General features: G+C 66.5%; 219 protein-coding genes, 2 tRNA genes, 2 other RNA genes and 1 pseudogene (2 of these 224 cut by a window edge). 87 read left to right on the forward strand and 137 right to left on the reverse strand.

What is annotated here, in order from left to right:
• From ACSQ3M_RS12245 to ACSQ3M_RS12265, 5 genes are all read right to left on the reverse strand, one after another.
• A protein-coding gene (locus tag ACSQ3M_RS12245) for an FAD-binding and (Fe-S)-binding domain-containing protein (protein WP_436150364.1) crosses the window boundary here: on the reverse strand, positions 1–1,160 show its start. Its footprint begins 1,774 nt before the window's first position; the window shows 1,160 of its 2,934 coding nt (coding positions 1–1,160); its start codon is at positions 1,158–1,160; its stop codon lies beyond the left edge, outside the window.
• Entirely contained in the window at positions 1,157–2,686 is a 1,530-nt protein-coding gene (locus ACSQ3M_RS12250; protein WP_436150365.1) for a tripartite tricarboxylate transporter permease, read from the reverse strand. The genes ACSQ3M_RS12245 and ACSQ3M_RS12250 overlap by 4 nt, the downstream gene beginning before the upstream one ends.
• 10 nt (positions 2,687–2,696) lie before the next feature.
• Complete coding sequence (locus ACSQ3M_RS12255) at positions 2,697–3,197, reverse strand: tripartite tricarboxylate transporter TctB family protein (protein WP_436150366.1); 501 nt, start codon at positions 3,195–3,197, stop codon at positions 2,697–2,699.
• Between the two features lie 235 nt (positions 3,198–3,432).
• Complete coding sequence (locus ACSQ3M_RS12260; RefSeq protein WP_436150367.1) at positions 3,433–4,416, reverse strand: Bug family tripartite tricarboxylate transporter substrate binding protein; 984 nt, start codon at positions 4,414–4,416, stop codon at positions 3,433–3,435.
• A 224-nt stretch (positions 4,417–4,640) separates the two neighbouring features.
• Positions 4,641–5,345 carry a GntR family transcriptional regulator gene (locus ACSQ3M_RS12265; protein WP_436150368.1) on the reverse strand — a complete coding sequence of 235 codons (705 nt, stop codon included), beginning with the start codon at positions 5,343–5,345 and terminating at the stop codon, positions 4,641–4,643.
• Positions 5,346–5,493: 148 nt separating this feature from the next.
• Between ACSQ3M_RS12265 and ACSQ3M_RS12270 the strand changes: the two genes are divergently transcribed.
• Complete coding sequence (locus tag ACSQ3M_RS12270; RefSeq protein WP_436150369.1) at positions 5,494–6,687, forward strand: pyridoxal-phosphate-dependent aminotransferase family protein; 1,194 nt, start codon at positions 5,494–5,496, stop codon at positions 6,685–6,687.
• 153 nt (positions 6,688–6,840) lie between these two features.
• On the opposite strand, the gene ACSQ3M_RS12275 is transcribed toward ACSQ3M_RS12270, so the two are convergent.
• Positions 6,841–7,329, reverse strand: a complete 489-nt coding sequence (locus ACSQ3M_RS12275) for a MarR family winged helix-turn-helix transcriptional regulator (protein ID WP_436150370.1) — start codon at positions 7,327–7,329, stop codon at positions 6,841–6,843.
• Positions 7,330–7,476: 147 nt separating this feature from the next.
• Here ACSQ3M_RS12275 and ACSQ3M_RS12280 point away from each other — a divergent pair, with 147 nt between their 5' ends.
• The 7 genes from ACSQ3M_RS12280 (at position 7,477) to ACSQ3M_RS12310 (ending at position 14,664) form a co-directional block, all read left to right on the forward strand.
• Positions 7,477–7,893, forward strand: a complete 417-nt coding sequence (locus tag ACSQ3M_RS12280) for an organic hydroperoxide resistance protein (protein ID WP_436150371.1) — start codon at positions 7,477–7,479, stop codon at positions 7,891–7,893.
• Positions 7,894–7,975: 82 nt separating this feature from the next.
• Positions 7,976–9,004, forward strand: coding sequence for an alpha/beta fold hydrolase (locus ACSQ3M_RS12285; protein ID WP_436150372.1), 1,029 nt, complete (start codon positions 7,976–7,978; stop codon positions 9,002–9,004).
• A 132-nt stretch (positions 9,005–9,136) separates the two neighbouring features.
• Positions 9,137–9,643, forward strand: coding sequence for a cupin domain-containing protein (locus ACSQ3M_RS12290; protein ID WP_436150373.1), 507 nt, complete (start codon positions 9,137–9,139; stop codon positions 9,641–9,643).
• Between the two features lie 319 nt (positions 9,644–9,962).
• Positions 9,963–10,439 (forward strand): Csu type fimbrial protein, encoded by a 477-nt coding sequence (locus tag ACSQ3M_RS12295; RefSeq protein ID WP_436150374.1) that lies wholly within the window; start codon positions 9,963–9,965, stop codon positions 10,437–10,439.
• 64 nt (positions 10,440–10,503) lie between these two features.
• The gene (locus ACSQ3M_RS12300; RefSeq protein ID WP_436150375.1) at positions 10,504–11,268 is read left to right on the forward strand and encodes a fimbrial biogenesis chaperone; all 765 of its coding nucleotides are present in this window, start codon (positions 10,504–10,506) and stop codon (positions 11,266–11,268) included.
• Positions 11,269–11,284: 16 nt separating this feature from the next.
• On the forward strand, positions 11,285–13,702 hold the full coding sequence (locus tag ACSQ3M_RS12305) for a fimbria/pilus outer membrane usher protein (protein ID WP_436150376.1): 2,418 nt from the start codon (positions 11,285–11,287) through the stop codon (positions 13,700–13,702).
• Positions 13,693–14,664: a Csu type fimbrial protein gene (locus ACSQ3M_RS12310; protein ID WP_436150377.1), complete on the forward strand. Its 972-nt coding sequence runs from the start codon at positions 13,693–13,695 to the stop codon at positions 14,662–14,664. Before ACSQ3M_RS12305 ends, ACSQ3M_RS12310 begins: the two co-directional genes overlap by 10 nt.
• Positions 14,665–14,805: 141 nt before the next feature.
• Here ACSQ3M_RS12310 and ACSQ3M_RS12315 read toward each other — a convergent pair.
• The 5 genes from ACSQ3M_RS12315 to ACSQ3M_RS12335 form a co-directional block, all read right to left on the reverse strand.
• Positions 14,806–14,881: transfer RNA gene (locus ACSQ3M_RS12315), tRNA-Lys, on the reverse strand.
• Between the two features lie 188 nt (positions 14,882–15,069).
• Entirely contained in the window at positions 15,070–16,347 is a 1,278-nt protein-coding gene (locus tag ACSQ3M_RS12320) for a solute carrier family 23 protein (protein ID WP_436150378.1), read from the reverse strand.
• Between the two features lie 155 nt (positions 16,348–16,502).
• Positions 16,503–18,713: a tetratricopeptide repeat protein gene (locus tag ACSQ3M_RS12325; RefSeq protein WP_436150379.1), complete on the reverse strand. Its 2,211-nt coding sequence runs from the start codon at positions 18,711–18,713 to the stop codon at positions 16,503–16,505.
• Positions 18,714–18,866: 153 nt separating this feature from the next.
• Positions 18,867–20,429 carry a 2-isopropylmalate synthase gene (locus tag ACSQ3M_RS12330; RefSeq protein ID WP_436150380.1) on the reverse strand — a complete coding sequence of 521 codons (1,563 nt, stop codon included), beginning with the start codon at positions 20,427–20,429 and terminating at the stop codon, positions 18,867–18,869.
• 330 nt (positions 20,430–20,759) lie between these two features.
• The gene (locus ACSQ3M_RS12335) at positions 20,760–21,245 is read right to left on the reverse strand and encodes a hypothetical protein (RefSeq protein WP_436150381.1); all 486 of its coding nucleotides are present in this window, start codon (positions 21,243–21,245) and stop codon (positions 20,760–20,762) included.
• A gap of 154 nt (positions 21,246–21,399) precedes the next feature.
• On the opposite strand from ACSQ3M_RS12335, the gene ACSQ3M_RS12340 reads away from it, so the two are divergent.
• The 3 genes from ACSQ3M_RS12340 to ACSQ3M_RS12350 all read left to right on the forward strand — a co-directional run bounded on the left by ACSQ3M_RS12340 (position 21,400) and on the right by ACSQ3M_RS12350 (position 23,299).
• Positions 21,400–22,041, forward strand: coding sequence for a YoaK family protein (locus ACSQ3M_RS12340; protein WP_436150382.1), 642 nt, complete (start codon positions 21,400–21,402; stop codon positions 22,039–22,041).
• An 82-nt stretch (positions 22,042–22,123) separates the two neighbouring features.
• Positions 22,124–22,465: a hypothetical protein gene (locus ACSQ3M_RS12345; RefSeq protein WP_436150383.1), complete on the forward strand. Its 342-nt coding sequence runs from the start codon at positions 22,124–22,126 to the stop codon at positions 22,463–22,465.
• A 105-nt stretch (positions 22,466–22,570) separates the two neighbouring features.
• Complete coding sequence (locus tag ACSQ3M_RS12350; protein ID WP_436150384.1) at positions 22,571–23,299, forward strand: YbaY family lipoprotein; 729 nt, start codon at positions 22,571–22,573, stop codon at positions 23,297–23,299.
• A gap of 6 nt (positions 23,300–23,305) precedes the next feature.
• On the opposite strand, the gene ACSQ3M_RS12355 is transcribed toward ACSQ3M_RS12350, so the two are convergent.
• The 6 genes from ACSQ3M_RS12355 to ACSQ3M_RS12380 all read right to left on the reverse strand — a co-directional run bounded on the left by ACSQ3M_RS12355 (position 23,306) and on the right by ACSQ3M_RS12380 (position 29,546).
• Positions 23,306–25,381: a M3 family metallopeptidase gene (locus ACSQ3M_RS12355; RefSeq protein WP_436150385.1), complete on the reverse strand. Its 2,076-nt coding sequence runs from the start codon at positions 25,379–25,381 to the stop codon at positions 23,306–23,308.
• A 22-nt stretch (positions 25,382–25,403) separates the two neighbouring features.
• Entirely contained in the window at positions 25,404–26,129 is a 726-nt protein-coding gene (locus ACSQ3M_RS12360) for an NUDIX hydrolase (protein ID WP_436150386.1), read from the reverse strand.
• Positions 26,126–27,025 carry a PhzF family phenazine biosynthesis protein gene (locus ACSQ3M_RS12365; protein WP_436150387.1) on the reverse strand — a complete coding sequence of 300 codons (900 nt, stop codon included), beginning with the start codon at positions 27,023–27,025 and terminating at the stop codon, positions 26,126–26,128. The genes ACSQ3M_RS12360 and ACSQ3M_RS12365 overlap by 4 nt, the downstream gene beginning before the upstream one ends.
• Positions 27,022–28,143 carry an endonuclease/exonuclease/phosphatase family protein gene (locus tag ACSQ3M_RS12370; RefSeq protein WP_436150388.1) on the reverse strand — a complete coding sequence of 374 codons (1,122 nt, stop codon included), beginning with the start codon at positions 28,141–28,143 and terminating at the stop codon, positions 27,022–27,024. Before ACSQ3M_RS12370 ends, ACSQ3M_RS12365 begins: the two co-directional genes overlap by 4 nt.
• A gap of 5 nt (positions 28,144–28,148) precedes the next feature.
• Entirely contained in the window at positions 28,149–28,997 is an 849-nt protein-coding gene (gene pdxY / locus ACSQ3M_RS12375) for a pyridoxal kinase PdxY (RefSeq protein ID WP_436150389.1), read from the reverse strand.
• A gap of 135 nt (positions 28,998–29,132) precedes the next feature.
• Positions 29,133–29,546 carry a hypothetical protein gene (locus tag ACSQ3M_RS12380; protein WP_436150390.1) on the reverse strand — a complete coding sequence of 138 codons (414 nt, stop codon included), beginning with the start codon at positions 29,544–29,546 and terminating at the stop codon, positions 29,133–29,135.
• 469 nt (positions 29,547–30,015) lie between these two features.
• Between ACSQ3M_RS12380 and ACSQ3M_RS12385 the strand changes: the two genes are divergently transcribed.
• Positions 30,016–30,630, forward strand: a complete 615-nt coding sequence (locus ACSQ3M_RS12385; RefSeq protein WP_436150391.1) for a cupin domain-containing protein — start codon at positions 30,016–30,018, stop codon at positions 30,628–30,630.
• 98 nt (positions 30,631–30,728) lie between these two features.
• Here the strand turns inward: ACSQ3M_RS12385 and ACSQ3M_RS12390 are convergent, their stop codons facing one another.
• A complete protein-coding gene (locus tag ACSQ3M_RS12390) occupies positions 30,729–31,136 on the reverse strand; it encodes a nuclear transport factor 2 family protein (protein WP_436150392.1) in 408 nt (135 codons plus the stop codon).
• Positions 31,137–31,274: 138 nt separating this feature from the next.
• Positions 31,275–32,300, reverse strand: coding sequence for an ABC transporter substrate-binding protein (locus ACSQ3M_RS12395; protein ID WP_436150393.1), 1,026 nt, complete (start codon positions 32,298–32,300; stop codon positions 31,275–31,277).
• Between the two features lie 256 nt (positions 32,301–32,556).
• On the opposite strand from ACSQ3M_RS12395, the gene ACSQ3M_RS12400 reads away from it, so the two are divergent.
• On the forward strand, positions 32,557–33,057 hold the full coding sequence (locus ACSQ3M_RS12400; RefSeq protein WP_436150394.1) for a hypothetical protein: 501 nt from the start codon (positions 32,557–32,559) through the stop codon (positions 33,055–33,057).
• Here the strand turns inward: ACSQ3M_RS12400 and ACSQ3M_RS12405 are convergent.
• Together ACSQ3M_RS12405 and ACSQ3M_RS12410 are read right to left on the reverse strand one after the other, a co-directional pair.
• Positions 33,054–34,421: a DUF3592 domain-containing protein gene (locus tag ACSQ3M_RS12405; RefSeq protein ID WP_436150395.1), complete on the reverse strand. Its 1,368-nt coding sequence runs from the start codon at positions 34,419–34,421 to the stop codon at positions 33,054–33,056. The genes ACSQ3M_RS12400 and ACSQ3M_RS12405 overlap by 4 nt on opposite strands.
• A 100-nt stretch (positions 34,422–34,521) precedes the next feature.
• The gene (locus tag ACSQ3M_RS12410) at positions 34,522–35,493 is read right to left on the reverse strand and encodes a carbon-nitrogen hydrolase family protein (RefSeq protein ID WP_436150396.1); all 972 of its coding nucleotides are present in this window, start codon (positions 35,491–35,493) and stop codon (positions 34,522–34,524) included.
• 92 nt (positions 35,494–35,585) lie between these two features.
• On the opposite strand from ACSQ3M_RS12410, the gene ACSQ3M_RS12415 reads away from it, so the two are divergent.
• Positions 35,586–36,512, forward strand: a complete 927-nt coding sequence (locus ACSQ3M_RS12415) for a LysR family transcriptional regulator (RefSeq protein WP_436150397.1) — start codon at positions 35,586–35,588, stop codon at positions 36,510–36,512.
• On the opposite strand, the gene ACSQ3M_RS12420 is transcribed toward ACSQ3M_RS12415, so the two are convergent.
• Together ACSQ3M_RS12420 and ACSQ3M_RS12425 are read right to left on the reverse strand one after the other, a co-directional pair.
• Positions 36,509–37,300 (reverse strand): ABC transporter permease, encoded by a 792-nt coding sequence (locus ACSQ3M_RS12420; protein WP_436150398.1) that lies wholly within the window; start codon positions 37,298–37,300, stop codon positions 36,509–36,511. The two genes, ACSQ3M_RS12415 and ACSQ3M_RS12420, sit on opposite strands and share 4 nt — an antisense overlap.
• Positions 37,297–38,166 carry an ABC transporter ATP-binding protein gene (locus tag ACSQ3M_RS12425; RefSeq protein ID WP_436150399.1) on the reverse strand — a complete coding sequence of 290 codons (870 nt, stop codon included), beginning with the start codon at positions 38,164–38,166 and terminating at the stop codon, positions 37,297–37,299. The genes ACSQ3M_RS12420 and ACSQ3M_RS12425 overlap by 4 nt, the downstream gene beginning before the upstream one ends.
• A gap of 205 nt (positions 38,167–38,371) precedes the next feature.
• Between ACSQ3M_RS12425 and ACSQ3M_RS12430 the strand changes: the two genes are divergently transcribed.
• Both ACSQ3M_RS12430 and ACSQ3M_RS12435 read left to right on the forward strand, forming a co-directional pair.
• The gene (locus ACSQ3M_RS12430; RefSeq protein ID WP_436150400.1) at positions 38,372–38,908 is read left to right on the forward strand and encodes a DedA family protein; all 537 of its coding nucleotides are present in this window, start codon (positions 38,372–38,374) and stop codon (positions 38,906–38,908) included.
• A 301-nt stretch (positions 38,909–39,209) separates the two neighbouring features.
• Entirely contained in the window at positions 39,210–39,581 is a 372-nt protein-coding gene (locus ACSQ3M_RS12435) for a ComEA family DNA-binding protein (RefSeq protein WP_436150401.1), read from the forward strand.
• Between the two features lie 63 nt (positions 39,582–39,644).
• On the opposite strand, the gene ACSQ3M_RS12440 is transcribed toward ACSQ3M_RS12435, so the two are convergent.
• From ACSQ3M_RS12440 to ACSQ3M_RS12470, 7 genes are all read right to left on the reverse strand, one after another.
• Positions 39,645–39,797, reverse strand: a complete 153-nt coding sequence (locus tag ACSQ3M_RS12440; protein WP_436150402.1) for a hypothetical protein — start codon at positions 39,795–39,797, stop codon at positions 39,645–39,647.
• Positions 39,798–39,821: 24 nt separating this feature from the next.
• A complete protein-coding gene (locus ACSQ3M_RS12445) occupies positions 39,822–40,202 on the reverse strand; it encodes a DUF1127 domain-containing protein (RefSeq protein WP_436150403.1) in 381 nt (126 codons plus the stop codon).
• Positions 40,203–40,291: 89 nt separating this feature from the next.
• A complete protein-coding gene (locus tag ACSQ3M_RS12450) occupies positions 40,292–41,119 on the reverse strand; it encodes a helix-turn-helix domain-containing protein (RefSeq protein WP_436150404.1) in 828 nt (275 codons plus the stop codon).
• Between the two features lie 223 nt (positions 41,120–41,342).
• Complete coding sequence (locus tag ACSQ3M_RS12455; RefSeq protein WP_436150405.1) at positions 41,343–41,564, reverse strand: hypothetical protein; 222 nt, start codon at positions 41,562–41,564, stop codon at positions 41,343–41,345.
• Between the two features lie 27 nt (positions 41,565–41,591).
• Positions 41,592–41,777, reverse strand: a complete 186-nt coding sequence (locus tag ACSQ3M_RS12460; protein WP_436150406.1) for a hypothetical protein — start codon at positions 41,775–41,777, stop codon at positions 41,592–41,594.
• A gap of 189 nt (positions 41,778–41,966) precedes the next feature.
• Positions 41,967–42,986: a ketol-acid reductoisomerase gene (ilvC, locus tag ACSQ3M_RS12465; RefSeq protein ID WP_057190987.1), complete on the reverse strand. Its 1,020-nt coding sequence runs from the start codon at positions 42,984–42,986 to the stop codon at positions 41,967–41,969.
• A 34-nt stretch (positions 42,987–43,020) separates the two neighbouring features.
• Positions 43,021–43,671: a TetR/AcrR family transcriptional regulator C-terminal domain-containing protein gene (locus ACSQ3M_RS12470; RefSeq protein ID WP_436150407.1), complete on the reverse strand. Its 651-nt coding sequence runs from the start codon at positions 43,669–43,671 to the stop codon at positions 43,021–43,023.
• 145 nt (positions 43,672–43,816) lie between these two features.
• Between ACSQ3M_RS12470 and ACSQ3M_RS12475 the strand changes: the two genes are divergently transcribed.
• Positions 43,817–44,371, forward strand: a complete 555-nt coding sequence (locus ACSQ3M_RS12475) for a DUF924 family protein (protein ID WP_436150408.1) — start codon at positions 43,817–43,819, stop codon at positions 44,369–44,371.
• Between the two features lie 15 nt (positions 44,372–44,386).
• Here ACSQ3M_RS12475 and ACSQ3M_RS12480 read toward each other — a convergent pair whose 3' ends face one another.
• The 8 genes from ACSQ3M_RS12480 to ACSQ3M_RS12515 form a co-directional block, all read right to left on the reverse strand.
• Positions 44,387–45,112: a haloacid dehalogenase type II gene (locus ACSQ3M_RS12480; protein WP_436150409.1), complete on the reverse strand. Its 726-nt coding sequence runs from the start codon at positions 45,110–45,112 to the stop codon at positions 44,387–44,389.
• Positions 45,113–45,223: 111 nt separating this feature from the next.
• Positions 45,224–45,970 carry a helix-turn-helix domain-containing protein gene (locus tag ACSQ3M_RS12485; protein ID WP_436150410.1) on the reverse strand — a complete coding sequence of 249 codons (747 nt, stop codon included), beginning with the start codon at positions 45,968–45,970 and terminating at the stop codon, positions 45,224–45,226.
• Positions 45,971–46,041: 71 nt separating this feature from the next.
• Complete coding sequence (locus tag ACSQ3M_RS12490) at positions 46,042–46,257, reverse strand: hypothetical protein (RefSeq protein ID WP_436150411.1); 216 nt, start codon at positions 46,255–46,257, stop codon at positions 46,042–46,044.
• Positions 46,254–47,528, reverse strand: a complete 1,275-nt coding sequence (locus ACSQ3M_RS12495; RefSeq protein WP_436150412.1) for an FAD-dependent oxidoreductase — start codon at positions 47,526–47,528, stop codon at positions 46,254–46,256. Before ACSQ3M_RS12495 ends, ACSQ3M_RS12490 begins: the two co-directional genes overlap by 4 nt.
• A gap of 75 nt (positions 47,529–47,603) precedes the next feature.
• On the reverse strand, positions 47,604–48,140 hold the full coding sequence (gene ilvN / locus ACSQ3M_RS12500; RefSeq protein WP_436150413.1) for an acetolactate synthase small subunit: 537 nt from the start codon (positions 48,138–48,140) through the stop codon (positions 47,604–47,606).
• Positions 48,137–48,850: a glutathione S-transferase family protein gene (locus ACSQ3M_RS12505; protein ID WP_436150414.1), complete on the reverse strand. Its 714-nt coding sequence runs from the start codon at positions 48,848–48,850 to the stop codon at positions 48,137–48,139. The genes ilvN and ACSQ3M_RS12505 overlap by 4 nt, the downstream gene beginning before the upstream one ends.
• Complete coding sequence (locus ACSQ3M_RS12510; RefSeq protein ID WP_436150415.1) at positions 48,847–49,554, reverse strand: aspartate/glutamate racemase family protein; 708 nt, start codon at positions 49,552–49,554, stop codon at positions 48,847–48,849. The genes ACSQ3M_RS12505 and ACSQ3M_RS12510 overlap by 4 nt, the downstream gene beginning before the upstream one ends.
• 131 nt (positions 49,555–49,685) lie before the next feature.
• Complete coding sequence (locus tag ACSQ3M_RS12515) at positions 49,686–51,449, reverse strand: acetolactate synthase 3 large subunit (protein ID WP_436150416.1); 1,764 nt, start codon at positions 51,447–51,449, stop codon at positions 49,686–49,688.
• Between the two features lie 324 nt (positions 51,450–51,773).
• On the opposite strand from ACSQ3M_RS12515, the gene ACSQ3M_RS12520 reads away from it, so the two are divergent.
• Positions 51,774–53,231 (forward strand): diguanylate cyclase, encoded by a 1,458-nt coding sequence (locus ACSQ3M_RS12520; RefSeq protein WP_436150417.1) that lies wholly within the window; start codon positions 51,774–51,776, stop codon positions 53,229–53,231.
• A 34-nt stretch (positions 53,232–53,265) separates the two neighbouring features.
• On the opposite strand, the gene miaA is transcribed toward ACSQ3M_RS12520, so the two are convergent.
• On the reverse strand, positions 53,266–54,237 hold the full coding sequence (miaA, locus tag ACSQ3M_RS12525; protein WP_436150418.1) for a tRNA (adenosine(37)-N6)-dimethylallyltransferase MiaA: 972 nt from the start codon (positions 54,235–54,237) through the stop codon (positions 53,266–53,268).
• Between miaA and serB the strand changes: the two genes are divergently transcribed.
• Positions 54,205–55,095 carry a phosphoserine phosphatase SerB gene (gene serB / locus ACSQ3M_RS12530; RefSeq protein WP_436150419.1) on the forward strand — a complete coding sequence of 297 codons (891 nt, stop codon included), beginning with the start codon at positions 54,205–54,207 and terminating at the stop codon, positions 55,093–55,095. The two genes, miaA and serB, sit on opposite strands and share 33 nt — an antisense overlap.
• A 3-nt stretch (positions 55,096–55,098) precedes the next feature.
• Here serB and ACSQ3M_RS12535 read toward each other — a convergent pair whose 3' ends face one another.
• The 14 genes from ACSQ3M_RS12535 to cyoA all read right to left on the reverse strand — a co-directional run bounded on the left by ACSQ3M_RS12535 (position 55,099) and on the right by cyoA (position 67,645).
• The gene (locus ACSQ3M_RS12535) at positions 55,099–55,440 is read right to left on the reverse strand and encodes a DHCW motif cupin fold protein (RefSeq protein WP_436150420.1); all 342 of its coding nucleotides are present in this window, start codon (positions 55,438–55,440) and stop codon (positions 55,099–55,101) included.
• Positions 55,441–55,569: 129 nt separating this feature from the next.
• Positions 55,570–55,881, reverse strand: coding sequence for a hypothetical protein (locus ACSQ3M_RS12540; protein ID WP_436150421.1), 312 nt, complete (start codon positions 55,879–55,881; stop codon positions 55,570–55,572).
• Positions 55,878–56,921, reverse strand: coding sequence for a hypothetical protein (locus ACSQ3M_RS12545; protein ID WP_436150422.1), 1,044 nt, complete (start codon positions 56,919–56,921; stop codon positions 55,878–55,880). The genes ACSQ3M_RS12540 and ACSQ3M_RS12545 overlap by 4 nt, the downstream gene beginning before the upstream one ends.
• A 184-nt stretch (positions 56,922–57,105) precedes the next feature.
• On the reverse strand, positions 57,106–58,665 hold the full coding sequence (locus tag ACSQ3M_RS12550) for a DegQ family serine endoprotease (RefSeq protein WP_436150423.1): 1,560 nt from the start codon (positions 58,663–58,665) through the stop codon (positions 57,106–57,108).
• 139 nt (positions 58,666–58,804) lie between these two features.
• Positions 58,805–58,990 (reverse strand): DUF2065 domain-containing protein, encoded by a 186-nt coding sequence (locus ACSQ3M_RS12555; protein ID WP_129157134.1) that lies wholly within the window; start codon positions 58,988–58,990, stop codon positions 58,805–58,807.
• 20 nt (positions 58,991–59,010) lie between these two features.
• A complete protein-coding gene (gene hflC / locus ACSQ3M_RS12560; RefSeq protein ID WP_436150424.1) occupies positions 59,011–59,937 on the reverse strand; it encodes a protease modulator HflC in 927 nt (308 codons plus the stop codon).
• On the reverse strand, positions 59,934–61,106 hold the full coding sequence (gene hflK / locus ACSQ3M_RS12565; RefSeq protein WP_436150425.1) for an FtsH protease activity modulator HflK: 1,173 nt from the start codon (positions 61,104–61,106) through the stop codon (positions 59,934–59,936). Before hflK ends, hflC begins: the two co-directional genes overlap by 4 nt.
• Before the next feature lie 247 nt (positions 61,107–61,353).
• On the reverse strand, positions 61,354–62,070 hold the full coding sequence (locus tag ACSQ3M_RS12570; protein WP_436150426.1) for a dihydrofolate reductase: 717 nt from the start codon (positions 62,068–62,070) through the stop codon (positions 61,354–61,356).
• Between the two features lie 108 nt (positions 62,071–62,178).
• Entirely contained in the window at positions 62,179–62,661 is a 483-nt protein-coding gene (locus ACSQ3M_RS12575) for an N-acetyltransferase family protein (RefSeq protein WP_436150427.1), read from the reverse strand.
• Positions 62,662–62,765: 104 nt separating this feature from the next.
• On the reverse strand, positions 62,766–63,512 hold the full coding sequence (locus tag ACSQ3M_RS12580) for an SURF1 family protein (protein ID WP_436150428.1): 747 nt from the start codon (positions 63,510–63,512) through the stop codon (positions 62,766–62,768).
• A gap of 11 nt (positions 63,513–63,523) precedes the next feature.
• Positions 63,524–63,901: a cytochrome o ubiquinol oxidase subunit IV gene (gene cyoD, locus ACSQ3M_RS12585; RefSeq protein ID WP_436150429.1), complete on the reverse strand. Its 378-nt coding sequence runs from the start codon at positions 63,899–63,901 to the stop codon at positions 63,524–63,526.
• Positions 63,898–64,527, reverse strand: a complete 630-nt coding sequence (cyoC, locus tag ACSQ3M_RS12590) for a cytochrome o ubiquinol oxidase subunit III (RefSeq protein WP_436150430.1) — start codon at positions 64,525–64,527, stop codon at positions 63,898–63,900. The genes cyoD and cyoC overlap by 4 nt, the downstream gene beginning before the upstream one ends.
• A 9-nt stretch (positions 64,528–64,536) precedes the next feature.
• Positions 64,537–66,537: a cytochrome o ubiquinol oxidase subunit I gene (gene cyoB, locus ACSQ3M_RS12595; protein ID WP_436150431.1), complete on the reverse strand. Its 2,001-nt coding sequence runs from the start codon at positions 66,535–66,537 to the stop codon at positions 64,537–64,539.
• 25 nt (positions 66,538–66,562) lie between these two features.
• The gene (gene cyoA / locus ACSQ3M_RS12600) at positions 66,563–67,645 is read right to left on the reverse strand and encodes a ubiquinol oxidase subunit II (protein ID WP_436150432.1); all 1,083 of its coding nucleotides are present in this window, start codon (positions 67,643–67,645) and stop codon (positions 66,563–66,565) included.
• Between the two features lie 184 nt (positions 67,646–67,829).
• Here cyoA and ACSQ3M_RS12605 point away from each other — a divergent pair, with 184 nt between their 5' ends.
• Positions 67,830–69,155 (forward strand): MFS transporter, encoded by a 1,326-nt coding sequence (locus ACSQ3M_RS12605; protein WP_436150433.1) that lies wholly within the window; start codon positions 67,830–67,832, stop codon positions 69,153–69,155.
• A 50-nt stretch (positions 69,156–69,205) separates the two neighbouring features.
• Here ACSQ3M_RS12605 and ACSQ3M_RS12610 read toward each other — a convergent pair.
• Positions 69,206–69,384, reverse strand: a pseudogene (locus ACSQ3M_RS12610) (IS3 family transposase); the annotation flags it as partial.
• Between the two features lie 404 nt (positions 69,385–69,788).
• Between ACSQ3M_RS12610 and ACSQ3M_RS12615 the strand changes: the two are divergent.
• Positions 69,789–71,408 carry a B12-binding domain-containing radical SAM protein gene (locus ACSQ3M_RS12615; protein ID WP_436150434.1) on the forward strand — a complete coding sequence of 540 codons (1,620 nt, stop codon included), beginning with the start codon at positions 69,789–69,791 and terminating at the stop codon, positions 71,406–71,408.
• A gap of 7 nt (positions 71,409–71,415) precedes the next feature.
• Here ACSQ3M_RS12615 and thyA read toward each other — a convergent pair whose 3' ends face one another.
• The gene (gene thyA, locus ACSQ3M_RS12620; RefSeq protein ID WP_436150435.1) at positions 71,416–72,318 is read right to left on the reverse strand and encodes a thymidylate synthase; all 903 of its coding nucleotides are present in this window, start codon (positions 72,316–72,318) and stop codon (positions 71,416–71,418) included.
• Positions 72,319–72,552: 234 nt separating this feature from the next.
• On the opposite strand from thyA, the gene ACSQ3M_RS12625 reads away from it, so the two are divergent.
• The 6 genes from ACSQ3M_RS12625 to ACSQ3M_RS12650 all read left to right on the forward strand — a co-directional run bounded on the left by ACSQ3M_RS12625 (position 72,553) and on the right by ACSQ3M_RS12650 (position 76,010).
• A complete protein-coding gene (locus tag ACSQ3M_RS12625) occupies positions 72,553–72,849 on the forward strand; it encodes a PepSY domain-containing protein (protein ID WP_436150436.1) in 297 nt (98 codons plus the stop codon).
• A gap of 92 nt (positions 72,850–72,941) precedes the next feature.
• Positions 72,942–73,327: a transfer-messenger RNA gene (gene ssrA / locus ACSQ3M_RS12630) on the forward strand.
• Positions 73,328–73,490: 163 nt separating this feature from the next.
• Entirely contained in the window at positions 73,491–74,114 is a 624-nt protein-coding gene (locus tag ACSQ3M_RS12635; protein ID WP_436150437.1) for an SspB family protein, read from the forward strand.
• 23 nt (positions 74,115–74,137) lie between these two features.
• Positions 74,138–75,532: a class II fumarate hydratase gene (fumC, locus tag ACSQ3M_RS12640; protein WP_436150438.1), complete on the forward strand. Its 1,395-nt coding sequence runs from the start codon at positions 74,138–74,140 to the stop codon at positions 75,530–75,532.
• 7 nt (positions 75,533–75,539) lie between these two features.
• On the forward strand, positions 75,540–75,743 hold the full coding sequence (locus ACSQ3M_RS12645; protein WP_436150439.1) for a DUF4169 family protein: 204 nt from the start codon (positions 75,540–75,542) through the stop codon (positions 75,741–75,743).
• A 24-nt stretch (positions 75,744–75,767) separates the two neighbouring features.
• Positions 75,768–76,010: a ribbon-helix-helix domain-containing protein gene (locus ACSQ3M_RS12650; protein ID WP_436150440.1), complete on the forward strand. Its 243-nt coding sequence runs from the start codon at positions 75,768–75,770 to the stop codon at positions 76,008–76,010.
• Here ACSQ3M_RS12650 and ACSQ3M_RS12655 read toward each other — a convergent pair.
• Positions 75,994–76,902, reverse strand: coding sequence for a LysR family transcriptional regulator ArgP (locus ACSQ3M_RS12655; protein WP_436150441.1), 909 nt, complete (start codon positions 76,900–76,902; stop codon positions 75,994–75,996). The two genes, ACSQ3M_RS12650 and ACSQ3M_RS12655, sit on opposite strands and share 17 nt — an antisense overlap.
• A gap of 93 nt (positions 76,903–76,995) precedes the next feature.
• Between ACSQ3M_RS12655 and ACSQ3M_RS12660 the strand changes: the two genes are divergently transcribed.
• Positions 76,996–77,604, forward strand: coding sequence for a LysE/ArgO family amino acid transporter (locus ACSQ3M_RS12660; protein WP_436150442.1), 609 nt, complete (start codon positions 76,996–76,998; stop codon positions 77,602–77,604).
• Between the two features lie 99 nt (positions 77,605–77,703).
• On the opposite strand, the gene ACSQ3M_RS12665 is transcribed toward ACSQ3M_RS12660, so the two are convergent.
• Positions 77,704–81,471: an AsmA family protein gene (locus tag ACSQ3M_RS12665; RefSeq protein ID WP_436150443.1), complete on the reverse strand. Its 3,768-nt coding sequence runs from the start codon at positions 81,469–81,471 to the stop codon at positions 77,704–77,706.
• Positions 81,472–81,577: 106 nt separating this feature from the next.
• A complete protein-coding gene (locus ACSQ3M_RS12670; RefSeq protein WP_436150957.1) occupies positions 81,578–83,017 on the reverse strand; it encodes an FAD-binding oxidoreductase in 1,440 nt (479 codons plus the stop codon).
• Between the two features lie 153 nt (positions 83,018–83,170).
• On the opposite strand from ACSQ3M_RS12670, the gene ACSQ3M_RS12675 reads away from it, so the two are divergent.
• A complete protein-coding gene (locus ACSQ3M_RS12675) occupies positions 83,171–83,731 on the forward strand; it encodes a thioesterase family protein (protein ID WP_436150444.1) in 561 nt (186 codons plus the stop codon).
• A gap of 36 nt (positions 83,732–83,767) precedes the next feature.
• Here the strand turns inward: ACSQ3M_RS12675 and ACSQ3M_RS12680 are convergent, their stop codons facing one another.
• The 4 genes from ACSQ3M_RS12680 to ACSQ3M_RS12695 form a co-directional block, all read right to left on the reverse strand.
• Positions 83,768–84,361, reverse strand: coding sequence for a YdeI/OmpD-associated family protein (locus ACSQ3M_RS12680; RefSeq protein WP_436150445.1), 594 nt, complete (start codon positions 84,359–84,361; stop codon positions 83,768–83,770).
• Between the two features lie 151 nt (positions 84,362–84,512).
• Positions 84,513–85,313: a potassium channel family protein gene (locus ACSQ3M_RS12685; protein WP_436150446.1), complete on the reverse strand. Its 801-nt coding sequence runs from the start codon at positions 85,311–85,313 to the stop codon at positions 84,513–84,515.
• A 45-nt stretch (positions 85,314–85,358) separates the two neighbouring features.
• A complete protein-coding gene (locus ACSQ3M_RS12690; RefSeq protein WP_436150447.1) occupies positions 85,359–86,024 on the reverse strand; it encodes a class I SAM-dependent methyltransferase in 666 nt (221 codons plus the stop codon).
• Positions 86,021–87,271: a DUF3419 family protein gene (locus ACSQ3M_RS12695; protein WP_436150448.1), complete on the reverse strand. Its 1,251-nt coding sequence runs from the start codon at positions 87,269–87,271 to the stop codon at positions 86,021–86,023. Before ACSQ3M_RS12695 ends, ACSQ3M_RS12690 begins: the two co-directional genes overlap by 4 nt.
• A 218-nt stretch (positions 87,272–87,489) precedes the next feature.
• Here ACSQ3M_RS12695 and msrB point away from each other — a divergent pair, with 218 nt between their 5' ends.
• Complete coding sequence (gene msrB / locus ACSQ3M_RS12700; RefSeq protein WP_436150958.1) at positions 87,490–87,921, forward strand: peptide-methionine (R)-S-oxide reductase MsrB; 432 nt, start codon at positions 87,490–87,492, stop codon at positions 87,919–87,921.
• A gap of 164 nt (positions 87,922–88,085) precedes the next feature.
• Here the strand turns inward: msrB and ACSQ3M_RS12705 are convergent, their stop codons facing one another.
• A complete protein-coding gene (locus ACSQ3M_RS12705) occupies positions 88,086–89,726 on the reverse strand; it encodes an acyl-CoA dehydrogenase family protein (protein WP_436150449.1) in 1,641 nt (546 codons plus the stop codon).
• 152 nt (positions 89,727–89,878) lie between these two features.
• On the opposite strand from ACSQ3M_RS12705, the gene ACSQ3M_RS12710 reads away from it, so the two are divergent.
• Both ACSQ3M_RS12710 and ACSQ3M_RS12715 read left to right on the forward strand, forming a co-directional pair.
• On the forward strand, positions 89,879–90,793 hold the full coding sequence (locus tag ACSQ3M_RS12710; RefSeq protein ID WP_436150450.1) for an alpha/beta hydrolase: 915 nt from the start codon (positions 89,879–89,881) through the stop codon (positions 90,791–90,793).
• A 120-nt stretch (positions 90,794–90,913) separates the two neighbouring features.
• On the forward strand, positions 90,914–93,295 hold the full coding sequence (locus ACSQ3M_RS12715; RefSeq protein WP_436150451.1) for a UvrD-helicase domain-containing protein: 2,382 nt from the start codon (positions 90,914–90,916) through the stop codon (positions 93,293–93,295).
• Positions 93,296–93,801: 506 nt separating this feature from the next.
• Here ACSQ3M_RS12715 and ACSQ3M_RS12720 read toward each other — a convergent pair.
• On the reverse strand, positions 93,802–94,218 hold the full coding sequence (locus tag ACSQ3M_RS12720) for a winged helix-turn-helix transcriptional regulator (RefSeq protein WP_436150452.1): 417 nt from the start codon (positions 94,216–94,218) through the stop codon (positions 93,802–93,804).
• A gap of 103 nt (positions 94,219–94,321) precedes the next feature.
• On the opposite strand from ACSQ3M_RS12720, the gene ACSQ3M_RS12725 reads away from it, so the two are divergent.
• Both ACSQ3M_RS12725 and ACSQ3M_RS12730 read left to right on the forward strand, forming a co-directional pair.
• Complete coding sequence (locus ACSQ3M_RS12725; protein ID WP_436150453.1) at positions 94,322–95,077, forward strand: SDR family oxidoreductase; 756 nt, start codon at positions 94,322–94,324, stop codon at positions 95,075–95,077.
• A 142-nt stretch (positions 95,078–95,219) separates the two neighbouring features.
• On the forward strand, positions 95,220–96,167 hold the full coding sequence (locus ACSQ3M_RS12730; protein WP_436150454.1) for a 50S ribosomal protein L11 methyltransferase: 948 nt from the start codon (positions 95,220–95,222) through the stop codon (positions 96,165–96,167).
• Between the two features lie 161 nt (positions 96,168–96,328).
• Here ACSQ3M_RS12730 and ACSQ3M_RS12735 read toward each other — a convergent pair whose 3' ends face one another.
• Both ACSQ3M_RS12735 and ACSQ3M_RS12740 read right to left on the reverse strand, forming a co-directional pair.
• Positions 96,329–96,457, reverse strand: coding sequence for a hypothetical protein (locus ACSQ3M_RS12735; protein ID WP_257791805.1), 129 nt, complete (start codon positions 96,455–96,457; stop codon positions 96,329–96,331).
• A 58-nt stretch (positions 96,458–96,515) separates the two neighbouring features.
• Positions 96,516–96,761 (reverse strand): hypothetical protein, encoded by a 246-nt coding sequence (locus ACSQ3M_RS12740; protein ID WP_129157094.1) that lies wholly within the window; start codon positions 96,759–96,761, stop codon positions 96,516–96,518.
• Positions 96,762–97,061: 300 nt separating this feature from the next.
• Here ACSQ3M_RS12740 and ACSQ3M_RS12745 point away from each other — a divergent pair, with 300 nt between their 5' ends.
• The gene (locus ACSQ3M_RS12745) at positions 97,062–98,900 is read left to right on the forward strand and encodes an aminopeptidase P family protein (protein WP_436150455.1); all 1,839 of its coding nucleotides are present in this window, start codon (positions 97,062–97,064) and stop codon (positions 98,898–98,900) included.
• 102 nt (positions 98,901–99,002) lie between these two features.
• Here the strand turns inward: ACSQ3M_RS12745 and ACSQ3M_RS12750 are convergent, their stop codons facing one another.
• The 6 genes from ACSQ3M_RS12750 to ACSQ3M_RS12775 form a co-directional block, all read right to left on the reverse strand.
• Positions 99,003–99,374 (reverse strand): hypothetical protein, encoded by a 372-nt coding sequence (locus tag ACSQ3M_RS12750; RefSeq protein ID WP_436150456.1) that lies wholly within the window; start codon positions 99,372–99,374, stop codon positions 99,003–99,005.
• A 69-nt stretch (positions 99,375–99,443) separates the two neighbouring features.
• Positions 99,444–100,406, reverse strand: a complete 963-nt coding sequence (locus tag ACSQ3M_RS12755) for a PLP-dependent cysteine synthase family protein (protein ID WP_436150457.1) — start codon at positions 100,404–100,406, stop codon at positions 99,444–99,446.
• A 20-nt stretch (positions 100,407–100,426) separates the two neighbouring features.
• Positions 100,427–100,726, reverse strand: coding sequence for an AzlD family protein (locus ACSQ3M_RS12760; RefSeq protein ID WP_152012987.1), 300 nt, complete (start codon positions 100,724–100,726; stop codon positions 100,427–100,429).
• Positions 100,723–101,433 carry an AzlC family ABC transporter permease gene (locus tag ACSQ3M_RS12765; protein ID WP_057190944.1) on the reverse strand — a complete coding sequence of 237 codons (711 nt, stop codon included), beginning with the start codon at positions 101,431–101,433 and terminating at the stop codon, positions 100,723–100,725. The genes ACSQ3M_RS12760 and ACSQ3M_RS12765 overlap by 4 nt, the downstream gene beginning before the upstream one ends.
• Positions 101,434–101,443: 10 nt before the next feature.
• A complete protein-coding gene (locus tag ACSQ3M_RS12770) occupies positions 101,444–102,307 on the reverse strand; it encodes an AraC family ligand binding domain-containing protein (protein WP_436150458.1) in 864 nt (287 codons plus the stop codon).
• A gap of 144 nt (positions 102,308–102,451) precedes the next feature.
• Positions 102,452–103,666 carry an MFS transporter gene (locus ACSQ3M_RS12775; RefSeq protein WP_436150459.1) on the reverse strand — a complete coding sequence of 405 codons (1,215 nt, stop codon included), beginning with the start codon at positions 103,664–103,666 and terminating at the stop codon, positions 102,452–102,454.
• 72 nt (positions 103,667–103,738) lie between these two features.
• On the opposite strand from ACSQ3M_RS12775, the gene ACSQ3M_RS12780 reads away from it, so the two are divergent.
• Together ACSQ3M_RS12780 and pepT are read left to right on the forward strand one after the other, a co-directional pair.
• On the forward strand, positions 103,739–104,767 hold the full coding sequence (locus ACSQ3M_RS12780; RefSeq protein ID WP_436150460.1) for an AraC family transcriptional regulator: 1,029 nt from the start codon (positions 103,739–103,741) through the stop codon (positions 104,765–104,767).
• A gap of 25 nt (positions 104,768–104,792) precedes the next feature.
• Positions 104,793–106,022, forward strand: a complete 1,230-nt coding sequence (pepT, locus tag ACSQ3M_RS12785; RefSeq protein ID WP_436150461.1) for a peptidase T — start codon at positions 104,793–104,795, stop codon at positions 106,020–106,022.
• 237 nt (positions 106,023–106,259) lie between these two features.
• On the opposite strand, the gene ligA is transcribed toward pepT, so the two are convergent.
• On the reverse strand, positions 106,260–108,410 hold the full coding sequence (ligA, locus tag ACSQ3M_RS12790; protein WP_436150462.1) for an NAD-dependent DNA ligase LigA: 2,151 nt from the start codon (positions 108,408–108,410) through the stop codon (positions 106,260–106,262).
• Between the two features lie 222 nt (positions 108,411–108,632).
• On the opposite strand from ligA, the gene ACSQ3M_RS12795 reads away from it, so the two are divergent.
• Positions 108,633–109,412, forward strand: coding sequence for a DUF2189 domain-containing protein (locus ACSQ3M_RS12795; RefSeq protein WP_436150959.1), 780 nt, complete (start codon positions 108,633–108,635; stop codon positions 109,410–109,412).
• A 202-nt stretch (positions 109,413–109,614) separates the two neighbouring features.
• Here ACSQ3M_RS12795 and ACSQ3M_RS12800 read toward each other — a convergent pair whose 3' ends face one another.
• The 4 genes from ACSQ3M_RS12800 to ACSQ3M_RS12815 all read right to left on the reverse strand — a co-directional run bounded on the left by ACSQ3M_RS12800 (position 109,615) and on the right by ACSQ3M_RS12815 (position 115,040).
• Positions 109,615–110,418 (reverse strand): carbohydrate ABC transporter permease, encoded by an 804-nt coding sequence (locus ACSQ3M_RS12800; RefSeq protein ID WP_436150463.1) that lies wholly within the window; start codon positions 110,416–110,418, stop codon positions 109,615–109,617.
• Complete coding sequence (locus ACSQ3M_RS12805; protein WP_436150464.1) at positions 110,415–111,284, reverse strand: carbohydrate ABC transporter permease; 870 nt, start codon at positions 111,282–111,284, stop codon at positions 110,415–110,417. Before ACSQ3M_RS12805 ends, ACSQ3M_RS12800 begins: the two co-directional genes overlap by 4 nt.
• 52 nt (positions 111,285–111,336) lie before the next feature.
• Positions 111,337–112,563, reverse strand: coding sequence for an ABC transporter substrate-binding protein (locus ACSQ3M_RS12810; RefSeq protein ID WP_436150465.1), 1,227 nt, complete (start codon positions 112,561–112,563; stop codon positions 111,337–111,339).
• A 371-nt stretch (positions 112,564–112,934) separates the two neighbouring features.
• Positions 112,935–115,040, reverse strand: coding sequence for a DEAD/DEAH box helicase (locus tag ACSQ3M_RS12815; protein ID WP_436150466.1), 2,106 nt, complete (start codon positions 115,038–115,040; stop codon positions 112,935–112,937).
• 232 nt (positions 115,041–115,272) lie between these two features.
• On the opposite strand from ACSQ3M_RS12815, the gene aidB reads away from it, so the two are divergent.
• Positions 115,273–116,091, forward strand: coding sequence for an AidB family quorum-quenching N-acyl homoserine lactonase (gene aidB, locus ACSQ3M_RS12820; RefSeq protein WP_436150467.1), 819 nt, complete (start codon positions 115,273–115,275; stop codon positions 116,089–116,091).
• Positions 116,092–116,096: 5 nt separating this feature from the next.
• Here the strand turns inward: aidB and recN are convergent, their stop codons facing one another.
• The 8 genes from recN to ACSQ3M_RS12860 form a co-directional block, all read right to left on the reverse strand.
• The gene (gene recN, locus ACSQ3M_RS12825; protein WP_436150468.1) at positions 116,097–117,785 is read right to left on the reverse strand and encodes a DNA repair protein RecN; all 1,689 of its coding nucleotides are present in this window, start codon (positions 117,783–117,785) and stop codon (positions 116,097–116,099) included.
• A gap of 178 nt (positions 117,786–117,963) precedes the next feature.
• Positions 117,964–118,878, reverse strand: coding sequence for an outer membrane protein assembly factor BamD (locus ACSQ3M_RS12830; protein WP_436150469.1), 915 nt, complete (start codon positions 118,876–118,878; stop codon positions 117,964–117,966).
• A gap of 166 nt (positions 118,879–119,044) precedes the next feature.
• A complete protein-coding gene (lpxC, locus tag ACSQ3M_RS12835) occupies positions 119,045–119,992 on the reverse strand; it encodes a UDP-3-O-acyl-N-acetylglucosamine deacetylase (protein ID WP_436150470.1) in 948 nt (315 codons plus the stop codon).
• 318 nt (positions 119,993–120,310) lie between these two features.
• Positions 120,311–122,017 carry a cell division protein FtsZ gene (gene ftsZ / locus ACSQ3M_RS12840; protein WP_436150471.1) on the reverse strand — a complete coding sequence of 569 codons (1,707 nt, stop codon included), beginning with the start codon at positions 122,015–122,017 and terminating at the stop codon, positions 120,311–120,313.
• Between the two features lie 128 nt (positions 122,018–122,145).
• Positions 122,146–123,471, reverse strand: coding sequence for a cell division protein FtsA (gene ftsA / locus ACSQ3M_RS12845; protein ID WP_284170983.1), 1,326 nt, complete (start codon positions 123,469–123,471; stop codon positions 122,146–122,148).
• Positions 123,468–124,403: a cell division protein FtsQ/DivIB gene (locus ACSQ3M_RS12850; protein WP_436150472.1), complete on the reverse strand. Its 936-nt coding sequence runs from the start codon at positions 124,401–124,403 to the stop codon at positions 123,468–123,470. Before ACSQ3M_RS12850 ends, ftsA begins: the two co-directional genes overlap by 4 nt.
• On the reverse strand, positions 124,400–125,314 hold the full coding sequence (locus tag ACSQ3M_RS12855; protein WP_436150473.1) for a D-alanine--D-alanine ligase: 915 nt from the start codon (positions 125,312–125,314) through the stop codon (positions 124,400–124,402). The genes ACSQ3M_RS12850 and ACSQ3M_RS12855 overlap by 4 nt, the downstream gene beginning before the upstream one ends.
• Positions 125,315–125,424: 110 nt before the next feature.
• Positions 125,425–125,943, reverse strand: coding sequence for a MarR family winged helix-turn-helix transcriptional regulator (locus tag ACSQ3M_RS12860; RefSeq protein WP_436150474.1), 519 nt, complete (start codon positions 125,941–125,943; stop codon positions 125,425–125,427).
• Between the two features lie 110 nt (positions 125,944–126,053).
• Between ACSQ3M_RS12860 and ACSQ3M_RS12865 the strand changes: the two genes are divergently transcribed.
• The gene (locus tag ACSQ3M_RS12865; RefSeq protein ID WP_436150475.1) at positions 126,054–126,638 is read left to right on the forward strand and encodes a nitroreductase family protein; all 585 of its coding nucleotides are present in this window, start codon (positions 126,054–126,056) and stop codon (positions 126,636–126,638) included.
• Positions 126,639–126,672: 34 nt separating this feature from the next.
• Positions 126,673–127,593 (forward strand): DMT family transporter, encoded by a 921-nt coding sequence (locus ACSQ3M_RS12870; RefSeq protein WP_436150476.1) that lies wholly within the window; start codon positions 126,673–126,675, stop codon positions 127,591–127,593.
• On the opposite strand, the gene murB is transcribed toward ACSQ3M_RS12870, so the two are convergent.
• From murB to ACSQ3M_RS12900, 6 genes are all read right to left on the reverse strand, one after another.
• A complete protein-coding gene (murB, locus tag ACSQ3M_RS12875; protein WP_436150477.1) occupies positions 127,548–128,471 on the reverse strand; it encodes a UDP-N-acetylmuramate dehydrogenase in 924 nt (307 codons plus the stop codon). The two genes, ACSQ3M_RS12870 and murB, sit on opposite strands and share 46 nt — an antisense overlap.
• The gene (murC, locus tag ACSQ3M_RS12880; RefSeq protein ID WP_436150478.1) at positions 128,468–129,880 is read right to left on the reverse strand and encodes a UDP-N-acetylmuramate--L-alanine ligase; all 1,413 of its coding nucleotides are present in this window, start codon (positions 129,878–129,880) and stop codon (positions 128,468–128,470) included. Before murC ends, murB begins: the two co-directional genes overlap by 4 nt.
• Positions 129,881–129,899: 19 nt before the next feature.
• Entirely contained in the window at positions 129,900–131,000 is a 1,101-nt protein-coding gene (gene murG, locus ACSQ3M_RS12885) for an undecaprenyldiphospho-muramoylpentapeptide beta-N-acetylglucosaminyltransferase (RefSeq protein WP_436150479.1), read from the reverse strand.
• Positions 130,997–132,136: an FtsW/RodA/SpoVE family cell cycle protein gene (locus ACSQ3M_RS12890; RefSeq protein ID WP_436150480.1), complete on the reverse strand. Its 1,140-nt coding sequence runs from the start codon at positions 132,134–132,136 to the stop codon at positions 130,997–130,999. Before ACSQ3M_RS12890 ends, murG begins: the two co-directional genes overlap by 4 nt.
• Positions 132,137–132,303: 167 nt before the next feature.
• Positions 132,304–132,597 carry a hypothetical protein gene (locus tag ACSQ3M_RS12895; RefSeq protein WP_436150481.1) on the reverse strand — a complete coding sequence of 98 codons (294 nt, stop codon included), beginning with the start codon at positions 132,595–132,597 and terminating at the stop codon, positions 132,304–132,306.
• 20 nt (positions 132,598–132,617) lie between these two features.
• Positions 132,618–133,214: a TetR/AcrR family transcriptional regulator gene (locus ACSQ3M_RS12900; protein ID WP_436150482.1), complete on the reverse strand. Its 597-nt coding sequence runs from the start codon at positions 133,212–133,214 to the stop codon at positions 132,618–132,620.
• Positions 133,215–133,310: 96 nt separating this feature from the next.
• Here ACSQ3M_RS12900 and ACSQ3M_RS12905 point away from each other — a divergent pair, with 96 nt between their 5' ends.
• A complete protein-coding gene (locus tag ACSQ3M_RS12905; RefSeq protein ID WP_436150483.1) occupies positions 133,311–133,835 on the forward strand; it encodes a DinB family protein in 525 nt (174 codons plus the stop codon).
• Here the strand turns inward: ACSQ3M_RS12905 and ACSQ3M_RS12910 are convergent.
• The 11 genes from ACSQ3M_RS12910 to ACSQ3M_RS12960 form a co-directional block, all read right to left on the reverse strand.
• Positions 133,820–134,281 (reverse strand): cupin domain-containing protein, encoded by a 462-nt coding sequence (locus tag ACSQ3M_RS12910; protein WP_436150484.1) that lies wholly within the window; start codon positions 134,279–134,281, stop codon positions 133,820–133,822. The two genes, ACSQ3M_RS12905 and ACSQ3M_RS12910, sit on opposite strands and share 16 nt — an antisense overlap.
• Before the next feature lie 43 nt (positions 134,282–134,324).
• Positions 134,325–134,627, reverse strand: coding sequence for a HigA family addiction module antitoxin (locus ACSQ3M_RS12915; protein WP_436150485.1), 303 nt, complete (start codon positions 134,625–134,627; stop codon positions 134,325–134,327).
• A 308-nt stretch (positions 134,628–134,935) separates the two neighbouring features.
• Complete coding sequence (gene murD / locus ACSQ3M_RS12920; protein ID WP_436150486.1) at positions 134,936–136,357, reverse strand: UDP-N-acetylmuramoyl-L-alanine--D-glutamate ligase; 1,422 nt, start codon at positions 136,355–136,357, stop codon at positions 134,936–134,938.
• A 221-nt stretch (positions 136,358–136,578) separates the two neighbouring features.
• Positions 136,579–137,661, reverse strand: coding sequence for a phospho-N-acetylmuramoyl-pentapeptide-transferase (gene mraY / locus ACSQ3M_RS12925; RefSeq protein ID WP_436150487.1), 1,083 nt, complete (start codon positions 137,659–137,661; stop codon positions 136,579–136,581).
• Between the two features lie 17 nt (positions 137,662–137,678).
• Positions 137,679–139,103, reverse strand: a complete 1,425-nt coding sequence (locus ACSQ3M_RS12930; RefSeq protein ID WP_436150488.1) for a UDP-N-acetylmuramoylalanyl-D-glutamyl-2,6-diaminopimelate--D-alanyl-D-alanine ligase — start codon at positions 139,101–139,103, stop codon at positions 137,679–137,681.
• Positions 139,100–140,572, reverse strand: a complete 1,473-nt coding sequence (locus ACSQ3M_RS12935; protein WP_436150489.1) for a UDP-N-acetylmuramoyl-L-alanyl-D-glutamate--2,6-diaminopimelate ligase — start codon at positions 140,570–140,572, stop codon at positions 139,100–139,102. Before ACSQ3M_RS12935 ends, ACSQ3M_RS12930 begins: the two co-directional genes overlap by 4 nt.
• 165 nt (positions 140,573–140,737) lie before the next feature.
• Entirely contained in the window at positions 140,738–142,534 is a 1,797-nt protein-coding gene (locus tag ACSQ3M_RS12940) for a peptidoglycan D,D-transpeptidase FtsI family protein (RefSeq protein ID WP_436150490.1), read from the reverse strand.
• Positions 142,531–142,920 (reverse strand): cell division protein FtsL, encoded by a 390-nt coding sequence (ftsL, locus tag ACSQ3M_RS12945; protein ID WP_436150491.1) that lies wholly within the window; start codon positions 142,918–142,920, stop codon positions 142,531–142,533. Before ftsL ends, ACSQ3M_RS12940 begins: the two co-directional genes overlap by 4 nt.
• A gap of 2 nt (positions 142,921–142,922) precedes the next feature.
• On the reverse strand, positions 142,923–143,927 hold the full coding sequence (rsmH, locus tag ACSQ3M_RS12950; RefSeq protein WP_436150492.1) for a 16S rRNA (cytosine(1402)-N(4))-methyltransferase RsmH: 1,005 nt from the start codon (positions 143,925–143,927) through the stop codon (positions 142,923–142,925).
• The gene (locus ACSQ3M_RS12955; RefSeq protein ID WP_436150493.1) at positions 143,924–144,382 is read right to left on the reverse strand and encodes a division/cell wall cluster transcriptional repressor MraZ; all 459 of its coding nucleotides are present in this window, start codon (positions 144,380–144,382) and stop codon (positions 143,924–143,926) included. Before ACSQ3M_RS12955 ends, rsmH begins: the two co-directional genes overlap by 4 nt.
• 386 nt (positions 144,383–144,768) lie before the next feature.
• Positions 144,769–145,233 (reverse strand): MarR family winged helix-turn-helix transcriptional regulator, encoded by a 465-nt coding sequence (locus tag ACSQ3M_RS12960; protein ID WP_436150494.1) that lies wholly within the window; start codon positions 145,231–145,233, stop codon positions 144,769–144,771.
• Positions 145,234–145,461: 228 nt separating this feature from the next.
• On the opposite strand from ACSQ3M_RS12960, the gene ACSQ3M_RS12965 reads away from it, so the two are divergent.
• Both ACSQ3M_RS12965 and ACSQ3M_RS12970 read left to right on the forward strand, forming a co-directional pair.
• A complete protein-coding gene (locus tag ACSQ3M_RS12965; RefSeq protein WP_436150495.1) occupies positions 145,462–145,887 on the forward strand; it encodes an organic hydroperoxide resistance protein in 426 nt (141 codons plus the stop codon).
• Between the two features lie 119 nt (positions 145,888–146,006).
• Positions 146,007–146,960, forward strand: coding sequence for an MBL fold metallo-hydrolase (locus ACSQ3M_RS12970; protein ID WP_436150496.1), 954 nt, complete (start codon positions 146,007–146,009; stop codon positions 146,958–146,960).
• Positions 146,961–147,021: 61 nt separating this feature from the next.
• Here the strand turns inward: ACSQ3M_RS12970 and rnpB are convergent.
• Together rnpB and ACSQ3M_RS12980 are read right to left on the reverse strand one after the other, a co-directional pair.
• Positions 147,022–147,411: RNase P RNA component class A (rnpB, locus tag ACSQ3M_RS12975), an RNA gene on the reverse strand.
• Positions 147,412–147,564: 153 nt separating this feature from the next.
• Positions 147,565–148,221 (reverse strand): lytic transglycosylase domain-containing protein, encoded by a 657-nt coding sequence (locus ACSQ3M_RS12980; RefSeq protein ID WP_436150497.1) that lies wholly within the window; start codon positions 148,219–148,221, stop codon positions 147,565–147,567.
• A 313-nt stretch (positions 148,222–148,534) separates the two neighbouring features.
• Between ACSQ3M_RS12980 and ACSQ3M_RS12985 the strand changes: the two genes are divergently transcribed.
• The 7 genes from ACSQ3M_RS12985 to ACSQ3M_RS13015 all read left to right on the forward strand — a co-directional run bounded on the left by ACSQ3M_RS12985 (position 148,535) and on the right by ACSQ3M_RS13015 (position 155,258).
• Positions 148,535–148,837 carry a glycine zipper domain-containing protein gene (locus ACSQ3M_RS12985; RefSeq protein WP_436150498.1) on the forward strand — a complete coding sequence of 101 codons (303 nt, stop codon included), beginning with the start codon at positions 148,535–148,537 and terminating at the stop codon, positions 148,835–148,837.
• 56 nt (positions 148,838–148,893) lie between these two features.
• Positions 148,894–149,640 (forward strand): TerB family tellurite resistance protein, encoded by a 747-nt coding sequence (locus tag ACSQ3M_RS12990; protein WP_436150499.1) that lies wholly within the window; start codon positions 148,894–148,896, stop codon positions 149,638–149,640.
• Complete coding sequence (locus ACSQ3M_RS12995; RefSeq protein ID WP_436150500.1) at positions 149,637–150,440, forward strand: N-acetylmuramoyl-L-alanine amidase; 804 nt, start codon at positions 149,637–149,639, stop codon at positions 150,438–150,440. The genes ACSQ3M_RS12990 and ACSQ3M_RS12995 overlap by 4 nt, the downstream gene beginning before the upstream one ends.
• A gap of 124 nt (positions 150,441–150,564) precedes the next feature.
• The gene (locus ACSQ3M_RS13000) at positions 150,565–152,232 is read left to right on the forward strand and encodes an efflux RND transporter periplasmic adaptor subunit (protein WP_436150501.1); all 1,668 of its coding nucleotides are present in this window, start codon (positions 150,565–150,567) and stop codon (positions 152,230–152,232) included.
• 11 nt (positions 152,233–152,243) lie between these two features.
• Complete coding sequence (locus tag ACSQ3M_RS13005) at positions 152,244–152,993, forward strand: ABC transporter ATP-binding protein (protein ID WP_436150502.1); 750 nt, start codon at positions 152,244–152,246, stop codon at positions 152,991–152,993.
• Positions 152,990–154,222, forward strand: a complete 1,233-nt coding sequence (locus ACSQ3M_RS13010) for an ABC transporter permease (protein ID WP_436150503.1) — start codon at positions 152,990–152,992, stop codon at positions 154,220–154,222. The genes ACSQ3M_RS13005 and ACSQ3M_RS13010 overlap by 4 nt, the downstream gene beginning before the upstream one ends.
• Before the next feature lie 79 nt (positions 154,223–154,301).
• Entirely contained in the window at positions 154,302–155,258 is a 957-nt protein-coding gene (locus ACSQ3M_RS13015; protein WP_436150504.1) for a diguanylate cyclase domain-containing protein, read from the forward strand.
• 138 nt (positions 155,259–155,396) lie between these two features.
• On the opposite strand, the gene ACSQ3M_RS13020 is transcribed toward ACSQ3M_RS13015, so the two are convergent.
• Together ACSQ3M_RS13020 and ACSQ3M_RS13025 are read right to left on the reverse strand one after the other, a co-directional pair.
• Entirely contained in the window at positions 155,397–155,780 is a 384-nt protein-coding gene (locus ACSQ3M_RS13020; RefSeq protein ID WP_436150505.1) for an Imm8 family immunity protein, read from the reverse strand.
• Positions 155,781–156,017: 237 nt separating this feature from the next.
• On the reverse strand, positions 156,018–157,163 hold the full coding sequence (locus ACSQ3M_RS13025) for a calcium-binding protein (RefSeq protein WP_436150506.1): 1,146 nt from the start codon (positions 157,161–157,163) through the stop codon (positions 156,018–156,020).
• A gap of 459 nt (positions 157,164–157,622) precedes the next feature.
• On the opposite strand from ACSQ3M_RS13025, the gene grrA reads away from it, so the two are divergent.
• Together grrA and ACSQ3M_RS13035 are read left to right on the forward strand one after the other, a co-directional pair.
• Positions 157,623–157,970 carry a GrrA/OscA1 family cyclophane-containing rSAM-modified RiPP gene (grrA, locus tag ACSQ3M_RS13030; RefSeq protein ID WP_436150507.1) on the forward strand — a complete coding sequence of 116 codons (348 nt, stop codon included), beginning with the start codon at positions 157,623–157,625 and terminating at the stop codon, positions 157,968–157,970.
• A gap of 204 nt (positions 157,971–158,174) precedes the next feature.
• Entirely contained in the window at positions 158,175–158,645 is a 471-nt protein-coding gene (locus ACSQ3M_RS13035) for a VOC family protein (RefSeq protein ID WP_436150508.1), read from the forward strand.
• Positions 158,646–158,655: 10 nt separating this feature from the next.
• Here ACSQ3M_RS13035 and ACSQ3M_RS13040 read toward each other — a convergent pair whose 3' ends face one another.
• Positions 158,656–159,021, reverse strand: a complete 366-nt coding sequence (locus ACSQ3M_RS13040; protein WP_436150509.1) for a winged helix-turn-helix transcriptional regulator — start codon at positions 159,019–159,021, stop codon at positions 158,656–158,658.
• A gap of 122 nt (positions 159,022–159,143) precedes the next feature.
• Here ACSQ3M_RS13040 and gstA point away from each other — a divergent pair, with 122 nt between their 5' ends.
• The 4 genes from gstA to ACSQ3M_RS13060 all read left to right on the forward strand — a co-directional run bounded on the left by gstA (position 159,144) and on the right by ACSQ3M_RS13060 (position 162,791).
• Positions 159,144–159,755 carry a glutathione transferase GstA gene (gene gstA, locus ACSQ3M_RS13045; protein WP_436150510.1) on the forward strand — a complete coding sequence of 204 codons (612 nt, stop codon included), beginning with the start codon at positions 159,144–159,146 and terminating at the stop codon, positions 159,753–159,755.
• Complete coding sequence (locus tag ACSQ3M_RS13050; RefSeq protein WP_436150511.1) at positions 159,752–160,138, forward strand: nuclear transport factor 2 family protein; 387 nt, start codon at positions 159,752–159,754, stop codon at positions 160,136–160,138. Before gstA ends, ACSQ3M_RS13050 begins: the two co-directional genes overlap by 4 nt.
• Positions 160,139–160,369: 231 nt before the next feature.
• Positions 160,370–162,079: a Na/Pi cotransporter family protein gene (locus ACSQ3M_RS13055; protein WP_436150512.1), complete on the forward strand. Its 1,710-nt coding sequence runs from the start codon at positions 160,370–160,372 to the stop codon at positions 162,077–162,079.
• 247 nt (positions 162,080–162,326) lie between these two features.
• Complete coding sequence (locus ACSQ3M_RS13060) at positions 162,327–162,791, forward strand: hypothetical protein (RefSeq protein WP_436150513.1); 465 nt, start codon at positions 162,327–162,329, stop codon at positions 162,789–162,791.
• A gap of 87 nt (positions 162,792–162,878) precedes the next feature.
• Here the strand turns inward: ACSQ3M_RS13060 and ACSQ3M_RS13065 are convergent, their stop codons facing one another.
• On the reverse strand, positions 162,879–164,078 hold the full coding sequence (locus ACSQ3M_RS13065) for an MFS transporter (protein ID WP_436150514.1): 1,200 nt from the start codon (positions 164,076–164,078) through the stop codon (positions 162,879–162,881).
• A gap of 117 nt (positions 164,079–164,195) precedes the next feature.
• On the opposite strand from ACSQ3M_RS13065, the gene ACSQ3M_RS13070 reads away from it, so the two are divergent.
• Positions 164,196–165,083 carry a LysR family transcriptional regulator gene (locus ACSQ3M_RS13070; protein ID WP_436150515.1) on the forward strand — a complete coding sequence of 296 codons (888 nt, stop codon included), beginning with the start codon at positions 164,196–164,198 and terminating at the stop codon, positions 165,081–165,083.
• 31 nt (positions 165,084–165,114) lie between these two features.
• On the opposite strand, the gene metH is transcribed toward ACSQ3M_RS13070, so the two are convergent.
• From metH to ACSQ3M_RS13090, 4 genes are all read right to left on the reverse strand, one after another.
• On the reverse strand, positions 165,115–168,867 hold the full coding sequence (gene metH / locus ACSQ3M_RS13075) for a methionine synthase (protein WP_436150516.1): 3,753 nt from the start codon (positions 168,865–168,867) through the stop codon (positions 165,115–165,117).
• 4 nt (positions 168,868–168,871) lie between these two features.
• Positions 168,872–169,783, reverse strand: a complete 912-nt coding sequence (gene metF, locus ACSQ3M_RS13080; RefSeq protein ID WP_126109588.1) for a methylenetetrahydrofolate reductase [NAD(P)H] — start codon at positions 169,781–169,783, stop codon at positions 168,872–168,874.
• A complete protein-coding gene (locus ACSQ3M_RS13085) occupies positions 169,783–170,796 on the reverse strand; it encodes an ArsR/SmtB family transcription factor (protein WP_436150517.1) in 1,014 nt (337 codons plus the stop codon). The genes metF and ACSQ3M_RS13085 overlap by 1 nt, the downstream gene beginning before the upstream one ends.
• 63 nt (positions 170,797–170,859) lie before the next feature.
• Positions 170,860–172,314 (reverse strand): PLP-dependent aminotransferase family protein, encoded by a 1,455-nt coding sequence (locus tag ACSQ3M_RS13090; RefSeq protein ID WP_436150518.1) that lies wholly within the window; start codon positions 172,312–172,314, stop codon positions 170,860–170,862.
• An 84-nt stretch (positions 172,315–172,398) separates the two neighbouring features.
• Between ACSQ3M_RS13090 and ACSQ3M_RS13095 the strand changes: the two genes are divergently transcribed.
• Positions 172,399–173,262, forward strand: a complete 864-nt coding sequence (locus ACSQ3M_RS13095) for a DMT family transporter (RefSeq protein ID WP_436150519.1) — start codon at positions 172,399–172,401, stop codon at positions 173,260–173,262.
• A gap of 56 nt (positions 173,263–173,318) precedes the next feature.
• On the opposite strand, the gene ACSQ3M_RS13100 is transcribed toward ACSQ3M_RS13095, so the two are convergent.
• From ACSQ3M_RS13100 to ACSQ3M_RS13110, 3 genes are all read right to left on the reverse strand, one after another.
• On the reverse strand, positions 173,319–173,951 hold the full coding sequence (locus tag ACSQ3M_RS13100) for an MOSC domain-containing protein (RefSeq protein ID WP_436150520.1): 633 nt from the start codon (positions 173,949–173,951) through the stop codon (positions 173,319–173,321).
• 13 nt (positions 173,952–173,964) lie between these two features.
• A complete protein-coding gene (locus ACSQ3M_RS13105) occupies positions 173,965–174,168 on the reverse strand; it encodes a cold-shock protein (RefSeq protein WP_436150960.1) in 204 nt (67 codons plus the stop codon).
• Positions 174,169–174,302: 134 nt separating this feature from the next.
• A complete protein-coding gene (locus tag ACSQ3M_RS13110) occupies positions 174,303–176,504 on the reverse strand; it encodes a glycoside hydrolase family 3 N-terminal domain-containing protein (protein ID WP_436150521.1) in 2,202 nt (733 codons plus the stop codon).
• A 201-nt stretch (positions 176,505–176,705) separates the two neighbouring features.
• On the opposite strand from ACSQ3M_RS13110, the gene ACSQ3M_RS13115 reads away from it, so the two are divergent.
• The gene (locus tag ACSQ3M_RS13115; RefSeq protein WP_436150522.1) at positions 176,706–177,851 is read left to right on the forward strand and encodes an alpha-hydroxy acid oxidase; all 1,146 of its coding nucleotides are present in this window, start codon (positions 176,706–176,708) and stop codon (positions 177,849–177,851) included.
• Between the two features lie 12 nt (positions 177,852–177,863).
• On the opposite strand, the gene ACSQ3M_RS13120 is transcribed toward ACSQ3M_RS13115, so the two are convergent.
• Both ACSQ3M_RS13120 and ACSQ3M_RS13125 read right to left on the reverse strand, forming a co-directional pair.
• Entirely contained in the window at positions 177,864–178,877 is a 1,014-nt protein-coding gene (locus ACSQ3M_RS13120) for a DUF2891 domain-containing protein (RefSeq protein ID WP_436150523.1), read from the reverse strand.
• Positions 178,874–179,797 (reverse strand): hypothetical protein, encoded by a 924-nt coding sequence (locus ACSQ3M_RS13125; RefSeq protein WP_436150524.1) that lies wholly within the window; start codon positions 179,795–179,797, stop codon positions 178,874–178,876. The genes ACSQ3M_RS13120 and ACSQ3M_RS13125 overlap by 4 nt, the downstream gene beginning before the upstream one ends.
• A gap of 90 nt (positions 179,798–179,887) precedes the next feature.
• Between ACSQ3M_RS13125 and ACSQ3M_RS13130 the strand changes: the two genes are divergently transcribed.
• From ACSQ3M_RS13130 to ACSQ3M_RS13145, 4 genes are all read left to right on the forward strand, one after another.
• Positions 179,888–180,826 (forward strand): LysR family transcriptional regulator, encoded by a 939-nt coding sequence (locus ACSQ3M_RS13130; protein WP_436150525.1) that lies wholly within the window; start codon positions 179,888–179,890, stop codon positions 180,824–180,826.
• Positions 180,827–180,889: 63 nt separating this feature from the next.
• On the forward strand, positions 180,890–181,459 hold the full coding sequence (locus tag ACSQ3M_RS13135) for a TetR/AcrR family transcriptional regulator (protein WP_436150526.1): 570 nt from the start codon (positions 180,890–180,892) through the stop codon (positions 181,457–181,459).
• A gap of 87 nt (positions 181,460–181,546) precedes the next feature.
• On the forward strand, positions 181,547–182,428 hold the full coding sequence (locus tag ACSQ3M_RS13140; protein ID WP_436150527.1) for an SDR family NAD(P)-dependent oxidoreductase: 882 nt from the start codon (positions 181,547–181,549) through the stop codon (positions 182,426–182,428).
• Between the two features lie 161 nt (positions 182,429–182,589).
• A complete protein-coding gene (locus ACSQ3M_RS13145) occupies positions 182,590–183,387 on the forward strand; it encodes a hypothetical protein (protein ID WP_436150528.1) in 798 nt (265 codons plus the stop codon).
• A 167-nt stretch (positions 183,388–183,554) separates the two neighbouring features.
• On the opposite strand, the gene ettA is transcribed toward ACSQ3M_RS13145, so the two are convergent.
• Positions 183,555–185,207 carry an energy-dependent translational throttle protein EttA gene (gene ettA, locus ACSQ3M_RS13150; RefSeq protein WP_436150529.1) on the reverse strand — a complete coding sequence of 551 codons (1,653 nt, stop codon included), beginning with the start codon at positions 185,205–185,207 and terminating at the stop codon, positions 183,555–183,557.
• A gap of 209 nt (positions 185,208–185,416) precedes the next feature.
• On the opposite strand from ettA, the gene ACSQ3M_RS13155 reads away from it, so the two are divergent.
• On the forward strand, positions 185,417–186,241 hold the full coding sequence (locus ACSQ3M_RS13155) for an MBL fold metallo-hydrolase (protein ID WP_436150530.1): 825 nt from the start codon (positions 185,417–185,419) through the stop codon (positions 186,239–186,241).
• A gap of 12 nt (positions 186,242–186,253) precedes the next feature.
• On the opposite strand, the gene ACSQ3M_RS13160 is transcribed toward ACSQ3M_RS13155, so the two are convergent.
• Positions 186,254–186,994, reverse strand: a complete 741-nt coding sequence (locus ACSQ3M_RS13160) for an SDR family NAD(P)-dependent oxidoreductase (RefSeq protein ID WP_436150531.1) — start codon at positions 186,992–186,994, stop codon at positions 186,254–186,256.
• Positions 186,995–187,094: 100 nt separating this feature from the next.
• Here ACSQ3M_RS13160 and ACSQ3M_RS13165 point away from each other — a divergent pair, with 100 nt between their 5' ends.
• Both ACSQ3M_RS13165 and ACSQ3M_RS13170 read left to right on the forward strand, forming a co-directional pair.
• Complete coding sequence (locus ACSQ3M_RS13165) at positions 187,095–187,760, forward strand: TetR/AcrR family transcriptional regulator (protein WP_436150532.1); 666 nt, start codon at positions 187,095–187,097, stop codon at positions 187,758–187,760.
• Positions 187,761–187,986: 226 nt separating this feature from the next.
• Positions 187,987–188,310 carry a hypothetical protein gene (locus ACSQ3M_RS13170; protein WP_436150533.1) on the forward strand — a complete coding sequence of 108 codons (324 nt, stop codon included), beginning with the start codon at positions 187,987–187,989 and terminating at the stop codon, positions 188,308–188,310.
• Between the two features lie 7 nt (positions 188,311–188,317).
• Here the strand turns inward: ACSQ3M_RS13170 and ACSQ3M_RS13175 are convergent, their stop codons facing one another.
• Complete coding sequence (locus ACSQ3M_RS13175) at positions 188,318–189,157, reverse strand: AraC family transcriptional regulator (protein WP_436150534.1); 840 nt, start codon at positions 189,155–189,157, stop codon at positions 188,318–188,320.
• 43 nt (positions 189,158–189,200) lie between these two features.
• On the opposite strand from ACSQ3M_RS13175, the gene ACSQ3M_RS13180 reads away from it, so the two are divergent.
• A complete protein-coding gene (locus ACSQ3M_RS13180; RefSeq protein ID WP_436150535.1) occupies positions 189,201–189,611 on the forward strand; it encodes a DUF2000 family protein in 411 nt (136 codons plus the stop codon).
• 171 nt (positions 189,612–189,782) lie between these two features.
• Here the strand turns inward: ACSQ3M_RS13180 and ACSQ3M_RS13185 are convergent, their stop codons facing one another.
• Positions 189,783–190,793 carry an aldo/keto reductase gene (locus ACSQ3M_RS13185; RefSeq protein ID WP_436150536.1) on the reverse strand — a complete coding sequence of 337 codons (1,011 nt, stop codon included), beginning with the start codon at positions 190,791–190,793 and terminating at the stop codon, positions 189,783–189,785.
• Between the two features lie 119 nt (positions 190,794–190,912).
• Between ACSQ3M_RS13185 and ACSQ3M_RS13190 the strand changes: the two genes are divergently transcribed.
• From ACSQ3M_RS13190 to ACSQ3M_RS13200, 3 genes are read left to right on the forward strand one after another with little or no spacing between them, the layout of a single operon-like run.
• Positions 190,913–192,445 carry a flagellar hook-length control protein FliK gene (locus ACSQ3M_RS13190; protein ID WP_436150537.1) on the forward strand — a complete coding sequence of 511 codons (1,533 nt, stop codon included), beginning with the start codon at positions 190,913–190,915 and terminating at the stop codon, positions 192,443–192,445.
• Complete coding sequence (locus tag ACSQ3M_RS13195; protein ID WP_436150538.1) at positions 192,442–192,720, forward strand: EscU/YscU/HrcU family type III secretion system export apparatus switch protein; 279 nt, start codon at positions 192,442–192,444, stop codon at positions 192,718–192,720. The genes ACSQ3M_RS13190 and ACSQ3M_RS13195 overlap by 4 nt, the downstream gene beginning before the upstream one ends.
• On the forward strand, positions 192,717–193,838 hold the full coding sequence (locus ACSQ3M_RS13200; protein ID WP_436150539.1) for a GNAT family N-acetyltransferase: 1,122 nt from the start codon (positions 192,717–192,719) through the stop codon (positions 193,836–193,838). The genes ACSQ3M_RS13195 and ACSQ3M_RS13200 overlap by 4 nt, the downstream gene beginning before the upstream one ends.
• Here ACSQ3M_RS13200 and ACSQ3M_RS13205 read toward each other — a convergent pair.
• Complete coding sequence (locus tag ACSQ3M_RS13205; protein WP_436150540.1) at positions 193,812–194,828, reverse strand: hypothetical protein; 1,017 nt, start codon at positions 194,826–194,828, stop codon at positions 193,812–193,814. The two genes, ACSQ3M_RS13200 and ACSQ3M_RS13205, sit on opposite strands and share 27 nt — an antisense overlap.
• A gap of 111 nt (positions 194,829–194,939) precedes the next feature.
• Between ACSQ3M_RS13205 and ACSQ3M_RS13210 the strand changes: the two genes are divergently transcribed.
• From ACSQ3M_RS13210 to ACSQ3M_RS13220, 3 genes are all read left to right on the forward strand, one after another.
• Positions 194,940–195,947: an NAD-dependent epimerase gene (locus ACSQ3M_RS13210; RefSeq protein ID WP_436150541.1), complete on the forward strand. Its 1,008-nt coding sequence runs from the start codon at positions 194,940–194,942 to the stop codon at positions 195,945–195,947.
• A gap of 8 nt (positions 195,948–195,955) precedes the next feature.
• Positions 195,956–196,501, forward strand: coding sequence for a molybdopterin adenylyltransferase (gene mog / locus ACSQ3M_RS13215; protein ID WP_436150542.1), 546 nt, complete (start codon positions 195,956–195,958; stop codon positions 196,499–196,501).
• Between the two features lie 103 nt (positions 196,502–196,604).
• Positions 196,605–198,020, forward strand: coding sequence for a mannose-1-phosphate guanylyltransferase/mannose-6-phosphate isomerase (locus ACSQ3M_RS13220; RefSeq protein WP_436150543.1), 1,416 nt, complete (start codon positions 196,605–196,607; stop codon positions 198,018–198,020).
• A 175-nt stretch (positions 198,021–198,195) separates the two neighbouring features.
• On the opposite strand, the gene ACSQ3M_RS13225 is transcribed toward ACSQ3M_RS13220, so the two are convergent.
• From ACSQ3M_RS13225 to ACSQ3M_RS13280, 12 genes are all read right to left on the reverse strand, one after another.
• Complete coding sequence (locus ACSQ3M_RS13225) at positions 198,196–198,753, reverse strand: glutathione peroxidase (RefSeq protein ID WP_436150544.1); 558 nt, start codon at positions 198,751–198,753, stop codon at positions 198,196–198,198.
• Positions 198,754–198,882: 129 nt separating this feature from the next.
• On the reverse strand, positions 198,883–199,269 hold the full coding sequence (locus tag ACSQ3M_RS13230; protein ID WP_110488895.1) for a response regulator: 387 nt from the start codon (positions 199,267–199,269) through the stop codon (positions 198,883–198,885).
• A 10-nt stretch (positions 199,270–199,279) separates the two neighbouring features.
• Positions 199,280–200,389: a chemotaxis-specific protein-glutamate methyltransferase CheB gene (gene cheB / locus ACSQ3M_RS13235; protein ID WP_436150545.1), complete on the reverse strand. Its 1,110-nt coding sequence runs from the start codon at positions 200,387–200,389 to the stop codon at positions 199,280–199,282.
• Positions 200,389–200,982: a chemoreceptor glutamine deamidase CheD gene (locus tag ACSQ3M_RS13240; protein ID WP_436150546.1), complete on the reverse strand. Its 594-nt coding sequence runs from the start codon at positions 200,980–200,982 to the stop codon at positions 200,389–200,391. Before ACSQ3M_RS13240 ends, cheB begins: the two co-directional genes overlap by 1 nt.
• Complete coding sequence (locus tag ACSQ3M_RS13245) at positions 200,979–201,830, reverse strand: CheR family methyltransferase (protein ID WP_436150547.1); 852 nt, start codon at positions 201,828–201,830, stop codon at positions 200,979–200,981. Before ACSQ3M_RS13245 ends, ACSQ3M_RS13240 begins: the two co-directional genes overlap by 4 nt.
• Before the next feature lie 22 nt (positions 201,831–201,852).
• A complete protein-coding gene (locus tag ACSQ3M_RS13250; RefSeq protein WP_436150548.1) occupies positions 201,853–203,802 on the reverse strand; it encodes a methyl-accepting chemotaxis protein in 1,950 nt (649 codons plus the stop codon).
• A gap of 83 nt (positions 203,803–203,885) precedes the next feature.
• Positions 203,886–204,389: a chemotaxis protein CheW gene (locus ACSQ3M_RS13255; protein ID WP_436150549.1), complete on the reverse strand. Its 504-nt coding sequence runs from the start codon at positions 204,387–204,389 to the stop codon at positions 203,886–203,888.
• A gap of 3 nt (positions 204,390–204,392) precedes the next feature.
• Positions 204,393–206,663, reverse strand: a complete 2,271-nt coding sequence (locus ACSQ3M_RS13260) for a chemotaxis protein CheA (RefSeq protein ID WP_436150550.1) — start codon at positions 206,661–206,663, stop codon at positions 204,393–204,395.
• Positions 206,664–206,671: 8 nt separating this feature from the next.
• On the reverse strand, positions 206,672–207,031 hold the full coding sequence (locus tag ACSQ3M_RS13265) for a response regulator (protein WP_057190850.1): 360 nt from the start codon (positions 207,029–207,031) through the stop codon (positions 206,672–206,674).
• Positions 207,032–207,038: 7 nt separating this feature from the next.
• Positions 207,039–207,422 carry an STAS domain-containing protein gene (locus ACSQ3M_RS13270; RefSeq protein WP_436150551.1) on the reverse strand — a complete coding sequence of 128 codons (384 nt, stop codon included), beginning with the start codon at positions 207,420–207,422 and terminating at the stop codon, positions 207,039–207,041.
• Between the two features lie 11 nt (positions 207,423–207,433).
• Entirely contained in the window at positions 207,434–207,901 is a 468-nt protein-coding gene (locus ACSQ3M_RS13275) for a response regulator (protein WP_436150552.1), read from the reverse strand.
• A 67-nt stretch (positions 207,902–207,968) separates the two neighbouring features.
• Complete coding sequence (locus ACSQ3M_RS13280) at positions 207,969–209,423, reverse strand: methyl-accepting chemotaxis protein (protein WP_436150553.1); 1,455 nt, start codon at positions 209,421–209,423, stop codon at positions 207,969–207,971.
• 164 nt (positions 209,424–209,587) lie between these two features.
• Between ACSQ3M_RS13280 and ACSQ3M_RS13285 the strand changes: the two genes are divergently transcribed.
• The 8 genes from ACSQ3M_RS13285 to ACSQ3M_RS13320 all read left to right on the forward strand — a co-directional run bounded on the left by ACSQ3M_RS13285 (position 209,588) and on the right by ACSQ3M_RS13320 (position 216,908).
• The gene (locus ACSQ3M_RS13285) at positions 209,588–210,463 is read left to right on the forward strand and encodes a LysR substrate-binding domain-containing protein (protein WP_436150554.1); all 876 of its coding nucleotides are present in this window, start codon (positions 209,588–209,590) and stop codon (positions 210,461–210,463) included.
• Positions 210,464–210,583: 120 nt separating this feature from the next.
• Positions 210,584–211,474 carry an ectoine/hydroxyectoine ABC transporter substrate-binding protein EhuB gene (gene ehuB / locus ACSQ3M_RS13290; protein WP_436150555.1) on the forward strand — a complete coding sequence of 297 codons (891 nt, stop codon included), beginning with the start codon at positions 210,584–210,586 and terminating at the stop codon, positions 211,472–211,474.
• Positions 211,475–211,495: 21 nt separating this feature from the next.
• A complete protein-coding gene (locus tag ACSQ3M_RS13295) occupies positions 211,496–212,155 on the forward strand; it encodes an amino acid ABC transporter permease (RefSeq protein ID WP_436150556.1) in 660 nt (219 codons plus the stop codon).
• Positions 212,145–212,804: an ectoine/hydroxyectoine ABC transporter permease subunit EhuD gene (ehuD, locus tag ACSQ3M_RS13300; protein WP_436150557.1), complete on the forward strand. Its 660-nt coding sequence runs from the start codon at positions 212,145–212,147 to the stop codon at positions 212,802–212,804. The genes ACSQ3M_RS13295 and ehuD overlap by 11 nt, the downstream gene beginning before the upstream one ends.
• 27 nt (positions 212,805–212,831) lie before the next feature.
• On the forward strand, positions 212,832–213,989 hold the full coding sequence (locus ACSQ3M_RS13305; RefSeq protein WP_436150558.1) for an amidohydrolase: 1,158 nt from the start codon (positions 212,832–212,834) through the stop codon (positions 213,987–213,989).
• A gap of 98 nt (positions 213,990–214,087) precedes the next feature.
• On the forward strand, positions 214,088–215,272 hold the full coding sequence (metC, locus tag ACSQ3M_RS13310) for a cystathionine beta-lyase (protein WP_436150559.1): 1,185 nt from the start codon (positions 214,088–214,090) through the stop codon (positions 215,270–215,272).
• A 92-nt stretch (positions 215,273–215,364) separates the two neighbouring features.
• Entirely contained in the window at positions 215,365–216,384 is a 1,020-nt protein-coding gene (locus tag ACSQ3M_RS13315) for an amino acid ABC transporter substrate-binding protein (RefSeq protein ID WP_436150560.1), read from the forward strand.
• 77 nt (positions 216,385–216,461) lie between these two features.
• A complete protein-coding gene (locus ACSQ3M_RS13320; RefSeq protein ID WP_284171113.1) occupies positions 216,462–216,908 on the forward strand; it encodes a hypothetical protein in 447 nt (148 codons plus the stop codon).
• Between the two features lie 121 nt (positions 216,909–217,029).
• On the opposite strand, the gene ACSQ3M_RS13325 is transcribed toward ACSQ3M_RS13320, so the two are convergent.
• Positions 217,030–217,941, reverse strand: coding sequence for a LysR family transcriptional regulator (locus tag ACSQ3M_RS13325; RefSeq protein WP_436150561.1), 912 nt, complete (start codon positions 217,939–217,941; stop codon positions 217,030–217,032).
• A gap of 125 nt (positions 217,942–218,066) precedes the next feature.
• On the opposite strand from ACSQ3M_RS13325, the gene ACSQ3M_RS13330 reads away from it, so the two are divergent.
• From ACSQ3M_RS13330 to ACSQ3M_RS13350, 5 genes are all read left to right on the forward strand, one after another.
• Positions 218,067–218,948, forward strand: coding sequence for a pirin family protein (locus tag ACSQ3M_RS13330; RefSeq protein WP_436150562.1), 882 nt, complete (start codon positions 218,067–218,069; stop codon positions 218,946–218,948).
• A 66-nt stretch (positions 218,949–219,014) separates the two neighbouring features.
• The gene (gene ycaC / locus ACSQ3M_RS13335) at positions 219,015–219,644 is read left to right on the forward strand and encodes an isochorismate family cysteine hydrolase YcaC (RefSeq protein ID WP_436150563.1); all 630 of its coding nucleotides are present in this window, start codon (positions 219,015–219,017) and stop codon (positions 219,642–219,644) included.
• Between the two features lie 73 nt (positions 219,645–219,717).
• Positions 219,718–220,398, forward strand: a complete 681-nt coding sequence (locus ACSQ3M_RS13340) for an isochorismatase family protein (RefSeq protein WP_436150564.1) — start codon at positions 219,718–219,720, stop codon at positions 220,396–220,398.
• A 98-nt stretch (positions 220,399–220,496) separates the two neighbouring features.
• Entirely contained in the window at positions 220,497–221,096 is a 600-nt protein-coding gene (wrbA, locus tag ACSQ3M_RS13345; RefSeq protein ID WP_436150565.1) for an NAD(P)H:quinone oxidoreductase, read from the forward strand.
• Positions 221,097–221,232: 136 nt separating this feature from the next.
• Positions 221,233–221,511, forward strand: a complete 279-nt coding sequence (locus ACSQ3M_RS13350; protein WP_436150566.1) for a GNAT family N-acetyltransferase — start codon at positions 221,233–221,235, stop codon at positions 221,509–221,511.
• Positions 221,512–221,550: 39 nt separating this feature from the next.
• On the opposite strand, the gene ACSQ3M_RS13355 is transcribed toward ACSQ3M_RS13350, so the two are convergent.
• Together ACSQ3M_RS13355 and ACSQ3M_RS13360 are read right to left on the reverse strand one after the other, a co-directional pair.
• A tRNA-Ile gene (locus ACSQ3M_RS13355) sits at positions 221,551–221,626 on the reverse strand.
• A 102-nt stretch (positions 221,627–221,728) separates the two neighbouring features.
• Positions 221,729–222,216, reverse strand: partial view of a ferric reductase-like transmembrane domain-containing protein gene (locus tag ACSQ3M_RS13360; protein WP_436150567.1) — the 3' portion only. It continues 151 nt past the right edge of the window; the window shows 488 of its 639 coding nt (coding positions 152–639); its start codon lies off the right edge, out of view — the gene reads right to left on this strand; it ends in the stop codon at positions 221,729–221,731.

The following is a 222,216-nucleotide window of genomic DNA, read 5'->3' on the forward strand; positions in this document are numbered from 1 at the left end:
ATGATGTTGAGGCAGGCCTCGCGGACGTCCCAGACCGGCTTCTGCCGGGCAGGCTCGATCACCTCGACCACAGCATCGGGAAAGCCGTAATCGGCCATGCACTGGTCGAGCCGCCTGAGGTCGGCCTTCAGCGCGGCAAGATCGTCGCCGGCGAACTCGACCAGCAGCAGGCAATTTGGCTTGCCTTTGGTGATGTCGGCGAGCGTGCGCACGAAGAGCGGGATGTCGGCGCCCAGCACCAGCACATTGTTGTCGACGAGCTCGACAGCGGCCGGCCCGAGCGCGACGAGGTGCTGCGTCGTCTCCATCGCCGCGCGAAAGTTCGGGAAATGGCAGACGCCCATGGCGCGGTGCTGCGGCAGGGCCGAGAGCTTCAGCGTCGCCTGCGTGGTCAGCGCCAGCGTGCCCTCCGAGCCGACCAGCAGATGCGACAGGTTCGGCCGCGGCACGATCAGTTCGTCGAGATTATAGCCGCCGACGCGCCGCTGCACCTTGGGGAAAATCGCCTCGATCTCGTCGCGATGCCGGTCGGCCAGCGCCAGCATCGTCTCCATCAGCGCGCGCGCCCGCGGCGAGGCATTGTCGCCGACCGGTCCCTCGCCGAGCGCGAACGACTCGCCGTCATGGAACATCGCCTTCAGCGCGACGACATTGTCGACCGTCTTGCCATAGCGCAGCGAGCGCGCACCTGATGAGTTGTTGCCGACCATGCCGCCAATGGTGCAGCGGCTCGCCGTCGAGGGCTCGACCGGGAAGAACAACCCGTCCTTCTTCACATGCGTGTTGAGCGCTTCCAGCACGATGCCGGGCGCGACCGAGACCGTGCGCGAGGCCGGGTCGTAGTCGCGGATCGCGTTGAAGTGCCGGCTCATGTCGAGGATCAGCGCATCGCCGATCGGCTGGCCGTTCTGCGAGGTGCCGCCGCCGCGCGCGATCACCGGCACACCGTGCTCGGCGGCGATCGTCAGCGCCGCGGCGAGGTCGGCCTCGCTCTTCGGGAAGGCGACGCCTTCAGGCACGATCTGGTAGATCGAGGCGTCGGTGGCGTAGCGCCCGCGGGTGAAGGCGTCGAAGCGCACCTCCCCTTCCAGCGCCTGCGACAGCTTGCGTTCGAAGCCGAGATTGCGGCTGTGCGGGCGCGGCAGCGCGGCCTGCGTCATCGAGTGGCCTCTGCGGTCTCAGGATCTGTTCGGCCGCGCCCGCGCAGGGCGGCAATCGCATCGCTGGCCGGCCCCCAGCAGAGCAGCAGCAAGGCAAGCACAACGAGCGTCGTAACCAGCCCGTTCGCCCAGAAGACGCCGAGCGAGCCGCCCGAGCCGAGCAGTGCCTGACGGAAGGCGTCCTCGGCCCGATCGCCCAGCACCAGCGCCAGGATCATCGGGGCGAGCGGGTAGTCGAGTTTCTTGAAGACATAGCCGACGATGCCGAAGATCAGCATCAGCCAGATGTCGAAGATCGAGTTCGAGATCGTGTAGGCGCCGATCGCGCAGACGATCAGGATCACCGGCGCGACGAAGGAGAACGGGATTCGCATAATCGCGGCAAAGAGTGGCACCGTCGCCAGCACGATGATCAGGCCGGCGAGATTGCCGAGATACATCGAGGCGATCAGCCCCCAGACGAAATCCTTCTGCTCGACGAAGAGCATCGGCCCGGGCTGCAAGCCCCAGACCAGCAGGCCGCCGAGCAGGACGGCCGCCGTCGCCGAACCGGGAATGCCGAGCGCCAGCATCGGCAGCAGTGCGCTGGTGCCGGCGGCGTGTGCGGCGGTCTCCGGCGCCAGAACGCCCTCGATCTCGCCCTTGCCGAAGTTCTTGCCCCGCTTCGAGAAGCGCTTGGCGAGGCCATAGCCCATGAAGGATGCGGCGATGGCGCCGCCCGGCGTCACGCCCATCCACATGCCGACGACAGCGGAACGCAGCAACGTCGCCCAGTAGCGTGGCAGGCCGGCCCAGGTCCGCAGCACGACCTTCAGATCGATCTTGGCCTGCTTGCCCTTGAACACCAGCCCTTCCTCGACCGTCAGCAGGATCTCGCTGACACCGAACAGGCCGATGACCACGATCAGGAAGTCGAAACCGCGCATCAGCTCGGTCGAGCCGAAGGTCATACGCAGGTCACCGGAGATCGAATCGAGGCCAACCGCCGCCAGCAGGAAGCCGATGCAGAGCGAGGCGATGATCTTGGCGCGGTTCTCCCGGCCCATGCCGATGAAGGAGCAGAAGGTCAAAAGGAAGACCGCGAAGAACTCGGCCGGGCCGAATTTCAGCGCGAACTGGGCAACCAGGGGCGCAACGAAGGTGATCAGCACGACACCGGAGAGCGCACCGATGAAGGAGGCGGTGAAGGCCGCCGTCAGCGCTTCCGCCGCCTTGCCCTGCACCGCCATCGGATAGCCGTCGAAGGTAGTTGCGACCGACCAGGCCTCGCCTGGGATGTTGAACAGGATCGAGGTGATCGCGCCGCCGAACAGCGCGCCCCAGTAGATCGACGAGAGCAGGATGATCGCCGAGGTTGGGTCCATGCCGAAAGTCAGCGGCAGCAGGATCGCGACGCCGTTCGGCCCGCCGAGACCGGGCAGCACCCCGACGATGATGCCGAGGATGACGCCGACCGCCATGAAGCCGATATTGTGCCAGGAAAGCGCGACCTGAAAGCCGGCGATGAGCGAGGCAAGATCGTCCATCGGTTACCCTTCAGTAGCCGAGCGCGGCTTCGAGCGGGCCCTTTGGCAGGGGCACGCGGAACTGCAGTTCGAAGACCCAGAAGCAGACGACCGGCACGAGCAGTGCCGTCAGCCCGATCGACCACCAGCGCGAGGTACCGACTACCGCCATGAAAGCGATGATGAAGACGGCCGAAGCGACATAGATCCCGAGCGGCTGGATCAGCGCCACGAACAGGACGAGCGGCCCCAGGACCCTGACGACCTGGCGCAACTGCTCATAGGTGACGAAGACCCCGTCCGGCCGGCGGAAGGACTGCCAGAGGATGAAGAGCGAGGCGGCAAGGAAGATCCAGCCGACGCGGGCGGGAAAGAAGCCGTTCTGCGGGCCGCCATCCCAGCCGGCGCCACGCCCATGCGAGTCGTAGAGCACGATGCCGGCGAGGCCGATCAGCAGCAGCGCCGTGGCGATTTCGACAGGCCGGCGCGAGACGCCGCGTTCGGGTGTTTCGGTTTCGCTAGGGCTCGACACTGCGTCTCCTCCGTCTGTCATCCCGGACAAGCCGCGTCAGCGACTCTGCCGCCGTCACTTCAGGACGAGCCCAAGGATTGTGCCCCGCCCCCATGAACACCCGGCCGTTCCCAGTTCGTCATGCTCGCCCTTGCGGCGAGCATCCACGTCTTGAACACCGCACGCGACCAGCGAAGACGGGGATGGTCGGGACAAGCCCGACCATGACGTGACGAGCGCGGTTACGGCCCCGGCCTCACTTCGCCATAAAACCAGCCTCGGTCATCAGCTTCTCGTGCTTCGCCTCGTCCGCTTTCAGGAAGGAAACGAAGGCCTCGCCGTCACGATAATCCGCCGCCAGCGCGTTGCGGGCGAGATAGTCCTTCCATTCCGGCGTCTCGGAGACCTTCTTGAACATGTCGACATAGAAGGCCTGCTGGTCCTTGCCGACCTTGCCGGGCATGAACATGCCGCGCAGCATCTGGTAGCTGACATTCAGCCCCTGCGAGGCGCAGGTCGGGATGTCGGCCCAGGACTGCCCGTCCGCGACCTTCTCGCTATAGACCATCTTCTGCTCGGCGAAGACGCAGAGCGGGCGCGTGGCGCCGCCGCGCCAGTTGGCGAGGTCCTCGGCCGGATTATTGGTGGTGGCCTCGACATGCCCGCCTGACAACTGCGTCGAGGCCTGGCCGCCGGAGGTGTAGGGGATATAGGCGAACTTGGTGCCGCCCTGCTTCTCCATGGCGAAAACGAGAAGATTGTCCTCGCGCTTGGACGAGGTGCCGCCGATCTTCATCGGCGGGCTCGCAGCTTTCGCCGCCGTCATCAGGTCTCCCGCGCTCTTGTAAGGCGCCTTGGCGTTGACCCAAAGCAGGAAGGAATCCTGCGCCAGCATCGCGACCGGGGTGTAGTCGGTCCAGTTCAGCGCCAGCTTAGTCGCCATCGGCGTCATGAAGATGCCGCTCGAGGTGGTGATCAGCTTGTGCGGGTCGCCAGCCGATTTCTGGATGTCGAGCATGCCCTCGGCGCCGCCGGCGGCAGGCTTGTTGACGACGATGATCGGCTGCTTGGTGAACTGGTGCTTCTGGATGATGCCCTGGATCGTCCGCGCCATCTGGTCGGACGCTCCGCCCGCCGAGAACGGCACCACGATCTCGACCGGCTTGGTCGGTTCCCAGGCGGCCGCTTGCCCGATGCCGGCGGCCAGAATTGCGGTCGCGGCCAGCCATTGCTGCTTCATGATCGCTCCTCCCGATGATTGCGCTCTGACGGCGCTGATGAGGGACCTTAGACCAAAAAGTTTTGCATTCAATCTGAAAATGAAAATGCAAAGATTGACGACGATACCCACCATCATCTCGGGCAAAGCGAAACGCAGATCCGAGGATCTCAGGACCAGAAGCCACTGGTTTCCGAGATGCTCGGGTCAAGCCCGAGCATGACCCCGTCAGATAGCGGCCACCCTCACCCGGTCGTCGCCTGTGCCGCCTTCCGCTTGTTGCGCAGGTGAAGGAACAGGATGTCGGACAATTCCGAGCCCGCACGCCGACGCAGCGCATCGAGGATCGCCTCGTGCTCGCGCATCGCCTCGCCCCAGCGGTCGCGGTCCTTGGCGAGATTGGCCGAATAGCGCACCCGCCGGATCCGCCCGGCCAGGCTGGCATAGGTCGCCGCCAGCGTGGCGTTACCGGCGGCCTCGACGATCAACTGATGGATCGCCTGGTTGCAATGGAAATAGCCATGCATGTCGCGGCGCAGGTAAAACCTGTACATATCGTGGTGCATTCGCTCGATTTCGGCGAATTCAGCCTCCGAAATCCGCTCGCAGGCCAGGCGCCCCGCCAACGCCTCGAGCCCGCCCATCACGTCGAAGAGTTCGCGGACATCCTCGGGGCTGAGCTCGCGCACCCGCGCGCCGCGATTGGGCAGGAGCTCGATCAGCCCCTCCGCCGCCAGCACCTTGAGCGCCTCGCGAAGAGGCGTCCGCGAGATGTTGAAGCGCTCGCACAAAGCCCGCTCCGGGACGCGCACGCCATCGGCAAGATTGCCCTCGACGATGAAGTCGCGCAGCGCGACCAGCAGCCCCTCATGCAGCGAGACGGCCGGCTTCGCAGCCTCGGCCGGCGCCGGACCTTGCTCATCGAGAGTATCGAGAAATGGCTCGCTCATGCATCATCGCTAAGTCGGCTCGCGCCCGCTGTCGAGCCCGATTGTATATCAACATGACACCAGAACGCGATTGATCTTCCAAAAAATGAATGCAAAATAGACGGCAAAGGCGCTCATGTGCCCAGACCTCAGGGAGGATAAGAACATCATGCAAGGGCGTCACTTCCTGCACATTCCCGGCCCGAGCCCGATTCCGGACCGGATTCTGCGCGCCATCGCCATGCCGATCATCGACCATCGCAGCGCCGAGTTCGCTGCACTCGGCAAGACAGTGCTGGAGGGCAGCAAGGCCATCTTCAAGACGACGCAGCCGGTGGTGATCTATCCCTCCTCGGGCACCGGCGCCTGGGAGGCGGCGATCGTCAACACGCTCTCGCCCGGTGACACCGTGCTGATGGCCGAGACCGGCCATTTCGCGACATTGTGGAAGAACATCGCAACGCGCTTCGGCGTCGAGGTCGAGTTCATCCCGGGCGACTGGCGCCGCGGCGCTGATCCCGCCGCGATCGAGGCAAGGCTCGCCGAGGACAAGGCCCGCACGATCAAGGCAGTCATGGTCGTCCACAACGAGACCTCTACCGGTTCGACCAGTCGCATCGCCGAGATTCGCAAGGCGATCGACGCCGCCGGCCACCCTGCTTTGTTCATGGTCGACACGATCTCGTCGCTCGCCTCGGTCGACTATCGCCATGACGAATGGCAGGTCGACGTCACCGTCTCGGGCTCGCAGAAGGGACTGATGCTGCCGCCCGGCCTGAGCTTCAACGCCGTCTCGGAAAAGGCGCTCGCGGCCTCCAGGACCAACAGGCTGCCGCGCTCCTATTGGGACTGGCAGGAGATGATCAAGCTCAACGCCGGCGGCTTCTTCCCGTACACGCCCGCGACCAACCTCCTCTACGGGCTGAAGGAAGCCCTCGCCATGCTGCAAGAGGAAGGGCTGGACCAGGTCTTCGCCCGCCACCAGCGCCTCGCGAGCGCCTGCCGCGCCGCGGTCAAGGCCTGGGGACTGGAGGTGCTCTGCGAGAACCCGGCCGAGCACTCGCCGGTGCTCACCGCCGTGCTGATGCCGCCGAGCCATGACGCCGACCGCTTCCGCAAGATCGCGCTGGAGAAATACAACATCTCGCTCGGCTCCGGCCTGGGCAAGGTCGCCGGCAAGGTCTTCCGCATCGGCCATCTCGGCGAATGCAACGAACTCAGCCTGCTCGGCGCCCTCTCCGGCGTTGAGATGGGGCTAGCCGCAGCGGGCGTGCCGCATCGCAGCGGCGGCGTCGCGGCGGCGATGGCGGATTTCGAAGGGCGCGAGCCCGGCAATGAAGCGAAGGTTGCGGCCGTGGCCTGATCAGGATTGCTCTGGCGAGAACAGCCGCGCCACTACCCCGTCATGCTCGCCCTTGTGGCGAGCATCCACGTCTTGAACACCACACTCGGCGAAGGAAGGCGTGGATGGTCGGGACAAGCCCGACCATGACGGGAAGGCGGCCGGCGTTGAGACCTAGTCGGCCCCGGCCCCATCTGTCGCCTTTGCCGGCTGGCCGCGCGCCGCGCGCAGCAGGTTGCTGCGCAGCCTGACCACTGCCTTTTGCACCACGGGAAAGTCCTCGCCGAGCCCGGCAGCCGCCACCAGGTTCATCGGCAACGCCTTCTCCCGTAGCTGCCGGCCCGCTGGGGTCAGGCTGACCCGCACCTGGCGCTCGTCGGCCGGGTCGCGCTGGCGGCGGATATAGCCGAGCGATTCGAGCTTCTTCAGGATCGGCGTCAGCGTGTTCGATTCCAGGAACAGCTTCTCGCCGAGGCCGCCGACGCTCTGATTGTCCTCCTCCGACAGCGCGATGATCGCGATGAACTGGGTGTAGGTCAGCCCGAGCTCCTCAAGGATCGCCCTGTAGGCGCGGCCATAGGCCAGGTTGGTCGAATAGATCGCAAAGCAGAGGAAATCCGCCAGCCGGGGGGCATCGGGACGTTTCGGGATCGGAGCGGGCATGGCCGGGCCTCGTCGTGAGTGCGTCATCGTTCCCTCAATATATATCGCATCCGATTAAATCGGAAGAGTTGACATCGCTTCCGAGCTTCACATATAAGACCGCATCCGATTAGATCGGACACGATCTAAAATAGAAGGAAACCCGACATGTCCCAGACCGACAAGGTTCTCTACACCGGCCGCACCCACACCACCGGCGGCCGCGACGGCGCCGCCCGCAGCTCGGATGGTCGTCTCGAGGTCAACCTGACCTCTCCCGGCGCGCCCGGCGCCGGCACCAATCCCGAGCAGCTCTTCGCGGCCGGCTGGTCGGCCTGCTTCATTGGCGCGATCGGGCTGGCGGCGCGCGAGCGCAAGGTCGCCGTCCCCGCCGAGACCGCGGTCGACGCCGAGGTTGATCTACGCCATGGCGAGCGCGGCTACTTCCTGCAGGCACGCCTGAACGTCGCCCTGCCGGGTCTGGATCGCGACATCGCCCGGGCCCTGGTCGATGCGGCGCACCAGACCTGCCCCTACTCCAAGGCGACCCGCGGCAACATCGAGGTCGAGATCAACCTCGTCTGAACCGCATCGGACGGTGCCGAGCGGACATCTCCACCGGCACCGCCCCTCCCATCATCGCCGCTCGGGCAGAAGGCACTGCAGCATGGACAAGACCAAGGTCATCGAAACCATCGATCACAGCCGCCGCCTCTTCGTCGGCACCATGGCAACAGCGATCGCCGCAGCCGGGCTCGGCCTGACCCGACCAGCTTTCGCGGCGCCCGCGGCGCTGTCATCCTTCGGTGGGCTCAAGCAGGTCGAAGCCGGCGTGCTCAGCATTGCCTATGCCGAGCAAGGTCCAGCGGACGGCCCGGTCGTCATCCTGCTGCATGGCTGGCCCTATGACATCCACACCTATGTCGACGTGGCCCCACTGCTGGTGGCCAAGGGCTATCGGGTGATCGTGCCCTCGCTGCGCGGCTATGGCGCGACGCGCTTCCTCTCCGCCGCCACGCCACGGAACGGCCAGCAGGCGGCGCTCGCCGTCGACGTCATCGCGCTGATCGACGCGCTGAAGATCGAGAAGGCTCTGCTCGGCGGCTGCGACTGGGGCGCCCGCACGGCCTGCATCGTCGCAGCGCTCTGGCCCGAGCGCGTCAAGGGCCTGGTCTCGGTCAGCGGCTACCTGATCGGCAGCCAGAAGCTGAACGAGGCCCCGCTGCCGCCAAAGGCCGAACAGCAATGGTGGTATCAGTACTATTTCGCCACCGAGCGCGGCGCAGCCGGCTATGCCAAGAACACTCGGGATTTCGCCCGTCTGATCTGGGAGACCGCCTCCCCGAAGTGGAAATTCGACGACGCCATCTTCGCGCGCTCGGCGGCGGCCTTCGACAATCCCGACCATGTCGCGATCTCGATCCACAACTACCGCTGGCGCCTCGGTCTTGCGCAGGGCGAGCCGCAGTTCGATGCGCTGGAGAGCAAGCTCGCGGCCTTCCCGGTCATCAGCGTGCCGACGATCACCCTCGAAGGTGATGCCAATGGCGCGCCGCATCCTGATCCTGCGGCCTATGCCAAAAAATTCTCAGGCTGGTACCGACACAGGACGATTGATGGCGGCATCGGCCACAACCTGCCGCAGGAGGCCCCGGCCGCCTTTGCCGACGCGATCATCGCAGTCGATCGCGCCTGAACGCGGCTTTGTAGATAGCGGCTCAGGATGGTTACCCGAGCCGTTTCCAGATGCCGACAAATGCAAGCGATTCCCGAAGGGCCGGCTTTACCCCTCCTCCCATATGATCTGCGCGATTTTAGGGAGGGATTGATGGCCTTGAAGATGATGCTCGCTGGCGCTGCCGCAATGATGCTGCGACAGATTCCGATGGTCGCCCCCGTCGAGCAGGCACCACTCGTGTCCCGCGGCATGGACGACCTGCCGATGGAGCCCGCCCCGATCGAGCCGTCCTGGATCATCGCTGGAGAGCCCGTGGCGCGCGTCGGCCTGCATTCGCGCAGCGGTGACGACGCCGCCTCCACCGCCATGTGGGACTGCACCGCCGGCGAGTTCCGCTGGTTCTTCGATTGGGACGAGACCGTCATCATTCTCGAAGGCGAAGTCCACGTCACCGCGCAGGACGGCTCGCAGCGGACCTTGCGCAAGGGCGACATCGCCTACTTCGCTGGAAAGACCTGGGCAACCTGGCGCATCGACTCTTACGTCCGCAAGATCGCCTTCTGCCGCAAGCGCTTCCCGGCGCCGGTGGCGCTGGCCTACCAGCTGCGCAACCTGCTACGCGGCGACAAGGCATCGCAGGGCGGCCTCGCCGCCTGAGGCGATCAGGGCGCGACACGTCCTCCAAATCGATACCTGTATCCGAGCCGGCGCACACACCGCCGGCTCGGATGCGCGCGTTCACGCCGCGCCCATATCTTACCTAACGTCGGCAAGGAAAATTCAGCTGTGAAATAAGCAGTATAAAAAACGAAAACAGAACCAAAACAAAAGCATGGACTGTATGCGTAGGTGGTCAAGAAACGAATTGCCTCCCGATAACCTTTCGTTAACTACATTTGCCCATTCTCTGACCACAGGCACGCACAATGAGAGAGACGGCCACGACTGACCGCCGCTGACGAAAATGGAGGGAAGCATGCGCTCAACGTGGATCTTGCTGTTCATCGGCATGCTGGCGGGCGACGCGAACGCCGCGACCGCGACGGGCACCTTCCAGGTTCAGATCAACATCCAGGCAGCCTGCACGATCGCCAGCGCCACCGACATGAATTTCGGAAATGTCGGCGTCCTCGCCACAAACGTCGACACCACCAGCACGATAACCGTGCAGTGCACGGCGACGACGCCCTATAATATCGGCCTCAATGCCGGCCTCACTGGCGGAGCCGTGACGACACGGCAGATGAGCGGTGCCGGTGGCACGGTCAACTATTCACTGTCGCGCGATCCCGCCCGGACGCTGAACTGGGGCGAAACGATCGGCACCGATACCTCGGTCGGAACCGGATCCGGGTCGACGCAAGCCTATACGGTCTATGGCAGGGTGCCGGCGCAAGCGACCCCGAGCCCGGCTCTCTATACCGATACGATCACCGTAACCGTCACCTACTGACCCCTGCCGGCATCGCCGGCGACAGGAACTCTTCAAGCACTCAACCCGGGCAGGCCACGACCCCGTGGCCGATGGCGAACTGCGCCCATCGCCAACAAAGGAGGATGCGATGAGATATGGCTTTGCCTTGGCCATCGCCTGCTGCCTGCCAGCATCGATGGCTTCTGCCGCCTCCCTGCAGGTTGCCCCCGTCCTGCTGACCGTGCCCGCCCCGGGCGCCGCCACGACGATCACGCTGCGCAACACGGACACCCAACCCATCACGGCGCAGATCCGGGTGTATCGCTGGGTTCAGGCCGGCGGCGAGGAGCGGCTCGAACCGACCAATGACATCGTCGCCAGCCCACCGCTCGTCGACCTGCGCGCGCGCCAGGACTACACGGTGCGCGTCGTCCGGACCGCAAAGCAGGCCGTGACCGGCGAGGAGGCCTATCGCCTCGTCATCGACGAGTTGCCGAAACCGCAGCAACGCACCGGCACGGTCTCGCTCGTGTTGCGCCATGTCGTCCCGGTCTTCTTCGCAAGCCGTGGCACCTCGCCGCCGGACGTAAGTTGGGGCATCAGCAAGCAAGGCCAGCGCCTCGTGCTCAGCGCCAGGAATCGCGGCGATATCCATCTGCGGCTGTCTGCCGTCAGCGTTCGCGATACGTCAGGCAACCTCGTCGGTGCCAACAAGGGGCTGGTCGGCTACTCGCTCGGACAGGGCATGATGAGCTGGCCACTGCCAGCCACGGGGGCGTTGCCACGCCCAGGCAGCAAGGTCTCGATCAGCGGCTCCAGCGAAATCGGTCCGTTCAATGCGACCGCGCTCGTTCAAACGGCGCCTTAGCTGCTGGCTGGTTGTCGTGCTTATCAATGCCGGCTTGCTCCTGGCGTTTCGCGGCGATGCGGCGGCTGAAGGCCGGGCACGGGAGCTTCAGCTCGACGTCTCTCTTGGCGGCTATTCGGTCGGCCTCATCGGCGCGTTCCATCAGAGCGAGACGGGCACCCTTTCGGCTCGCCGCAAGGAACTTGAGGAGCTCGGAATCAAGGTCCCGCAGCATTTCCGGCCCGATGATGACGTGCCGCTCTCGGCCATCCCCGGTCTGAGCCATCGCTACGACGAAGCCGCACAGCGGATCGATTTGAAGGCGCCCGAGGGCCTCCGGATGGCGAAGATCTACGATGCCACGCCGCAACCGGACGCCGCGCCCGGAGCGGGCCGGGCGGCAACCGGCGCGGTGCTCAACTATACCCTCTTCGGCAATTCGAGCGGGGCGCGGTTCTACGATTTCTGGCGCTATCCCAGCCTCTCGGCCAATCTGGACGGGCGCGTCTTCAGCGATCTCGGCGTGCTGTCGCAGACCGGGATCGTCGCGAACCGCTCGCTCGCCACGGACAAGGCCGACATCCTGCGGCTCGACACCAGCTGGAGCTATTCCGATCCGGCGACGCTGCTGAGTTATCGGGCCGGCGACACCATCTCCGGCGGCCTGCCCTGGACACGCCCGATCCGCCTCGGAGGCCTGCAGATCCAGCGCAATTTCGGGCTGCGGCCCGATCTCGTCACCCTGCCCCTGCCGAGCATCGACGGCAGCGCTGCCGTGCCCTCTACGGTCGATGTCTTCGTCAACGGCATCCGCACCGTTTCACAGGATGTCGGCTCGGGGCCGTTCCGGATCAACAACGTCCCCATCCTCTCAGGCAACGGCAACGCCAGCGTCATCGTGCGCGATGCCGCCGGCCAGCAGACCGAAACGACCCTGCCGTTCGCGGTCTCGAGCAAGCTGCTGCGGCCAGGCCTGACCGATTTTTCCGCCGAGATCGGCATGCCGCGCCTGCAATACGGTTTGCGTTCGAGCCTCTATGCCGAGCAGCCCGCAGGCTCGGGCAGCGTGCGCTACGGGCTGAGCGATCGCGTCACGCTGATGGCCCATGGCGAAGGCGCGCGCAGCTTCGGCAATGCCGGGGCCGGCGCCGTGGTCGGGCTCGGATCCCTCGGAACCGTCAGCGCCGCAGGTGCTGGCAGTTGGCGGAGCGGCGCGACTGGCGGCCTGGCCTACCTCGCCTTTGAGACCCGCCTCGGCGGCATCTCCTTCTTCGCTTCGAGCCAGCGCAGTTTCGGCAACTATCACGACCTCGCCTCGGCCACCGCTTCGCCGACTGCGCTCGGCACGCTCGCCTTCGACCTGCCGGGCCGCATTGTCGCCTCCGCCACCGATCCGCACGCCTGGTCCTGGCTGCAGCTGCCGCCGCGTGCGGTCGAGCGCATCTCCATCGGCCTGCCAGCGCCGTGGCTCGGCGGCGGGCTCAATCTCGGCTTCGCCCACCTCAAGGAGGCCGGCGGCCGCTCGAGCCGGATCGTCAATGCGAGCTACTCGCGCCCCCTGCCGCTGGGCGGCTCGTTCTACGCCACCGTCTTCGCCGACCTGGCGACGCGCGGATCCGCCGGCATCTTCGCCGGCCTGTCCTTCCCGTTCGGCGGCAACATCACCGCTTCATCCGGCTTCACCCGGTCCGGCGGCGCCTGGGCGCTCGCCGCCGACGTCGCCAAGCCGATCGGGCAGGAGCCGGGCAGTGTCGGCTGGCGCCTGCGCGACGTCGAAGGCGCCAGCTACCAGCGCCGCCGTTCAGCATCCGTCGCCTATCGTGGCAATTACGGCCAGGTCGAAGGCGGCGTCGAGCAGGGCGCGGGGCGCGTCTCCGGGGCGGCACAGCTCGACGGTGCGCTGGTCGCGGCTGGCGGCGGCCTCTTCCTCGCCAACCGCATCGACGATGCCTTCGCTATCGCCAAAGTCGGCGCCCCCGATGTTGATGTTCTCCATGAGAACCGTGTCGTGGCGCGCACGGGCGCCAACGGAACGGCGCTGATTCCCAATCTGCGCTCCTACCAGTCCAATCGCATCTCGATCGATCCGCGCGGACTCCCTGTCACCGCTCTGGCGGAGACGACCCAGGAGGTCGCGGCACCGCCGGACCGCGCCGGCATCGTCGTCGATTTCGCGGTCCGTTCGGCGATCAACGCCGCGATCGTCATTCTCCACGGGCGCGACGGCAAGCCTTTGCCGGCGGGCGTGCCCGGCGCGCTCCAGCCGGGCCTGCGCGGCGTCACCAGCCCGGCGCCGGATTTCACCGTGGGCTATGACGGTCGCGCCTTCGTCGAGCACCTTGGGACCGACAACGAGATCCGCATCCGCCTCGCCGATGGCGAATGCAGCGCGCGCTTCCCCTTCGCGCCCCAGGAGGGAACTCAGATCACGATCGGGCCGATCCCATGTCGGTAAGCTCCCTGCTCTGTCGCATGATGGCCTGCGCCATGCTCATGCTGGCCGGCCTGCTCGCCGCAACCGGACATGTCGCGGCGCAGTCCTGCACGCTCAGCGTCACGCCGATGATCTTCAATCCGATCGACGTCACCGCCAATGCCCAGGTCGATGCCACGGCAACCGCGACCGTCAACTGCTCCGGCCTGCCGCTGCAGCTCGTCGGGGTCTGCATCGACCTCGGCCCCGGTTCCGGCGGCGCGACCGATGCGACGAGCCGCTTCATGGTCAATGGCGCCCAGCAGCTGCGCTATGGCCTTTACTCTACTGGTATGACGCCCTGGGGCTCGAGCACCTGGGCCGGCGGCGCTGCCAATCCGGTGGGCTTCAACATCACGCTCACGCTCGGAGGAACCGGCAGCCGCTCGGAAATCATCACCGGGCGCGTCTATGGCGGTCAGCCGACCGCGGCTCCGCTGGCCTATGCGAGCACCTTCACCGGCCTCGAAGCCCGCATCCGTTACGGGCTTTTGTCTTTCCTGCTCGGCTGCAATCTCCTGACCAACTCGCAGACCACGACATTCACCGTGACCGCCAATGTCCCGCCGACCTGCCGGGTGACGACGAACCTGCTCGACTTCGGCTCGGCCGGCATTCTCGGCAGCGCTCGCGATGTCGCGAGCAACCTGACGCCGACCTGCACCAACGGAACGGCCTACCAGGTCGGATTGGACGGTGGCCTCGCCGGCGCAACGAACCCGGCGCAGAGGCGGATGGCGAAGGGAGCGGAATTCGTCACCTACGGGCTCTACCGCGATGGCGGCCGAACGCTGCCTTTCGGCAGCACACCGGGGGTCGACACGCTGGTCGGGACGGGCACGGGCCTGGCTCAGGCCGTCGCCATACACGGCCGCGTGCCGTCGCAGACGACGCCGTCTCCCGGCCTGTACACCGACACGATCGTCGCCACGGTTGTGTACTAGGTGTAGCGGCTGTGTGAGCCGAACAGAGGTCCAGCCACCGGGCTCGGCAGATCGCAGCCGTGCCAAGGCGGAAAAGCGGAATCCATCCCGAGCGCAATCAAGCACTCAGGTCTAGGCATCCAACGATTTCAAGTAGTTCCGTGGTGGGTGATGTAGGGCTCGAACCTACGACCCGCTGATTAAGAGTCAGCTGCTCTACCAACTGAGCTAATCACCCATACGCCACGAAGACGTTGCCGAAGCGACGGAGCGCGTCGGCAGGCGGGCGTATAGCAACCACCCCTGCCCCTGTCCACCTGTTTGCGACAGAAATATGCAAACTGGTCTCGCGGTCATCGGGCGGCCTATGTGCAAGACCCGGGAAAGACCTGCCGCAAGGCGTGCGGCAGGCCCTTTTTGTTGCCCTCAGGCGGCAGCGCGGCGGTTGAGCAAATGATAGAGCGCGATCGCCGCGAAGGTCGCCGTGCCGATGCCGCCGAGCTCATAGCCGAAGATCGGCAGCTTGAGATCGCCGGCGCCGAGAATCAACGCGGTCGCCACCGTCAGCAGATTCTTCGGCTGGGCGAAGTCGACCTTGTTCTCGACCCAGATCCGGCCGGCGGTCGCGGCGATCAGGCCGAACACGACGACGGCAAGGCCGCCCAGCACCGCGACAGGGATCGTGCCGATCACCGCGCCGAACTTCGGCGAGAAGCCGAGCAGGATCGCGATCACGCCGGCGGCGACGAAGACCAGTGTCGAATAGACCCGCGTCACCGCCATCACGCCCATGTTCTCGGCATAGGTGGTGACGCCGGTGCCGCCGCCGGAGCCGGCGATCATCGTGCCGATGCCGTCGGCAAAGAAGCCGCGCCCGATCAGCCCGTCGAGATTGCGCCCGGTCATCACCGAGATGCCCTTGATGTGCCCGAGATTCTCCGCGACCAGGATGATCGCGACCGGCACGATCAGCGCCATCGCCTTGAGGTCGAACACCGGCGCGACGAAGTTCGGCAGGCCGAACCAGGCAGCCGCCGCGACCTTGCCGAAATCGACCGGCGGCGCGCCGAAGCTCGTCGCCGTCGCGGCGTAGAGGATATAGGCCGCAAGCCCGCCGATCAGCACTGGCAGGCGCTGCACCAGGCCGCGGCCATAAACCGCGATCAGTGCCACCGCGATGACCGTGAACAGCGCGATCCATTTGGTGTAGGGGCTGGCCGAGATCATGTTCATCGCGACCGAGGTCAGGTTGAGACCGATCGCTGCGACGACGGCGCCGGTCACCACCGGCGGCAGCAGCGTCTCGATCCAGCGCGTACCGATGCCCTGCACCAGGAGGCCGATCGCGGCGTAGACCGCGCCGCAGGCGATGATGCCCCCGAGCGCGACCGGCAGATTGGCATTCGGGCCGGTGCCGGCATAGCCGGTCGCGGCGATGACGACGCCGATGAAGGCGAAGGAGGAGCCGAGATAGCTCGGCAGCCGGCCGCCGGTGATGACGAAGAACAGCAGCGTCGCGATACCGGAGAAGAGGATCGCGACGTTCGGGTCGAAGCCCATCAGGATCGGCGCCAGCACCGTCGCGCCGAACATGGCGACGACATGCTGCAGGCCGGCGATGATCGTCTGCCCGGTCGGCAGTCGCTCGTCCGGCATGACGTCGCCGGAGGTCTTCAGCGTCCAGTTCGGAAAATAGCCAGCCATCGTCCCGCTCCCAGCCATCGCGCGCACGCGCACCGGGTCGGAATAGTGGCAAGAATCGAGCCTGCGCCAAGCAAGTAGCGCGCGCCGTCCACCGCAAACAGCGCGCAACCGCGCAGATCGGCGACCGATAAGCTACCCGCGGAGAAACCCGCCCGTCAGGGCGCCACGTCGAAGGCGCGATAGCGCTCCTCGACCCGGGCATCGAGCGCTCGCGCCCGGGCGAAATCGGCAGCAGCCTCGCCGCTGTCGCCGCGGCGCTGATGCGCGATGGCGCGGCCATACCAGGCCTGGCCGAGGCGGGCGTCGAGCGAGAGCGCTCGGTCGAAATCAGCGATCGCCGCTTCGGTCTGCCCGAGTGCCGTCCGCAATGCGGCACGCGCCACCCAGCCATCGGGATCAGCCCGGTTGGCCGCGACAGCCGCGTCGAGATCGGCCAGTGCCCGTTCGTATTCGCGCGCGTGCTGCAACAGCAGCGCCCGATTGAGCAGGGCCGCGGCATTGGCCGGCGCGACCGCGACGACCTCGTCATAGGCCTTCAGCGCGGCGCCGTACTGCCCGCGCGCCGTCAGCGCCCTCGCCCGCTGGAACAGCGCCTCGACCGAGCGTGGCTCGCTGCGCAGCGCCGCTTCCGCATCGACCTGGGCCGCGGCGTAGGCGCCATCGCGATAATTGAGCCGGGCGCGCTGCACCAGCGCCGCCGGATTTTCGGGCTCCAACATCAGCGCGGTCGCGAGATCGGCCCGCGCCTGCGCCTCCCGCTGCGGCTGGCCGATACCGAACTGGGCCCGGCGTACCAGACGCGGCACATCGAAGGCATCGAGGGCAAGGGTGGCATCGAGCAGCGCGGCCGGATTGGACCGAGCGAGCGCGACCACAGTCGGTTGCGGCCGGAGCGCGCGATAGGTGTCGCGCAGCCCATCGCGCTGCTGCGCATAGATATCCCGTGCGGCCCGCAGCAGGCTGGCCAGCCGCGACGGCCAGATTTCGATCGAGCGGCCGAGCGCCGGCAGCAGTTCTTCGCGGCGTTCAAGCGCCCCTTCATGCTCCGGGTCGACGGCAAGCAGCGCGCCATAGGCGGCAGCCGCCGCGCTCCGGTCGCCGCGAACTTCCTGCGCCAGCCCGAAGCCGAACAGCGTGGCGCGATCCTGCGGCTTCAGCGCGAGCGCGGCACGATAAGCGTCGAGCGCCGGTAGCGGCCGGCCGAGCGCGAGCAGCGCGTCGCCGCGCATGCCATGCCAGGCCCCGGCGTCATGGCCGGGCCCGGCCCGGTCGAGATCGCGCAGCGCACGATCGTTGCGGCCGAACGCCAGCAGCAGCTGCGCGCGGTTGCGGAGCGCATTGCCGTCACCGGGGACGAGCACGACGGCGCGGTCGAGATCGCGCAACGCCTCCTCGCGCCGGCCGAGCCCGGCGAGCAGGCCGGCCCGGTTGTTCAGACCGAAGGCGGCGCGTGGCTGGACAGCGAGCAGCCGGTCATAGGCGGCGATCGCCTCCTCGGCCCGGCCTGTGCGCTGCAGGAGAAAGGCGCGCCGCGACAGCGACGCCTCGTGGCGTGCGTCGAGGCGCAGCGCCCGCTCATAGCTGGCGAGCGCGGGACCTTCATGGCCGAGCGCCTCGAAGGCCCGCGCGCGCTCCAGCCAGACCTGGACGACCGCCGGCTCCAGCCGCAAGGCACCGTCGAAGGCAGCGATCGCCTCGCGCGGCCGCCCCAGCGCAGCGAGCGAGAGACCGCGGCGATAATGATAGGAGGTGACCTCCGGTTCGATGGCGAGCGCAGCGTCGAAATCGGCCAAGGCCGCTTCGTGCTCGCCCTCAACCTGAAGGAACCGCCCCCGCGTGCCGCGCGCCCAGCTATTGGACGGATCGAGCGCGATGGCGCCGTCGAGATCGGCACGGGCTCCGGCGACATTGCCGGCGCGCTCGCGCAGCAGGGCACGGTCGGCCAGCAGCGTCGCGCGCCCGCCGAGGACCATCGCCCGCTCGATCAGCGTCGCGGCCTCGGCATGCCGGCCGAGTTCGGACAGGGTGTGTGCCCGGCCGCGCAAGGCAGCCAGGTGATTCGGCACCGCCTTGAGCGCCGCATCGAAATCGCGCAGGGCCTCGTTGAGGGCGTTCTCGGCTTCGGACAGCCAGCCGCGGCTGGCGAGGAGATCGGCGCGGACGGCGCGGTTGAACTCGCTGCTCAGGGCCTCGTCGCAGGCTGCCCGCCGCTCCCTGCCGCCGGCCTCGGTCGCGCCCATGCAGAGACGGACGCGCTCCTGCGCGCGCTCTGCCTGCTCCGGCACGGAGGCAGGCGCATAGGCCGCGACGGGCTGCGCGCTCAGCACGGCCAGGACGCCCATCGGCAATAGGCGCAGCAACTTCATCGAGAATGTCTCGCGGTGATCCCCCACGCACATGAGAGCGACACCTGTTTTACGAATCCAGACTTTGTTCCGTGCTGGAAGCAAAATTTGAGCCGGTGTGCCGCGCTGGTCACAGCGTGGCACACCGGCTCATCGAGAAGCGACGTCTGAAAGCTACTCGGCCGCCTGCGCGTGCACGCGGCTACCGCGGGCGACCAGCTTGTTGAGCGCCGCCAGATAGGCCTTGCACGAGGAGACCAGCGTGTCCGGATCGGCGCCGCGACCGGTCACAGCTGCGCCGTCATGGGAGAGACGCACGGTGACTTCGGCCTGGGCGTCGGTGCCCTCGGTGACGGCGTGGACATCGTAGAGCTCGAGCACCGCTTCATGCGGCACGATCGCCTTGACCGCGTTGAACACCGCGTCGATCGGCCCATTGCCCTCGGCCTCCTCGGCCGTCACCCGGCCGTCGACATCGAGCTTCAGCATGGCGCGCTGCGGGCCGCGCGTGCCGGCGATCACCGTCAGCGAGACCAGCTTCACGCGGTCGCGGGCGGTGGCGAGATTCTCGTCGACCAGCGCCTCGATATCCTCGTCGTAGACATGCTTCTTGCGGTCGGCGAGCGCCTTGAAGCGGGTGAAGGCGTCCTCCAGCTGGTTGTCGCCGAGCTCGTAGCCCATCTCCTTCAGCTTCGAGCGGAAGGCGGCGCGACCGGAATGCTTGCCCATCACCAGCGAGGTCTTGGTCACGCCGACCGAGGCCGGGGTCATGATCTCGTAGGTCTGCTGATGCTTCAGCATGCCGTCCTGGTGGATGCCGCTCTCATGGGCGAAGGCGTTCCGGCCGACGATCGCCTTGTTGTACTGCACCGGGAAGGAACAGGCGGAGGAGACCGCCTTCGAGGCCCGCATCAGATAGGTCGCGTCGATGCCGGTGTCATAGGGCATGACGTCGCCGCGCACCCGCAGCGCCATCACGATCTCCTCCAGCGCCGCATTGCCGGCGCGCTCGCCGATGCCGTTGATCGTGCACTCGACCTGGCGCGCGCCGCCCTCGACCGCCGCCAGCGAATTGGCGACGGCGAGCCCCAGATCATTGTGGCAATGCGCCGAGAAGATCGCCTTGTCGGCGTTCGGCACGCGCTCGCGCACCGCCCTGAACATGGCGCGGTACTCGTCAGGCGTGGCGTAACCGACCGTGTCGGGCAGGTTGATCGTCGTCGCGCCGGCCTTGATCGCGGTCTCGACCGCCCGGCAGAGATAGTCGATCGGCGTGCGGGTCGCATCCATGCCCGACCATTCGACATCGTCGACCAGGTTGCGCGCCTGCGTCACCGTCCTGGCGATGATCTCCAGCACCTCCTCCTCGCTCTTGCGCATCTGGTACTGCAGATGGATCGGCGAGGTCGAAACGAAGGTGTGGATGCGCGGCTTCGCCGCGTGACGCACCGCCTCGCCGGCACGGGCGATGTCGGCGGGAATCGCCCTCGCCAAGCCCGCGACGCTGGCGCGCCTGATCCGGCCGGCGATGGCGGAGACCGCCTCGAAATCACCGTCGGAGGCGATCGGGAAGCCGGCCTCGATGATGTCGACGCCCATCGCGTCCAGCATGTCGGCAACCTCGAGCTTCTCCTCGAAGGTCATGGTCGCGCCGGGGCATTGCTCGCCGTCACGCAGCGTGGTGTCGAAGATCAGGACCCGGTCCTTGGCGGACACGGTGTTGCTGGCATCGGTCATGGTCTTGGTCCTTGGGTCAGGACGCGCCGCACATCGATTCAGGCAGGCGCGAAAGGTCTAAGGCTTGGTTCCCGTCATCCCCTGAGCGCCCAGGCACACGTGCCCGGCCGGCCCTCAGGGGCTGGTAAGAAGAAGCAGCTGACCAAGGAGCGAGGGAGCGCGCATGCCGGCCGTCCGCGCAATGGCGCGGTTCTGGCTCTCGGCATGGGTGGCGAATGCGGCCACGAACGATCCTCTCGTCGACGGAAGCTGTCTACCGGATCGCAGCCTAGGAAGGCAAGCCTTGGAGGTCTTGAACGTTCGTGCAGGGCGATGCCGGAAGAAGGCACCTCAGCCGGCAGCGCTTGCCCGCTCCTTCAATGTCCTGGTCTCGGCGAGCGGCGCCGGCCAGACCTGCAACCGGTAGAAGTCGTCGCCCTCCAGCCCGTCCTCGCTGAGCGTATCGAGCCCGACATAGGAGACCCGCACCCGGTAGGGTCCGGGCTCGAGCGAAAACCGCGCTCGCTCCTGCGGCGAGCCTTCGGTGCAGCCGATCACCATCACCTGGCCCGAGCGCACGCTGAAGGAGCACTCGTTGACCAGCTCCCACTCGCCGAAATCGGCCTCCGGCGCCGCGTCATGGACTGACACGACCACCGGGACGTTCATGTTCCGCGCCGTGGCGATACCGACGGAGCATTCGCCGACAGCAAGCATCCGCTCCACCGTCTCGTCGGTCCAGAACGTCCCCCAATCCTCGTTGACCGCCTCGTCCTGCAAATAGAACTGGAAGTAGTCGGCGAAGATTTCGAGCTCGATGGTGTGCAGCACGGTCATGACGGCCAGCGTTCCGTCGAAATGTGACGGGAGTAAGTGCGCAAAGCTCCGGCGCACGGGAATGACGGGTGAGATGTGTGGATTAATCTGATGACGCGATTCGGCTGACTATGGTGCATTTGGAGCCGGTCCGCACAACCGGAGTGCCGTGTCGATGCTGCGCTATGATCGCCCCGCCATCGGGCTTGCCATCGGCCTTTCGGGGCTGGCCGGCTTCGTCGATGCGCTCGGCTTCCTGAACATCGGCGGCTTCTTCGTCTCGTTCATGACCGGCAACACCACCCGCCTCGGCATCGAACTGGTGGAAGGCCGCATCGGCGGCATCATGCTCGCGGGCATGATCATCCTCCTCTTCGTATTCGGAGTGGTCTGCGGCTCGCTCGCCGGCCATGTCGGCGGGCATCGGCGCCAGGCCGCGGTGCTGGCCTTCGTCACGCTGGCGCTCGCCCTCTCGGCCGGGCTCTACAGCATCGGGCTGGGCATCGCCGCCGCGGGTATCCTCGCGCTGGCGATGGGCGCCGAGAATGCCGTCTTCCAGCGCGATGGCGAAGTCACGATCGGCCTGACCTACATGACCGGCACGCTGGTCAAGATGGGGCAGCGCCTCGCCGGCGCTCTGCTCGGCCGGCCGAAACTCGCCTTCCTGCGCCATTTCGTGCTGTGGCTCAGCCTCCTCTGCGGCGCGCTGCTGGGCGCCTACGCGCACAGGCTCGTCGGGCTGGGGGCGATCTGGCTGGCGGCCACGGCGGCGGGCGTCTTCGCCATCCTCGCTCTCGTCATGCCCGATCAGGACTGAACGCCCATTCCTCCCCGGGAGACCCTTTGCCTCGCAGACGGAATCGACCATGGTTCCGCTTCGTCCAGCCGGAGCCCTGCCCATGCGCGCCACACCGATCCTCGTCACGGCTTTCGCAGCGCTCCTGCTCACAGCCTGTCAGACGCCGTCAGGCGGTCCACCGCCGGCGCCCTCGCCCGAGCAGGCGCCGACCGGGGTCACACCGAACACCTTCCGCATGCCGACCGGCTCGGGCTGCGCCGGCGAGGTCGACCGCTTCCAGGCGGTGATGGACAACGACCTGCAGACCGGCCACACCACCAAGGGCGTCCACACCCGCGTCAGCGCCGAGATCGACACCGCCCGCAAGAGCTGCGCCGCCGGCAATGACGGCGGAGCGACCTCCCAGATCCGCGCGACGCGGACGAAGTTCGGTTACCCGTGAGCCCCGTCCTCTCCGCCCCCCGGAGAGAAGGCGTCCTTGGTCGCTTCGGCGGTTAAAGGCTTCGCAGGGCAAAATGCCGGCGAAGCCAAACGAGAGGCGTAGATCATGATCACCCGTCGCATCTTCGCCGCCGCCCCTCTCGCTCTGGCTGCACTGCCCGCCCACGCCGCCCCGCGCACGCTCTCGGGCACGGTCGTCTATCGCGAGCGGATCGCACTGCCGCCGGGCGCCACGGTCGAGGTGAGCCTGCTCGACGTCTCGCTTGCCGACGCTCCGTCCCGCACCATTGCCCGCACGCGGATCGCCCCGCGCGGGCAGGTGCCGATCCCCTATCGGCTGCGCTTCAACGACGCGGTGGTCCGGCCCGGCCATCGCTATGCGCTTCGCGCCGAGATCAGGGTCCGTGGCCAGCTCTGGTTCACGACGACGGAGCACCACGCCGCCCTCGTCCCGGAGGCGAGCGGCGAGATCGTCGTCCAGCGCGTCGCGCCGCCGGCAGAGGTCGGCGGTCCCACCGGCTCCTGGCGTGTCGAGAGCCTGCGTGGCAAGCAGCTGCCGGCCGACGTCCGCGCCACGCTGAAGATCGAGTCGGACGGGCGCGTCTCCGCCCATAGCGGCTGCAACGGCATGGGCGGACAGGCCACCATAAGCGACAGGCAGATCCGCTTCGGTCCGCTGGTCGGCACGATGATGGCCTGCCCCGAGCCGCGCATGCAGATCGAGCGACACTTCCGCGAGGCGCTGGAAGCGACACGGAGCTGGCGCATCGAGCGCGGCGCGCTCACTTTGCTGAGCGGGCGAGGCGCGCGGCTGGTCGTGCTGGCGCGGGAGTAGAGGCGGCTAGGCCGCCAACCCCCGCTTCTCCAGCAGCGCATCCGGCGTCGGCAGACGGCCACGGAACAGCGTATAGGCCTCGGCCGGATCGCGCGTGTCGCCGGCCGAATAGATGTAGCGCTTGAGCTTGCCGGCGACCTCGGCCGCGAAGACGTCGCCCACCTCGATGAAGGCGTTGAAGGCGTCGGCGTCCATCACCTCCGACCAGAGATAGCTGTAATAGCCGGCCGAATAGCCGTCGCCCGAGAACACATGCGAGAAATGCGGCGTGCGATGGCGCATGGTGATCTCGGCGGGCATGCCGATCCGGGCGAGCTCCTTCGCCTCGAAGGCGAGCGGATCGACCTGCGCCGGCTCTTCCAACGAATGGAAGGCGAGATCGACCAGCGCCGAGGAGGTGTATTCCACCGTGGCGAAGCCCTGGTTGAAGGTCTGCGCCCGCTTGATCTTCTCGATCAGCGCGTCGGGGATCGGTTCCCCGGTCTCGGCATGCAGGCAGAAGCGCTGCATCACCTCTTTGGTCAGGAACCAGTGCTCGTAGAGCTGCGACGGCAGTTCGACGAAATCGCGCGAGACCGAGGTGCCGGCGAGCGAGCCATAATGCACATCCGAGAGCAGGCCGTGCAGCGCATGGCCGAACTCGTGGAAGAGCGTGCGGGCATCGTCGATCGAGAGCAGCGCCGGCTTGCCCTCCGCCGGCTTGGCGAAATTGCAGACGTTGACGATGATTGGCCTGACCTCGCCGTCGAAATTGCGCTGGCCGCGATAGGCGCTCATCCAGGCACCGGACCGCTTCGAGGCGCGGGCGAAATAGTCGCCGAGGAAGAGGCCGATATGCCGGCCGCTCGCAGTCTCGGTGACCTCGAAGACGCGCACATCCGGGTGGTAGCCCTTGAGCTCCGGCCGCTCGGCGAAGGACAGGCCGAACAGCTTGCCGGCGGTGTCGAAAGCGGCGGCGATGATCTTGTCAAGCTGGAGATAGGGCTTCAGCACGGCCTCATCGAGCGCATAGGTCTTCTGCCGGACCTTCTCGGCATAGAAGCGCCAGTCCGACGGACGGATCGGGCTGTTCTCGCCCTCGCTCTGGGCGAGCGCCGCGAGATCGGCCACCTCCTGTCCGGCGCGGGCCCGTGCTGGCTTCCAGACCAGTTCGAGCAGGTTGCGGACATTCTCCGGCGTCTTCGCCATCGAATCGTCGAGCTTGAAATGGGCGAAGGTCGCAAAGCCGAGGAGCTTCGCCTTCTCGGCCCGCAAGCTCACCATCTCGGCGACGATGGCGCGGTTGTCGGTCTCCCCGCCATTCTCGCCGCGCTTGCTCCAGGCGGTGAAGGCTTCCTCGCGGAGGTCACGCCGTGTCGAGAAGGTCAGGAAAGGCTCGATGATCGAGCGCGCCAGCGTCACCGCATGCTTGCCGTCCTGCCCGCGATCGGCGGCAGCGCGCGCCATCGCCGCGACGACGAAGGACGGCAGGCCGTCAAGATCGGCCTCGTCCTCGATGATCAGCGCATAGCTCGCCTCGTCCTTGAGCAGGTTCTGGCCGAAGCTGGTGCCGAGTCCCGCCAGCCGCTCGTTGATCGCGGCGAGTCTGGCCTTGGCCTCGCCTTCGAGCTTCGCGCCCGAGCGGATGAAGCCGCGATGCGTCCGCTCCAGCAGGCGCAATTGCTCTTCGTTCAGCCCCAGGCCCTCGCGCTGCGCGAAGACGGCATCGACGCGGGCGAAGAGCTCGTGATCCATCATGATCGCCGACCAGTGCCGCGACATCACCGGCGACATCTCGCGCTCGATCGCCTGCAGCGCCTCGTTGGTGTCGGCCCCGGTGAGGTTGTAGAACACGCCGCCGAGCCGACTCATGCCGCGCGCCGAACGCTCCAGCACCTCGATCGTATTGGCGAAGCTTGGGGCCACTTTCTCGGCCTTGATCGCCTCGATCTCGGCCCGGTGCTTCTCCAGCGCCGCCGGATAGGCCTGCTTGATGTGCTCGGGCGTGATCTGCGCGAAGGGCGGGAGGCCGAAAGGCGTCTCCCAGGCGCGCCCGAAAGGATTGCCGGCAGGCAGGTTCAGGACTTCGGACGCATCAGCCATCAGCAACCTCGATCGGTAAGGGTCATTCCCGCCCGAAGATATGGACGAGATAGGACGTCATGAAGGGCGGCATGTCGTAAGCTGCACAATCGGCGAGATTGCGGACGATCACGATGTCGGAAAGCTCGGGCTCCGCCTGCGCTTCGATCCGCTCCAGCATGAGCGCGCGGGCCTCCTCGGCGCTCCAGGAAACCGCGACCGGCCGCATGAAGGCGACGCGGCCCGGCACGATCACCGCCGTCCAGCGCTCTTCGACCGAGATCTCGTCGAGCGTGAGTCCGGTCTCCTCGCAGAGCTCGCGGGTGACGCTGCCAGCGAGATCAAGCGTACCGTCGGGGCGCGCGTCTTCTTTGTCCGGGGTGCCGGCAGCGAAATAGACCTTGCCGGGATTTGCGGTGTGGTCGCCCATCCGGCCGAGCAGGAAGGCGCCATCGGCAGCCTGCAGCGTCGCCATGGCGAAGCCGTTGCGGATCGCCGGCGGCGGCAGGCCGAAATCGCGCCAGCTCATGAAGGCGGCATAATCGGCCTCGAAGTAGCCGGCTCGGAACACCCCGCCCTCGATCGCGGCGCGATGCTGCAACATGACGCGGCCGTTGAACATCGCAGGCTTGCCGTCGCTGATCTGGGCCCAATGCGCAGCGATATCGCCGGCGCGCTCGCGAGCGAAAGCCCAGTCGAACGCTTCGATCCTGGCCTCAACGCGATCGAGCGCGACAATCTCGCCATCGACGACACCGTTGCCGCTCACAGCAGCACGCCTTCGCTCATCAGCACGGCTCCGCCGCCGATCGTCGCCGAGGCGAGTGCACCGCCTGCGACCGTCAGCGTGAGCTCGATCTGCGACGGCCGCCCCATCTCGTAGCCCTGCTCGATGACGAAGCGGTGCACGCCGTCGCCGGGGCGGTCGAACGCCATGATCGCGCCGGCGAAGGCGGCGACGGCCGAGCCGGTCGCCGGATCCTCGCTAATCCCGCTCTCCGGCCAGAACATCCGGGCATGGTAGCGATGCCCAGCTTCTTCCGTCTGTCGGCAATAGACGAAGGCGTTGCCGTTCTGGGCCACTGCCATCGCGCGCTCGAAGCTTCCGGCGACACGCGCCTTTGCGACTGCCTCGCGGCTGACAACCGGCACTGTGGTGTAGGCGACGCCCGCCGAGAAGGCGCTCGGCCGATGTCCCTCGAAGCCGAGATCGGCGAGGTCGAGCCCAAGCGCCTCCGCCAGCGCCGCGTCGGTGATCGGCTGCGCGATCGTCTCCGGCAGCTTCGGCAGGGTGAAAGTGGCGCGGGCGCTGCGCGCATTGCCGAGCGCGACGACGCAAGGCACCAGGCCGACCTTCTCTTCCAGGATGAACCTGTCCGCTACACGTCCCTCGGCCGCATCGCGCAGCGCCAGCAGCACGGCGGTACCGACGGTCGGGTGCCCGGCGAAGGGCAGCTCCTGTCCCGGTGTGAAGATGCGGATCGCGGCGCGATGAGTAGGGTTGGCCGGCGCTGCGACGAAAACCGTCTCCGACAGGTTGAACTCGCGGGCGATCGTCTGCATCGCCGCGGTATCCAGCCCCCCGCTGTCGAGCACGACGGCGAGGGGATTGCCGGCATGCGGCCTGGTTGTGAAGACGTCGAGCGTGACGAAGCGGCGGCTCATGCGGTCTCCTTCGGGATCGAAAGCTCGATCGTCAGCGGGCAATGGTCGGAGGCCTTGGGCCGATCCCAGCCAACGCGCGGATAGCGGTCATGGGTCAGAGCGAGCTTGGCCATCGAGCGGTCGGCCTCGCGTGGATCGAGCGGCACGCGATAGGGCAGACCGCGCCGGATCGTCTGCATCACCGGGTTCAGATTGGCCGCGGCGAGCGCCGGCGAGAGCAGAATATGGTCGAGCGGCATGTGGCTGTCGACCAGCGCTTGCCGCTCCTCCGACCAGTAGCGCCGGAAATGCGTCCAGCGCTCATACGGCGGCAGCGCCTCCATCGGGTCGACGGCGAAGTCCTCCAGCAGCGGCTCGATGCCGCTATCGCCCTCGTCGACCGGCGCCGCCAGCGGGCCGAGCCCGATGCGATAGCCGTTGAGATCGCCGAGGATCGCCCAGTTCGCCTCGCGCCAGCCCGGCCCGAACCGGTCCTTGATGATCTTCCTCACCGCCAGCGCCTCGGCCCGCCGGATCGGCAAGGTTGCCTGCCTGCCGTCGTCGCGGCCATTGTTCATCGACTTGAGATGGCAGCCGAACAGGGTCAGCCGCCGGTCGCCAAAGTCGAGCTCGACCGCGAGACAGTCACGGGCGAAGACCTTGTCGCGCGGGCCGATGCCGAAGGCGGCGACCTCGGGCGAGAACGCCTCGGCGTCGGCGAAGCTCATGCCCTTGTAGGAGCGCACCGTGACCTGCTGCGGCTGCACCAGGTCGCGCCGCGCCGCGAAGCCGATGTCGATATTGCGCCGGTCATTGCCGTCGAGCAGCGTGAAATGGCCGTAGCGATGGTCGGCGATACGGTGGACGTAATTGGCGAAGAAGGCCTGCAGGCTGGCGAGCGAGTCGACCTCCTGCAGCATCCAGAGATCGGCATTGGCCTCGGCGATGGCGAGCGCCGTCATCTGGCGCTTGTCGTCCTCGAGCGCGACCGCAAGCGAACGCTCGACCGCGTCGCGCTCATCGGCGCGCGGGAAATGGAACAGCGACATCGCCGCCGCCGTCTCGGTCCGCCCGCCCGGCTCGAAGCGGTGGCGCGTCAGCAGGTTCTCGACGTTGAAAGTGCCGAGGCGCAGCTTCATGCGCCTCAGACCGCCTCGGGAGCGAAGAGCTGCGAGGGCGTGACGAACTCGCCCTGTGCCGCCACCGTCAGGATCTCGCGCGAGCCGGCCTCCTTGGTCCGCTTCAGCAGGCCGTAGATCGAGGACGCCGCCTTGCCGAGCGCGCTCGCAGCCGAGCCGTCACGCAGATAATGGACGAAGAACAGGGCCGCGATCGCGTCACCCGCACCGTTGATGTTGATGTCGATCTTCGGCGTGCGCACCCGGAACGTGCCCTGCCCGTCCGCCGCCATCAGGTCGATCGCATCACCCGGCGTCTCGTTGGTGATCAGCGAGGTGACGAGCACGACCTTGGGACCGGCATCGCGCAGCGCCTCGACGGCGCGGTGCGCGTCGGCCAGCGTCTTCACCTCAATATCGGTGAGCAGCTCGAGCTCGAACTGGTTTGGCGTGACGATGTCCGCCGCCGGTACCGCCTGCTCGCGCATGAATTCGGGGATGCCCGGCCGCACGAAGACGCCGCGGCCGACATCGCCGATCACCGGATCGCAGCAATACATCGTCTTCGGGTTAGCCTCGCGCACCTTGGCCACGGCCGAGAGGATGGCGTGGCCGATATCGGCCGAGCCCATATAGCCGGAGAGCACGCCGTCGCATTTTCCGAGCACACCGCGCTCGCCGATGCCTTCCATCAACTCATCGATCGTGGCGCCATCGAAGACCTGCCCCTTCCAGGCGCCGTAGCCGGTGTGGTTCGAGAACTGCACGGTGTGGATCGGCCAGACCTCGACGCCGAGGCGCTGCATCGGGAATACGGCCGAGGCATTGCCGACATGGCCATAGGCGACATGGGACTGGATCGAGAGGATGTTCATGGGGGATAGGCCAGCCTTCGACGAAACGACGCGGCGAACCTAGCGGCTGGTGCAGCCTGCGCCAATCGAAAGCCGTGATGGAAGCGATCAGCGCGGCGCGCGGGGCCTGGCGCAACCGCCCTTTCGTAGGCCTGCTCAGGCCGGCGTGCCGATAACGTAGGGAACACTGACGATGACGACGGCAAGCTGGATCGCATTGCAGGCCATGCCGCCGTAATGCAGCCGACGCAGTCGCCGGCCGACATCGGCGGGCCAGGCATCGATCTGGGCGTCCATCCGTTGCAGGAACCAGCGGCGTGCCATGAGCGTGGACGCCAGCACGGCAATGCCGATGACGAAGGCCCATCGGCCCGTCAGGGCAAAGACCACCGTCCCGACGACGGCGGCAATGGTCAGCACCTGGAAATAGGCGCCGAACATCATGCGCAAAAGCCGGGCAACAGGCAGAATGTCGAGCTTCACGAATAGGAAGCCGGGCGCCGCCAGCAGCAAATAGCCCATCGGCAGGATCAGGATGACGACGGCGAACAAGGCGGCTGGATTCGGCATCGTGCGGGCGCTCTTGTTATTGGTCGCTGGGACATGCCGCCAGCAGAAGCCGCTACAATATCCGTCCGGATTCAAATACAAAACAATTGAACTTTAGTCGGGCACAATTGAGCCGACTACCAGGCGAATACCTTACCAGGCGACTTAAATACGGCTCACCTTTTCTTTCCGCGCGCTCTAGCCAGAATCCGTCCTCGCACCGGATATCCTGCTGCGTCTAAGGTCTACTTGCGCCGACCTGAATTCTTCAACACAACAAGCATCATAGAACATTCTATCAATTGAATTAATCAGGAAACTGATCGCAGCGAAACAAGAAAATAAATAGAAACAGTGGAGGAGACAGATGAGCAGGCTCTCTTGGTTCTGGCGCCCCCGAAACAAGAACAAATCCTCAGACGACGCGAAGCTCTCTTCTGAACGAACCGAAGGCGGCGATCGGCGTCGGCTCCTTCAGGCACTTTCCGCCATGGCCGGTGGCAGCGTTTTGGCGGCGATGTCGCCACCAGCCGAAGCCAAGGATTCCAGCGAGCTGCCGCCCCCGAAACGGGCGCTGACCGGCCGCGACGCAGCCGGCAAGTCGGTGTTCAAGTCCTTCGACGTCACGTCCAAGGTGGTGGAGATCGACTCCAATCCGGGGCTGACCTTCTACGAACTCTACATGACCGAGGGCGTGCCGCAGCTCACCGGCCTGGAACCCGACCCGATGCTGAAAGGCACGGTCGCCTTTCCCGGCCCCGGCGGCACGATGTTCCGCCTCATCTCCTATCCGCCGAAGCGGCCTGAGGGCTGGAAATCGCCAGCCGGCGTGACCTTCAAGAGCGCGCTGGAGGAAATGTCGGAGAAGGTCCCGCGTATGGGCGACCATTTCGATCTCAGCGCCCCGGGCATGCACACCTCGGACACCATCGATTACGGGGTCGTGGTTCGTGGCGAGATGACGCTGGAGCTGGACGACGGACAAAGCGTCCATCTGCGCCAGGGCGACTGCATCGTGCAGAACGGCACCCGTCATCGCTGGCGCAACCCGCTGCCGGAGCCCTGCCTGATGGCCTTCATCTCGGTCGGCGGCAAGCGCGGCTGAAAGGCGGACCCGTTCAGGGGGAAGCCTGCAGCCCGGTGGCTGGCGCGCGCCGCCATCGGCCGCAACACGAGCGATGGCGGGACTTGATCAGCCTCGCCTCAGATGCTGCTCAGCCGCGCCACGCCGGCGGTGTCGGTGAATTGCGTGACACTCTTCAGCTTGCCGTCGGAGACGGTGAAGACGTCCATGATCTCGAAAGAACCACTGCGGCCCGTCGGCTTGCATGCGACGTCGGCCCGCCAGTGCAGGGTGGCCGTCTCGCCATCGACCGTCATCGCCAGTTCCTCGATATTGCTGAAGACATAAGTCGCGATCAGCCCCGCCATTTGCTCGCGGACAGCTTCGATACCGTCTGGCTGCACGAAGACTTCGGCGGCCTGCGGCCCTCCGGCGAGACGATAGCTGCACTGGGGGTGGAAATGATCCATCAGCGCGTCGAGATCGCCGCGATGACGGGCGGCATAGGCATCCCGAATGAGGGTTTCGATCGCAGCACGCTCGATCATGTTGCCTCTCCTTGCGTCAGGGGCACAATCTCGCGCCGCGACAACCGCAAGTCCAGCGAGCGTTTATTGGGCTACCAAAGAAAATGGCGCCGCTGTGAAGCGACGCCATCATCAGCGTGACGAGCGGGCCGAACCGGATCAGGACCCGGCAGCCGCCTTCTTGGCAAACGAGTCGGTGAAGGTCTTGGTCAGGTCGACATTGGAGTTCGTCAGCTCCGGGTCGAGCAGCTTGAGTGAATCATACATGCTCTTCATCGCGTCGGCGGTCGGGATGCCGGTGCGCGAATAGCTTTCCTGCGAGTTCTTCACAGCCGTGAGGTAGAGCGGCTTGTCACCGAGGTGATATTCAGCCGGGACGAGATCGGCGACATCCTCGGGCTTGGCCGTCTCCAGCCATTTCAACGACTTCATCAGCGCGTTGACGAGCTTCTGCGTCGTGACCGGGTTCTTCTCGGCGAAGTCATTCTTGAGATAGAGCACCGCCGCCGGGTTCGAGCCGCCGAACAGCGCCTTGGTGCCGGCCTCGGTGCGGGTGTCGATCAGCGAGACGACATCGCCGTCGGCTTCGAGCTTCGAGGTGACCGGGTCGAGATGCGAGATCAGGTCGACCTGCTTCTGCTTGATCGCCGCGACCGCGCTCGCGCCGGCGCCGACGCCAATGATCGCCGCGTCCGTCGCCTTCAGCCCGGCCTTGACCATGGCGTATTGCGCGGTCAGCGCCGTCGAGGAGCCCGGCGCGGTCACGCCGATCTTGAGGCCCTTGAAGTCGGCGGCGGACTTGACCTTGTCGGCGAGGTCCTTGCGCACCGCAATCGTGATCGCCGGGAAACGCCCGAGCTCGATCACGGCGCGGATGTCCTGGCCCTTGGCCTGCATGCGGATGGTGTGCTCATAGGCGCCGGTGACGACGTCGACCGAACCGCCGACCAGCGCCTGCAGCGACTTGGCGCCGCCGCCGAAATCGTTGATTTCGACGTCGAGGCCCTGCTCCTTGAAGAAGCCCTTCTTCTCCGCGACGGTGAGCGGGAGGTAATAGAGCAGCTGCTTGCCGCCGACGCCGAGGGTCAGCTTGGGCTTCTCGGCATTCTGCGCGAAGGCCGGCGCGAGGCCGAGCGCAGTGCTGAAGGCGAGCGCAGCGAGCGCCGCGCGGCGAGTGAAAAACATGGATATTCCTCCGGTTGATCGACGACGCGCTTCGTAAAAGGCGCGATTTCGCGACGAAGATAGGCGCATTGCCGCGGGCTGGGCAAGCGCAGGGACATGCTGCGTGAAGCACGAATGCGAGGGCTGATCGGCGCGGAAGCGACGCGAAAGATTCAACGCTCGTTAAAGGCCGCGTTTCATACTGGCTGGATGCGATGACTCCCGCCTGTGCCTCGACAAGGACTTTCGACCAGAACGAACCGGACAGGAGACGGTCATGGTGGATGCAGTTGCGGCCCGGATCGCGCCTTCCGCTCTCGAGCTTCGGCAACCCGCTTCACCATCGGGCGCTGCGGCTGAAGTCGGTGGAAGCACCTTGCCCGCCGCAATGGTGCCGGCAGCGCCTGATCAGAATGACGCCGTCATCCTCGACCTGTCGGAACAGGCTCAGGCCGTCCTGGTAGAGGCGAACGCTCGCGACCGAACCGCCCCATCGGCCAAGACCGACGACCCGCCTGGGCTGACCCGGGTCGAAAAGCGCTTCAGGCTCATGACGGAATACACGGCGCTTCAGCAGGAACTCGCCTGGCTCGGCGACCGGGCCGCAGCCTATGCGCTCGACAAGATGTTTCAGGGCGCAGCCGCACAGCAAGACGAGAGCGGCGCCGCAGATGAACGGGCGGAGTTCGATCGCGATATGCAACGACGCGAGGAGCTGATGCCGCGTTTCGCCGAACTGACGCGAAAGCTCGGAGCCCTGCCAGGCCAGGAGAGTTAGCGGAAGATGCGGCTCGCATAGAGCGCGATGGCAAAACAGGCGAGCGCGACGCCGAGCAGGATCCAGCTCGTTTCCGTCGGGTTTTCGAGAGCCGCGTTCGACGGGTCCTGCGGATCATAGTGCACGTCGACCGGCGCTCCTGCCGGATAGCGCGCGGCGATCTTCTGCGCGAAACTCTCCGACCCGGACACCTCTAGGCCGAGCTTGACCTGCCGGCTATGCAGGCGATTGCCGCCGACCGTGTAGGCGAACTCGACGACGGGGAGATAGATCGTGCGCGTCCTGCCATCGTCGGTCGTTCGGCGCTGCTCGACGACGCTGGAGACGATCTCACCTTGCGTGACCGGCCAGGCATTGGCGCGGGAGAGATAACGCCGGTACGCGGCGAAGAACAGGAGCGCCGCCAGGCCGAAGAGCGCGGCGAACAGCATTACCGGAACATCCGCGTCCGGCATCCCTGCCTTGAGAACCTCGGCTCCTTGCGTGATCGCCCAGTAGAATCCGCCACCGACGAGAGCCAGGACGAGCAGCAGGAGCCCGCAGCCCTTGACCGCGCCCTTGGGTGCATCGCGCTCCAGCACGCAATCGTCGGGATCAGCCGGGTCGTAGAAGACCATGACCGCCTTGCCGACAGGGTAGCGCGTCAGCGCCTCCTCGGCATATTTGCCGCTGATGTCGCCGAGGCTGACCCGCGTGCCGCGATAATCCTGCCCGCCGACCGAGAACGAATAGGCCACGGCCGGGACGTTCACCACAGTGCCGATCTCATTGCCGGCCGGAGGGCGTCGCACCGTCATCTTCGATTGAGTGATGCGCCCCTGCGCCTGCACCCAGCCTTTGGCGCGGCGCACCTTGAGCATCGCGTTGATGACCAGCGCCGCGACCATCACCACGATCGGCAGTGCGATCAGCGCGATGTTGCCGAAGGTCGTCCCGGCGAGGGGCAACTTTTCCAGCCAGCTCTCCGGCAGCACTTCCACAATGACGAAGATCAACGCGAGCGAGGCGACCACCGCCGCAATCGCCCAGACCGGCGGCTCACCCGCAGCTTCGGCCGCCTTGGCCGGCGACGCCTTGCGCAGCCAGTTCCGGTTGGCGCGCCAGCTGTCATTGCCGCTGAGATAGGCGAGGAAGATCGTCTTCAGCGTCGCGGCGTCGACTGTCTCGGCGGCATCGAACCGGGCCTTGCCCGAATGATAGGCCAGCCGGAACCGGCCAGCTCTTTCGAGCTCCGCTTCGACATAGCCGTCGCCATCGGAGAGGTTGATGAACCAATCGGGATCGTCACCGCGCTGGTCGATGGCGCGAGCGATGTCCTCGGGCGTCGGATCGGCCGTGATGCGATCGTGAACGTCGAGTTCCATGACCGCCCCCCAACATGGAAGGCAAGGATGACGCTCGTTCGCGCCGGGAATCAAGCAAAGCTTACGTTAGGTCGTCGTGGTCGAGCGATCCCGCACGGGCTTAGGACATGGCCCCGTCGAGAAACGAAGCGATTCCCTGACGCCGCCTGTCGATGATCAGCCTGGTCACGTCGGGGCGGGCATAGTGGCCAGCCTGGTCGAAATTCTGCCGCTCACGCCAGACTTCGCGCTGGTCCAGCTGCGCGACCAGGAGATCCTCGCGCCCCGTGACCGGCTCCACCAGCCACTCGCCGTCCGGGCCGGCGATGCACGAACCGCCATTGGCCAGCACGTCGGGGCAAGTGGCGAGCATCGCCGCCGCCGGGTGACCAGCCGGAACATCCGATCGGCGCAGCAGCCCGGAGACGGCGAGTACATAGCTGCGCCCCTCCCGCGCCAGGAAGCGGGTGGTGCCTTCGGTGTTGCGCAGGTTTCCCGGCCAGAGCGCGACATGCAGGTTCTCACCCTGTGCATAAAGCGCCGCCCGCGACAGCGGCATCCAGTTCTCGAAGCAGTTCAGCCCGCCGACCGTGAAGGGCCCAACAGGGTGGACCTGCAGACCATGCCCGTCTCCCGGCGCCCAGCTCAGCCGTTCCTCATAGGTTGGCATCAGCTTCCGGTGGACCGAGGCGATCGTCCCGTCGGCCGCGATATGAACCCGCGAGCAGTAGATGCTGTGCCCGCCGCGATCGACCGGCCGCTCGATGATGCCGAGCATGACGGCGATGCCGGCCTTCATCGCGGTGGCGCAGACGGCGTTGAGATGGCCGGCTTCGATCTGCACTGCCTGTTCGAGATAGAGCGCGTGAAGCTCCTTCTGCAGCGGCGATTCGAACCGCGCGCCGTCAGTATGCTCGATCCAGAAGGGATAGCCCGGCACGAGCGCTTCACCGAAGACGACGAAGCCACAACCGGCCTGTGCGGCGCGCTCGATCCAGGCAACGACCTTATCCAGCGTCCGAGCCCGGTCGAGCCAGACGGGTGCAATCTGGGCAAGGCCCACGGTCAGCAGACCGGCTTCGATATCGATCATATTCGGGACAATCCTGACTTGAGCAGCACGTGTCCCCGGGTTAGGCATGCGCCTGCGATCAGTCCAATTAATCAGCCGAATAGAGTCCGATCATGTTTCCTAATGTCAGCCTGGTTCAATTGCGCTGCTTCGCCGGCGTCGTGGAGCATGGTGGCTTTACGGCGGCAGCGGATCGGCTCTGCCTCTCGCAATCGGCCGTCAGCCAGGCGGTTGCCGGGCTGGAGCGGGCGCTCGAAGCGAAGCTGCTGCTGCGCGGCCGCGACACCCTGGTGCTGACGGTCGCCGGCGAAAAGGCTCTCGCCGAGGCGCGTGCGACTCTCGCTGCTGTGTCGCGGCTGGCGAGTTGTGCCGGTCAGGCCGAGGAATTGAATGGTGTCGTGCGGATCGGTGTCGTCCAGAGCGCGGCAATCAGACTGCTTCCCGCCTGGCTGCGGCGCCTGCGCGCCGAGTACCCGCGCGTCACCGTGACGCTTTACGAGGGAACAGACCCCGAGGTGACCGGCTGGGTCCAGGCCGGAATCGTGGAGATCGGCATTACCAGCCGAACGCACCCTGATCTCGCCGCTCGGCCGGTCTATTCAGACGACTATCTCGCGGTCCTGCCGGCGAGCCACCCGCTGACGTCGCGTAGCACCGTATCGCTGAAGGCGCTCGACGGGCAACGCATGCTGCTCTCAGGCGGCGGTTGCGAGACGCTGATTCAGGAATTGCTGGCGGCGGCGGCGAGCCATCCGGAAATCGTCTGCCTGGTCCGCGACAACGCCACCTTGCTCGGCATGGTGCGCGAGGGGCTCGGACTGACCATCATGCCTGAGCTTGCCGTCGACGATGCGGACGGGATCGCGACCCTGTGCCTCGAACCCGCGCTGCGCCGCACGCTGCATGCCGTGACGCTGCCGACCGAAGCACTCGCCCCGGCTGCACTTGCCTTGCTGCGATTGATCGAGACCAGCCCACCCTGCCCCAGCCCGGCGCCCGCCCGCGGCGCCCGGCGCAGCAGGCGCGCCGCTCGCGATTAGGTCGTCGTGGTCGAACTCTGCCCCGGTCGCCAGACCAGGAGTCGGTTCTCGACCAGCGTCACGATCGAATCGATCAGGATCACGAAGATCGCCAGGATCAGCATGCCGGAGAACACGCCGGTGACGTCGAAGACGCTCTCGGCCTCGTGGATCTTGTAGCCGAGCCCGGCCGACGAGCCGAGATATTCGCCGACCACCGCCCCGACCAGCGCGAAGCCGACCGAGGTGTGCAAGGAAGAGAACATCCAGGTCAGCGCCGAGGGCCAATAGACATGGCGGAAGAGCTGGCGCTCGTTCATGCCGAGCATGCGGGCATTGGCCAGCACCGTCGGCGAGACCTCCTTCACGCCCTGATAGACGTTGAAGAAGACGATGAAGAACACCAGCGTGAAGCCAAGCGCCACCTTCGACCAGATGCCGAGCCCGAACCAGAGCGCGAAGATCGGCGCCAGCACGACGCGCGGCAGGGCGTTCGCCGCCTTGATATAGGGGTCGAACACCGCCGCCAGCAGCGCATTCCGGGCGAAGGCGAAGCCGAAGAAGACGCCGGCGGCCGAGCCGATCACGAAGGCGAGCACCGTCTCGGTCAGGGTGATGCCGAGATGGTAGTAGATGTCGGCGCCGGTGAGCTGCTTGAACGTTCGCGCCAGCACCTCGCCCGGCGTCGAGAAGAAGAACTGCGTGGTCTTGATGTCGCCGAACAGGCTGGTGGTTGTGACGACGTGCCAGATCGCCAGAAACACGACCATGACCAGGATCTGCAGGGCGATGAGCTTGACGCGGTTCATGACGCAGCTCCCTCGACCAGTTCCTTGCCCTCGCCCATGGCATAGGCCTTCTGCACCTCGACCCGGAGCGAGGTCCAGATGTCGCGATGGATCTCGTGGAAGGCCTTCTCCAGCCTGATCTCGGCGATGTCGCGCGGGCGCGGCAGCGGCACCTTGTAATCGGCGACGATGCCGGCGGCCGGGCCGGCCGACATCACCACGACCCGGTCGGAGAGCGCGATCGCCTCTTCGAGATCGTGCGTGACGAAGATCAGCGCCTTGCGGTCCTTCGACCAGAGATCGAGCAGGAGGTTGCCCATGATCTGGCGGGTCTGCGCATCGAGCGGCCCGAACGGCTCGTCCATCAGCAGGATCTCGGGATCGCGGATCAGCATCTGCGCCAGCGCCACGCGCTTGCGCTGGCCGCCCGACAGCATGTGCGGATAGCGCTCGACAAAGGCACGCAGGCCGACCCGAGCGAGCCAGTCGCGGGCGTGCCTGTCGGCCTGCGCATCCGAGACGCCCATCGGTTCGAGCGCGACCTTGACGTTGTCGAGCGCCGTCTTCCACGGCATCAGCGCATCCTGCTGGAAGAGATAGCCGGCGCGGCGGTTGAGGCCCGAAAGCGGCTGGCCGAAGATCGTGACCTTGCCGGCGGACGGCGTCAGCAAACCGGCCGCAGCGTTGAGCAGGGTCGACTTGCCGCAGCCGGTCGGCCCGACCACCGAGACGAACTCACCGGGCGCGACGGCAAGGTCGATCTTCTTCACCGCCTGGTAGCGCTGGCCGCCCTGGAGATGGAAAGTGATGTCGATGCCGGCGAGGCTGACCGCCGGCTGTTCTGCTGCCGCGCCCGCATCGCCGGGCGGGCTGACCTTGGACTCCATGGATATCCCGTCCCCTGCCGTCAGCGCCGTCCCGGCGCGCGCGGCTTATTTCCGTTCGTCGCGAACACTAGGCAATCGGATCGCGAAGGCAACCCGCTCTGCGACACCGGGACCTGCCAACCAACGGGTTGTAGTAGCGAAAAGTCGACGCTTCTGCTCTATCGCTCGCGATATCGTTCGCCGCTCTCAGGAGAATTCCCGGCCCATGCCCCCGCTTGAGCAATGGATGCACGAGCTCGTCGCGTTCATGCGTGCCAACCAGTACTGGGCGGCCCCGATCGTCTTCCTGATCGGCTTTGCCGAATGCGTCGCGATCCTGTCCTGGCTCGTGCCGGCGACGGTGTTCTTCACCGCATTTGGCGCGGTTGCCGGCGCTTCGGGCCTCAATCTCATGCCGCTCTCGCTCGCAGCCGCGCTCGGCGCGGCCTCCGGCTTCTGGCTCTCCTACTGGATCGGCCTCGTCCTCGGCCCTCGCGTCGGCGATCACTGGCCGTTGCGCAACAATCCGGCCCTGCTCCAGCGCGGACATGATTTCTTCGAGAAATGGGGCGTGCTCGGCGTCGCCATAGGCCATTTCTTCGGGCCGATCCGGGCTGTGATCGCGCTCGTCGCCGGCATCGTGAAGATGCCGTTCTGGCCCTTCCAGCTGGCGAACTTCGCCGCCTCCTTCGCCTGGGGCTTCGGCCTGATCTACGGCGCCGGGCGTTTCTCCGAATACATGATGCAGTTCACCGGCAAATAGCCATAGCATCGGACCGAAAAGTGGTTCCCACTTTTCGGAAAAATCCGATGCGACAACAAATAGATAGATCGCTTTTTTGAGTGTGTTCGGACGCACGGCGATCGAGCCAATCGCGGCGAAAACCCGGCGGAAAGCACAACGCCAGCTGAACGAGCGTCTCAGATCGCGTTCAGGCTCGCGGGCCGAAAGTCCGGCCATCGCGTCGAGACCGGATCCTCCGGTTCACCACCGGCGCGGCGGCGCGGACGGCCCGGCATCCGCGCTCCAGCTCCACCGGGCACGACTTACAGGAGTCGAGATCATGACCATGTCTCGTTTCGCCATCGGCCTTGCTGCGCTTGCTCTCGCCGCCGGCCCGGCCTTCGCGCAGACCGCAACCCAGCCAACGACTCCGGCCAAGCCGGCCGCCCCCGTGACGACGCCGGCTGCGCCGGCTGCGCCGGCCGCGAAGCCAGCTGCGCCTGCCGCCACCCAGGCCCAGGCCAAGAAGGTCAACATCAACACCGCCAGCGCCAGCGAGCTCGAGCAGCTCAAGGGCATCGGCGAGGCTCGCTCCAAGAAGATCGTCGAGGAGCGCGCCAAGGCGAAGTTCAAGAACTTCGACGATCTGGTGAAGCGCAGCGTGCTGCCCTCGAATGTCGAGGCCGACATCAAGGACCACGTCACCTTCTGATCCCGATCAAATTAGACGAGCCGGCCGCTTCCCGCGGCCGGCTCTTTCGCTTTTTTGGGCAGGCTAGCTGCCGCTACCCTGGGCCTGCGAGGCGTCCGCCTCGCGCAGCGCCTGGGCGCAGTCATCGCAGCAGACCTCGACCGCGTTGCCACCGACCGTCACCTTGATTGGGTTCTCGTCGAGCTCGCAATCGCAGGCGGCGCAAGTTCCACTCATGGCATGTCTCCGTCTCAGAGCCGCTCATTCGGCCGCCCTGAGAAAGACCATCCGGCTGCTTACGGCGCTGTCGGATTCTTTAGCGATCCGCTCCGGCCGGGCCGGTGCTCCCGCGCTCAGGCCGCGCAGGACCTCGTCGACGCTTTCCCCACCCGCAAGGCCACGCCGCTCTTCGACGCGCAGCGAGATGATCCCGGTCGGGTCCCCGAAAAAGGGAGCGGCCGTCGCGTCGCGCAGATCGCTGTCGCGCAAACCGAGATCGCGCAGGTCGCGCTCGGTCATATCGCAGAGGGTGCGATAATCGCGGCGCGACTGCAGCCAGCGATCGATTGCGCCGAGACTCCGGCCGAGCCCGTCAACCATTGCGAGCACGGGCTTGGCCGATCCGATGATGAAGCTGATCATGACCTGTCTCCGTCGTTGTGATGACGACAGAGAACGCCTTCGGGCTGACAGCTGCTGTCAGAATCTTTCGCGATCAGTGACAGCTTCTGTCAGGGGAGATTGAGCGAGCGCTGGAACTCCGCCGGCGTGCGGCCATAGGCCTGCCGGAAGGCCGCGCTGAAATGGCTGTGGCTGGAGAAACCGAGCTCGAGTCCGAGCTGGGTCAGGTCGTCATACTCGCCGAGAAGATCGAGCGCCCGCGCCAGCCGCAGCCGCAATTGATAGCGGTAGAGCGGCACGGCCTCGACCTGGGCGAAGACCTGCGTGAGGTAGACCGGCGAGACCCCGACCTCGCGCGCGATTTCTGCGAGCGTCCAGCGCCTGGCGAGATCGGAGGCCATCACCAGCTTCGCCCGGTCGACCAGCTTACGCCGGCCAGATGTCGCGCCGGCCGCATGCGAGGTCCGCTCGCCCAGCGCCCGCCGTATCAGGGTCAGCGCCAGCGTCTCCGCTTCGAGCGGCTCGGCGACGCCGCGCTGCAGGCTGTGCCGCAGCAGGGCGACGAGCACTTGCGCGCGCGGATCGATTCGACGGTGCTGCGTCAGGAAAGCGGCCGAGCCCTCCCGCAACAGCTCGGCTGGTACAAGCTCATGGAGAGCGTCCTCGCCAAAACGCAGATCGAGGCAAGCGTCGCCCCCAGGAATGGGATGGCTGACCTGGTAGCCCTCATGCGGATTGAAAAAAAGGACCTGGTTGCTCTCCGCGACCGCATCATCACGCCCGACATGGCGGACGAAAACGCCGCGATACGGGAAGACGAGGTGGGTGGCGTGAGCGCATTCCTCGCCGCTGCGATGCCGGCACTCGCCGGAACAGACAACATCGCGCACCAGCACGATCTCACTGTCGAGCAGCTTGCTCACCGAGAATTGCGACATGCCTGCCTTCCACGGCGCCGGTTGACGCCGTGGAGGATTACAGCAGGCCGAAGATAACCATTGTCAGCAGGCCGAAAGAGGCGCCCAGCGCCAGATGCGCAATCTTGAACTGAAAACCCTGGGACGCAGGCATCGATCGGATCGGTGTCATCATCGCCTCCATCTGTTCAGCTTGGTCTGTTTCGTCGTTGAAGCCCGTCGTCGTGGTCAGGTCGCGGCAGGCTCAGTAGGCCAACATTCCGGCGACGCCCCAACCGACGATCGCGAGGGCAAGCCCAGCCACGAGGACGACCAGCACGGGCCGGTCGAGGAAGCCTTGTCTCGCCTCCACCGGGCTCTCGACCGCCGGGTCGGCATCGGAATGGACATCCGCCCGCATCGGCGGAATCGGCTGGCCACCCTTCTCCGGAATGCGCGCTTCGCGCTCTTTGACGTCGTCTTGCATCGTCGCCTCCCGCTCGTTTGAGCCGTGTCAGCCGCCGACGGCGCGCATCAGCACATTCGCCAGCAGCGTGACCGCGAGAAAACCGGCCAGAAGCAGGACGGGGAGCTGATCGCCCCATGACACCGGCTTTGCGACATCGGCGAGCCCGTGGCGGGCATGGCGCTGATGCAGCCGTTCGATCGCCCTCTGCCTCAGTTCGTCTTCGCGGGTCATCACACGCTCCTGCAGATATCGACTAGAGCATAAACGCCCGCCATGGGGCGCGGTTCCCATGGCGGGCGCTGACAACGCGAAACGGGCGCCCTTGCGAGCGCCCGTTCCATTTATTTTCAAGCAGTTGGAAGCGTTTCTCGAATCAGCATCACACAACGTTGAATCCGCGTGCGAAGTCCGGAACGCTCCTCAGTTCTTGGTCTTGTCGACCAGCGCCTTGGCCTTGATCCAGGGCATCATGTCGCGCAGCTTGGCGCCGACTTCCTCGATCGGGTGAGCGGCCATGCGGGCGCGGGTCGCCTTGAACGAGGTCTGGTTGACCTTGTTCTCCAGCATCCAGTCGCGGGTGAACTTGCCCGACTGGATGTCGGTGAGCACGCGCTTCATCTCGGCCTTGGTCTCGGCCGTGATGATGCGGGGACCCGTCACATACTCGCCGAACTCGGCGGTGTTCGAGATCGAGTAGTTCATGTTGGCGATGCCGCCTTCGTAGATCAGGTCGACGATCAGCTTCACTTCGTGCAGGCACTCGAAATAGGCCATTTCGGGCGCGTAGCCGGCCTCGGTCAGTGTCTCGTAGCCAGCCTTGATCAGCTCGACCAGGCCGCCGCAGAGCACGACCTGCTCGCCGAACAGATCGGTCTCGCACTCTTCCTTGAAGGTGGTCTCGATGATGCCGGCGCGGCCGCCGCCATTGGCCGAGGCGTAGGAGAGGCCGAGGTCATGGGCGTTGCCGGTGGCATCCTGGTGGATCGCGATCAGGGTCGGCACGCCGCCGCCACGCTGGTACTCGGAACGGACGGTGTGGCCCGGGCCCTTCGGCGCGACCATCAGCACGTCGAGGTCCTTGCGCGGCTCGATCAGGTTGAAATGGACGTTGAGGCCGTGCGCGAACAGAAGCGCGGCGCCCTCCTTCATGTTGCCGTGCAGCTCGTCGCGATAGATGTCGCCCTGCAGTTCGTCCGGGGTCAGCATCATCATGATGTCGGAGACCTTGGCGGCCTCGGACGGGGTCATGACCTTGAAGCCGGCCTCTTCGGCCTTCTTGCGGGTGGCCGAGCCGGCCTTCAAGGCGATGATGACGTCCTTGACGCCGGAATCGCGCAGGTTGAGCGCGTGGGCATGGCCCTGCGAGCCGTAGCCGACGATGCAGACCTTCTTGCCCTTGATCAGATTGATGTCGGCGTCGCGATCGTAATAAACGCGCATTGGATGCGTCCTTCCTTGGGTTGGATTCTTGGCTTCAGGCTTTCGGTACGGCGCCCTGCCGTCCGTGAAGTGCGAGGAACTGGTCGGTGGCGCGCGCCGCATCGCGCTGGATCTCGGCCTTTCCCGAGACGAGCGCATCGCCCAGCAGCAGCCTGATCTGGACGTCGCGGCCGACCAGGCCGAAGAAGGTGCGGAACGCCGTCTCGGCATCGTCGAAGCTGAGCAGTCCCGCGGCGCGACCAGCCTCCAGAACCGGCTTCAGCCGCTCGCCGATGGCGAACCGCCCGTTCGCCAGAACGATGCCGCCGAGATTGCTCTTGCCCGAGGCGGCATGGCCGATGGCAGCGCGGTTGAGCGCGATCGAGGTCTGGCTGGTGATCACGGTCAGCCAGTTCTCGGCAAAATCCCGCAGGCTCTTGCGCAGTGTTGCTGCGTCGAGCGCCTGGCGATCGTAATTATCGGCCCGGACCTTCGACGCCTGCCATTGCACGGTCGCAGTCAGCAGACCGTCGCGATCGCCAAACCATTTGTACAGCGTCTCCTTCGAGCAGCTCGCACGCCGGGCGACAGCCGTCATGGTGAGCTGGTCGCCCTGCTCCACCATCAACGCCAGCACGGCATCGAGCACGGCCTGCTGCCGCTCGCTCAGCGCCTCACCTTGGCTATGGGTTGCGGGTTCGCTCATCGATCCGAGAGTACCGTACGTTACGGTTCCGGCATCTACCGCACGGCTTGCCGGGGCGCAAGGGTACTCGGGAGAAAATTCATCGCCCGCGCGCCATCACGGCACCTATATCTTCCCCCGAGAGAGTGCCGACCCGGAGCCTACGATGAGACAGCCTACCTCGCCTGCAGCCGCCGAGGTCCTCGTCTTCTGGCGCGACGCCGGCCCCGACAAATGGTTCGCCAAGGACGATGCCTTCGACGCCGAGATCGCGAGGCGTTTCCGGCCGCTGGTGGACGCGGCCGCGCGCGGCGAGCTCTCGGAGTGGGAGGAGACCCCGGAGGGCGTCTACGCGCTGCTGATCCTGCTCGACCAGTTCCCGCGCAATCTCCATCGCGGCTCTGCCCACGCTTTCGCAGCCGACGGGCTCGCCCGCGAGGTCGCCGGCCGCGCGATCGCGCGCGGCTTCGATGAGGCCTTCGATAATCCGGAACGGCGCTTCCTCTACATGCCTTTCATGCACTCCGAGGATCTCGCCGACCAGGAGCGCTGCGTCGCCCTGAGCGAGGCCTCGGGCGATGACGACTCGGTCAAATACGCCGTCATCCACCGCGACATCATCCGCGATTTCGGCCGCTTCCCCCACCGCAACACGGTGTTGGGCCGCGAGACGACGGACGAAGAGCGCCGCTTCCTCGACGATGGCGGCTTCACCGGCTGAAGGCCGCCACACCAATCAGCCGCCGATCGCCGTTCGATGAGCCTCGGCCAATTCGGCCATGCTCTTGAAGTGGAAGTCGACCTTCGGCTGGTTGGCGGGGATCTTCGTCGCGCCGCTACCCGCCATGCCGAAGCGCCGGTCGATCCAGGCGCGCGCCAGCCCGGCCCGTTCCGCCGGGACATGGTCATGGAAGAGGCTCTGCGCTGTGTGCAGAACGTCACCTGCGCTGAGGCCAAGATCGGCCTCCAGATGCGCGAGCAGATGGGCGAAGTTGCGCGAGTCGGGCTTGTAGGACCCGATATCCTCGGCTGTGTAGATCGCGTCGAAGGTGACGCCGAGCTTGCGGTTGCTGGCCGCGAAGCTCGTGCGATCGACATTGGAGAGGATCACCAGCTTGTAGTGCCGCTTGAGATGGGCGAGCGCCTCGGCGGAATCCGGGAAAGCCGGCCAGTCCGGCACTGAGCCGCCGAAGCGCTCGTTCAGGTCGGCATGGATGGAGACGCCGAGGTCCTTGGCCAGGCGCGCATGCACGGCGGCGAGGAGCGTCGAATAGCGCAGCGACGGTCCCGCCTCTTCCAGCTCGGTCTCGATCCGGGCGAATTGCGCCAGCGCGTCCTCACGGCCCAAATTGAGCCTACCGGCGCTCAGCAGCGGCTGCAGCGCGTTCCAGATCCCGGTCTCCCAGTCGATCAGCGTGCCGTAGCAGTCGAAGGTCAGAACCTTGAAATCGGTGAGTTTCATCGGGGAGAGCCTCATGGATGGCGGGATCGCATACCGAAACCATAGCGAACGCCCGCAAAGCCGTGATGAGGCGAAACTCCGAAGGATTTGACCGAAGCTGCGCTTCCGGGTTCAGCCCGGGCCACCGCTCCGGCTCGCGGCGCGGAATTCAGATGGCGTCAGGCCAAAGCGCCGCTTGAACTGGCGGTTGAAGGACGAGGCGTTCTGATAGCCAAGTTCATAGGCGATCTCGGAGACGGGTAGCGCCGTCGTGGCCAGCTTGTCGGCGGCCTCATCGAACAAGCGGCCGAGTTGCATTTGCTTGGGCGACTGCCCGGTTGTCACCCGGAACAGCGCATGGAACCGGCTCTGGCCAAGGCCTGCCGTCCTCGCCATCTCGGCAACGCTTCCCGCTGACGCATCACGGGTGAGACCGAGGACGCGGCTTTCCGCGCGCGACAAGGGCCGGGGCAGCGCACTCGGCTCAACCAGCTGCAGCCCTGCCAGCGCCAGGCGCGCGGCATCGCTCGCTTGGCAGGCGCCGGCCTCGACCTCGGCGCCGAGCTGGCGGAACATCCGCCATAGCCAGGGCTCGACCCGCGTCAGTGACGGCAGGGCATCACGCAGCAGGGCCGGCGCCGCCTCGCCGGCAAAGGCCGACGCCTCGACGTCGAGGATGAGCATGCTGCAATCGCGGCTCGGCTCGAAATCATGCTCGTGATCGCGCGGGATGATGGCGACGCAATTGCTGGAGACGACGCTGTGATGTCCCTCGACATCGAGCCGCATGGCGCCGCGCATGGGCAGCAGGATCTGGCTGTAGTCGTGGCGGTGGCGGTCGCCGCCGCGATAGCTGCGGAGTTCGAGATGGATCGACATCGCCTGCTCATGCGCAAGGGGTCATGCAGCGCATTTGCCGCCGATTACCGCAGGCGATCAAGAGCCGCGGCTCAGCCCGCCATCTGCTGCGCCGCGATCCGCTGCAGGAAGATCGCCGCCACCGTCAGCACGAAACCCGCCCACCAGAGTGGCGAGCGCAGGCTCTTGCCCGAGCCCAGCGGCTCGGCCGCGGACTTGCCCGACAGGCGCTGATAGATCGGCCAGGCGAAGCAGGCAAAGCCGATGGCGCCGAGGCCAAGCGAGATTTCATTCAGTCCGATCGTCACCGCTCTGCCCCCTCGCCGGCGAGCGCCGGACGATCGCTTTCACCAGCAATCGCCGGTTCCTTCAACCCCAGCCTTCGCAGCGGATTGCCGACCAGCCCCGCCACCAGCAACGCCAGCATCCGATCCGCGCCGGGAAGTCGCGCCAAAGGCGGCACCACCTTGTCGCGGATCAGCGGCAGTACGGCGCTATCGGACTGGTAGAACGGCGTGAACATCCGGCTCGCCGCCTGATAGAGCCGGACATGCCAGCTGCGCAGCTGCGCATAGTTGCGGAGCGCCACATCGAGATCGGCAGCATCGTCGAGCGCCACAGCCAACGCACAGGCGTCGAGCAGCGCCATGTTCGCCCCCTGCCCCAATTGCGGGCTGGTCGAATGGGCGGCGTCGCCGATGAAGGCGAGCCGCTGGCCGAAAGGCTGCGGCAGCGTCTGGTGGCGATAGCTGGCGAAGGTCAGTTGTTCGGGATCGGCGATCTGGGCGAGCAGCGGCGCGGTCGCCGGCCAGGTCCGCTCGACCTCGCTCTTCCACGCTGCCAGCCCGGCACTGCGCCAAGCTTCGAGCGCGTCAGCCTTCAGGCTCCAGAACAGCGCCGCCTGCGGCTCCGGCTCCTCGCCATGACGTCCGATCGGCAAAACCCCAACCATGACGCTGGCGCGGTGATAGCGCTGTTCGAGCGCGTGCTGGTCGAAGCCGGTTTCGCCAAGCGCGACATTGGCCCAGAGCGCGCCATAGCTCAGCGGCGTACGTGCCACCGGGCGAACGGCATGGCCGAGCAGGGGCGAGCGCGTGCCCGACGCGTCGACGACGAGATCGAATGGGCCGATCCGATGGCCGCTTGCCGTGACAAGCGAGACCGTGCCGTCTCTGCCCGTCTCGACATCGCCGACCTCGACCCCGGTTTCGATCGCGATGGATTGCCGCTGCACACCTGTAAACAGCGTCTCGAACAGGGCTGCGCGGTGGATGCCGACGCCGAAGCGTTCGCGCTTCAGCGCGGCATAGCGCACATCAAGCACGACGGAGCCCGTGGTCGCATTCAGGCCGAACAGCCGGTCGATCCGGCTGCCCGTGGCGATCAGCGGCGCGGCGAGCCCAAGCGCATCCAGCACAGCGAGCCCGCTCGGTTGCAGGATCAGGCCGGAGCCGAGCGGCTGCGGCTCACTGAAACGCTCGACCAGCGTGACCTTGTGGCCAGCGCGTTCGAGCAGCAGCGCCGCCGCAAGACCGGCGGTTCCACACCCGACGATCGCGATCGCGCGGCTGCGACTCATGCAGCTAGCAAGCTAGCGCGCTTTCCGTTCGGCCGGGATCGGCCGAACGAAGAGAATTCGCGCCAAATCAAAAGCCTACATCGCCTCCGGGCCGCGGCTCATCGCCGCGATGCCGGTGCGCGAGACTTCCGTCAGCCCAACCACCGTCATCAGCTTGATGAAGCGCTCGACCTCCTCGGTCGCCCCGGTGAGCTCGAAGACGAAGGAGGTCAGCGTCGCATCGAGCGTGCGCGCACCGAAGGCAGCGGCAAGCCGCATCGCCTCGAGACGATAGTCGCCCTTGCCGACGACCTTGAGCAGGCAGAGCTCGCGCTCGATCGCCTCGCCCTGCAGGGTCAGGTCGACGACGCGATGCACCGGCACTAGCCGATCGAGATGCGCCTTGATCTGGTCGATGACGTTTGCCGTACCGGAGGTGACGACGGTGATGCGCGAGAGGTGCTTCTCGTGCTCGGTCTCCGAAACGGTGAGGCTCTCGATGTTGTAGCCGCGGCCGGAGAACAGGCCGGCGATGCGGGCGAGAACGCCGGGCTCGTTGTCGACGATCACCGCCAGGGTGTGGCGGGCGATCGGCTGGGCGGTCGGGGCGCTGGGATAATGCGTCGTGTTCATCGCTGGGCCTTGCTGCGGCTGATATGCGGGCGGAAATCGGTCAGGACCGGTTCGTCGACTTCGTCCTCGGATACGATCCAGGGTTCGGCCAGCGCGGCCTCGCGCCAGGCCTGGAAGCCGGGAGTGCCCTGTACGGTCTCGACATAGGCGGCGCTGACAGGATCGAGCGCAACCGAATAGGTGGTGAAGCGGCTGGCCACCGGCGCGAACATCGCGTCGGCCGCGCTGAACTCCCCGAACAGGAACGGGCCGCCAGCCCCGAAGCGCTGCCTCGCATCACGCCAGATCTCGGTGACGCGGGCGATATCGGCCGCGACCGCCTCGCCGCGATCGCGCGCCGGATGCACCCAGGCGAGGTTCATTGGGCAGTTGCTGCGCAAAGCTGCGAAGCTGGAGTGCATTTCCGCCGAGATCGAACGCGCCAGGGCCCGCGCCGCCTTGTCGCGCGGCCAGATCGGCAGCTCCGGATGCGTCTCGGCAAGATATTCGATGATGGCGATCGAATCCCAGACCGCGATCGTCCCATCGACCAGCGACGGAACCTTGCGGGCGGGCGTGTACTCGGCAACGGTGCGCTTCCACTCCGGATCGTCGAAGGTCGGCCCGAACGGCACCAGGACCTCCTCGAACGGAATGCCGAACTCAGCCAGAACCAGCCACGGCCGCAGCGACCAGGAGGAATGGGTCTTATTGGCGATGATCAGCTTCACGCCGCCTGCTCCATCGCCAGCGTGAAATCGAGCGCCGCCTCGACATGCAGCGCCGTGGTGTCGAAGACCGGCAATTCGAAATCGGCCTGCGAGACCAGCAGCCCGATCTCGGTGCAGCCGAGGATGACGCCGTCAGCGCCTTCCTCACGCGCCGCCCGCGCGACGATCTCGCGATAGCGCGCCTTGGAGGCCGGCAGAACCTGCCCGCGGCAGAGTTCCTCGTAGATGATGCGGTGGACATCGGCCCGCTCCGCCTCGTCCGGCACCAGCGCCTCGACGCCGAAGGCGGCGAGCCGGTCGCGATAGAAGCGCTGCTCCATGGTGAAGCGCGTCGCCAGCAGCAGCGGGCGACGCGAGGCGCTCTTGCGGATCGCCTTGGCGGTAACGTCGGCGAGATGCAGGAAGGGCAGGTTCGTCGCCTGGGTGATGTGGTCAGCGAGCTTGTGCATGGTGTTGGTGGCCAGCACGATGCAGACCGCCCCGCCCTGCTCGAGCCGGCGTGCACTCGCCGCCATCGCCGCTCCGGCGCGATCCCAGTCGCCCTTTGCCTGCATCTCGGCGATTGACGAGAAGTCGACCGAGTGCAGCAGGACATCGGCCGAATGCAGCCCGCCCTGGCGCGCCCGCACGCCTTCGTTCAGCAGCCGGTAATAGACTGCCGTCGATTCCCAGCTCATTCCGCCGATCAGGCCGATGGTCGCCATGTGGTCCCCCATACTGTGCCGATGCCGTCATTCTCGGGCAGCGCGAAGCGCAGACCCGAGAATCTGGTGCAGGATGAAATGCCCATCCGGCTGGAGATGCTCGGGTCAGGCCCGAGCATGACGATGCCCAATCAAACGAGCTGCTTGCCCTTGGCGTCGATGATCTCGCCGGTATCGCCTTCGAAATCGGGCAGGATCATCTCGTTATGCGCCTTGCCCGATGGGATCATCGGGAAGCAGTTCTCTTCCTTGGCCACCAGGCAGTCGAAGATCACCGGACCGGGCGTCTCGATCATCTCCATGATGGCGCGATCGAGATCGGCCGGGTCGGAGCAGCGGATGCCGTGGCCGCCATAGGCCTCCGCCAATTTGACGAAGTCCGGCAGCGAGGCCGAGTAGCTCTCCGAATAGCGCCCGCCATGCAGCAGTTCCTGCCACTGGCGCACCATGCCCATGTACTCGTTGTTGAGGATGAAGACCTTGACAGGCAGCCGGTACTGCACCGCCGTCGACATCTCCTGCATGTTCATCAGGATCGAGGCTTCGCCGGCGACATCGATGACGAGCGCGTCGCGGTGCTTCATCTGCACCCCGATCGCCGCCGGCAGGCCGTAGCCCATGGTGCCGAGCCCGCCCGAGGTCATCCAGCGGTTCGGCTCCTGGAAGCGCAGATACTGCGCCGCCCACATCTGGTGCTGGCCGACTTCGGTGGTGAAGTAGGTGTTGCGGTCCTTGGTCAGCTCGTAGAGCCGCTCGATCGCGTATTGCGGCTTGATCACCGAGCCGGACTGCTTGTAGCCGAGGCTGTTCCGCGCCCGCCAGCCCTCGATCTGCGTCCACCAGGCGGTGAGCGCGGTCTTGTCGATCTGCGGTGAGGTCTCGCGCCAGATCCGGACCATGTCCTCGAGCACATGGGCGGCGTCGCCGATGATGCCGATGTCGACCTTGACGTTCTTGTTGATCGAGGACGGGTCGATGTCGATGTGGATCTTCTTCGAGCGCGGCGAGAAGGCGTCGAGCCGGCCGGTGATGCGGTCGTCGAAGCGCGCGCCGATATTGATCATGACGTCGCAGTCATGCATGGCGAGGTTGGCCTCGTAGGTGCCGTGCATGCCGAGCATGCCGAGCCACTGCCTGTCGGCCGCGGGGAAGGCGCCGAGCCCCATCAGGGTCGAGGTGACGGGATAGCCGGTCAGCCGCGCGAGTTCGCGCAGCAGCGCCGAAGCGTGCGGGCCGGCATTGATGACGCCGCCGCCAGTGTAGAACACCGGCTTCTTCGCCTTGGCGATCAGCTCGACCGCGGCCTTGATCTTGTTGAGATCACCTTTGACCACCGGCCGATAAGTCTTGTGCTGGTTGTCGCGCGGGCGGCTATAGGCGCCGGTCGCGAACTGGATGTCCTTGGGAACGTCGATCACGACTGGTCCGGGCCGGCCATTCGCCGCGACGTAAAAGGCCTCATGCAGCACGCGCGGCAGATCGGCGATGCTCTTCACCAGGTAGTTGTGCTTGGTGCAGGAACGGGTGATGCCGACCGTGTCGCATTCCTGGAAGGCGTCCGAGCCGATCAGATGCGTCGGGACCTGGCCGGTGATGACGACGAGCGGGATTGAATCCAGCAGCGCGTCGGTCAGGCCGGTGACGGCGTTGGTCGCGCCAGGGCCGGAGGTGACGAGCACGCAGCCGACCTTGCCCGGCGCCGAACGGGCATAGCCCTCGGCGGCATGGACTGCGCCCTGCTCGTGGCGGACGAGCACGTGCTTGACCTTGTCCTGCTGGAAGATCGCATCGTAGATCGGCAGTACGGCGCCGCCGGGATAGCCGAAGAGATGCTCCACACCCTGATCCTGGAGGGCGCGAACGACCATTTCGGCGCCGGTCATCATCTCGCTCATAACGGTCTCCTGCGGAGGTCTAGGTCTGTTTCGGTCGGAAAAAGGCAATAAAAAAGGCCCTCAAGGGGCCTGGGCGTGCGCTGGCGTCGGGGACGCCCGGTTGTTAAACCGGCCCCTACCAGCGCACCTGTACGATAATAAGCTTGCGCATGTCGCAGCCCCGTCGTGACGAAAGTTGCCGGACGCTAGACGAGCAGCGCCGCATGGTCAAGCGCCGATTCTTTGCTGGCTGCGCCGACAACTGCCGATTATCGCCGTTTCGATGCCGCTGCGGAACACTTTCTCAAGACCGGCTTGCTACTGCGCCCCATGGGATCGAGCCGGATGTATCAGGAAGTCCATTTCGACAATATCGCCGAGCGTGCCCACGCGCCCGAGATCGCCGACCTGCTGCAACGCTTCGAGCGCTATGCCGCCGGCTCCGACGGCGCTTCCTTCGACGGCCTCGATGCGGAGCTCACTCCGCTCTACGGCGACGATCTGATGATCATCCAGCCAACCGGCGATGGCGACTATCTCTATCGTTCCTGCGGAGTCGGCATCGCTCGCGATGTCGGCCGCAATCTCGCCGGCGGGCGCGTCTCGTCAATGACACCGCAGGTCGCCCGGTTCACCACTGAATGTTACGACCGCGCGCTCGCCACGAGCCAGCCGGTCCACACCGTCCATCGTTCCGTCAAGACCACCCGCGTCATGCTCTGGGAACGGTTGATCATGCCGACGGCCGCAGCGAACGGCGAGCGCGTCCTGATCGTCTTCAGCAAGCCGCTGCACTTCAGCGAGGAATTGCTGATGACCGTGCTGGATACCTCGCCCACCGGCATCGTCGCGCTGCGCGCGATCCGCGACGAGGAGGGGAATATCGCCCGTACCGTCGTGATCACCGCCAATCGCCGTGCCGCAGAGATCGCGGGCGATCCGGAACGCCTGCTCCTCGATGGCGAAGCGCGCGATGTCTTGCCCTTCCTGGCCGACGACATGGTCTGGCGCCGCTGCCTGTACGCGATCGAGCTGCGGCGCAGCGACGTCTTCGAGACCTGCTTTACCGCGACCGGTCGTGAAGTATGGCTCCAGGTCTCGCTCGCTCCTTTGCGCGACGGGTTGGTGATGACGCTGAACGACATCTCCGAGCTGATGATCGCCAATCTGACGCTGCAAAGTCGGGCGGCGACGCTCGCTTTTGAGATCCGCCGCGAACGGGCGACGAGCCGAGCGCTCTCCCAGGAACTCGGCCGGCGCGAGGAGCGCGAACAGGAGCTGCGCCGCCTGGCCGAGACGGACCCGTTGACCACCCTGCTCAACCGGCGCTCCTTGATCGACAAGGCCCAGGCGGCGATCGAGGCGAGCGCTGCCATAGGCGAAGCGACCTCTCTCTTCGTCATCGATCTCGACCATTTCAAGCAGATCAACGACGGCCACGGCCATGCCGCCGGCGACGCCGTGATCCGCGCCTTCGCCGATCTCCTGCTCGGGCATATGCGGCCAAGCCATCTGGTCGGCCGTCTCGGCGGCGAGGAGTTCGCTGTCGTCCTGCCCGGCACCGGCGCGGCTGAGGCCCGTCGGCTTGCCGAGCGCTTTCAGGCTCTGCTGCGGGCGACGCATCTGCCTGTCACCGAGGAGCTCGACCTGCAGGTCAGCGCCAGCATCGGCATTGCCACGCACCTGCCGGGCGAGAGCTTCGGCGCCTTCGTCGCCCGCGCGGACAAGCAGCTCTACCGCGCCAAGAACGAAGGCCGCGATTGCGTCCGCTGCGCTGACGATCGGATCTCGGCCGCAGCCTGATCTTCGTACCGGGCTAGCCGGATTCGGTGACAGATCAGGCCGGCTCGCCGAAAGCCGCGAGGGCGACGCTCAGCCCTTCTTCCGGCGCAGCCGCCGTCCAGCCTTCCATCTGATGGCGGAACCAGGTCATCTGCCGCTTGGCGTAGGCGCGGGTGTCGGCCTTGCCGCGCGTCACGGCCTCGTCGAGCGAAAGCTCGCCGTCGAGATGGGCGATCAGCCCCGGCACGCCATGGGCGCGCATCACCGGTAGCAGCGGATCGAGCCGGCGCTCGCGCAAGGCTGCGACCTCGTCCAGCGCACCCTGCGCCATCATCGCATCGAAGCGCTGGTCGATCCGGGCGCGGACCAGCTCCCGCTCCGGCGCGAGGAAGAGCTTAAGCAGGCTCTGTCCCGCCAGTGGCCCTGGCCGCCTCGAACCCTGGAAACTCGCGAGCGAGCGGCCGGTCGCCTTGAACACCTCTAGCGCCCGCATCACCCGCAGGCGATCGCTCGGCCTCAAGCGTGCCGCCATCTCCGGATCCTTGCCGGCAAGCTCGGCATGCAATTCGCCGGTCTCGCGCTGCTCTGCCCAGGTCCGGAACTCGGTGCGGACTTCGTCCGGCACCGGCGGGATCTCCGAGAGCCCCTCGGTCAGCGCCTTGAAGTAGAGTCCGGTGCCACCAACCAGCACCGGCAATGCGCCCTGCCCCGCCAACTCCTGCAGCAGTGCCGTGACCTCGGCCGCGTAAGCGGCCGCCGAATGGTTCACCGCGCCGTCGATATGCCCGTAGAGCCGATGCGGTACCTCGCCCATCTCCTCCGGCGTCGGCCGCGCCGTGATGACCTGAAGGTCGCGATAGACCTGCATCGAGTCGGTATTGACCACGACGCCGCCGAAACGGCGCGCCAATGCGACCGCCAGCGCCGACTTGCCGCTCGCGGTCGGACCTGCGATGAGCACCGCGCTGTATTTCACCTGTTGCCCGGCTCCCTCATGACCCTCGTCGCCACCTTCGTCTCCGCTCATGGTCAGGCCTTGCTCGACGATGGCCTGCTCGCCCGCCTGCGCGCCGCCTCGCCCGCCCCGGCCCGGATCGAACGGCTGGATGGTGAGGTGGCCGCCGACCTCTTCGCGGAAGCGGACGATGCGCGCAAGCTCGAAGCCGCGCTGCGCCTGGCTCTCGATGGCGCACCGATCGACATCATCGTCCAGCCTGCCGAAACGCGCCGCAAGCGCCTGTTCCTCGCCGATATGGATTCCACCATGATCGGCCAGGAATGCATCGACGAGCTCGCCGCCTATGTCGGCCTGAAGGAGAAGGTCTCTGATATCACCGAGCGCGCCATGCGCGGCGAGCTCGAATTCGAGCCGGCGCTGCGCGAGCGCGTCGCCCTGCTGAAGGGGATCGCGCTCGACGTGGTCGACGAGATCATCGCCAAGAGCATCACGCTGACGCCGGGCGGCAGTGCTTTGGTTCGTACCATGCGCGCTAATGGCGGCTACACGGCCCTGGTCTCGGGCGGCTTCACCGTCTTCACTGGCCCGATCAGCCGGACGATTGGTTTCGACGAGCACCGCTCCAATATCCTGCTCAGCGAAGGCGCCCTGCTCTCGGGGTCCGTCGCCGAGCCGATCCTCGGCAAGCAGGCCAAGCTCGATGCCCTGATCGAATTGCGCGCCCGCTTCTCCCTGCCGCACGAGGCGACGCTCGCTGTCGGTGACGGCGCCAACGATCTCGCCATGCTGGGCGAGGCCGGGCTCGGCGTCGCCTATCGCGCCAAGCCGGCGGTCGCGGCTGCAGCCGATGCCCGCCTCGACCATGCCGACCTGACCGCCCTGCTCTACGCCCAGGGCTATCGCGGCGACGAGATCGTCAGGGACTGACGATCAGTCGACGATGAACAGCCGCGCTCCTTTCGGTGCGCGCGAGCGGTGCGGCTCCGCATTGTCGGCGACCTGATAGCTCATCCCGGCCCGCAGCAGCATGACGCGCCCGTCAGCCAGCGTCGTCTCGAGTTCGCCGTCGAGGCAGAGCAGGATGTGCCCCTTCTCACACCAGTGGTCCGAGACATAGCCCGCCGAGTATTCGACCATCCTGACGCGGATCGGGTTATCCGCCGGCCCGAAGCGCCTTGTGCGCCAGGTCGCCTGGCCCTCTTCGCCGGGGAAATGCTCCGGCTCGACGGAAGACCAGTCCGTTGTCCCGAAGGGAATCTCGCTCATCCGCATCGAGGTATGGCTCCGTCAGCTTGCCAGCATCAGCTAACGCTGCCATGTGCGCTACCAGGCGACCAGCGCGGAACTCTGATTGCATCGATGCGCCGCCGTGATGAAACAGTCCACCTGCGCCTGATCGGGTCAGGTATGGATTTCCGCCGGCAGCCTGAATGAGCGTGGATCCAGCGGGCCGCGATCGGCCCAGTTCCTGTACTTCTCATCATCGATGCCACGTCCTTGCGCTTTGAGCCCTCCACCCGGCGCGCTCGGGACCAGCGGCGAGATTAACAGCCGGCAGGTCGGCTGCGGCTTGCAGCGATCCGCCTCATTCTGCTCGGGGCCAACCGGAACGGCCCGGGCGGCGGGCTGCTGCACCTTCTGGTCGCTGTCCTGGGCGAGCCCGGCCATGGCCGGCGCCAAAGTCAGCATGATCGTGAGGGCGATAGTTCTCATGGCGCAGCTCCCGCTCTCGGCTGTGATGGCGGGATCGCAATCGAAATCGCACGGAAACCGAACACCACTGGCCGGCTGAAGACCTGGTCGAGCTGGGCCAAGTCGCCGCTGCTGCGGCCATATCCCACAGAGGGCGCAGTCGCATCTCCCGCCGGCCTATCGGCCGCTTGTCCGAGCGCGATGACCTGGTTCACGTCGCGCCCACGTCTCTGCTTGATTTCGCGTGTCATGAACACGTGGCTGATCAAGCGCAGCTGCAATTTCACCTGGTAGGCGCCCTCGCGAGTGGCGAGCACGACATCGCCGACGGAGTACGCCATCACCCGGCGAATGAATTCGTCGCGGCAATAGAGGCGCGTGGCTTCGGCTCCGCACCATTCGTCGAGCCTGCCGGCGGCGACCGGTGCGGAAAGCCCATAGGTTTCGGCCACCGGAATGCTCAGCTCTTCAACATCCGACTGGCTCTCACCGAAGCCAAGCGCCGTCCAGAAGGCGGAGGCTTGACCGCCTCCCCGCAGGTTACGCGTGATGGTGACGCCGGGAAAACCCGCCAGCGAAAGCCGGAGCCGGCTATCACCATTCTCCGCGTCCTCGAGCTCCGACTGCCCCCTTGCCGGCTGCCCGGGCTTCCCCTCGGCCGTGGCGGCAAACACTGGCCTCCCCTTGGCTTCCGCGGCGATGTCCGGACGCAGATTGATATGGCCTATCCGGACACCGCGCCCGAGCAATGGCCGGTCCTCCGCCCCCGCCACGACGGCCCAGACATCGCCTACCCTGATGTCTTCCGCCGGCGGGAACACCGGCGAGATGCCAAGCCTGGCGATACTTGTGTTCCAGACTTCGGCCAGCTCGGTTTCACCGAGGTCGAGGCTGCGATGGCTTAGGACCCGGAAGCCAACGACCAGCAGCAGGGCCAAAGCCAGAAAGAATAGGGCGGGGCGATAGTAGCTGACGGCCCCGCCTCCCAGTCGGGCGAACAGGCCCGCCACCGCCGCCTTCAGCCGGTCGAGCCATCCCCGCCAATCGATCCCGAGCGGCATTGAGTGCGATCCGGTGCGGTGGGATGGGATGGGGCGCAATCGAGACGCCGGCAGGGTCCACCTGACCTACCGTCAGCCACCGCAGAATGAAGCATCCTCTGCCAGCGATTGCAACGCTTAGCGCAAAGAGAAAGGCGCCCCTTGCGGAGCGCCTTTCGAAACGCGGCAGCAAATATGCGACGCCTCAGCTCATCGTGACCGCAACGAAGCGGACCTCGCCCTGGCCGTTCGAGACGAGCAGCAGGGCCGACTTCTTGCCCTCCTTCTTCAGGGCATCGAGCCGCTTGGTAACGTCCTCGGGCGAATTCACCGCCTCCTGGCCGACCTCGACCACGAGCTCGCCGACGAGGATGCGCTTGTCGGCAGCGTTGGAGTTGCTGTCGACCTTGGTGATGACGACGCCCTTCAGCCCGTCCTTGATCGAGTAGCGCTTGCGCAGCTCCTCGGTCTGGCCCGAGAATTCGAGACCGAGCGCCGCAGCGGTCGCCGGCTTGGCGGCCTCGGCCGACGGCTTGTTGGCCGAAGCCTGCTGGACCTTCTCGCCATCCTCGAGCCGGGCGAGCTTCACCGTCTTGGCGAGCTCCTTGCCCTTGCGCATGACCTGGATCGGCACGTCCTTGCCGACCGGGGTGGCGGCAACGATGCGCGGCAGCTCGCGCGAATCCTTCACGTCCTTGCCGTCGAACTTGACGATGACGTCGCCGATCTCGAGGCCGGCCGGCTTGGCCGGGCCCTTCTCGTCGATGCCGGCGATGAGCGCGCCGCGCGCCGTGCCGAGCCCGAGCGCTTCGGCAGTGGCGTCATCGACATTCTGGATGCGCACGCCGAGCCAGCCGCGGCGGGTCTCGCCGAATTCACGCAGCTGGTCGACGATGTTGGTCGCCAGCGACGACGGCACGGCAAAACCGATGCCGACCGAGCCGCCGGTCGGCGACAGGATCGCGGTGTTGATGCCGATCACCTCGCCGGCCATGTTGAACAGCGGACCGCCCGAATTGCCCTTGTTGATGGCCGCATCGGTCTGGATGTAGGTGTCGTAGGGGCCCTGGTTGATATCGCGGTTGCGGGCCGAGACGATGCCCGATGAGACCGAGCCGCCGAGGCCGAACGGGTTGCCGATCGCCATGACGGGATCGCCGATGCGCGCCTTGTCGGAATCGCCGAACTTGACGAAGGGGAGCGGCTTGTCGTGCTTCACCCGCAGCACGGCAAGGTCGACCTTGGTGTCCTTGCCGACGACCTCGGCCTTGAGGCGCAGGCCATCGCTGAACACCACCGTGATCTCGTTGGCGTCGCCGATGACGTGGTTATTGGTCACCACGAGGCCCGACGCATCGATCACGAAGCCCGAGCCAGCCGATTGCGACCGGCGCTGCTGGGGCGGCTGTTGCGGCTGGTTCTGTCCCTGTTCGCCGCCACGGCCGCGGCGGTTGAAGAATTCCTCGAACAGATCACCGAACGGGGTGTCGGGGCCGAGCTGCGGCAGTTGCGGCAGGGTGCGGCCGCGGTTCTCGCTGGTCGTCACCGCTGCGATGTTGACCACCGCCGGCATCACCCGCTCGGCGAGATCGGCCAGCGAGATGGTGGTGCCATGAGCCTGCGGCACGGCCTGGACAGGCCCGGGCGCCGGCGTCGCCTGAGCGAACGCAGGCACCGTTGCGAAGGCCATGCCGGCGACAGTCGCGACCCGCGCCAGACGGTAGGCATGGGAATGTGTGAGTGCCATCGATGTCCTCATGATCATGAGCTGCCGCGCCAAGTGATCGGCCTTGACGGCATTGCAGCGCAGCCGGAATCCGAACGCAACTTAAGAACGCCAAAATGCGGCGGAAGGGCGACGCAAGATTGCGTCATAACGCCGTGATCGCCCGAAAACCGTCCGGTCAGCCTCTGGCCAGCCAGACCAGGCCGACACCGACGACCGCGGAGACGATGCCGATCAGCCGCATCCGCTCGGCGGGCGTCTCGGAGGCGCTGCGCAGCGCCTCCTTGGCGATCTCCGGAATCGACGCGAAAAGCAGTCCCTCGATGGCGAAGACCAGGCCGAGCGCCGCGAGGAAATCTGTCATGCGCAGCGCTCGGTCATAGGTCAGGGCTTGGGAGCGGCCGGCGTCGCCGGGGCCGCATCGCTTCCCGCTCCGGCCCGTCGGCCGGACGGATCGTTGAAGAAGCGGAAGAACGGCGAGTCCGGCGTCAGCAGCATGCGCGTATCGCCGGACTTCAGGCTGACTTCATAGGCCTGCATCGAGCGGTAGAAGGCGAAGAACTCCGTATCCTTGCCGAAGCCCTCGGCGAAGATTCGATTGCGCTCGCCCTCGCCCTGGCCGCGGATTTCGTCGGATTTCCGCTGCGCCTCGGCGACGATGATGATCGCGTCACGCTCGGCCTTGGCCCGGATCTCCTGCGACTGCTGGCCACCGAGCGCGCGCGCTTCCGCCGCCTCGCGCTGGCGTTCGGTCTGCATGCGCTGGAACACCGCCTGTGAGTTGGCCGCCGGCAGGTCGACACGGCGCAGCCGGACGTCGACCACAGTCATGCCGAAGCGAGCGGCCTCGCGGTTCACGTCGTCGCGGATGCGGTTCATCAGCCGCGACCGGTCGTTGCGGACCATCGACGTGAACGTCGCATCGGCGAGAACCGAGCGGACATTACCGTTGACGACCGAGGCGAGCTGCGAGTTCGCCCGCGGGATGTTGTTGACCGCCTGGTAGAAGCGCAGCGGATCGGAGATGCGGTAGCGCGTGAAAGCGTCGATCACGAGCCGCTTCTGGTCCGAGGCGATGATCTCCTGCGCCGGCAGGTCGAGGTCGAGGATGCGGTTGTCGAGGAAGACGACCTGCTCGAACGGCGCCGGCAGCTTGAGGTAGAGGCCCGGCGTCGTGGTGACGGTGCGCACCGCGCCGAAACGCAGCACGATGGCGGAGTCGGTCTGCCTGACAACAAAGGTGCAGGCGTAGAAGACGACCGCGGCGATGGCGATGATCGCCAGCAGGCCAACGCGAAGGATGCCGCTCATCGCACCGCTCCCTGCTGAGCCTGGCCAGCCGGCCGGCGCTGCTGCCCGAGTTCGCCGAGCGGCAGATAGGGCACGACGCCGCTGCCGGAGCCGTTCTGGTCGAGGATCACCTTGTCCATGCCACCGAAGACGCGTTCCATGGTTTCGAGGAAGAGCCGCTCGCGCGTGACGGCGGGCGCGAGCTTGTACTGCTCATAGACCGAGTTGAAGCGGCTGATCTGGCCGAGCGCCTCGTTGACAGTCTGGTCCTTGAAGGCTTCGGCAGACTGGATGAGTTGCGCCGACCGGCCGCGCGATTCCGGCACAACGCGGTTGGCATAGGTCTCCGCCTCGTTGCGCAGGCGTTCCTGGTCGGCGCGCGCCGCCTGGACGTCGCGGAAGGCGTCGATGACCTGCTGCGGCGGATCGACCTTCTGCAGCTGTACCAGCCGGATCTGCACGCCGGCGCGGTAGGTATTGAGCGTGTCCTGCATCAGCTGGCGCACTTCGGTCTCGATCGCAGCACGATCGGTCGTCAGCACCGGCTGGATGTTGCGCCGGCCGATGACCTCGCGCATCGCGCTCTCGGCGACGGCCTTCACCGTGCCCGGCGGGTCCTGGATGTTGAAGACGTAGTTCTCCGGCGCTGCCGGATCGATCTGCCACTGCACGATCACGTCGATGTCGACGATGTTCTCGTCGCCGGTCAGCATCAGGCTTTCCTCGGCGACATCGGTCTGGCGCGAGGCCCGCACGGATTCGACCGTCCGGAAGCCGACCTCGGTGGTGATGACGTTCGTCACCTGCGGCTTGACCACGCTGCCGATCGGATAGGGCCAGTTGTAGTTGAGGCCTTCGCCGGTCTTGCCGATAAATTTCCCGAAGCGGAGATTGAGGCCGACCTCGTTCGGACGGACGATGTACCAGCCCGTCATGAACCAGACGAAGATCAGCAGCAGGACGCCGATGACCAGGCCCCGCCCGCCGAGATTGCCGCCCGGCAGGAAATTCTTGAGCCGGTCCTGACCGCGCCGGATGATTTCCTCGAGATCCGGTGGTGTGTTGCCGCCGGACGGACCGCCGCCGCCCCAGGGACCGCCGCCATTGCCGCCGCCACCGCGCTGGCCCCAAGGGCCACCACCGCCGCCGCCGCTGCCGCCGCTCCCACCGCTCTGGTTACTCCAAGGCATGCCTCAGCCGTTCCTCACTCTTCGCTTTCAACCGTGCATAGCTGAACGGCAGAACGCTGTCAGCGCCAAGCGGCGCAATGCGCGTTGAATTGGGCATCGGCCACGGATTCGTCAACGACGCAAGCCCCTTTGGTCGTAGACTGTTCGTCGCAGCTTCTGACCTAAACAACTCGGAAGCCCAATCCAGGACCCTGCGGATCGCCCCCTGCGGATCGACCCGTGGATGGCAACTCCTAGCCATCCCGCCTTATCGATCCTTCGCGCGATAGCGCTCAAGAGTTTCCGTAAGCTTATTAATTGAACTGATACGGCGCTTCAAACGAAACTCCATACCGGACACCTTAGGTTTCACTTCATTCAGGTAATTATCAATAAAATCTACAGTTCTGTCGTCTTCTTGAAGAAATTCAGAAATATCTCTCTGCCGAGTTACTTTGATCTTTCTTTCCAGGATAGAAAAATTGTACCTGTGTTCGTCATTTTCTTCTTGAAAAGAACTTTCTTCAACGGATCTCCATTTATTTGGAGGGAATTTCATATCAAATCTTGCATCGCCATCAATATTAGCCAACACCTCAGTTAAATATACTTTATTGACAAAATCACCAAACAGCTCGTACATTTTAGAACCGCCGATAATAAAGAACTCATTCTTTTCATTAAGAATTGAAAATATATCAGCGATATACATCGCGTTTTCGATCCGATCAGTCCAAGCCAAATTAGGCCCGTCATTTCCTGGCTGGCTGGAGAGAACGATATTCATTCGATTAGGCAAAGGCCGCCCAATGGAATCGAATGTCTTACGCCCCATCAAAATGGCATGACCACTAGTTATCTCTTTGAAACGGCGAAGATCAGATGGAATACGCCACGGTAGATCGTTGTTCCGCCCAATAACTCCATCTGGCCAGGATCGCGCCACTATATAAGCGATCGAAGGCATTCGCATTTCGCGGCTCATAAACTTCTCATTCACCTTACAAGGTGCAGGCGCCTTGAGCGGCACTCGCGCTTGCCAATTTGCGACGGCACCTGATGCAACCGGCCGACCTATGTCAACCTAACCGATTCAGCTCCCGGCAGCGAGCTTGCGCAGCGCCTCGCCATCAAGTCGCTTCACGGTCCACTCGTCCTGCGCCACCGCGCCGATCGAGCGATAGAACACCCGCGAGGGCTCGTTCCAGTTCAGCACCCACCAGGCGAAGCGCGACAGACCTTCATCGACGCAGCGCTTGGCGAGGCGCACCATCAGCCCCTTGCCGATGCCGCGGCCGCGATGCTCCGGCCGGACATAGAGGTCCTCGAGCCAGATGCCGTGGCGGCCGGTGAAGGTCGAATAGGTGTAGAACCAGATCGCGACACCGGCCGGGGCGCCGTCCCATTCGGCAATGTCGCAGAACACCTTCGGCTCCGGCCCGAACAGGGCGTCAGCCATGTGGGCTTCGGTCGCCTCGACCTCATGCAGCAGCTTCTCGTACTCGGCGAGCTCGCGCACAAAGCTGAGCACGAGCCCGGCCTCATCGGGGCGCACGGGGCGGATCGTCAGCGTCATACGGCATCTCCGAATATAGCGGCGTGGTCGATGGAATCGGCGCGAACAACGCAGCACGCATACATCATGACCGGAGCTCGCACATATGGGCTCGCGCATCCTCATCAGCTCTCAAGCGGCTCCTCCGGTGTGCCCCTGATCAGATAGCCCGCCGCCCCGGCGCTCATCAGCGCGAGGCAGAGCCAGGTCAGCGCGTAGACCAGATGCGTGTTGCGGAAGCTGACCTGGGTCATGCCGCCCTGCGGCAGCGGTCCGGGCTCCGTGGCCGCATCGGCATCGACGAAATAGGGTGCGACCTGGCCGAGCCCCCGCGCCTGCGCGATCGCTGCCACATCACGCGAATACCAGCGGCCCGCGGCGGGATCGTTGGCACGCAGGAAGCCACCGTCGGGCTCGCTCAGCCTGAGCAGCCCGACCACCCTCGCCTCTCCGCCAGCGACCTTGCGTCGTTCGTCAGGCGCGCGCCTGCCTTCTGGCACGAAGCCGCGATTGACGATGACGGTGAAGCCGGCATCCGCCTGGAACGGCGCCAGCACCCAGAAACCGGGGCCACGCTCCGTCACCGCCATCGTCAGCGTCTCCGGCACCTCCAGATAGCGCCCTTGCAGGGCGACGCGGCGATATTCGTCCGCTGCGACGGTGATCCCGGCCCATTGCGCCGGCCCTGGTGCAGCGACCGGCGGGGCTGTGAGGCGTTGCTCGACGCGGGCGATCAGGTCGAGCTTCCAGCTCCGCCTCTGGACCTGCCAGATGCCGAGGCCGGCGAAGACCAGGGTGACCAGGCAGAGCCCGGCGATGAAGATGACCCGTGCGCCAGCCCCGTGTCGCCGCTTCTCCGCGCCAGGCGACATAGCGCCTTGCCTCACATCTTGTGCAGGTCGGGCATCATGTTGGCGTTGAGGTGGAACATCACCCACAGCGAGCCCGTGAGCGCGATCGCCACGATGATGATCGTGAAGATCAGCGCCATCATCGTCCAGCCGCCTTCAGAACGGCCGTTCATGTGCAGGAAATAGACCATGTGGACGACGATCTGCGCGGCGGCGAAGAGCATGATTACGATCGCCGTCAGCGTCGAATTCGCCAGCACGCCGTTCATGACGAGCCAGAACGGGATCGCGGTCAGGACGACGGAGAGCAGGAAGCCGGTGACGTAGCCGCGCAGGCTGCCATGCGCCGCGCCATGGGAGTCGTGCCCGTCATGATGGCCATCTTGGGCCTCGGCGTGGTTCTGGCTCATTTCAGCACGCCCATCAGGTAGACGAAGGTGAAGACGCCGATCCAGACGACGTCGAGGAAGTGCCAGAACATGGAGAGGCACATGAGCCGGCGCCGGTTGGCCTCGATCAGCCCGTGCTTGGCGACCTGCGTCATCAGGATCGCGAGCCAGATCAGGCCGAAGGTGACGTGCAGCCCGTGCGTGCCGACCAGGGTGAAGAAGGACGACAGGAAGGCGCTACGCATCGGCGTCGCGCCTTCATGGATCAGATGCGCGAACTCGTAGAGCTCGATCCCAAGGAAGGCGAGGCCGAAGAGCGCGGTGACCACGAGCCAGCCCTGCACCGCCGCCTGGCGGCCCTTGTCCATCGCCAGCATGGCAAAGCCATAGGTGATCGAGGAGAAGAGCAGCATCGCGGTGTTGACCGCCACGAGCTTCAGGTCGAACAGATCGGCGCCGGACGGCCCCGCCGCATAGTTGCGCCCGAGCACGCCATAGGTCGCAAAGAGGACTGCGAAGACCAGGCAGTCGCTCATCAGGTAGAGCCAGAAGCCGAGCATCGTCGAGCCGCCGGGGTGCGCGTGCTCCTCTTCCGTGACGTAGAACGCCGGAACGCCGTTCGCTGTCTGCGCTGTCGCCTTAGCCATCATCGCCCCTCAGGCCCGACCGAGCAGTTGCGTGCGCGCTTCTTCCGCCTGCACGACCTCGTCGGTCGGGATATGGAAGTCACGGTCGTAGTTGAAGGTGTGGATGATCACAGCTGCGAGCACGCTGACGAAGGAGAGCGCCGCCAGCCACCAGATGTACCAGATCAACGCGAAGCCGCAGATCGTCGCGAGCCCTGCGATGATCAGACCGGCTCCGGTGTTCCTGGGCATATGGATCGGCCGGTAGCCCGTGAGCGGGCGCTGGTAACCGCGCCTCTTCATGTCGGCCCACGCATCGAGGTCGTGTGCGATAGGCGTGAAGGCGAAGTTGTAGGCCGGCGGCGGCGAGGAGGTTGACCATTCCAGCGTGCGCCCATCCCAGGGATCGCCGGTCGTGTCGCGCAATTGCTCGCGGCGCAGGATGCTGACGCCGATCTGAATCAGGAAGCACAGGATGCCGAGCGCGATCAGCACCGCGCCGACCGCCGCGACCACGAACCAGATCTGCAGCGACGGATCCTCGAAGCGGCTGAGGCGCCGCGTCACGCCCATCAGCCCGAGGATGTAGAGCGGCATGAAGGCGACGTAGAAGCCGACAACCCAGAACCAGAAGGAGAGATGGCCCCAGAACGGATCGAGCTTGAAGCCGAAGGCCTTGGGGAACCAGTAGGCGATGCCGGCGAAGACGCCGAAGACCACGCCGCCGATGATGACGTTGTGGAAATGGGCGATCAGGAACAGGCTGTTGTGCAGCACGAAATCGGCCGGCGGCACCGCGAGCATGACGCCGGTCATGCCGCCAATGACGAAGGTGATCATGAAGGCGAGGAGCCACATCATCGGCAGTTCGAAGCGGATGCGGCCGCGATACATCGTGAACAGCCAGTTGAATATCTTCGCGCCAGTCGGGATCGAGATGATCATCGTCGTGATGCCGAAGAAGGAGTTCACGCTGGCACCCGAGCCCATCGTGAAGAAGTGGTGCAGCCAGACCAGGTAGGACAGGATGGTGATGACCACCGTCGCATAGACCATCGAGGCGTAGCCGAAGAGGCGCTTGCCGCAGAAGGTCGAGGCAACTTCAGAATAGACGCCGAAGATCGGCAGGATCAGGATGTAGACCTCCGGGTGGCCCCAGATCCAGATCAGGTTCACGTACATCATCGGGTTGCCGCCGAGATCGTTCGTGAAGAAGTTGGTGCCGACATAGCGGTCGAGTGTCAAAAGCGCGAGCGTCGCCGCCAGGATCGGGAAGGTCGCGACGATCAGCACGTTGGTGCACAGCGCCGTCCAGGTGAAGACCGGCATCTTCATCAGGTCCATGCCGGGCGCGCGCATCTTGACGATGGTCGCGATCAGGTTGACGCCGGATAGCGTCGTGCCGATGCCTGCGATCTGCAGCGCCCAGAGGTAGTAATCCATGCCCACCCCGGGCGAGTAGGCGGCTCCCGACAGCGGTGGATAGGCGAGCCAACCGACCTTGGCGAACTCGCCGATGAAGAGCGAGGCCATCACCAGCACGGCGCCGCCGACCGTCATCCAGAAGCTGAAATTGTTGAGGAAGGGGAAGGCAACGTCGCGCGCGCCGATCTGCAGCGGCACGACATAGTTCATCAGTCCCGTGACGAACGGCATCGCCACGAAGAAGATCATGATCACGCCATGGGCGGTGAAGATCTGGTCATAATGGTGCGGCGGCAGATAGCCCTCATTGCCGGCGAAGGCGATCGCCTGCTGGCCGCGCATCATCAGCGCATCGGCAAAGCCGCGCAGCAGCATGATGACGCCGAGGATCATGTACATGATCCCGATCTTCTTGTGGTCCACGCTGGTGAACCACTCGTGCCAGAGATAGCCCCAGAGCTTGAACCGGGTGATCAGCGCGACGAGCGCGAGCCCGCCGAGCACGACGGCCGCGAAGGTCGCGATCAGAATCGGCTCGTGATAGGGGATCGCCTCTAAGGTGAAGCGTCCGAAGATGAGCTTCCACCAGTCGGGATAGGAGGTCATGCTTCCCTCGGCTCGCGGATGCGGCTCAATTGACGGCGCGGGCGGACATGCCCGCAGCGCCATAGACATCGGTCGGCGTGCAGATCGCCGTCACGAACGGACGCGGTGGCAGCGGCTGGCCACCCCGGCGCACGCTCTTGTCGTATTCGAGCGCGACCACCGTATGAATGCCCTCCTTGCCGCCGCCGCCCTTGGCGTCCATCGCCATCATGTCGCGCATGCACATCTTGGTGCGGTCGACGCACATGTTGAGGATGGCGGTGAAGAGATCTGACGGAATGTCGCGGAAATAGCGGACCGGCTCGCGCTCGCTCGGCCGCTCCAGCACGAGATATTCGTCGCGCCCGAGCGTGTTGCCACCGCGGATCGCGCCCTGAACCCACTCGCCGAAGGCCTTGTCGTCGACCCCGCGGAAGCGGAAGCGCATGTCGGAGAAGCCGGCGCCGCTGTAATTGGCGGAGAAGCCCTCGAAGTCGCCGGGGTGGTTGATCACCGCGTTGAGCTTCGTCTGCATGCCGGGCATGGCGTAGATCTGGCCGGCGAGCGCCGGGATGAAGAGCGAGTTCATCACCGAGGAGGCGGTGATGCGGAACTCGATCGGCTGGTCGACCGGCGCCACCACCTCGTTGAGCGAGGCAATGCCCTGCGCCGGGTAGAGGAAGAGCCACTTCCAGTCGAGCGCCACCACCTGGATCACCATCGGCTGCTTCAGCGGATTGGGCTCGCCCGCCTTGGCCGTGACGGCCGGCTTGGCTGCGCTGATCCGTCCGAGCTTCCGGTACGGATCGAGCAGATGCGTGCCCATCCAGGTCATGGCGCCCAGGACGACGATGATCAGCAGCGGCACCGACCAGATCACCACCTCGAGCGGCAGCGAATGGTTCCACTCCGGATGATAGGTCGCCTTGGCCGAGGCGCGGAAGCGCCAGGCGAAGAAGATCGTCAGCGCCATCACCGGGATGATGACGAGCAGCATCAGCGCGACGGAGGCGAGCATCAGGTTGCGTTGCTGCAGCGCAACATCGCCCGATGGCGAGAGCAGCACCATCTGGCACCCGCCGAGCAGGGCGAGGATCGGCAGAGCCGTTAAAAGTCGAAAGATCCGCAAGAGACTTAAGACCTCCCTATCGGGGGAACAGCCGTTGTCTATGTCCATTCTTTCGCACCGCACATAAGACAATCTGTCTCATTGCGGCAGTTTGACGGGTCGCTTCTATCCACCGTATCCATTTGCACGAGGTGCGGGCAAGCCCGGTTCTCCGGCGCGCCCGCCAGCTTAGGAATTCGCGGTCATGAGCGCTGACGCGGCGAGCCATTCATCGGGGCATCTGACGGACGAGCACGGGCGCGACCATGTCAGCCCCGCCGACATCGCGCTCGGCGTCATCATCGGGCGGACGTCGGAATATTTCGACTTCTTCGTCTTCGGCCTCGGCTGCGTGCTGGTCTTCCCCGAGCTGGTCTTCCCGTTCGTCGACCGACTCACCGGTACGCTCTACAGCTTCGGCATCTTCGCGCTGGCCTTCGTGACGCGCCCAATCGGCTCGGTCCTGTTCTTCTCAATCGACCGCCACTATGGCCGGGCGACCAAGCTCACCATCGCGCTCTTCCTGCTTGGCGGCTCGACCGCGGCCATCGCCTTCCTGCCGGGCTACCAGACGATCGGCATCTGGTCCTGCGTCATCCTCGCCGCTTTCCGCCTGCTGCAGGGCATCGCGCTCGGCGGCGCCTGGGACGGCCTGTCCTCGCTGCTGGCGCTGAACGCCCCCGCCAACCGGCGCGGCTGGTACACCATGCTGCCGCAGCTCGGCGCCCCCTTCGGCTTCATCCTCGCCGCCGGACTCTTCGCCTATTTCGAGGGCGCGCTCTCGAAAGAGGATTTCCTCGGCTGGGGCTGGCGCTATCCCTTCTTCGTCGCGCTGACGATCAACGTCGTCGCCCTGTTCGCCCGTCTGCGCATGGTCGCGACCCACGAATTCGCAGAGCTGATGGAAACGCGCGAGCTGGTGCCGATGCCGGTATCGGAGCTGATCCGCGCCCATGGCCGCACGATCGTGCTCGGCGCCTTCGTGCCGCTGGCGAGCTTCGCGCTCTTCCACCTCGTCACAATCTTCCCGGTCAGCTGGATCAATCTCTTCACCGATCGCTCGGTCGCGGAGTTCCTGCTGGTGCAGGCCGCCGGCGGCGTGGTCGGCGCCGGTGCGATCGTCACCTCCGGCCTGGTCGCCGACCAGATCGGGCGCCGCAACACGCTGCTGCTCTCCGGCGGAATGATCGCGCTCTTCAGCCTGTCGAGCGTCGTCGCCCCGCTGCTTTTCGGCGACAGCCTGGCCGGGCAGACGATCTACGTGATCATCGGCTTCGGGCTGCTCGGCCTGTCCTACGGCCAAACAGCCGGCGCGGTCGCGAGCAGCTTTGGCACGCAATACCGCTATACCGGCGCGGCGCTGACCTCCGACCTTGCCTGGCTGCTCGGCGCGGGCTTCGCCCCGCTGGTGGCGCTGACGGTGTCGAGCACGTTCGGCCTCGCCTGGGTCGGCATCTACCTGCTCTCCGGCGCACTCTGCACGCTCGCGGCACTGGCGATCGATCGGCGGTCGGAAGCCCGCTACGAGTGAGCCATAGCGATACCGACCGCCAACTCGGTGACATCATTCCGGGCGGCGGCTGCCGTCCTGGCTCCGACCGCAATGATCCAGTCCCGCACGGCCTTGGCGACGAATTTGCGACAGTTGTCTGAACGAACCTGTTGGGCACGCCGCGCAGAATGACCACGTCCGACAGGAGGTCGACGACGACGGTCGACCAGGGCCTCCTATCGATGCGGATCGCCGGGTACTCAAGTGAGCTCGCTCCTCGACCAACCCCAGGATCCGACAGCCTCCAGGGCGCCAAAGTCCACTTCAGGAAGAACCACTTTTCAGGACGAAAACCACCTCGGCGGACGGCCCGTCCCTGCTCCATGATTTGGAGCTATGTCGGGTTTTTGGAGGCTCGCCAGGCGCATCCGTTCTGCGAAACCGACGCGCTGCACGCGGTCGGCAGCAATCGCACCCCTGAACTTGCACCGGCATGGTCCTTGCGGTCCGCCCGGCGCGAACTGGCCTCACGCTTGCCGGAGACCCCTCAGCACGGCGACGGCCGAGGGGGCTATGTCAAAGCTTGGCTGGATCGGCGTCCCGGCGGGTCGAAGAGCCCGTCCTGAAGTCCCGCCGGCCGCACACACGGCCGCGGGCGCGAAAGGAAACGACATGTCTGCCGATGGCTGCCGGGTGCTGATGATCTATCCGCGCTTCAATCCGTTGTCTTTCTGGAACTACAAGGCGACCTGCGAACTGGCCGGCGCACGGCATCCGGCCGCGCCGCTCGGCTTGATCACCGTTGCAGCGCTGCTTCCCGCTACCTGGGAGATCCGCCTCGTCGATCTGAACGCAGAAGAGCTCGACGAGCGGGATTTCGCATGGGCCGATCTTGTCATGACGGGAGGCATGCTGCCGCAGCAGGACGGAACGCTTGCGGTCATCGCGCAATGCCGCTCTCGGGGCAAACCTGTGGTGGTCGGTGGTCCTGACGCCACCTCCACACCCGATATCTACAAGGCTGCGGACTTCCTGGTACTGGGCGAAGCCGAGGAGATTCTGGGCGCTTTCGTCGAAGCCTGGGCGGCCGGCACCAGAAGTGGCTCCTTCCGCTCCGAGATGGGCAAGACCGACGTCACCAGGAGCCCGACACCCCGTTTTGACCTCCTGAAATTCGACCATTACCTGCATATCGGCGTGCAGTTTTCTCGCGGCTGCCCATTCAACTGCGAGTTCTGCGACATCATCGAACTGTATGGCCGTGTGCCGCGCACCAAGACCAACGCGCAGATCCTGACGGAACTGGATACGCTGTACGCGCTCGGATATCGCGGCCATGTCGATTTCGTCGACGACAACCTCATCGGCAACAAAAAGGCGCTCAAGCAGTTTTTGCCCGCGCTCACGGGCTGGATCAACGAAAAGAACTTTCCGTTCGAATTCTCCACCGAGGCGTCGATCAATCTCGCCGATGATACCGCCCTGATGCAGGCCATGAGCGAGGCCAATTTCTTTACGATCTTCGTCGGCATCGAGAGTCCGGATACCGACACGCTCGTATCGATGCAGAAGAAGCAGAACACCCGGCGCAGCCTGCAGGAGAGCGTTCACAAGATCTATCGCGCCGGGCTGTTCGTGAATGCCGGTTTCATTCTCGGCTTCGACAGCGAGAAGGGCAGCGTCGCAGATGGCATGATCGATTGCATCGAGGCTACGGCGATCCCCGTCTGCATGGTCGGCCTGCTCTATGCCCTGCCCAATACCCAGTTGACCCGGCGCCTCGACCGCGAAGGCCGCCTCGGCTTGCCCGATGATGCCCACCAAGCGCAAGGGCTGGGCGACCAATGTACCGCCGGGCTCAACTTCGCGACCAACCGCCCGCGCCGCGATATCCTTTCAGATTACAAAGCCGTTCTGGAAGCGGTCTACGCGCCGGCCGCATTCTTCGGTCGCGTTCGGCGGGTCGGCCGGATGCTCGATTGCAGCAACCGTCGCCTCGAATTGCCGAAGTCGATGGAGTGGCAGGAGCTGAAATCGTCCTGGCGCCTGCTCTGGCGGATGACGATGGCGGAGGGAGAGGTGCGGCGCGAATTCTGGCGGACCGTGATCGACTGCCTCACGAATAATCGTCGAGCGCTGCCTTATGTGATGATGATGGTCGCGCTCTACCTCCATCTGGGCCCGTTCTCCCGGCATGTCGTCGCTCAGGTGCAGGGGCAGATCGACAGCTTGGCCGATGCTCAGCCCGCAGCGCATTCGGCGGCGAGGTCGATACAGAGCGCCGTAGCGTAGGTTGAACTCAGACCGCGACGTCGGCCTTGATCGCGGCGTGGGGCGAATAGCCTTCCACCTCGAAGTCCTCGATCCGGTAGTCGTCGATGCTGGCAGCCTGGCGGATCAAGCGCATCGTCGGGAACGGGCGCGGCTCCCGTTCGAGCTGCCCCTGCGCCTGTTCGAGATGGTTGAGGTAGAGGTGAACGTCGCCGCCGAACCAGACGAGGTCGCCAGGCTGCAAGCCGGCCTGCTGCGCGATCATCAGTTGCAGCGCGGTCGCCCCGACCCAGTTGAAGGGGACGCCGAGCAGCAGGTCGGCCGAACGCTGGTAGCACAGCGAGTTGAGGCGCCCGTCGCTCGTCACGTGATACTGGTAGACCATATGGCACGGCGGCAGCGCCATGGCGCTCAGCTCCGGCACGTTCCAGGCGTGGAAGAGCATACGCCGGCTGGTCGGGTTGTTGCGCAGCGTCCTGATCAGATCGGTGATCTGATCGTGCTCGCGCCCGTCGGCGCCGAGCCAGCGCCGCCATTGCTTGCCATAGACCGGACCGAGATCGCCCCAGCGCGCCGCGAAACCGTCATCCTCGGCGATGCGCCGCTCGAACTCCGTCTGCGAGATGTCCTCGCCGGTCTCGCGGCGATAGGTCGCAAGCGGCCAATCAGTCCAGATCCGCACGTTCTCGCGGACCAGCGGCTGGATGTTGGTCTGACCGGTCAGGAACCACAGCATCTCCTTCACCGCGATCTTCCAGAAGACGCGCTTGGTGGTGAGGATCGGCGCCGTGCCGTCCGAAAGATCGAAGCGAGCCATGGCGCCGAAGATCGAGCGCGTGCCGACGCCGGTCCGGTCGATTCTCTCGTCACCGCGGCTCAGAACCTCGTCGACGAGGTCGAGATATTGCTGCTCTGGATGCCTGCGGACCACTTCCGCCTCCACGATTCCGGCTCTGTCGGCGCAGCTTCTCCCACAGCTCTCACGATAATGACAGGGATCGTGAACGACCGGGATATTGCAATGCCGCAGGGCCGCCCCAATCTGAATGCCTGATGAACAGAAGGGGCGCTTCGGGCTTGCGCTTGGAGCATCGGACGAAGGCGGCTTCCGGTTTCCGGAACGATCCGATGCTCCATCAAAAGCCCGGCTGATGAGGACCGTATCATGACCAGACTATCCATGCTGGCCGCACTGCTCCTGGCAGTGGGCCTGGCAGGGCAGGCTTCGGCTTCGGCCTGGGCCGAGAGCAAACCCCATAGCCCGGCGGCCGCCACCGCGCCGAGGATCAGCGAGGCGCAAGCTCGCTCCATCGCCTTCAGGCACGGGCTCGTCCATATCGAGGAGATCGCCCTCGCCGACTGGCGCTGGGAGATCGCCGGGCGCGCCCAGGGCGGCATCGAGGTGACCCTCGACCTCAACGCCTATGACGGCTCGGTGATCGGCAGCGCGGCAGCGCCCTGATCGCATCTTTGTTCGGAAACGGCGCAGGCTGCGGGGCTCTCCCTGTGGTTTCTGCGCCGCCTCCGCAGAAATTAGCCGGGACGGCGTTCTGCTCTCTTTCCCCGCGCGCACTCAGTCCCTATATTCCGCTTGCCGTCCGCAAGGTCGGCTATGGCGATAAACGGACGTCGGAATAAGCCTTTCGGACCCGGGGGCGGTACCCGGCGCCTCCACCACAGCCCTGCGGCGCGAGCGGCAGGGACTTGCAGCCGTCAGGCTGCAGGGCTGCGGCGGGGGCGAAATAGGATCGACGAGGGTGTAAAGGTCGTTCTTTTGCTCGGCATGGTTCCGCCGTTATCGGGCCAAAAGCATAGTTGCCAACGACAACAATGCTCGGGTTGCTGTCGCCGCGTAAGCGGTGCTGGTTCCCAAACCAAAGCCCTTGCGTTTAGCCGCGTAAGGCGGGGCTCGGAGGCGCCTGGCAACAGAAGCCTCCACTTTTCTGCCTGGACCTGCGAAGCAGTATCGGGCAGCGGAAGCAGCTGGCCTCTTTTGCATGAGAGGCGCTCTAAACTAATGGAATTGGTCACGTTTTTTCGTTTCGGGGCGCTTCCCTCCGGTCGCGGCGTGATCTAGAGGAGCGGAAACGGAATCCGGACGCGATGACCAAGGATATTCTCCGCTACGACCTGATGGTGCAGGACGCGCTCAAGGGCGTCGTCCGCAAGATCCTGTCCGAGGCGGGCCGCGACGGGCTCCCGGGCGAGCATCATTTCTACATCACCTTCCGGACGACCGCGCCCGGCGTGCGGCTCTCGCAGCGCCTGCGCGAGAAGCACCCGGACGAGATGACGATCGTGCTCCAGCACCAGTTCTGGGACCTGAACGTCAGCGATCACGCCTTCGAGGTCGGCCTCTCCTTCTCCGGCGTGCCGGAGCGGCTGCTGATCCCCTATGACGCGATCACCACCTTCTTCGATCCGTCGGTCCAGTTCGGCCTGAAGTTCGAGACGCAGGACGCCGCCGGCGAAGCCCCGGCGAGCGAGGCGCCTGTACCGGCGAAGGCGCCGCGCGGCGCCGGCTCCGAGCCCACCGTCGCGCTGGCCACGCCACTCGCTCTGCCCGCCAAGGCGCCGGTGAAGTCGTTGCCCGCCGCCAGGTCGAAAGCGGCCGAAACGGATGAGGCCGGCAAGCCCGACGCAGCCGTCGACCAGAAAGCGGCCGAGGCCGAGGAAGAAGGCGGCGCCCAGGTCGTCAGCCTCGACGCCTTCCGCAAGAAGACCTGAGACCAGCCTAGAGGCCCCCTGCCATGACCGGATTCCGCAGCGAGACCGATTCCTTCGGTCCGATCGATGTCGCCGCCGATCGCTATTGGGCAGCGCAGACGCAGCGTTCGCTGCAGAACTTCAAGATCGGCGGGCCGGCCGAGCGCATGCCGCTGCCGCTGGTTCATGCGCTGGTCATGGTCAAGAAGGCCGCCGCGACCGTCAACGCCAGGCTCGGCCTGCTCGATGCAAAGGTCGAGAAGGCGATCGTCCAGGCTGCCGACGAGGCCCTGTCGGGCAAGTTCGACGAGCATTTCCCGCTCGTCGTTTGGCAGACCGGCTCCGGCACCCAGTCGAACATGAACGTCAACGAGGTGCTGGCCAACCGCGCCAACGAGATTTTGGGCGCCGGCCTCGGCAAGAAGAGCCCGGTCCACGCCAACGATCACGTCAACAAGGGCCAGTCCTCGAACGACAGCTTCCCGACCGCGATCCACATCGCCGCCGCCCTCGCCGTCTCGACGGAGCTTCTGCCCGCTCTCGGCCGGCTGAAGGATGCCTTCGCCGCCAAGGCCGAGGCCTATGCCGACCTCGTCAAGATCGGCCGCACCCATCTCCAGGACGCGACCCCGGTCACGCTCGGCCAGGAATTCTCCGGCTATGTCGCGCAGATCGAGCTCGGCATCGCCCGGATCGAGCAGACCTTGCCCGGCCTGCTGGCGCTTGCCCAGGGCGGCACCGCGGTCGGCACCGGCCTCAACGCCCATCCTGATTTCGCCAAGGCCTTCTCGGCCGAGGTCGCAAAACTGACCGGCCTGCCCTTCCGCACCGCCGACAACCTGTTCGAGGCGCTCGCCAGCCACGGCGCCATCTCCTACAGCCATGGCGCGCTGACCGCGCTCGCCATGGACCTGTTCAAGATCGCCAACGACATCCGCCTGATGGGCTCAGGCCCCCGCTCGGGCCTCGGCGAGATCAGCCTGCCCGAGAACGAGCCCGGTTCCTCGATCATGCCGGGCAAGGTCAACCCGACCCAGGCCGAAGCGCTGACCATGGTCGCGACCCGCGTGCACGGCAACCAGGCGACCGTCACCTTCGCCGCCAGCCAGGGCCATTTCGAGCTCAACGTCTTCAAGCCGGTGATCGCGCAAGCCTTCCTGCAATCGACCCGGCTGCTGGCGGATGCGGCCGAGAGTTTCCGCACCAACTGCGTCGAGGGCATCGAGCCCAATCGCGAGCGCCTCACTGAGCTGCTCTCGCGCTCGCTGATGCTGGTCACCGCGCTGGCCCCCGCGATCGGCTACGACAAGGCGGCTGGCATCGCCAAGGCGGCCCATCACAACGGTACGACGCTGCGCGAGGAAGCGCTCAAGGCGGGCGTCGACGCGGCGCTGTTCGACAAGACCGTCGTCGCCGAAGACATGCTCAGCCCCGGTTGAAGTGGCCATGGCCGAGATCGTCAATCTCCGCCGTGCCCGCAAGGCTCGCGACCGGGCAACGGCCGAAGCGCAGGCTGCGCAGAACCGGATCGAGTTCGGCCGCACCAAGACCGAGCGCACATTGACCGAAGCGGAGAAGACGCTGGCGAAGCGCCGCCTCGAAGGCCATCGCTTGACTGACGATCCCGACGGCAAGGACGACAAGGCGTGAGCGGCAGGACATGAGTGGCAAGACATGAGCGGCCTTCGCAAGCGCTCCCTCGCCATCGCCGGCCACCGCACCAGCGTCTCGCTCGAGGAGCCGTTCTGGGAGGCGCTGAAGGAGATCGCCGCTGCCGAGAAGCGCCCCGTCGCCAGCCTAGTGATGGAGGTCGATTCCGGCCGGGGCGAGCTCAACCTCTCCTCGGCGCTACGTCTGCGCGTATTGGCGCATTATCGCGGACGGTCAGAAGCCGCGCGGATCATCCCCGCGGATTGACGAGCAGGCGCCGCGCCGTCTCGACCACGGCGCGCGTCAGATCCGCCAGGCGATCAGCCGCGATCCGGTTGACCTGCCAGAACAGCGGTATGTCCAGCGGCGTGCCGGGCATGAGCTCGCGCAGCCGCCTGGCGGCGAGATGCTCCCTCACCAGCAGTTCGGGGTTGGCGCACCAGCCGATGCCGAGCAGGCTCGCTTCGACGAAGCCTTGGGTCGAAGGCACCCAATGCACCGGGTGGCCGGGGCTTTCGCCGAGAGCGATCTCCATCCACTGGCTCTGCAATCGATCCTTCTGGTTGAAGACCAGCGAGGGCGCCTGCGCCAGCGCCGGGAGCGTCACCCCCTCGGCGAAATAGCATGTCATGAACTCAGGGCTGGCTGTCGCGAGATAACGAAGCGAGCCGAGCGGGACGACGCGGCAGCCCTGGATCGGCTTCTCCAGTGCCGTGACGGCAGCGAGCACCCGCCCTCGCCTCAGCCACTCGGCCGTATGCTCCTGGTCGTCGACGGCGATGTCGAGGAGATGCGGACTGCGGTTCGTGAACGCCGCGACGGCGCCGAGGAACCAGGTTCCGAGACTGTCGGCATTGGTGGCGATCCGCAGCGTGACGCGCTGCTGCGGCAGGCCCGGCTCGGCCAGCGCCGGCAGCCGCGTCATCAGCTCGCCCTCGAGCATGCCGACCTGCTCCATATGGCGGCAGAGCCATTCGCCCCGCTCCGTCGCTGTGCAGGGTTGCCCCCTGACGATCAGCACCGTCCCCAGCCGCTCCTCGAGCTGCTTGACGCGCTGCGAGACCGCCGACGGCGTGACGTTCAGCGCCTGCGCAGCTTTTTCGAAGCTACCGGTCCTGACGACGAGAGACACGGCCTGCAGGGCGGGATAGTCGAGCATCGCATTAGCTTAGCTTAATCGAGGCAATGATATTTAACTACACTAACGGGCGCATCACGCCTAGGCGGGACGACGGAAACGGAACCGCCAATCATGCCTCTCTCCGTCTATGTCACCGGCCTGACCATGGGCCTCAGCCTGATCGTCGCCATCGGCGCCCAGAACAGCTTCGTGCTGCGGCAGGGCCTGCGGAATGAGCACGTCTTCGCGGTCTGCCTCACCTGCGCGCTCTCGGACGCGGTCCTGATCCTGGCCGGCGTCGTCGGCTTGCGGCAGGCGACGGCGATGCTGCCGATGCTCGAACCGGCGCTGCGCTACGGCGGCGCTGCCTTCCTTTTCTGGTACGGCGCGCGCAGCATGCTCTCGGCCCTGCGCTCGTCGGAGGCCCTCGCGGTCGGCGCCGCCGGCGGCGCGAGCCTCTCGGCCAGCCTCGTCACCTGCGCCGCGCTGACCTGGCTCAACCCGCATGTCTATCTCGACACGGTGCTGCTGATCGGCAGCATCGCGAGCCAGTTTCCCGGGCAGGAACTGGTCTTCGCCGCCGGCGCGATGACCGCCTCGTTCCTGTTCTTCTTCGGGCTCGGCTACGGCGCCCGCTGGCTGCGCCCACTCTTCGCCAATCCGAGATCCTGGCGGATCCTCGATGGCATCGTCGCCGCCACCATGTGGGCGATTGCCTTCAAGCTGCTCCGGGGTAGATGACCGACTTACTGCGGGAGAAAATCTCGCTATTACAACGCTTTATGAAAGAAAATTGAATCGGCGCCGCATGCGCTTGAATCAGTATGCCAGCCGCTTGAATCAGTTTTGCAGGGGCGAGCGCGACAGCGGCCGCGGCACCGACTGGATGTCGAGCGGCGGCGGCAGCGGCGGAGCCTCCCCGCGCGGTCTGACATACGGATCGCCCGGAATATAGGAGGGCGGCGCTCCCTGCAGGATCATCGGCCCGGGCCGTCCTTCGATCGCGGCCCGGATCGCAGCCTGCCTCGCCCGCTCGTCGGCTTCGGCCCTGCGCCTGTCTTCATCCGCCCGGCGTCGTTCCTCTTCGACCCGGCGCGCGTCCTCCAGCCGTTTTGCAGCCTCGAGCTTGCGAGCCTCCTCGGCAACACGCGCCTCTTCCAGCCTGCGGGCGATCTCCGCCCTGCGGGCTTCCTCGACTTGCCTCGCCTCTTCTGCACGCCGTGCGATCTCGGCCTTGCGGACTTCCTCGGCGATCCTGGCTTCCTCAGCCTTGCGCGCTACTTCCGCCCTGCGTGCCTCTTCGGCGAGCCTAGCTTCCTCAGCCTTGCGCACTTCCTCGGTCCGCTTCTCCTCGGCGATGCGGCGCTCCTCCTCGGCCTTCAGGAACTCAGCCAATTTGCGCTCGTTCTCGCGCAGCTCGCGCTCGGCCCGCAGGCGTCGGACGTTCATCGCCCGCTCGCGCTGGTCCGCCTCGAAGGCCTCGACCCGTTCGATCTCGCGCGCCAGCGCCCGCGCCGCCACCACATTGGAAAGCGCCCCGACATCGGTCTCGCGCTTGGGCGCCTCGAGCGGCCCGCGCCAGGCGACGCCGACCTGCGGCAACTGCTCCGGCCAGCCCTTCGGCGCCACGCCGAGCGGGCGGAGATTCAGGCGTAGATCGGTCGTCATCGCCCGCCAGTCGACCAGTCCCGTGGCCTCGGCCCGGAGGCCGGCACGCTCGACAGAGACGGGCGAGACACGCAGCACGCCGGCGGCCTGGGTGAAGGGAATGGTGACGTCGCCAAGCGGCCAGTTCGCCTTCTCCAGAGCCGCGCCGATCCGGTCCTGCAGACGGTCCGTCTCGCTCTCGGACGCATCCTCGCCCGTCGCGGCGATCACCTTGGAGATCGCTGAGGGATCGAAGCGCGCCATGCCGGCGCCAGAGACGCTGATCGAGCCGGCGCCGCCGAGCGCCGCGATCAGGCGCGCCGGGCTCTCGCCGGAGCCGCCGGCCTCGAAGCTGCCCGAGAGCTTGCCGGTGAGCGCGCCTTTGGTCAGCGCAGAAAGGTCGAGCCCGGCTAGGCCGAGTTTGCCGGCGACCTGCGCCAATCCACCTTCCCGGCGCAGCGTGAGCCGCCCGCTGACCTCGCCACCGGCATGGCTGCCGCGGAGATTGTCGAGCGTGAGCCCATCGAGCCCTGCGGAGAAGTCGAGGCGAGCCTTGGATAGCGCAATTTTGTCGGTCAGCTCGAGCCGATCGGCGCCGACGGCAAGCCTGATCTCACCCAAGGTTGTCCCACCCTGGAAGCGGCTCGGCGACCACTGACTGCCGCTAACCGGCTGGGCCTGGCCGAGCACAACCGCAAGCACCGGCTGCAAGGCGAGCGACGGCAGATCGAGCCTCCCGCCGATGCCACGCTCGGCCGAGAAGCTCAGCGCGCCGCGCGCCGCCTTGCCGCCGGCATTGACGACGAGATCATCAAGCCTCGCGTCCTCGCCGAAAGAGACGCGCCCATGCGCGTCGAGCACCCCGTCCGGAACGAGCCGCGCCAGCCCCTCCGGCAACACCTGCCCTGGCCCGTCGGCCTGGAGGCTCAGCCGCGCAGCATCGCCTGCGCCTTCGAGCACGAGCATCAGCCCCGGCCCGGAGAGCGAGCCGACCGGCCCGGCGGCACCGAAGCCGAGCGTAAGCTCGCCCGGTCCGCCCCGCGCCGGGCGCGGCAGCCCGAGGGCGGCGAAGGCGCGGCGACGGTCGTCGAGCGAAAGTTTTACATCGCCGCCGCTCCACTGGCCGGCTGCGTCGAGCTTACCGTTGAGTGAGAGCCGGCCGGCCTGGGCCGAGCCCTCGGCGATGACGCTGGTTTCTCCGTTCGAGGCGCGTGCCAGCTTGAAGCCGGTATCGATGCCGGCAAGCCCATCCTCGATCCGCGGCAGCACGCGCCGCAGCCCTTCCGGCAGCAAGGGGCCGGCCAGCGCCGTCAGCGCCGCAAAACGCGGCGCGCGCACCCGCCCGGCGATCTCGCCGCCGCCCGGCAGCAACGCGCCTTCGCCTTCGACCTTGACGCCGCCGAAGCCGTCGACAGCCAGGCGGCTGAGGCGCCAGTCGGCACCTTGCCGGGTCAGCGCGAGCCGGGCCGAACCCGGTGGGGCCGACAGGTAGCGCAGGCCATTCAGAGTGAGATCAAGCGAAAGGTCGCGCCGGCCGGTGAGCGCATTCAGGCTGTCGCCTGGCGGCAAGGTCGACAGGTCGAGCCCGTTCAGGGTCAACTTGGCGTCAAGTCGGCTTGGCGTGATCGCGCCGGAGCCTTCGAGGCGCGGGCCCGAGCCCGCCCGCGCAGTCAGCCGCGTAACCGCGAGTTGCTCATTGCTCCAGTCCAGCACGGCCGTGCCGTCGAAGCTGCGCAGGGCTGCGAAGCTGTCGGCCAGCCCGGCCTCGACACCCAGCCGCGCCAGGGCAAGAGCGGCCCGGCGCGCATCCGGCGCCTTCGCCTCGACCGTGCCGTGAAAACCCTGGCCGTCGAGCGCGCCACGCGCATCGAGGACGGCATTGGCGATCCTGACCGTGGCGCTCCCCGCATCGAGCCCGTCGCGATCGAGCTTGCCGCGCAGGGCAAAGCCGCTGAAATCCTCGCCGCGCCAGGCGATCTGATCGAGCTCGAGCGAAAAATCGACCTGTCCCGGCAGCGCCTGCAGAGCGCGCTGATAGCCCGGCCGCTGGGCAAGCGCCTCGATCAGCGCATCCGCATCGAGCCGGCGCGCCTTGAGCTGGACGCTGCCGGTGCTGTCAACCGGATTGAACGAGCCTTCGCCTTCCAGGCGCGCGGCACCGCCAGCGATGTCGACGGCAAGGCCGGCGAAGTCGAGACGCCGGCTGTCGCCGCTCACCCGTCCCGCCAGGCTAACGGCTCCGCCGGGCGCCATCGTAAAACCGCCTTCGAGCCCGGGCCGGACACGCCCCTCGGTCGCCCCGAGGATCAGCGAACCGTCGAAGCCGAACTGCGCCTGCTCGCCGGTGACCGACACCTTGGTACGCAACCGCCCATCGGCCTCGACCGCGCCGGTGACGAAGCGCACGGACGAGCCGGCAATCTCGCCTTCGACCCGCCAGGGTCCATGCAGGCTGACGGCAGAGACATCGACCGAGATCGGCGCCAGCGTCTGTGCAGCCTTGCCGGGTTCGCGCCAAATCACGGCCGCCCGCCGGATCGCGAGGCGGTCGATCGCCGTTTCGCTCGGCAGGCCTGTCCCCTGTCGCACCGGCAGGGCAATCGCGCCGGTCTCGTCGGCGATGAGGCTGAGCGTCAGCCCGTCGGCCTCGGCCTCGACCAGCCTGAATTCGCCGCGTGCCAATGGCGCCAGAGCGAGCTCGGCCGTCAGTGTCTCGATGGTTGCCCCGCTCGCCCCGGCTTCGCCGGAGCCGAGGCGCACCTGGCCCAGCACCAGTCGCGGCGACGGCAACAGCCGCAGCCCGATCTCACCGGCGACGCGCGTCTCCACGCCGAGCGCGGCGCCGATGCGCTGCTCGAAATGGGGCCTGTACTCGCGCCAGTCGACGAAGCCCGGCCCCACCAGCGCAGCCAGCAACGCCGCGACGAGCAGCCCGGCCATGAAGGTCAGGGCCTCACGCACGCTCTTGCATCAATCCTCGAAATGTCGACGGCGCGATCATGCACGCAAGTCGCGGCAGGATCACGACATTCTTGTGGGTAATACCGCTCGACAACGCGGTTGGATGTCACAAGGCGATGATCTTGCCCGGATTGAGGATGTTCTGCGGGTCGAGCGAGCGTTTGATCAGCCGCATCACCGCGAGCGCGGCGGGACTGTGCTCGATCTCGAGGTACTTCATCTTCTTCTGGCCGACGCCGTGCTCGCCGGTGCAGGTCCCGCCCATGGCGAGCGCCCGCTTGACCAGCCTGTCGATGAAGGCCTCGCAGCGCGCGATCTCGTCGGGATCGGCGAGATCGACCAGCGGCTGGGTATGGAAATTGCCGTCGCCGACATGGCCGACGATCGGCGCGATCAGCCCGGAAGCCTCGATGTCGCGCTTGGTCTCGTCGACGCACTCCGCCAGCCGCGAGATCGGCACGCAGACATCGGTCGCGACCGATTCCGCACCGGGGCGCAGCGCCCGCGCCGCCCAATAAGCGTCGTGCCGGGCCTGCCACAGCTTGGAACGGTCCTCCGGCCTGGTCGCCCAGTCGAACGCGCCGCCGCCGAACTCGGCCGCGATCTCGCCGAAGCGCTCGGCCTGTTCCTTCACGCCCTCTTCCGAGCCGTGGAACTCGACGAACAGCATCGTCGTCTCGGGGAGCCCGAGCTTGGAGTGCAGGTTGACGCCGCGCATCATCACATCGTCGACCAGCTCGATCCGCGCGACCGGCAGGCCGGACTGGATCGTCATGATCGTCGCATCGCAGGCCGCCTTCACCGAAGGGAACGCGCAGACGCCGGCCGAGACCGCCTCGGGGATGCCGTGCAGCTTCAGCGTCACCTCGGTGATGATGCCGAGCGTGCCTTCCGAGCCGACGAGAAGGCGCGTGAGATCATAGCCGGCCGAGGATTTGCGCGCCCGGCTCGCCGTCTTGACGATGGCGCCATCGGCCATCACCGCAGTCAACGCGATGACATTGTCCTTCATCGTGCCATAGCGCACGGCATTGGTGCCAGAAGCGCGCGTCGCCGCCATGCCGCCGATCGAGGCATCGGCGCCGGGATCGATCGGAAAGAACAGGCCCTGGTCGCGCAGATGCTCGTTCAGCTCCTTGCGGGTCACGCCGGCCTCGACCGTGCAGTCGAGGTCTTCCGCATGCACCGCGACAACCCGCTTCATCTGGCTCATGTCGATGCAGACGCCGCCGAAAGGCGCATTCACATGCCCCTCCAGCGACGTCCCCGTGCCGAAAGCGATGACGGGAACCCCATATCCGGCGCAGAGTTTCACGATCGAGGCCACCTCTTCGGTACTCTCGGGATAAACCACCGCATCCGGCGGCTGGTTCGGGATCCAGGTCAGCGTGTGGCCATGCTGCTGCCGAACCGCGAGGCTGGTGACCAGCCGGTTGCCTAACAGCGCCGCCAGCTCCCGCGTCACCGCGGCAACCGCCTGCGGCGAAGGCGGCAGCTCTGCAGCACGAGCAGGGGTGGGCTGAGGCACGGAAGCGGTAGAAGGCATTGTCATGGCTGGAGAACTTCGCCTAGTCTGGAATGGTTCGGCCTATGAAGCGGCGGCTCGTGTTGTTTTCACGCGCCGCGCCCGCGCCGGCAAGAGGCGGCGGCGCAGAGCTGCCCACGCATTGACGAGACAAAAGGACGAAAGGAGGCGCCGATGCCGGACAAAATTCGCACGACCGCCCTGTTCTTCGCTCCCTTCGTTTCGTCTCCGATGCGGGTCGAACCGCAATGGATCGACTATAACGGCCACCTCAACATGGCCTATTACCATGTCCTGTTCGATCGCGCCGTCGACGAGGTCTTCTCACTGGTTGGCCTCAACCAGGACTATGTCGAGACCCGCAAGGCCTCATTCTTCTCGGCCGAATGCCATGTGCTCTACAAACGCGAGCTGACAGCCAGCGACCTCGTACGCGTCACCGCGCAACTCATCGCCTTCGACGACAAGCGGCTGCACTACTATCTCGAAATGCGCCATGCCAGCGAAGGCTGGCTCGCCGCGACCTCCGAGAACCTGTCCCTGCATGTCGACATGACCGATCGCAAGGTCACGCCCTTCCCGGCCGACATCCTCGCCAATCTCGCGATCATGAAGGCGGCGCATGCGCAGATGCCTCGCCCGGCAACGGTAGGCCGGATGATCGGCATGCCGGAGAAGAGCGCGATCACGCTCGGCTCACCGGAGGCCGAGCACGAGACCGAGACGCGGCACTAGGCCGGATCTGCAATCCCGCCCTGTCCGCCAGTGAACCTAGCGCTGCGGATAGATCGTCTCGCCGCGCTTGAGCATCTCGACGAAGGCCACGATCTTCTTCCTTCTCCCGGCTTCCGTCTTGAGATTGTGGACACGAAACGCCAGGGCAAAGCGGTTCTGTCCGCTCAGCTTCGACAGCATCTCCCGGGCCAGGGGCTCTGCGTCGATCGCAGCCTGGAGATCGTCAGGGATCTTCATGTTCCGGCCAGCGCCATAAGCGCGCGCCCATCGGCCATCGGCCTTGGCTGCATCGACCTGCACCAGGCCGTGGCTGGTCATCCGCTTCTCAGTAATCAGGCGCGCGACATTGTCGACATTGATCTGGCTCCAGATGCTTCTGGCGCCCCTCGGGCTGTAGCGCTGCAGAAAGCTGCGCTCGTCGAGGCCCTTTCTGACGCCGTCGATCCAGCCCCAGCACAGCACGACGTCGATCGCCTCCTTGGGCGTGATCGAGCGCAGGCCGGACGAGAGTTTGTGGATCTTGATCCAGATTTCGTCCGCCTGGTCGTGGTTGCTGCCAAGCCAGTCGTAAAAGCTTGAGGCATCCTCGAATTCCCGGACCTTTTCAGGATCGATCTTCACCGGCGCCATCATCGCTCCAAAATTCACGGTCTGACCGGAAGGCCGAATGACCCTCTAGGCGTCAAACTGGTTGGCTCATGTCAGCACTCAGCTTCCGGCGGGATCAGGGGTCGGATCGCTTTCTGAAAAGCGTCGAGACCGCTGGACCGAGACTAACCAATCACTCGTCGTCGTCCGGTATCTTCAGCAGGTGGCCGCAGGCCTTGCAGTGCACGGCATCGGGTTCGTGGCGCTGCAGCGCGCATTGCGGACAGGGAAAGGTCACCTTGTGCGGCCGGAACACCGCCTGCGCCAGCCGCACGAACAGCGAGATGCCGATGATCATCACCACGATCGAGGTCAGCTTGCCGGCGATGCCCGGCAAAGTGATGTCGCCGAAGCCGGTGGTCGTCACCGTCGCGACGGTGAAGTAGAGCGCCTCGACATAGCCTTCCAGCCCGGGCCGGCTCATGAAGAAGAAGGTGTAGACGAAACCGCTGACGACGAAGAGGAAGGTCGCGAGGTTGACCAGAGCCTTGGCGACGTCTTCCCAGTCGCGGAAACGCGTTTGCCGCAGCTGCGCCCAGATCAATCCGCGCCGCGACAACGACCAGAGCCGAAGGATGCGCAGGAAGCCGAAATTTTCCAGCCATTGCGGCGCCAGCAGAGTCGCCAGGATGAAGAGGTCGAGCAGCATGGTGGGCTGGCGCAGCAGCCGCAGCATGTTCGAGGAGGCGAGGAAGCGCGCCGCGATCTCGGCTGTGACGATCGCCGCCACCGTGTAGTCGAGCCAGAGGAAAGCCGATTGGTCGCGAAGCAGCGGCGTGGCGATGAAGAAGCCGATGATCAGCAGGTCGACGATCAGCGTCGCGACCTGGAAGCGCAGCGCCGCCGGAGTTCGTCCGTGATAAAGCTGCCGCAGCCGGTCGCGTAGGCTCGGCAGTTCGTCCTCGGCCTTATCGCCGGCAGCGCGCTCGCTCATGCTTTCGCGTAGCAGCGCGGCGACGCCGACGTCCAGCCCCTGCCCCTAAGCCGGCCTGGTCGCCACGGCCTGCACGCTATAGCCGCCGAACAGCCGCGTTGTGCCGCCGATGACGCCGGTCTCGGCGCAGAGATCGGTCACGACCGCCTCGAGATCCTTGCGCGGCGTGACGTGGAACAGCGCCAGCCAGCGGTTCAGCACCGCCCTGAATGGCGCGGGCAGATGCGCCTGATCGCCGAAATCGACGATGTGCAGCGAGCCCCCCGGCGCGACGACACGCATCGCCTGCGCGAGCGCCTCGCGCCAGGGCGGGATCATCGAGAGCGCATAGGAGACCACCACCCGCTCGAAGCCGGTGCGGCCGAACAATGCCTGCGGGTCGAAACTGGTCGCGTCGGCCTGCGCCAGCGTGATCCGGTCGGCGAGCCCGGCCTTGGCGACTTGCTCGCGCGCCGTCCGCAGCATCTCCTCGGAGACATCGAGCCCGTAGCAGAGCGTATGGGGGTAGCGCTGGGCGATCTTGATCAGGTTGCGCCCGGTGCCACAGCCGATCTCCAGTACGGTCCCGCCCGGCGGCGGCTTAAGCTCCGCGATCAATCCATCGCGCCCGAGCAGGTAGAACTTCCGGGTCGCGTCGTAGATGTGCCGCTGGAAGCGGTACATCCGGTCCATCAGACCGGCAGCCTCCGACCCGCTATCGACGGCACTCACGCGGTCGCCCTGCGCACATAAAGATGGAAGCCGCCGTAGATCGAGGAGCGGTCGCGCGTGCCGAGTTCGCGGCTGCGCGCCTCGTCGTAATGCCATTGCGACAGGATCGCCTCCGGCACCCGGCCGGGCAGCAGCCGCTCATCGGCGGCAGTGCGGAAAATGACGCGCGCACCGGGCGCGGCGCTGCGCGTGATCTGCGTCCACAAAGCCGTCAGCTCGGCGTCGTTCATCCAGTCCTGCGCATCGAGCAGCACGAAGCCGTTGCAGCTCTCGGCCGGCTGCTTTTCGAGGAAGGCGGTGATCGCGCTCTGATGATAGGCCACGCGGCCGGCGCGGGCCCGCACCGTCTCAAAATTCCCTTGCTCCAGATAGGGCGGCACCGCCGCATCCGGCTCCGGCCCGTAGCCGCGGCCGAAGGCCTGCCAAGCGAAGTAGTTGCTTTTCAGGTCGAAGCCGCAAGCCAGCCGCTCCAGCCGGTGGCGCAACACGGCTCTGATGCCGGCATCGTCATCGGCGGCCAGCGCCTTGTACTGCGCCGGCGGGATGCCGAGTCCGTAGAGCGAGGCCGGCTGGCGCACCAGCCAGCGCACCAGCTTCTTGTCGAAGACCGGCGCCAGATGCTGCTCGAACAGAGCCCGCTGCTCGTCCATCGTCTTCGCCTGCAGCATGACCCGCGGGTCGCAGCCGAGCTGGCGCCCAAGGAAATGCCCCGTCCCGATGAAGCGGCCGAGCAGGCCGTAGCGGTAGAAATTGCGGGCGAACAGCTCGATCCGGCGCCGGCCGACGAGATTGCGCCCGTTCCAATAGGCCCGGCTGACGGCATCGAGGCGCGGCGCGATCAATTGGTCATAGGTCTCGACATTGGCCTTCGACTGCGCCTGCCCGAAGAAGCGGCGGAAAATCGCGTGATCGTCGATCTCGCGCAGCGCCGCGAGCTTGAGATGGCCAAGGGCGATATGGGCGCCGTTGAGGTCGATCGCGCTGATCTTGGCGGGATCGGCGGTGAGGTAGGAGAGGATGTTGCAGGAGCCGGACGCGATGGCGACGAGATGGTCGTCCGGCTGCAGCGCCAGTGCCTCCATGTCGACGACCGGGTCTTCCCAGATCTGCGGATAGACCAGGCCGGAGAAGGCGAGCGTGAACATCCGTTCGAGCAGGCCGGCACGCGAGAGAGGCTTGCTACGGTGGACGGCAGTGGTCAGGCCGAGATTGGTCGTGCGCTTCACCGCGCGGATGGTCTGCGTCACGAGGCCCTCGTCTGCGCCCGTTGCGATGGCGAGCCGACTAGAGGAGTCGCGTGACGGTTGGGTGACGCGGGAACCGGCTCGGAGAAGAGGCTGGTCGCGGCAGAACGCAAACGTGAAACAGACCGCGTTGCATGAGGCTGAAATCAGGAAGACAAATCCCCATATCTCGCGCGACAATCCCGACAAGACAGCACGGAAAGGAACCTCGCATGGGCCTGATGGACCTGTTTGCAAAAACCGGAAAGCCGGAGCGCGACTTCCCCTTCCAGCTCAGCGATGCTGAATGGCGCGCGAAGCTGACCCCGGAGCAGTACCAAGTGCTGCGCGGCCATGGCACCGAGCGGGCCGGCTCCTGTGCGCTGAACTTCGAGAAGCGCGCCGGCACCTTCTCCTGCGCCGGTTGCGGCCAGAAGCTGTTCCGGTCGCACAAGAAGTTCGAGAGCGGCACCGGCTGGCCGAGCTTCGACCAACCATTGGAAGGCGCGGTCGAGGAGAGCGAGGACGGCAGCTTCGGCATGCGGCGGGTCGAGGTCCACTGCGCCAATTGCGGCGGCCATCTCGGCCACGTCTTCCCCGACGGCCCACCGCCCTCCGGCCTGCGCTACTGCATCAACGGCGTGGCGATGGATTTCGAGGCGGAAGCAGGCTGACGCCCGCACCCGTCATTCCGGGGCAGGCCGAAGGCCTGAGCCCGGAACCCATGAACATGACGACTTTCGAGCAAGCGCGACATCGCAGCGCCCTCGTGACAGCGGCAGTGTTCATGGGTTCCGGGCTCGCCGCTGCGCGGCGCCCCGGAATGACGATGCGCCTACTAAACCTCCGGCACGGCCCTTCTCGCCAGCGTCGCCGCATCGACCGCCAGCGGCAGGTCGCCGAAATGGCCGGACCAGTGCCCGCCGAGCCGCGTCGCGACGAAGGCATCCGCCACCGCATGCGGCGCGTGGCGGATCAGCAGTGCGCCCTGCAGCATCAGCGCCAGCCGCTCGGTCAGCAAGCGCGCCTGGCCCTCATGGCGGATGAGCTCGTGCAGGTCGTTGTCCAGCGCCTGCAAGGCCGCATCGTAGCGCCGGTCCTGGCCGGAGACGGCGTGCAGTTCGGCGCGCAACGCCTGCAGGGAGCCCGGCTCGCGCTCGAGCGAACGCAGCACGTCGAGGCAGATGACGTTGCCCGAACCTTCCCAGACCGAGTTCAATGGCGCCTCGCGATAGTGCCGCGCCATCGGGTTCTCCTCGATGAAGCCGTTGCCACCATGGCATTCCAGCGCCTCGACCACGACCGCCGGCGTGCGCTTCGCCACCCAGTATTTCGCCAGCGGCGCGCCGATCCGCGCCAGCAGCTTCTCGCTCTCCGACTGCTCCTGCCGGTCGACGGCGGCGAAGAGCCGGAAGGCGAGCCAGGCCGCGGCCTCCGCCTCGATGGCGAGGTCGGCGAGGACGTTCTGCATGATCGGCTGGTCGATCAGCTGGCGCTGGAAGGCAGTGCGGTGCTGGGCGTGATGGCCGGCGAGCATCACAGCCTGCCGCATCAGCCCGGCCGAGGCGGCGGCGATGTCGAGCCGCGTATTGTGGTTCATCGACAGGCCGGTGCGCAGGCCCCTGCCGGGATCGCCGAGCATATGGCCGATCGCACCCCGGAACTCGACCTCCGAGGAGGCGTTCGAACGGTTGCCGCATTTGTCCTTGAGGCGCTGGATCGCGATGCCGTTGCGCTCGCCATCCGGCCGCCAGCCCGGCACGACGAAGCAGGAGATGCCCTCCTCATTGCGCGCCAGCGTCAGGAAGAGGTCGGAATGCGGCACCGAGAAGAACCATTTCTGCCCGTGCAGCGAATAGGTGCCGTCGCGATTGTCATAAGCGATGGTCTGGGTCTGGCGCAGATCCGAGCCGCCTTGTGTCTCGGTCATCGCCATGCCGACGGTCGCGCCCGTCTTGCCCGCCACCGGCCCCTGGCGCTTGTCGTAAGTCTTCGAGGAGATCAGCGCGCCCCATTCGGCCCAGCGCGCCCGATCTTGCTTAAGCACGGGGATCGCCGAATAGGTCATCGAGATCGGGCAGCAGATGCCGCTCTCGCAGCCATACCAGAGATATTGCAGGGCGGCCCGCGCCACCTGCGCCCCCGGCCCCGGCCGGTTCCAGGCGAGCGCATGCGTCTCCTGGCCGATGGCGCGGGCCATCAGCGCGTGCCAGGCAGGATGGAACTCGATCTCATCGAGCCGGTTGCCGAAGCGGTCATGGCTGCGCAATTCCGGCCCATGCCGGTTGGCGAGGCGCGCCATCTCGATCGTCTCGGCCGCGCCGACGGTCCGCCCCGCCTCGTGCAGCCGCTCATCGGCCCAACCCGCATCAAAGGCGGCGATCGCCGCCTTCAGCACCGGATCGGCGGCATAAGCGTCGTAGTCCTGCAGCGGCGGCACCTGGTTGGTGACCTGATGGGCGTGCGACGCCTGGGCCATGACCTTCCCTTCCGATCCGCGAACCGCCTCGTCATTAACCACCAGCCTATGCCGGCAACTCGCAATTGCGAACCTGCCCGATTGCCGCCCGAGTTCTCCCGGTACTTCGCCCCGCGCGCCGCGACCGGCGCGGGCCTATGGAGAGCCTTCACGTGCTGCGAAGCGTCCTGAGTACCCTGGTCATCGCTCTTACCGCCGGCATCGGCATTGCCACCGTCCCGGCGCAAGCCCAGACCCAACCCGCTGCGAAGATACAGCCTGCTGAAGGCCGTCCCTATGAGATCGCCGACAGCGAGGTCTGGGACGTGCCCGATCCGGTTTCGCGCCGCGGCTATCAGGTCTTCGTCGCCCTGCCGCCGTCCTATGGAAAGGAGCCGCAACGGAAATATCCCGTGCTTTACGTGACCGACGCCGACTACGCTTTCCCGCTCATCCGCCAGATCAGCCGCCGCCTGAACCTCGACGGCCCCAAGGTCGAGGAATTCATCCTCGTCGGCCTGTCCTACGCCAAGGGCGAGGACGGCATGGTCAGCCGCCGACGCGACTACACCCCGACGCCGAAGGGAGCCGGCGACGCCGCTCATGGCAAGGCGGCGGCCTACCAGGCCTATCTGCGCGACCAGGTGAAGCCGTTCATCGCGCAGCGCTACCGCACCGATCCGACGCGCAGCCTCTTTCTCGGCCATTCCTATGGCGCGCTGCTCGGCGCGCAAATCCTCTTCACCGAGCCCGGCCTGTTCAGCAGTTACATCCTCGGCAGCCCGTCTTTCTGGTTCGCCAAAGAGCATTATCGCGAGCTCGAGTCGGGCTACGCCGCGCGCAGCAAGGACCTGCCGGCCAGGGTCTTTCTCTATGTCGGCGAATACGAGACCGTCCGCAAAGGCGATCCGCGCTTCAACAAGACCGCCGACATGGTCGGCGACAACCACGCCTTCGAGAAGGCGCTGAAGGACCGGAAATACCCGGGCCTGAGCGTGAAATCAGTCGTCCTCAACGATGAGGATCATCTCACCGTTGCGCCGCGTGGCTTCACTCAGGGCCTGCGATATCTGCTGCCAGCGCGCTGACGCGGCTGGGTTTACAGTGACCTGCTCGCCGTCGCGGAAAACCATCCGCGACGGCGAGCAATCCGTCACGCCTGCCCCTATATTGACCGTGAACGAATCACGATCACGCAAGCAGATCCCTTGTCCGACCACACCACCTCGGCCCCCCTGCCCCGCCCCGGCGGCCTCGCATCGCGCGCGGCGGCGCAGCCGGCGGCCGGCTATCTCCAGGGCTTGAACCCGGAGCAGCGCCTGGCGGTCGAGGCGACCGATGGCCCCGTGCTGGTTCTGGCCGGCGCCGGCACCGGCAAGACCCGCGTGCTCACCACCCGCATCGCCCATCTGATCGCGACCAATCGCGCCTTCCCCTCGCAGATCCTGTCGGTGACCTTCACCAACAAGGCGGCGCGCGAGATGAAGGAGCGTGTCGCCCATCTGGTCGGCCCGGTCGCCGAGGGCATGCCCTGGCTCGGCACTTTCCACTCGATCTCGGCCAAGCTGCTGCGCCGCCATGCCGAGCTGCTCGACCTGCGCTCCGACTTCACCATCCTCGACACCGACGACCAGATCCGCCTGATGAAGCAGGTGATCCAGTTGGAAGGAATCGACGAGAAGCGCTGGCCCGGCCGCATGCTGGCCGGCTTCATCGACTCCTGGAAGAACCGCGGCCTTGCACCCAAGGACGTGCCGCCGGGCGAGGCCGGCGTCTTCGCCAGCGGCAAGGGCGGCAAGCTTTATGAGGCTTATCAAACACGCCTGAAGACGCTGAACGCCGTCGATTTCGGCGACCTCCTGCTGCATTGCCTGACGCTGTTCCGCGAGCATCCGGACGTGCTGGCGAGCTATCACGAGCGCTTCCGCTACATCCTCGTCGACGAGTACCAGGACACCAACGTCGCCCAGTATCTCTGGCTGCGCCTGCTCGCCCAGGGCCGGCGCAACATCGCCTGCGTCGGCGACGACGACCAGTCGATCTATGGCTGGCGCGGCGCCGAGGTCGACAACATCCTGCGCTTCGAGCACGATTTCCCGGGCGCGACCGTGGTCCGGCTCGAACGCAACTACCGCTCGACCGGCCATATCCTCGCCACCGCCTCGAAACTGATCGCCCGCAATGAGGGCCGCCTCGGCAAGACTCTGCGCACCGAGGACGAGCCCGGCGAGAAGGTCACTATCACCGGCGCCTGGGACAGCCAGGAGGAGGCCCGCCTGATCTCCGATGAGATCGAGGCGATGCAGTCCAAGGGCGAGAACCTTTCCGAGGTCGCCATTCTCGTCCGCATCTCCGCGCAGATGCGCGAGATCGAGGAGCGCTTCGTCCATGTCGGCGTGCCCTATCGCGTCATCGGCGGCCCGCGCTTCTACGAGCGGGCCGAGATCCGCGACGCCATGGCCTATCTGCGCTGTGTGGTCTCACCGACCGACGACCTCGCCTTCGAGCGCATCGTCAACGTGCCCAAGCGCGGGCTGGGCGACGCAACGATCCAGATCCTGCACAATTACGCCCGCGCCGCGCAGCTCTCGCTGCTGCAGGCGGCCCGCGTCGTGGTCGAGAGCGACGAGCTGAAGCCCAAGGCCCGCACCTCCTTGCGCGAACTGGTCGAGGCCTTCGCCCGCTGGAGCGCCCGCGCCGAGGCGATGCCGCAGGGCGAGCTCGCCGAACTGGTGCTGGAGGAGAGCGGCTACACCGAGATGTGGCAGAAGGACCGCTCCGCCGATGCCGCCGGACGACTGGAGAACCTGAAGGAGCTGGTCCGTTCGCTCGACGAGTTCCCCGACCTGCCGGCCTTCCTCGAGCACGTCTCGCTGGTGATGGACGCGGATAGCGGCGATGGCGGCGCCCGCGTCTCGATCATGACGCTGCACGCCGCCAAGGGGCTGGAATTCGACACCGTCTTCCTGCCCGGCTGGGAGGAAGGGCTGTTCCCGAGCCAGCGCGCTCTCGACGAGAACGGCCGCGCCGGGCTCGAGGAAGAGCGCCGCCTCGCCCATGTCGGCCTGACCCGCGCCCGCAAGCGGCTGAAACTCTTCTTTGCCTCGAACCGGCGCATCCACGGCCTTTGGCAATCGAACCTGCCCTCGCGCTTCATCGACGAACTGCCGGAGGACCATGTCGAGGTCGTCCAGGCCGCGTCGACCTATAGCCAGGGCGGCTATGGCGCCTCGCGCTTCGAGCGCATGGAAAGCTTCGGCTCGTCATACCAGACGCCGGGCTGGCAGCGGGCGCAGGAAAACAAGGCCAAATTCAATTCGGGCGGCGGCTCCGGCTTCTCCGACGCCGGCCAGCGCGGCTTCGGCCAGGGGACCGGCTTCGGCAGCCGCCAGCGCGGCGCCATGCTGATCGAGGGCGAGCTGACGGCAAAGTCGACCGGCACCTCCGCCTTCGACCCCGGCGCCCGCGTCTTCCACGTCAAGTTCGGCCCCGGCTCGGTCGCGAGCGTCGACGGCAACAAGCTGACCGTCGATTTCGACAAGGCCGGCAGGAAAATGGTGCTGGACAGCTTCGTCCAGAAGTCGGGCTAGCGAGCCTTCACCTCACAATGAGGATCATCCCGGACAAGCGGCGATAGCCGCGCAGATCCGGGATCCATTCCGGAGCATTTCCGGGAATGGCTCAGGCATGGGTCCCGGGTCTACGCTGCGCTCCGCCCGGGACGACAACGGACTATTGTGACCATGCGGTTTGGCTGTGGTAATTCGGAGCCGAGAGGTCACCGTGCACCACAAACGCAAACGTCCGAAGAGCGCCCGCGCCGGCTGCTTGCTTTGCAAGCCACACAAGGCGAACGGCTGCTGTGCCGATCACAAGAACATGCAGCACGGCAATCGCCGCCGCTGTGAAGGCGGTCGCGACCAGTTGCGCTGCGAGGGACTCGCTGTCCGCTGATCCAGCCCGTCATGCTCGCCCTTGTGGCGAGCATCCACGTCTTGAACACCGCCCTGGCCGAAGGAAGGCGTGGATGGTCGGGACAAGCCCGACCATGACGGAAAGGGCAGCGTTCAAGATATCGGACTAATCGAAGACGCCCCTACCCCTCCTCCCGCTCCCGAAACGCCTTCCGCGCCGCCGAGACCTCGGCGTAGTAGATCTCGGCCCAGCTCCAGACGCCGCAGAAGGCGGCGCTGAGCTCGCAGCCGAGATCGGTCAGCGTGTAATCGACATGCGGCGGGATCACCGGATGAACGGTGCGGATGACGAGCCCGTCGCGCTCCATCTCGCGCAATGTCTTGGTCAGCATCTTCTGGCTGATGCCGCGGACGGCGCGCCCGACCTCGGTGAAGCGCAGCGTGCCGCGCTCCTCCAGCGCCTCCAGCACCAGCATCGTCCATTTGTCGGCCACTTGCGCGATGACCTGGCGCACCAGCGACTCGACCGCGGGCGACACCGGCGGGATTTCCTCGCTGCGCTTGTGCATCACCGCCATGGCCTCGCGGATCGCATGCATTCCTACACTCTCCTTTTGGTGCGTATCGAACTTTCGGGCGCCTTCTTTCCAATGAAGAGTATCGACGCCAGCTGATGCTCCGCAACCAGGAAAGGGATTTGCGATGAACATCAGCGGCAACACCATCCTGATCACCGGCGGCGGCTCCGGCATCGGCCGCGCGCTCGCCGAGGCCTTCCACAAGGCCGGCAACCAGGTGATCATCTCCGGCCGTCGTGAGGCGCGGCTTCACGAGGTGACGAACGCCAATCCGGGCATGGAAGCGCTCCTGCTCGACATCCAGGACAAGGACGACGTCGCAGCCTTCGCCCGGCAGGCGATCGAGAGCTTTCCGGAGCTCAACGTCGTCATCCACAATGCCGGTATCATGCGCAGCGAGGCTGTCGCCGCCGGCGATTTCCTCGGCACGGCCGAGGAGACGATCGCGACCAACCTGCTCGGCCCGATCCGGCTGACCGCCGCCCTGCTGCCGCACCTTCAGACCCGATCGCATGCGGCGATCGTCACCGTCTCATCCGGTCTCGCCTTCGTACCCTTGGCGACGACGCCGACCTACAGCGCCACCAAGTCGGCGATCCATGCCTGGTCGATGGCGCTGCGCGAGCAGCTCAAGCAGACCTCGGTCGAGGTCATCGAGATCGCCCCGCCTTACGTCCAGACCGAACTGCTCGGCCCGCAGCAGGCGATCGATCCCATGGCGATGCCGCTACAGGAGTTCATCGCCGAGGTCATGGCGCTGCTCGCAAGCAAGCCGGAATCCGGCGAGATCATCGTCGAGCGCTGCAAGCCGCTGCGCTTCGCCGCCGAGAACGGCCAGATCGCCGCGATCTTCGCCCAGCTGAACGCACAGCACGGCTGAGCGCCGGCCGTCATTGCGAGCGTAAGCGAAGCAATCCAGGGGACATAGAGCTCTGCCGCCCCTGGATTGCTTCGTCGCTCCGCTCCTCGCAAAGACGAGGCGAGCGAATGACAATCCTCATGGGCCCTGCTAATTCCCCGCCATGCGCGAAGGCCTTCTGCCATCGACGGTCGCGACCGTCCTCGAACTTGAAACCAGCGGCGACAAGGCGCGAGCCCTGACCGAGCTGCTCGGCGAGGTCTTCGACCCGACCGAGACCGCCGTCTCGGCCTTCGAGGTCGAGACCGGCGTCACCACGCTCTCGCTCAACGCCCCGTGGAAGGTCGAGATCTACTTCGCGACACACCCGGACGAGGACGCGGTGCGCGACATGCTGCGCCCGATCGTCGGCAACAGCATCGATTCCACGCCCTTCACCACGGTCAACCAAAAGGACTGGGTCGCCACCAGCCTCGAAGGCCTGCAGCCCGTGCGGGCCGGCCGCGTCCTCGTCCACGGCTCGCATGATCGCGAAGCGGTACGCATCAACGATGTCGCCATCGAGATCGCGGCGGCACTCGCCTTCGGCACCGGCCATCACGGCACCACGGCCGGCTGCCTGCTCGCGCTCGACGCCGAATTGAAGAAGCGCCGGCCGAGAAACGCCATCGATGTCGGCACCGGTACGGGCATCCTGGCGCTGGCGCTCGCCAAGCAGGTCAAGCGCAAGGTCGTCGCCGGCGACATCGACGCGATCGCGATCGAGGTCTCAGCTCACAATGCAAGGATCAACCACGCGCCCCAGGCGCTCGACCTTTATGTCGCCCCTGGCCTGCGCCACGCCAAGGCGAACCGCTCGCGCCATTTCGACCTGATCTTCGCCAACATCCTCGCCGGTCCGCTGCGCAAGCTCGCGCCTGCGATCGCCCGCGCGCTGTCGAACGACGGCACGGTGATCCTCTCGGGATTGCTGGAGATGGACGTCGCCGGCGTGGTCTCGGCCTATCGCCATCAGGGGCTGGCGCTGGCGCGGCGCACCTCGCGCGAAGGCTGGGCGACTTTGGTCATGAAAAGAGGCGGCGCAGCCGTCAGGCCGCGCCGCCTCTACTAGGCCCTACGCTTTGAATAACGGCGAGCAGGGATTCGTCGTCAGGCCGGGTCGAATGACGTGGCGTGCGAGAACCGGAGCGGAGCGGACATTAAGTCCGTGAGCACCGGAAGCGCAGAACGCCGCGTCAGGCGGCCGGCATGGCGGCGAAGCTCGCCGCCGGATCAGAAGCCGAGATGGCCGTACTTCTCTTCGGCCTGCGCCTGCATGGCGCGGGCATCGTGCCAGACGGCGGCGGCGAACTTGGCGGCGTCGACGACGGCGTCATATGCGTGCTTGACGATGGCGATCATGATTTTGGTTCCTTTTCCGATGCGCGCGGCGCTTTTGGCTGTCTGCGGCGCTTGAAGTTCAGCGGTTGAAGGGCAGCTCGGCGTCGCTTTTCAGCGTCGTCGCCGGGAAGCCGCCGAGCACCAGCTCGCTCTCGCGCACCAGATAGCTGTGGGCGCGCAACTCGCGCAGGGCCGAACGGCGGCGGCTCTCGATCATCGCGGCATAGAGGCGCTGCCAGAAGCCCTGGCCGGCGGTCTTGGTTTCCGTCGCTTCGGCGCGGGTCGCGGCCGGAAGGACGTCGGTGGAATTCAGCACATAAGTCATAGGGTCTCTCCTCAGATCACGAAGGACAGTCCCGGTCGCTTCCTCGTTCTCTTATGCGACTAAAGTGGGCCGTCTTCGCACTTGCGAGAAGATACGTTCGCATATGCACAACATGCAAAAAACGCATGACGAAAACAGAAATCCGTTAACGACTGCGCACATCGCATAACCAAGAGGCAATCCGCTCAAATGCGAGCCAATGCGCGCCTGCTTCGAAAGCAGGGGCGAAACGGCAGTTTTGCACTGGCCTTTCAGGGGCACCGAGGCGAGCATGGCCGAAATCCAGCCTCAGAGCCTGACATGACCGAATCGCGATCCAAAGCCGCCTGCCGCTTCCAGTCCTTCTCCGAGCCGAGCGATCCGTCGCAGGTTGCGCCACGCGTCGCAGCCTTGCGCGCCGCACTGGCGAAACAGGGCCTCGACGGCTTCATCATCCCGCGCGCCGATGAGCACCAGGGCGAATATGTCCCCGCCCATATGGCGCGCCTTGCCTGGCTCACCGGCTTCACCGGCTCGGCCGGCAACGCCATCGTGCTCGCCGACAAGGCGGCGCTGATCGTCGACGGCCGCTACACCATCCAGTCGGCGGCGCAGACCGATGCGGCGGTGGTAACGCCGACCAAGATGGAAGAAACCCCGCTCGACAAATGGGTCGAGGCCAATCTGTCGGCCGGCGGCAAGCTCGGCTACGATCCCTGGCTCCATACCGTCGACGGCGTCGCCAAGCTGGAGAAGGCGGTCGCCGCGGCCGGCGGCGTGCTCGTGCCGGTGACGCCGAACCCGATCGATGCGCTCTGGAGCAACCGCCCTGCCCCTCCGACCGCCCCAGTCAAGGCGCATCCGGCCGCCTATGCCGGCGAGAGCAGCGCCGACAAGCTCGCCCGCATCCAGCAGGAACTCGCCAAGGCCAAGGTCGATGCGCTCGTTCTCTCGGATCCGCACGCGCTGGCCTGGGTCTTCAACATCCGCGGCGGCGATGTCGAGCACACGCCGCTGCCGCTCGGCTATGCGATCGTGCCGCGCGAAGGCCGGCCGACCGTCTTCCTCGCGCCGGAGAAGATCACCAACGAGGCCGGCGACGCCATCGGCGCACTCGGCGAGATCGCTCCGCCACAGGCATTAGAGCAACAGCTCAAGGCGCTCGGTGCGGCCAAGGCCAAGGTCAGGCTCGACTCCAGCACCGCCGCTGCCGCGCTCGCCACGCTGATCCAGGATGCCGGCGGCACGCCAGACGCCGGCGCCGACCCGATTGCCCTGATGAAGGCGAAGAAGAACGAGGCAGAGCTGAACGGCAGCCGGCGAGCGCATTTGCGCGACGGCGCGGCGATCGTCCGCTTCCTGTCCTGGCTGGCGCGCGAGGCGCCCAAGGGCGGGCTGACCGAGATCGACGCCGTCGCCGCGCTGGAGGCCGAGCGGCTGAAGACCGGTGAATTGCGCGACGTCTCCTTCACCACCATCGCTGGCGCCGGCCCGAATGCGGCGCTGCCGCATTACCGCGTCACCGAAGCGAGCAACCGCCGGATCGAGCCAGGCATCTTCCTGGTCGATTCCGGCGGGCAATACGAAGACGGCACCACCGACATCACCCGGACCATGGCGGTCGGCGAGCCGACGGCGGAGATGCGCGACCGCTACACCCGCGTGCTCAAGGGCCATCTCGCGATCTCGCGCGCGGTCTTCCCGAAGGGCACCTCGGGCTCCCAGCTCGACGCCTTCGCCCGCGCCCCGCTCTGGCAGGCCGGGCTCGATTTCGACCACGGCACCGGCCATGGCGTCGGCAGCTATCTGTCGGTGCACGAGGGGCCGCAGCGCCTCTCCAAGCTCGGCATCACGCCGCTCGAGCCCGGCATGATCCTCTCGAACGAGCCCGGCTACTACAAGGAGGGCGCTTACGGCATCCGCATCGAAAACCTGATCATCGTCGAGGAGCGTCAGATCGCCGGTGCCGAGCGCACCATGTACGGCTTCGAGACCGTGACCTGGTGCCCCTATGAGCAGGCGCTGATCGACCTCTCGTTGCTCGATGAGGGCGAGATCGCCTGGATCAACGCCTATCACGCGCAGGTCTGGAGCAACCTCGCGCCATTGGTCGAGGGCGAGGCGAAAGCTTGGCTGGAGCAGGCGTGTTTGCCGTTGTGAATCTCTCGCTCCACCGAGAGGATTGAGAAAAGTAGCGTTACCTTCTCGCCATGGTCGGGCTTGCTGGCCGAAAACCGCTTTCAAGGCGACCATGGCAACGCATCACATCGCTGCCGTCAACGCACTGGCCGAAGGCCACAGCGCCACCTTGCGTACCACCATATGGCAATGAAGCGTCGCCACAATGGCGGTGATACCGACCACACCGCAGCCGAGTGAGAGAAAGGCCAGGCGCCGTTTAGTCTCGCCAAACAACCGCAGGTCGTCCGCTCCGGTCGAGGCATCAACCTTGAAACCTGCAAGCCGGTACGCGCCTGCCCCAAGCAGAAAGATGGAAGCTTGATAAGGCGTCGGATCAATCGCCTGCACGCACGCGTGGCGAAGGGTTTTGGAGAGGAGGAAAAAGTAGACAGCCGATAGAACGGCAGCGATCGAATAGAAGGTCCACGTCTCGTATCCAACCGGCACACACATTGAACCGACGCCGCTCCATGAGTCTGCTGGAGCTTGACGCCGACCCGACCGATCTGCAACCGGCGCGTGTCACCCCCACAGATCGGTCGACAGGTACTTCAACCCGGAATCGCAGACGATCACGGCCACCATCTTGCCCGCTTCGCGACCAGCCAGCAGTTGCAGCGCCGCGGCAACGTTCGCTCCAGCGGAAAACCCGCCGAATATCCCCTCATGCCGCGCGAGCAACCGCGTGGTCTCACGCGCCTCCTCGCCGCCGACCTGCAGATAACCATCGACCGCGACGTCCTTCAGAAAGGCGAGATCGGCCATCGCATAGCCGCCGCCCTGGATCGGATGGTCGGGCCTTGTGACCACTTCGCCCGCCGCAGCGGCAGCGCCGGCCGGCTCGACCACATAGCAGCGTAGCGCCGGGCTGCGCTCCTTCAGCGCCTTGGTCACCCCGGCATAGCTGCCGCCCGAGCCGATGAAGTCGACGAAAGCGTCGAGCGCCCCGCCGCTCTGCTCCCAAAGCTCCGGCCCGGTCGTGCGGTAGTGCGCCAGCCAGTTGCCGTCGCGGTGGAACTGGTCGGCGCGGAAGGCGCCGCGCTCCCCGGTGATCCGCTTCGCTTCCCGATCGACGAGTTCGAGATCGCCGCCCGAAACCTGCCCGGGCACCGAGCCGGGCAATTGGTCGACCAGCACCACCTCGGCCCCGAGCGCCCGCATCATCCGGGCGCGCTCTTCCGAGTTGCCCTTCGACATCACCGCGATGAAGGGATAGCCCCTGATCCCGCAGACGATTGCAAGCCCGGTGCCCATATTGCCGGAGGTGAGCTCGACCACGGTCTGCCCTGGCTTCAGCGTGCCGGCGCGTTCCGCCTCCTCGATGATCCCCAGCGCGGCCCGGTCCTTCTTCGAGAAGCCGGGATTGAGATAGTCCAGCTTGGCGAGGATGGTCCCGTTGGCGCCGAGATGCCGCGTCAGCCGGTCGAGCCGGACCAGCGGCGTGTCGCCGATCGCATCGACCACGGAATTCATCACGGGACGCATGTGTTCTCCCTCGGCCAGCCTCAGGCCACCATGCGCAAGGCAACCACGGTTGCGACGCCCACGGCAACCACGCCGAGCAGCGGCAGGCGCGTTGCCGCCAGGCCGCAGACCAATGCTGCGACCGTCTCCGGCCAACCGGTCGCGAGCGCGCTCGGCGCGATCACCGCGATCAGCACGGCAGGCGGGATCGCGTCGAAGGCGGCCTGCGCCCGCGGCGAGAGGTTGAGACGGCCGACCAGAGCCAAGCCGGCGATGCGGGTGAGATAGGTCACCAGCGCCATGCCGAGGAAGGCGGCGAGATTGATCGGATCGAGCGTCATTCGGCCGGGCTTTCGACAGGTTTCTCCGCGATGTCGCCAGCGGCGATCCAGGCGGCGGCGAGGCCGCAGAGCGCGCCCGCCAGCACATGCCAGGGCGGTCCGGCGAGCTTGTAGGCGAGCGCCGAGGCGAGGCCGGCCGCGGCCACCGTCCAGGCGGTGACGCGGCCCTTCCAGAAGGCGGCGGTCAGGGCGATGAACAGCGCGGTGAAGGCGAAGTCAGCGCCGTAGCGCTTGGGGTCGCCGAGCGCAGCGCCGATGATCGCGCCCGTGGTCGAGGTCGTCAGCCAGCCAAGCACGAACGGCACGATCATGGCGAACCAGTAGGCCGGCGTGACCGGATGGGTGCGAGCCCTTTTCTCGGCCAGAGCCCAGTTCTCGTCGGCCATGTAATACAGCCCGCCGAAGATCTGGGCCGTCGAGAAGCCCTTGAGCTTCGGCGCGATCGAGGCGCTCATCAGGATATGGCGGGCATTGATCAGCGCCGTCGAGAACACCAGCGCGACGATCGGCGCTGGGCTCGCCCAGAGCTCGACCGCGGCGAACTGCGCCCCGCCGGCGAAGACGAGCACGCTCATCAGGAAGACTTCGAGCGGGGAGAGTCCCTTGCCGGCGGCGAGCGCGCCGAAGAGCAGGCCGATCGGCACCGCCGCCAACGCAGCCGGCCATATGTCATTCAGCCCTGCACGGGCTTCATCTTTCCAACTCATGTTGTGTCCATCAGCCGTGATGGGCGGCGCGGAAGACGCCCGGCGTCACGCCGAGCCTCGCCTTGAAGGCGCGGGTCAGATGCGCCTGGTCGCAGAACCCGGTGGCGGCCGCGACCGCGCCGGGGGATTCGCCGCGCCGCAGCCGCTCTCTGGCGCGGCGGATGCGGACATCGACGAGATAGGCATGCGGCGTCAGGCCGGTCTCGCGCCGGAAGGCTCGGATCAGGTGATGCCGCGGCAGGCCTGAGCGCCGCGTCAGATCGGCCAGCGACAAATCCTCGTCATAGCGCTGCTCGAGCAGTTCCCTCGCCTGTGCGATCGGCCCGTGCTCGCGCCCGATCTCGCGGATGGAGAGATCGGCATGTCGCGACAGGCACCAGCCATAGGCGCGCAGCAGGCCTTCCTCTCCGGCAAGCGCGTCCCCACCCTCCTCCAGCGCGCGATGCGCCTCCGAGAACAGGGCCGAGCCTTCCGGGTCCTGCACGGTCGGTTCGGGGAAGAACGGGGTACCGATGCTCTCGTCGCCGGTGAGCGAGATCGCGACCTCGCGCATCAGCTCGATCGTTGGATAGGTCATCCGGTAGCGATAGCCGCCTTCGCTCGGCGCGCCGTCATGGACATCGAGCGGATGGTTGAAGACGAGGTCGCCGCTGCGGGCGAAGAGCGTGCGGCCGCGGGCATGCCAGAGCTCGCAGCCCGACAGGATCGTGCCGACCGCATAGGTCTCATGGGCGTGCGGCGAATAGGTGTGAGTCGAGAACTTCGCCGACAGGCATTCCAGCCCGGAGAAGCGCGCCGCCGTGAACAGGCGGGCATGCTCCCCCGTCTGGAGCGGCATCTCCAGCAATGCGTCGCCCTGGCTGATCAGATCCATGGCGCAAGATAGAGCGGAAGCCACCCTTCGTGTCTTGAAGAAAAGTGATGGCGACGATCACGCCAGCGCGCTTTCCGTTCGGCTGCTCACAGCCGAGCGGCGAGAAATCACGCCAATGCAAAGCACGTCGCCATCTGTCAGGAGTCAGGGGCGTGGCGGCTCCTTGCCGGCGACGAGCACCAGCAGCGCGCCCGCGAGCGTCGCCACCGCCATGTAGCCGATCGGGCCGAGGCCGCCGACATGGTTGACCAGCAGGCCGCCGAACACCGCGCCGCTGGCGATCGCGACCAGGAAGGCCGCGGTCAGGAGCCCGCTCGCCGCCTCGGCATGATCGGCCGCGATGCGCACCATCCAGCTCTGGAACCCAACCGGCGCGAAGCCGAACGCGAAGCCCCAGAGCGCGACGGTGATCCCTGCGACGAGCGACGAAGCGCCGAACAGGATCATGACCAGCGCCAGGATGCCGATCGTCAGCGCGAACGAAACGATCGCGAGCTTGACGCCACGTCCCGCGACCGCACCGCCGGCGAAATTGCCGATGACGTTGCCGACGCCATAGCCAAGCAGCACGAAGGTGATCGCTGTGACGCCGAGCTGCGGAGCGTGCTCGAGGAAGGGTCGGATATAGGTGAAGCCGGTGAACTGCCCGGAGATGATCACGAGCACCGAAAGCAGCATCAGGCGCACGCTCGGCCGCGAGAGCAGTTCCACCAATGTGCCCAGCCGCGGCGTCGTCTGCGGCGGCAGAGGCGGCATCGACGTCAGCAGCGCCAGCAGGGCGACGCCGGCCAGCCCGGCCGACAGCCCGAACACCATCCGCCAGCCGATCAGGGCGTCGAGATAGGCGCCAAGCGGCCCGCCGCCGATGAAGGCGGCCGAAACGCCGGCCGAGATGATCGCCAGCGCCCGCGGCACGGACTGCGCAGGCACCAGCCGCAGCGTCAGCGCCGGCGCCATCGACCAGAAGCCGCCGAGGGCGATGCCGAGCAGGAAGCGCGCGGCCAGGAGCATGGCAAAGCCGTTGGCCATGGCCGTGACCAGGCTCGATACCGCCAGGAGCGACAACAGCGTCCAGAGTACCAGGCGCCGGTCGAAGCGGCTGGTGAGGATCGGGGTGAAGATCGCGGCGGCGACGCCGACCAGCGAGGTCACCGTAACGGTCTGCCCGGCGGCGCCGACGCTGATCGAGAGATCTGCGGCGATCGAGGTCAGGACGCTGGCGGGCAGGAACTCGGCGCTGACCAGCGCGAACACGCCCATGGAAAGGGCGAAGACCGCCGGCCAGGCGGCGTCTGTGCGTTCTGCGGGCGCGATACCGACAAGCTCGGCATCGGCTGTGGCTGACAAGGAATCCGACATAGGTCGCTCCAGGAAGATCGGACACCGGAGTTAGGCGTGACCCTCTGGAGCTTCCATGCTAGAAAACCCTGGATGCTTGACCAATCGTCCAGAAAATCAGGGCCGGACCCGCTGTCTGAGATGCTTCGCGGCCTCAGGCTCGAAGGCGTCGACTATGCCCGGTACCAGATGACCACGCCCTGGTGCCTGCTGTTTCCGGCTCAATCGGCCGCACGTCTCCACTTCATGGCCGAGCAGGGTTGCTGGCTGCGCACACCCGAGGGCGAATGGGTCCGGCTCGAGCAGGGCGATGCCGTGCTGATGCCGCGCGGCGTCGAACATGCGCTCGCTAGCGAGCCCGGCATCTCGGCGACGCCTAACGGGCACTGTGCCTTCCAGCACTGTTGCGGCGAGATCGCCGAGGCGCGGGGCGGTGGCGCAGGAGAGGGCGACGGCGAGGCGACATTGTTCTTCAGCGCCAGCCTCTGCTTCAACGTCGACGCGCAGCACCCGATGCTTCGGATGATGCCGGAGCTGATGTGGGTGCATGAGATGGCGGTGCACGAGCCAGCTATCCCGTTGTTGCTCAGCACGATGGCCTGCGAGCTTGCTCTCGACCGCGTCGGCGCCGGCGGCATCCTGACCCGCCTCGCCGACGTCGTCGCCGCCGCCCTGATCCGCTCCTGGGTCGAGCGCGGTTGCGGCACCGCCACCGGCTGGGTCGCCGCCGCCCGCGACCCTGACATCGGCCGCGTCCTCGCCGCGATCCACCTTAACCCGAGCGAGGACTGGACGGTCGATGCGCTGGCGAAGGTGATGCATGCCTCGCGCTCCGCCTTCGCCGAGCGCTTCGCCAGTGTCGTCGGCGAAACGCCCGCCCGCTATGTCGCGCAGGTCCAGATGCACCAGGCCAGGCAATGGCTGCAACGCGACCGGATGCGGATCTCGGCGGTGGCGCGCCGCCTCGGCTATGATTCCGAAGCCTCCTTCAGCCGTGCCTTCAAGCGGGTGATCGGCAAATCGCCGAGCCATTTCCGCAATGCCGAACCGCCAACACGCGCGACCCGGCCGATCGATGCCTCCCCTCCCAATAGGACTGCAGAGCGAGCCGTTGACCGCTGACCGCCATGCACACGACGGGACGACCATGAGCATCCGCCAGCAGCTGATCGAGCGCTTCTTCCGCTATGTCTCGGTCACCAGCCAGAGCGATATCAGGGCGACGACGCTGCCGAGCACGCCGGGTCAGCAGCGCCTCGCCGAGCTGCTGGCCGAAGAGTTGCGCGCGCTCGGCCTCGACAACGTCGTCATCGACGACCGCGCCACCGTCACGGCGCGAAAGCGCGGCACTGCGCCGGGCGCAGCCAGGATCGGCTTCATCGCCCATCTCGACACCTTCGATGCCGGGCTCTCGCCCGACATCCGCCCGCAACTCCTGCGCTTCGACGGCGAAGACCTCTGCCTCAACCGGGAGCAGGACATCTGGCTGCGCGTTGCCGAGCATCCGCAATTGCGCGACTGGCAGGGCGCTGAGATCATCGCCAGCGACGGCACCAGCGTGCTCGGCGCCGACAACAAGGCCGCGATCACGGTGATCATGACGCTGCTCGCCACTCTCGGCCCGCAGGATCGGCATGGCGATATCGTCGTCGCCTTCGTCCCGGACGAGGAGATCGGCCTGCGCGGCGCCAAGGTCCTCGATCTCGCCCGTTTTCCTTGCGACTTCGCCTACACGATCGATTGCTGCGAGCTCGGCGAAGTGGTGATCGAGAACTTCAACGCCGCAGCGGCCGAGATCACTCTCACCGGCGTCAGCACCCATCCGATGTCGGCCAAGGGCGTGCTGGTGAACCCGGTCCTGATGGCGCAGGACTTCGTAAGCCGCTTCGACCGTGCTGAGACCCCCGAGAACACCGAAGGCCGCGAGGGCTATGTCTGGTTCAACACCATCACCGCCAATGCCAGCGAGGCCAGGCTAGGCGCGCTGATCCGCGATTTCGACAGGGCAAGCTTCGAAGCACGCAAGCGTCGCATCGAGGAGGTCGCGGCCGAAATCGCCGCGCTCTATCCGACCGGCCGCGTCGAGTGCCGGGTGAGCGACACCTATGGCAACATCCATGACAGCCTCGGCGATGACCACCGCCCGGTCGAGCTGCTTTTCGGCGCGCTGGAAGCGCTTCAGATCCGCAAGAAGCAGATCCCGATGCGCGGCGGCACCGATGGCGCGGCGCTCTCGGCCCGCGGCCTGCCGACGCCGAACTTCTTCACCGGCGCCTATAATTTCCACTCGCGCTACGAGTTCCTCCCCGTTCCGGCCTTCGAGAAGTCCTTCGAGGTGGCGCGGACGATCTGCACGCTCGCGGCACAGCGGAGCTAGGCGGCTCGGAGCGCCAAAGGCTTTCGATAGGCTAAACAGGCCGAACAAGCGCGGGATCCCCTCTCCCGGATGGGAGAGGGGTAGGGGTGAGGGATCGCCGCTGATTGTTAGGACGAGCGGCCGCCGCTACGTCTTCTGCGGATAGGACAGGCCCTCATCCCTGCCCTTCTCCCACACGGGAGAAGGGTTCCCCGCGCCCTTCATTTCGCAATGAGGCAATCTCGGCTGCGGTGAGCCCTACCCCCCAACCAGCTCGAACCAGCCGGCCTCGTCGATCACCTTGACGCCGTGCTTGGCGGCATCCTTGAGCTTCGAGCCGGCGCCCGGCCCTGCCACGAGCAGGTCGGTCTTCGAGGAGACCGAGCCAGCGACCTTGGCGCCGAGCCGCTCGGCCATCGCCTTGGCCTCGTCGCGGGTCATGCGCTCAAGCGCACCGGTAAATACGACGATCTGGCCGGCGACCGGGCTCGACGAGGCCACCGCCTCCAGCGGTTGCGGCGTAACCTCGGCAAGCAGCCGGGAGAGCATCTGCTGATTGTGCTCCTCGGCGAAGAACTGCAGCAGCGCCTCGACCACGGTCGGGCCGACGCCGTCGATCGCGTCGAGCGCCGCCCGCTCCTCGCTCTCCGGGTTCTCGGCGACGAGGCAGGCGGTCTGCAGGGCCTCGAACGAGCCGTAATGGCGCGCCAGCAAACGGGCATTGGTCTCGCCGATATGGCGGATGCCGAGCCCGAAAATGAAGCGGTTGAGCGGCGGCTTGCGCCGGTCATCGATCGCCTCGAACAGCTTCTTGGTGCTCGTCGCGCCGAAGCCTTCCTTGTCCTTGAGCTTCTTGAGGTTCGCCGCGTCGCGCTGCGCCAGCGTGAAGATGTCGGCCGGCTCGTTCACCGGCAGATCGGGATCGGCGTGGAAGAACTCGATCTGCTTGTCGCCGAGCCCGTCAATGTCGAGCGCATCGCGCGAGACGAAATGCTTCAGGCGCTCGACCGCCTGCGCCGCGCAGATCAGCCCGCCGGTGCAGCGCCGCACCGCGTCCTCCTTGCCCGAGCGCGGATTGTGCTCGCGCACCGCATCCGAGCCGCAGACCGGGCAGGTCGTCGGGAAGACGTAAGCCTGGGCGTCGGCCGGGCGCTTGGCCAGGTCGACCGCCTCGACGCGCGGGATCACGTCGCCGGCGCGCTTCACCGTCACCGTGTCGCCGATGCGGATATCGCTGCCGTCGCGGATCGGCAGCCCCTTCGAATCGAAGCCGCGGATATAGTCCTCATTGTGCAGCGTCGCATTGGTGACGACGACGCCGCCGACGGTCACCGGCTTCAGCCGCGCCACCGGCGAGAGCGCCCCGGTGCGGCCAACCTGGATGTCGATCGCCTCGAGCACCGTCGTCGCCAGCTCGGCCGGGAACTTGTGGGCGATCGCCCAGCGCGGCGCGCGCGCGACGAAGCCGAGCCGGGCCTGGAGCGCGAGCTCGTCGACCTTGTAGACCACGCCGTCGATGTCATAGCCGAGCGTCGCGCGCTGCGCCTCGATCAGCCGGTAATGCGCCAGCAGCGCCTCGACGCTCTCGCAGCGCGCCATCAGCGGGTTGGTCTTGAAGCCCCATCGCGCGAAGGCCTCGACCACCCCGAACTGCGTCGGGGCCGGCAAGTCCGGCATCTCGCCCCAGGCATAGGCGAAGAAGCGCAAGGGCCGGCTCGCGGTGATCGAAACGTCGAGCTGGCGTAGCGAGCCCGCGGCCGCGTTGCGCGGATTGGCGAACTCGCGCTCTTCCTTCTCGCGCTGGCGTTGGTTGATCGCGGCGAAATCGGCATGACCGAGATAAATCTCGCCGCGCACCTCGGCGATCTCAGGCACGTCCTTGCCTTTCAGCCGGTGCGGGATCTCGGAAATCGTGCGCGCATTGGCGGTCACGTCCTCGCCCTCCTCGCCGTCGCCGCGGGTCGCAGCGCTGACCAGCTCGCCCTTTTCGTAGCGCAGCGAGAGCGAGAGCCCGTCGATTTTCGGCTCGGCGGTGAATGCGATCGGCTGATCGTCCTTGCGGCCGAGGAAGGTCCTGACCCTCGTCACGAAATCGGCGATGTCCTCATCGGCGAAGGCATTGTTGAGCGAGAGCATCGGCACGCGGTGCCGGATCTTGGCGAATTTGCCCGAGGGCTTGGCGCCGACCTTGTCGGAGAGCGCCTCGGCGCCCTTCAGCTCGGGAAAGGCGCTTTCCAGCGCCGTGAGCCGGCGGAACTTCGCGTCGAAAGTCGCATCGTCCACGATCGGCGCGCTGTCGCTGTGATAGGCGTCATTCGCGGCGGCGATCTCGGGCCCGAGCAGTTCATGCTCGGCGCGGGCGGCTTCGGGCGTCAAATCTTCGACGGGTGTGGGAACAGGATCGGCCATGGCGCAGTTCTAGTTCAGGGGAAGTTTTCTGCGAAGCTCCTGTTTCACGATTTGGGCACGCCGATTTGTGGCAGGAGCGGGTCGGGTGTAAGCTTCCCCCGCTGAGAATGGATGCTCGACGCCTCGCAGGTCTTGACCGGAGGATAGCGTCAGGACCGCCAAGGCGAACCGGGCCGAACCGGGAAGAACGCCATGGCCGATACGCATATCCATCATCCCCCGATGGCGGCGAACGATGCTGCGCCCACCGATGCCCTGCCCGTCAGCGAGGTCGGCATCGCCGACATCAAGGATGCGCTCAAACAGGGCTATTCCGACTTCATGGCCCAGCCGAGCCATCTGCTCTTCATCGCCTTGATCTACCCAATCGCCGGCATCCTGCTCGCCCGCCTGACGGTCAGCTACAACATCTTCCCGCTGCTGTTCCCGCTGGCCTCGGGCTTTGCCCTGCTCGGCCCCTTCGCCGCGATCGGCCTCTACGAGATCAGCCGTCGCCGCGAGCTCGGCATGGACACCTCCTGGAAGCATGCGCTCGACGTGCTGCATTCACCCGGCATCGGCCAGATCGCGCTGCTCGGCGCGCTCCTGACCGGCGCCTTCCTCACCTGGCTCTTCAGCGCCTGGATCATCTATCGCTGGCTGATGGGCGACGTGCCGCTCGATTCCTTCGAGAGCTTCGCCACACCCCTGCTGACTACGGTGAACGGCTGGACGCTGATCATCCTCGGCAACTCGCTCGGCCTGCTCTTCGCGATCGTCGTCTTCTCGATAACCGTGGTTTCCTTCCCGCTGATGCTCGACCGGCACGTCGACATGGCAACGGCAGTCCGCACCTCGGTCGCGGCCGTCGAGAAGAACCCGCGGGTGATGATGTATTGGGGTCTGACGATCACGGCGCTGCTGGTGCTCGGCTCCTTGCCGGTGCTGGTCGGCCTGATCATCGTCATGCCGGTGCTCGGCCATGCCAGCTGGCACTTCTACCGCAAGGTCGTGCCGCAGTAGGCATTCCCCTCGCCGGACAAGCGCGGGATCCCCTCTCCCGGATGGGAGAGGGGTAGGGGTGAGGGACCGCCGGTGCATTGGGAAGTGTCGTAGCGCCGCTGCGCCTTCTGCGGATAGGGCAGGCCCTCATCCCTGCCCTTCTCCCACACGGGAGAAGGGTTCCCCGCGCCCTTCATCCAGCGCGCCGCGTCACGTCATCCACTCAATGCTGATCGACCGAGACCTCGCGCGTCAGCCCGCGCCTGACCAGCCCGACCGCGAGCAGCACCGGCAGCGAGGCGATCAGCCCCATCGCCGAGAGCCTGCCCCACAAGGTCTCGTCCTCGTTGATCAGCGTCGCGATGAAGGCCGGCAGGGTGAATTTCGACGGCGTCTGGATGAAGAGCAGCGCGAACAGGAACTCGTTCCAGCTCATGATCGCGACGAAGACCGCGGTCGCGACCAGCCCCGGCATCAAGAGCGGCACGACGATCTGAAGCAGCCGCTTCACGAAGCCGGCCCCATCGAGCATCGCCGCCTCCTCGAACGAGTAGGGCACGTCGCGGACGAAGCCGAGCAGCATCCAGATCGCGAAGGGCAGCGCCAGGATCTGGTTGGCGAGGACCAGTCCGAGATGGGTGTCAAGCAGCCCGAGCGCCCGCAGCACCTGGTAGAGCGGGATCGCGAGCGCGATCGGCGGCGCCAACTTGATCACCAGCACGAAGCCTAGGAAGACGACGTCGAAGCGCTTGGGCAACTCGAAGCGCGCCAGCGCATAGGCGGCCGGCAGGCCGGCGAGCAGCGACAACGCGACAGTTCCCAGCGCCACCACGACGCTGTTGAGCCCGAGCCGCCACATCCCGCTGTCGAGCAGCACGCGGTAATGCGCCAGCGTCGGATCCTGCGGCCAGAGCGCGATCGAGGTCGAGACATATTCGGCCGGCGGCTTGAGCGAGGTCGCGACCATCCAGAGCAGAGGGATCAGCGAGAGCGCGCAGAGCGCAAAGGCGGCAGCGATCCGGATCATCGGCCCGCCCCCTTGAGCAGCGACGCCGCATAGACCACGGCGAGCAACCCGGCGACGACGATCATCACCACGGCGGCGGCCGAAGCCAGCCCGATGTCGAAGAAGCGGAAGCCCTGCCGGTAGACGAACATCGAGACCGTCTCGGTCGCCTGCCCCGGCCCGCCGCCGGTCATGGCGTAGACCTTGTCAAACAGCTTGAAGCTGTCGACCGAGCGCAGCAGCGCCGCGACGAAGAGATAGGGCGCGAGCAGCGGCAGCGTCATGTCGAGAAAGCGCCGCCAGGGCCCGGCGCCGTCGACGCGAGCCGCCTCGTAGACGTCCTGCGGGATCAAGCGAAGCCCTGCGAAGATGATCAGGAAGGCGAAGGGCGCGGTCTGCCAGAGATCGACCAGCACGATCGACCAGAGTGCGAGGTTGGGATCGAACAGCCAGGGCACGCCCGGCAGGCCGACGGCGCGCAGCAGGTTGTTGAGAAAGCCGAGATCGAAATGGAACCAGGCCCGCCAGATCGCGGTGACCACCATGGTCGAGAGCACGAAGGGAGCGAGCAAAAGCGTCATCACCAGCGTACGGCCAGGGAAGGCGCGATTGAGCAGCAGGGCCAGCCCCAGGCCCGCCGCGACCTCGATCACGGTCGCGACCACGGTGAAGACCACGGTGTTGGTCACCGCCTGCCGGAAGAAGCGGCTGTCCCAGAGCTCGCGGAAATTCTCGAGCCCCACGAACTTGGCGTTCTCGAAGCCGTAATCGGTGACGAACAGCGAGAGCGCCAGCGTCCGCCCGAGCGGATAGAGCGTCAGCCCGGCGAAGATCAGGAGCGCCGGCGTGAGCAGGAGCCAGGGCAGCAGGCGGCGGGAAGCGGTCATTACGTCCAGACGGAAAGCGGGCCGCCTCTTGGGGAGGCGGCCCGTGTGACGATCAGCGTGACAGGGCGCGGGCGATCTGGGCGTTGGCCTCGGTCAGCGCCTGCTTGGGCTGCATCTGGCCGATCAGCGCAAGCTGGAGATAGTCGCCCAAAATGGTCTCGACGCGGGCCCATTGGCTGATGCGCGGACGGGCCTGGGCGACGTTCAGCGCCTCGAGCTGCGCCGGATACCAGCGATACTTGGCGACGAGGTCCTTGTCGTTGAACAGCGCGGTGAGCGTCGGCGGGTTGCCGGTCTCGAGCGCGATCAGCTTCTGGTTTTCAGACGAGGTGACGAAGCGGATGAAATCGGCAGCGCGCGCCTTGTTCGGCGAGTCGGCCGGGATGGCGAGCAGCCAGGCGCCCAGCATCGGCGCGGGACCCTTGACCTCGCCCGGCGAGGCGACGACCTCGACCTGGCCCGCGACCTTGGAGGCGCTGCCATCGAGCGTGCCGGCCCAGGACGACCACATCTCGACTGCGATCGCGGCGCGGCCCTGCTGGATCGCATCGCGCAATTCGGTCGCGTTGTAGGTCTCGACGCCCTTCGGGGCGAGCGCCTTGAACGAGAGGAACTGAGTCAGCGCCTTCTCGGCCGCGGGGGTATCGAGCACGGCCTTGCCGTCGGCGCTCACCACGTCGCCGCCATGCGCCCACAGCACCGGCAGGAAGGAGGTGACGATCGGGTTGCCCTTGATGCCGCGGAAGACGAGGCCGGAGATCCCCTGCTCCTTGTCCTGGATCGTCTGCGCCGCCTTGACGACGTCGCTCCAGGTCTTGGGCCGCTCGAAGCCGTGCTTGGCGAGCAGGTCCTTGCGATAGGCGAACATGGCGATGTTGCCGACGAAGGGCGCTGCATAGAGCTTGCCGTCATGACGCGAGACGTCCATCGCCGACTTGACGAATTCGCCGGGCAGCCCGCCGACGGTGCCGAGATCGGTGAGCCAGCCGCGCGCCATGAACTCCGGCGCCCAGATGTCGTCGAGCATGGCGACGTCGGTCGCCGCCGTCTTCTCCCGCGCGCCGACGGCGAGGCGCTCATAGAGCGGACCGCCACCGAGCTCGAGCCGCTCGATCTTCACGCTCGGATTCTTGGCCTGGTAGAGCTCGACCATCTTGGCCAGCGCTGGAGCGAAGCCGGCATCGCGCCCGGCGATCACCAGCCGGTCCTGCGCGGCGGCGGGCAGGCTGAGCCCGGCCACCATCAACATGGCGCCGAGCGCCTTACCAATCGTCCTCATGGCATTCCCCCGTCCGGGTCTCTGCCCGGGCGGGCATTGTGGGAGCGGATGGCGCGCCAGTGCAACAGGGATGCGACGATTCCGGAACAATCCCGCCATGCGTCGCGTTGCGAGAGTGCTGCGGCAAGGTCGCACGCACAGTCAGCCGTGCAGATGCGACGGCACCGCAACCGGAGGGGGCTCCACCATGAACAACATCATCTACATTGTCGGTCTGGTCGTCGTCGTCCTGGCGATTCTGTCGTTCCTCGGCCTGCGCTGATCCAACTCGTCATGCTCACCCTTGGGGCGAGCATCCACGTCTTGGACGGCACATACGGCGAAGAAGACAGGCATGGTCGGGACAAGCCCGACCATGACGACGAGGCGCCTTAGCGATCGTCGCGACGCGGCTTCTTGCTTCCGAAAGGCTTTTTGCCAGTGAAAGGCTTCTTCGCACCGAAAGGCTTTTTCTCGCCGAAGCTCTTGCCCGCAGGTCGCGCATCGCCGGCAGCCGGGCGCTCGCCGCCATGCGGCGCGCCGAACGGCTTCTTGCCACCCTCGAACTTGCCACCCTTGAACTTGCCGGCAAACGGCTTGGCGCCGGGCTCGCTCTTTTTGTCGAAGGGCCGTTCCGGCCGCAGGATCGCGGTCTCCTCATAAGCCGGCTCGCGGTCGCGCCGCGCCGGATCATAGGGCTTGGCGCCGAACGGCTTGCCCTTGCCTTCATAGGGCTTGCGCGCCGGGGCGGACGAACGCTCGTCGCGCTGCTCGCGGGCTGGATAGGCCGCACGCGGCGCATGGCTCGCCTTCTCGGCGAAGGGCTTGGCCGGGCGGCGCTCGTCCTCGCCCGTCACCGGCTCGATGATGATCTTGTCGCGATCGACCGCCTTGGCGAGCTCGTAGAAGCGCTCAGCGACCTCAGCATCGATCTCGACCTTTGTCTCCTTGTCGAAGATGCGGATCGCGCCGACCTCGTCGCGCGTGATCTTGCCGCGTCGGCACAGCATCGGCAGGAGCTGGCGCGGATCGGCACCATCCTTGCGGCCGATATTGAGCCGGAACCACACGGTATCGCCACGCGGCCCGGATTTCTCGCGGCGCTCGGGACGTTCGGCTCCGCCATGTTCGCGCGGCCTTGCATAATCCTCGGCACTGCGCACGGGGCGGCGTTCGTCACGACCAAAGTTGGGATCGCCGACTTCCTCGGCGCTCGGCAGGCGCGAACGGTACACCCGCACGAGCGCCGCCGCGATCTCCTGTGTCGAGCGCCCGGCAAGCAGGGCTGCGACCATCGGCGCATCGTCCTCGCTCGCCTCGCCGGAGAGCAGGGGATCGTTCAGCAGGCGCTGCTCGTCGAGCACGCGGATTTCGTCCTGCGTCGGCGGGCCGGCCCAGCTCACCTCGATCTTGGCCTCGGAGATCAGCATCTCGGCCTTGCGCCGGCGCGAGACCGGAACCAGCAGCACGCTCGTGCCCTTGTTGCCGGCGCGCCCGGTACGGCCCGAGCGATGCTGCATCACCTCGGGATCATTCGGCAGCTCGGCATGGATGACCAGCGTCAGGCCCGGCAGGTCGATGCCGCGCGCCGCGACATCGGTCGCGACGCAGACGCGTGCCCTTCCGTCGCGCAAAGCCTGCAGCGCCGAATTGCGCTCGCTCTGGCTGAGCTCGCCCGAGAGCGCTACCGCCGAGAAACCGCGCTCGAGCAAAATCGCCTCGAGATGGCGCACGGCGTTGCGGGTGTTGCAGAACACCAGCGCGGTCGGCGAATCATGGAAGCGTAGCAGATTGACGACCGCGAGCTCGGCCTCCTTTGGGAAGACGCGGATGGCGCGGTACTCGATATCGGCATGCCCGCGTTCGCCGCCGGCAACCTCGATGCGCAGGGCATCGCGCTGATAGCTGCGCGCCAGGGCGATAATCGCCTTCGGCAGCGTCGCCGAGAACAAAAGACTGCGGCGCTCTGCCGGCGCGGACTTCAGGATGAATTCGAGATCGTCGCGAAAGCCGAGATCGAGCATCTCATCGGCCTCGTCGAGCACGACCGCCCGCAGGCCCGAAACGTCGAGGCGGCGGCGTTCGATATGGTCGCGCAGACGGCCGGGCGTGCCGACGACGATATGCGCACCCTCGTCGAGCAGGGCCGCTTCGCGGCGCGGGTCCATGCCACCGACGCAGGAGATCACGCGGGCATTGGTCTGCTTGTAGAGCCAGCCGAGCTCACGCTGGACCTGAAGGGCGAGCTCGCGCGTCGGCGCGACGATCAGCGCCAGCGGCCGTTCGGCCCGCGGCAGGTTCTCGGCCTCCCCGAGCAGGTCGGCGCCAATGGCGAGGCCATAGGCCACCGTCTTGCCCGAGCCGGTCTGCGACGAGACCAGGAGATCGCGGCCGGCGGCGGCCTCTTCGAGCACGGCGGCCTGGACAGGCGTCGGCTCACTGTAATTGCGGTCGGCGAGCGCACGCGCGAGCGGCGCACTCGTGGAAATGAAGGACATTGATGTCAGGCCTTAGGTTGCAACCGGCGGGCTGGCGGCATGCAGATCGAGGGGCGGCGCCGGATGCGGCGCGCAGTTGCTGCCGCACATAAAGCAGATCGCGCAAAAAGGAAATGGAGCAGCCATCCCTTCCGGCATGCGGAGCCGAATATCGACCATGCTGCCCGCTCCGTTGTCTGCAACGAAGGCCTCGTGATCTAAGCAGATCGAACGCGATCGGAGACCAGCGGACATGAACGAGACGTGGCGGCGGTTCGGCGCATACGACGTGCTCGCGTTGCATGACGGCATCTTCGAGGCGCCGCTGGACGTCCTGATCCATGCGGGCGGCCAGGCCGCCCTTGACGAAGCGGTCGCGGGCTGGAGCAAGCCGAAGGTCAGCATCCCGGTCAATTGCTTCGCCTTGAAGAATGCAGACGGGATCACGCTCATCGATGCTGGTACCGGCCCCTCCTGGGGCGAGGCGATGGGCCATGCCCCCACCGCCATGGCGAGCGCCGGAATAGCCCCCGAGCAGGTCGGACGTGTCCTGATCACGCATCTGCACGGCGACCATGCACTCGGCCTTTTCCACGGTGAGCGCGCCCGTTTCCCCAATGCCGAGATCATCGTGCCGAAAGCCGATCTCGCCTTCTTCGGCGACGAGGCCAATCGCGCACAGACGCCGCAGAACAGGCAGGGCGGCTTTGCCGTCGCCGCGGCCGTGACGAAGCACTATGCCGGCCGCATCCATCCCGTCGCGGCCGGCACCGTGCGGCCCGGTATCGCGCTGATCCCGCTCCCCGGCCACACCGTCGGCCATAGCGGCTATCTGATCGAAGGCGAGGAGAGCCTCCTGCTCTGGGGCGATGCGCTGCATCTGCCCGACCTGCAGGCCTCGGATCCGGATGTCGGCCTGGTCTACGATTTCGACGCCACGGCGGCCGTCGCCTCCCGCCGCGCCATCCTCGAACGCGCCGCGCGCGAAGGCTGGCTCGTATCGGGCGGCCATATCGAAGGTCTCAGACGCGTCAACGAGAGTGGCCCAGGTTACGAACTGCTTCCGGCCTGATTCGGCTAGCCGCGCAAACCGGCAGCATCGAGCAGTTTGCCGGCCGCCGCCCGCGCCTCTTCGGTGATCGAGGCGCCGGCGAGCATGCGGGCAATCTCCTCGCGCCGGCTGCCAGCTTCCAGCGACGAGACGCGGGTGACGGTGCGCTCGTCGGCGCCCTCCCCGCCCTGGGCCGACTTGGCAATCAGGAAATGCTGGCCGGCCTTGGCCGCGACCTGCGGCGCATGCGTCACCGAGACGACCTGCACGCGCGCCGCCAGCCGCGCCAGCCGCTCGCCGATCGCATCCGCCACCGCGCCGCCGACGCCGGTATCGATCTCGTCGAATACCAGCGTCGGGGCCGAGCCACGCTCGGCCAGCACCACCTTCAGCGCCAGCATGAAGCGCGAGAGCTCGCCGCCCGAAGCGACTTTCATCATCGGCCCGGGCCGCGTGCCGGGATTGGTCTCGACCCAGAATTCGACGCGGTCGAAACCTTCCAGTCCGCGCGCATCGGAATCGCTGTCGATCTGCGTGATGAAGCGGGCCCGCTCCAGCTTGAGCGGCGGCAGTTCCGCCTTGACCGCGGCGTCGAGCGCCGATGCGGCCCGCCTGCGCCCGGCCGAGAGCGCTGTCGCCAGAGTAACATAGGCCGCCTCGGCTTCGGCGAGCTCTGCCTCCAGGCGCTTGAGCGAGCCTTCGCTCTCGTCCAGCGCGGCGAGGTCTGCCGCCATGGTCTCGGCCAGCGCCGCCAGCGCATCGACCGGGACGTCGAATTTGCGCGCCGCCGCGCGTAGCGCGAACAGCCGTTCCTCGACGCGCTCAAGCACGCGTGGGTCGAATTCGGCCGCGCGCACCGCAGCCTGCAACGTTTCCCCTGCCTCCTCCAGCGCGACCACCGCCGTGGTCAAGGCCGCGATCGAGGGATCGACCAGCTCCGGCGCCTGGGTGGCGCGGCGCTCCAGCCGGCGCAGCACGCCCGACAGGGCGGAAACCGGCGAAGCCGTGCCGCCGACCGCCTCATAGGCCTCGATGATGTCGCGGGCGACCTTCTCGGCGGCCATCATGCCCTGGCGCTTTGCGGCGAGCGCCTCCTCCTCGCCCGGTTCGGGCGCAAGCTTGCCGAGCTCGGCCACCGCATGACGCAGGAAGTCCGCCTCCTTGCGCGCCGTCTCGACCCGCATGCGCTGGCTCTGCAGCGCCTGGCGCGCCTTCTTCAGCGTCTCGCTGGCGCGGGCGACCTCGGCCGCCTGCTCCGTCAACTCGCCGAAACCGTCGAGGATGGTGCGGTGCTGGGCCGGATCGGTCAGGGCCCGGTCGTCGTGTTGGCCATGGATCTCGACCAGCGCCGCGCCGATCATCCGCAGGATCTGCACGCTGACCGGCTGGTCGTTGACGAAGGCGCGGGTGCGCCCGTCCGCATATTGCACGCGCCTGAGGATCAGGTCGCCGTCGGTGTCGATCTCCTGCGCCTGCGCGAGCACGCGCGCCGGATGCGACATCGGCAGGTCGAAGACGGCGCTGACCTGCCCCTGCGTTTCGCCATGGCGGACGAGCCCGCCATCGCCGCGGGCGCCGAGAGCGAGCGCGAAACCGTCGAGCAGGATCGATTTGCCGGCGCCGGTCTCGCCGGTCAGCACGCTGAGCCCGCCCTCGAAGCCCAGGTCTAGCCGGTCGATCAGAACGATGTCGCGGATCAAGAGCTGAGCGAGCATGGCGACTCAGCTCCTTTGTGCCGGCGGCTGCAGATTACCTCGCCGGGGCACCAGCAGGCGGCCCTCAGAGCAGGATGCGAAAAAGTGGGAACCGGTTTTTCGCAAGAATCCTGCTCTGAACTCTTAGACCGATCACGTTTTATGATTTTGGATCGGTTCGATCCAAAATCATCGTGATCTACAGGCGGCCGAGACCGGTCAACCCGACGACTGCGCGCGTGAAGCCGTTGAAGGCCCGGCTGATATAGGAGCCGCGATCCTCGCGCGGCTGCAGGCCGCCGCTCTCCAAGAGCGTATAGGCGTCCTTGTACCACGGGCTGTCCGGGAAGTTGTGGCCGAGCACCGCCGCGGCGGTCTGCGCCTCGTTGGTGATCCCGAGCGCCATATAGGCCTCGGTCAGGCGCATCAGCGCTTCTTCGACATGGCGCGTGGTCTGGTACTTGGTAATGACATCGCGGAAGCGGCCGACGGCACCCGTGTAATTGCGCTTCTCGAGATAGAAGCGGCCGACATTCATTTCCTTGCCGGCGAGCTGGTCACGCGCGACCAGCATCTTCTCGCGCACGTCGAGCACGTATTCCGACTTCGGATAGCGGTCGAGCAGCTCCTGCATCGCACGCAGCGCCTGGTCGGTACGCTCCTGGTCACGCGTCGCATCCGGGATCTGGTTGTAATAGGACATCGCCAGGATGTACTGCGCGTAGGCTGCGTCCGGGCTCGCCGGGTTCTGCGCCAGGAAGCGCTTCGAGGCCGTAATGGCGTCGTCGTACTTGGCCGCCTCGTAATTCGCGTAGGCCGTCATGATCAGGCCCTTCTTGGAATAGGGCGAGAACGGCGCCTGCTTGTCGACTTCGTCGAACTTCTTGTTCGCGCCTTCGGTGTCGCCGTTCTGGAGACGGGCGAGGCCCTCATTGTAGAGCTTGTCGGCGGGAACCTCCGCCACCACTTCCGGCTTGTAGGTCTCGGGCCGGTCGAACGGATTGAGCGCGCTCATCGTGTCGCAGCCGCCGAGCGCAGCCGCGAGGGCGAGAGCCAGCGCGAGGCGTTTGCCGCCGCTCGTCGCTTCGCCGGGATTGAATGTCTTCAGCCGCATGACGCTCACTTCATCCGTCCTTGTGACGCCCTTCGTAAGAGCGCGCGAAATGGCTTTAGCTCAGAAGCAGCCTTTTCGCCAAGCGTGACGGGCGCTTCATGCAGTGCGTTCGCCGTTTCCAACAGGAAACGGGCGAATGCAAGGCGTGGCGTCGCGTAATACCTGCTCAGTGCAGATCGGGCGCAAGCGCGGCAGGCATCGGGCCGGCCGCCATCTGCACGGCGTGGTGACCGTAGACCGGCTGAGCCTCGACGATCGCGTAGTTGGCACGGTCGGCAAACAAGGCCTCGAGAATGCGGACGTTCATGCGGTGACCGCCGCAATAGGAACGGAACTCACCGAGGATCGGGTAGCCGGCCAGCGCGAGGTCGCCCACCGCGTCGAGGACCTTGTGACGCACGAACTCGTCGGCGTAACGCAGACCTTCAGGGTTGATGACCTTGTCGTCGCCGATCGCGACGGTGTTGTCGAGCGAGGCGCCGAGCGCGAAGCCGGCTTTCCAGAGCTGCTCGACGTCGCGCATGAAGCCGAAGGTGCGGGCGCGGGAAATCTCGCGGCCATAGGCCTCGGGATCGAGATCGAAGATCTTACGCTGGCGGCCGATGGCCGGGGTGTCGAAGTCAATCTCGACGTCGAGGCGGAAACCGTTCTCGGACGGAGCCAGCTCGGCAAAGGCGCGGCCCTGCTCGATGCGGACCGGACGCAGCACCTTGAGATAACGGCGGGTCGCGCCAAGCGCGACGAGGCCGGTCGACTCGATGGCAGTGACGAATTCAGCGGCGCTGCCGTCCATGATCGGCATTTCCGGGCCGTCGATCTCGATCAGCACATTGTCCAGGCCGAGGCCGGCGCAAGCCGACATCAGATGCTCGATCGTGGCGACGGAGCCGGAGGCCTGGTCGCCGATCACCGTGCACAGCTCGGTGGCGCTGACCTTGTTGTGGCGGGCGTGGATCAACTGCTCATGGCCGCCTTCGAGGCCCTTGCGCAGGAAGACAACACCGGAATTGGCAGTGGAAGGCCGCAGCGTGAGGCAGGCGGGAGCCCCGGAATGAACGCCGATGCCTTGCAGGGTCACGGGCGAGCGTAGGGTCGTCTGCCGTTCAGCCATCATACTCTGTATCCGTCTCAAACGCGCAAACTTCGGTGGGCGACGCCTTGCGGCGCAACCTGTTCGACGATTGACGCGGTTCCCTGAATTGCAGCGAACTCGGGATTAATCCCGAATCCCCCTACCCGGTGATGCGCTGCAAGATACGCGCTGGCGCACAACCTTCAAAATCACGCTTTCTTTCGCTCTGTAACAGAGCTTACGAAGCCATAGAAACTTAACCATCTGATTGATGTATATGGTTTTTCAGGCGTTAAAAAAGGCCCGGCGGGGGTTCCGCCGGGCCGTCTGTTTAAACCGGTTGAACCGGAGTTGGAAAGCTCAGTTCGACTGGCGGCGCAGGAAGGCTGGAATCTCGAGCTGGTCTTCTTCCGTGTTGCGCGCCGGCGCTGCACGGCCGAGCTGGTCGAGCTGCCCCTGGGCTGGCCGGGTGGCCGGCGCTGGCGGACGGCGCATGAACTCGGCATGGGCTGCGCTCGGGCCGGCCGCCGCGGCCGGAGGTGCCGGACGCGGAGCCGGGGCCGGAACAGGGGCCACCGGGACGTCGGCGTAGTCATCCTCCTTGCGGCCGAAGCCGACCGAAGCGAGGCGCTGCATCAGCGACATGCGCTTCTGCTCGGCTGAAGCCGGCGCCGGAGCAGGTACCGCGCCGCGGCTCTGCGCGATCTGCTGCTGGGCCGGCATCGGCAAGTCCTCGACGCGCGGCATGCGGGTCGGGCGGATCACGGCGCGCTCGGGCGCCGGCGGAATGAAGCTGTCCTCGAAATGCGGCATCGATGCTTCCGGAGCGCGAGTCTCGACGACCGGCGAGGCCATCATCGCCGGGCGCGGCTGGGCCGGCTCGATCCGGACATCGGCGGCATAGGCCGCCGGAGCCGGAGCACGGACCGGTTCCGACATTATGGTCTCGGCCACGGGGGCCGGCATCGGCGCCGGAGCCGGAGCCGCAGCGGACGTGCGGACGTTCGGGACGGTGGAACGCAGCCGCGCCTCGGCCTTCAGCCGCTCGGCGACCTCGGCGATGCGGGCTTCGGTCGGGTCGAGCTCGCCATGGGCGCTCATCGGCTTGTCGATGCCGGTGGCGACGACAGACACGCGCATCGTGCCTTCCAGCGCCTCGTCGAAGGTGGCGCCGACGATGATGTTGGCCTCAGAGTCGACCTCCTCGCGGATGCGGGTGGCGGCCTCGTCGACCTCATAGAGCTTCATGTCGCGCCCGCCGGTGATCGAGATCAGCAGGCCCCGCGCGCCCTTCATCGAGACGTCGTCGAGCAGCGGGTTGTTGATCGCGGCCTGGGCGGCCGAGAGCGCGCGCTTCTCGCCCTGGGCCTCGCCGGTGCCCATCATCGCCTTGCCCATGCCGCGCATCACGGCGCGGACGTCGGCGAAGTCGAGGTTGATCAGGCCGGGACGGACCATCAGGTCGGTGATGCAGGCGACGCCGGAGTAGAGCACCTGGTCGGCCATGCCGAAGGCGTCGGCGAAGCCGGTGTTCTCGTTGGCGACACGGAACAGGTTCTGGTTCGGGATTACGATCAGCGTGTCGACGGCTTCGTTGAGCTCGCCGATGCCGGCCTCGGCCATGCGCATGCGGCGCTGGCCCTCGAACTGGAACGGCTTGGTGACGACGCCGACGGTGAGGATGCCCATGTCGCGGGCGACGCGGGCGATCGCGGGAGCCGCGCCCGTGCCGGTGCCGCCGCCCATGCCGGCGGTGATGAAGACCATGTGGGCTCCGGCGAGATGATCGCGGATCTCGTCGATCACCTCCTCTGCCGCCGCCCGGCCGACTTCCGGCTGCGAGCCGGCGCCGAGGCCTTCAGTGACCTGGAGGCCCATCTGGATGATGCGCGGAGCGCGGGCGAGTGCGAGCGCCTGCGCGTCGGTGTTGGCGCAGACGAAATCGACGCCGTCGAGCCCGGCCTCGATCATGTTGTTCACGGCATTGCCGCCGGCACCGCCGACACCGAACACGGTGATCCGGGGCTTCAGTTCCCGGATGTCCGGGGCTTGCAGGTTCATCGCCATGATTGCCTCTTTCACTGTCCTGTCCGGCTCCTGGCGGGCCGTCCCGTCTTCCACGCCAGGGGCCGTGGCCCCGTTCTGTTAAAACTCACCCCGGGTCGCCTCGCCTCTCGGCGTCGCGGCCCGCAACTCTAGAAACTCTCGCGCAGCCAGCGGCCGACGCGAGAGAAGTAGCCGTCGGTCGCATGGGCGAAGAAAGACGCCCCGGCTCGCGGCTCGAAATGTTCGACATGCGCGACCTGCGGATAGACCAAGAGGCCGACCGCCGCCGCGAAGGACGGACCCTTGCCCGCTTCCGGCAGGCCCTTGATTCCGAGTGGCCGGCCAGTGCGGACCTGGCCGCCGAGAATGCGCCGCGCCACTTCCGGCATGCCGGTGAGCTGGCAGGCGCCGCCGGTCAGCACCACGCGGCGCCCGGCCTCGGCCGAGAACCCGGCCGCCTTCAGCCGGTCGCGCACCAGTTCGAGGATTTCCTCGACGCGTGGCTTGATGATCCGCACCAGATGCGACTTCGAGAGATGGTTCGGCATGTCGCGCTCATCGTCGTCGACCTGCGGCACCGCGATCATGTCGCGCTCGTCGGAAGGGCTGGCGATGGCCGAGCCGTGCAGCGTCTTCAGCCGCTCGGCCGCGGAAACCCGGGTCGAGAGCCCGCGCGCGACGTCCATGGTGATGTGGTTGCCGCCGACCGCGATCGCGTCGGCATGGGTCAGGTGCCCGCCGGAGAAGACGCCGAGCGAGGTCGTGCCGCCGCCCATGTCGACCACGACGACGCCCATCTCGGCCTCGTCATCGACCAGGACCGAGAGGCCAGCCGCGTAGGGGGTCGCAACCACCGCCTCGACCTCGAGATGGCAACGCTCGACCGCGAGCATGACGTTGCGTGCCGCCGCCGCCTCCGAGGCGACGACGTGCATGTCGACCGAGAGCGAGCCGCCGATCAGCCCGCGCGGGTCGAGCACACCGGGCGAGCCGTCGAGCGCATAACCGGTCGGCAGCGCGTGCAGCACCGCCTTGCCCGGGCGGATTGCGTGATTCGCCGCGGCCGCGAGCACGCGCTTGACGTCGGAGTCGCCGACCGAGCCGCCGCGCAGATCGACGCTGGCTGCGTAATGCTGCGAGTTCAGGCGTCCGCCGGTCAGGTTCACGATCACCGACTGGACTTCGACCTTGGCCATGCGCTCGGCCGCGTCCACGGCGGCGCGGATGGCGCGTTCGGCGCTTTCAAGATCGATGATCGCCCCGCCCTTCAGGCCGAGCGAGCGCTGATGGCCGATGCCGATGATGCGCGCGACATGGGTGCGCCCGCGCAGCCGCTCGTTCGCCTCGGCCGGGTTGAGCTCGGCGATCAGGCAGACGACCTTGCTCGTGCCGATGTCCAGAATCGACAAGGTCGCGCTCTTGCGCGACGACAAGGGCCGCATCCGCGGCGTCAGGCCCTGCGAGGTCAAGCTCATGCCTCGCCGCCCTTCTTCTTCGTCTTGCTCTTGAGCTGCTCGGCCCGCGCGGTCGCGGCTTCTTCGGTCAGGCGCATGGTCACGCGGTCAGGCTGGCGCATGTCGATGGCGATTAAATCCTTCTCGCTGATCCGGAAGTCCTGCTCGAGACTGGCGAGGCGTTTCACCGCGGCTCCGGCGCCCTGCTCCGGCAGCCTGATGTCGGCGCCGGTATCGAGCTTGAGATTCCAGCGCCGGCCGGCGACGAGGCTGCCGGCGCGGATGCGCGCGGCGAAGGGGCCGGCCTCGTTGAGCAACGCGAGATAGTCCTTTGCCTTGAGATTGGCGTCGGCACCGACGACCAGCGGCAGGTTGGCGAAGCGGCCGTCGTCCATCTTGTCGATCACCGTGCCGTCCTGGGCGATGAGGAAAAGCTCGCCCTTGACCTGCCAGAGCGCATAGGGCTCGCGCTCGGTGAGATTGATCGAGATCTCACCGGGATAGAGCTTGCGGACCGAGGCTTCGCGGATCATCGGCGTGGCCTCGAGCCGCTTGCGGGCTTCGTCCGCATCGAAGAAGGCGAGCGAAATCTTGGGATCGATGCCGGCCGCGACCAGGACCTCGATCTCGGAGAGCCCGCTCAAGCCCGAAATGGTGATGCGGTCGATGCCGAGCCCGACAGCCCGGGCCAGCGCATGCCTGGGTTCGCCATAGGTCTCGCGGAAGGTCTCGTAATGGCCGCCGAGGATCGCCCCGGTCGCGCCCGTGAGCGTCAGGAAACCGATCGCCAGCCAGGAGCCGAGGCCACTCGGCAGCCGCTCGGCCAGCGGCACCGCGACGGCGCTGCGGCGCGAGCCGCGGAACCAGCGACGCGAGCGCTCGCCGACGAGGAGCTGAGGCCCCGTCACGCGCATCGGCAGGTTGGCCCCGGCAAACACCGGTTCCACCTTCACCGATTTAAGGAGGCGTCCTCCACGATCCATCTGACGAGCTCACCGAAATTCATGCCCGCATGGGCGGCTAATTCGGGCACCAGGCTAGTCTCGGTCATGCCCGGCTGCGTGTTGACTTCCAACCAGACGAGCGTGTCGCTCTCGTCGTCGTAGCGGAAGTCTGAACGGCTGACGCCGCGGCACCCGATTGCTTGATGCGCCGTTAACGCACACTCTTCGATCCGCTGGTAAATATTCGGTAAAATTTGAGCCGGGCAGATGTGGATTGAACCGCCTTTGGCATATTTGGCGTCGTAGTCGTAGAACTCGCCCGTCGCCGCCCGAATCTCCGTTACCCCCAAGGACTTGCCGTCCATCACCGCGCAGGTCAGTTCGCGCCCGGCAATGAAGGTTTCGGCCAGCATGGTCTCGCCGCAGGGCCAGTCCGGCCGGGCGATCTCCTGGGGTGGGTGCTCGCGGCCTTTCTTAACGATCACCACCCCGACAGATGAGCCTTCGTCGATCGGCTTGATCACATAGGGCGGTGGCAGGGGATGTCGTTTCGCCGCCTCGAAGCGCGAGACATTGACGCCATGCGCCACCGGCACACCGGCGGCCGACACGACCATCTTGGCCTTGTCCTTGCGGATGGCGAGCGCCGAGGCGAGCACGCCGGAATGGGTATAGGGAATGCCGAGGATCTCGAGCATGCCCTGGATGGTGCCGTCTTCGCCGAAGCGGCCATGCAGGGCGTTGAAGACGACCTCGGGCTTCAGCCTGGCCAGAACCTCGGCGACGTCGCGGCCGACCTCGACGCGCGTGACGCGGTAGCCGACGCTTTCGAGCGCCCGAGCACAGGCCGCGCCGCTGCTGAGGCTGACCTCACGCTCGACCGACCACCCGCCCATCAGCACTGCGACATGCTTGCTCATCAAGGTTCCTGACACCGAACTCCTCGGGCCGAACCTGAGCCGACATGGTTAACGACGCGTTAACGAAGCGCCCTGCCGGTTAATGGAAGCGCCCCTGTTGCGCGCAGGACTCACTCCCCTTCGCCGGCCGCGACCTTGGCCAGCAGGGCCTTGAGTTGCTCGCGTTCGGACGCGCCGAGCGCCGAAAGCAACCGCTCCTCCGTCGCCACATGCGAGACCACGAGCCGTTCGATCAACGCGAACCCTGCGGGCGTCAGCAGGATGCGCAGGCTGCGCCTGTCCTGCGGATCGGCCTGCCTTGCGATCAGCCCGCGCTTCTCCAGCCGGTCGAGCCGATTCGTCATCGCCGAGGTCGACAGCATCATGTCCTTGGCGAGCTCGGACGGGGTCAGCGAGCCGCCATGCTCGCCCTGGCGGCGCAAGGTCATCAGCACGTCGAAGCCGGCGAAGTCGAGCTCGGCCCCGGCGAGATTGCCGGCCAGGCCCTGGCGAATCCGCTCGCCCGCGCGCCAGACCGCACCACAGACCGCCATCGGACTGGGATCGATGTCTGGTCGCGCCACTCGCCATTGGGCCAGAATCGAATCCAGCGGTCCGCCCTGCCCATTCGCCTCGTCAGCTTGACTCATGGAAATCCTGCGCCTAATTATCCGTCATCAAGTAATTCGATATCGAATTATCTGACGTCGGACAACCTTACCAGCCCGGCGCAGCTGCCGCAAACCGCGAGAGCAAGACGATGACGGACAGAACTGCTGCCTTCCCGATCGACCCGATCTTCATCGAGCGTTGGTCGCCGCGCGCCTTTCATCCTGAACCAATGGCACCGGAGGCGCTGCTGACCGTGCTGGAAGCCGCCCGCTGGGCTCCCTCGGCCTATAACGAGCAGCCATGGCGCTTCCTCTACGCGCTGCGCGGTGATGCCCATTGGCCGCAATTCGTCTCGCTGCTCGACAGCTTCAACCAGAGCTGGGCCGGCTCGGCCTCCGCCCTCGTCTTCCTGCTGTCGGATACCGGCTCGGACGACGCCGCCCAACAGCCGCAAGCCTCGCCGATCCGCAGCTTCGACACCGGCGCCGCCTGGTCGCATATCGCCCTGCAGGCCGTCCGGCTCGGCTACCACGCTCATGCGATGGCCGGCATCGACGTCGAGGCCACCCGCAAGAGCCTCGCCGTTCCCTCGCGCTTCCGCGTCGAGATCGCCGTCGCGCTCGGCCGCCGGGCAGAGCCCGAGACGCTGCCGCCGCAACTGCGCGAGCGCGAATGGCCGAGCCCCCGGCGCCCGCTCACCGAAACCGCGTTCTCCGGCCCCTTCCCGGCCTGAGCGCCGGATCCACCTCTCTCGAAAGGTCACGGCCATGGCCGACAACAAGACCCGCATCCTGCTCGCGACGATCCTGGCGCCTGCCCTCTGGGGCTCGACCTATGTCGTCTTCACCCAGACGCTTCCGGTCGAGCATCCGCTGCTGGTCGGGGCGCTGCGCGCCCTGCCAGCCGGTATCCTCCTGATGCTGCTCGGCCCCGGCCTGCCGCCGCGCGACAAGCTCCTGCCGCTCGCTATCATCGGCTTTGCCAATATCGGGCTGTTCTTCGGCATGCTCTTCCTTAGCGCCTCGCGCCTTCCCGGCGGGCTCGCCGCGACGCTCGGCTCGATGCAGCCGCTGCTCGTCGCCTTCCTCGCCTGGCCATTGCTGCTGCGCCGCCCTCGCCTCGGGCAGGTGCTCGCCGCGCTCGCCGGCACGGTCGGCGTTGGTTTGCTGGTGATCGATAATACCGTGCAGCTCGACGCGATCGGCGTTGCAGCAGCTCTGGCCGGCGCCGCCTCGATGGCGATCGGCACAGTGCTGATCGAACGCTGGGGCAAGATCGGCTCGCCGCTCGCGCTCGCCGCCTGGCAGCTGACGCTCGGCGGGCTCCTGCTCCTGCCGGTCGCGCTCGTAGTCGAGGGGCTGCCGCCCGTGCCGACCATCCGCAACCTCGCCGGCTTGAGCTATCTGGTCGTGATCGGCACCGCCTTCGCCTACTGGCTCTGGGTGCGCGGCATTGCGACGATCGGCACGGGCGTCGCTTTCCTCAGCCTGCTCAGTCCGCTGGTCGCGACCTTCCTCGGCGCGGCCTTGCTGGGCGAATGGTTCCACGCCCAGCAATGGCTCGGCATCGCCATCATCTTCGGCTCGACCGTCGCCGGCATCCTGCTGTCACGGCGCAAATCAGCCGAAACGGCAGCGCCTGATCAGGCCGCGACGCCGAACCGCTTGATCTCCCAGTGCAACTCATAGCCTGAGTTGTCCTTGACCCGGCGGCGGACCTCTTCGCCCAAGCCCTCGATATCGGCGGCGGTAGCACCGCCGGTATTGATCAGGAAGTTACAGTGCATCTCGGAGACCTGCGCGCCGCCAATGCGCAGGCCCCGGCAGCCGGCCGCGTCGATCAGCTGCCAAGCCTTGCCGCCCTCCGGATTCTTGAAGGTCGAGCCGCCGGTACGTTCCTTGATCGGCTGCGCCGCTTCGCGCGCCGAGGTCACCCGGTCCATCTCGGCCAGAATCTCAGCCTGGTCGCCCGGCCGGCCCTGGAACAGCGCAGAGGTGAAGATGATGTCGAGCGGCGCGGTCGAGTTGCGGTAGGTGAAGCCCATCTGCGCATGCGAGAAGGTGATGATCTCGCCGGCGCGCGTCACGCCCCGCGCCTCGACCAGAACGTCGGTGGTCTCGCCACCATGTGCACCGGCATTCATGCGCAGCGCCCCGCCGATGCAGCCGGGAATACCGCGATAGAAGGCGAGCCCGTCGAGCGAGGCGTCGGCCGCAGCGCGCGCCACCTTCACGTCAGGCGCGGCGGTCCCGGCGCGCAGACGGTCACCGTCCTCGCGCGCGATCTCGCCGAAGGCCTTGCCGGCGAGGCGGATGACCACGCCGGGAATGCCGCCATCGCGGACGATCAGGTTCGAGCCGAGCCCGACCACGGTGACCGGAATCTCGGCCGGCAGCTTGCCGAGCAGATAAGCGAGATCGGCCTCGTCCGCCGGGGTGAACAGAAGCTGTGCCGGCCCACCGACGCGGAACCAGGTCAGCCCAGCCATCGCCTGATTGGCGAGAAGCCGTCCGCGCAAGTCGGGCGCGGCGGCGAGGATATCGGGTGTCAGATCGGCGAAGCTCACCGGGAGCCCCCCAGAGCCGCCAACTCACCCGGCAACGCATAAGCCCATTGCGTGATGTTGCCCGCGCCCAGGAAGACGACATAGTCGCCCGGCCCGGCGAGTTCGGCGACCATGCCGGCAAGTTTGTCCGGTGATTCGAGCGGCAGCGTATGGCGATGGCCGCGCGCCTTGATCGCCGCCACCAGCGAATCGCGGTCGATGCCCGGAACCGGCTGCTCGCCAGCGGCATAGACATCGGCGATGATCACCGAATCCGCATCGTTGAAGCAGGCGGCGAAGTCAGCGAACAGGCTCGACAGGCGGCTGTAGCGATGCGGCTGCATCACCGCGATCACCTTGCCCTTGGTCGAGGCGCGCGCCGCCTTGAGCACGGCAGCGATCTCGACCGGGTGGTGGCCGTAATCGTCGAAGATCAGCGCGCCGTTCCACTCGCCGGTCTTGGTGAAGCGGCGCTTGACCCCGCCGAAGCCGGCGAGCCCGGCGCGGATCTGCTCCACCGGCACGCCGAGATCATAGGCGACGGCGATCGCGGCGGTGGCATTGAGCGCGTTGTGGTGGCCCGGCATCGGCATGATGAGGTCACGCACCACCTCCTCGCGGCCACGCTTGCGGTCGCGGATCAGCAGCGTGAACTTCGACCGGCCACCCGAAAGATCGATGTCGAGCAGGCGGAAGTCGGCCTGCGGGTTCTCACCATAGGTGATGACGCGGCGGTCCTCGATCTGCCCGACCTGCTCCTGCACGGTCGGATGGTCGATGCACATCACGGCAAAACCGTAGAAAGGCAGGTTCTCGACGAAGGCGCGGAAGGCCGCCTTGATCGCCTCGAACGAGCCGAAATGGTCGAGATGCTCCGGGTCGATATTGGTGATGATCGCGACGTCGGCCGGCAGCTTCAGGAAGGTGCCATCGGATTCGTCGGCCTCGACCACCATCCAGTCGCTCTCGCCCATGCGGGCATTGGTGCCGTAGGCGTTGATGATGCCGCCATTGATCACGGTCGGGTCGAGCCCACCCTTCTCGAGCAATGTCGCGACCAGCGAGGTCGTCGTCGTCTTGCCGTGCGTGCCGGCAATGGCGACGCAAGATTTCAGCCGCATCAGCTCGGCCAGCATCTCGGCGCGGCGCACCACCGGCAGGCGCTGCTCGCGCGCCGCCATCAGCTCGGGATTGTCGCGCTTGATCGCGGTCGAGACCACGACGACCTCGGCATCGCCGATGTTCTCGGCCTTGTGGCCGACGAAGGTCTTGATGCCCTTCTCGGCCAGGCGCCTGACGTTGGCGCCGTCGGAGGCGTCCGAGCCCTGCACCTTGTAGCCGAGATTGTGCAGCACTTCGGCGATGCCGGACATGCCGATGCCGCCGATGCCGACGAAATGGATGGAGCCGAGTTTCGGCGGCAGCTTCATGGTATCGCGTCCTGAAAGATCAGTTCTGGGCGGTCTGCAGCACGAGCCGCGCCAGGCGGTCGGCCGCATCCGGTATGCCCGCGCTCTTGGCCGCCTGAGCCATCGCCGTCAAGCGCAACGGCTCGGCAAGCAGCACGGACAGCTCGGCGGCGAGGCGCCGCGGCGAGAAATCGTTCTGCAGGATCATCATCGCCCCGCCAGCTCTCGCGAGCACTCCGGCATTGGCCGCCTGGTCCTGGTCGAGCGAACCCGGCAGCGGCACCAGCAGCGAAGGGCGCCCGATCACCGTGAGCTCGGCGATGGTCGAGGCGCCGGAGCGTGCGATCACCAATTGCGCCGCCGCCATCCGCGCCGGCAGGTCCTTGAAGAAGGGCGCGATCTCGAACTTGATGCCGAGCGAGGCGTAGATCTTCCGCACGCGCTCGTCGTCTTCGGCGCGCGCCTGCTGGACGATCGACAAGCGGCTGCGCTCCTCCGGCGAGAGCAGCTGCATTGCCGGCGGGACGATATCGGCCATCACGCGTGCGCCCTGGCTGCCGCCGAAGACCAGGAGGTTGAGCCGCCCGTCCGGCTCGGCATAGGGCGAGGCTGCCTCGATCACCGCCGGCCTGACCGGATTGCCGACCTGCGTGCACTTCTGCGCCTGCGCCGGGGTGAGCCCGCCGACCTCGGCGAAGCCTGTGGCGATCGCCTTGACCCGGCTGGCGAGGAAGCGGTTCGCCCGGCCGATCACGGCGTTCTGCTCGTGCACCATGGTCGGCACGCCCATCAGCGCCGCGGCGAAGACCGGCGGCACCGTCGGATAGCCACCGAAGCCGACGACGATGGCAGGCTTCAGCTGCTTGATCGTCTGGCGCGCCGCCAGCCCACCGCGCAACAGCACGATGGCTGCCTTCGCCATAGCGACCGGCGACTTGCCCGAGGGCGTCGCCGCCGGCACCGCATGGATCGACTCGGCCGGGAAGCTGCCGGCGTATTCGGCGGCGCGCGTATCGGTGATCAGCGCCACCCTGGCGCCGTGGCTGTGCAGAGCGTGGCTCAGCGCCTCGGCCGGAAAGAGATGCCCGCCCGTGCCGCCGGCGGCGAGCACGACGAGCGGAGCCGACGCTTCTACACTCACGAGCTGCGCTCCGGCTTGCCGAAGCTCTCGGCGCGCGGCCGCTTGCGGGTCAATGCCAGGAGGAACCCGGTCCCGAGCGCCAGCGAGATCAGCGAGGAGCCGCCATAGGAGATGAACGGCAAGGTCATGCCCTTGGCCGGCATCATGTGCAGGTTCACCATCATGTTGATCGCGGCCTGGATGCCGAAGAGCAGAGCGAGGCCGGTGACGCCGAGGCGCACGAACGGGTCCTCAGCGCGCTGCGCCACGAACAGCGCGCGGAGCACGATGATCGCAAAGAGCAGCACCAGCACCATGCAGACGACGATGCCGAACTCCTCGGCCGTCACCGCGAAGATGAAGTCGGTGTGCGCATCGGGCAGGATCCGCTTCACCGTGCCTTCGCCCGGACCTTTGCCGAACCAGCCGCCCTGGGCGAAGCTCTCCAGCGCGGTGTCGACCTGGAAGGTGTCGCCCGAGCCCTTGTCCATGAAGCGCTCGATGCGGGCGCGCACGTGCGGGACGAGCTCATAGGCGATGAACAGGCCGACGGCGCCGATGCCGCCGAGCCCCAAGACCCAGAACCAGTGCAGGCCGGCGACGAAGAACAGCCCGGCCCAGACCAGGGTGACCAGGATGGTCTGGCCAAAGTCCGGCTGCAGCACCAAAGGCACGATGGTGATCGGCAGCAGCAGGAAGGCGATGATCGTGCCCGGCAACTCGGGCCGGCGATGGCCTTCGGCGAAGGCCCAGGCGGCGAGCACGACGAAGGCCGGTTTCAGGAATTCGGAGGGTTGGATCGAGCCGAGCGGCCCGAGCGTCAGCCAACGCTTGGCGCCCTTGACCTCGACGCCGAAATAGAGCGTGCCGATCACGCCGGCGAGAGCGAACACGAAGATGACCAGCGCGATCCGCCGCACCTGGCGCGGCGCGAGCAGCGAGGTCGAGAGGAAGATCGCCAGCGCCACCAGGAGATAGACCACCTGGCGATTGACGAAGTGGAAAGTCGACAGGCCCAGGCGCTCGGCGACGGGCGGACCACCCGCCATCAGCAGCACCACGCCGGAGACCATCAGCGTCACCAACGTCGTCAGGATGACGCGGTCGATCGACCACCACCAGCGGCCGCTCAGGCTGGGTTCTGCGCGCGAGACCATCGTTCCAAGGCTCCGTCGACGAGCAGGCAGATCGAAGGCGCCCGCTCCGGCGAATCACTCTGTCAATGAATGGTTAACCGATTGATTCCGAGTTGAGGCCTTAGCCCCACGTCGCAGCCTTGCTTGTCCCTGGACGGAGCGTCCAAGGCCCGGCTCATCTTGTGAGATCAACGGAACTCTATCCGGTCACCCCGCTGTATGAAAAACGACGCCGATCCATGATCCCGAATATGTCTCCACGCCTGCTTCTTGCATTGCAGATCGACGTTTAGCCTCTTCGCAACCCAGCGCCGCCACCCTTCGTGAGACAACGCCAGTTCCTGGGCTCCGGCGAGGCTTGATCCGTACCGGCTCCGGATTTCCTTGATCAGCTCGATCCAGCCTACGTCCGCCTGCAGGGATCGATCGAGCAATGCGCGAATTTCAGGATTGCTGGAATTGCCGCCGCTGCCTTCACGCATCACTTCTCCTCCCGCCAACCCTAAGCCTCGCCTCGATCCGCCAGATACAAGCAGATCATCCTGACGAGCTCGTCCCGGATCAGCGGCTCGCGCAGCCTGCCGCGGCGCGCCGCATTATGGATCACGCCATCGATGGCGTCCGAGATGACGAGCCCGACGGTCGAGGCGGGTACGCCGCGGTCGTCCGACCCGTAGACGGTCGCCGCCTCCGTGTAGAGGGCGAGGTACTGGGCCTCGATCAGGCTGTTCTGGTCCCGATACGCCTCCAGGCCCGGCGCTTCGTCCAGAAGAACCCGGTGCAATCCCGGATGGATGCTGTGCGCCTCAATGATGTTGGCCACGAGGGCTTCGGCGAACGCAACGAGCGACTCCGCTCCCGCAAGAGCGCCCCGGACCGCAGCGAGGCTGTCATCGATATGCCGGCGCCTGATCGCGTCGACCAGCGACAGCTTGTCGGGGAAATATTGATAGAGCGAGCCGATGCTGACGCCGGCGGCCTCGGCGACCTTGTTGGTGGTGAAGCCGCCCCAGCCCTGCTCGCTCAGAATGCGAGCCCCGGCCTCGACCACCGCGTCTACCGTCGCCCGCGATCGCGCCTGGCGCGGCTCCTTGCGCATCGAGAGCCGATCTTTGGCAATGCGAGTAGACAAATTGGACGCCCCGTCCCCGAATATGAGGACATTACTCACATTTTATCGGCGGGGCCATCGATCATGAATGAGATGCTGCAAACCCTGTACGGCTACCAAGCCTGGGCGAATAATGACCTGCTCGACAAGCTGGCGCTGCTCGACGGGACGACGCAGGCGGCCGAACGCGACAGCGCGCTGCGGCTGATCAGCCACTACCATGTCGTGGCCGAGATCTTCGCCGCGCACCTGATCGGCACGGACCATCGCTACGCATCGGACAACACGGGCGAGACGCCGCCTTTGGACGAGCTCCGGGCATCGGTCGCGGCGACGGATCGCTGGTACCAGGACTACGTCCGGACGGTCTCGCCGGGGGCGCTTTCCGAAGCGGTCGCCTTTAGCTTCACCGACGGCGACAAGGGCTGCATGACACGACAGGAGATGCTGCTGCACGTCGCCCTGCATTCGGCGGTTCATCGCGGCGAGGTCTGCCGCATCCTGTCGCAGCTTTCGATCACGCCACCCTGGGACACATTCGCTGTCTATCTGCACCAGTCGGAGCCGGCGCGACGTCAGCAGAGAACGGCGGCTCACGTCTCTGGATAAGGCGTGCCGTCCTTGTGCACGAAGCGCCCGTCGGCATTGGCGCTCATCATATCGATGTCGGAGCAGGTAGTCAGGTCCAGCACATGGCGGCTGCCGACTTCGAGATAGAGCGCGACCTTGTCCGACCGGTTGATCATGTGATGGCCGTTGCCGCTATTTTTGGCGAAGGCGGCACAATCGCCGGCGCGCAGCACTGTCTCGCCCTCGTCCTCGACGAGCACCAGTTCGCCATCGAGCAGGTAGACGAACTCGTCCTCATGCGAATGCCAGTGCCGCTGGCTCGACCAGCCGCCGGGCGGCAGTCGCATCAGGTTGACGCCGAAATCGCTCAGCCCACCGGCATTGCCGAGCCGTTTGCGGATGCGCTCAGAGCAAGGGGCGTCGAAGGGCTTCGGATAGCCCGAGCCCTTGCGCTCCGGCACGGCGGCGACATCGATCTTGGGCATGAAGACCTCCCGAATGTCGGGCGCGTCATCGTAGAAGCGGCCGCTAGGCCAGCGCCGCGACACGCTCCACCTTGATCTCGTCTTCATGGGCGCGAGCTTCGACGAGATCATGCGCCGCCTGCATCCGCAGCATCGTCTCTGCGCGTACGCCGAAAGCCTTCTCGAACCGGATCGCCATCTCGGCCGACAAGGCAGCCTTGCCGTTCAGGAGATTGCTCATGGCCTGCCGCGTAACACCCAGTTTCTCGGCCGCGACAGTCACGCTCAAGCCATAAGGCTCGACGATTTCGGTCCGTAGCCACAAACCGGGATGAACGGCGAAGCTCGGATGAAGCTTGATGGCCATCAGTGATAATCCTCCAGATCGATATCCTCGATCGCGAGAGCCTCATCAGGCTGTGGCATTCTGATCGGATTATTGGAACGCATCATAGCGCATCAGCGGCGTTGAGCATCCAGTGAATGGACGGGCGCCGCTCCCTCCCTTCTCCCCTTGCGGGAGAAGGTGGCAGCGCGAAGCGCTGACGGATGAGGGGTCGCGCGCCCCTCGGTCATGACGAGGCCTGTTGTCAGGCAAGATTGCAATCACTGCGCGACCCCTCATCCGTCTCGGCTTCGCCGAGCCACCTTCTCCCGCAAGGGGAGAAGGAAGGGTTAGACCGCCTCGAACCCCGGCAGCGCCTTGACCAGCGCCCGGAACGCGTCGCCCCGTACCTCGAAATTCGGGAACTGGTCATAGGAAGCGCAGGCCGGCGAGAGCAGCACGGCGATCTCCTCTGTCCCCTGCTGAGCCTGCGCCGCCTTTGTCGCGGCGGCTACTGCAACATCGAGCGTGCCGCTGCGCTCGTAAGCAACGCGGCCATCGTCTTCGAAGGTCGCGGCGAAGACATCACTCGCCGCGCCGATCAGATAGGCGCGGGCGATGTTAGGGAAATAGCGCCTGAGCGACTCGATGCCGCCTTCCTTGGCCTTGCCGCCGAGAATCCAGAAGATCTCGCGGAAAGAGGTCAGCGCCTTCTCGGTCGAGTCGGCATTCGTCGCCTTGGAATCATTGATGAAGACGACGCGACCGATGCGGCCGAGCTCTTCCATCCGGTGCTTCAGGCCGGGATAGCTCCTGAAGCCGGCGGCGATCTCCTCGGCCGTCAGCCCGAGCGCCGCGCAGGCGGCGAAGGCGGCGGCCGCGTTCTGGGCGTTGTGGCTGCCGCGCAGGGAGCCGATGCCGGCGAGATTGGCGACGACCTTCGGCTTGCCGTCCTTGACCTCGACGATCCGCGTGTCGAGCTGGCCGGCATTGGCGGTGACGCCGGCGAAGACGCCGTCGTCAAGCGGCTGCTCGCCACTGATCTTCACGAGCGGCTTAGCCTGCGCGGCGCGCCGGCGCGCCATCTGCTTCGAGGGCTCGTCGTCGACGCCGATGACCGCGATGTCGGAGGCTGCGACCAGCCGCTCCTTGATCGCTCCATAGGCTTCGAAGGTCCCGTGCCGGTCGAGATGGTCCGGCGTCAGGTTCATCTGGATACCGACGCTCGGCTTCATCGAGGGGGCAAGATCGATCTGGAAGGTCGAGCACTCGACGACGTGGATGCGATCCAAAGCCGGCGGCTCCAGCGCCAGCACGGCGGTGCCGATATTGCCGCCCATCTGCACGTCGCGGCCGGCCGCCTCCAGCACATGCGCGATCAGCGCCGTGGTTGTCGACTTGCCATTGGTGCCGGTGATGCAGACCACCGGCGCGGCGGGCGCGATCTTCGCCCGCTCCAGGAAGAACAATTCGATGTCGCCTATCACCGGCACATTCGCCGCCTTGGCCTTCTCAACCGTCCAATGCGGCGTCGGATGCGTCAGCGGCACACCCGGAGAGAGCACGAAGGCGGCAAAACCCGACCAGTCAGCGGTGGCGAGATCGACGACGGACAGCCCCTCGGCCGCCGCCTTGTCGCGGCTCGCCTGATTATCGTCCCAGCAGGCGACCTCAGCCCCGCCGGCAACGAGCGCGCGCGCCGTCGCGAGCCCGGAGCCGCCGAGGCCGAACAGGGCGACTATTTTTCCGGCGAAGACCGTGACGGGTGTCATGACGCTCTCTTGCTCCAGAGGCGGAAGAGCAGGCTTGGAACCTCACCGTCTTTCCGGGGCATGCCGCAGGCATGAGCCCGGAACCCATGAACACCGTCCGTGCCAGACAATAACGACGGCCGCAATGAGTAGTCCTGTGGCGTCGTGTTCATGGGTTCCGGGCTCGCCGCTGCGCGACGCCCCGGAATGACGGAGGTGGCTCCGTCGAAAGACGACATGGCCTAGCGCAGCTTCAGCGTGGCGAGGCCGACCAGCGCCAACACCACCGAGATGATCCAGAAGCGGATCACCACCTGCGGCTCGGTCCAGCCCAGCTTCTCGAAATGATGGTGGATCGGCGCCATCAGGAAAACGCGCTTGCCGGTGCGCTTGAACACCGCGACCTGGATGATCACCGAGAGCGCCTCGACCACGAACAGGCCGCCGACGATGGCGAGCACGACCTCGTGCTTGATTGCGACCGCGATGGTGCCGAGCATGCCGCCCAAGCCGAGGGAACCGGTGTCGCCCATGAAGATCTGGGCCGGCGGCGCGTTGAACCAGAGGAAGCCGAGGCCGGCTCCCATCATCGCGCCACAGATCACCGCGAGCTCGCCGACGCCGGGCACATGGTGGATCTGCAGGTAGTTGGCGAAGATGGCGTTACCCGCGAGATAGGAGATGAAGCCGAAGGTCCCCGCCGCGATCATCACCGGCACGATGGCGAGCCCGTCGAGCCCGTCGGTCAGGTTGACCGAATTGCCGGCGCCGACGACGACGAAGGCGGTGACCACCGGGAACAGGATGCCGAGTGGGATTATCAGCTCCTTGAGGAACGGCATGGCGAAGCCGCTCGCGATCGAAGGCGGACTGACCTGCATGATCGCGGTGCAGGCGGCGAGCGCGATGACGATCTCCAGGCCGAGGCGCGCCTTGCTGGAGAAACCCTTGTGCGACTGCTTCGTCACCTTGAGGAAGTCGTCATAGAAGCCGATTGCGCCATAGGTCGCGGTCACGCCGAGCACGATCCAGACGTAAGGATTGCGCAGATTGCCCCAGAGCAGGGTCGCGACGAACAGCCCGGTCAGGATCATCAGCCCGCCCATGGTCGGCGTGCCGCGCTTGGCGAGATGCGATTCCGGCCCGTCGGTGCGGATCGGCTGGCCCTTGCCCTGCTTGAGCCGCAGCCAGGAGATCGCCCACGGACCGAAGAAGAAGACGAAGAGCAGCGCGGTTGCGGTCGCCCCGCCGGCGCGGAAGGTGATGTAGCGGAAGACGTTGAGGATCGGGAACGTCCCCGCAAAATCGGCAAGCCAGACCAGCATCGAACCCTATTCCTTACTCAGTCGTCGGCCTGGACGACCGGGAAGCGAGCCGTCATCGCCTTGACGATTGGCCCCATGCGCGTGCCGAGCGAGCCTTTCACCGTGACGACATCGCCGGCGCGGAGGGCGTCGAGTACATGGGGCTCGAGACCGGTCGCCTGTGCGGCATAAGCGCCGCGGCGGTGCGATGGCAAGGCGTCGTACAGGGTTCTCATCAGCGGACCGCAGGCGAAGACGAGATCAATTCCGTTTCCGGTGACCGCGTCGGCGAGCCCCTTGTGCAGCTCCGGCCCAGTTTCGCCGAGCTCGAGCATGTCGCCGAGCACGGCGATGCGCCGGCCCCTGCCGGACACCGGCATGCGGCCGAGATTCTCGATCGCAGCCCGCATCGAGGCCGGGTTGCCGTTATAGCTCTCGTCGATCAGCGTGAACGGGCCGGCCGGCGCGTGCAACACCTGCCGTGCGCCGCGCCCGGCCGGGGGCGTGAGGTCGGAAAGCGCCAGCGCGGCCAAGGCGAGATCGGCGCCGAGCGCCTCGACCGCAGCCAGAACGGCGAGCGAGTTCAGGACGATGTGCTTGCCCGGGCTGCCGAGCTTGTAGGTCACCGCCTGCCCCAGCACATTGGCATTGGCGGTCGAGACGTCCGGCTTCAGCGCGCAGCCGAGCAGCCGGACATTCGCCTCTTCGCTCTCGCCGAAGGAGATGACGCGCCCTGCCCCGCCGGCGAGCGCCAGCTCGCGCAACAGGCCAGACTGCGGGATATCGGCATTGATGATCGCAGTGCCGCCGCGTTTAAGCCCGCCAAAGATCGCCGCCTTCTCGCGGGCGATCCCCTCCAGTGACTCGAAGGCGGCCAGATGCACCGGCTGGATCGTGGTGATCACCGCGACATCGGGCTGAACCATCTTGGCCAGCGGCAGGATCTCGCCGGGCGCATTCATGCCGATCTCGTAGACGCCGTAGCGAACGTCGCGCGGCGTCCGCACCAGCGTCAGCGGCACACCCCAATGGTTGTTGTAGGAGGCGACCGGCGCGTGCGTCTTGCCCTGGCGCGAGAGCACCAGCCTCAGCGCCTCCTTGGTCCCGGTCTTGCCGACTGAGCCGGTTACGGCGACGACCTTGGCGGAGAGCTCCGCCCGGCGCGCCATGCCGGCCTGCTCCATCGCGCGCAGCACGTCGGGTACGATCGCGAGCGGCGCATCCACGGGGAAAGCACCGGCATGTGCCTCATCGACGACGGCGAGTGCCGCGCCCTTGTCGAGCGCGGCCGCGACGAAGTCATGCCCGTCGCGCTCGCCCTTGATCGCAAAGAAAGCATCGCCCGGCTCGAGCGTGCGCGTATCGATCGAGGCGCCGTTCACGGCAGCCAGAACAGGGCCTTGCGAACGGGCGCCCATCGCCTCGATCAGGCGCGCGCCGGTCCACAGCGGTTCGGTCGTCATCCCTGTCTTCCCCCAGCCAAAACCGCGATCGCCTCCCGGACCACGTCGTGATCCGAAAACGGCAAAGTCCGATCGCCGACGATCTGGCCGCTTTCATGGCCTTTTCCAGCAACGACCAGGACATCCCCAGGCTGCAGCATGGCGACGCCGGCCGCGATCGCCTCGCCACGGTCGCCAATCTCCCTGAGACGGTCCGGCGCCGCCGCCAGGACCTCGGCGCGGATCGCTGCCGGATCCTCGCTGCGCGGGTTGTCGTCGGTGACGATGGCGATGTCGGCGCCATCGGCGGCGATCTTGCCCATTAGCGGGCGCTTGCCGCGATCGCGGTCGCCGCCGCAGCCGAAGACGCAGATCAGCCGGCCGCTGGCATAGGGCCGCAGAGTCTTGAGTACCGCCGCGAGCGCATCGGGCTTGTGGGCATAGTCGACCACGACGAGCCCGCCATTATGTTCCCCGACGCGCTCCAGCCGGCCCGGCACGCCCTTCAAGCCCGCAATCGCCTGCACGGAGACCGCCGCATCCTCACCCGTTGCAATTGCCAGCCCGGCCGCGACCAGCGCATTGCCGGCCATGAAATCACCGACCATCGGCAACATGACCTCAGCCTTCGCGCCGTCGACCTCGACGGTCAGGCGCTGCGAAAAGCCTTCGCGGACCACGTCGAGCAACTTGAGACGATCGCCACCCCGACCGATGCCGATCACCGGATGCCCACCCGCCCGCGCCGCCGCCTCGGCCTTGTCCGCATAGGGCTCGTCGCGATTGATCACCACCGGCGCACCGGCCGGCAGCAACTCCCAGAGCCGCAGCTTGGCAGAAAGATAGTTCTCGACGCTCGGATGGTAGTCGAGATGGTCGCGACCGAGATTGAGGAAGGCCCCGGCCGATAGCCTGACGCCGTCGAGCCGGCGCTGGTCGAGCCCGTGCGAAGACGCTTCCATCGCCAGATGCGTGACACCTTCACCCGCAAGCTTGTCGAGCGAAGCATGCAGCGAGAGCGGGTCGGGCGTGGTCAGCGAGCCGTAATCGGCTCCGCCCTCGGTGACGATGCCGATCGTGCCGACGCTCGCCGCCTTGCGCCCGAGCGCCATGAAGATCTGGCGGGTGAATTCGGCGACCGAGGATTTCCCGCTCGTGCCGGTAACGGCGATGACCGTGCCCGGCTGGCCCGGATGCACCTTGGCCGCAGCCAGCGCCAATGCGAGCCGGGAGTCCTCGACCTGCGCATAGGCAACCGCGTCCGGGAGATCGGCAGGTCGTGGTCCGCCGGAGACGATCGCGACCGCACCGCGCTGGACCGCATCGGCGATGAAGCGGGCGCCGTCTGCCTTGGCGCCGGCGAGCGCGACGAAGGCATCGCCGGCTGAGACCTTGCGGCTGTCGAAGGCGAGGCCGTTGACGCCGCGCTCGCCCGACTCCAGAAACGCCCCAGGAAAGAGCTGGCCGAGGCTGAAGCCGGATTGGGTCATCTCACTACCAAGGTCCTTCGGCCCAGAGTCCGTTCGAAAATTCGTCAGGGCGTGGCGAGAATGGGGTTTTTCGAGCATCGGAGCGGAGCGTACTCAAGTACGTGAGCACCGAAGCGCAGACAAACGCCATTCGCAGCCCGCTATCACGAATTTCCGGACGGGCTCTCAGCGCGTGCCCCAGGCGCCGAGCTTGGCCATCAGCGGGAACGGCGACAGCGGCGGATCGAAGCGCGGCGGCAGGCCGAGGATCGGCGCTGCCCGCTCGATCACCTTGCCGGTGGTCTTGCCGGCGTTCCAGGCCGCGGTCGAGTAGCCGCCGCTCTCGGCATAGCCCTTCGGCTCGTCATAGATGGCCAGGAAGACATAGCGCGGCTTGTCCGACGGCGCGATCGCCGTGAAGGTCGTGAAGTTCTTGTTCTTGGCGTAGCGACCGTTGACGACCTTCTCGGCCGTGCCGGTCTTGCCGCCGACGAAGTAGCCGGGGATGTTGGCGAAGCGGGCCGAGCCCTTTTCGCCGTTGAGGCGCATGATGTAGCGCATGGCCTCGGAGGTCTCCGGCTTGATCACGCGGACCGCGTCCTTTCTGGCCTCCTCCTCGGAGCGCTTGAGGAAGGTCGGCCTGATCAGGTAGCCGCCATTGACGAGGGCGCCGACCGCCGCCAGCGCCTGGAGCGGTGCGACCGCAAGGCCGTGGCCGAAGGCGATCGTCGCCGTGTTGATCTCGCCCCAGCGCCCGGGAACGATCGGCGCGGCGCTTTCCGGCAGCTCGGTCGTCATGCGGTCGAGCTGCATCATCTTCTTCAGGAAGGCCTTGTGGCCCTCGACGCCGACCGAGAGCGCCATCTTGATCGAGCCCATGTTCGACGAGTGCAGGAACACTTCCGGCACCGTCAGCGTGCGGCCGGTGCCGTGGTATTCCTTGATGACCTGGCGCCCGAACCGCATCATGCCGCCGGCGGTCGAATAGCTCGAATTGATGTTGGCCTTGCCGGAATCGAGCGCCATCGCGATGGTCAGCGCCTTGAAGGTCGAGCCCATCTCGTAGACGCCGACACTCATCCGGTTGATCCGGTCCTTCTCCAGCGCGTCAACCGGGTTGCCCGGATCGAAATCGGGCAGCGAGACCAGCGCGATCACCTCGCCGGTATTGACGTCCATGATCGCGCCGGCCGCCGCGATCGCCCGGTATTTCTCGATGCCCTTGACCAGTTCGTCGCGCAGCAAATGCTGGACGCGCATATCGACGGATAGCTGGACCGGCTTGAGGTCGGAGGCCTGTACCGCGAAGCCCGCCCCGTTCAGATCCTGCAGCCCTTGCGAGTCGATGTATTTCTCGATGCCGGCGATGCCGATATTATCGACATTGGCGAAGCCGAGCACATGGGCGGCGACGGTCCCGTTCGGGTAGACGCGCTTGTTCTCCGGCACGAAGCCGACGCCGGGAATGCCGAGCCTGTGAACTTCCGCCTGCTGGCGCGGCGTGATCTCGCGCTTGACCCAGACGAAGCCCTTCTTGGTGCCGAGCTTGTCGCGCAGCTCCTTGGCGTTGAGGTCGGGCAGCACGGCGGTTAGGAGCTCGGTCGCCTCGTCCTTGTCGAGAATGTTGCGCGGCTCGGCGAAGACCGAGACGGTGCGCACATCGGTCGCGAGCTGAATGCCGTTCCTGTCGATGATGTCGGGCCGCGCCGCCGAGATCGCGTTCGAGGTCGCGCGGCGCAAGCCAACCTGGTCGCTCGGGAAGGCACCGAGCATGACGAGCCGGGCGACGATCGCCACGAACAGCCCGCTGAAGCCGAGAATGACCAGCCCGACGCGCGGCTCGCTCTTCTCGCCGCTCATCCGGAAGACGTCGCGCAGCCACTCGGTGCGGAAGCGCCATTTCGGCTTCGCGACCTCGGGCTTGTCGATCGTGCCGGCGACGATCTCGGGCGCCGCGGCTTGCTGGTTGAGCTCCTGGCTCATGGGCGGGCTCCCGGCGTCGTCACGGCGTTGCTCTTGCGGTCCTTCGGCGTCTCGGTCGGCAGGCCGAGCCCGAGGTCCTCGAGCTTGCGGCCGATCGAGTCGACCTTGGGCCCGCGATTGGGAATGTCCGACAGGCGCACGATCTGTGTGATCGTCAGCGGCTGCAGGTCGAGATGCTTGTCGGCCAGGGCCTGCAACCGATCAGGCCGGTTGAGGTACTGCCACTCCGCCTTGAGCACCGCGATAGCCTCGCGCTCGCGCTGGGCCTTGGCCTTCAGCTTCTGCAGCTGCTCGGCCTGGAGCGTCGTCTCGTACTTGATCGAGTAGGCATAGAGCGCCGAGGACACCAGCGCGCCGATGGCGATGATATGCAAGAGCTTGATCACGCTCAGCTCCTCCGGCGGGTTTGCGGCGCAGGCACGACGGCGAGCCCGACGAGATCGGGATCGGGAGCGCGCGGCGGAAGGTCGGTGCGCTCCACGGCGCGCAGCTTGGCCGAGCGGGCCCGCGGGTTGGCCCTGGTTTCGGCCACGGACGGTGCAACCGGGCCTTTGGTGACAAGGCTGAACGTCGCCTGTGGCTGCGCCACGGCCGGGGCATGGCGCGAGCCGGTCGGCGCCTTGCCCGAGCGCTCCGCGAAGAACTGCTTGACGATGCGGTCCTCGAGCGAATGGAAGGTGACCACGGACAACCGCCCGCCCGGCTTCAGCACGGTCTCGGCACCATGCAGCGCCCTGACCAGCTCGCCGAGCTCGTCATTGACCGCGATGCGCAAGCCCTGGAAGGTCCGCGTCGCCGGGTGCGCGCCGCCGGGCTCGCCCCGGACGATGCCGGCGACGAGGTCGGCGAGCTGCTTCGTCGTCGTGATCGGCGCCTTGCGCCTGGCCTCGACGATAGCGCGTGCCACGGCGCGCGAGCGCCGCTCCTCGCCATAATGGTAGATGATGTTGGCGAGCACGCCCTCATCCGCCTCGTTGACGAGTTCGGCGGCGCTCTGCCCGCTCGCCCCCATGCGCATGTCGAGCGGCCCGTCGAAACGGAAGGAGAAGCCACGATCGGCCTGATCCAGCTGCATGGATGAGACGCCGATATCGAGCACGACACCGTCGAGCGGCGCCATCTTAAAGCGCTCGGCCTCTTCAGCCAGTGCGCCGAAGCGGGCCTCGGCCAGCGTCAGCCGGCCACCCATCACCAGGACGAGATCCGCGCCGCCGGCTATCGCGGTCGGATCGCGGTCGAGCGCGAGCAGCGTCGCCTCAGGCTCGCGCTCCAGCAATGCGCGCGAATAGCCACCGGCCCCGAACGTGCCGTCGAGATAGCGGCCGCCGGGCTTGAGCGCGAGCGCATCGAGCGCCTCGGCCATCAGCACGGGAATGTGGGATTCGCCGGTCATGGCACCGTCCTCGCGCCGAGCATGCGCCGGACGTCGCGCAGCTTCGCCCTGGCATCCTCCAGATGCGCCCTGAAGCGCTCCGGCTCCCAGATCTGGAACTTGTGGCCCTGCCCAACGAAGGTGACGGTGTCGCCGATGCCGGCATGCGCCTTCAGCGCCTCGCTCAGCATCATCCGCCCTTCGGGGTCGACCTTCAGCACCTCGGAGGTGCCGTTCAGCGCCGTCGAGAGCGACTCCCACTCTTCCGTGAAAGGCGAGAAGCGCGACAGGATCTCGTCGATCGTCGCCCGCAGCGCATAGCCGCCGCAATCGAGACTGGCCTGGTCGAGCGCCGGATAGACGTAGAGGCCTTCGTAGCCGTCCTTCGCCAGCACGGCCCGGAACGGAGCCGGGATCGAGACGCGCCCCTTGGCGTCCAGCCTGTTGGTGAAATGGGAGACGAAGCGGTCCGTCAACGCCGCCTCCGGGTCGGGCTTCCAGCCGGGCTTTGACTGCGCGAAGCGAGCCGGCGAACGCCGGCAATCGATACCCCGTCGATCCCGACATGGCGGCGCCGTCAGCCAGAATCCGCGCGGCACACGGGCTCTGACTTGCTGCTTGCCTGTCGGTCTCGACGGGATGATTTGGGATAGCATGGGACAATATGGGCGTCAACGGATCCAGCGCTGCAGACGGAGGTCTGCCCGAGCCTGCAGGCATCACAGCCCGTTAAGGTTAACTATCCGTAAAGACGAGGATTTTCGGCGCGCATGAGGGCCCCGGCACGGTCCAATACGGCTGGTCGACCTAGCGGGTCTGCGAAGAAATATTTTCGAGGTACGCGCCCCTGCCCGGCCGGGCTTCAGTCCTCGGCCGCCGCCCTGCGCAGCAGCGCCTCGCGCAGGGCCCGAACATCGCCCAGCAGACGCCCGGGCGGGACACCGCTGTCCTCGACCGCGCAGGGCACGGGATTGGCTGACAGGCTCGCCTTCTCGCGCAGGGTGTTGCCGGCGCCAGTCAGCTCGACCAGCACCTGCCGCTCGTCCTCGCGGCCGCGCTTGCGCAGGATGAGGCCGTTGCCTTCGAGGCGCTTCAGCAGCGGCGTCAGCGTGCCGGAATCGAGCATCAGCCGATCGCCGATCGCCTTCACGCTCTGGCCGTCCTGCTCCCACAGCACCAGCATGACCAGATATTGCGGATAGGTCAGCCCGAGCTCGGCCAGGAACGGCCGATAGGCCCGATTGAAGGCATGGGCGGCCGAATAGACCGCAAAGCAGATCTGCTCGTCGAGTCCGCGCACCGGTGTCGCCTTTATAACCTTCGTCATGGCCTCGCCGTTTGTTGCCCGCATCATGGCTTCTTGGGCAGGGGGAGCGATCCGATCGGATTGGAACAACCCGCCCATGAAACAGTCTCCCCTGCGATGAACCCAAGATACTCTCTCATCGCGCCGAGCGCTGCCCGTTCACGGAAATGTGAATTGCAGACAATTCAATTGTGCACAATCTAATTATCACCAACCACGGCGGACGCCCGCCCAGCCAGGAGAGCAATGATGAAAATCCTCTACACCGCCCATGGTTCCGCCACCGGCGGCCGCGAAGGCCAGGCCGCGACCGACACCGGCAACGTCAAGCTTGTCTTGAACACGCCGAAGGAGCTCGGCGGCGGCGGCGGCGAGGGCACCAATCCCGAGCAGCTCTTCGCCATGGGCTATTCCGCCTGCTTCCTCGGCGCGCTGAAGTTCGCTGCCGGCAAGGAGAGCGTGAAGATCCCCGATGACGCCCGCGTCAGCGCCAATGTCGGCATCGGCCCGCGCGACGACGGCAAGGGCTTCGGCATCGCCGTCAAGCTCACGATCTCGGCGCCGGGCATCGAGAAGGCCAAGCTCGAGGACCTCGTCCAGAAGGCCCATATCGTCTGCCCGTATTCGGATGCGACCCGGGGCAATATCGACGTCGAACTGACGGTTGCAGCCTGAGCTGGCGCCACCCATCTGATCCTCACGGCCGGGCATCCCTCCGGCCGTGAGACGATTTGGCCCGCCCCGCGGCGGCCTCGTTTCCGGAAGCCTTCCCTTCAAGCCTCTGGAACATTCCCATGATCGATCGCCGCCATCTCCTCGCAGCGGCTGCAGCAGCCGCACTCGCGCCTGCCCTGCCCGCGCTCGCCCGCGCTCCCCTCACCGGCGCCCAGGTGCCGGGCATCTATCGCCGCAAGCTCGGCGACCTCGAAATCACCGCGCTTCTCGACGGCTACGTCCCGCTCGGCGCCAAGTCCTTCGCCAGCACGGAACCGGCCGCCATCGGCCAGCTCATCGCCGGCGCCGGCCTCGACGAAAGCCTGCCGACCTCGGTCAACGCCTTCGTCGTCAACAGCAAGGACAGAACCTATCTCGTCGACACCGGCTCGGGTGCCTGGAACGCGATGGGCAACACCATGGGCCGGGCCGAGAGCAACCTGCGCGCAGCCGGGATCGACCCCGCGCAGATCGACGCGATCATCCTGACCCACGCCCATCCCGACCATCACGAAGGCCTGCTCACCGCCGAGAAGACGGCCCGCTTCCCCAATGCCGAACTGATCATCCACGAGGCCGAACACGCCTTCTGGCACGATGACGGCATCCTCAGCCAGGTGCCGGCCGAGGTGAAGCCGTTCTTCGCCTCCGCCCGCGGCGCGCTCGCGCCCTATGCCAGCCGCACCCGCAAGGTGAAGGCGGGCGAGGTCGCACCCGGCCTGACGCTCGAGCACGCTCCCGGCCATACGCCGGGACACAGCATCCTGCGGCTTTCCTCCGGCAACCAGCAGCTCCTGCTCGTCGGCGACTGCATCCACAATGTCGTGCTGCAGACCGCCCAGCCCGAGATCACCTTCACCTTCGACACCGATGCGAAGCAGGCCGTCGCCTCGCGCCGGCGTGTGCTCGACATGGCGGCGGCCGACAAGCTGGTGATCAGCGGCGCCCACATCCCCTTCCCCGGCTTCAGCCGGATCGGCAAGGAGGGCAACGGCTATCGCTTCGCCACGGCGGAGTGGAGCTACACGCTCTGAACGCAGCCTCAGCAAACACGAAAGGGCCGGGATCGCTCCCGGCCCTTTTCGCTGCGATGAGGGTGCCAGCCGGCCTGTAAGCCGGGTTTTGGATGGCCGGGAGATCGCTCCCCCGACGTGACGGCCATTCCTCTGGGACGCACATTGCTGTGCGCCTCGAGCAACCAACCCGGACGACCGGGCCTGGAAACCGGCCCCTCACCCTTGCGGGCGAGCATCGTCCCTATTCGGTTTTGCTCCCGGTGGGGCTTGCCATGCCGTCCCCGTTGCCGGGTCCGCGGTGCGCTCTTACCGCACCTTTTCACCCTTACCGCGCGCCGAAGCGCGAGGCGGTTCGATCTCTGTGGCGCTTTCCCTGGGGTCGCCCCCGCCGGACGTTATCCGGCACCGTGTTTCCGTGGAGCCCGGACTTTCCTCCCCCGCGAGCGGGAGCGGCCGTCCGGCCGACTGGCGGGCCCCCTGTGCGCTGTAAAGGCCGGAGCCGTCAAGCGCATACGGAATCCCGTCGAGGGATTACGTATTCCGCTCGTTGAAAATCACGCAAGTGCCTGATTTTCAACGATGGATAAATCCGGCATCGCGAAGCGATCTGCCGGACTGGAGCTCAGTTGCTGGCCTGGGTCGCACCGGTGATGGTGCGGACCTTGCCGCAATAGGTGCGGTTGGCGCCGCTCATGCGGGTCGCCATATGGCCGCTCTGGTACTTCATCACGGTGCGGCAGGTGTCGCCACCGGCGAGCTTGTAGGCCTGGCCGAGGTATTTCATGGCATAGCGGGCGTTGGTGTCGGCATCGAGCAGGCCTGCTGCGCCGCCACTGTAGCCGACGCCGCGCGCCGTCTGATGGCGGATCTGCATCAGGCCGAAATTCCCGGCATTGGCAGCACGCGGATTGTAGCGGCTCTCGATGCGCACCACGGCATCGGCCAGCGAGAACGGCACGCCGTTGGCCGCGGCATGACGGGCGACCAGCGCGCGCAGACCTTCGGAACCGGCCGGCGCCGCGAGCGGCGTGCGGGCTTCACGAACGGTCTTACCGGCCTTGGCCTGCGCCTTGCGCCCGCCCTTCGTCTGGGCGGTTTCGGCTGCCTCCTTCTGCGGATCCTGGCCCTGCTCGGCAGCGGCGGCCTGGCGCCGGATTTCGGCCTCCCGCACGATGAAGGCGCGGGCGTCGGTCTCGGCGTTCACCTGGGCAGAAGCGGGTTGAAGAAAGGCCAGGCAAATCGCGAAGGCGGCGCAGCCGCTACCGGAGATTTTGTTCATGCAGAGGAAGCCTCATCTATCTTGTGCAGCGCAAAATGATGCGGTGAGATGATAGATGAATGTGACGACAATCTGGCCGATACGAAAGATGAGCGAGCCATTACGAAGCGTCGACAAATACTTTAGCCTCGTTTCGAGAGCAGTAATTATCATGTATTGAGCGGCGGAACGATTCACCCTGCCCGGCGTTGACGCAGTTATGGCGGCACGCCAAATCATCGCCGCACTGCGACCGCAATTCCCGGTCGCAATGCAAAAAGTCGGCTGAGGCTGGGATCGTGCCGCCAAAAGCGACCCGAGAAGGGGGAATGAGATGAAGACATTGATGGCAATCGCGGCTGTCGGGCTCGCCTTGGGCGCCTGCACACCGCATGAGGAACGTGTCGGCGGCGGCGCCCTGGTCGGTGCGGCGACCGGCGCCGTTATCGGCGGGCTCGCCACTGGTCGCGCCGGCGGTGCTCTTGCCGGCGCCGCGATCGGCGGAGCCGGTGGCGCGATCATCGGCTCGGCGACCTCGCCCTATCGCCGCGGCGGCTACTACTATGACGATGGCTATGGCGGCGGCTGCCCCTACGGCTATTACCGGGACTATTACGGCCGGCTCTATTGCCGCTGAGCCGCGCACATTCTACGCAGGTGCCATGGCCCGGAACGGCCATGGCTGGATGAGCGATGAAGTCGTCTTTCTGGGGAGCATTGGGCGGCGGCGGCCTCGGCTTTGCCTTGGGCGGACCGCTCGGCGCGCTCGTCGGCGCCGTGGCTGGGCATGTGCTGGTCGATCGTGAAGGCGCACTGTTCGGGCCCGCGCCCAAGCAGCTGATCTTCACGACCGGCCTGGTCGCGCTCGCCGCCAAGATGGCACGTGCCGACGGCGTGGTGACACGCGACGAGATCGCGGCCTTCCAGCGCATCGTCACCGTACCTCCCGACGAGCAGGCCCATATCGCGCGCCTGTTCGATCTCGCCAAGCAGACCAGCGCCGGCTTCGAGGCCTATGCGCAGCAGATTGCCGAAGCCTTCCGCGACGAGCCGGCTCTGATCGAGGACGTGCTCGACGGCCTGTTCCTGATCGCCGCAGCCGACGGCGCGATCCACGAGGACGAGCATGCCTATCTGCGCGCCGTCGCCACGATCTTCCGCATCGACGAAGCCGGCTTCGCCCGCATCGAGGCGCGCCATTTGCGCCGCCGCGACGATCCCTATCTCGTGCTCGGCGCCGACCGCGCGATGAGCGATGGCGAGCTCAAGCAGCTCCATCGCCGCCTCGTCATCGAGAACCATCCCGATCGCGAGATCGCCCGCGGCCTGCCCGAGGAGGCGATCTGCATCGCAACCCGCCGCCTCGCCGCCATCAACGCCGCCTGGGACGCGATCGAGAAGGAACGTGGCCTCAGTCCCAAGCAGGTTGCACAGGCGTGAGCCTCGTCCTCGAACCCGATAGCCGCTTCGCCGCCAAGGTCTTCCCCTCGCCCAACCATGGCGAGCGCAAGTTCAGTGACGGCCAGAATCTGGAAAAAGACCGCAATCGCCGGCCCGATACGCTGATTCTGCACTACACCGGCATGCCCGACGCCGGCGAGGCGCTGCAGTGGCTGTGCAACCCGGTCTCGCAGGTCTCCTCGCATTATTTCGTCTTCGAGAACGGCCACACGCTCCAGCTGGTGCCCGAAGCGCGCCGCGCTTGGCATGCCGGGGCCTCGCATTGGGCCGGCGAGACCGATCTGAACTCGGCCTCGATCGGCATCGAGATCGCCAATCCCGGCCATCCCGGCGGCCTGCCCGACTTTCCCGAGGCGCAGATCGCCGCGACGCTGAACCTCTGCCGCGACATCTGCGAGCGCTGGCAGATTCCGCCCGAGCGGGTTCTGGCCCATTCCGACATCGCCCCGGGTCGCAAGATCGACCCCGGCGAGACCTTCCCCTGGCGCCGCTTTGCCGAAGCCGGCGTCGGCCTCTGGACAGAACCAGCGCCGATCAAGGGCGGCCGCTTCTTTGCCCGCGGCGATGCCGGCCTGCCCGTCGAGGCGCTGCAGGCGATGTTCGCGATGCTCGGCTACGCCGTCTCGGTCGACGGCACTTATGACGAACGCTTCGAGGCGGTCGTCGCCGCCTTCCAGCGCCATTGGCGACCGGAGAAGGTCGACGGCGTCGCCGACGGCTCGACCATCACCACGCTGCGCGACCTCCTGGCGCTGACCCAGGAAGCGCGGACGGCGTGAGCAACAGCTTCCGGCAAGCTTTCCGCAACGTTGCAGCGAGTTAACTCGTCTCGCCTGCCTGAATCTGGCATGATGCGCGGAATGGAAGGCCGGCTCTCCAGCCGGCCTCGGAGGGTGAACGGACGTGCGTCTCTGGGCAATCGGTGCGGTGGTCGGCGTAGGCGCGCTGGCGGCTGGCTATTTCGCACTGCGGCCGACCGGCGGCGCAGCCAACGACACGCCGTATCGCACCGCTGCGATCGACCGCGGCCGGATCACGGCCTCGGTGCGCGCCAGCGGCACGCTGACCCCGATGACCACCGTCGTGGTCGGCTCGCAGCTCTCCGGACAGATCGTCGAGATTCTCGCCGACTATAATTCGCAGGTGAAGGCCGGCCAGGTCGTCGCCCGCCTCAACAGCGACCAGATCAAAACCCGCCGTGACGCCGCCGCCGCCGATTTGCGGCAGGCGAAGGCCGACCTCGTCGTCAAGCGCGCCCAGCTCGCGCGGGCAAAAGTGGCGCGGACCAAGGCCAACTCCACGGTCAAGGATCAGGAGGCGCAGCACGAGCGCACCCGTGCCCAGCTCGCCGACGCCAAGCGCACCTTCGACCGTCAGAACGAATTGTTCACGCGCGGCGCCGGTGCGCAGCAGGGCCTGGACAGCGCCCGCACCCAGGTCGAGATCCAGACCGCGACGCTCGCCTCGAACGAGGCGCAGATCGCCTCGCTCCAGGCCGAGATCAGCGGGCTCGACGCCGATATCGCGCTGGCGGAAGGCCAGGTCCAGTCCGGCGAGGCGCTGATCGCCCAGCGTGACGCCAAGCTGAAGGACATCCTGATCGATCTCGAACGCACCGACATCCGCTCGCCGGTCGATGGCGTCGTCGTCCAGCGCCAGGTCGATCTCGGCCAGACGGTCGCGGCCTCGCTCTCGGCGCCGGTTCTGTTCCAGATCGCGCAGGACCTGCGCACCATCGACATCTACGCCAATATCGACGAGGCCGATGTGGGCCGGCTCAAGGTCGGCCAGGAGGTCTCGTTCAGCGTCAACGCCTATCCGAACCGCACCTTCCAGGGGAAGGTGCAGATGGTCCGTCTCGGCGCCCAGACCATCCAGAACGTCGTCACCTATACCGGCGTCGTCCGCGTCGAGAACCGTGACCTCGCTTTGCTGCCGGGCATGACCGCCAATCTGCAGATCGTCACCGACGACCGGCAGGATGTGCTGCGCGTGGCCAATGCGGCATTGCGCTTCCGCCCGCTCGGTGGGCCGACCGCCCTGCCCGCGACCGCGCCGGCCGAGACGCCGGCGGGGCGTGCTGGAGGTGGCGGCCGTGCCGCGGGTGCACTGCGCGAGCGCATCGAGGAAGAGGTCCAGCCGACACCGGAACAGAAGCAGGCGATCGCCGCGATCATGGCCGAGCAGCGCACCGGCGGCCGCCAGGCCACGGCCGGCCTGTCCGAGGAGGAGCGCCGCGCCGCCTTCCGCGCTGCCCGCACCGAATTGCGCGCCAAGGTCGCCGCGGTGCTCGATCCCGAGCGTCGTGCCAAGTTCGAGGCGCTGATGCAGGAAAGCCGCCCGGCGGCACAAAGCGAGGTCACCCCCGGCCGCGTCTACGTGCTCGATGGCGAGGGCCAGCCCAAGCCGATCGCTATCCGGCTCGGGCCGAGCGACGGCGCCTTCACCCAAATCCTGCCGGCCACTGGCATCGCCGAGGGCATCGAGGTCGTGATCGGCGGCGGCCCGCGCAACGCCGAAGCCGCCCCCGCCAGCCGCGGACCCGCCCCGCGCGGCCCGCGCCTGTTCTGAAGGCCGCAGCCATGCCCCTGATCGAGGTGCGCGATCTCTCCCGGGTCTACGATCTCGATTCCGGCCGCGTCACTGCGCTGGCCGACGTGACGCTCGACATCGAGGCCGGCGAACTCGTCGCCGTGATGGGCCCGTCGGGCTCGGGCAAGTCGACCTTCATGAATCTGGTCGGCTGCCTCGACCGGCCGACCGGCGGCCATTACCGGCTCGACGGTGTCGCGGTCGAGACGCTCTCCAGCGACGGACTCGCCGCGCTCCGCAATCGCAAGCTCGGCTTCGTCTTCCAGCAGTTCAACCTGCTGCCGCGGGTCGACGCCTGCGCCAATGTCGAGCTGCCGATGGTCTATGCCGGGCTCGACGGCAAGGCGCGGCGCGAACGGGCGCTCGCTGCCCTCGCCCGCGTCGGCCTCGCCGACCGCGCCCATCATCGGCCGATGCAGCTCTCAGGTGGCCAGCAGCAGCGCGTCGCCATCGCCCGGGCCCTGGTCAACCAGCCGCGCCTGCTCCTCGCCGACGAGCCGACCGGCGCGCTCGACAGCCGCACCGCGCTCGAGATCCTCGCCCTCTTCCAGGACCTCAACCGCGAGGGCGTCACCGTCGTGCTGGTGACGCATGATGCCGAGGTCGCCCGCCATGCCCGCCGGGTCGTGCGCTTCCGCGACGGCCATGTCATCGCCGACACCCGCCAGGAGCCGGCCGATGCACGCGCCGCGCTCGCCGCCCAAGACACCGCCACCCCGCTGCCGGAGGCTGCCGAATGAGCCTGCTGGAAGCCATCCGCTCCGCCCTCTCCGCCATCGGCGCCAATGCGCTGCGCTCGGCGCTGACCATGCTCGGCATCATCATCGGCGTCGCCGCCGTCATCGCCATGGTTGCGATCGGCTCGGGTGCGCGCGAGCGGGTCGACAGCCAGATCAAGTCGCTCGGCGCCAATCTCGCCATCATCCAGGCCGGCAACGTCACACAGGGCGGCGTCAGGCTCGGTGCCGGCGCCTCCTCGACCCTGACCGATGAGGATGCCCGCGCCGTCGCGGCCGAGGTCGAGGACGTCGCCGCCTCCGCCTCGGTGATCACCACCCGCGCCCAGGCCGTCTATGCCGGCACCAACTGGTCGACGACGATCACCGCGACCGATCTCGATTTCTTCGCCGCCCGCGAATGGGGGCTCGCCGAGGGCCGCCTGTTCGAGCCGGAGGAACTGCGCCGCGGCGAGATCGTCGCCATCATCGGCCAGACCGTGGCGAAGAACCTGTTCGGCGAGAGCGATCCGCTCGGCCAGATGTTCCGCATCCGCAACGTGCCCTTCAAGGTCATCGGCGTGATGGCCGGCAAGGGCCAGTCGGCGCTCGGCCAGGACCAGGACGACGTCATCTTCGTGCCGCTCGACACCGGCCGGCGCCGCATCATCGGCCGCAACTACGCCCGCGACCGCTCGGTCCAGACCATCATGGTCAAGTTCGCCAGCGAGGAGGCAATCGCGCCGGGCATCGAGCAGACCCGCGCTTTGCTGCGCCAGCGCCATCGCCTCGTCGAGGATCAGGAGGACGACTTCATCGTCCGCAACCTGACCGAGATCGCCAACACCGCGACCGCAGCCGCCAGCACCCTCTCCTGGCTGCTGGCGGCGGTCGCCGGCGTCTCGCTGCTGGTCGGCGGCATCGGCATCATGAACATCATGCTGGTCTCGGTGACCGAGCGCACCCGCGAGATCGGCCTCCGACTCGCCGTCGGCGCCCGCCAGCGCGACGTGCTCTCGCAATTCCTGATCGAGGCGACGACGCTGGCGACCATCGGCGGCGCCGTCGGCATCGCGCTCGGCATCGGCGCCGCCACCGGAATCGCCCGCTTCGCCGGCTGGCCCTTCGTGATCTCGCCGCAGACCATCCTGGTCGCCGTCGGCGTTTCCGGCCTGATCGGCGTCTTCTTCGGCTTCTACCCGGCGCGCCAGGCCGCCCGGCTCGACCCGATCGAGGCGCTGCGACGCGAGTGACGCGGCAATCTTCGTTAACCCTTCCGCCCTAGCGTCGTCGGACTCGCCGATCACTCGACGCAGGGCGCAGAGCCAGACGATGCCGCTCTCCGACGCCGAAGCCAGACGCCTCTACGACCAGGCCGCGTTGATGGCCGGCATCGGCGCCTGGGAATGCCGGCTCGCCGACACCCAATTGAGTTGGACCGACGGCATCTACGACCTCTTCGGCCTGCCACGCGGCTCGGCGATCCACCGGCCTTCGATCGTCGACCTCTACTACGATGACTCGCGCGCCGAGATGGAGCGCCTGCGTGGCCGGCTGATTGCATCCGGGCAGGGCTTCAGCATTGACGCCCGGATCCGTACCGCCGCCGGCGCCGAGCGCTGGATGCGCCTTTCCGCCTCTGTGACGCACGAGCACGGCCGGCCGGTCCGCATCCACGGCGCCAAGCAGGACATCACCGGCGAGAAGGACATGTGGCTGGGGCTGCGCCGGCTCGCCTATAGCGACCCGCTGACCGGCCTCGCCAATCGCCGCGCCTTCGAGATGCAGCTCTCCGATCTGCGCCGCCACACTGGCGATAATTGCGCGCTCGGCGTCCTCGCCATCGTCGACCTCGACAATCTGAAGCCGATCAACGATCGCTTCGGCCATGCCGCCGGCGATGAATGCCTGCGCCAGATTGCGATGCGGCTCGAGACCTCGCTGAGCGACGCCGCGATCATCGCCCGCATCGGCGGCGATGAGTTCGGCCTGCTGCTCTGCTCGGCTGCCGGCCGCCCCTATCTGCTTCACCGGCTGGAGCAGGCCCAGAAGGCGCTGGCGCGCCCGGTCACCTGGCGTGACACCACCATCGCGGTCAGCGCCTCGATCGGCGCGACCATCCTGCGCCCCGGCCTCCTGCACGATCCGGAGCGGCGCTTCGCCGAAGCGGATTCGGCGCTCTATGTCGCCAAGGCGGCCGGCCGCAACTGCCTGCGCCTGTTCGGCGATCCGGTCGAGGTGGCGGGCGACGTGGCGATGGCTGGTGCTCGCGGGTTGCGCGCGAGCTAGGCCGAGAGCTGATGAGCTGGAGCGGCAGCTTCCGACCCGTTGCGGACGTTCGCTAGTGCTCTTTTCCATCCCCGGTGACTGGCGCATCCGGGTCGCTGAGCGGCTGATGCATCATCGCCAACGCACATGCGCTTATTGCTAGCGATGCGGCTCAACCGGCTCCATTCCCTCGTATTCCCAGAGCAGATTTATTCGCAGTCGGTCAATGCATTCAGGCCAGCCAAGCGCCAAGCTGGGCTCCAATATGGCGTTCAATGCATCTTGGATCGGCTTTAGAGCAATTGCCGAAACAATGATCTTCCTCTCATCGGTCCACTCCGCTGGAGTGCTGTCATGGGCGCGTGCGGGATCAGCCATGAAGTTGGGAGTAACGAAGAACGCAAAGAAAATATTGCTGCCATCGACGCCTTTCGGCCCAACATCGATATCTACGCCAATAGATTCGTACTCGTAAGAAGCAAAATCGAACTCTTCTAGCACGTAACCGGACACATGCGTAAACTTCAGTTCTGCCTCTTGCACGGCTGTTCTTCCACCAAGCCATCGCCTGCAACTGCGGTATCGGCTGCTCAACCGGTTAGATTGACCAATCACCTTTCGCAAGTCAGCCTTGGTCGAACTGAACGTCCGCTCCCGACCCTTAGCTGACCTCAGCGCGTGCCAGTGATGTGCTCCCTGCGTCGCTGTCGCCGAAGGCGGCCGCCCCTTACAATCGTCGGCGAAAGATACCGACGCTGGGGCGGCCGCATGTTCGGCAGGTCAGGCGAAGATAAAGTCGGACGCCGTCACTGTTTGCGCCGAGGCGTTGACGAGCCAAACAGCGGTGTCGCTATCGACCTGGATGACGAAATAGGTGCCGTTCTGATACGAATGCGAGAGCACGTCGGCGAGGGAGGAGAAGCCCGATCCTTCGAAGCGCACGACGTCGGCACCGTCCTTCCAGTCCTGGACCACCTGCACCGAAGCGATATCCCTGACGACGAACGTGTCGCTCCCGGCACCGCCGAAATAGTAATTCACGCCCTCGCCGCCCTCGAGATAGTCATCGCCGGCTTCGCCGAGCAGAACATCCGTGCCGCCACCACCATAGGCAATGTCGTTTCCGTCCCCGAGGTAGAAGTAGTCGTCGCCGTCATAACCGTAGGCGGTGTCGGCGCCGGCCCCCAGGACGAAAATCTCGTTACCGGCTGCCCCTACGCCGACGTCGTTGCCATCGCCGCCGTAACCGGATCCGCCGGCGCTCCCCATGTAAAGGTAGTCATCTCCAGCGTTGCCGACGAGCAGGTCGCGCCCGTTGCCGCCGACCAGCACGTCATGCCCGCCGCCGCCATAGAGCGAATCGTTTCCGTCTCCCCCGAAGATCGACATGCGCTGCGTGTTGCTTACAGTCTGGGGATTGACGATAAAATCGTCGCCATCGCCACCGATGACGATTGCCGTGTCGCCGATACCCGAATAGCCGGCATAGATCGTGTCGTTGCCCTGGCCGCCGTCGATTAGCCCTGTATTCGACGCGTTAATGACGTCGTCACCCAAGCCGCCATAGGCGACTCCGCCGTAAAACCCGCTCTTGCCAACGGTTATGGTATCGTTGCCATCGCCGCCATAGGCAGCGCCGCCATAATTCGTGATCTGATCGTCACCCCCGTCGCCAAAGGTGGACGAGCCGCCGCCGAGCCCGAGGCTCGTGCTGATGATGGTGTCGTTGCCGTTGCCGCCATAGAGGACGCCGTTGATGGCGTACCCGCTGCTGTAGTCGAGCGTGTCGTCGCCTTCGCCGCCGTACAGCTCCGGAGCGACCATGCCCAAATAGGTCAGCGTGTCATTGCCGTCGAGCCCGTACTGGATGTTGTCCGTCGCGCTGGTGTGGACGTCGTTCCCGGGAGTGCCGGTGTATGTGGGCATGCTGGTCTCCGTCCCGTAGCGTTAGCCTTGTATCCTATACCGAGCACAAAACAGGCTAGCATGGCTAGAGGTTGCGCAGGTCCGCCCATAACAAAACTCGCGGCCTGGACACTGTCACCTGGTTCGTCACGCTCTGGTGCTCGCTCAAAGTCTGCTTCCGAGAAGGCGACGGGTGTCAGCTCACGACCCACTCCGGACATCGACACCACCCATCGTCGTGGAGCGCGCCACAGCCGCGCTGACGCGATCTGACGTAAATCCGTCAGACAGCGCCGCAACCTTTCGGCAACCTTCTTTGGACCATCGTCCGCAAGCGGACAGATTCCGCTGACGGCTCTCGCGTCGTATCCCAAGTGGCCGCTCGGCCCGCGCGTTCGCTGAACGCGAGCGAACAATTCCGTTCAGGTGGCGTTGCAATTGCGACTGCGATCATCGCCTCAACAAATCAGGAGACCTTTCATGCGACATCTATTGATCGCCGCTGCCCTGCTCATCGGCTCCGCCACGGCGGTCAGCACCGCCTCCGCGGCCGAGCTCAGCGGATCGCTTCCCTCTGCGACCGCGCAGCAACTCGACAGGCTGCCGGCGGAGTTCACCGCGAGCGACGCGAAGATGCGGCGGATGCAGATCATCCAGGACAACCTCGATCGCCAGCGTTACGGCCGCGGTGGCGGCTATGGACGCGGTTACGGCGACGGTTACGGGCGCGGCTACGGACGTGGTTATGGCGGCGGCTACGGCGGCGGTTACGGTTACCGGCGCGGATATGGCGACGGCTATGGTCGCCCCCGCTACGATCGCTGGTGAGTTGAAGCAGCGGCCTCGCTAAAGAGCGAGGCCGCTCCACGCCCACGAAGTACGTGAACAGAGGCAAGAGGGTTGAGGCGCCCTCGACCCTTGGAGTCGCACCTCCCAAAAAATCGCCGCAGCCTTGTCGGAACCTTCCCCCCGCGTTCGTCCTTGAAGCGACAGGCCAATCTCTGGCTTGATGGCGCAGCAGGGAGCATCGCGATGAAAGTCACCCAGAATCTCTGGTTCGATAAGGACATGGAGGCCGCGATCAGCCTCTACACCTCGCTGATCCCGAACTCGGCGCTCGAATGGAGCAGTGCTTTGCCGGCAGAGTCGCCGAGTGGGCCAGCCGGAAGCGTCAAGATCGCCTCCTTCATCATCGGTGGCCAGCGCTATCAGGCCTTCGAGGCCGGGCGCTCCGATGCGTTCAACCACACCTTCTCGATCGTGGTCGAATGCGACACGCAGGCCGAGATCGACCGGCTCTGGGACGCGCTAGGCGAGGGCGGCCAATTCGAGCAATGCGGCTGGCTCAAGGATCGCTGGGGCGTGTCCTGGCAGATCACGCCCAAGCGCCTCGGCGAATTGATCCGTGACCCCGATCGAGCCAAGGCCCAGCGCGTCGCCGAGGCGATGCTGCAGATGGTCAAGCTCGACATCGCCGGGCTGGAAGCCGCGGCGAAGGGCTGAGTTCCGCCGCTCAGGCCGCCTGCGCTCGCACCGTGGCCTGCGCCTTCAGCTTGGCGCCGACCTCGGCGATCGCAAGGATCGCCGGCACGTACTCCTGTCCGAGGTCGGTCAACGCATATTCGGTCGAGGGCGGGCTCGTCGGCACCACCTTGCGGTGAACGACCCCCTTGCTCTCCAGCACCCGCAGGCGCGCGCTCAGCATCTTGGCCGAGATCGCCGGGATGTCGCGCCGCAGTTCCCCGAAGCGGCGCGGCCCACCGCTCAGGAACCAGATCACGTTCGGCGTCCAGGCCCCGCCGAGCACCTGCATGCAGGCGCCGACATTGCAGGTCTCGGGCTGTGGCAAAGCGCGGTTCTTCCTGAGTTTCAAGGCCATGCAGCAATCCCTCCGGTTACCGGGAGGATACCGGAAAACGCAGTTACAACAAGTTACCCCGTATACAGAGGTAACTGCTTCCGCCTAGCTCTCCGCCATCGTCAACGCGGAGAGAAATCGCCATGAAGCTCTACTACTCGCCGGGCGCTTGCTCGCTTTCACCCCATATCGCCCTGCGCGAGGCCGGCCTGCCCGTCACCCTGGAGAAGGTCGACCTGATCGCCGGCCGGACCGACACTGGCGCCGACTATGCCGCGGTCAATCCCAAGGGCTATGTCCCCGCACTGCAGTTCGACGATGGCTCTGTGCTGACCGAAGGCGCGGTCATCGCCCGCTACATCGCCGATCTTGCCCCCGCTGCCGATCTGGCGCCCAAGCCGGGCAGCTTCGAGCGCTTCAAGCTCGAGGAGGTCATGAACTTCATCGGCAGCGAATTGCACAAGGCCTACACGCCGCTCTTCCTCCCAGACACCACCGAGGACGGCAAGGTGGCGGCGCGGACCCGCGTCGCCAGGAAGCTCGCCTATATCGAAGCCCTCCTCGCCGATGGCCGCAACCATCTCCTCGGCGAGCATTTCACCGTCGCCGACGGCTACCTCTTCACTATCGTCAACTGGTCCGACAGCCGCGGCGTTCCGCTCGACGCCTTCCCGAAGCTGCGAGCGTTCATGGCGCGGATCGGCGCCCGCGCCGGCGTGCAGGAGGCAATGCGGGCCGAGGGCTTGCTCCAGTGAGCGCCGATCCGCGCTTTGCCGAGATCGTCGCCGCGCTCGATGCTTACTTCGACGGGCTTTACCACAGCGACGCCGATAGGCTCGGGCAGCTCTTCCACCCGCAGGCGATCTATGCCTGCGGCACCGAGGGTAGCCTGACCTACCTGACCCTGGCGGAGTATCTGCCGATGGTGGCGAAGCGGCCTTCGCCGGCAAGTCGCGGCGAGCCCCGCCGCGATCGCATCCTCTCGATCGAGTTCGCCGGGCCGGTCACTGCACTGGCCCGCGTCGAATGCGCCATCGGCCCCAAGCGCTTCACTGATCTCCTGAGCTTCGTCAGGCTCGACGGGCACTGGCGCCTGATCGCCAAGGTCTTCCATTTCGACCTCGACGAGGCGGCCTGAACAGCGGAAATCGGGCCGCCGGCGGATACAGGAGCCGGCGGCCAGGTATCAGCCAGCGACCCGCCACCGTCGTGACGCATAGTCACCGGGCTGTCGTACGACCTGCCTAGGACTCCGCTTGCCAGGTGGGGAAACCGGCACGGAGAAACGCGCGTGTCCATTGCGGGACGCGCGCGCTGATGCTCGCCGTGACGCCTCGACCCGGCCGCGCCCCTTGTCGGAGTCGAGAGCATGCAAGTCGATATCTTCACGCAGGTGATCGTGCCTGTGGTCGGTGGCCTGGGCATCTTCATGCTCGGCCTCGAATTCATGAGCAACGGCATCCAGAATCTCGCCGTCAACAAGATGCGGGCGCTGCTCGCCAAGATCGCCGGTACACCGGTCAAGGGCGTTCTGGCCGGCACCTTCATCACCGGCATCATCCAGTCCTCGACCGCGATGACCGTCATGGTCGTCGGTCTCGTCAACGCCGGCGTGATCGGGCTGCGACCCGCGATCAGCGTGATCATGGGTGCCAATATCGGCACTACCCTCGGCAACGGCCTAATCGCCCTGCCACTCGGCCCGCTCGGCCTGTTCCTCGCCGGCATCTTCGCGCTGCTTCACATCTTCGCCAAGACCGACAAGGTGAAGAACATCGCGCTCGCCTGCATGGGCTTCGCGCTGATCTTCTACGGCCTCAACCTGATGACCGGCGGCCTGCGCCCGCTGCGCGCCATGCCGGAGGTGATGGGCGTCATCTCTTCGCTCAAGGCCGACAGCTATCTCGGGCTGCTCTACTGCGTGCTGATCGCCGCTGGCATCACCGCGATGATCCACTCCTCCTCGGCGACGATCGGCATCGTCATGGGCCTCGGCGCCGCCGGCATCCTCGACTGGAAGACCGCCGTCGCCTTCTCGCTCGGCGCCGATCTCGGCACCACCATCACCTCCTGGATGGCCTCGCTCAACCTGACCAAGAACGCCAAGCGCGCCGCCTATTTCCACATCTCCTTCAACATCATCGGCGTCGCCATCACGATACCGCTCTTCTTCGTCTCGATGGACGTGCTCACCTGGGCGATGCAATGGTTCGGCGGCGATCCGGGCGCGGCTGTCATCAAGGACGGCAAGGAGACCTATCCGCTCATCCCTGTCGCAATCGGCCTCTACTCGACCTTCTTCAACATCTTCAACACCGTTCTGCTCTTCCCCTTCGTCGGAGTGTTCGAGCGGATTCTGCTGAAGGTCGGCGCGTCGCATCTGGACGATGTCGAGGACTACTCGCAGCCGCGTTTCCTCGCCAAGGCGACCGACCATGGCCATGCCGTCGCGAACATCCAACAGGAGACCGGTCGCTATCTCCAGGCGACACAGCTCTTCCTCGACATCGCCCGCAATAAGCCGGATGCGCCGGAGAAGAGCGACGAACTCTACACTGCGATCGACGTGCTCAACCGCGACATCCGCGCCTACACGTCCGGCATGTTCACATCCGAGATGCCCTATGCCCGTGCCGACCTCGTCGCGAGCCTGATCGAGGAAGAGGACTTCACCGCGAGCCTCGGCGAGACGCTCTACCAGATCGCCCGCCGCATCGAGCGCCAGCCCTTCGGCGCGCCCGGCCGCGAGATCGTCGACAGCGTCATCGACCAGGTCGCCGAGGCGATGCGCGCCATTGTGCCGGCCGGGCAGGACACGCCTGCCGTCTCTGCCGAGGCCGAACCGCGCATTGCCGCCCTGACGGCTGTCCGCGAGCGTTGCCTGCGCCTCGGCGCCGAGCTGCCCTGGGTCGAGCGCGGCGCGATCCTGGCGCTGCTCGGCTCGGCCGAACGCGCCTACTTCCTGATCGAGCGCATCGATGACGAGCGTCGCTCGGTCTCGCGTGTCGTGCCGGTGACGGAAACTGGCAAGCAGACCCGCGAAGCCAGCGATTTCGGCGCCGCCGCAGTGCCGGCCTAATCAAGTCTAGAATAGTCCGACAACGAGCGGGCCGCCTTCGGGCGGCCCGTTTGCCATTTCTGCTCGGCCTTTATCGTCATTGCGAGCGTAAGCGAAGCAATCCAGGGGGCTTGCCGCCATATGCTGCCGCTCCCGAATTGCGTCGTCGCTTCGCTCCTCGCAATGACAGTGCAACCTGAAGCGCGGAGCGAATTATCGCCTGTCCGGCGCAAGGCGCGGCGATCGATAGGATAAGAGGATGCCTACCATGACACCGAAGGCGATTTTCCTGCTCGCGCCCGCTTTGGCGCTCCAGACCGCCGCCACCTTGGCCAAGGACGGTCTGAGCTGGGGGATCCGGCAGGATGGCGAGGGCATCGTCGTCGCCTATGAGATGCCGCAGACCGACGACCAGCGCCTGTTTTTCTCCTGCGATTTCGCCAGCAAGAGCCTGACCGTCAGGATTCCCTTCTTCAAGGAAGGCATGAAGGACAACGCCACGACAACCGCCAAGCTGTCGTCGAGCGGCGGGCAGGCCGATCTGAGCATGAAGCTGATCCGCGATGAGATGGGCAATCACTTCGAGGCGATGACGACGCTGACGCCGGCGCTTCAGTCGGTGCTGCGCAAGGGGCAGAGCCTTACCTTGCGCATCGAGGGCGAGACACAAAGCTTCCCGCTCGCCGGCGGGCAGAAGGGCTTTGCCGTGATGGCGCAACGCTGCGGCGGGTGACCGGCAGGCGCCCCAGCTGAAGCGACAGCCAGGCTGTGCCGTATCGGGCGAAGCCCGCACGCGCACAGCCTGTCATTGGCAACGGTGTCAGCCGGCTCTGGCGGCACGAAAGCCATGGCTCTTCGCGGCCCATGCGACCACGAATGTAGCGGCGAGAAGCGCGGCCAGCACCCACGGAAAAGGCGCAACGCCAAGTCCGCTCAGCAGCAATCCGCCGACGATGCCGCCACCTGCAATGGCGAGGTTCCACGTCGTCACCAGCATCGACTGCGCGACATCGGCCGCATGGCCGGCAGCCTTGGCCGAGGCGGTCTGAAACAATGTCCCGGCCCCACCGAAGGCTAGTCCCCAGACGGCGACCGCGCCATAGATCACTCCCGGCACCGTTCCGGCGATCCCGAGCGCCAGGGCGGAAAAGCCGAACAACGCGATGCTCGCAAGAACCAGTTCGCGCAGCCAGCGATCGATCAGGGCGCCTGTGATCCAGATGCCGAGCAGCGATGCAACGCCAAAGACCAGCAGCACGACATCGGTCCGGTTCTTGATGCCAGCCGGCTCGAGGAAAGGCGCGATATAGGTGTAGAGGGTGTTGTGGGCGAGCACATAGGCAAAGACCACGAACAGGACCGGCCGCAGGCCCGGCAGCATGAACACCGTCTTCAGCCCGAATTCCTGACCCCGCTTCTGGCCGGGAAAATCAGGCACCTTGGCCAGCACCCAGAAGACGAGGAGCACCGTCAACCCGCTCATCACGCCGAAGGTCCAGCGCCAGCCCAGGAGCGTGCCGAGGAACGTTCCTGTCGGAATGCCGAGCGAGAGGGCAAGCGGCGCTCCGACCATCGCGACGGCGATCGCGCGACCCTGCAGATAGTCGGGCACCATCCGCGCGGCATAACCAGCCGCCAGCGCCCAGAGCAGGCCCGCACTCATGCCCGCGACGAAACGGGCAACCAGCGTGACGGCATAGCTGTCGGAGATGGCTGTCACCGTGTTGACGATGGCGAAACCGCCGATGGCGATCAGCAGCAGCGTGCGCCGCCGCCAGTTCTGCGTGGCAATCGTCAAGGGAATCGCGGAGACGAGCGAACCTATCGCGTAGACGGTGACAAGCTGGCCGATCAGCGCCTCGGATTTTCCAAGGCTCTCAGCCATTTGCGGGAGTAGCCCCGATGGCAGGATCTCGGTCAGGAGCGTGATGAAAGCCGCCATGGCGAGCGCCAGCAGGCCCCCTAACGGCAGCCTCGCGTCGGTTGCGCCAGTCGAGAGCGTGTTCGTCGCGGATGTCATGGGCAGAGCGCTTTCAAAGATGTGTCGGCGCTTGTGGTAGCCGGTTCTCATTGACCGAAAAACAGGACACAATTCACAATACTTTGGACATTTCCGTCACGCGTGAGGGATCGCGACATGGACAGCCTTGGAGCTCTCTTCGCCTTTGTGCATGCGGCCGATGCCGGTGGTTTCACCGAAGCCGGCCGCAAGCTCGGCATCTCGGCATCGGCCGTCAGCAAGGCCGTGGCGCGTCTGGAGGATCGGCTTGGCGCACGGCTGTTCCACCGTTCGACCCGCAGCGTCACGCTGACGCCGGAGGGCGCGATCTTCCTCGAACGCTGCCGGCGCATTCTCTGCGAATATGAGGCCGCCGAGCTCGAGCTGTCGCAAAGCCAGGCGGCACCGCAAGGCAGGCTGCGTGTCAGCCTACCGTCGATGAGCATGATACCCATGGCGAAACTCGCCGCATTCAAACGGCGCTATCCGCAGGTTGAGCTGGAGCTGGATGCCACTGACCGGGTGGTCGATGTGATCGGCGAGGGTTTCGATGTCGTGATCCGCACGGGAGAACATGCCGATTCCAGGCTGATGACCCGAACGCTCGGCTATTTCCGCCGGCCGATTGTCGGTTCGCCGGACTATTTCCGTCAGATGGGAACGCCGGAAACGCCGGAAGATCTCGCCCGGCATTCCCGCCTCGTTTATCGCTACGCCTCCACGGGAAAGCTCGACCAATGGCCCTTGTCCAGAAATGGCGAGCCCGTGCAGATCGACATGCCGATCAGCGTGGTGACGAACGCGCTCGAAGCGCAGATCGGCCTCGCCGAAAGCGGGCTCGGTATCGCCTGTGTTCCCGACCTGTCGGTCGTAGCGCAATTGCAGCGAGGCTCGCTTGTCAGCATCCTCGACAGCTACGTGGAGGTGCGGACGAAGCTCAGCTTGATGTGGCCCGCGAGCCGCCACGCCTCGCCGAAACTGCGAGCCTTCGTCGACTTTGCGGCCGAAGAGTTCCTGGCCGCATGACCCCGCCTCACCGCGCTCGCAGCGAGGCGCCCTACTCCGCCGCCTCCGCATAGGCGCTCGGCTCGTAGTTCAGGATCGGCGAAAGCCAGCGCTCGACCTCGCGAATGTCCATGCCCTTGCGGACGGCGTAGTCCTCGGCCTGGTCGCGCTCGACCTTGGCGACGCCGAAATAGTAGGCGTCCGGATGCGAGAGATAGAGGCCCGAGACCGATGAACCCGGCCACATCGCATAGCTCTCGGTCAGCTTGACGCCGACGCGGCGTTCGGCCTGCAGCAGCTCGAACAGTTGTGCCTTCTCGGTATGGTCGGGCTGGGCCGGATAACCCGGCGCCGGCCGGATGCCCCGGTATTCCTCGCGGATCAGGTCCTCGTTCGAGTAGGTCTCATCCGGCGCATAGGCCCAGAACTCGGTGCGCACGCGCTGATGCATGCGCTCGGCAAAGGCCTCGGCGATGCGGTCGGCCAGCGCCTTGACCATGATCGAGCGGTAATCGTCGTTGTCGCGCGCGAATTTCTCCGAGATGCGCTCCTCCTCCGCGCCGGAGGTCACCACGAAGGCGCCGACATAGTCGGGCCGCTCGATGCCTTCCGGCGCGACGAAATCGGAGATGCACATGTTCGGCTTGCCGTCGCGCTTGGAGAGCTGCTGGCGCAGGCCGTGGAAGGTGGCGAGCGTCTCCTGCCGGCTCTCGCCGGTATAGAGGCGGATATCGTCGCCGACAGTGTTCGCCGGCCAGAAGCCGATCACCGCCTTTGGGTTGAACCAGCGCTCCTCGACGACGCGCTTCAGCATCGCCTGCGCATCGTCCCAGAGCGCGCGCGCCGCCTCGCCCTGCTTCTCATCCTCGAGGATCGCAGGGTACCGGCCCTTCATCTCCCAGGTCTGGAAGAACGGCGTCCAGTCGATCAGCGGTACGAGATCGGCGATGTCATAGGTCCGGAACACGCGCGTGCCGAGGAAGGTCGGCTTCGGCGGCTGGTAGCCGGCCCAGTCTGGCTTGAAGGCATTGGCGCGGGCCTTCGCCAGCGGCAGGCGCTGCTTGTCGGCCTCCGAGCGGCGATGCGCGGCGGCGACCTTGGCGTACTCGGCCTGGATGCCCTCGACATACGGTCCCTTCTGCTCCTTTGAGAGCAGGCTGGAGACGACGCCGACGGCGCGCGAGGCGTCGGTGACATAGACCGTCTGGCCCTGATTGTAGGCCGGGTGGATCTTCACCGCCGTGTGGACGCGGCTCGTCGTCGCCCCGCCGATCAAGAGCGGGATATCGAAGCCCTCGCGCTCCATCTCGGAGGCGACGGTGACCATCTCGTCGAGCGAGGGCGTGATCAGCCCGGAGAGGCCGATGATGTCGACCTTTTCCTTGCGCGCCGTGTCGAGGATCTTCTGCGTCGGCACCATCACGCCGAGGTCGATGACTTCGTAGTTGTTGCACTGGAGCACGACGCCGACGATGTTCTTGCCGATGTCGTGGACATCGCCCTTCACCGTCGCCATCAGCACCTTGCCGGCGGCCGAGCGCTCGCCGCCGCCGTTGAGGCGCTTCTCCTCTTCCATATAGGGCATCAGATAGCCGACGGCCTGTTTCATCACGCGGGCCGACTTCACCACCTGCGGCAGGAACATCTTGCCGGCGCCGAACAGGTCGCCAACCACGTTCATGCCGGCCATTAGCGGCCCCTCGATGACATGCAGCGGCTTCTCGGCCTGCGCCCTCGCCTCTTCCGTATCGCGGTCGATGAACTCGGTGATGCCGTTGACCAGCGCATGCTCCAGGCGCTTGTTCACATCGGCCTCGCGCCAGGCGAGGTCCTTGCCCGAGACGGCGACTGAGCCATCGCCCTTGAAGCGCGGTGCGGCGTCGAGCAGGCGCTCGGTCGAATCCTTGCGCCGGTTGAGGACGACGTCCTCGCAAAGCTCGCGCAACTCCGGATCGAGGTCATCGTAGCTGCCGAGCTGGCCGGCGTTCACGATGCCCATGTCCATCCCGACCTTGATGCAATGGTACAGGAAGACCGAATGCATCGCTTCGCGGACCTTCTCGTTGCCACGGAACGAGAAGGACAGGTTGGAAACGCCACCTGAGATATGGGCGTGCGGCAGGGTCTCGCGGATCGTGCGGGTCGCGTTGATGAAGTCGTTGCCGTAGTTGTCGTGCTCCTCGATGCCGGTCGCCACCGCGAAGATGTTCGGATCGAAGATGATGTCCTCGGGCGGGAAGCCGGCCTGCTCGGTCAACAGATTGTAGGCGCGCGTGCAGATCTCGATCTTGCGCTGATAGGTGTCGGCCTGGCCGGTCTCGTCGAAGGCCATGACCACGACAGCGGCGCCGTATTGCCGGCAGATGCGGGCGTGTTCGAGGAAGGCTTCCTCGCCCTCCTTCATCGAGATCGAATTGACGATCGGCTTGCCCTGGATCGTCTTGAGGCCGGCCTCGATCACGTGGAATTTCGAGGAATCGACCATGATCGGCACGCGGGAGATATCCGGCTCCGAGGCGATCAGATTGCAGAACTCGGTCATCGCCTTCTCGGAATCGAGCAGGCCCTCGTCCATGTTGATGTCGATGACCTGCGCGCCGTTGGCGACCTGGTCGCGTGCCACGTCGAGCGCCGCGGCGAAGTCGCCGGCGGTGACCAGCTTGCGGAACTTCGCCGAACCGGTGACGTTGGTGCGCTCGCCGATATTGACGAACGGAATGGTCTCATCGAGCGTGAACGGCTCGAGCCCGGCGAGACGCAGATACGGCTTGGGCTCCGGCACGCTGCGCGGCGCCTTGCCGGCGACGGCCTCCGAGATCGCGCGAATATGGTCCGGCGTCGTGCCGCAGCAGCCGCCGACCATGTTGACGAAGCCGGAATCGGCGAACTCGGCCAGCATCTTCGCGGTCGCTTCCGGCCGCTCGTCATAGAGGCCGAACTCGTTGGGCAGGCCGGCATTGGGATAGGCGCAGACCAGCGTGCCGGCGACGCGCGACATGTCCTTGATGTGCGCGCGCATCTCGCGGGCGCCGAGCGCGCAATTGAGGCCGATCGTCAGCGGATCGGCATGGCGCACCGCGTTCCAGAAGGCCTCGACCGTCTGGCCAGAGAGCGTGCGGCCGGAGAGGTCGGTGATCGTGCCGGAGATCATCACCGGCAGCTTCAGGCTCTTCTCGCGAAAGACCTCCTGGATCGCGACGATCGCGGCCTTGGCGTTGAGCGTGTCGAAGATCGTCTCGATCAGCAGCAGCTCCGAACCGCCGTCGATCAGCCCGCGCACCTGCTCGGCATAGGACTCGCGCACCTGATCGAAGGTGACGGCGCGGAAGCCGGGATTGTTGACGTCGGGCGAGATCGAGAGCGTGCGGTTGGTCGGGCCAATCGCGCCGGCGACGAAGCGGCGCCGGCCGTCCTCCTTGCGGGCGATCTCGGCGGCCTCGCGGGCGAGCCGGGCGCATTCGACATTGAGCTCATAGACGATGGCCTCCATGCCGTAATCGGCCTGGGCGATCGAGGTGCCGGAGAAGGTGTTGGTCTCGACGATGTCGGCGCCGGCCCGGTAGTAGGCGAGATGGATGTCGCGCAGCGCATCCGGCAGCGTCAGGGCGATCAGGTCGTTATTGCCCTTGAGATCGTGGTTCCAGCCCTTGAAGCGCTCGCCGCGGAAATCGGCCTCGGTCAGCTTCAGGTCCTGGATCTGCGTCCCCATCGCACCGTCGAGGATGAGGATGCGCTCGGACGCGGCCTGGCGCAGGGCGCGCTCGATCTCGGCGCCGTCGACGGGAGCGGGCTTGTAGTCGGACATCAATTTACTCCGCCGCCACCTGCTGCGCCTGCGCCTTCTCCGGCTTCAGGCCGACGAGATGACAGATCGCATAGACCAGGTCGGCTTTATTCATCGTGTAGAAATGCAGGTCGGAGACGCCGCGGTCGATCAGGTCGAGCACCTGCTCGGCGCAGACCGCGGCGGCGACCAGCCGGCGCGTCGCGGCGTCATCCTCCAGCCCCTCAAAGCGGTCGGCCAGCCATTGCGGCACGCTCGCCCCGGTCTTGCGGGCGAAATTCGCCGTCTGCTTGAAGTTCTGAACCGGCACGATGCCGGGCAGGATCGGGATCTCGATGCCCCTGGCGCGGACCTTGTCGAGATAGCGGAAATAGACGTCGTTATCGAAGAAGAACTGGCTGATCGCCCGCGTCGCGCCGGCATCGACCTTCTTCTTCAGGGCGTCGATATCGGCATCGAGCGAGGCGGCTTCAGGATGCTTCTCGGGATAAGCCGAAACCGTGACCTCGAAATCTCCGACCTTGCGGATGCCGGCGACCAGGTCGGAGGTCTGGTGATAGCCTTGCGGATGGGGCTCATAGGTGCTGCCGAGGCCGCCGGCCGGGTCGCCGCGCAGCGCCACGATATGGCGCACGCCCGCCGCCCAATAGGCGCGGATGACCTCGTCGACCTCGTCCGTGGTCGCAGAGACGCAGGTCAGATGTGCTGCCGGCTTCAGGCCGGTCTCGTCGACCATGCGCTTGACGGTGTTGTGCGTGCGCTCGCGGGTCGAGCCGCCGGCACCGTAGGTCACGGAGACGAAGGCCGGCCCGAGCGGCTCGAGCCGGCGCACGCTCTCCCACAGGCTGACTTCCATCTCCTCGTTCTTCGGCGGGAAGAACTCGAAGGAGACGCGCGGACGGCGCGAGCCGTGGCGGCTGGGACGGAACGCGTTCATCACGCAACCTCACGATCGAACTGGCGAAGCGGGAAATCGCCCTGGAGGCGCCGGTCGCGCCCGCGCCAGAGCATGACGCCGAGCTGGCCGCAAGCGCCATCAGCAGCGGTGATCTCTTCGGCGAGATCGCATTCGAGGCCGGCCTCGGCGAACCACGCGGCGATCTCGTCCTTTTCGAAGCCGAGCCGGCGATGGGCGTGCTCGGTACGCAGGAATTCCATCTCGTGCGGCGCGAAGTCGACCAGGATCAGCCGGCCACCGGGCGAGAGCAGCGCCGCCGCTTCGCGCAACGCGCGCGCCGGATCGTCGAGGAAATGCAGGACCTGGTGCACGATCACCAGGTCGAACGAACCGCGTGCGAAGGGGAGCGCATAGATGTCGCCCTGCCGAAGCTCGACCCGCGACAGCCCCGCCTTCTCCAGATTGGCCCGCGCCACCGCCAGCATGGCGTGACTGGCATCGACGCCGACCGCCCGTCCAGCCTTTGGCGCCAGCCGCTCCAGCATGCGCCCGGTGCCGGTGCCGAGATCGAGCAGGGCCTGCATCGGCGTCTCGCCGACGGCGGCCTCGACAGCCGCTTCCACGGCCGCGTCCGGCACATGCAGCGAGCGCAGCTGGTCCCATTCGCGCGCGACATTGGCGAAATAGGATTGCGCAGCCGCGGCCCGGCTCGCACGTACCGCAGTGAGGCGCTCGCGGTCGGCCGCCAGAACAGGGTCGGCGGGATCGAGATCGCGGGCGAGCGTCAGCGCCAGCGCACCGCCCGCTGTTCCATCGTCGAGCCGGAAGAAGGCGAACGCGCCTTCGCGGGAACGGCGCAGCAACCCGGCCTCCGCCATCAGCTTGAGATGGCGCGAGATCCGCGGCTGCGACTGGCCGAGAATGTCGGTGAGATCGGAGACCGAGAGCTCGCCTTCCGCCAGCAACGCCAGGATCCGCAGGCGCGTCTCCTCGCCCGCTGCGCGCAGGCAGGCCAGCAAGGTCGGCAGCGAATGATGGGAGGGGCGAGTCACTGCGAGCGGCCTCGGTTTCTCTGTGAAAGATATAAAGATATCTTTATGTCAAAACAGCTCGCATTACAAGCCCTCGCGAACCTCTCCACCCCCTGCAGAAGCCGCCCGCATCGCCTCGCGCAGCACGGTGAAAATTCTGGGATCTGCGGCCTGCGCCACGTTGAAGCGCATGAAATGCCGCGCCGTCCGCGACAGGCTGAAGGCATTGCCCGGCGCGAGCACGACCCCCTCGCCGAGCGCATGCCGGGCAATCTCGGCGCCGTCGAGCTCTCCCGGCAGGCGGCACCACAGGAACAGCCCTCCACGCGGCGTCAGCCAGGGCTCGATGCCGAGTTCGGCGAGTCGGCCCCGCGTTTCCGCCATGGCTCGGCCCAGACGCTGGCGCAGCGCCTCGACATGCCGGCGATAGCTGCCATCCTTCAGCACGTCGAGCACCAATTCGGCCGCGAGCCGCCCGCCGCCGAAAGAGAGCGCGACCTTGAGATCGACCAGCCCCTCGACCCAGTCTCGTCGCGCCGCGATGTAGCCGCAGCGCACCGAGGCCGATAGCGTCTTCGAGAAGCTGCCGATCTGGATCACCCGCTCCAGACCGTCGAGCCCGGCGAGCCTCGGCGCCACCTCCGGTTCGATATCGCCGAAGATGTCGTCTTCGACGATGGTCAGCCCGGACTGCTCGGCGAGCTTGAGCAGGCGATGCGCGGTTGCAGCCGACAGCGTCGCGCCGGTCGGATTGTGCAGGGCAGAATTTGTGACATAGAGCCGCGGCCGGTGCTCGGTCAGCGCCTGCGCGAACAGGGCAAGATCGGGCCCCGACGGCGTATAGGGCACGCCGACGATCTTCACCCGGTGGACGCGCAACAGCGCATGAAAATTGAAATAGCAGGGATCGTCGACCAGCACCGTGTCGCCGGGCTCGAGCAGAAAGCGGCAGACCAGGTCGATCGCCTGCGTGCCCGACTCGGTCAGGACGATCTGGTCCGGCGAGGCCTCGACGCCGCGCTCCGCCAGGCGATGGGCGAGCAGATGGCGCAGCGCCGGCAGGCCAAGCGGCGTGCCGTATTCGGCCAATGTCCCGGCCTCGGCCCGGCTGAGCCGGCGCAGCGCCTGGCGGATCGAGGCCTCTGGCATCCAGTCAGGCGGCAGCCAGCCGCATCCGGCTCGCAGCCCCCCGACACCGGCTTCGAGTGATTGCCGGGAGAGCCAGAGCGGATCGATGGCCCGGTCGAGCTTCGGTGCGACATCGGCGAGCGAAAGCGGTGGCAGGCGCCGAACGTAGAAACCGGAGCCGCGTTTCGCCTGGATCGCCCCTTCCGCAGCCAATCGTTCATAGGCCTCGACCACAGTCGATTTCGACACGCGCATGCTCTCGGCGAGGCCGCGGATCGAGGGCAGCTTGGCGCCGGGCACCAGCGTTCGCCCGGCGATGCGCTGCCGGAGCGTCGCCATGACGCGCCCGACGAGGGTGTCGCCGACTGCCGCAGAATCGGCGGAATCCTTAATCTGTCCTGCTTCCAGCATCAGCACAGTTTGCCCAAACTGTACCGAATTGTCTCTGGAAATCTGCAGGCCTCCACCGCATGCAGGCTGACTTCAGGAGGTATCATGGACAAGACTGCGAACGGCCTGCTCAACGGCTTCATCGGCGTCGTCATCTTCAGCGGCTCGCTGCCGGCGACCCGCGTCGCCGTCGCCGATTTCGACCCGGTCTTCCTCACCGTCGCACGCGCCGCCATCGCCGGCCTGCTCGGGCTGGCCCTGCTGCTCGCGCTACGGCAGAAGCGGCCCGCCCCGGCCGACCTCCTGCCACTCGCGGTCGTCGCGCTCTGCGTGGTCGTCGGCTTTCCGCTGCTCACCGCGCTGGCGCTGAAGCATGTCACCTCCGCCCATTCGATTGTCTTCATCGGCCTCCTGCCGCTGGCTACCGCGATCTTCGGCGTGCTGCGCGGCGGCGAGCGCCCGCGCCCGGCCTTCTGGCTCTTCGCCGTCCTCGGCAGCCTCTGCGTCGTCGGTTTTGCCTGGACGCAAGGGATCGCCGCCTCCCCCATCGGCGACCTCTTGATGCTCGCCGCGATCATCATCTGTGGTCTAGGCTACGCCGAGGGCGCGCGCCTCTCGCGCCACCTTGGTGGCTGGCAGGTGATCTCCTGGGCGCTGGTGCTGTCGCTGCCGATCATGGCCGGCCTCACGCTGCTGACGCTGCCGGCCTCGTTCGGGCAGGTGGGTGGCGGCGCCTGGCTCGGCCTCGCCTATGTCTCGCTGTTCAGCATGCTGATCGGCTTCGTCTTCTGGTATCGCGGCCTCGTCCAGGGTGGCATCGCCGCCGTCGGGCAGCTGCAATTGCTGCAACCCTTCTTCGGCCTGGCGCTGGCCGGCCTGCTGCTCGGCGAGACCGTCGGCTGGCAGATGGTCGCGACCTCGGCCGCCGTCGTTCTCTGCGTTGCGGGAGCCAGGCGCTGCGCGCGCTGATCAGAGCCCGTTTTACCGATCAACTTGATTCAATCTGATCGGATCCGGCTCTAAAGTCAGGCAGTGACCGGCGGCAGGACGATCACCGCATCGCCGGGCGCCACCCGCCCGGTGCGGTCGACGCTGAGGACGAGGCCGCGCAAGCGGGCCGCCGCCTTGACGAAGGCGAACTCCAGCGTGGCATCATCTGCCATCGCGGCAACCGCCCGGCCCGCCTGTCGGCAAGGCGCATTATAGGCCTCGACGCGCAACACGGCGCCGCCGTCGAAGCGACCTCTGCCACCCCACTCCCCGCCGAATGCGAGCCGGCCGCCTGGTGCGAGCCGCGAGAAATCGGCGATTCCGTCGAGCAGGAGATTGCCGCCGAGCCATTCCGGCTCCAGCGCCGCCAGGCCGAGCCGTCCGGCGATCTCTGCGAGCTCGTCGACGCCGAGCGCGGAGATTTGCCGATCGTTGCGGATCACCGTCCCGCGCGGCAGCCAGGGCTCGCGGGCACCGGTGCGTCGCGACGAGCCATGATGGAGATCGCCGGGAATACCGAAGAGATCGAAATCGAGGGCGGCAGTGCGCCCTGTCACGAACGCGTGGTCGCCGTGCCGGTCAGGGCCGGTTGTCAATGTGGCGACGAGCCTGCCGGCTTTGGGCGCAGTCTTCACTGCCGCAGGCGCAGCCTTCGTCACCTCGATCATGCCCGTTGCTGCGTCAGAGCAGCTTCAGGTCACCAGCAGCGGTCTTGCCGCGCTCGGTCTTCAAGTCGAAAGAGAGCTTTTGCCCTTCAGTCAGGGACATCAAGCCCGCTTCCTTTACGGCAGTGATATGGACAAACACGTCCTTGCCGCCGTCGGAGGGCTGTATGAAGCCAAAGCCCTTCTCAGTATTGAACCACTTTACGGTCCCGGTCGCCATCGCCGCATCCTTTGGAGCATCCATGGTCATGCCGAACCCTTCGACGAGCTGCCGAAAAGGCCCCGCACAGCAAGGATTGACCGAAAACGCAAGCTTGTCGAGATGAAAGCGGCGGCAGTTCCCTGCCGGACCGATCAGGGTTTCGTCAATTCGAACTGCGTCTTCGCCGCCGCCAGCGAGGAACCACCGAGATAAACCTCGATCGTGCCGGGATCGAGCTGGTAGCGGCCGGCATCGTCATGGCCGCCAAGAGCCCTGCCCTCCAGCCGGAACGTGACCGTTTTCGTCTCCCCGGCCTTGAGCGCGACCTTGTCGAAGCCCTTGAGCAGGCGCAGCGGACGGGAACGCTCCGCGACCGGCTGGCGGATATAAAGCTGTACAACTTCCTGGCCGTCGCGATCCCCCTGATTGGTCACGTCGACGGCGACCTCGGTCGCGCCATTGAACGGCACCCGGCCGTTCGTGACCCGCGGGTTGGCATAGGCGAAGCGGCTATAGGACAGCCCGAAGCCGAACGGGTAGAGCGCCTCGTTCGCCTCATCCATGTAGATCGACTCGTAGCGCTGGCGGATCTTCTGCGGCCGACCGGTCGGCAACTGGTCGTAATAAACCGGGATCTGCCCGACCGAACGCGGGAAGCTCATCGGCGTGCGTCCCGCCGGATTGACCTTGCCGGCCAGTACCTCGGCGATCGCGGCGCGCCCCTCGGTGCCGCCATGGAAGGTCTGCACGATCGCGGCGACATGCTTGTCGGCCCAGGTCAGGACCAGCGGCCGCGCCGTCGCCAGCACCAGCACCACCGGCTTGCCCGTGGCGACCAGCGCCTCGAGCAGCTCCTGCTGCACGCCCGGCAGCCCAAGATCGGTGCGCGAGGCGCCCTCGCCCATGAACTCGCAATCCTCGCCGAGCATGGCGACGACAAGGTCGGCGGCCGCGGCCGCCTTCACGGCAACGTCCTTGTCCTTGAACTCGGTGCCGCAATTCTTGGCGAAGGCAGGCTCGTAGCTCACTGCGATGTCCGCCGGCAGCTGTTCGCGCAGCGCCTCGGGCAGCGGCTGGACGATACGGCGTCCGAGGCCCGCCGGATCGGTCCAGACGCGCTCGTCCTCCGGCACCGCCATGGCGCCGATGACCGCGACCGATTTGACCGCCGGCGCGATCGGCAGCGTCCGCTTGTCGTTCCTGAGCAGGATCACGCCCTCGCGCGCCGCCTGTCGCGCAACCTTGCGGGCCTCTTCGGTCTGCATCAGCGACGGCGCCGCGGCGACGTCGACATCCTGCCGTTCGAACAGGCCGAGATGATACTTGACCCGCAGCACGCGCCGGACGGCCTCGTCGAGCGCCTTCATCGGCACGCGGCCAGCCTTCACCTCGTTGGCGAGGTGCTTGTGGTAGACGTCGCCCATCATATCCATGTCGATGCCGGCGAGCAGCGCCTTGCGCGCCGCCTCGGCGTCATCCTTGGCGATCCCGTGCAAACGCAATTCCGTGATCGAGCCGAAATCCGAGGTGACGAAGCCGCGAAAACCCCATTGCCCGCGTAAAAGGTCGGTCAGCATGCCGCGATGGGCCGTGGCCGGCATGCCGTTCAGCGCATTGAACGCCGCCATCGCCGTCATCGCCCCTGCATCGAAGGCGGCCTTGAACGGCGGCAGGAAGAGGTCGTGCAGCTGGCTCGTCGGGATCCAGGTCGAATTGTAGTCGCGCCCGCCCTCGGCGGCGCCATAGCCGACGAAGTGCTTCACGCTCGCCGCCACCCCGCCACGCTGGTAGCCGCGGGTGCGCGCCACCGCGATGACGCCGGCGAGATAGGCGTCCTCGCCCGCGCCCTCCAGCACGCGACCCCAGCGCGGATCGCGCGAAATGTCGACCATCGGCGCGAAGGTCCAGTTGACGCCGGCGGCACGCGCCTCGCGTCCGGTCCAGTAGGCCGCCTGCTCGATCAGTTGCGGATTCCAGCTCGAGGCTTGGCCGAGCGGCAGCGGGAAATAGGTTGAGAAGCCGTGGACGGCGTCTAGTCCGATGATCAGCGGGATCTTCAGGCGCGACTGGCGCACCGCCTCCTGCACCTGCCGGACCTCCTGCGGCACGACGAAGTTCATCACCGCGCCCATGCGGCCGGCCTTGACCTGATTGACGTCGAAGCCTTCGCCGCGCCCGGAAAGGTGGAGCTGGCCGACCTTCTCCTCCAGCGTCATCCTGCCGATGAGCGCATTGATCTTGCGCTCGATCTCGGCCGCCTCGCGCCCCTGCTTCCAGCCGACGCCCTGCTGCTGCGCGTGGGCAAAGGTCGCAAGGCCGCAGAACAGGAATGCAGCGACGAGCCGCAGAAGCATGATTGAGGTCTCGCTGAACGGACGGAGGGTAGAAGCGGCCCTACAGGATCGGGCCGCCCGGCTCAACCGCCCCCATCGCCGCATCGCGATGAACGCGAGCTGAAGCAGGCCCGACATGCCATGGCGCATGGCCTCCCCGGTTGCCTCCCGTTCCGTTCCATGCGACCGAGCCAAACGGAGAAAACGCGGGATTTGGCGACCATGGCCCAGCTTCTGACCATCGAAGACCTGCGTCTTCTGGCAAAACGCCGCGTCCCGCGCATGTTCTACGACTACGCCGATTCCGGCGCCTGGACCGAGGGCACCTACCGCGCCAACGAGGCCGATTTCGCCGGGATCAAGCTGCGCCAGCGCGTCGCCGTCGACATGACCAACCGCACGCTCGCTTCGACTATGATCGGCGAGCAGGTCTCGATGCCGGTGGCGCTCGCGCCGATCGGCATCGCCGGCATGCAGCACGCCGATGGTGAGATCCTCGCGGCGAAGGCCGCCGCCCGGGCCGGCGTCCCCTTCACGCTCTCGACCATGAGCGTCTGCTCGATCGAGGACGTCGCCGAGAACACCGACAAGCCGTTCTGGTTCCAGCTCTATGTGATGCGCGACCGCGCCTTCATCGAGCGCCTGATCGACCGCGCCAAGGCAGCCGGCTGCTCGGCGCTGATGCTGACGCTCGACCTGCAGATCCTCGGCCAGCGCCACAAGGACATCCGCAACGGCCTCTCCGCCCCGCCGAAGCCGACGCTCGCCAACCTGATCAACCTCGCCTTGAAGCCGCGCTGGTGCCTGGGCATGCTCGGCACCAAGCGGCGCAGCTTCGGCAACATCGTCGGCCACGCCAGCGGCGTCGGCGACATGACCTCGCTCTCGGCCTGGACCGCCGAGCAGTTCGACCCGACGCTGAGCTGGGACGACGTCAAGTGGATCAAGGACCGCTGGGGCGGCAAGCTGATCCTGAAAGGCATCCTCGACGCCGAGGATGCCGAGCTCGCAGCCCAGAGCGGCGCCGACGCGCTGATCGTCTCCAACCATGGCGGACGCCAGCTCGACGGGGCGGTGTCCTCGATCGCCGCCCTGCCCGGCATCGTCGAGCAGGTCGGCGGACGCATGGAGGTCTGGATGGATGGCGGCATCCGCTCCGGCCAGGACGTGCTGAAGGCGGTGGCGCTCGGCGCCCGCGGCGTACTGATCGGCCGCCCCTTCCTCTATGGGCTCGGCGCCATGGGCGAGGAGGGCGTCAAGCTCGCGCTCGAGATCATCCGCAAGGAGATGGACATCACCATGGCCCTCTGCGGCAAGCGCGACATCCAGGATGTCGACGGCAATATCCTGGTGAAGGGCAAGGCCTGAGGGTAACGGCGCTCAGGGTTCCTCTTCCAAAGCGAGAACAGCGAAGCTGGCGAGCCAGTGCTCGCCCATATAGTCGCCGGCGATATGCGGAATTCCGGCGGCGAGATGCTCTGCCGCAGCCGTCCTTGCGACCGCCCGGCGGGCGTCCCCTTCCGGCAATGCGCCGGCCAGCGCCCGCCAGCACCAGGCGCGGCTGAGGTTCAGCCCGTCGAGATGCGCGATCTTGCCGTCGCTGCGGTCGGAGACGGTCGCGGGCCGGAACAGCGTCGCCGGCTCTTGGCGCGCGAGCTTCGGCAGGAAACGGTCGAACCAGGGCAGGAACGCCTCCGGTGCGAGCAGGCGACGCATGCATTCCGCCTCGATCAGGGCCGAGGACTGGAAATCGTCGCCGCTGGGCTCGCCCCAGGCCGGGCAATCGGTATCGTCGCCGTACCAGCGCAAGGCCGTCTCGCGCAGCAGCACAGCAAAATCATCGTCTGCTGTCGCGGTCGCATAGTCCGCCGCCATGCGCAGGCCGAAGGCGGTGTTGAAATGCGTCCCGACCCGCACCGGATAGGTCGCAAGCGGCAGGAAGTCCCGGAAGCGTTGCGCGAAGGCCTCGGCCAGCGGGGCGCAGACTTCAGACCAGCGCTTGTCGTCGAGCAGGCTCAGCTCCGCCGCTAGCTTCAGCAGCCAGCCCCAGCCATAGGGGCGCTTGAAGCCGCGCGCTGTCGGAGCAGCCAGATAGGCGCATTCGACCGCGACCTTCTCGGGCGTGAGCTGCGCGTCGAACAGCGCGCGGATATCGGCAGCCGCCTCGAACCCGGGATAACGCCGCAGCAATCGCGCTAGCATCCAGTAGCTGTGGACGCAGGAATGCCAGTCATAGCTGCCATAGAAGATCGGGTGCAGCTCGCGCGGGGTCAGCGCATCCTCTGGTCCCGCCAGCGTATGATCCGGCTTATTGGGGTATTCGCGCCCGACATGGCCGAGCGCGATGCGGGCGAAACGGAGCGCGAGCTCTTCCGTCAAACGGGCTGCGGTCATGATGGTTTCCTTGTTCTGGCGTAGCTGATTAGCAGGTCGATCAGGCGCGGGGTGAGATAGATCGGCAACTGCGTCGCCGCGAAGAACAGCGCCATGCGTGGCGAGGCCGCGGCGCCGAGCGCCGACCAGACCAGCCCGACATTGCGGTTGCCGAGAATGAGGCCGACGGTCAATCGGTCGGCAAGCGTGCCCGGCAGCAGGAAGGCGCCGGCGCCCTGCAGGCCGAGATTGCAGGCGAAGGCGAGCGCGAGGCAGAGCAGCGCGCCTTGCCAATCTCCTTCGATCTGCGCGCGCACCCCCGCCATGGTCGCGACCACGAAGACGAGCAGCGCCGCGACCACGATCCTGTCGACCGAGCCGCCATGGCTCCGCAGCAGCGGCGCCGCAAAGCGCCGCAGCAGCAAGGCGACGCCTTCCGCACCACCGACCAGCAAGGCCAGGCGCAAGGCGAGATCGACAGCGCCGAGCCCGATCCCACCGAACCAGCCGGCGAGAAGCGGCACGGTGATCGGGGCGAGCGCCATGCACAGCAACGTCACGGCGAGCGGAACCGTGCCGTCGAGCCCGAGCATCCGCGCCACCGCCGCGGTGCCGCTCGATGGCGGAGCGGCCGCCGCCAGCACGAGGGCGAGTGCGAGTTCGGCGCCGAGGCCGAGACGATGGGCGATCAAGCCGATCAGCACCGGGCAAGCGACCATGACGATGACGGGGAGCAGCAGCGAGAGCGCCGGACGACCGAGCACGGCGATGACGGCCTGGCCATCGGTCCGCAGCAGCGTGCCGAGCACGATGACGAAGATCATCACCGGCATCAATGGCCGAGCCAGCTCCGCCAGCACCGGAAAGGCCAGGCCGACGAGGACGCCGAGCGCCAGGATCGTCGGCCCGCGCGGGATGAGGCGCGACAGGGATGCTCGCATGTGCCTCGTCCGGTCGTTTCAAGCGCGCTCCTTTCAGCAGCTCGCACGCCATTGTGGAAATCGATTTTTACTATCGGTACTATTGTTCAAATGAATTTAGCCGCTGTCGACCTCAACCTCCTCGTCGCCTTCGAGGCGCTCATGGAAGAGCGCAACGTCACCCGTGCCGGCCGGCGCATTGGCTTGGCGCAGCCCTCGATGAGCAGCGCGCTGACGCGCCTGCGCGCTCTGTTCGGCGATGAGCTCTTCATCCGCACGGCCGCAGGCATGCAGCCGACCGCCAGGGCATTGGCGCTGGCCCGGCCGATCGGCGAAGCACTCGCCCAAATCAGGGAGACGCTCGCGCCGGATGCCGGTTTCGACCCCGCGACAGCGCGCCGCCGCATGACCATCGCGGTGACCGATTACGGCGACCTCGTCGTCGTGCCCGCGCTGGTCAGCCTGCTGCGGCAGGAGGCGCCGGGCATCGACCTCGTCGTCCGGCCGATCGCCGACCCGGCCGCCAGCCTGGCAGCGCTCGAGCGCGGCGATGTCGATGCCCTCATCGGCGGCCACCTTCCGGACTCAGGCCGCATCGTCAGGCGCACGCTGTTCGAGGAAGATTTCGTCTGCATTCGCGACAGGGAGCGCGCCTTATCAGCAGCACCGCTTACGGCCGATGACTATGTCCGGCTGCCGCATGCGCTGTTCTCCTCCGCCGGCGGCGACGGATCGCCCGGCGTCGTCGACGCCATCCTCGCCATGGAGGGGCGCAAGCGCCGGGTCGCGGTCACGCTCGCGCATGTCGTGGCCGTGCCCTTCGCCGTGGCCGGCACCGATCTGGTCGCGACCATGGCGAGGCGTGTCGCCACGCGCTTCGCCGCGATCGCCGGTGTGACGCTCCTGCCGCTGCCCTATGACGCGCCGGCCTTCGCGATCGACCTGCTGCATAGCCGCCGCGCCACGGCCGATCCGGCCCTGTCCTGGTTCCTGGCCACGATAGAGCGGGTCGGGCACTCGCTCCGAGAAAACCAACGCAGGCAGTCTTGACACTCGCACTCATCGCATCCAGATAAATGAGCAATCACTCACTCATTCTGGTTCAAGTAAACCGTGGCCCGTCCTCTCAGCGAAGCGAAGCGCGAAGCGATCCTGGCGGCTGCCTGCAAGCTCGTGGCGGAGCATGGCACCGGCGCGCCGACCGCGAAGATCGCCAGGGAAGCCGGGCTCGCCGAAGGCACGCTCTTCACCTATTTCGCCAACAAGGACGAGCTGCTCAACCAGCTCTATCTCGAGCTGAAGACCGACTTCGCCAAGCTCACCGTGACCGCCTATCCGCGCGATGGCAGCATTCGCGACCGGCTCGAACATCTCTGGAACAGCTTCATCGACTGGGGCGCGAAGCATCCCGCCAAGCGAAAGGCCCTGCGTCAGCTCGCGGTCTCCGACCGGATCACCGAAGAGACCCGAAGCAAGACCGCGGCCGCCTTCGCCGAGATCAGCAGCATGATCGAGCAGAGCCGCCGGGAGGGCCTGCTCAAGGACCAGTCGCAGCCCTTTTTCAGCGCCGTAGTCGAGGCGCTGAGCGAGGTGATGCTCGATCTGATCGCCCGGGAGCCTGACCGGCACGAGCACTACAAGAAGCTCGGCTTCGCGGTCTTCTGGGACGGCATCACCACCTGACAACCCAGCAAGGAAACGCCCGGCTCCGGCTTTTTGATTTACTTAAATGAGCAAGTGCTCACTCACAGTCACTGGAAAGGACAGCTCATGACCAAGACCTGGCTGATCACCGGCGCCGCTCGTGGCCTCGGCCGCGCCATCACCGAGGCGGCCCTCGCCGCTGGCGACAACGTCATCGCGACGGCGCGCGATTCCGCCCGCCTCGCCGATTTGCAGGAACGCTATCCCGACACGCTCCTCCCCTTCACGCTCGACGTCACCGACATGGCTGCGGCGAACGCGGCCGTGGCCTTCACGCTCGACACCTTCGGCCGGCTCGACGTGCTCGTGAACAATGCCGGCTACGGCCATGCCGTCGCCTTCGAGCAGGCCAGCGAGGCGAGCTTCCGCACCCAGATCGAGACCAATTTCTACGGCGTCGTGAACCTCACCCGCGCTGCGCTGCCGGCGATGCGGGTCCAGCGCGCCGGCCACATCATCAACATTTCCTCGGTCGGCGGACGCACCGGCACGCCGGGTCTCAGCGCCTACCAGTCGGCGAAATGGGCGGTCGGCGGCTTCACCGAGGTGATCGCCAAGGAGGTCGCCCCGCTCGGTATCAGCATCGTCTCGGTCGAGCCCGGCGGCATGCGCACCGGCTGGGGCGAGATCGCCCGTGGCAATGCGCCGGCCGTGATGCCGGATTACCAGCCCAGCGTCGGCGCCGTGCTCGACCTGCTGAAGGCCTATGTCGGCAACGAGATCGGCGATCCCGAACGGATCGCGCAGATCGTGCTCGACCTCAGCCGGCGCGAGAGCCTGCCGGCCCATCTCGTCCTCGGCAGCGACGCGCTCTTCGTCCTCGCCCAGGCGGAGGCAGAGCGGCAGAAGCAAGCGGCTGAATGGGCGCAGGTCAGTCGGTCCTCGGATTTCGTGGGGACTGATCTCGCGGCTTTGCAGAAGCTGCTCAGCGGGGAGGCCAGGGCGTGAGCCGTGCGGTCAGCGTCGTGAGAAACCCGCTCTAAGTTGCGATCACGCTTACTGCTCCTTCAGCGTGAGGCGAAATTTATCGAACAGCCTCTTGGATAGCCGCACAATCTGGCTCCCCTGAAGATATGATCGCGTGGTCTCTCTCGGTTGGAGCAACCTTCGTGACGATTTGCGTGAAGGCAAAACGCATCGCCCTCTGCCTGCTGGCCCTCGGCTGGTCTCTCAGCACTGGTGCGCCGGCTGCGGCGCAGACCGTGGAGGAGGTCTTGAAGACGCCATGCTCTTCCAATGAGACCGGCTCCCGGCTCTGGCGCTTGAACGATCTCGGCCGCCTCATCCCTTATGAGCACCCTGTCGAGTACCGCGTCGGCCAGGTCAAATTCCGGGTGCCCTGGGCCTTCGTTCGGACTCCGCTGTCTCATCTCAATTGCCCGCAATCCAGGGATGGGTGGCTGTATTTCTTCTTCTGGATGCCCGACCGCAAGCCGCCGGCGCGTGAGACGAATGTCCGCCTGGTCGGTCACGAGGTTTACCAGCCGCCTGAACCGGGCCGCATGCGTGGCCGGGACCATCTCGTCAGGGTCGTCGTCAACCCTCCGTCGAAACCGGGCGAGAGGCTTGCTTGGACCGTACCAGACCGCATCAAAAAGGCCGGCGGCGTCGATGCACTGCCGCATGAGTTCGGCATGCTTCGGCTGCCAGTTTATGGTGGCATTTCAGACAAGAGCGCTTCGCGAAATTGGGTTCAATTGTCCGAACGTCAGATCGTTTCTCTGAATTGCTCGGATAGACGAGGTACGAACGCCCCCTCTACCTGTAGATCTTATGTCCAAACGAAGGATCCAGATTTCGATCTTACCATCGATTTCTTGGATGAGCACCACTTAAAAACCATCGATACTATCGATTCTGTCCGCGATTTCCTTTTGAACTGGCGCATCAGCGCTGGTCCGCTCTGACAATCGCTTTTTAATGCGACTTCGACACGGAGACTATCGGTCTGATCCTTCGAGGTGAGGACTAGGCAACTCCTAAACGGACCCCAAGATCGTTTCAGATTTCCGCACGAAAAAAGCCTGCGCCCCGTTTCCGGAGCGCGGGCCTTTTTGAATCCAACCCCAATCGCTCAGCGCGTGAACTTCTTGTACTGGATGCGCTTCGGAATGGTGGAATCGATGCCGAGCCGGCGCTGCTTGTCTTCCTCGTAATCCTGGAAGTTGCCCTCGAACCATTCGACATGGCTGTCGCCCTCGAAGGCCAGGATATGGGTCGCGATCCGGTCGAGGAACCAGCGATCATGGCTGATGATCACGGCGCAGCCGGCATAATCCTCCAGCGCCTCCTCCAGCGCCCGGAGCGTGTCGACGTCGAGATCGTTGGTCGGCTCGTCGAGCAGCAGCAGGTTGGCGCCTGATTTCAGCATCTTGGCGAGATGGACGCGGTTGCGCTCGCCGCCCGAGAGCGAGCCGACCTTCTTCTGCTGGTCGCCGCCCTTGAAATTGAAGGCCGAGCAATAGGCCCGCGAATTGATCTCTTTCTTGCCGAGATAGATGATGTCGTTGCCGCCGGAGATCTCCTCCCAGACGTTCTTCTTGTCGTCGAGCGAGTCGCGGCTCTGGTCGACATAGCCGAGCTGGACGCTCTCGCCGACCTTGATCGTGCCGGCATCGGGCTGCTCGACGCCGGTGATCATCTTGAACAGCGTCGTCTTGCCAGCGCCGTTCGGGCCGATCACGCCGACGATGCCGCCCGGCGGCAGCTTGAAGGAGAGCCCGTCGATCAGCAGCTTGTCCTGGAAGCCCTTCGACAGGCCTTCGAAATCGACGACATTGTTGCCGAGCCGCTCGGCGATCGGGATGACGATCTGGGCGGTGTCCGGCCCCTTGTTCGAGGCCTTCTGCACCAGCTCGTCATAGCGCTGGATGCGCGCCTTGCTCTTGGCCTGGCGCGCCTTCGGCGAGGCCGAGATCCACTCCTGCTCGCGCTCCAGCGTCTTCTGCCGGGAGATGTCCTCACGACCTTCCTGGGAGAGGCGCTTCTGCTTCTGCACCGACCAGGCCGAATAGTTGCCCTCGTAAGGGATGCCCTGACCGCGATCGAGCTCGAGGATCCAGCTGGTGACGTTGTCGAGGAAGTAGCGATCGTGGGTGACGATCAGGATCGCGCCCGGATAGGTCCGAAGATGCCCTTCGAGCCAGGCGGTGGTCTCGGCGTCGAGATGGTTGGTCGGCTCGTCGAGCAGCAGCAGCTCCGGCTGCTCCAGCAGCAGCTTGCAGAGCGCGACGCGGCGGCGCTCGCCGCCCGAGAGCTTGCCGACCTCCCAGTCATCCGGCGGGCAACGCAGCGCATCCATCGCCTGGTCGACCTTGGAATCGAGGTCCCACAGCCCCTTGGCCTCGATCTCGTCCTGGAGATTGGTCATCTCGTCGGCGGTCTCGTCCGAATAGTTCATGGCGAGTTCGTTGTAGCGATCGAGGATCGCCTTCTGCGGCGCGACGCCGAGCATGATGTTGTCACGGACATTGAGGCTCTCGTCGAGCTTCGGCTCCTGCGGCAGGTAGCCGACGCGCGCGCCCTCGGCGACCCAGGCCTCGCCGGTCCACTCCTTGTCGAAGCCAGCCATGATCTTGAGCAGCGTGGATTTACCGGCGCCGTTGACGCCGAGCACGCCGATCTTGGCATCCGGATAGAAGGAGAGGTGGATGTCCTTCAGGACCTGCTTGCCACCCGGATAGGTCTTCGACAGGCCGCGCATGTGATAGATGAACTGGCGAGACATGAGGCGTGCGGGCTCCGCTTGCGGCTGGCGTTCGGGCTTTGGGGAAATCTGGCCGCTAGATAGGCGACGAGGCCGCCGAAGGCAACGGTCGGTGGGCTATCCGCTACCATGCGCCGTCCGCCCACGAATTCGCGAGCGGGCACCGCCAGGGCTGGCCCCGCTCTTGCGAGCGGCTAAGCTCCTGTAGGCGGCGTGGCGGAGGAAACGCAATGGCGAGCTTCGGTATCAGGGCGGGCTGGCGGGCTCTTCTCGGTATGCTCGCGCTCGCCTCGCCTGCCCTGCTCTCACCTCTCCCTGCTCTCGCCCAGGCGAACGAGCCCGGCTGCAGGCCGGAGATGGCGAGCTATCGCCTGCCGATCCAGCGCGCCAATCTGGCGAAGGACGAGGTTCGGCTGACCTTCATCGGCCACGCCACCTTCCTGATCGAGACCCCGGGCGGGGTGAAGATCGCGACCGACTACAACGACTATGTCCGCCCGCCAGTGACGCCCGACATCGCCACGATGAACAAGGCGCATTCGACGCATTATTCGCGCGCGCCCGACCCCGCCATCAAGCAGGTGCTGCCGGGCTGGGACCCATCCGGCAAAGGCCCCGCGGCGCACGACGTCACGTTCGGCGACATCCGCGTGCGCAATGTCCCGACCAATATCCGCACCTATTCCGGCGGCACCGATTTCGACGGAAACTCGATGTTCGTCTTCGAGATCGGCGAGCTCTGCATCGCCCATCTCGGCCATCTCCATCACCCGCTCGAGCCCGGCCATCTGCGCGCGCTCGGGCGGGTCGACATCGTGCTCTTCCCGGTCGACGGCAGCTACACGCTCGACCAAGAAGGCATGCTGGAGGTGCTGAAATCCCTGCAGGCCAGGGTCATGATCCCCATGCACTTCTTCGGCGGCGGCACGCTCAACCGCTTCCTCGGCCGCTCGCAGGATCTTTGGCCGGTCGAGCGGCGCGACCGGCCGGAGATCGTGCTGTCAAAGGCCGCGCTACCGGCCAAGCCGACGATCATCGTCCTGCCCGGGCATTGAGCGCCGCAGCACTCAGGTGTTGACCCCGCCATCGATGGCGATTCCCGCACCGGTGATGAAGCGCCCTTCCTCGCTCGCCAGATAGGCGACGAGGCCGGCGATATCCTCTGCCTTGCCATAGCGCGGGATCGCCATGCGCAGGCGCTGGCCCTCGGCATGCTCGCCATCGGCCGGGTTCATGTCGGTGTCGGTCGAGCCGGGGTGGACGACGTTGACGGTGATGCCGCGCGGGCCGAGATCGCGGGCGAGGCCCTTGGTGAAGCCGATCAGCGCCGCCTTGCTCATCGCGTAGAGCGCGATGCCCGGTTCCATCACGCGCTCAGCCAGGCATGAGCCGGTGGTGATGATCCGCCCGCCATCGGGCAGGTGCCTCGCGGCTGCCTGCGAGGCGACGATCACCGCCCGGACATTGACCGCGATGATCGCGTCGATCTCCTTGAGATCCCAGCTCCCGACCTCGCCATAATGCCAGATGCCGGCATTGTTCACGAGGATGTCGAGCCCGCCGAGCTCGGCTGCCGCCTTGTCGACGGCTGCCGTCAGCGCTGCTGGATCGGCGCTGTCCGCCTGCAGCACCACGGCCTTGCGGCCGAGCGCACGGATCTGGTCAGCTACCGCTTCGGCCTTGTCGCGAGCGCGCTCATAGGTCAGCGCCACGTCCGCTCCGTCCTGCGCCAGCCTGAGAGCCGTCGCCGCGCCGATGCCGCGGCTTCCGCCGGTCACCAGGGCCTTCTTGCCCGCCAATTTCGTCATGGGTCACCATATCTGTAGCGATTGATACAAATACAGATGATGCGCTTGCCCCGGCGCGTCAAGAGATTTATTTATCGGTCGATACAGAAAGGTGACAGCCATGGCCGAACGAGGCCGCCCACGCGCCTTCGACCGGGGAGAAGCCCTCCACCGGGCGATGCTGCTGTTCTGGGAGAAGGGCTATCAGGGCACCTCGATGAGCGAGCTCACCGCGGCGATGGGCATCAACGCGCCCAGTCTCTACGCCTGCTTCGGCAGCAAGGAAGCGCTCTATCGCGAGACGATGGCGCTCTACGAGGCGGGCGACGGAGCCGAGCTTGCCGCCGCCATCGCCGCCGCGCCAACGGTCCGCGAGGCGATCGAGATCTATCTGATGCGCTCGGCCGCTCTCTTCAGCCGCCCCGACAAGCCGGCAGGCTGCATGGTCGTGCTCTCGGTGGTGCACGCCGCCGGCACGAGCGAAGAGGCCGGCCGCGCCTTGCGCGATGCACGCTCCGAGATGCAGAGCGTGCTGGAGGCGAGACTGCGCGGAGAAATCGCCAGCGGCGCATTGCCATCGTCATGCGACCCCGCGGCCATCGCCGCCTTCTACTCCACGGTGCAGCAAGGCATGTCGATCCGCGCCCGCGACGGCGCGTCCCGCGCCGAGCTCGAAGCGGTGGCGCAAGGCGCGATGGCAGCGTGGAGCGGCTTGACTGGAAGCGGAGCTAAAGCGTTGCCTTTGCAGGGAACCACATCGTCTTTCCGGGGCAGGCCGAAGGCCTGAGCCCGGAACCCAGAACCGAGATAAGAGCAGCAAAAGCGCATCGCCGACCGCGCCTTAATGACAATCGGTATCGGTTCTGGGTTCCGGGCCCTTCGCTGCGCGAAATCCCGGAATGACGCCGTGGTTCTGTGCAAATCCGCTTAACGCCTTGCTCAGCCTGATCCGAGGCTTTGCTGGGCAGGAAAGGCGGGCTCAGGCACAGTCATGCGGCGCAATGGAGCCTGGCATGATCCGTCGTCTCGCCGTCGCCGCCCTCGCTGTCGCTTTGCTGCCGGCGAGCGCCGAAGCCGCCAAATTCCGCTTCAGCGGCGGCCGGTCGTCCACCACCCATGCCGGCCAGGGCCAGCGCGACGGCTCTCATGCCGTCGTGACGCCGACGCTGCGCAGCCGCCAGACACAAAACGCCGCGGCAAGCGAGCCTCTCCGCATCGCGACGCCCGCTGCCGCCGCTGCGGTCGAGACGGCCGATCTCCGCGGCACGCAGTCCGCAGACCCCCGCGTCTGGTGCCGCTCGCAGGTCGTCGTCGGCGGCTTCTGCATCCTGAACTGAGCGCCGCTCAGGCGGCTTCCGGCACGCCACCGACCTGCATCGCCCGCCAACGCCCGGGCGATTGCCCATAGGCGCGGCGGAAGTGCCGGGTCATATGGCTCTGGTCGGCGAAGCCGCTGGCGGCAGCGGCCTCGGCCAGAGCCTCGCCCCGGCGGATCAGCAATCGCGCCCGCTCCAGCCGGCGCATCACCAGGTAATGATGCGGGCTGGTGCCGTAACGGCGGCGGAACTGCCGTGCCAGCGCATAGCGGTCGAGCCCGGTGACCACCTCCAGCATTGTGGAGTCGATCGTCTCGTCCCGGCTCTCGCTGAGGAAATCGCGCGCCCGCTCACAGGCCCGCATGGCGGGTGTCTCCACACCATTCAGCACACAGGACGGGTCGAGCCGAAGCAGCGCCTCGGCCAGCGCGCCGACGGCCGCATCGCGCTCCAGCGGCTCCAGCCCATGCTCGACATCGCCGAGCAGGCCGACCAGCGCCCGCATCAGGCTGCCATCGCGGCAGACCGCATTGCCGATGAACGGGATCGCGCTGGCGCGCCCGGCGAGCGCCGCCATGATCAAACCAGGCTCGACATAGGCCATGCGGTAGCGGAAGCCGCTCTCGATCCCGGCCCGGCCATTATGCAACTCGTCCGGATGCAGAACGATCAGGTCGCCCGGTGTCGAATCCCGCTGCGCGCCGCGATAGTCGAAGCTCTGCACCCCGCTGATCGTGTAGCCGATCGCATAGGTGTCGTGCCGGTGCGTGTCATAGGCATGGCCGCTGAAAAAGGCCTCGATCCGCTCCGGCCCCTCCTCGTCCGGCGCGGTACGAATCCAGTCGCCCGGCGAAACCGCCGCGCACAAACGTTCAAGACCGCCGGGGCGGGCGGACCCTATCGCTGTCGGCATGCGCTTCGACACCAAGATTGCCATCATCGTCCATGAAGAGCTCGCCGCCTGGCAGAAGCTCAACGTCACCGCCTTCCTGTCGGGCGGGCTGGTCGCCACCGCGCCAGAACTCGGCGGGCAAGCTTACCGCGACGGGTCCGGCAAGGTCTACGGTCCGCTGGTGCGCCAGCCGATCCTGATCTTCGCCGCGACCTCGGCCGACCTCACCCGCGTCCTGCGCCGCGCCGTCGAAGCCGGGCTGACGCCCTCGCTCTACACCCGCGAACTGTTCGCGACCGGCCATGACGAGGCCAATCGCGCCGCCGTCGCGGCGGTCGCGACCGACGCGCTCGACCTGGTCGGGATCGCGCTGCATGGCGAGCGCAAGGCGGTCGACAAGGCGATCAAGGGGCTGAAGCTGCATCCGTAGAGCGGCGGCAGTCCCCTCTCCCCTTGCGGGAGAGGGTTAGGGTGAGGGGTCGCGCGACGCTGATCATCGGCTCAGCGCCGCATTTTCTGAAGCCTCGAAGACCTGCGCGACCCCTCATCCGACCCTGCGGGCCACCTTCTCCCGCAAGGGGAGAAGGGAAGAACGGAGCCCTCACCCCGTCCGCGCCACCCGCCCCTCCAGCGGATAGGCCGGGTCGCTGTAGCCCGGTGTCGACGGATGGCCCGCCGGCACCAGGCTATCGACCAGCGCCTCGTCCTCGGCGCTGAAATCGGCTGACAGCGCCGAGAGATAGCCCTGCCATTGCTCCATGGTGCGCGGGCCCGCTACGGCCGCGGTCAGGAGCTTGTTGTTCAGCACCCAGCGGACCGCGAACTGTACCGGGGTCAGGCCTCGCGCCTTGGCGTGGTCGGCGAAGGTGCGGGCGATGACGAGCGATTCCTCGCGCCATTCGGTCTGCATGATGCGCTTGTCGGCGCGGCCGGCCCGCGTGCCTTCCGGCGGCGCCTGGCCGGGCGCGTATTTTGCCGTCAGCACGCCGCGGGCCAATGGCGAATAGCTGGCGACGCCGAGCCCATAATAGCCGCAGGCCGGCAAATGCTCGACCTCGGGCATGCGGTTCATCGCGTTGTAATAGGGTTGGCTGACCACCGGCCGGTCGATGCCGAGTTCGTCGCAAAGCCGGCAGATTTCGGCGACACGCCAGCCGCGATAATTGGAAACGCCGAAATAGCGGATCTTGCCGGCCCGCACGAGGTCGCCGATCGCGCGCACCGTTTCGGCAAGCGGCGTCTCGTGATCCTCCTTGTGCAGATAGTAGATGTCGATGAAATCGCTGCCGAGCCGCTTCAGGCTGGCATCGCACGCCTCAAACAGCCATTTGCGCGAGAGCCCGCGCTGGTTAGGCCCCTCGCCCATCGCATTCGCCGCCTTGGTCGCCAGCACCCAGCCATGGCGATTGCCGGCGATGGCGCGGCCGGTGATCTCCTCCGAGCGCCCGTCCGCATAGACGTCGGCGGTATCGATGAAGTTGATGCCGGCTCGGGCGGCGCTGTCGATGATCGCGCGGGCATCGGCTTCCTCGGTCTGCGCGCCGAACATCATCGTCCCCAGACAGAGCGGCGAGACCTTGAGGCCGGAACGGCCGAGCGCGCGATAATCCATGACGATCTCTCCTGAACAAGCGGGCAAACCTGCCGCAGAGCCGTTGCCCGCACCAGCGCGGCCAACGCAATGCCGCCGCGCGCAAGAGAATCCTTAACATTTCGTGCCAGGCTCCCTGGATGGCAGCCCTCCCGCCCGATCCGGCGCAACTCGCCGCGCTCGTCAAGAGCCAGAGCCTCGCGACCCTGCTCGCGGCGATGAACGGCAATGCCGGCCTCGCCGCCGGCAAGACCGTGGAGGCCAAGCTCGTCGCGCTCGATGGCGACGGCAACGCCACGGCTCTGGTCAACGGCGTCAAGGTCGCGCTCGTGCTCGCCGGCCCCGAGGCCAGGCAGGCGGCGCTACAGCCGGGCGCCAGCCTGGTGCTCAAGCTCGCCGCACCCGCCGAGCCAGGCGCGCCGCTGCAGGCGACACTGGTCGGCATCCGCCCGGCGCCGGCCAGCAGCGCCAACGCCTCGGCGCCGGCTGGACAACCGACTATCGGCACCACGCCACCAGCTCCGCAGTCGACACCAGCGGCGATCCCGGCAACCACTTCCTCCGCATTGGCACAAGCATCGACGGCCCCCATTGCTTTGCAGGCCGGCCGCACGATCCCCGGCACGACCGTGCCGGTCGCGCCGCAGGCGGTGCCCATTTCGCCCCGTGCGGTTGCCGGACCACTGCTCGGCGCCGCGCTTGGCCGGCAGGACAGCTTCGCCCCGCTCTTCGCCAATCTCGGCAGCCTGGCGCAGGGCTCGGTCGCGCTCACCTTGCCGAAGCCGCTGATGACTCTGGTCGATCAGATCCTCGCCCAGCGGCTGCCGGCAGATGGCAAGCCCGTCACGGCCGAAGCGCTGAAGGCCGCCATTGCTCGCTCCGGCGTCTTCCTCGAAGCCCGTCAGGCGGCGGGAGAGGCTCCGACATCGCGGACCGACCTCAAGGTGGCGCTGCAAAGCCTGCGCGGCCTGCTCAAGCCCGCAGTCGAGGGCGCGACGGCAGCAAAGCTTCCTCTTCCCGGCGAGAGCACCACCGACACGGCGCCCGCCAGGCGCCCAGCCATGCCCGGAGCGCCCGAGCAGGAGGCTGCGACCCAAATACCGGCCAAGACCCGCCCTGCCCCACCGCGCGACGGGCTGCTGACGCCGCAGCCGGCCACGGAGCCGAGCCTGACCAGCGCCGCCCGACCTGCGATGATCGCCCAGACGCTGTTCGGCCAGGCGGAAGCGGCGCTCGACCGTATCGCGCTCGCCCAATACGCCTCGCTGCCGCAGGAGGCCGCGCGGCTCGACCAGCAGCCGCCGGCACGCTGGCTCACCGAAATCCCGCTCGCCCTTCCGAACGGCACGGCAGTGCTGCCACTCGAGATCGAGCGCGACCCGCCGCAAGCAGGCTCCGCGACGCCGGACGCACCGCTCTGGCGGGTGCGCTTCGCGCTCGATGTCGAGCCACTCGGCGCGCTCCAGGGCGTGGTAACGTTGCAGGGCCGCGCCATCGGCGTCTCCTTCTGGGCCGAGCGCGAAGAGACCAGTCGCCTGCTGCGTCAGGCGACGCCCGATCTGGAGACCTCGCTGCTCAGATCGCGCTTCGACAGCGCCGAGTTCGAGGTCTTCACCGGCCACCCGCAGCAGGCCAAGGCGAGCGCCGGCCAGTTCCTGGACCGCCGCTCATGACCCAGCCTCTGCCGCTGCCGCTCGCCGTCGCGCTCGAATATGATGGTCAGGGCGCCCCGCGCGTTACCGCCAAGGGCCATGGCGTGGTCGCGGAAAAGATCATCGAGACGGCGCGCGAGCACGACATCGCGGTCGAGCAGAATGCCGTGCTGGCGCAGGCGCTTTCGGCGGTCGAGCTTGAGGACACGATCCCCGAGGAACTTTACCTCGCAACCGCGCAGGTGATCGCCTTCGTGCTCGGCCTGCGCCGCCCCGGTGGCCCGTCGCGCCCATGACCGGAACTGTCGCGGTCAGCCGCCTGCCGGCGGCGACCTATGGCGCTACCTTCGCCCAAGCCTTCGTCGATCTCTGCCGCCGCGCCGAGGCGCCCAACCTCCATATGGCGCCGGCGGCCGTCGCGGCTGCGATGAGCTTCGGCATCGCCAGCGACGACATCGTCGTCCTCGCGGCGCATGAGCAAGGCGGGGAGCGCCTGCTCGGACTCTGGGCCCTGCGCCGAATCCGCAGCATCCACACCGGCTTCGCACCCGTCCTCGAAGCCCCCCTGGTGCCGCTCTACGAGGTATCCTCGGCCCCGATGCTCGATCGCGAACGCGCGGGAGATGTCGCCGTGGCGCTGATACGGGCCATCGTCGAGATGCCCGACCTGCCGAGCATCCTGAAACTGCCCCTGTTACCCATGCAGGGTAACGTCTTCGTCGCCATCGAGTCCGCGCTGGTGGCGACCGGCAGCACCCTCACGAGCTTCGAACGCTGGCAACGGCCGATGCTGGTCCCCGAGCCGGGCGACGATGCCGAGCGCTATCTGCGCCGCGCCTTCGGCCAGAGCTACAAGAAGCGCATGCAGCAGCATCGCCAGCTGGAGAAGGCCGGCACGCTCGTCTATGAGCGCCATCGCGGCACCGACGCCGTCGCCGCGCTGGAGGATTTCCTCGCGCTCGAAGCAGCCGGCTGGAAGGGCCGTGGCGGCACCGCGCTCGCCGGCCTGCCGGAACATGTTGCCTATATCCGCGAGATCGTCGAGAATTTCGCCGCCGTCGACGCCGTCCGGGTCGACCTGCTGCGGCTGGATGGCGAGCCGATCTCAGGCGGGCTGCTGCTCGACCTCGCCGGGCAGTCGCACTTCCTCAAGATCGCCTATGACGAGACCAAGGCCAGGCTTTCACCCGGCCGGGCACTGGCAATCGAGATGCTGCGCGCCGATTTCGCCGCCGGTCGCCCATTCCGGCTCGACAGCGGCGCCGGCGACCGGGTCGATCCATCAGCCTATCCCTGGGGCGAGCGCCAGGAGATGGCGAACGGGATCGTCGCGCTCGCAGGCGGCTCCGCACTCCTGCCCCGGCTCGCAGCGACGGCGCGCCTGCGGCTAAGGCGCTGGCGCGATCGCGCCTGAAGCGAGGCCGAGCTGGGCCAGAACCCAGCGCCCGACCTCGGGCTTGAAGTGGACATTGTCGACCCAGAAACGCGATGAGCCCTTGTCGGGATCGAAATCGTCGAAGGGATGGCCGGTGGCCAGGTCATACAGGGTGAGACCATGCCGGGCTATCACCGTGGCTATATCCGTCCGCCAGCGTTCGAACTCCGGCCGCCGTCCAGCTTCCGCCAGCAGGCTGAGCTGCGCCCTACTCATCGGGGAGAGATAAACCGCGATGTCGAGACCGCGCAGGCGGCCAAGCGCAGTGTCAAGCGCTGCAAGCTGCGACGGTTCGTAGGCCATCGCAGTAATATCCTGCGCCGCCGCGATCTTGCGCGTCAGCGCAGCGTCGAAATCGGGCGTGATCTTGAAGCCGTCGCCGCGCCAGAGGCCAGGCTCGGTGCGCCGCTGCCCGCCGCCCCACAGGTTCTCCGGCGCCTCCGAGTTGAACATCAGCTTCAGGCGCATCTCGGCGCGCCCAAGCCTGCTCGCCAGATCCGGCCGTAGCGGCGGAGGCGGCGGCAGCCGGGTGAACATGTAGTAGTCGAGCCCGATGACGATCCGGCGCACGCTGCCGACATCCCGCGCCAATGCTGCCAGCATCGGCAATTCCGCCGCCATCAACGAGGAGAGGCCGGCATTGTAGGCTGGCTGCGGCAGGCCCGGCTTAAGGTCGCGCGGATCGAGCCCGCGATAGGTCACCGACGAGCCGACGAGCAGCGTTCCTGGCCTGAGATTGGCGATCTGCAGCGGCTTGATCCGGCGCATCTGCGTGTCGAGCAGGCGGCTCGCCCCTGCCCCGTCATGTGTCCAGGGCGGCGCTGCGCGGAAGACCCAGAACGGATCGCGCCAGAGCGTCGTCACCGCCGTCAGCAGCAGCACGCCCGCGACGATGGCGACGAAGGTCGTCGCGAAGCCGCTGCCACGTACGGGCTGATCTAGGGAGGAAGCGGTCGGCACGGCGGTCATGCCGCGGCGCTAGCAGATCGTGGCGGCGCCCGCGAGCCCCTTGCGTTGACCGGGACCGCAAGCTGCTCGATAGACATGTCCGGCAACGGCGCGATTGGCGCGAGGAGGATCATGCGCGTTCTGGTGACGGGGGCTGCCGGCTTCATCGGCAATGAGACAGCCCGGGTTCTGCTCGAACGCGGCGACGAGGTCGTCGGCATCGACAATCTCAACGATTACTACGACCCCGCCTTGAAGCAGGCGCGCCTTGCTCGCCTTGCCGGCCATAACCGCTTCAGCTTCGAGACGCTCGACCTCGCCGATCGCGACGGCATGGCCAGGCTCTTCGCCGAGGGCCGCTTCGAGCGCGTCGTCCATCTCGGCGCCCAGGCCGGCGTCCGCTTCTCGATCGACAACCCGCAGGCCTATCTCGATTCCAATCTCACCGGCTTCGGCCATGTCCTCGAAGGCTGCCGCCGGAACGGCGTCGAGCATCTCGTCTACGCCTCGTCGAGCTCGGTCTATGGCGCCAACACCCGCACGCCGTTCCGCGTCGAGGACAATGTCGACCATCCGGTCAGCCTCTATGCCGCGACCAAGAAGGCGAACGAGGGCATGGCCCATGCCTACGCCCATCTCTACGGGCTACCGACCACGGGCCTGCGCTTCTTCACCGTCTACGGCCCCTGGGGCCGGCCCGACATGGCGCCGATGATCTTCACCAAGAAGATCCTCGCCGGCGAGCCGATCGAGGTCTTCAACGAGGGCCGGCACGAGCGCGACTTCACCTATATCGACGATATCGTCGAGGGCGTGGTGCGCGTGCTCGACCAGGTCGCGGCACCTGACTCCGCCTGGTCGAGCGACGAGCCTAGCCCAGCGACCTCCTCGGCGCCCTGGCGGCTCTACAATATCGGCAACTCCGATCCGGTGCCGCTGATGGATTTCATCGCCACGATCGAGCAGGCGGTCGGCAAGAAGGCCGTGATGGAGATGAAGCCGCGCCAGCCCGGCGACGTGCTACGCACCGCCGCCGACGTCTCGGCGCTGGAGGCGGCGGTGGGCTTCCGTCCGCATACGCCGCTCGCCGAAGGCATCGGGCGCATGGTGCGCTGGTATCGCGACTTCTACCGCGTCTGAGGAAAGCCATGGCGTCACCAGCGAAGATCGGCATCGTCACCGTGTCCGACCGCGCCTCGGCCGGCGTCTACGCCGACGAGGGCGGGCCGGCCATCCTCGACTACTTCAGCAAGGCGCTGACCAGCCCCTGGCAGGCGATCACACGAATCATCCCCGACGATCGCGGCGGCATCGCGCAGACGCTGATCGAGCTCGCCGACAAGGAGGGCTGCTGCCTGATCGTCACGACGGGCGGCACCGGCCCTGCCCCGCGCGACGTCACGCCTGAAGCGACCGAGGACGTGATCGACAAGCTGATGCCCGGGTTCGGCGAATTGATGCGCCAGGTCAGCCTCGCCAAGGTGCCGACCGCGATCCTCTCGCGCCAGCTCGCCGGCATCCGCGGCAAGTCGCTGATCGTCAACCTGCCCGGCCGCCCGCGCGCCATCGCCGAATGCCTCGACGCGGTGATGCCGGCGATCCCCTACTGCATCGACCTGATCGAGGGACCCTATCTGGAGACCGATCCCGCGGTGATCGTCGCCTTTCGGCCGGGGCAGAAGCCGAAAGGGTGAACGATACCTCGACCGATACCACCACCCTCCCCCTATGAGCGTTTATCGGATAGTAGCTTCGGTGCTGTAGAAATCAGGGGTCAGATCCCGCCGGAACCCCTTCATGGCCACAAAGATCGTCCCTCTCGTCATGGCTGGCGGCTCCGGCACCCGCCTCTGGCCGCTGTCGCGCGACACCATGCCGAAGCAGTTCATCCCGCTGCTGGAGGACGGTCTCTCGACCTTCCAGGCGACGCTGCAGCGCCTCGCCGACCCGGCCTTCGGCGCGCCGATCGTCATCACCAACAATGATTTCCGCTTCATCGTCGCCGAGCAGATGCTGGCGCTCGGCATCCAGGGCGAGATCGTGCTCGAACCGGAGCGTCGCGACTCCGCCGCGGCCATTGCCGTCGGCATGGTCATTGCGGAAAAGCGCGATCCCGATGCGGTCTGCGTCGCGCTCGCCTCCGACCATGTGGTCGGCGATGCCGAAGCCTTCCGCCAGGATTGCAAGCGCGCCGCCGGCCTTGCCGCCAGCGGGCTGATCATGACGCTCGGCATCAAGCCGACGAACCCTTCGACCGCCTATGGTTATCTCGCCCCCGGCGAAGCGCTGCCCGAGCCCGGCGCCAGCCGCCTCGCCCGCTTCGTCGAGAAGCCGAAGCTCGATCTGGCGAAACAGTATCTCGCCGACGGCTATCTCTGGAACAGCGGCAATTTCCTGTTCTCAGCCGGCATCATGCGGGAGGAACTGGCGCGCCACGCGCCGGCGGTGCTATCGGCGGCCGAAGCCGCGGTCGGCCGCGCCAAGCGCGACCTCGATTTCCTTCGGCTCGATCCAGAGAGCTTTAGCCGCGCCACCAAGATCTCGATCGACTATGCCGTGATGGAGCGCACCTCCCATGCCGGCATGCTCGCCGCCTCCTTCGACTGGTCCGATGTCGGCTCCTGGGACTCGATCCATGCGATCAAGCCGCAGGACGACAACGGCAACGTGCTGGAAGGTCCGGCGGTCGCGCTCGACACCCGCCGCTCGCTGATCCGCAGCGAAGAGATGCTGACCACCGTGGTCGGGCTCGACGACGTCGTCGTGGTCTCGACCCGCGATGCCGTGCTCGTCGCCTCGATGGCGGCGGCCGGCAAGGTCAAGGCGCTGGTCGAGCAGATGAAGGCCGAGGGGCGGCCCGAGGCCAGCGAGCATTTGCGCATCTACCGGCCCTGGGGCTGGTACCAGCGCATCGACATCGGCAGCCGCTTCCAGGTCAAGCACATCCACGTCAAGGAAGGCGGCCAGCTCAGCCTGCAGAAGCATTTCCACCGCGCCGAGCACTGGGTCGTGGTCACGGGCACGGCCGAGGTCACGCTCGACGGCACGGTTCGGTTCGTCCACGAGAACGAGTCGGTCTACCTGCCGATCGGCTGCACACACCGGCTGAAGAACCCCGGCAAGATCGGGCTCGAACTGATCGAGGTCCAGGTCGGCAGCTATACCGGCGAGGACGACATCATCCGCATCGAGGACATCTACGCCCGCAGCTGAGGGCACGCCTTTCCTTCTCCCCTTGCGGGAGAAGGTGGCGCGAAGCGCCGGATGAGGGGTCACTCAGGTCGGCATCGATGGCGGCTTTTGCCCAATAGCTGGCAGCGTCGCGAGACCCCTCACCCTAACCCTCTCCCGCAAGGGGAGAGGGGATAGCGCGCTGGAGCCTTTTCGCTCAGCCCTTGTCCAGCTCCTGCCCGATCGCGCGGATGAGTTCCGGCGCCAGCGGGTCGCTGCGCGAGCTGAAGCTGCCGATCAGGCTGCCGTCGCGGCCGATCAGGTATTTGTGGAAGTTCCAGTTCGGCAGCTCGGTCGGGCGCTGGTTCGCCGCCCAGCGATAGAACGGATGGGCATCCGGCCCGCGCACGACGTTCTTCTGCGTGATCGGATAGTTCGCGCCATGGCTTTGCCGCACAGCTTCGGCAATCGCCGCGCCGTCGAGCGGCTCCTGCCCGCCAAAGTCGTTGCTCGGCACCGCGATCAGGACAAGACCGCGGTCGCGATAGCGCTGCCAGAGTTGTTCGAGCCCGGTGAACTGCCCTGCAAGACCGCATTGCGTTGCCGTGTTGACGATCAGGATCGGCTTGCCGCGATAGGCTGACAGCGGAATGCGCCCGCCTTCGGCCCGGTCGAAGCTGAAGGCATAGGCATTGCTCTCCCCCTGCGCGGCGAATGCCGGAGCGGCCGGTGCAAGGGCGAGAAAAGCAAAGATCTGGCGGCGATGAAAGCGCATGGGCAAGCTCCGCGATGAGGCCAAGCTACTGCCGCGACAGCCTACTCGCCAAGTAAGATATCCGCGAGCGGAAACGAAAACGCCCCGGCGCGGGCCAGGGCGTCGATCGTTCGCGAGGGCGCCAGCCACTCAGCAGGCCAGAACCTTCTTCACGCGGACCTCGAGATCGCGCAGCTCATAGGGCTTCACGACGTAATGGTCGGCGCCATTGGTGGTCGCCTCGTCCATCTTGTCGACCGAGCGCTCCGAGGTCGCCATGATGATCTTGATCTGGTTGAGCTCCGGCACCGAACGGATGGCGCGCAAGAGGTCGATGCCGCTCATCCCGTCCATGTTCCAGTCGAGCAGCAAGAGGTCGTAGCGCTTGGTCTGCATCTTCATCAGGGCCTCGCGGGCGTTCTCCGCCTCGTCGATGTCCTGGAACTCGATCTGCTTGAGGAAGTAGGTCGCAAGGCCGCGCATGCTCTTCTGGTCGTCGACCACGAGGATGCGGTACTCGCTTCTCGCCTTGGACATGGCACTCTCCTTACGCGGTGCGCTGCTGCGGGCGCTCGCCCAGCAATCCCGCGATGGCGCCTCCGATCTGGTCGAGCGGCACGACCCGATCAGCGGCGCCCAACTCGAACGCGGCTTTCGGCATCCCGTTTACCACACAGGTCTCGCCACTTTGGATTAATGTCGCCGCGCCGGCTTTGCGCATGGCTAACAAACCGTCAGCGCCATCGCGACCCATGCCGGTAAGCAGCGCGCCAATCGCATGGCTGCCGAGCGCCCGTGCCACCGAATGGAACATCACGTCGACCGAGGGGCAATGCCCACTGACCAGCGGCGCGTCCTTGAGATGGCAGATGAGCTCGCCGCGCCGCTCCTCGATCTCGAGATGCTTCAGGCCGCCCGGCGCCACCACCGCCATGCCCGGGCGCAGGCGCTCGCCATCGGCGGCCTCGCGTACGTCGAGCCCTGTCGCTGCCGAAAGCCTCGCCGCGAACTTGGCCGTGTAGCCTGCCGGCATGTGCTGGACCACGGCGATCGGCAGGCGCAGATGCGCCGCATCGCGCATCACGGTCTGCACCGCCGGCACGCCGCCGGTCGAGGCGCCGATCGCGATCAGCGAGACCTTGCCGTGATTGGCGGGCACATGCAGGGCCGCTGGCCGGGCCGGAGCGCTCTGGGGCCGCTGCTGCGTGACCATTTCCTTTGCAGCCGCCATCAGGCGCCGGCTGGCCGAGGCGCGCTGCAGCGCCGCGGCGACGTGCTTCATGAAGCCTTCGAGCGTGTGCGTCGCCCCGTCCGGCTTTTCGATGAAGTCGATCGCGCCAAGCTCCAGCGCCTGGATGGTGTTGTCGGCACCCGGTCCGCCAAAGGCCGAGACGATCAGCACCGGCAGCGGATCCTGCTTCAGCACCCGGGCCAGCAACTTGAGCCCGTGACGGCCGGGCAGCTCCATATCGAGCGTCAGGATATCGGGCCGCAGTTCCTGGATCGCATCCCAGCCCTCCTCGGCGCTGCCGGCGACGCCGATCACCTGGAAACCGGGGGTCGAGTTGATGATCTGCGTCATCAACTTCTGCATCAGGATGGAATCGTCGACGACCAGGACTTTCACCGGGCCGGCGGAGGCGGTCAGCGTGCTCATCACCAGATCTCCACTTCACCCGCCACAGGCTGGGTCTTGAGGCGGTTGAGATAGGCGATTTCCTGCGCGCGTTCGGGATCGCGCGCCGCCTGCTGGACATGCTGGACCCAGGCGCGCCCGGTCGCGGGCTGATAGTGGATCCGGCGCGAGCGCGTGCCGCCGACGTCCCTGGAGACGACCGGGATGCCCTCGCGGGCGAGGAACTCGTTGACGAAGATGATGTTGCCCTCGCCGATCGCCAGCATGGTGGCGCCGGAGAGCACACGCGCGCCGCCGAAGACCTTGGCCTCGAGCTGGCCGCGCCTGGCGCCCCGCTTCAACAGGCCGTTGATCAGCACCTCCATGGCGGTGTCGCCATAGCGCTCGCCGGCATGGGTATCGGTGCCGCCATTGTTCTTCGGCAGCAGGAAATGGTTGAGCCCGCCCACGCCGATCTGAGGGTCGCGCATGCAGACCGAGACGCAGGAGCCGAGCACAGTGGCGACGATCTCGTCTTTGGCCGCGGTAATCTCGTGCTCGCCCGGCGCGACCGTGATGATGGTGGCGTCGAAGCGCGGATCGAAATAGCGCCGTGAGGATCGGTTCAGGCTCATGGCGTGCGCTCGTAGATCGTCCGGCCGATCAGCCGCAATTGCGGGTGCGGCTGGGGCAGTGATTCAGAATGGCCGAGATAGAGGAAGCCGCCAGGCTGCAGCAGCGCGACGTAGCGGTCGAGGATCGCGGCCTTGGTCGGTGTATCGAAATAGATGAAGACGTTGCGGCAGAAGATGACGTCGAACGGCCCCTTCATCGGCCAGTTCTCGATCAGGTTCAGCCGCTTGAACGCGATCAGCCGCTTGAGCTCATCGGCGATACGCGCTTCGCCGCGCCCGTTCTGGCCTTCCAGTTTGAGCAGCGGGCGCAGATCGGCCGGCAGCCGGTCGAACTGGTCGGTCGGGTATTGCCCGGCGGCAGCCCGGTCGAGAATGTCGGTGTCGATGTCGGTCGCCAGAATCTTGAAGTCGAGATCGCTGCGATGGCCGATCACGTCGCGCGAGATCGCGGCGGCGCTGTAGGGCTCCTCGCCTGACGAGCAGGCGGCCGACCAGATCCGGATGCGCCCCCGGCGGCCAGCCCGCTCCTGGATGAGGCGCGGCAGCACATCCTTGCGCAGGTGGTCGAAATGGTGACGCTCGCGGAAGAAGGCGGTGTGGTTGGTGGTAACCGCGTTGATCAGCTCCGGAATTTCATCCACTGCCGACGCTGTGCGCAGATAGGCGCAGTATTCCGCGATCGAGCCGAGGCCCAGTACCTTGACGCGCCGCGCCAGCCGCCCGCGCGCCATCGCCTCTTTGTGCTCGCGGATGACGATACCCGCATGCTCGTAGACGAGCTTGGCCACGAGGGCCATGTCGTCCCGGCTGAGCGTGGTGTCCGACTGGACGGGTTGAGGCGCAAGCATGCTTCGGCCTTGGCGATAAGAACTAGAACTCGGCCCACTCGTCCTTCCGCCCTCCGCCGGCAACGCGGCGGCGCGGAGTGACGGAGCGGGATTCGGTGGAATGGGTATCCTGGCGGGCGGGCAGGCGCCGCGGCTCGGTCGGCGCGTTCGCGGCGGGCTGGCGCTGCCGGGCAGGTTCGATCGAGGCTGGCCGCGTCTGGACCGGCGCCCGGCCCAGCTGGAAGAAGCCGGCGAGCTCACGCAGCGCCTCTGTCTGCTCGGCGAGGCTCGCGGCCGAGCCGGCGCTCTGTTCGGCCAGCGCCGCATTCTGCTGGGTCGCCTCGTCCATCGCCGCGACGGATCGGCTCATCGCCGCGATATCGCTCGCCTGCCCGGCACTCGCCTGCGAAATTTCCGCGACCGTCGCCGAGACCTGCTCCACCGCCGTGACGATGCGGCCGAGGGTCTCGCCGGTCCGGCGCACCAGGCGCACACCCTCGGCGACCTCAGCGTTGGAGTTGGCGATCACGCCCTTGATGTCGTTGGCGGCTGTGGCCGAGCGCTGCGCCAGCGTGCGCACCTCGCTCGCGACCACGGCAAAACCCCTGCCGGCATCGCCGGCGCGAGCCGCTTCAACCGCCGCGTTGAGGGCCAGCAGATTGGTCTGGAAGGCGATGCCGTCGATCACCGAGACGATCTCGGCAATCCGCGCCGACGACTGCTCCATCCGCCCGATCGCGCCGATCGTCTCGGCCACGGCCTCCTGACCGCTGCCGGCGACCGCCATTGCCTCGCTGGCGAGCGCGGTCGCGGCGCGCGAACGGCTGGCGCTCTGTCCGATCGAGGTCGCGAGCTGTCCGGTCGTCGCCGATGTTTCTTCCAGCCCGGCAGCTGAATGCTCGGTGCGCTCGGCGAGATCGGCCGCTCCCGCCCGGATCTCGATGGCCGTCGCTGCGACGTGAGCCGCCGTCGCCTGGATGCCGGAAACCGTCTGCGTCAGCCGCGCGAGTGTCTGGTTGAGCCCGGCCTTCAGCTCGCCGAGACAGCCATCATAGGCCCCGTCGACACGGCCGGTCAGGTCGCCCTCGTTGAGCCCGGACAGGACCGCGGCGAATTCATTTGTGGCAGCTTCGACGATCGTATTGATCTCGTTGATGCCCTCGGCGATGCGCTGCAGCGCCTCCGGCTTGCCGGTGAGCGGCACGCGCCGGGAGAAATCGCCTTCGGCCGCCGCCGCGACCACTGCTGCCACCTCATCGGCGGCGCGCAATTCCTCGGTCAGCTCTCGCCATTCGATCGTCGAGCCGAGGCGCTGGCCATCGGGCTGAACCATCGTGGTCAGCGTCAGCGCGACCATGCGCCGGCCGAGCGGCACGCGCATGGTGCGGGCTTCGGGGACGCCCTGCGGACCGGCGAACAGCTCCAGCACCTTGCCGAGCATGTCCTTGGCCGAGACGCCCGGGAAGGCGGCGCGGAAATCGTCCTGCGCCCCGCTGAAGAAGCTCAGCAGTGACTTGTTGACGTAGACGACACGGTCCTGCGCGTCGCAGACCATGATGCAGGTGCGGCAGCCATCGAGCGCTGCGCGAATGCGTCCTGCCTCGATGGAGTTCTCCTGGACCTGATGCAGCGCCCGCGACAGATCGCCGATCTCGTCGCGGCGGGCGAGCCCGGGCAGGGCTCCGGCCGCTCCCTCCGAAAGTTTCTCCATGCCCTCACGCAGCGCCGTCACCGGCCGCGTCAGCGAGCGCGCCGTCAGCCAGCCGAGGCCGGCGGCGATGGCAAGGCCCGCAGCGCCGAACGGTAGTGCAAGGCTCGCCAGTCCCGACAATGCTGCATCGGCCTGCTGGCTGGACAGGCCGAGTGCGCCAAGCCGGGCCGCCGCGCCCTGTTGCACAGCGAATGCGACGATGCCGCCTGAAACAGCGGCGCCGCCGGCGAAGAGCGCCGGCAGTTTGACCGAGAGTTTCGAGAGGGCGCCCAGCTGGTTCATTTGCTCGTTTTTATGTCTCTCAGGCGGTCCTGATCATCTTTTGGCGTTCCGGCTGGGCGCTGCCGGAGGAAGCCGCGGGACGTTCAGGCGACGCGCAGTTGCTTGGCCTGGTTGTCGCCGCCGTCGCGGATCACTGCCGCAAGGTCGAGCAGGGCGACGATTTCGGTGTCGAGCAGGACCAGGCCTTCGATCAGCCCGTGCTCGTCACGCTCCAGGTCCGGCGCCGGCCGCACCGCGCTGACCGGCACGTCGACGATGTCCGAGACCGAGTCGACCAGGAGGCCGGCGGTCTTGTCGTCGATATCGACGACGACGATCACATGGGTCGCGGTGGCATCCGTGGTGCCGAGCCCGATCGCGGTACGCAGATCGTAGACTGCGAGGATGACGCCGCGCAGGTTGAGCACGCCGCGCACATGCGGGGCCGCGTGCGGCAGCGGCGTCGTTGCCTGCCAGCCCTTGATCTCGCGGACCATGCCGACATCGATGCCGAAGGTACGGTCGCCGACCCGGAAGGTGACGATCCGGCGCGCCGCGGACTCAGGTTGCGCCGAGGTGAAGTGCTTTTCGCTGAGCTGCAGGGACATGGTTCATCCAGCCAGTTTGAGTTCGGGAACGGGTTGGCGGACGCCCGAGGCCGCCACGCGCAGCATCGAGTCGACATCGAGAATGAGCGCGACGAGACCGTCGCCGAGGATGGTCGCGGCGGAGGCGCCGTTGACCGTGCCGTAATTCGACTCGAGGCTCTTCACCACGACCTGTTGCTGCCCGACGATCTCGTCGACGGCGATGCCGACATTGCCGCCGCGCTCGGTCTCCGCGATGATGATGATGTTCTCGTCGCGCGTGCCGGCGGAGCCCATCACGGCCCCGAGCCGGTGCAGCGGCGTGATCTCGCCGCGCCAGCGCAGCACCTCCTGGCCAAACGTCAGATGCTCGATCGGCGTGTTGGCGAGGTGCTGCGTCTCGATCACGCTGGCGATCGGAATGACGTAGCGGTCGTCGCCACAGCGGATCACCATGCCTTCGAGCACGGCGAGCGTCAGCGGCAGAGCGAGTGTGAACTTGCAGCCACGGCCGGGCTCGGAATCGACGCTGATGCGGCCGCCGAGCGATTCGACGTTGCGGCGAACCACGTCCATGCCGACGCCGCGCCCGGAGATGTCGCTGACCGCGTCCGCCGTCGACAGGCCGGCCGCGAAGATCAGCTGGTCGATCTCCTCCGGCGCGAGCTTCTCGTCGGCGCCGACAAGGCCACGGGATTTCGCCTTGGCGAGCAGCCTGTCGCGACCGATGCCGCGCCCGTCATCGGTGACGCTGATGACGATGCGGCCGGCGCGGTGCTCGGCGATCAGCCTGATCGTGCCTTCCGGATGCTTGCCGGCGGCGATGCGCTCATCCGGCGTCTCCACCCCGTGATCCATCGAATTGCGGATCATGTGGGTCAGCGGATCGGCCAGTTCCTCGATGATGGTCTTGTCGACCTCGGTGTTCTCGCCCTCGAGGACGAGCTTCACTTCCTTGCCGAGCGTCTGGGCGAGCTCGCGCACCAGGCGCGGCATGCGCTGGAACACTGCCTTCACCGGCTGGGCGCGCACGGCCATGACATGGTCCTGCAGCTCGCGCGTCTGGCGCGACAGGGTCAGGATGCCTTCGGCGGTCTTGGCATAGACATCGTAGGGCAGCGAGCGCACGCACTCGACCAGCATGGACTGGGTGATGACGATCTCGCCGACCAGGTTCATCAGCCGATCGATACGGTCGAGATCGACGCGAACGCTGACGGCCTGGCGCTGGCGCGCAGCGACATCGTTGGCGGCAGGCCGTATCGCGGCGCGCGACGCTGCCGGAGTTGCTGGGGCTGCCGGCGCGGCGGCGACCGGAACCACGGGTGCAGCGACAGGATGGATGTCGGGCTGCGGCGCGGCATCGGCGCTCGGCCCGAGCCGGGCAAGGATCGCCGACAGGTCGGCAGCGACGCTTTGCGGCACCTCGGCCGGGGCCGCCGGGGCGGTCTCGACCTCGGCATCCGCCAGGACCTCGACCTCGAACTCCTCATTGGCGAGGGTGAAGTCGAATTTCGAAACGATCTCCTCCGCCGACAATGCGGTCCGCAGCATCACCTCGAAGCGCATATGGCAATCGGTGACGTCGAGGGCTTCGAGCGGCGGGACGTGGCTGAGATCGCAGGCGACCGAAACGATCTCCTCCGCCGGCAGGATGCCGATCGCCACGCGTGGCTCGATCACCCGGCGGAACAGATCGGCCTCCGGCGTAATCTTGATGCGCACGTCATAGCCGAGCCTGCGGACCGGCGCGGCGACGACGGGCTCGTCGTCCCAGCCATCATCGTCCTTGGGAGGCGCAGCCGGTGCCGGCGCGCCCATCTTGGAGTCGACCATGGCGAGGAGGTTGCCGAGTGCGGCGATGCCGGGCGGTGCTTCAGACGCGGGTGCGGCCGGAGCAGCCGACGGCACCGGCTTGGCCTGCCCGACCTGCTCGAGCGCCGCGAGCAAATCGGAGCGCACCGGCGCGATCTCGTCGTTACGCGCAGCGTTGACGAGATCGGAGACCGCGTCCGAGCAGCGCAGGAACAGGCTGAACGGTGCGTCCCCGAGCGCAACGCGGCCCGAGCGCAGATGGTCGAGCGCAGCCTCGAAGACATGTGCGAAGCCGACGAGCTCGGTGCAGCCGAAAGCGCCAGCACCACCTTTGATCGAGTGGATAGCGCGGAAGGCGGCGTTGACGTCCTCGGGATCGGTCGAACCTTCATCGAGCAACTGGAGCTTCTGCTCCAGCGCACCGAGGAGTTCATCGCATTCCTGGAAAAAAGTCTGCTTGAGTTCCGCCAACGGATCCATAGACCGCCTCAGTTCTGGTAGCGCGCGACGAGGCCGAGCAGGGTGTTGGGCTCGAACGGCTTGACCATCCAGGCACTGGCGCCGGCACGCCGGCCTTCCGCCTTGATCTCGGCGCCGTTCTCGGTGGTCAGCACGATGATCGGCGTGTTCTGCCCGGCCGGCCGCGAACGGCAGGCGCGCGTGAACTCGATGCCGTCCATGATCGGCATGTTGAGATCGGTGATGACGAGGTCGGGCTTAAACTGATCGAACCGCACCAGCCCTTCCTCGCCATTCTCTGCCTCGGCGACCTCATGGCCGGCATTGCGCAGCGTCATGCTGAGCAGGCTGAGCAGGGTCTTGGTGTCGTCGATCGCGAGGATCTTCATCGCGGCATCACTCCAGAACGAGAGCGCTTTGCGCCGGGTTGAACCCGATCGCCTGAAAAGATAGACGGCATTCCTCGGAAGCCGCCTTGAGCGTGACGCTGAGTCCACGCGCCTTGGCGCTGGTCGCAGCCGAATGCAGCAGCTGGATCCACAGGCTCGGGAACGGGCCGGCCTCGGCGCATTCGACCGCGATGCTTTCCTTCTGCTCCAGCGCGACGAGGAGCTGATTGCGGAATGCAGCAGCCTCTGATCGGCCGAGGAAAGGCGGAAGGGAGACGGTTATGACCACGGCGGCGCCCTGTGATTGGTGACTAGGCAGAATCTGCACGATTAGTAAAAATTTCGCTAAGCTGGCGCTGTCGCGGCAAGGATTGTGACCATTCCGGGGCAACAATTCCTGCGTCAGAACAGGCTGTTGCTGATCGCGCGCGGCACCAGCGTGATCGCGCCGCTCGCTTCCTTGTACTTGCGCGGCACGTTGATGATGCCGGACAGGTGCAGCCAGAGATTATTGGGCGAGATCGGCTTCACGATGATCTCGTGCGCGCCGAGTTTGGCGGCCTGCACCACCGAGCGCCGGTCAGGCTTCTCCATCATCACCAGCACCGGTGCCTTGGCGAAGGGCGAGGTCTTGAACGAACGGATCGAGGCCAGGCATTTCAGGCTGTCTCCGTCCGGCAAGTCCCAATCCAGCATGACAATGTTCGGCTGTTTCTGAATGAAGGTCGTCGCGGCGGAGGCCAGATCTGCCGCCTCGAAGACGCGTTGCAGCTGCGCCTGATAGAGCATGGTGCGGATGATCCGCCGATAGTGCGGGCTGGGATCGATCAGCAGCACCGAGAGGTTGGGGAAGGATGGCGCGATATGCATGTCAGCAACTCGAAACCCGTACTCAACACGACATTGGAGACGACCGCTCCCGTTCCCGCTTGGCCTCTCAGACGCTAAGGCCGAACCGGATTCCACCCCAGTGGCGGCCCCGGACGAAGATCGGCGCCGACAGGTCTTCCATCACCAGGAAATTGCCTCCGCCCATGTCGCGCCGGTAGGTCTGCAGCAGGAACGGTTTCTGGTTGCGTCCCGCGGCAAGGCCAGTGCGATCGTTGAAGATGCGGCGGTTGCGGCAATTGGCGTTGTTCCAGACCGGATCGGCCCCTTGCGGCTGCGAATATTTGCGGTTGTGCGTCGGCAGGTAGCCATTGCGGTCGATGGCCGCGCAGAAGACGATGCGCTTGTTCGCCGTCAGCAGCCTTTCTTGTACCGGCGGCAACAGCCGGTCGGTCAGCGCGGTAAAGCGGCTCATGAACTGCTGGGGATCGCTGCCCTGGACCGGCCGGTAGGCCTCGTCGAACAGTTCGGCCAGGCCGACCTCGCCCTTCGCCATGGCCTGCTCGAACAGGTCCGAGATCGTCGCTGCCGCTTCGACCGCGATCTCGATCATGTCCGATTGCGGCGTGCGCACGCCGGAGCCCGCTATCGCGCCCAGGATCGCCTCGCTGGTCGAAACCAGCGACGCTCCTCGCCGCGCCGCGACCTCGAGGTTGCGGCCGGACTGGTCGACGCCAGCGACAAGGTCTCTCAGCTCTCCACCGACCTGAGCGAAAGCGACGGCGTTCTCGCGCGCAGGGGTCGAGATCGAGTCGATCTCGCCGATCAGGCCGACCACCGAGCGGCCGAAATGGTCGAGTTCGCCGATCTGCTGGGAAATGCCCTGGCTTTCCTCGCTGGCGCGCCGCGCCGCCTGCGCATTCGCCTCGCTCTGCTTCGCCAGCTGGTCGACGGTCGCGACCAGGGCATCGAGCTGCTTGGCGCTCGCCGACGTGGCGTCGCGGGTCTGCTCGGCGAGCTGCTTCACCGCCGCCGCGATCACAGCAAAGCCGCGGCCGGCGACGCCACTGCGCGCGGCCTCGACGCCGGCATTGATCGAAAGCAGCTGGATTTCGCGCGTGATCGTCTGGATCGCTTCGCTGGCCTCGCGGACCTTGTGCGCCCGGCTCACCGCCTCGTTCAGCGCCTGCGAGATCGACTGTGCGCCGTTCGAGAGTTCGGCGATATCGTTCTGCGCCGCATTGAGGCCCTGCCGGACCGCACCGGTGACGCGTTCCAGCCCGCTCTTGACCACGGATGCCGCCTCCTGGGCGGCCTCGGCAGATTGCTGGATCGCCTTATTGGAGCGCGACACCTGATCGACCGAGGCGACCACGCGGTGCAACCCGTCGGTCTGCCGGTCGAGCTCGGCATTGACGTCGCCGATGCGGCCGGACATGTCGGTGATCTCGGCGCTGAGCTTGCCAAAGCGCTCGGCGATCTCGAGCACCGCGCGCGATGCGGCCTCCGCCCCGGGCGCATCCTCATTGGCAGGATCAGGCAACTTCAGGGCCTGGGCGTGCATCGACGCTGCGCATCCTTCTTGGAGTTCTGCCAAGCGAACCTAAAGGAACGCAGTAAATCCGCCGTTAATGGTGCGGGCGCTCCTTTAAGGGCTATCGCGTGCGGTTCCCTCGGCCCGGCACCACGACTAGGCTGCCGGCGGAACGACAGCCTGGGACGCGCCGCTTGAACAGCCGACAGCTCGAAACCTTCGCCGCGGTGATGAAGGCCGGCACGATCTCGCGCGCCGCCGAGCTCCTCGGTGTCACCCAGCCCGGCGTCAGCCGCGCCATCGCCGAGCTCGAACGCTCGCTCGGCTTCCTGCTCTTCGACCGCATCCGCAACCGCATCGTCGCGACGCCCGAGGGCAAGCTGTTCTACGCCCAGGTCCAGGCCTCCTTTCTCGGCATGGACACGCTGCGCGCCACTGCCGCTCGCATCCGCGACCATGGCGCCGGCCAGTTGCGGATAGGCTCGCTCTCGGCCCTCGGTTCCTCGCTGGTGCCAAGGGCAGTGCGCCGCTTCCGCGACAGGCGCCCGGACATCGCGGTGACGCTGATGGTCCTGCCCTCGCGCGATGTCCGCGACGGCGTCGCCTCCGGCGCCTTCGACATCGGCCTCGCCGCCGACGAGATCGACACATCCGGCGTACTGCATCAGCCCTTCGTTCAGCCGCGCGCGCTTTGCGCCATGCCACTCGGCCACCCGCTCGCCGAGAAAGAACTGATCAAGCCGGCCGACCTCGATGGCGTCCCCTTTATCGCCTATGTGCCCGAAGACCGCGCCCGTCAGCGGCTCGACCGCATCTTCGCCGAGGCCGGCGTCAAGCCGCGCGTCGTGGTCGAGACCATCTATGCCGCGACTGTCTGCGCCCTCGTCGCGGAGGGGGTGGGCATCGGCCTGGTCAGCCCCTATGCGGTCGCCGGCGCCGATCCGTCCCGGCTGGTGCTGCGGCCCTTCGAGCCGGAGGTACAGAGCCGCAGCCTGCTGATCCTGCCGCTCGACCGGCCGAAATCGCAGCTGGTGCGCGACTTCATCGACTGCCTGATGGAAGTCCGCTGATCGGCCCGATGCCGGACGTCCATAACATCGCGGCATCGACCTATAAGTTCAGCCTGATTGCTGCACCGGCGACGTTGCCCGATCCTTCGCGTCGATCAACTACAAGCGAGGGGCGCGCGCATGAAACCGTTTCTGACAGGTCTTGCCGGCACGGCGACCGCGGTTGCGCTCGCGCTTGCCGCCGTGACGCTTGCCGGTCCGCAGTCCTCCGTGCCGGCTCTGGCGCAGTCCTCCGAATGGGCCGGCAAGACCCTGACCGTCGGCATCCACAACCGCACGCCTTGGGCGTATCGCGATAAGGACAACAACGTCGTCGGCATCCATCCCGACGTGATCCGAGCCGCCTTCGCGCCGCTCGGAATCACCAAGTTCGACTTCGTCGTGTCCGATTTCGGCGCGATGATCCCGGGCCTGCTCGCCAACCGCTTCGATATCGTCGCCTCCGGCGTCGCGATCACGCCGGCGCGCTGCGAGCAGATTCTGTTCGGCGAGCCGGATGTCGCCGTTGGCGACAGTCTGCTGGTGCCGAAAGGTAATCCGCTCAAGCTCCATTCCTACGAGGACATCGCCAAGAACCCTAGTGTCCGCCTGGCCGGCGGTCGCGGATCAGAGAATACCAAGAACGCGCTCGCTGCCGGCATCCCGGAATCGCAGATCTCGCTTTTCCCCAATAACGAGGCCGCGGTCAGCGCGATCCTGGCCGGCCGCGCCGATGTGACGACGCTGTCGGTGCCGAGCGCCATCGGCGTCATCGAGGAGCAGAAGGTTGCGGGCATCGAACGCGCCTTGCCCTTCAAGGGCCTGATCAAATCCAACGGCCAGCCGGCTAGGCTCTACACCGGCACCGTCTTCCCCAAGACCAGCGCGAAGCTACGCGACGCCTACAATGCCGAGCTTGCCAAGCTGCGGGCCGATGGCCGCCTCGTGAAGATCATGGAGAAGTATAATTTCGCAGCCGAGGACGACGCCGGCAGCATCACCACCGCGCAGATCTGCAGCGGAAACGGCTGATCGCGGACACGGGACAAGCTAATGAGCTTTCTCGAGGTCCTTTTCGGCATTTTCCAGGGACTCGGCGTCACGCTCACGGTGACCGCGCTAGGCATGCTCTATGCTGTTCCCTTTGCTTTCGCCGCCGGCATCGGCCAGCACGTCAGTCGTGGGCTGGCCTACGCGGCGGTCACCACGCTGATCGAGTTCTGGCGCTCGACCTCGGTCGTGATCCTGCTTTACGGCTTCTACTACATCCTGCCGTCGGCCGGCCTGCGGCTCTCCGGCATCACGGTCGGTTCGATGGTGCTCGGCCTGCATATCGGCGCCTATGGCAGCCAGGCGGTGCGCGGCGCCTTGCAGGCGCTCGACAAGGGCCAGGCCGAGGCCGGCCGCGCCATCGGCCTGCGCGACTGGCAGATTCTCATGCTGATCGAACTGCCGCAGGCGCTGCTCGCCATGGTGCCGACCTTCATCAACCAGTTCATCCAGCTGGTGAAGGGCACGGCTCTCGTCTCGCTGGTGACGCTGACCGACATGACCTTCCGGGCCAAGGAGATCGCCCAGATCCACTACGATCCGCCGAAGATCTATTTCGCCCTGCTCGTCGCCTATTTCATGCTTTGCTATCCGGCGACGATCGCTGGGCGCTGGGTCGAGCGGCGGGTCGGCGCCGGCAGGAAGCTCGACCATGAGCTTTGATCTCGCCTTCGCCCTCTCGACCGTGCCGAAGATCGCCGGCGCGCTGGGCTCGACCATCGTGGTCGCGATCCTGAGCTGCATCTTCGCAGCCTTGCTCGGCTTCGGGCTGGAGACCGTCCGGCGCACCGGCCCGCTCATGGGCTATGCGATGCGCTTCGCGATCGACTTCATCCGCTCGACACCGCTGCTGGTGCAACTCTACTTCTTCTACTTCGTGCTGCCGGTCTACGGCATCAAATTACCGGCGCTCCTCATCGGCGTGATCGCGATGAGCATCTACTACAGCGGCTATCTCGCCGAGGTCTTCAAGTCAGGCATTGACGGCGTCGCCAAGGGCCAGTTCGAGGCCGCCAAGGCGCTCGGCCTGAGCCGCCTGCAGGGCGTGCTGCTGGTCATCGCTCCGCAGATGCTGCGCAACATCGCCGCCCCGATGGGCAACTACTTCATCGGCATCTTCAAATCGACGCCCTATCTCGCGGCCATCGCCGTCCATGAATCGTTCGGGGCCGCGCTCGACATCGCCTCCGACACCTTCCGCTACACCGAGCCGATGCTTGTCGTCGGCGCATTGTTCCTCGCCATCGCCCTCGTTCTCGCCTGGCTGGTGCGCCGGCTGGAGGAGCGCCTCGCGCTCTCGGCCAGGCGCTGACACTGCCATTCAAAGCAGAGACCCACCATGCAACCAGAACTCCTCGCCAGGCTGACCGAATGGCGCCGTCATCTCCATGCTCACCCCGAACTGTCCGAACGCGAGCACGGCACTGCCGCCTTTGTCCAGGCGCGGCTGACCGAACTCGGCATCCCCTTTGAGTCCGACATCGGCGGCTCCGGCATCGTTGCGACCCTGGCCCGGCCGGGCTCGAACCGCTCGATCGGCCTGCGCGCGGACATGGATGCCCTCCCGATCGCGGAGGCGAGCGAACTGCCTTACGCCTCACAGACGCCAGGCGCGATGCATGCGTGCGGCCATGACGGCCATACCGTCGCGTTGCTTGGCGCTGCCGCAACGCTCGCCCGCGATGACGACTGGAAAGGCACCGCGCAATTCATCTTCCAGCCGGCCGAGGAGAACGGCGTCGGCGCCAAGGCGATGATCGCAGATGGACTTCTGGAACGCTTCCCGATGGAGCGCGTCTTCACCTTCCACAATTGGCCCGGGCTCGAAGCCGGCACGGTCGCCGTCCACGACAGCGCCGTCATGGCCGCCGGTGGGCGCTGGTTCATCACCCTGCACGGCCTTGCCGGCCACGCCGCGACACCGCATCTGACGCGCGACCCGATCGTCGCCGCCGGCCATCTCATCGTCGCTCTGCAGACCATCGTCTCGCGCAATGTCGATCCGGCCGATGCCGTCGTCCTCTCGATCGGCCAGATCCAGGGCGGGGTCGTCAGCAACCAGATTCCGGGCAGCGTCACTTTGGTCGGGACCTTGCGCAGCTATCGCCAGGAGGTGCGCGAGGCGGTGATCAAGCGCATGGAAAGCGTCATCGCCGGCATCTGCGAAGCTTACGGCATGCGCTCGGAGCACGAGATCCTTTCGACCGGCCGCGCCGCCATCAACAGCCCGGCCGAGCGCGACCTCTCGGTCGAGGCGGCACTGGCGGCGGGACTCGCCGTGCGCCGCGACCTGCGCCCGAGCACGACCGGCGACGATTTCTCCTTCCTCCTGCAGCAGCGTCCCGGCGCCTATGTCTGGATCGGCAACGGCCCAGCCGCGCCGGACGGTGAGCTCCACAATGCCCGCTACGATTTCAACGACGCGATCCTGCCGGCGGCCATCGGCTGGATGACGAGCGTCGCCAAGCTCGCCCTCGCCGACCGGCCGCAGGGCTGAGACGAAAAACTATAACCGCGCAGCATCGAGCCATACCGCCGAGCTGATTGCCGCGCTCTTAGAAAAGCCTGAGCCTCACCTTGTGAAAGGGCCTTCCCATGCATGACACCACCCGCAGTGTTCACCATCCGGCCGTCAACGAGGAGGGCTATGCCAGTCTGACGGTGCCGACCCACCGTGCCTCGACCATCGTCTACCCTGACGCGGCGAGCTTCTTCGCCCGCAGGCATCGCGGCTTCGACGGCTATACATATGGCCTGCACGGCACGCCGACGACGCGCACGCTGGAAGCGCAATTGACCGCGCTCCACGCCGGCGTGCGCACCGTGCTCGTCCCCTCCGGCCAGGCGGCGGTCACCATCGTGATGCTCTCGGTGCTGCTGCCGGGCGACAAGGTGCTGATCCCCGATCAGGTCTACCAGCCGGTGCGCAGCTTCTGCGAGGAGTACCTGAAGCCGCGCGGCATCGACTACGGCGTCTACGACCCGCTGATCGGCACCGGCATCGCTGCGCTGATCGACGAGCGGGTCAAGCTGGTCTGGGTCGAGTCGCCGGGCTCAAACACGATGGAGGTGCAGGACGTGCCCGCCATCGCGAAGGCGGCCAAGGCCAGGGGCGTGCTCGTCGGCTGCGACAACACCTGGGCGACGCCGCTGATCTTCAAGCCTTTGGCCCATGGCGCCGACTTCGCCTGCGAGGCGCTGACCAAATATGTCGGCGGTCATTCCGACCTGCTGCTCGGCTCCGTCACCGTCGCCGATCTCGGCCTGCGCGAGAAGCTGAAGGAGACGCTGCGCGGCTTCGGCGTCGGCGTCTCGCCCGACGAATGCCAGCTTGCACTGCGCGGTCTGGAAACCCTCGCGCTGCGCCTGTCCCATATAGGCAAGGTTTCCGAGGATTTCGCCCGGCGCCTGACCCGCTCGCCAGCGGTCGAGACCGTGCTGCACCCGGCCCTGCCCTCCTGCCCCGGCCATGAGTTCTGGAAGCGCGATATGGGCCGCTCGTCCGGCGTGTTCAGCGTCGTGCTGAAACCCGCGCCCCACGCCTTGTTCGAAGCGGCACTGAGCGCACTCAAGGTCTTCGCCATCGGCGCCTCCTGGGGCGGCACGCGCAGCCTGATCGCGCCGCTTGCGCTGGATGGCGAGCGCACCGTCACACCTTGGCCCCATCCCGGTCCGGCGCTGCGCATCAGCATCGGCCTCGAGGATCCGGACGACCTCTGGAACGACCTCGACACGCTACTTGTCGCGCTGGAACAGCCGGCGGCCGCCAAGGTCGCCTGAGGCCAAAAGACCAAAGACGACGAACGCGGCGGAGGCAGCGCTTCCGCCGCGGCGGGAGAACTTTGCCTAAAAACAACAACAGGGGATCTAGGATGAAACGGATTTTGCTTCGCCTGACCGCCGCGCTCGCGCTCGCCGCCGGCTTCGCTGCGCCTGCCAGCGCCGACACGCTGAAGATGATCCGCGATCGCGGCAAGATCATCTGCGGCACCAGCCCCGGCGTCGCCGGCTTCTCGACGCAGGACGCCAACGGTCGCTGGCAGGGCTTCGACATCGACATCTGCCGGGCGCTCGCCGCTGTCATCTTCAACGACACCGAGAAGGCCGGCTTCGTCTCGCTGACCTCGAAGGACCGGCTGATCGCGCTGCAGGCCGGCGAGATCGACGTCCTGCCGCGCACCACGACCTGGACGCTGTCGCGCAATGCCGGCCAGGGCGTCACCTTCACCACCGTCAACTACTATGATGGCCAGGGCTTCATGGTTTCGAAGAAGCTCGGTGTCTCCTCCGCCGCGCAGCTCGGCGGTGCCTCGGTCTGCGTCGCCCAGGGCACCACCAGCGAACTCAATCTCGCCGATTATTTCCGCAAGCTCGGGATGAAATACGAAGCCGCCGCCTTCGGCACGTCGGAGGAAGCGCTCAAGGCCTATGAATCGGGCCGCTGCGACGCCTACACCACCGACATCTCGGCCCTCTCGGCCGTCAGGATGAAGCTGCAGGACCTCGACGATCACGTCATCCTGCCCGAGGTCGTCTCGAAGGAGCCGCTCGGGCCGTGGGTGCGCACCGGCGACGAGACCTGGTTCAACCTCGTGCGCTGGACCGTGCTCGCGCTGATCAACGCCGAGGAGCTCGGCATCACCAAAGCCAATCTCCAGGAGATGCTGAAATCCACGAACCCCGAGGTGAAGCGCTTCCTCGGCCTCGACGGCAAGATGGGCGAGGCGATGGGTGTCAGCAACGACTGGGTTGTGCGCGTCATCTCGGCCGTCGGCAATTACGGCGAGAGCTTCGAGCGCCATCTTGGCAAGAGCTCGCGCCTGCAGCTGGCACGCGGCCCGAACGAGCTCTGGAGCAAGGGCGGCATCCAGTACAGCCCGCCATTCCGGTAGGCGGCGCGGCGGGCGCACGGAACTGCCGGGCTTCCCGGCAGTTGTAGACTCCGTTGCATCACCTAGGAGTACTGCCCGTGCCTGCCATCAAATCCCTCTTCGCCGGCGCCGCTGCGCTCATGCTGGTTTCCGGCTCCGCCATGGCCCAGCCGCGCACGCTCGGCCCGCAGACCGGCACGGTCAAGATCGAGCAGATCTCCGTCGCCTTCATCGCCTCCGGCGAGCTCGGCGGCGGCACCTTCACCTATCGCGGCCGCTCCTATCCGATCTCGGTCGGCGGGCTCGGCATCGGCGGCATCGGCGCCGCGCGCGTCGTCGCCAGCGGGCGCGTCTACGGCCTGACCACACGCAACGACCTGGCAGGCCCTTACGTTCAGCTCAAGGAAGGCTGGGCGGTCGGCCGCGCCGGCCAGGGCCGTGTCTGGCTCAAGAACGACAAGGGTGTGACCCTCAGCCTCGACACGCGCCGCCAGGGTCTGCAGGCGACGATCGGCGCCGACGGCGTGGTGATCGCCTTCAAGTAGGCGAAACCACCGACAGGAAGGCACTGAATGGCGGCCGGGCAGATGCTCGGCCGCTTTTCTAGAACCGGATCCGATCAGATTGAGCCAATCTGATCGGTGAATCCGTTTCTCACTTTGAACTCTATCGGCTTTCCGCGTCCAGCCGCGCATACTCTGCCGCAAGGAAATCGAGCAGCACCCTTACGGAAGGCAGCAAGCCGCGCCGTGACGGGAACACCGCGTGGATGATGCCCGCCCGTGGTGCCCAGTCCGGCAGGACATGCACCAGCCGGCCCGCCCTGATGTCCTCGGCCACTACCATCGTCGGCATCTGCACAACGCCGACGCCCTCGAGCGCGGCATGGCGCAGCGCGACCATATCCTCGGTGACGAAGCGAGGCTGGTGGCGGATGCTGGCTTCGGCGCCGTCCCGCCCGGTAAGCTGCCATTCATGGCTCTGCTGCACGCTGCCCCATGACAGGCTCGGCAGCGCCCCGACATCGGCCGGCACCAGCGCCCGTCCGATCTCCGCCAGCAATTGCGGCGCCGCCACCAGGCATTGCCGGCTTTCGGCCAGCGTCTTCATCACCAGCTCGCTTTCCTCGAGCGGCGGGAAACGCACCCTGATCGCAATGTCGAAGCCCTCGCGGATTACGTCGACGCGCCGGTTGGTGCTCTCGAGCTGCACCTCGACCTTCGGGCAGGTCGCGAGGAAGCGGGCGATCATCGCGCCGACCTGGAAATAGAGCACCGCCGAGGGGCAGGCGACCCGCACCACGCCCTGCGGCGCGGCCCGGACCCGGTCGATCGCCTCCTGCGCCGCCTCCGCCTCGACCAGCATGGCGAGGCAGTGCCGATAATACTCCCGGCCGATCTCGGTGACGGCGAAGCGCCGCGTCGAGCGCTGCACCAGCCTGACCCCGAGCCGCTCCTCCAGCAGCGCCAATCGTCGGCTCAGGCGCGAACGCGGCATGCCGAGCACCCGTGCCGCGGCGGCGAAGCCCTGATGCTCGACCACCTGGGTGAAGAAATAGAGGTCGTTCAGATCCTGCATCGCGCCACCATTGTCCTGCCAATAGGACAGACCGGCAGGATTATGCCGGCTACTGCGCCTTCCGTCTCACTCATATTCTCCTTGGCAACGCAGCGCCGCACCGGCGCATCCAAGGAGATGAAGCCATGCGACAGGTTCGCGGCATCTACAGCAGCCCCGCCGCCCATTGGGTCGGCGACGGCTTTCCCGTCCGTTCGATGTTCTCGCATGCGACGCAGGGCGAGCATGTCAGCCCCTTCCTGCTGCTCGACCATGCCGGGCCGGCGCAGTTCCCGCCCGCGGAAAAGCCACGCGGCGTCGGCGTCCACCCGCATCGCGGCTTCGAGACCGTCACCATCGTTTATCAGGGCGAGGTCGAGCACCGCGATTCCACCGGTCAGGGCGGCCTGATCGGCCCCGGCGATGTGCAGTGGATGACCGCCGCCTCCGGCATCCTGCACGAGGAGTTCCACTCGCAGGCCTTTACCCGCAATGGCGGCACGCTCGACATGGTGCAGCTCTGGGTCAACCTGCCGGCGAAGGATAAAGGAGCCGCTCCCGGCTACCAGACCCTGCTCGACAAGGACATTCCCGCTGTCACGCTGCCTGATGGCGCCGGCACGCTGCGCGTCATTGCCGGCGACTATCAGGGCCATGCCGGGCCGGCCCGGACCTTCACCCCGATCGACATCTGGGACCTCGCCCTGAAGCGTGACGGGCAGACCTCGCTCGCTCTGCCGGAAGGGCGTACGCTCGGCATCGTCGTCCTGCGCGGCAACGTCCTGATCAACGGCGCCGACAAGGCCCGCGAAGCCCAGTTCGTGCTGTTCGACCGCACTGGCGGCGAGATGACCATCGAGGCCGAAACCGATGCCGCCGTGCTGGTCCTCGGCGGCGAGCCGATCGACGAGCCGGTCGCCATGCACGGCCCCTTCGTCATGAACACCCGTGAGGAGATCCGCCAGGCCATGGCCGATTTCCAGGGCGGCGCCTTCGGCAAGATCCCGACCAGCAAGATTCCGGCCTGAACGCCGGCACCGGCGCCGTCCGCCGCCGCAATGCCGGACATCGACGTACGTTCACGGAGAACGACAATGACCAAGCCCTACATCCGCCTCGACAAGGACAAGGCCGCCGTCCTGCTGGTCGACCACCAGGCCGGCCTGCTCTCTCTGGTCCGCGACATCGACCCGGACAAGTTCAAGAACAACGTGCTGGCGCTGGCCGATCTCGCCAAATACTTCAAGCTGCCAACGATCCTGACCACCAGCTTCGAGGATGGTCCCAACGGCCCGCTCGTCCCGGAGCTCAAGCAGACCTTCCCGGATGCGCCGTTCATCCCTCGCCCGGGCCAGATCAACGCCTGGGACAATGAGGACTTCGTCGCGGCGGTGAAGGCGACGGGCCGCAAGCAGCTCATCATCGCAGGCGTCGTCACCGAGGTCTGCGTCGCCTTCCCGGCACTGGCCGCGATCGAGGCCGGCTTCGAGGTCTTCGTCGTCACCGACGCGTCGGGCACCTTCAACGAGATCACCCGCCAATCCGCCTGGCAGCGCATGTCGGACGCCGGCGCCCAGCTGATGACCTGGTTCGGCGTCGCCTGCGAACTGCATCGCGACTGGCGCAACGATGTCGAGGGCTTGGGCGCGCTCTTCTCGAACCACATCCCCGACTATCGCAACCTGATCACCAGCTACACCACCGCCTCGGCGAAGAAGGCCTGAGCCTCCGGTGGAGCGTGGTGCGAACACCGCTGCGCTCCACCTCCCCTTTGCGCGAGCACCAAGGAGACCCGTCATGACGACCCCCGCCAACTTCAACGGCCAGCGCCCGGTCATCGATCCCAGCGATGCGGTCATGCTGCTGATCGACCATCAGAGCGGCCTGTTCCAGACCGTCGCCGACATGCCGATGCCGGTGCTGCGCAATCATGCCGCCGCGCTCGCCAGAATGGCGACGCTCAGCAAGATGCCGGTGATCACCACCGCCTCGGTGCCGCAGGGCCCGAACGGCCCGCTGATCCCGGAAATCCATCAGAACGCGCCGCACGCCAAGTATGTGGCCCGCAAGGGCGAGATCAACGCCTGGGACAATCCCGACTTTGTCGCGGCGGTGAAGGCGACCGGGCGCAGGACCCTGATCATCGCCGGCACCATCACCTCGGTCTGCATGGCCTTTCCGTCGATCGCCGCCGTCCATGACGGCTACAAGGTCTTCGCCGTGGTCGACGCCTCCGGCACCTATTCGAAGATGGCGCAGGAGATCACGCTCGCCCGCGTCGTCCAGGCCGGCGTCGTGCCGATCGACACCGCCGCGGTCGCCTCCGAATTGCAGAAGACCTGGCATCGCGACGACGCCCAGGAATGGGCTGAGGTCTACACCAGGATCTTCCCGCCCTATGCGTTGTTGATCGAGAGCTACATGAAGGCGCAGCAGGTCGAGAAGGATCAGGAGCAGCTCGACTCGCAGCGCGGCTGAACTGTCACGCTCGTGAGTGGACAACCGCTCTACGAGGCTCAACCTGGGCTGCCGGAGTTCCGCACTCCGGTGGCTCGCCCCCAAAAAGGATGTTTCCGATGACGAAGGTTCTGGTTCTCTACTATTCGAGCTACGGCCATATCGAGACGATGGCGCAGGCCATCGCCGAAGGGGTGCGCGAGGCCGGCGCCGAGGCGGTCATCAAGCGCGTGCCCGAGCTCGTCCCCGAGGAGGTCGCCCGCAAATCCGGCTTCAAGCTCGACCAGGCCGCCCCGATCGCCACCGTCGACGAGCTCCCCGATTACGACGCGATCATCTTCGGCGTGCCGACCCGCTTCGGCAACATGGCGGCGCAGATGAAGAACTTCCTCGACCAGACCGGCGGCCTCTGGTTCCAGGGCAAGCTCATCGGCAAGGTCGGCAGCGTCTTCACCTCGACCGCGACCCAGCATGGCGGCCAGGAGAGCACGATCCTCTCGACCCATACCGTGCTGCTGCATCAGGGCATGGTCATCGTCGGCCTGCCCTACAGCTTCCAGGGCCAGATGACGCTTAGCGAGATCACCGGCGGCTCGCCCTACGGCGCCAGCACCATCGCCGCCGGCGACGGCTCGCGCAAACCTTCGGAGAACGAGCTCGCCGGCGCCCGCTTCCAGGGCAAGCACGTCGCCGGCATCGCCGCCAAGTTGGCCGGCTGACGCCCGGACGCACCCCAACCGACTCCGCGGCCCGGCGTTGCAGCACGGGCCGCCTTGCCTTGGACCGCCCGGCTGAACAGACTGCCGATATGCCGGCAATCGCAACGGCGGCAACGCAGCCAAAGAGGATCGTCAGATGGATACCGGCATCGTCGACCGGCCCGACCAGAACCGTTTCGAACTCGCTGTCGGCGACGAGCTCGCCCTCGCCTATTACCGGCTGGACGGCGACCGCGTGGTGCTGACCCATACCGAGGTTCCCCAGGCGCTTTCGGGCCAGGGGGTCGGCTCACGGCTGGCCAAGGGCGTCTTCGAGCAGATCCGCGCTTCAGGCCGCAAGGTCGTGCCGCGCTGCTCCTTCATGGCGGGCTGGGTCAGCCGCCATCCCGAATACGACGACATCGTCGTGGGATGAGCGGCGGCACGCCGGCCCGCCGAGCCGCAGCCCGAAGGCTGGTGGGCCGGGCCGGACTCGAACCGGCACCGGCGCTGTTATGAGCAGCGAGCTCTAACCATTGAGCTACCGGCCCGCAGCACGCCTAGCATCCGGGCGGCGAGGCGTGCAACGGCTTTGCGGCGAGCGCGGGACTTGTCAGGCGAGAACTGGCTGGCCCACCCACAATTGCACCGGGCTAGGCGCGTTGCAGATTGCGGCGCCGGCGCAAGGGACCGAGGACATTGATCTCGAGGGCGCCGACCGTGGTCGCAGTCAGCGCGGCGATGCAGATCATGAGCTTCGAGATCTCTTCCATCGCGCCTTCGATCAGGATCGCGTGAACAACCCCGGCGCTGACGATCGCCACGGCGAGCACGCTGTGCGCGATGCGCCAGTTCCGATGGGAGAGGCGCAAGCGCCTGCGCGCCGCGGCTAGGACGGCGGTGAGGACGAGGCACCACAGGCTGATCACGCCGTAAAGCGAGAACGGCGTCGGCGCGACTAGCAGCAGCGCGTCCATCACGTCCTCGGGGCTATAGGCGTAGAGCGCCCCGATATGCAGTCCGACTGTGGCGACGATCGCGATTCCGCCCCAGCGATGCCAGCGCAGCCCGCGCGCGGCCGGCATCAGGACCGGAGCGGTCGCGGTCAGCAGCGGCTGCACGAACAGCAGGCTGAGCGCCA

This window comes from Allobosea sp. LjRoot90 (assembly GCF_964254315.1).
GTDB lineage: Bacteria > Pseudomonadota > Alphaproteobacteria > Rhizobiales > Beijerinckiaceae > Allobosea.

Coding starts and splice junctions, on each gene's coding strand:
- ACSQ3M_RS12250 (WP_436150365.1), bottom strand. CDS start 2,686: ATGGACGATCTTGCCTCGCTCATCGCCGGCTTTCAGGTCGCGCTTTCC.
- ACSQ3M_RS12260 (WP_436150367.1), bottom strand. CDS start 4,416: ATGAAGCAGCAATGGCTGGCCGCGACCGCAATTCTGGCCGCCGGCATC.
- ACSQ3M_RS12265 (WP_436150368.1), bottom strand. CDS start 5,345: ATGAGCGAGCCATTTCTCGATACTCTCGATGAGCAAGGTCCGGCGCCG.
- ACSQ3M_RS12270 (WP_436150369.1), top strand. CDS start 5,494: ATGCAAGGGCGTCACTTCCTGCACATTCCCGGCCCGAGCCCGATTCCG.
- ACSQ3M_RS12275 (WP_436150370.1), bottom strand. CDS start 7,329: ATGCCCGCTCCGATCCCGAAACGTCCCGATGCCCCCCGGCTGGCGGAT.
- ACSQ3M_RS12280 (WP_436150371.1), top strand. CDS start 7,477: ATGTCCCAGACCGACAAGGTTCTCTACACCGGCCGCACCCACACCACC.
- ACSQ3M_RS12285 (WP_436150372.1), top strand. CDS start 7,976: ATGGACAAGACCAAGGTCATCGAAACCATCGATCACAGCCGCCGCCTC.
- ACSQ3M_RS12290 (WP_436150373.1), top strand. CDS start 9,137: ATGGCCTTGAAGATGATGCTCGCTGGCGCTGCCGCAATGATGCTGCGA.
- ACSQ3M_RS12295 (WP_436150374.1), top strand. CDS start 9,963: ATGCGCTCAACGTGGATCTTGCTGTTCATCGGCATGCTGGCGGGCGAC.
- ACSQ3M_RS12310 (WP_436150377.1), top strand. CDS start 13,693: ATGTCGGTAAGCTCCCTGCTCTGTCGCATGATGGCCTGCGCCATGCTC.
- ACSQ3M_RS12320 (WP_436150378.1), bottom strand. CDS start 16,347: ATGGCTGGCTATTTTCCGAACTGGACGCTGAAGACCTCCGGCGACGTC.
- ACSQ3M_RS12325 (WP_436150379.1), bottom strand. CDS start 18,713: ATGAAGTTGCTGCGCCTATTGCCGATGGGCGTCCTGGCCGTGCTGAGC.
- ACSQ3M_RS12330 (WP_436150380.1), bottom strand. CDS start 20,429: ATGACCGATGCCAGCAACACCGTGTCCGCCAAGGACCGGGTCCTGATC.
- ACSQ3M_RS12335 (WP_436150381.1), bottom strand. CDS start 21,245: ATGACCGTGCTGCACACCATCGAGCTCGAAATCTTCGCCGACTACTTC.
- ACSQ3M_RS12340 (WP_436150382.1), top strand. CDS start 21,400: ATGCTGCGCTATGATCGCCCCGCCATCGGGCTTGCCATCGGCCTTTCG.
- ACSQ3M_RS12345 (WP_436150383.1), top strand. CDS start 22,124: ATGCGCGCCACACCGATCCTCGTCACGGCTTTCGCAGCGCTCCTGCTC.
- ACSQ3M_RS12350 (WP_436150384.1), top strand. CDS start 22,571: ATGATCACCCGTCGCATCTTCGCCGCCGCCCCTCTCGCTCTGGCTGCA.
- ACSQ3M_RS12355 (WP_436150385.1), bottom strand. CDS start 25,381: ATGGCTGATGCGTCCGAAGTCCTGAACCTGCCTGCCGGCAATCCTTTC.
- ACSQ3M_RS12365 (WP_436150387.1), bottom strand. CDS start 27,025: ATGAGCCGCCGCTTCGTCACGCTCGACGTCTTCACAACCAGGCCGCAT.
- ACSQ3M_RS12370 (WP_436150388.1), bottom strand. CDS start 28,143: ATGAAGCTGCGCCTCGGCACTTTCAACGTCGAGAACCTGCTGACGCGC.
- pdxY (WP_436150389.1), bottom strand. CDS start 28,997: ATGAACATCCTCTCGATCCAGTCCCATGTCGCCTATGGCCATGTCGGC.
- ACSQ3M_RS12380 (WP_436150390.1), bottom strand. CDS start 29,546: ATGCCGAATCCAGCCGCCTTGTTCGCCGTCGTCATCCTGATCCTGCCG.
- ACSQ3M_RS12385 (WP_436150391.1), top strand. CDS start 30,016: ATGGCCGGTGGCAGCGTTTTGGCGGCGATGTCGCCACCAGCCGAAGCC.
- ACSQ3M_RS12390 (WP_436150392.1), bottom strand. CDS start 31,136: ATGATCGAGCGTGCTGCGATCGAAACCCTCATTCGGGATGCCTATGCC.
- ACSQ3M_RS12395 (WP_436150393.1), bottom strand. CDS start 32,300: ATGTTTTTCACTCGCCGCGCGGCGCTCGCTGCGCTCGCCTTCAGCACT.
- ACSQ3M_RS12400 (WP_436150394.1), top strand. CDS start 32,557: ATGGTGGATGCAGTTGCGGCCCGGATCGCGCCTTCCGCTCTCGAGCTT.
- ACSQ3M_RS12405 (WP_436150395.1), bottom strand. CDS start 34,421: ATGGAACTCGACGTTCACGATCGCATCACGGCCGATCCGACGCCCGAG.
- ACSQ3M_RS12410 (WP_436150396.1), bottom strand. CDS start 35,493: ATGATCGATATCGAAGCCGGTCTGCTGACCGTGGGCCTTGCCCAGATT.
- ACSQ3M_RS12415 (WP_436150397.1), top strand. CDS start 35,586: ATGTTTCCTAATGTCAGCCTGGTTCAATTGCGCTGCTTCGCCGGCGTC.
- ACSQ3M_RS12420 (WP_436150398.1), bottom strand. CDS start 37,300: ATGAACCGCGTCAAGCTCATCGCCCTGCAGATCCTGGTCATGGTCGTG.
- ACSQ3M_RS12425 (WP_436150399.1), bottom strand. CDS start 38,166: ATGGAGTCCAAGGTCAGCCCGCCCGGCGATGCGGGCGCGGCAGCAGAA.
- ACSQ3M_RS12430 (WP_436150400.1), top strand. CDS start 38,372: ATGCCCCCGCTTGAGCAATGGATGCACGAGCTCGTCGCGTTCATGCGT.
- ACSQ3M_RS12435 (WP_436150401.1), top strand. CDS start 39,210: ATGACCATGTCTCGTTTCGCCATCGGCCTTGCTGCGCTTGCTCTCGCC.
- ACSQ3M_RS12440 (WP_436150402.1), bottom strand. CDS start 39,797: ATGAGTGGAACTTGCGCCGCCTGCGATTGCGAGCTCGACGAGAACCCA.
- ACSQ3M_RS12445 (WP_436150403.1), bottom strand. CDS start 40,202: ATGATCAGCTTCATCATCGGATCGGCCAAGCCCGTGCTCGCAATGGTT.
- ACSQ3M_RS12450 (WP_436150404.1), bottom strand. CDS start 41,119: ATGTCGCAATTCTCGGTGAGCAAGCTGCTCGACAGTGAGATCGTGCTG.
- ACSQ3M_RS12455 (WP_436150405.1), bottom strand. CDS start 41,564: ATGCAAGACGACGTCAAAGAGCGCGAAGCGCGCATTCCGGAGAAGGGT.
- ACSQ3M_RS12460 (WP_436150406.1), bottom strand. CDS start 41,777: ATGACCCGCGAAGACGAACTGAGGCAGAGGGCGATCGAACGGCTGCAT.
- ilvC (WP_057190987.1), bottom strand. CDS start 42,986: ATGCGCGTTTATTACGATCGCGACGCCGACATCAATCTGATCAAGGGC.
- ACSQ3M_RS12470 (WP_436150407.1), bottom strand. CDS start 43,671: ATGAGCGAACCCGCAACCCATAGCCAAGGTGAGGCGCTGAGCGAGCGG.
- ACSQ3M_RS12475 (WP_436150408.1), top strand. CDS start 43,817: ATGAGACAGCCTACCTCGCCTGCAGCCGCCGAGGTCCTCGTCTTCTGG.
- ACSQ3M_RS12480 (WP_436150409.1), bottom strand. CDS start 45,112: ATGAAACTCACCGATTTCAAGGTTCTGACCTTCGACTGCTACGGCACG.
- ACSQ3M_RS12485 (WP_436150410.1), bottom strand. CDS start 45,970: ATGTCGATCCATCTCGAACTCCGCAGCTATCGCGGCGGCGACCGCCAC.
- ACSQ3M_RS12495 (WP_436150412.1), bottom strand. CDS start 47,528: ATGAGTCGCAGCCGCGCGATCGCGATCGTCGGGTGTGGAACCGCCGGT.
- ilvN (WP_436150413.1), bottom strand. CDS start 48,140: ATGAACACGACGCATTATCCCAGCGCCCCGACCGCCCAGCCGATCGCC.
- ACSQ3M_RS12510 (WP_436150415.1), bottom strand. CDS start 49,554: ATGGCGACCATCGGCCTGATCGGCGGAATGAGCTGGGAATCGACGGCA.
- ACSQ3M_RS12515 (WP_436150416.1), bottom strand. CDS start 51,449: ATGAGCGAGATGATGACCGGCGCCGAAATGGTCGTTCGCGCCCTCCAG.
- ACSQ3M_RS12520 (WP_436150417.1), top strand. CDS start 51,774: ATGTATCAGGAAGTCCATTTCGACAATATCGCCGAGCGTGCCCACGCG.
- serB (WP_436150419.1), top strand. CDS start 54,205: ATGACCCTCGTCGCCACCTTCGTCTCCGCTCATGGTCAGGCCTTGCTC.
- miaA (WP_436150418.1), bottom strand. CDS start 54,237: ATGAGCGGAGACGAAGGTGGCGACGAGGGTCATGAGGGAGCCGGGCAA.
- ACSQ3M_RS12535 (WP_436150420.1), bottom strand. CDS start 55,440: ATGCGGATGAGCGAGATTCCCTTCGGGACAACGGACTGGTCTTCCGTC.
- ACSQ3M_RS12540 (WP_436150421.1), bottom strand. CDS start 55,881: ATGAGAACTATCGCCCTCACGATCATGCTGACTTTGGCGCCGGCCATG.
- ACSQ3M_RS12545 (WP_436150422.1), bottom strand. CDS start 56,921: ATGCCGCTCGGGATCGATTGGCGGGGATGGCTCGACCGGCTGAAGGCG.
- ACSQ3M_RS12550 (WP_436150423.1), bottom strand. CDS start 58,665: ATGATCATGAGGACATCGATGGCACTCACACATTCCCATGCCTACCGT.
- ACSQ3M_RS12555 (WP_129157134.1), bottom strand. CDS start 58,990: ATGACAGATTTCCTCGCGGCGCTCGGCCTGGTCTTCGCCATCGAGGGA.
- hflC (WP_436150424.1), bottom strand. CDS start 59,937: ATGAGCGGCATCCTTCGCGTTGGCCTGCTGGCGATCATCGCCATCGCC.
- hflK (WP_436150425.1), bottom strand. CDS start 61,106: ATGCCTTGGAGTAACCAGAGCGGTGGGAGCGGCGGCAGCGGCGGCGGC.
- ACSQ3M_RS12570 (WP_436150426.1), bottom strand. CDS start 62,070: ATGAGCCGCGAAATGCGAATGCCTTCGATCGCTTATATAGTGGCGCGA.
- ACSQ3M_RS12575 (WP_436150427.1), bottom strand. CDS start 62,661: ATGACGCTGACGATCCGCCCCGTGCGCCCCGATGAGGCCGGGCTCGTG.
- ACSQ3M_RS12580 (WP_436150428.1), bottom strand. CDS start 63,512: ATGTCGCCTGGCGCGGAGAAGCGGCGACACGGGGCTGGCGCACGGGTC.
- cyoD (WP_436150429.1), bottom strand. CDS start 63,901: ATGAGCCAGAACCACGCCGAGGCCCAAGATGGCCATCATGACGGGCAC.
- cyoC (WP_436150430.1), bottom strand. CDS start 64,527: ATGGCTAAGGCGACAGCGCAGACAGCGAACGGCGTTCCGGCGTTCTAC.
- cyoB (WP_436150431.1), bottom strand. CDS start 66,537: ATGACCTCCTATCCCGACTGGTGGAAGCTCATCTTCGGACGCTTCACC.
- ACSQ3M_RS12605 (WP_436150433.1), top strand. CDS start 67,830: ATGAGCGCTGACGCGGCGAGCCATTCATCGGGGCATCTGACGGACGAG.
- ACSQ3M_RS12615 (WP_436150434.1), top strand. CDS start 69,789: ATGTCTGCCGATGGCTGCCGGGTGCTGATGATCTATCCGCGCTTCAAT.
- ACSQ3M_RS12625 (WP_436150436.1), top strand. CDS start 72,553: ATGACCAGACTATCCATGCTGGCCGCACTGCTCCTGGCAGTGGGCCTG.
- ACSQ3M_RS12635 (WP_436150437.1), top strand. CDS start 73,491: ATGACCAAGGATATTCTCCGCTACGACCTGATGGTGCAGGACGCGCTC.
- fumC (WP_436150438.1), top strand. CDS start 74,138: ATGACCGGATTCCGCAGCGAGACCGATTCCTTCGGTCCGATCGATGTC.
- ACSQ3M_RS12645 (WP_436150439.1), top strand. CDS start 75,540: ATGGCCGAGATCGTCAATCTCCGCCGTGCCCGCAAGGCTCGCGACCGG.
- ACSQ3M_RS12650 (WP_436150440.1), top strand. CDS start 75,768: ATGAGCGGCCTTCGCAAGCGCTCCCTCGCCATCGCCGGCCACCGCACC.
- ACSQ3M_RS12655 (WP_436150441.1), bottom strand. CDS start 76,902: ATGCTCGACTATCCCGCCCTGCAGGCCGTGTCTCTCGTCGTCAGGACC.
- ACSQ3M_RS12660 (WP_436150442.1), top strand. CDS start 76,996: ATGCCTCTCTCCGTCTATGTCACCGGCCTGACCATGGGCCTCAGCCTG.
- ACSQ3M_RS12670 (WP_436150957.1), bottom strand. CDS start 83,017: ATGCCTTCTACCGCTTCCGTGCCTCAGCCCACCCCTGCTCGTGCTGCA.
- ACSQ3M_RS12675 (WP_436150444.1), top strand. CDS start 83,171: ATGCCGGACAAAATTCGCACGACCGCCCTGTTCTTCGCTCCCTTCGTT.
- ACSQ3M_RS12680 (WP_436150445.1), bottom strand. CDS start 84,361: ATGGCGCCGGTGAAGATCGATCCTGAAAAGGTCCGGGAATTCGAGGAT.
- ACSQ3M_RS12685 (WP_436150446.1), bottom strand. CDS start 85,313: ATGAGCGAGCGCGCTGCCGGCGATAAGGCCGAGGACGAACTGCCGAGC.
- msrB (WP_436150958.1), top strand. CDS start 87,490: ATGGACCTGTTTGCAAAAACCGGAAAGCCGGAGCGCGACTTCCCCTTC.
- ACSQ3M_RS12705 (WP_436150449.1), bottom strand. CDS start 89,726: ATGGCCCAGGCGTCGCACGCCCATCAGGTCACCAACCAGGTGCCGCCG.
- ACSQ3M_RS12720 (WP_436150452.1), bottom strand. CDS start 94,218: ATGCATGCGATCCGCGAGGCCATGGCGGTGATGCACAAGCGCAGCGAG.
- ACSQ3M_RS12725 (WP_436150453.1), top strand. CDS start 94,322: ATGAACATCAGCGGCAACACCATCCTGATCACCGGCGGCGGCTCCGGC.
- ACSQ3M_RS12730 (WP_436150454.1), top strand. CDS start 95,220: ATGCGCGAAGGCCTTCTGCCATCGACGGTCGCGACCGTCCTCGAACTT.
- ACSQ3M_RS12735 (WP_257791805.1), bottom strand. CDS start 96,457: ATGATCGCCATCGTCAAGCACGCATATGACGCCGTCGTCGACGCCGCC.
- ACSQ3M_RS12740 (WP_129157094.1), bottom strand. CDS start 96,761: ATGACTTATGTGCTGAATTCCACCGACGTCCTTCCGGCCGCGACCCGC.
- ACSQ3M_RS12745 (WP_436150455.1), top strand. CDS start 97,062: ATGACCGAATCGCGATCCAAAGCCGCCTGCCGCTTCCAGTCCTTCTCC.
- ACSQ3M_RS12750 (WP_436150456.1), bottom strand. CDS start 99,374: ATGTGTGTGCCGGTTGGATACGAGACGTGGACCTTCTATTCGATCGCT.
- ACSQ3M_RS12755 (WP_436150457.1), bottom strand. CDS start 100,406: ATGCGTCCCGTGATGAATTCCGTGGTCGATGCGATCGGCGACACGCCG.
- ACSQ3M_RS12760 (WP_152012987.1), bottom strand. CDS start 100,726: ATGACGCTCGATCCGATCAATCTCGCCGCCTTCCTCGGCATGGCGCTG.
- ACSQ3M_RS12765 (WP_057190944.1), bottom strand. CDS start 101,433: ATGAGTTGGAAAGATGAAGCCCGTGCAGGGCTGAATGACATATGGCCG.
- ACSQ3M_RS12770 (WP_436150458.1), bottom strand. CDS start 102,307: ATGGATCTGATCAGCCAGGGCGACGCATTGCTGGAGATGCCGCTCCAG.
- ACSQ3M_RS12775 (WP_436150459.1), bottom strand. CDS start 103,666: ATGTCGGATTCCTTGTCAGCCACAGCCGATGCCGAGCTTGTCGGTATC.
- ACSQ3M_RS12780 (WP_436150460.1), top strand. CDS start 103,739: ATGCTTGACCAATCGTCCAGAAAATCAGGGCCGGACCCGCTGTCTGAG.
- pepT (WP_436150461.1), top strand. CDS start 104,793: ATGAGCATCCGCCAGCAGCTGATCGAGCGCTTCTTCCGCTATGTCTCG.
- ligA (WP_436150462.1), bottom strand. CDS start 108,410: ATGGCCGATCCTGTTCCCACACCCGTCGAAGATTTGACGCCCGAAGCC.
- ACSQ3M_RS12795 (WP_436150959.1), top strand. CDS start 108,633: ATGGCGGCGAACGATGCTGCGCCCACCGATGCCCTGCCCGTCAGCGAG.
- ACSQ3M_RS12800 (WP_436150463.1), bottom strand. CDS start 110,418: ATGATCCGGATCGCTGCCGCCTTTGCGCTCTGCGCGCTCTCGCTGATC.
- ACSQ3M_RS12805 (WP_436150464.1), bottom strand. CDS start 111,284: ATGACCGCTTCCCGCCGCCTGCTGCCCTGGCTCCTGCTCACGCCGGCG.
- ACSQ3M_RS12810 (WP_436150465.1), bottom strand. CDS start 112,563: ATGAGGACGATTGGTAAGGCGCTCGGCGCCATGTTGATGGTGGCCGGG.
- ACSQ3M_RS12815 (WP_436150466.1), bottom strand. CDS start 115,040: ATGTCCTTCATTTCCACGAGTGCGCCGCTCGCGCGTGCGCTCGCCGAC.
- aidB (WP_436150467.1), top strand. CDS start 115,273: ATGAACGAGACGTGGCGGCGGTTCGGCGCATACGACGTGCTCGCGTTG.
- recN (WP_436150468.1), bottom strand. CDS start 117,785: ATGCTCGCTCAGCTCTTGATCCGCGACATCGTTCTGATCGACCGGCTA.
- ACSQ3M_RS12830 (WP_436150469.1), bottom strand. CDS start 118,878: ATGCGGCTGAAGACATTCAATCCCGGCGAAGCGACGAGCGGCGGCAAA.
- lpxC (WP_436150470.1), bottom strand. CDS start 119,992: ATGATGGCTGAACGGCAGACGACCCTACGCTCGCCCGTGACCCTGCAA.
- ftsZ (WP_436150471.1), bottom strand. CDS start 122,017: ATGGCGATGAACCTGCAAGCCCCGGACATCCGGGAACTGAAGCCCCGG.
- ftsA (WP_284170983.1), bottom strand. CDS start 123,471: ATGAGCTTGACCTCGCAGGGCCTGACGCCGCGGATGCGGCCCTTGTCG.
- ACSQ3M_RS12855 (WP_436150473.1), bottom strand. CDS start 125,314: ATGAGCAAGCATGTCGCAGTGCTGATGGGCGGGTGGTCGGTCGAGCGT.
- ACSQ3M_RS12860 (WP_436150474.1), bottom strand. CDS start 125,943: ATGAGTCAAGCTGACGAGGCGAATGGGCAGGGCGGACCGCTGGATTCG.
- ACSQ3M_RS12865 (WP_436150475.1), top strand. CDS start 126,054: ATGACGGACAGAACTGCTGCCTTCCCGATCGACCCGATCTTCATCGAG.
- ACSQ3M_RS12870 (WP_436150476.1), top strand. CDS start 126,673: ATGGCCGACAACAAGACCCGCATCCTGCTCGCGACGATCCTGGCGCCT.
- murC (WP_436150478.1), bottom strand. CDS start 129,880: ATGAAGCTGCCGCCGAAACTCGGCTCCATCCATTTCGTCGGCATCGGC.
- ACSQ3M_RS12890 (WP_436150480.1), bottom strand. CDS start 132,136: ATGGTCTCGCGCGCAGAACCCAGCCTGAGCGGCCGCTGGTGGTGGTCG.
- ACSQ3M_RS12895 (WP_436150481.1), bottom strand. CDS start 132,597: ATGCGTGAAGGCAGCGGCGGCAATTCCAGCAATCCTGAAATTCGCGCA.
- ACSQ3M_RS12900 (WP_436150482.1), bottom strand. CDS start 133,214: ATGCGCAAGGAGCCGCGCCAGGCGCGATCGCGGGCGACGGTAGACGCG.
- ACSQ3M_RS12905 (WP_436150483.1), top strand. CDS start 133,311: ATGAATGAGATGCTGCAAACCCTGTACGGCTACCAAGCCTGGGCGAAT.
- ACSQ3M_RS12910 (WP_436150484.1), bottom strand. CDS start 134,281: ATGCCCAAGATCGATGTCGCCGCCGTGCCGGAGCGCAAGGGCTCGGGC.
- ACSQ3M_RS12915 (WP_436150485.1), bottom strand. CDS start 134,627: ATGGCCATCAAGCTTCATCCGAGCTTCGCCGTTCATCCCGGTTTGTGG.
- murD (WP_436150486.1), bottom strand. CDS start 136,357: ATGACACCCGTCACGGTCTTCGCCGGAAAAATAGTCGCCCTGTTCGGC.
- mraY (WP_436150487.1), bottom strand. CDS start 137,661: ATGCTGGTCTGGCTTGCCGATTTTGCGGGGACGTTCCCGATCCTCAAC.
- ACSQ3M_RS12930 (WP_436150488.1), bottom strand. CDS start 139,103: ATGACGACCGAACCGCTGTGGACCGGCGCGCGCCTGATCGAGGCGATG.
- ACSQ3M_RS12935 (WP_436150489.1), bottom strand. CDS start 140,572: ATGACCCAATCCGGCTTCAGCCTCGGCCAGCTCTTTCCTGGGGCGTTT.
- ACSQ3M_RS12940 (WP_436150490.1), bottom strand. CDS start 142,534: ATGAGCCAGGAGCTCAACCAGCAAGCCGCGGCGCCCGAGATCGTCGCC.
- rsmH (WP_436150492.1), bottom strand. CDS start 143,927: ATGACCGGCGAATCCCACATTCCCGTGCTGATGGCCGAGGCGCTCGAT.
- ACSQ3M_RS12960 (WP_436150494.1), bottom strand. CDS start 145,233: ATGACGAAGGTTATAAAGGCGACACCGGTGCGCGGACTCGACGAGCAG.
- ACSQ3M_RS12965 (WP_436150495.1), top strand. CDS start 145,462: ATGAAAATCCTCTACACCGCCCATGGTTCCGCCACCGGCGGCCGCGAA.
- ACSQ3M_RS12970 (WP_436150496.1), top strand. CDS start 146,007: ATGATCGATCGCCGCCATCTCCTCGCAGCGGCTGCAGCAGCCGCACTC.
- ACSQ3M_RS12980 (WP_436150497.1), bottom strand. CDS start 148,221: ATGAACAAAATCTCCGGTAGCGGCTGCGCCGCCTTCGCGATTTGCCTG.
- ACSQ3M_RS12985 (WP_436150498.1), top strand. CDS start 148,535: ATGAAGACATTGATGGCAATCGCGGCTGTCGGGCTCGCCTTGGGCGCC.
- ACSQ3M_RS12990 (WP_436150499.1), top strand. CDS start 148,894: ATGAAGTCGTCTTTCTGGGGAGCATTGGGCGGCGGCGGCCTCGGCTTT.
- ACSQ3M_RS13005 (WP_436150502.1), top strand. CDS start 152,244: ATGCCCCTGATCGAGGTGCGCGATCTCTCCCGGGTCTACGATCTCGAT.
- ACSQ3M_RS13010 (WP_436150503.1), top strand. CDS start 152,990: ATGAGCCTGCTGGAAGCCATCCGCTCCGCCCTCTCCGCCATCGGCGCC.
- ACSQ3M_RS13015 (WP_436150504.1), top strand. CDS start 154,302: ATGCCGCTCTCCGACGCCGAAGCCAGACGCCTCTACGACCAGGCCGCG.
- ACSQ3M_RS13025 (WP_436150506.1), bottom strand. CDS start 157,163: ATGCCCACATACACCGGCACTCCCGGGAACGACGTCCACACCAGCGCG.
- grrA (WP_436150507.1), top strand. CDS start 157,623: ATGCGACATCTATTGATCGCCGCTGCCCTGCTCATCGGCTCCGCCACG.
- ACSQ3M_RS13035 (WP_436150508.1), top strand. CDS start 158,175: ATGAAAGTCACCCAGAATCTCTGGTTCGATAAGGACATGGAGGCCGCG.
- ACSQ3M_RS13040 (WP_436150509.1), bottom strand. CDS start 159,021: ATGGCCTTGAAACTCAGGAAGAACCGCGCTTTGCCACAGCCCGAGACC.
- gstA (WP_436150510.1), top strand. CDS start 159,144: ATGAAGCTCTACTACTCGCCGGGCGCTTGCTCGCTTTCACCCCATATC.
- ACSQ3M_RS13055 (WP_436150512.1), top strand. CDS start 160,370: ATGCAAGTCGATATCTTCACGCAGGTGATCGTGCCTGTGGTCGGTGGC.
- ACSQ3M_RS13060 (WP_436150513.1), top strand. CDS start 162,327: ATGACACCGAAGGCGATTTTCCTGCTCGCGCCCGCTTTGGCGCTCCAG.
- ACSQ3M_RS13065 (WP_436150514.1), bottom strand. CDS start 164,078: ATGACATCCGCGACGAACACGCTCTCGACTGGCGCAACCGACGCGAGG.
- ACSQ3M_RS13070 (WP_436150515.1), top strand. CDS start 164,196: ATGGACAGCCTTGGAGCTCTCTTCGCCTTTGTGCATGCGGCCGATGCC.
- metH (WP_436150516.1), bottom strand. CDS start 168,867: ATGTCCGACTACAAGCCCGCTCCCGTCGACGGCGCCGAGATCGAGCGC.
- metF (WP_126109588.1), bottom strand. CDS start 169,783: ATGAACGCGTTCCGTCCCAGCCGCCACGGCTCGCGCCGTCCGCGCGTC.
- ACSQ3M_RS13090 (WP_436150518.1), bottom strand. CDS start 172,314: ATGCTGGAAGCAGGACAGATTAAGGATTCCGCCGATTCTGCGGCAGTC.
- ACSQ3M_RS13095 (WP_436150519.1), top strand. CDS start 172,399: ATGGACAAGACTGCGAACGGCCTGCTCAACGGCTTCATCGGCGTCGTC.
- ACSQ3M_RS13100 (WP_436150520.1), bottom strand. CDS start 173,951: ATGATCGAGGTGACGAAGGCTGCGCCTGCGGCAGTGAAGACTGCGCCC.
- ACSQ3M_RS13105 (WP_436150960.1), bottom strand. CDS start 174,168: ATGGCGACCGGGACCGTAAAGTGGTTCAATACTGAGAAGGGCTTTGGC.
- ACSQ3M_RS13110 (WP_436150521.1), bottom strand. CDS start 176,504: ATGCTTCTGCGGCTCGTCGCTGCATTCCTGTTCTGCGGCCTTGCGACC.
- ACSQ3M_RS13115 (WP_436150522.1), top strand. CDS start 176,706: ATGGCCCAGCTTCTGACCATCGAAGACCTGCGTCTTCTGGCAAAACGC.
- ACSQ3M_RS13120 (WP_436150523.1), bottom strand. CDS start 178,877: ATGACCGCAGCCCGTTTGACGGAAGAGCTCGCGCTCCGTTTCGCCCGC.
- ACSQ3M_RS13125 (WP_436150524.1), bottom strand. CDS start 179,797: ATGCGAGCATCCCTGTCGCGCCTCATCCCGCGCGGGCCGACGATCCTG.
- ACSQ3M_RS13130 (WP_436150525.1), top strand. CDS start 179,888: ATGAATTTAGCCGCTGTCGACCTCAACCTCCTCGTCGCCTTCGAGGCG.
- ACSQ3M_RS13140 (WP_436150527.1), top strand. CDS start 181,547: ATGACCAAGACCTGGCTGATCACCGGCGCCGCTCGTGGCCTCGGCCGC.
- ettA (WP_436150529.1), bottom strand. CDS start 185,207: ATGTCTCGCCAGTTCATCTATCACATGCGCGGCCTGTCGAAGACCTAT.
- ACSQ3M_RS13155 (WP_436150530.1), top strand. CDS start 185,417: ATGGCGAGCTTCGGTATCAGGGCGGGCTGGCGGGCTCTTCTCGGTATG.
- ACSQ3M_RS13160 (WP_436150531.1), bottom strand. CDS start 186,994: ATGACGAAATTGGCGGGCAAGAAGGCCCTGGTGACCGGCGGAAGCCGC.
- ACSQ3M_RS13165 (WP_436150532.1), top strand. CDS start 187,095: ATGGCCGAACGAGGCCGCCCACGCGCCTTCGACCGGGGAGAAGCCCTC.
- ACSQ3M_RS13170 (WP_436150533.1), top strand. CDS start 187,987: ATGATCCGTCGTCTCGCCGTCGCCGCCCTCGCTGTCGCTTTGCTGCCG.
- ACSQ3M_RS13180 (WP_436150535.1), top strand. CDS start 189,201: ATGCGCTTCGACACCAAGATTGCCATCATCGTCCATGAAGAGCTCGCC.
- ACSQ3M_RS13185 (WP_436150536.1), bottom strand. CDS start 190,793: ATGGATTATCGCGCGCTCGGCCGTTCCGGCCTCAAGGTCTCGCCGCTC.
- ACSQ3M_RS13190 (WP_436150537.1), top strand. CDS start 190,913: ATGGCAGCCCTCCCGCCCGATCCGGCGCAACTCGCCGCGCTCGTCAAG.
- ACSQ3M_RS13195 (WP_436150538.1), top strand. CDS start 192,442: ATGACCCAGCCTCTGCCGCTGCCGCTCGCCGTCGCGCTCGAATATGAT.
- ACSQ3M_RS13200 (WP_436150539.1), top strand. CDS start 192,717: ATGACCGGAACTGTCGCGGTCAGCCGCCTGCCGGCGGCGACCTATGGC.
- ACSQ3M_RS13205 (WP_436150540.1), bottom strand. CDS start 194,828: ATGACCGCCGTGCCGACCGCTTCCTCCCTAGATCAGCCCGTACGTGGC.
- ACSQ3M_RS13210 (WP_436150541.1), top strand. CDS start 194,940: ATGCGCGTTCTGGTGACGGGGGCTGCCGGCTTCATCGGCAATGAGACA.
- mog (WP_436150542.1), top strand. CDS start 195,956: ATGGCGTCACCAGCGAAGATCGGCATCGTCACCGTGTCCGACCGCGCC.
- ACSQ3M_RS13220 (WP_436150543.1), top strand. CDS start 196,605: ATGGCCACAAAGATCGTCCCTCTCGTCATGGCTGGCGGCTCCGGCACC.
- ACSQ3M_RS13225 (WP_436150544.1), bottom strand. CDS start 198,753: ATGCGCTTTCATCGCCGCCAGATCTTTGCTTTTCTCGCCCTTGCACCG.
- ACSQ3M_RS13230 (WP_110488895.1), bottom strand. CDS start 199,269: ATGTCCAAGGCGAGAAGCGAGTACCGCATCCTCGTGGTCGACGACCAG.
- cheB (WP_436150545.1), bottom strand. CDS start 200,389: ATGAGCACGCTGACCGCCTCCGCCGGCCCGGTGAAAGTCCTGGTCGTC.
- ACSQ3M_RS13240 (WP_436150546.1), bottom strand. CDS start 200,982: ATGAGCCTGAACCGATCCTCACGGCGCTATTTCGATCCGCGCTTCGAC.
- ACSQ3M_RS13245 (WP_436150547.1), bottom strand. CDS start 201,830: ATGCTTGCGCCTCAACCCGTCCAGTCGGACACCACGCTCAGCCGGGAC.
- ACSQ3M_RS13250 (WP_436150548.1), bottom strand. CDS start 203,802: ATGAACCAGCTGGGCGCCCTCTCGAAACTCTCGGTCAAACTGCCGGCG.
- ACSQ3M_RS13255 (WP_436150549.1), bottom strand. CDS start 204,389: ATGTCCCTGCAGCTCAGCGAAAAGCACTTCACCTCGGCGCAACCTGAG.
- ACSQ3M_RS13260 (WP_436150550.1), bottom strand. CDS start 206,663: ATGGATCCGTTGGCGGAACTCAAGCAGACTTTTTTCCAGGAATGCGAT.
- ACSQ3M_RS13265 (WP_057190850.1), bottom strand. CDS start 207,031: ATGAAGATCCTCGCGATCGACGACACCAAGACCCTGCTCAGCCTGCTC.
- ACSQ3M_RS13275 (WP_436150552.1), bottom strand. CDS start 207,901: ATGCATATCGCGCCATCCTTCCCCAACCTCTCGGTGCTGCTGATCGAT.
- ACSQ3M_RS13280 (WP_436150553.1), bottom strand. CDS start 209,423: ATGCACGCCCAGGCCCTGAAGTTGCCTGATCCTGCCAATGAGGATGCG.
- ehuB (WP_436150555.1), top strand. CDS start 210,584: ATGAAACCGTTTCTGACAGGTCTTGCCGGCACGGCGACCGCGGTTGCG.
- ACSQ3M_RS13295 (WP_436150556.1), top strand. CDS start 211,496: ATGAGCTTTCTCGAGGTCCTTTTCGGCATTTTCCAGGGACTCGGCGTC.
- ehuD (WP_436150557.1), top strand. CDS start 212,145: ATGAGCTTTGATCTCGCCTTCGCCCTCTCGACCGTGCCGAAGATCGCC.
- ACSQ3M_RS13305 (WP_436150558.1), top strand. CDS start 212,832: ATGCAACCAGAACTCCTCGCCAGGCTGACCGAATGGCGCCGTCATCTC.
- metC (WP_436150559.1), top strand. CDS start 214,088: ATGCATGACACCACCCGCAGTGTTCACCATCCGGCCGTCAACGAGGAG.
- ACSQ3M_RS13315 (WP_436150560.1), top strand. CDS start 215,365: ATGAAACGGATTTTGCTTCGCCTGACCGCCGCGCTCGCGCTCGCCGCC.
- ACSQ3M_RS13325 (WP_436150561.1), bottom strand. CDS start 217,941: ATGCAGGATCTGAACGACCTCTATTTCTTCACCCAGGTGGTCGAGCAT.
- ACSQ3M_RS13330 (WP_436150562.1), top strand. CDS start 218,067: ATGCGACAGGTTCGCGGCATCTACAGCAGCCCCGCCGCCCATTGGGTC.
- ycaC (WP_436150563.1), top strand. CDS start 219,015: ATGACCAAGCCCTACATCCGCCTCGACAAGGACAAGGCCGCCGTCCTG.
- ACSQ3M_RS13340 (WP_436150564.1), top strand. CDS start 219,718: ATGACGACCCCCGCCAACTTCAACGGCCAGCGCCCGGTCATCGATCCC.
- wrbA (WP_436150565.1), top strand. CDS start 220,497: ATGACGAAGGTTCTGGTTCTCTACTATTCGAGCTACGGCCATATCGAG.
- ACSQ3M_RS13350 (WP_436150566.1), top strand. CDS start 221,233: ATGGATACCGGCATCGTCGACCGGCCCGACCAGAACCGTTTCGAACTC.